Genomic DNA, 221748 nt, shown 5'->3' on the forward strand with positions numbered 1-221748 from the left:
TCCCACTCAACGTATGCGAGACACTAAGAGAGCCTCGACGACGCTGGAGCAGCGATGAACGTCCGCATCCCACAGCACCCGTGCCTGTACACCCGGCTGTCCTACGCCCCTGACGGCTCCCTGGAGAAGGTGGAGCGCCAGGAAGAGGACGGCCGCGCCACCGGCTCCCGACTGCGATGGCCGCCGTTCTGCTGCGTGTATGTCGACAACGGCATCAGCGCCTGGCAGCGCAATCGGAAGCGTCCGGACTGGGACCGGATGCTGCTCACCCTCGACCGCGACAGCAACAAACTCGTCGCAGCCGATCCGAAGGCCAACCATCACCACGACGGCATCATGGTGTACCACGGCGACCGGCTCATCCGGCAGCCTTACGACCTCGAGCTGCTGCTCAACATCGTCGACACCCGCCACATCCCCCTGGCATCCGTCTCCGGCGTTCGCGACCTGTCCAATTCGGACGACCGATTCATCCTCCGCATCGAGGCCGCCCAGGCCTGCCGGGCCTCCGATGACACCTCTCGCCGGGTGAGCCGGGGAATCCAGGCCGCCATGACCGGTAAGGGCGGCACGATGCCAGCCCGCTCCCGGCCGGGAGGCCGGCGCGCCTTCGGCTGGGGTCTGCCGACCGGCGCAACCCGCATCAAGACGAATCGCCGGACCGGCGAGCAGACCGAGGTGCCGGTCCTCGAATACGACAAAACTGTCCCCGCCGAGACCAAGCTGCTCGCCGACGTGTCTGAGAAGCTGCTCGCCGGCCTCAGCAAGAGCGGCGGAGTGCGGTGGCTGAACGAACGCTGCCGCACGTCCGAGGGCAATCTTTGGAGCCTCACCAGCATGACGCGGGCCCTCACCGCGTGGCGGATGGCTGGGCTCGTCGAGTACGACGGAACGCTCTACAAGGCCGCCTGGGACGAGGTCATTCCCCTTGAGACGCTGATGGACCTGCGTGCACTGTTCGCCGAGAGTGCGGCCGAGCACGGCTACCACGGATACGCGCGCAAGTATCTGCTGACCGGCAACGGCGTGTGCTCCACGTGCCACGATGTGACGAAGGCACCCGCGGCATCTGAGCGTTGCTCCACTTCCTTCCGCCTGTGCAAGTCCCCGCACGTGACCCTGTCGACGAAGCCCGTCAACGGCAACCGCCTGTACTACTGCCGCTCTTGCGGGAAGGGCCGCAACCTGGCGTACTTCGACGCCTACGTGGAAGGGCGGACGCTGCGCCTGCTGTCCGATCCGCACCTCAAGGCCGAACTCCATGCCGTTGGAGGTCAGCAGAACACGGGCGTGCGCAAGGAGATCGCCGCCCTAGAGAAGCGCAGGAACGACCTACAGCAGAAGGTCAAGGACGCTGCCGACCATCCCGACGTCGACCCCATGCTGGCCATGCAGGCCATCGCCAGCTATGACCGCAAGCTGGAGACGCTCCGCGCGCAGCTGTCCACGGACCGCGCGCACCGCCGCCTCGAACGCGTCCTCGGCATCGCGCCGGAGGCGTGGACCGCGGAGCCCGTCGACGTACGCGCGGCCGTTGTCGCCATGCTCTGGCATGTCGTGATGCTCCCCGCTCGGCAAGGCCGCGGTTTCGATACATCGTCGGTCCGCTTGTGGCGCCGCAGCCTCACCGGGTAAAGACGCGCGGCGTGACCCTCAGCCCGTCAAGGCGAGGGTCACGCCGCATGCGCGTCAGGCCCTGAGGCACAACTCCAGTTCCAGCAGTGTCCGCGCTTTGACGCATAACACGGGCACTGGCGAGGCCAGGTCCGATGTCGACGACGTCGACGGAACCGGTGCGGAGGGCTCGGTCGGCGGCGGCGCGGTGGTGGGTGGACTGCCGCCGCTTGGTGAACTGCGCGGCGGCGTCCCCGCGGTGGATTCCACTGGGACGGGCGGGAGCTGTAACGACGTCACGACGGCCGCGCCGTCTGCCACGTCATCCGCGGGCGTCCCGGGCCCGGAGCTCGGGACGAGGGTCCGTAGAGGCGGTGCCGGACCCCGCGAGGGCTGTTTCCCCGGCGCGCTGGGCTCGGGCGAGACGGCCTGTGTCGGAGGCGCCGCAGGACCTTCGACGCCGGGCGGCGGATGGTCGAGGTTCGTTGCCAGCAGGAGCGCCGCGGCTCCGATGGCGACGCTGGCTGCGGCTCCGCCGGCGACCAGCGCCGGCCGGTGCTCGCGGTAGATGTCTCGCAGACCCATCAAGGCGGGTGCCAGGCCGGCGCCGAGATACAGGCTAAGGTGCCCCTTCCTTCGTGCGGGGGCGTCTGTCGGAGTGGTCATTACCGGTCGGGAGTCTGAGCGAATGCCGATCTCGCGCAGAATCCTTTCGCTGTCGCGCTCGACGCGTAGCTGTGTGAGCTGCCAGCTGAGTTCCCTCAGCTGCCGGAAGAGCAGATACACGATCAGAGCGATTGCGCCAAGTGCGCCCGCGAGAATGAATCTGATCATTCCCATCCCCTACGAGCAGCACACGGATCAACTTGCTGTGCAGTGCAGGCATTGAGAATGCGTCAATTTTTGACTGCGGTAGATGCATAAATGCGGATCGTGATCGGGTCGTAACAAAGCTCTGGGTAGGGTTTTACGAAGCGCTACGACCTGCGGTTTTGTCGTCCGGCGTCTCGCCGCCTTCTTCCTTCCCGGCGTTCTCGATCTTCGTCGCCAGGGTGCGCAGCAGGAGAGCCTTCTCCTGCGGGCTACGGGGCTTCTCGTCGAGCGCGTTGAGGATGACCTGCTGCTGCCACCCCTCCAGCTCGGCGAGCGGGGCCGCTTCGGTGGTTGGGGCGGCGGTGCCGCTGGCCGTGGTGCGTTCCAGCTCTTGCAGGATCGCGACCGCATCTAGGCGGCCGGTCTCGGCGAGGCGGTCGGACGGGATGCCGAGGGCCCATGCCATGTGGGCGAGCGTGGTGGGCGGGGCGATCACCTTGCTCTTGGTGTCCATCCGGAAGCCGCGCTCGATCTGACGCCAGCGGCTGCTGCCGAGTCTGATCGTCACCTTCTTTGCCGCGGACTCCGGGCTGAGTCCGGAGGCCTCTCGCACGAGGCGGATCAGTGTGGCCTCCGCCGGCGGTGGGGGTGTCGCCGGTGCTCCCATGGCCGTGCTCCTGCCCTTTCGGTATTGGACTTTCTTGGACTGTACCGGACCGCGAGTAACCCCTGCCTAGGGCTCCACACACAACCTCCACAGATGGAAGATCGCAGTACGAGGCTGAAACTCAATGTCAAAGAAAGTCACAGCTACTGATCGGTACAGGCTTGTACTGTCCGATCCAGTCACATACAGTCCTTGACATGAGAACCCCAGTGGATCCCCAGCGACTCACGCGCCGCAGGGTGGAAGCGGGCCTCAGCCAGAACGCACTGGCCCGGGCCATCGGGGTCAGCAAGCAGCTCGTGAGCGCGGTGTCCCTCGGCAAGGCCAACTTCTCCCCGGAGACGCTGTCCAAGGCCGCGGAAGTCCTCGGATGCGAGATAGCTGACCTGCTTCCCGAGAACGACGCCGAGTTCCACGCCCTCACGCAAAGGCCGGCCTCCTGATGCCGGGGCGGATATGCCGCACACCGCAGGAGGCCTTCCAGGCCGGATGGGACGAGACCTGCGACCACGACCTCGACCCCGGTAAGTGCCGCGTGTGCGGACTGACCGACACCGAGATCGCGCAGCTCGTCGTCCTGATCGGCCACCTGGCCACCCCGGCACCAGCAGGACGTGCCGCGGCCTGATGCGCACCCTCATCGACGTCGTCTGCCGCTGGATCTGCCAGACGTGCGGCCACCGCAACCCGGTCTTCCGATTCGAGTGCCGCCGCTGCCGAACTCCCCGCCCCTGAACGCACTGAGGGCCCGCCGGACGCCCCCGACGGACCCTCGGCCCACCGCCCGTTCCCTTGAGAGGAAGAGGTGGACCCGATGCAGACCAGCATCGCACACACCGACCTCGCCATTCCGAGGCCCACGTTCGCGCCGCCGTTGCACATCGCCCGCACTCAAGCCCGCCGCGTCCTGGACGAGGCCAACGCCCTCGACCTGGACACCGCCAACTCCTTCGCAATCGCCGCCGAGTTCGGCGGCGTGTGCGAGGTCCTGCGCCAGGTCCTCGCCGCGCTCGACGCCGAGGACGGCCGCGATGCCTGAGCCGCTGGACGACGAGTACCTGAAGAAGACTCAGCGGATCGTCATGGCTGCCCCGAAGGGCCCGTGGGAGGTCGTGCCGAGTGAGCACGGTCTGCCTGATCAGGTCGGTCCGATCTGCTTCCTGGAGACCTGGACCGACAGCGAGCGCCTGCCCGTCGTCGAGTTCATCTCCTTCGCCCGTGAGGCGCTGCCCCGCTACGTCGGAGAAGTCGCCCGGCTGAAGGACCTCGTGCGCCAGCTGGAGGCCGGCCAGGCCTCTGCTGCCGGGGAGGTCGAGCGCGATGGCTGCTGACAACCTCGCCTTCCCCTGGGCCCGGAGCTACGACGCCGACCAGCTCGCCGCGTTCATTGAGGACCTGTGGGGTGCCGCCTCGGGCGACGACGACCTCAAGACGCTCGACGCCATCGAGGCCGCCGTCGCCAAGCACCGTCCGCTGCGGGAGTGCCCGATCACCAAGCGCGAAGCGGAGTTCCTCACGTACATGGCTGAGGGACTCACCTACGAGCAGGTCACGATCGTGGTTGGCCGCTCACGCGACAGCGTGCGGACGACCTACTCCACGGCATTCAGCAAGCTCGGCGCGCGCTGCGGTGCCCAGGCCGTAGCCATCGCCCTCCACAACGGCTGGCTTCCCACCCTCCGTCTGCCCGACCCGCCGAAGCCTCTCGCCATGCATGGCCCACGCAACTGGCGAGCCCTCCACGCCGAGGCCGCAGCGCAGATGCGCGCACACCCCCTGTCGTTCGTAGACGTCGGCCCGTACGCCTCCCGCAACTCCGCCTCACAGGCGGCCCGCCGAGTCAACTTGGGCCTGATCCCCGAGTTCAATCCGGCCGGAGCCTTCGAGGCGCGCCCCCACCGCATCGAGCGGACCCGCTGGGGTCTGCGCATGCGCTACCTCGGCGAGCCCGCCGCCCCCACCACCCCGACCCCGGAGAGGACTGCGCCATGAGCGCCCGCACGCTCGACTTCCGCATCCACGTCGTCGCTGACGACTGGCTCGCCATGGCCACCCGGGCCCAGCTACACGACCTGGCCGAACAGTTCCCCGTCGGAGTCCGCGTCCGCCATGCCTGCGGCCGCGAGGGCACTGTGGCCCTGGACCAGCCGGAGCACGTCCCTGGCACCTTCGACGGACACCCGACGGCCGTCTGCCTGGCGGGCCCTTCCGGCACCGAACCGTGGCTGTTCGTCACCTGGGACAACGAATACGACCTTGTCTGGCGCGTATGGGTGCCCGTCTCGAAGATCAGCAAGGGCCGAGCCCCGGCCGTGAACCGGCCCGGCAACACGGCCCGGATCGGGGGCCGTCGATGAGGCATGCGGTCATCAGCGCCTCCGGAGAGCTCACCCACCACGAAGGCGAGCTGGACTGGGAGACGGTCATCGGAGTCGAGGGCAAGGCGCGCGTGCACCTGCCAGGCCTCGCCGTGGCTGGCTGGGTCAACGACGTCGGCCTGCGCTTCCCGGAGCGCTACCCGCGCAACATCCCCGGCTCGTGCGTGCTCGCCGCCCTCGGCGCGCCGATCCAGCCGTACGCCGGGCCGATCGTGTTCACCGGCTGGAACCCCGGCAACACCGCGCGCGGCCTGATCGAGATCGAGCCGCTGCCTCAGCCCGTGACCACCCTCGACATGATGCACGGCAACGTCCTGAAGGCCATCGCTGGCCAGACGCCGCGCGACTTCTCACCCAGCTGGGCCGAGCAGATGCGCGAGATCGCCGAGCACGCCCGCACCGCACCCACCCCCGGCATCACGATCCGGACGGTGACGCTGCGATGAAGACTTCGCGCCCGGCGTCAACGCCGACCACCGCCGCCGCTCTGTCCCAGGCCGCAGTGGAAGCCAAGGCAGAACAGGGGCAGACCGAAGCCGCCCCGGTGACGCTGCCTGCGCCGGGCGCGAACTCGACCCCCTGTCCGGCGTCAACGTCGTCCGACGCCCAAAGGACCGAGGAAGCGAAGACGGAGGAGGAGCGCGCCATCCGCGTTGCTCGCGCTCCCAAGATCCCGTCTGCGCCGGACAGGGCCCCTGCCCCCCGTACGTCGTTCACGTCACCCGCCACCGACGACAGGACCGGTGCTGCGGGAGCGAAGGCCGGAGAGGAGCCGCGAGTGAAGCAGGCACCTGAGACCCGACCTGCGCCGTACGGGTACCAGGCCGGGCCGGAGGCGGCTCGCACCGCTTCCGGCCCGGTCACCCCAACAGCCCGCCTGCTGCTGCCCGCCGGTGCTCCCGAGGACGCCTGGCACGCTGCACGCCAAGGCGGGGCTGGCGGAAGCGACGTCGCCGCGATCCTTGGCATGGATGGGCACGGGGGTGCCCTGCGTGTCTGGCTGGAGAAGACCGGCCAAGCACGCCCCGAGCGAGACCGGCGGCTGGAGCGATCCGCCCGGCGCGGTCACCGGCTCGAAGGGCTCGTCGCCGAGTTCTTCGCCGAGGAATCCGGCCTGACCGTTCTCGATTCGCCGGGCACTCTCCAGCACGTCGACCACCCGCACTGGATCGCCAACCCGGACCGGCTGGCCGTCGCCCCCGACGACCAAGCCGGAGACGGACTGGGAGTGCTGGAGTGCAAGACGCGTACCTGGCGCTCCGCCCGCACCGAGGGCTGGCACGGCGACGAAGCCCCGGACCGCCCCGCCATCCAGGCCCACTGGTACCTGACCGTCACGGGCTACCGGTTCGCCTACGTTGCTGGGCTCATCGATGACGACCTCGAATGGTTCCGCCTGGAGCGGGACGAAGAACTGTGCGGGCTCCTCGCTGATGCCGTCGACCGCTTCTGGCACGACCACGTGCTGCCTGGCATCCCGCCGAAGGCCGACGGCTCGCACGCCACCACTGAGCTCCTCGCCCAGCTTTGGGACGCCCGGGAGGAAGCCGCCGTCGAGGTCGACCCGGTCGAGGCGATGTTCCTGAACCAGCGCCGCCGCGAACTGAAGGAGCGGCAGTCCCGGCTGGAGACCGAGCTCACCGAGGTCGAGAACCGCATGCGGCAGCTCGCCGGGGACGCCGAGGTCGTCACCGTGGGCGGCAAGCCGGTCTTCACCTGGCGGCAGAACGGCCAGTTCGCCCACGCCCGTTTCCGCGACGAGATGCCCGAACTGGCCGCCCAGTACACCCAACTGGTCTCGGCAGTCGACGCCGACCGGCTCGCCGCAGACCAACCCGAGACCTACCGCAAGTACCGGGCGCGCGTCCTGCGTACGCCCTCGGAGGGATGACCGATGTCTGACCTGAAGGGCCGCCTGAAGGCGGCCACCGACGGAGCCGATGATCAGCAGCCCGAGCAGGCTGCGGTCACCGACCTCGCCGTCAGCGACACGGCCCTGCAATGGCTCCAGAGCCGCGCGGCCTACTTCACGGACGCGCTGCCCCGGCACGTCGACCGCGCGCACTTCATGAGCGTCGCACTGGCCGTGATGCCGAGCCTGGAGCGCTGTACGCACGCCAGCGTCCATCAGGCGTTCCTGGCCTGTGCCCGCTTCGGTCTGGAGCCGGACGGCCGACAGGCAGCGATCATCCCGTACGGCGAGACCGCGACGTTCCAGCCGATGTACCAGGGTCTGATCGAGCTGATGTACCGCCATCCGCGCGTCGACTCCGTGCATTTCGGGTGGGTGCGGGAGCGGGACCAGTGGGACTACACGCCCACCGAGCCGTCGCCGAAGGACTTCTTCCACAAGCCGCGCATCGACCTGTCCGACGAAGAGCGCGGCCCCGTGATCCTCGCCTACGCCTTCGCGTGGATCGATGGCCGCCGCTCCCAGGTCATCATCCTCAACCGGTCCCAGGCCGAGCAGATCCGGAACAAGTACTCCAAGGCGTTCAAGAAGGCCGAGAGGCAGAACACCAAGGACTCACCTTGGCACACCGACTTCGACGCCATGTGGGCCAAGTCCTGCGTGCTGCGCCTGCGGAAGGTCGTTCCGACGTCTACGGAACTCGCCGAGTTGGTCGAGATGGACGACGACCTCGACGACGGCTCGTCTGCGCCGCCGGTCATCCGAGGAACCGTCATCGCCCGCGACGACCAGTCCCACGGCGGTGAGCAGCCGCCGTCGGCCGCCGCTTGGCCGGAGACCACGCAGCCCGGATCCCGCTCGCGCGAGGGCTCCGAGGGCGGTGAGCAGGAGTGAGCGCCCCCGAAGTTGACGCAGCCATCCAGCAGCTGGCGTCGCGCGGCATCCGAGCCTTGACGGCCGACGAGTGGACCTATCAGGCAGCCCTCGACATCGTCCGCGAGAGCCGCCGACGGCAGGAAGACTCCCGCATCGTCCGCATGGCCGGCCACTGGGGTGAAGGCCTCGCCGACGACATCTCCCAGGCGACCGGCCTGGCCGCCGGGGACATCGCGGCTGTTCTGCTGTACGCGTCGTCCTGGGTCGGCGGCCTGGGCATGGTGCAGGGCCTCAGCCGGGACACCTCGATGGCCGTGCTCTCCTGCGCCGCCGACGAGCTGGACCGACGCGCGAACGGCGGTGCGACGCCGTGAACACCGCGATCCGAGACTTCAACGGGCCGCCCCGCTACTTGGCGGTCGGCCACTGCGTCGACTGCGGAAGGGCGAGCTATCTGTCTCGCCGAGACGCCAAGCGCGCCGCGAAGGGCATGTTCCCCGGCCGGCACCACCGGCCCGTCCAGTGCGGTGACCGTTGGCACCTCCAGCGGATGGGAGGTGGGTCCTGATGACCGCTCCCGCTCTCCATCTGACCGTCTACGGCACGCCAGCCCCTCAGGGCTCGAAGAACCGCAACGCGGCCGGGGCCCTGTATGAGTCGTCGGCGAAGGTGAGGCCGTGGCGTCAGGACGTGAAGACGGCCGCCCTGGACGCGCTGCTCCACGACGAGGCATGGGTCGCCCTGAGCGGCGCGGTGTGGCTGGACGTGCAGTTCAGCCTGCGCCGCCCGAAGCACCACTTCGGCACCGGGAAGAACGCCGGCCTCCTGAAGGCTTCCGCGCCCCCGTACCCGACCGGCACCCCTGACCTGGACAAGCTCGTGCGCTCCACCCAGGACGCGCTGAAGGACGCCGGGGTCCTCGCCGACGACAGCGTCGTCGCCACTCTGTCCGCCTCCAAGGTCTACGTGCTCTGGGGCGACTCCCTCCGCACCCCCGGCGCCGTCATCAAGGTCTGGCGCCTCACCGACTTCCTCAAGGAGCCCACCCCGTGACGCAGTTGAAGTTTGACGCCAAGGTCTCGGCGAGCGCTCAGGAGGCGCTGGAGTCGCATGTCCGGCCGATGTACGACGCGCCCGGCAGCCGCCGCATGGCCATCATCGAGTTCGCGCACATCGAGCGAGTCGAGCCCGCACCCGGCACCGAGAAGGAGCCGAGCGTCAAGGTCCGCATCGTCGGCCTGGAGCTGCCCAACAAGGAGCAGGAAGGCTCCGTCCGCGAGGCGCAGCGCTTCCTCCACCTCCAGCGAACCGCACGCGGAACGCTCGACGACGACGGCCAACTCGAACTCAGCGACAGCACACTGCGGTTGACCGGCGGAATGCTCGCCTACATCGAGACCGCCCGCCTGCGCGCCGGCCTCGCCCACTGGCGCGAGTACGCCCAGCGCCTGGTCCACGGACCCGAGCTGACGCTCACCGAGGTCCGGCACGAGATGCAGGCACTTGCCGAAGGTCTCACTGCGGTCCTCAACACCGCCCGCGATCACGGCGACGACGACTCCTGACACCCATCACGCGCCCATGAGGCGCCCATGACCTAACCCGCCCAGCCTGAAGGGAGGTGACCCCATGCCTCAGAAAGTCCGCGTGCCGCTGCGTGTGATCGTCGGCTCGTATAGCGACGCCACCGTGTCCGTGTACGTCAAGATTGCGGCTCTGGACCGGCGTACGACCGGCTGCGAGGCGGGGGTTGCCTACCTCTCTGGGCTGCTCGGCCTGGCGCGCTCCACCGTCGAGCGGGCCCTGACGCAGCTGATGCGTCCGGACCCGGCCGACGACGTGGTGGAGCTGACGAGCCAGCGGCGCACGCTCCCCGGCGGCGACGGTGAGACGGCGGTGCGCCGGATCCGCGCCACCGATTGGACCCGTGAGCACGGCGGTTGGGTGCCGACGCGCGCCAGCGAGTCGCTCAGCCCGCGCCAGCTGCGTTGCTATGCGTCACTCAGCTACGCCACGGCTACCGGCGTGCACATCACGCTCGCCGAGCTGGGGCGCGTTCTGCGCCACCGGTCGGGCAAGAAGGCTGGCGAGTCCCTGGACCCGCGGTCTGTGCGGCGGATCCTTCGCGGCCTCGAAGACCTGGGCTGGATCAGCGTCGAGCGGCGTGCCGGGTACCGGGGCCGTCACGTCTACACCGTGCACGACGAGCCTCTCCAGGACGTGCTGACTGCGGACTCTGGAGAGGGATCGGGTGGGGATCTTGGTGAGGGATCGCTACTAGAGGATCACCACCAGACTGACTCACCGGATGATCAACCGCCCACTGCCGTCTTGGGTATCCGCCGTAGGCGAGAGCAGGTAGTAGCGCGAGGGGCTGTGGAAAACCCTCCGCTTCCCGCCGCGTACCGCCGCCCGTACGCCGGGCCGCAGCTGAGTCTCGCTCCGCGGATCTGGCGAGTCCTCGAACCGGTGAAGAGCCTGTTGCCGGGCCTGCCGCCGTACGTGGTCCGCGCGCTGGCCCGGGAGATCGGCCGCCAGCTCGACGAGGGCCAGGAACCGCAGCGGCTTCGCAGGCGGCTGGAGTTCCGGTTCGCCACCACGGACACCATCCGCGACCCGGGCCGCTGGCTGCTCGGCGCGGCCATCGTCCGGCGCGGCTGCGGCCTGGCCGCCTGCGAGGCCGGCCGCCTCTGGCACACCGGCCAGGAGTGCGCCGCCTGCGCCCACACCCGCACTGCCACAGCCGCCCTGCGCCGACTCGAACGCGAACTCGACGAGCGCGAACGACAACTCGGCATCACTGCCCCCTACCAGCTGGCCGCCGCCCGCCCCGAGCACCCGCCCGGGAGGCACCGATGACCAACACAGACGTCCCCCGACCGGCCACACCCCAGCTGCTCGCCCTCGCTGAGGCCGCCCGGCCGGACTGGTCCCCCGAGCTCCTGCGCGACGTCCTCGCACAGGTCCGCTGCCGGGAGGACATGAGCTTCGGCCGCTTGGTCGTCGCGATCGCCCAGCTGATCGCCGACCCGGAAGCCGAACCGCCCGACCTGCTCGCAGGGGTGCCAGAGCCGTGGCGACACCGCCGCCGGCCTCCCGCACCCGACACCGCCCAACGCGGAGCCGCAGCCGTACGTGCGGCCCTGCACCACACCGATCCGACTGACACCTGAAGGGAGGCGATGGCGATGACCGCAACGGTGCACATCGGCCGTCGCACCACCCCGCACCGCCCGCACGCCAGCTTCCGCGAGCGCTGGGCCGCCTTCCAGCTCCGGCACTCCCGCCGTACGCAGGCCGCCTACTTCACCCGCCTGCACGACGCGCTGCCGCTGTCCGACCCCGACCGATACGCGCTGGAGTCCCCGGCCCTCGAGGACGCCTTCGCCCGCCTCGCCGCCGACCACCCCGAGGCGGTCACCCCCGCAGACGGGGGCCAGGCCGCGCGCGACGCCGACCGCGAGGTCCTGCTGCTCGCCGTGTGCGATCGCTGGTTCCGCGAGGCCCACGCCGGACCCGAGCACCGCTGGCCCCCGGCGACGATCGCCGCCCACCAGCAGCTCCTCAACGACGTCCGAGCCTGCTTCCACCCTGGCGGTGACGCGTGAGCACCCAGGCCCCGGAGATGAAGGCGAGCGCCAAGACGCGGCGCTCCCTCGACGAGCAGCTGCACACGCTGTTCGGGCGCGCGGTGAAGGAAGTCCGCATCACCCGCGTCACCTGGCCGGAGGGCAAGAAGTGGGTGGCCATGGTCATCGGCACCCACGGCCGCGAGATCCCCGTGTACGACGGCGGCCTCCACCACCAGGCCGCGATGGTCCTGCGGGACGCCTTCCCCGACGCCAACTGGAGCCGTGCCCAGGACTACACCGTGGCTGCTGGCGTCCTGCGCGAGCACGTCATCCGGACCCCCTCCAGCCTGCGAGGTGGCCAGCGGTGAGCCCCGACGACTACGACCGGCTCTACGCCGAGTCCCGCGACAGGCCGGCCTTCTCCAACGGAGACGAGGGCTACTCGTGGATGGCCGCGAACTGCGACCGCTGCATCCACGACAAGCCGGCCCGGCAGGGCGACGACGCGAACGGCTGCCCCCTGGTCCTCATCACACTGATGGGTCGCACCCCGGCGCAGTTCGTGGATGGTCCGCGCGACGAGAACGGCCTGTACTCCCGCTCGACGCAGTACGTCTGCACCGCGTTCCGCGGTGAGGACGACCCCGACCCGACCCCGCGCCCCATCCCTGTACCGCCCGGGCAGGGGGAGCTGCTGCCTCGTGAGCCCTTCGAGGGGCACCGCATGCTCACTCTCTCGCCGGGCCAGGCCCCTGCCATCCAGGCGGGTGGTCAGCAGTGAGCCGCCCCAACGCCCGTCCACGGGTCGACCACCAGCACGCCGCCGACCAGGCTCGGCAGATGCCCGGTCAGTGGGTTCTCGCCGGAACGTACGGCAGCAGCGCGAGCGCCCAGTCGGCGGCGCTTCAGGTCCGCACCGGTGAGAAGGCGCCCGCCTACCGGCCCGCCGGGGCCTTCGAGGGCCGCACCTTGGTCACCCAGGACGGGGCCGACCTGTGGGTCCGGTACACGCGCTCGGACTCCCGCCTGCCCAGCGACTTCGCGGCCTCCATCGCCTCCGGCCTCACCGAGGACTTCGACGCCTTCTCCCGCCGCCTCGACGAGGCCACCACCAACACCACCAGGAGGACCGGATGACCGCGCCCCTCTTCGTTCGCCGCCTGCGCACGTACTTCGCCGACGTCCAGATCCGCCACCTGCGCGCCCAGCTCGCACAAGCCCACGACATCAACCGCAGCCTGGAGCAGAGACTCGCCGACCTCCAGGCCGCCAACGAGGGCGCATACCGGGAGCTCCGGCTGGCCACCGGTGGCCCGACTCTCGACGTGGAGCAGCCGTTCGGCCTCTTCCCGGTCAAGGACGGCACCACGTGATCGCCTACGCCTTCCTCATTCTCGGCTGCGGAGGGACGGCCGTCGTCGTTTACGCGATCGCTCCCGCCGGCCGGGGACTGCACCGGTACGTCGCGCCCCGCTCAAAGCTGCGCGCTGAAGCCGCCCGAGCCGCAGGGCAGGTTGAGGAACTGGCCTGCAAGCTGGCCGCGGTGACGTCCGAGCTCGAGGCCGTCACGGTCGACCGCGACGGCTTGAGGGCGAACCTCGGCAAAGCCGAACAGCTCGTCAAGGACGCCGAAGACGAGGCCAAGCAGCTGCGCGAGACCAACCGGAGCCTGAGGGCGGCGCTGTCTAACGCCACCGCGATCCGGCCGCTGACGCCCGTGAAGGCCATCGCGCCCCCACCGAGCCCCGTGCCGTCTTCGGTGGCCGTGCCGCTGCACATGGCGCCGATCGCCCACAGCCCGGCTGCCGAGCCGAGCTGACCCAGCCCCGCGCCCGCCGCCCGGATGACACCGGCCCGGCGGCGGGCGCGGCAACATCACAGAGAAGAGAGACCCTTGTTCAAGCGCAACACCCCCACGGCCCCAGCCGCCACCCACACCCCTGCGATCAGCTTCGACAAGGTCCCCGCCGGCCTTGTCTCCCTCGCCAAGACCGCCACCGTCTCCCTGGAGAAGAACGGCCTGGCCGGGCAGCGGGCCGCGGTGTACCTCGTGGTCGACCGCTCCGGCTCGATGCGCGACTACTTCCGCGACGGCAGCGTGCAGCACCTCGCGGATCAGGCCCTCGGCCTGTCCGTGAACGTGGACGACGACGGCTGCGTGCCGCTGGTGCTGTTCGACTCGCGGCCCTATCCCCTCGTCGAGGTCAGCCTCGACCAGTACGAGGGCGTCGTCGACCAGCAGCACCAACTGCACGGCGGCGAACGCACGATGGGCGGCACGCAGTACGCGATCGCCATGCGCGCTGTCATCGAGCACTACCTGAACGCGGAGGCCGCCGACCCGGCTCCAGCTCGCGCAGGCCTCCAAGCTGCCCATCTTCTGGTCGTTCGTCGGCTACGGCCACAGTCAGGTCGGCTTCCTGAAGCAGCTGGACAAGATGGGCGGCCGCCTCGTCGACAACGCGAGCTACTTCCACGCTGGAGCCCGGCCACTGAACCTTCCCGACGCCGAGCTGTACGACGGCATCACCAAGGAATTCGGCACGTGGCTGGGAGCAGCCCGCGCGAAGGGCCTCCTCCGGTGAGGCGCCGCCCCCTGCGCGCGACCGCAGTCGTCCTCATCGCCCTGGCCTTCCTGCTGCTCGGCGGATGCAGCAGCAAGTTCTCCGAGCCCTTCAAGGACGCGCCCCGCTCCGGCAAGGACAACGGCGCTCCGGCGGACCTGATCCGCATGCCTGACGGGTTCTCCAACGCCGCCACGAAGTGCGACCACGGCAACCGGCTCTACATCGCCTACCACGGCGACTACCCGTACGCCGCGATCGCCGTCGTCCCGGCCGACCCCACCTGCTGACCAGCCCGGCGCGGGGCTGACCGGCCCCGCGCCTCCCACCCAGGAGCATCCGTTGAAGAAGAAGCCCACCCCCATCGAAGCCCGAGTGACCACGACCAGACTGATCGAGATCGTGGCCGCCGACACGGGCCGCACCACCGACGTCGTGCGCGACACCGTGATGGCCACCTTCGACGCCATCGCCCGCGCGAACGCCTCCGGTCACGACGTCGCGATCACCAACTTCGTCACCTTCGTCGCGCACCGGTTGAAGCGAGCCCAGCGCCGCAATCCGCAGACCGGCGAGATGTTCACCTCGCCTGCTCACCAGGTCGTGCGCTTCCGGGTGTCCGACCATCTAGCCGACGCCGTGCGCCGGCGCGACCGCAAGGTCACCATCCGCAAGGCCCCCAAGGGCTCCAAGAACACGGCCGCTGGTCAGTGAGCCATGGCCTACACCGGAGCAGTGCCCGACACGCGCGCCCACCGCCACGACTGGATGGAGGCGATGGCCTGCCGCAACGAGAAGCCCGAGACGTTCTCCGAGACCAAGCATGAGCACGAGGCACGCATCATCTGCGTCGTGCGCTGCCCTGTCCGCACCCAATGCCTCGCCCACGTCCAAGGCCTGGAGCGAGGCGTCTCGAAGGATCGCAGGGATGGTGTCGTCGCCGGGCTCACCGCGCACGAGCGGTGGCGCATGGACGCTACCGCGCCGGGCCACAGCACCCATCCGGCACTCGTCTTCACCGACGTACCGCCGAAGTGCGGCACGCAGAACGCGCTCCTGCGCCACCTGTGGCACGGCGACCGCGTCGACCCCGACTGCTGGAGCGCCGAAGTCCGCCGCGACCGCCTCAACCGTGCGACCACGGAAACCGGGCCAGCCGAGCCACAGCCTGAGATCGCTCCCGCACCCGAGCCGCCCGCAGATACGACCAAGAACCAGCGGGCCAAGCAGCCGCCGGCGAAGGGGGACACGCCGCACGAGCGGCGGGTCTACCGGCTGTGGGCGGCAGGGTTCAGCGATCTGCAGATCGCGCGCCGTATGGCCGTCAGCGTCCCCCAGGTCCAGCGCGTCCGCGAGCGGCTCGGTCTCCTGCCGAACCTGCACGCGGCCTCGTGACGTGGGTCTGCCCGCGCGGCGGCTGCGACGCCTACGGCTACTGCCCGTGCGCTGAAGAGCCCCCGGACGAAGCCGACCTGGAGCAGGCGGCGGTCATCGCCCAAGGCCAAGCGATCAAGGTCGGCGGTCGCGTCCGCTCGATCGACACCCTCCCGCCCCTCGACACCTACGAACCCCCGGAAGCGACCTGATGTCCACGCTGATGATGGCGGCCTTCGCCGTCGGAACGCCCGCTCTGATCGGCCTCGCCTTCGGGCTGCCTGACGCCTGGTTCTGCGGCCTGCTGGCCCTCGCCTGCGTGCTCGGTGGTGCCGACGCCGCATACCGGGAGCAGACCAACTACGCCCTCGGCCTGCTGATCTGCGCGGCGATGTTCTCCGGCGGAGCCCTGCACGCGCTCATCGCTGCCGGCCGCGACCAGCGGAGGCAGCGATGACACCCACCCAGGTGTACGTCGTCGGCGCGATCGGAGGCCTGTCCATGGCCTTCGGCCTCATCGTCTTCGTCGGCCTGGCCCTCGCCGTCCACGCCGCCGTCACCCGCCTCACCGAGATCCACGACGCCCGGCGGGAGCGCCGCCGCGCAGCCCGGGCGGCCCGCGCGGCGGCCGCCGCCGACCTCTCCACCTGCCGAGCCATCGAAGCACTCGGCACCCCCGACCACACCACGGAGTAACCCATGTCCGACCAGCTCGCCCGCACCGGCACCGCAGCCGGAGCCCTCGTCATCGGCACCACCGTCATCACCGGCTGGTGGCTGCTCGCCGCCGCCCTCACCGTCGTCGCCGTCGGCGCGATCTGCATACGCGTCGGCTTCCGCCCGGGCCGCAAGGCAGGCCAGCGATGAACAGACCCCTCACCGCCCACCGACACCGATCGGGCATCCTCCTCACCGGCGCGATCTGCCTGACACTGGCCGCAGCCTGGGCCGTCCACCACGGCGTCGAGGCCGCAGGCGACGCCACCGGCTCCCGCCTCGCCGCCGTGTGGGCGTCCACGTTCGTCCTGCTGCTCGCACAAACCCTCATGTACCACTGCGAGCGCCCCCACCGGCCCACCCCCCGCGCCCGCCGCCAACTGGACGCACTGCACGTCGCCGTGCTCCTGCCCGTCTACAACGAAGACGCTGGCTATCTGCGGCTCGGCCTGGAATCCCTCCTCGCGCAGACCCGGCGCCCCAACACGGTCCACGTCGTCGACGACGGATCCACCAGCGGCGACTACACCACCGTGCGCACCTGGTGGACGCAGGCCGCGAAGATCGCCGGGATCACCACCAGCTGGCAGCGCACCCCCAACCAGGGCAAGCGGCACGCACAGGCCGCCGCCGTCGCCGCCAGCCCCGACGCAGACATCTACGTCACCGTCGACTCGGACTCCTGCCTCGCACCGAACGCGCTCGAGGAACTCCTCCTGCCGTTCACCCGCCGCACCGTGCAGTCCGTCGCCGGGATCGTCCTCGCCACCAACCACCGGGCAAACCTCCTCACCCGCATCACCGACCTGTGGTTCGTCACCGGCCAGCTCACCGACCGGTCCGCCCTGTCCTCCATGGGCAGCGTCCTCGTCAACTCCGGTCCTCTGGCTGCCTACAGGGCCGCAGTCGTACGCGACAACCTCGACAGCTACCTCGGCGAGACGTTCCTCGGCCGGCCCGTGATGTTCTCCGACGACTCGCTGCTCACCCTGTACGCGCTGCTGCGCGGCCGGGCGGTGCAGCAGCCGACCGCGGTGGTGTTCACCGCGCTCCCGGAGCGGACCTCGCACTTCCTGCGCATGTACATGCGGTGGATGCGCGGCTCCACCATCCGCTCCGTGTGGCGCTTCCGCTACCTGCCCCTGTCCGGCTGGGCGTACTGGGCGCACCTGCTGCGCTGGTTCCAGGTCGCCCTGTCCACGGCCGTCCTCGGCTGGCTGGTCGTCGTCGAGCCGCTGGTCTACGGCCGCACCCCGCCGGCCTCGTTCCTCGTCGTGCCGTTCCTGATCGGCTGGGCGCAGGCCCTGCGGTTCCTGTCCATCGCCCGCAGCGACGACACCTTCCGAGCCCGCGTGTCTACCTGGCTGCTGATGCCGCTCGCCGTAGTCGGCTCCTGGACGGTGCTCCGCGCGATGCGCTGGTACGGCATGGCCACCTGCGCCCGCACCGGTTGGGGCACCCGCCAAAACGGCGCCGAAGTCGCCCTCGCCTCCCCGGCCGCCGTCGCGCTGCCGGACGACGACACCGAGCAGATCCCCCTGGTGAAGCTGCTCGACCCCGAGACCGAGACCACTCTCACCCTGCCCATCCCGCGCCAGCGCACCGCTGCGCCCCAACCCCAAGGAACCTCGCGATGATCGAGAACACGTCCGAGAGCATGAAGGATCCTGGGAACGCTCTGCTGTTTCTCGCTGTGTCCCTGGGACCCGGCGGTACGGATCGGGCCATCGCCGAGCAGGAACGCTCCGGGCAGGCACAGCTCGTCAACTCAGACCGCCTGCCCAGCGACATGAACGGCGCCAGCGACGCCGACTTCGAAGCCGTCGGCATCACCTTCGGCGAACCCGACCCGGCCGACCCACTGTTCCGCCCCGCCACGCTGCCCGAAGGCTGGAAACGTCAGAGGTCCGACCACGACATGTGGTCGTACGTCGCCGATGAACTGGGGCGCCGACGCGTCGCCGTCTTCTACAAGGCCGCCTTCTACGACCGCCGCGCTTTCATGCGCCTCGTCACCGTCGAGGCCTACGTGTCCGAGTGTCGGTACGAGGACCGCGAAGTCGTCACCGATGGCACATGGGCCACCCCCGCCGCGGTTGTCGAGGCGGCCCGTCGGCTCGCTCAGGCAGCGCAGGCGAGCGTCGACCAGTGGACGCAGATCGGCGAGCGCCGCGGCTCCGAATGGGCCGAGAAGAGCGCCAAGTACGTCGCCGAGTACACGGCCGAGCGCGACAGCTTCGAGGCCATCGCCTCCCGCTTCGAGAAGGCGGCCGAGGCATGACCCATCCCCCCTTCCCGAGGGCCTTCGTCGTCCAGCGCGACGAGGACGTGAGCGGCATCTCCGGCGAAGGCGTCGTCGCCGAAGGCGTCCAGTTCTCCGACGGCTGGGTGGCCACCCACTGGCTCGACCAGCCGCCCATGCACGAGCCGAAGACCGACGTCTGGCACAACAAGGGTGCCCAGCCGTTCGAACGCGTCCACGGGCACGGCGGTCGCACGCGCATCCTGTGGGCCGACGAGGTGGCCGCCGCCCGGTGCGAGCTCGTAGACACCGTCATCGGGGCGTTCGACGTCCCCGCGTCCATCCTCGGTGCCGAGGGAGAACGGGCGTACCTGCACCGGCAGATCGAACGGGCACTGCGCGATGCCGCACTTCAGGTACACACGGAGTACAAGCCGCTGATGGGTCTCGGAAGCGTCCCCCGGGCGACCGAGATCAAGGGACACCTGCCCGAACTCGCCGACGCCGTCATGCCGGTCGTCGAGCAACTGCTGAAGCAGCGCGACCGCTGGCGGGACGCCGTCGGCCGGGCCTTCGCGCTCGCCTACCGCTGGCAGGGCGCCCACGGCTCCGCGAACTTCCTCGTCCGGACCGCCGGCGTCGAACTCCGCGAGGTCCTGGACGACTCAGCCACGTGTGACGCCTATCTGGAGCCCACATCCGGCGGCATCGTCGCCGGGGGCCCATGCATCAAGCGCGGACTCCACGACGAACACGAAACGGCTGACGGCACAGAGTTCAGCCCGATCGGAGCCGCCCACCCGCCGACGGAGCCTGTCATCCCATGGACCGGGCCGGAACCAGTGTGGGCGGACGAACTCCGCGGCCGCCTGGCGAAGGAGGGGGCCGCCGCCGCTGCCGAGTGCTCCGCGCAGTACCTCAACGGCGTGGAGACGCGACTGTGCATCCGGGCAGCGCAGCACCGCGGCGACCACATCGACGAGCACGGCTTCCACTGGTCCGACACCGTGGCCATGTACCGGGTCGTCGACGGAGAGGCCCAGGACGGTCGGGCCGCGAGCAGCTGCTCGAACCCGGGAGAGGGAGGCTGTCCCGAGGGCAGTGAACCGTCCCTGGCCATCGACTTCAGCGAACTCACCGCCGCCCTGCGGGTGCTGGGCATCGACATGAGCGACGGGCCGGCGGATGTGCACGGCTGGCTGATGGCGGCGTGCCGCGAGCTGGAGAAGACGGTGGCCGCGATCGAAGGTGTGCGATCCGTCGTAGCCGATGCCCGGAAGTGGGCCCTGCCTGGCAGCCAGCTCGCTTCGTTCGTCTTTCGGATCCAGGAAGCGCTCGGCACCGACGAGGCTGTCCGGTTCTGCCCGTACTGCACCGGCGCGCCCATGTTCCCCAGCAGCGACCTTCCCGGGCACATCCGCCAGGAGCACACCCGCGTCCAGGCGGTGCTCGCCAGCGGCGGAAGCCTCGACGAGCAGCTGGCCGAGCCAGAGACGCGCTGCCGCCTCCCGCACGAGATGGAGGCCTGACCGTGCGCGAGGGACTCCAGCCCGACGCGACCAACGAGCAGCTGCGGAACCAGATGCAGTGGTTCCGCAGCGAACTCGCCGGTGCCCGCTCGACCCTCCAGCACATGAGCCGGGCCATGAGCTGGCTCGGCGGTCATGACCGGCTCGGCCTCGATCACCTCGAAGAGGCGATGCGCGAGGCCCGGGCCCGGGAGCGTGCCGTTGACCAGGCCCGGCAGTGGGCCGCGCGCGCTCGCGAAGCCGAACGCCTCCTGGAGCAGCTACGCGAAGCCGTCCCCCGGGACTGGCCCGCATGCGAGCCCGCTGTGCCCGACCGGGTGACGGCGGCGGCCGTTCACCAGGTCCTCTGGCCGCACGCCGCGCTGTGGGATGCCGTCAAGGCAGCTGCCGAGGCCCGCCAGTCCGACGGGAGGCCCTGAGCATGCCGCGCCGTATCAAGGCCGCCAGCGTCGAGCGGCTCCTCATCGACCAGGGCCACCCGTTCAGCGAGTTCGAGGCGGGCGAGTGGGACCCCGGCTTCCGCGTCGCCCAGGCCGGGCCCCGGCACGTCCACGTCTTCTACGACGGCCCCGGCGAGGCCGACCAGCTCGAGGCCCTCACGGCCGAGTTGCGCGCCGCTGGCTACCACGTCGTGCCCACGCAACAGGACCGCGGAGGCCGGCGACGCCTGGAGGTGACCCGGTCGTGAGGTTCATCGTCGTCACCTTCGAGCCCGTGCAGCAGATCGCCGCCGAGCCCGGAACCCTCGACCAGCTCACCGCCAGCCTGCGAGCGCAGCTCAGCGGCCGCCTGGAGGTGCCGGTCAGCACGGGCCAGATCGGCAGCATCTTCGACGTCCCGCTGGTCCGTGACGCGAGTCTGCCGCCCGGCTTCGTACACCTGCGGCCGCACCCGACCCGGCCGCACCCCGACGAGCAGATGGAAGAGGTGAGCGGCCGTGGGTAAGCGTCTCGTCATCGACTGCCACGAGCTGTGGGACAAGGTGATCGGCCAGCCGGACGGCCTGCATGCCGTACAGGGCTGGCTACGCCTGAACGGCATCGACCCAAGGGACGTCCCGCTGGACTCGGAGATGGTCATCGAGGACTCGGCATTCGGCATGGTCATCCGGTACACCGCCTACTTGTACGACGAGCAGGGGCGGAAGTACGTCGACCCCGACGCGCCAGAGTTCGCCGCCTCCCAGGACCGCACGGCAGTCCTCAAGGTGGCCCCCGCTCCCGAGTGGCTGAGCACGACGGGCGGTGACCGGTGAGCACCCCCACTGAAGAACTCCGTACGGCGGCCGCCCGGCTCCGCGACAACCGAAACTGTGAGGGCTTCCTCGTCGACTGCAACAGCCGTGAGCTGCTGGAGATGATCCGAGTGCTGCTGCGCGCCCGGGAGCCCCTCATCCGCTGGCTCGAGGACGCCGCGACGCTCCATCTGCCCGACAACGACTGCGGCTACTGCGACGGACAGCGCAACCCGCTGAAGCTGCCGTGTCCGGCGCTGGCGGTGGCCAGCGCCATCAACGGCGCCACCGTCCCGAGCCCGGGCGGGGACGGCCGCATCGACGACCGGCACAGCGGGAGCTTCCTGTACGAGCAGCTGAAGCGCGCGGCAGGTGAGACCAGGTGACCGCCCTCGCACCCGAGCCAGTTGCCCTTCGCGACTCGGGTGACGACTCCTTCACCCACGTCGTCTGCTGCAACCCGAACCTCGCTCTGTGCGGCTCCGACGTCACCGACGTGGACTGGGTCGGAGACGACGTCGAGGCGACCTGCGTCGTCTGCGCCGAGCTCGAAGCACTCGCCTGCACGAGGTGCGGCGAGTGACGAACCCGAACGAAGGACCCACCATGCGACCCGCCTTCACCCGCGGCTTCCGCCTCCACTACGACGGCCGGATCTACGACGGCGCGGAATTCCCCTCCGGCCGCGTGTACGTCGTCGACGATCCCGAGTACGGGCTCGCCACGGCCGCGACGTCGATGGATCACCTCCTGAAGGGCTACTACGGTGCCCGCGTCGAATGGCCCGGCGACCAGCTGGTGCCCACCGCGCTGCTGCTCGACCTCGTGGACATTGCTGCCCAGGTGGCGGGTACGACCGGGCACACCTACCTGTCGACCGGCTGCCTGCACGGCGACACGCGCCTTCCCGACGGCCGCACCGGCCACGAGTACTGCCAGTCCGAGACCGGTAAAGCGGGAGCGAAGACGCCCGCGCAGTGCAAGGTGTGCGCCGCACCCTGCCTCTGCTTCTGCCACGCAGACCCCGCCGACACGTCGCCGAACGAGGGCGCGGACCGCCGTGCCGTCGCCCATGCCGTCCTCGGCCGGCTCACCACGTACCTGGGCTACGACGTCGCCGAGCGTGCCGCCGAGCAACAGGCCAACCGGGCGCTCGCTCGCGGGGAGACGCACCTGTGAGCGCACCGCATCCCGCGGACGTGATCGCCAATCACCCGACCGTGCTGGAGGTCGCGCTCGGCTTCGCGGACGCCGACCTCCGGGACCGGCACGGCCCCGAGAACGGCGTCGAGCCCTGGTACCTCGCCCCCGGCGGACCGACCGACCACATCTACGCCGACTGCCCCGGCCTGCGCCGCTCCCTCAACGGGTCCGAACCCCAACAGGGCAGCGGCACCCTCTACCCCGACGCTGGCGACGTGTGCGGCTGGTGCTGCCGCGTCTGGCGAGCACGACGAAGCAAGGAGCAAACCGATGGACGCTGACCACCGCGTCATCACGATCGACCGCCACGAGTGGGCACTGAAGAGCCCCGCCCACCACACCGAGGTCGAGAAGACCGTCGCCGTCGCCGTCGAGGCGCGCGCCACGCAGGCCGCCCACGGCAAGCGCACCGGCGACATCCACATCACCGCCTCCGACGACGAGGTCATCGTCTCCTTCGAGGCCGAGCGACCGAAGAACCCCAAGCGCGGGAACACCGTGGCCGGACAGGAGACGACCGATGCCTGAACTGCCCTTCGACCCCACCTCGGCGATGAAGCCGTTCAACCTGAAAACGGCCACCAGCACCATCACCGCGGCGACCATCGGCTACCTACAGATCAGCCTGCGCGAGCCAGGCACCCACCCCGACATGCAGCAGGCCGCCGCCGTAATGGAAAGCATCCGACATGCGCTCGTGGCCGGTAGCCATGCGTGCAGCGAGGTGACGCGGATACGCACCGAGCTCGCCGCTCTCCGCGATGGCCACCGGCCGCAGCCGCACGCCGACCCCACGAAGCCCGGCGCACTGTGCGCCGCCTGCTCCATCCACGGCTCGATCGTCGCGTGGCCGTGCGCCACGTGGTCGGCGGCCGAGCAGATCCTGAACCACGGGAAGGCCTGAACCTTGTTCCAAGAGGACCGCCTCGTCCTGACCTTCAAGCAGTACGCGCAACAGTTCCTCGCCAGCGAAGAGCTCTTCCTCGACCTGGACGTCCGGGTGCAGCGCGAACTCTTCGGCCAGTACCTGTTCCAGTTGCGGACGAAGATCCTCGCCGACGACCTGCCGCCCGTGCAGCTCACCAGGCGCACCCGGGTCCCGTACGAGGTGCCGGCCTCGACCTGGCAGACGTGGAAGAAACGTCACGCCCGCCGCTGGTACGCCCGGCGACTCGTAGCGCGCTGGCCCGTCCGCTACGAACAGGACCCGGACGGCCGCGGCGCCGACGCGGTGTGCACCTTCGACCTCGAGCGCTACCGGATCTACCCGCAGGCCCGCGTCGAGCTGCCGTACGACCAGTTCGGCCCGGCGTACCTCGCACACGGCATCCGCAACATCCGCTGGGACCACGGGGAGGGCACCGGTGGCTGAGCAGCACCGACACTGCTGGGCACGGGTCCCCGGCGATCCGCACTGGGAAGAGTGCGGATCGCCGGGCTGTGACCAGACGAGGCACTGTCCGATCCGGGAAAGTGGCGACGCGTCGCACTGCCCGAATACCGAGGATGGGCAGCATCAGTGGCAGCCCGTGAGCTTCCGCTTCGAGACTCAGCTACTCGATGAGCGGGGCCGCGTGGAGATTCGGCAGCCCTCCATCGACGAGGGGCGTGTCTACGCGGTGTGCATGCCGTGCCGCTCGCACACGTACATCGTCACCGCCTGGGTGGGCTACTTCCTCGGCTACCCCTTCATCGAGGAAGAGGAGGCCCGGCGTGCAGACGCTTGACGCCCTGGTGGCCGACCTGGTGGACCGTTGGACCGGCGACGAGGACCACCCCGGGGACGGCGGCCCCGGCCTCATCGCGCGCCTGGACGAACTCGCCCTGCGCACCGCGCAGCCCCGCGAGATGGGCGGCCATTCCACGCCGGGGTCCCGGCCGCCGGCCTCCCTCGCCCCGGTGAACTGGTCGACGGCGATCAAGGCGCAGGGGCGGATCCTCGACATGGAGCTGCGCGGGTCGACGCACATGCAGCGCTGGGACCGGGCGTTGAAGGCGCTCCCGGCTGGGGCGGAGGCGACGGGCCGGGTCTCCGAGGTGGCGCACACGGTCGCCGTCTGGCATTCCACCGTGCGCACGGTGCTCGGTCTCCAGTCGCCGTCCCGGGAGATGCGCGGCGTGCGCTGCCTCGCCTGCGGTCAGACGACGATCCACTGCCGGCCCGACGACGACCGGCCGCGCGCCTGGTGCGCGAACCCGGAGTGCGCCGACGACGACACCGGCCGCCCGGCCCGCTACGAGGGTTCGCGCCTGTACCTGCTCACGCAGAACCGGGCGTCGTGAGCGGGCACCGCCGGTTGATCGACAACAGGTACGGGAGAGTGCGCTGTTGTCAAAGAAAGTGGGACTCATGGCTTGTGGTGAGTAGTACTTTCTCGTACAATTTTTGACATGGGGGTGAGGTTCACACCCCAGGACCCGCCCGTGGGGAGGCCGCCATGAACGCAGCGACGAACAGCAGGATCACCGTCGCCGAGTACCTCGTTCAGCGCGGCCTCCCTGCCGACTGGCGCTACGGCTCTCCGCTCGGCCGGGTCGCCGCTGAGATCTACCGGCAGACCTACCGGCGTGAGCCCGGCACGGCGTTCCGGTTCATCAACGGCCGCTTCCGCCCGGTCATGACCTACCAGCCGTCCGAGACGCACATCCTCACGGCCGCATGGGACCGGTACGGCTGCACCGCCGACCGGCTTCCCGCCCCGGCCGTCCGCACCCCCCGCCCCACGACGGCGTGGGCGGGCAGCGGCGACTCGATGCGGTGGACCCCCAGCAGGGGCGCACTCCGCAACCACCCCTAACCGTCCATCCCGACACCCGTGAGAGGGGGAGCCATGTCCGACACGCTGCTTCGCGCACTCGACCTGATCGCACCGGGTGACCTGGTCATCTACCACGGCTCCATCGAGGACCTGCACGGCCTGTGGCTGGCCGTCCCGTGCCCCTGCCCGATCTGCCACGCGCTGGACGACTTCGGCATCCCGGACATCCGCTTCGCACTCGTCGACCCCTGGCGCGAGCGGCCCGGCCCGTTCCACGTCCGCCGCCAGTCCATCACCCGCTCCATCGCCTGCACCTGACACCCAACCGCCCCGGAGGGGGGACCCAGTGAGCACCACCGACGTCAACGAAAAGTTCAGCAACGACCGCCGCGCCCTCATGCAGTCGGCAGGTGCCCGCCGCCGTCCCGACGGCACGTACGCCGCGACCGTCGGCTACGACCGGGGCGAGGTCATCGGCCGCGACGGACTCGACACCTCGCGCGGCACCGCCGCCCTCTACACGTCCACCCCGGCCTGGCACGGCCTCGGCACCGTTGTCCCCGGCGGCATCTCCGACATCGACACCGTGCTGCGCGTCGGCCAGATCGACTTCCACGTCGATAAGGTCCCCGTCCGCTACTCCTACGACGGCAGCAACCGGACGATGGACGGCCGATGGGTCACCGTCCGCTCCGACACAGGGGCCGCCCTCGGCACCGTCGGCCAGCGGTACGAGATCTTCCAGCAGCGGCAGATCTTCAACTTCCTCGAAGACCTCGCCGACCTGCACGGCGTGCTCTGGGAGTCCGCCGGAGCACTGCGCGGCGGCCGCCGGGTCTTCGTCACCATGCAGATCCCCGACACCGTCATCATCGACCGGGGCGGACTCGACGACGAGATCAAGTTGTTCATCGTCGCGATCAACAGCCACGACGCCACCTCGCAGGCCGAAGTGGTCGTCACCCCCTGGCGAGTCGTCTGCGCCAACACCGAACGCTTCGCGCTCGCCGACGCCGCCTCCCGCTGGGCGATCCGCCACACCACCAGCGGCCTGGAGAACCTCGCCGAAGCGCGCCGCACCCTCGGCCTCAGCCTCAAGTACGCCGAGGCGTTCGAGGGGGAAGAGACCGCGCTCGCCCGCACCGAGATCGCCCTGCGCGACTTCCACCAGGTGATTGCCGACCTGTGGCCCCTCGACGACGACGCCACCGACCGCACCCGCACCAGCCACGCCAAGCGGACCGACCGCCTCGACGCCATGTTCCGCACCGAGACGCAGCGCGCCGGACGCACCGCCTACGCCGCCGAGCGGACGATCACCGACTACCTCGACCACGTCGCCCCCCGACGCCCCGGCCGAACGATGACCGAGGAGATCGCCCGCGCGACCGCCCTCCTCGAAGGCACCGACGACGAACTGAAGACCAAGGCCCACAAGCGGCTCCTGCTGCTCCGCAAGGCCTGACCCCCAGACCGGCGGCCGTACTCCCCCTACCGGCCGCCACCCAGGGCCGCGCCCCGCGATTCCCCCGCCCAGCGGGGCGCGGCCCGCACAACTGAACACCGAGGTGCTGTAGCTCAGTTGGCAGAGCGCGGATCTTATAAGTCCTGAGGCCGTGGGTTCGAGTCCCACCAGCACTACTCCAACGCCGTTCCATACGACTGGAGTTGCGATGACCGACACCACGGTCACCCCGTACCCCGAGACCCCCGCCGCAGTGGCCGCCGCCGTGCTCGACGCCATCGAGCGCCAGCCCAACACGCTCAGCATGGGCGAGTGGTACCACCACCCCCAGAGTCTGGCCCTCCTGCCGTCGGCTGAGCCGGACTGCGGGACCACCATGTGCGTCGCCGGATGGGCCGCGCACGTCACCGGCTGGACCCTCGCCAACGACCACGACGCGGCCAAGGACGGCCAGACCCAGACCATCGAGTTCGTGGCCACTCAGGCGCTCGGCCTCGACGAGGACACGAACGGCTTGTTCTGGGACCCGGCCGAGGACGCCATCGCCGAACTGCGCGAGATCGCCGGACGCTGACCCACTGACCGCCCGGCGGCCGGACACGCGACCGCGCCACGGCGCACCGACTCGCTTCCCGCCGCCGGGCCCACACCGGAGAACCGATCATGCCGAAGCCCCGCCGCTCCCGAACGGTCCGCCCGCCCGCACGCGCGGCAGCCCTGCCGCGCCACGGCGGACTGGCCGTCCCGTGGATCACCGGCTGGTTCGACGGCCGGCCCTACTTCGGCGTCAACTTCCCGGTCCGCCGCATTCAGGCGATCAAGCACCGGCTGTGCCAGTTCTGCCGTCAGCCGCTGGGACGCCGCATCGGGCTGGTCGTCCGGCCTGCCGACAGCGCCGTCGGATACGTCGACGAGCCCGGCATGCACCCCGAGTGCCTGGACTACGCCGTCGCCGTCTGCCCGATGCTGAACGGCTCCATGGACCGGTACCGGACCGGCCCACCCGCCGCCGTGGCCGGGCTGCTCGCCGTGCAGGCGTCGCGCGCAGGGCAACCTGCCGAAGCGTACGAGGCCTGGTACATCACCCCGTCCGGCTACGAGATCGCCTACGGCCCCGACGGCACGGTGCTCGGCATCCGCCTCGACGTTCCGGTGCTCATGAAGCGCCCCGTGCGCGCCGCCGCGCGCCCCCGCCTCACCCGCGAGCAGGCGTTGCTTCTGCGCCAGGTCCTCGACCTCGAAGCCGTACGCGCCGTCGAATCGCTACTCGACATTCCAGGAGACACGCCCTCATGACCACCACGCCCGCCCGCACCATGTCCAAGGCCGGAGACCTGGTCCGCGCCTTCAACCACGACACCATCTCCACCGGCGACGACTGGCAGTACCCGCCGCACGCCTACGACGCGATCGGCGCCCTCGCCTACCTGGCGCGGATGCTGCCACAGGCCATCGAGCAGACCCTGCGGCCCGTGGAACGCACGCACAAGGAGGGGCGCGTCACCGTCGACGGCGGTGGTGACCCGGGCCACGCCGTCGCCCATCTGCGTCAGACCGTCGAAAACGCCGCCAAGGCTGCTGCGCTGCTGGCCGCAACCCTCGACCACGCCCACGCCGCATCCAGCCCGCTCGGCCTCGACACCCGCGGACTTCCCGGCTTTGAGGACTGACAGTGGCCGACCCCAAGCGCGTACGCGCCCAGGCCGCAGCGGAGGACTCAGCCGCCGCGAAATGGCGACGCCGGACCTTCACCGACAACCGCGACCCGTCCACCACCCGCCGGCCCCTGATGGTCGGCACCCCCGACGACCGCCGCTGCTGGTGTCTGGAGCCCCTCGGCCACGACTGGGACCGCAAGGACGACGGCGCACCCCACCCACGAGAAGAAGGACCCCGACCATGACCACCCATACACCTCCGCAGCTCCCGGCCGCCCCGGTCGACGAGCGCCCGGACGGCTTCATGGAGTTCCCCGAGCAGGCCTCCGTCCTGAGCGACACCCTCACGGCCGCCGGCGTCGAACTCGGCGCGTACGAGCGGGTCATCATCGACTGGCTGTCCCGCTGGGAGTGGGCGACGGTCGCCGTCATCGCCTCCTGGGTGGCGCGCGCCGCGACCGTCCGCGAGCCCGCCCCGCCCGTCGCGCTGCCCGGCCGGTTCGACGCCAGCCCGGCCGACGTCGACCAGCACCTGCGCCGGACCCTCGCCGAGGACACCTACCTGCGCTACCAGCAGGCCATCGGCGGCCGCGCGGTCACCGAGGCCGCTCAGGACATCACCGACGACTCGTGGAGTCGCCGGGACCGGTTCGGCCGCTACGAGCGCGAGGAGTACGAGGCCGGGATGCGGAAGGCCTCCGAGCTGGTCGATCCGGCGGAGGACGGTGGCCCGTACCCGTCGCAGCTCCAGTGCTCCCAGCACGACGGCTTCGGCCCCTGCCCGGGCGCGCCCCGCTGCACCCCGAAGGAGAACGACTGATGGCCACCGGACCCGAGCACTACCGCGAGGCCGAGCGCCTCGCCGGGATGGCGCACCACTTCACCTATGGCGACGGTGCCGATCCGGTTGCTGGCGGGGCGCTCGCCACCGAGGGGCTCTTGCACGCGACGCTCGCGCTGGCCGCCGCAACCGCCATGAGCGCGCCGGTCGACGGGGCTGAAACCGGCATGGGAACGCCTGAGTTCGCCGCCTGGTACGAGGCCGCAGGCGTGAAGCCTCGGCCGAAGGGCGGTGATCCGGAATGAGCACCGGCCCCACGCCGTCACCGCGCACCATCGCCTGCCCGCCATCCCCTGACGGCTGCGGTGCCGTAGCTGGCGCGCCGTGCACGAGCCACGGCGGCACCCGCGAGCGCCGCGACTTCCACCGGGCACGTACGGCAGCCCTGGAGGCGGCGCGGATCGCTACCGTCCCGGCGGCCAAGCTCGTCGCTGACGCCGTGAAGGACCGGACCATCGTGTCCGGCACGCGGGCCGCCGCCCTGCTCGCCGAGCACGGCTACTCGGCCGAGGCCGACCGGGTCCAGAACGAGGTGAGGGCCCGCAACGGGCTGATGTCCGCCAAGCAGGCCGTCGCCTTCCTCATCGGCAACGCGGGCGGTGAGGGCCAGTGAGCGCCGACGACGAGCTGACGCCGGAGCAGCGGGCGAAACTCGCAGAGCAACTGGATGGCTGGAAGCCAGCCAGCGCCGGACTGCTCATGTCCTTCGGCAAGTCGGTCCAGGACCGCCGCGACCACGACCACACGACGCAGCGAGAAGACTGGTACTGCCTCAACCTCGCCGCGTACATGGGGGAGCGGGTGGCAGCCGTGCTGCGGCGCCTGCTCGACACCGAGGCCGAGGTCGCCCGGCTGCGTGACGAGCTCGCCGAGGAGAAGGCGGACCGGAACCCGCGCCTGCGCTGCCTGATCGTGAAGGCCGCACCAGACCGGGACCTGTATGTCGGCTGGTCGGGCATCGCAGAGGGGCCGACCGGGGCGTGGACGCGGGCTGAGGCGCTGGCGTACGGATTCCCCCGCTCGCGCCTGGACCGCGCAGACCAGAGCGGCAGCAGCGCCCTCGGCGACTACCGGCCCGGCCTCTGGGACGACGACGGGTTCATCGCCGAACAGCGGGGGGTGCTGCCCCGGGCCCGCATCGGCGACTACGCCCAGCGATACCTGGCGGGAGACCACTCCGCCGCATTCGACCTGCTGGAGCCCTTCGAGGGCGAGACGGAGGTACGTCGGTGAGCGCCCGGGACACGCTGTTGGAGATCGTCCGGCAGTGGACATCACGGAACGGCGGCGCGCCGGAGACGCCGGAAGCGGTGGTCGAGGCCAGCGAGAGCGAGTTGCTGCGCGCGTGGGCGGCGAAAGTCCGTGAGGTCGGTGCCGCGAAGGGCTGGTCTGTGTGGGCCGCCGCCTTCATGGACCCCGACGTTCCTTTCGTCGACACCGACATGCCGTCGACCGAGACCATCGTCGCCGAGCTCCGCCGCCTCGACCGGGCAGATGCCCTCGAAAGGTTCGCCGACGAGATCAACGCGCTCGGCGACGATCACGAACTCGGGCCTGGCTGGGGAGACGCGGCCGACAGGGCACGGTCCAAGGCCGCGTCTCTGCGACGGGAGAAGGACACCAGCGGCGGCCACCAGCCGGCCGAGGGCGAGTCCACTCCCGAGGCCGGATCCCAGGACACGGGCACGACCTTCGCGAAGTGGCTCCGTGACGCGCGGATCGCGTCCGGACTCTCGCAGCAGAGGATTGCCGACGCTGTGACGGAGCAGGGCCTCAGGTTCCTCCAGACAACGATCGCGAAGATCGAGCGCGGATCCCGGCCGATGCGCCTGGACGAAGCCGTCGTGCTGACGCAGCTGTTCGGCACCACCCTCGACGCTGTGCTCAACCTGCGGGAGGGCAGCCGGATCAGCTTCGGCTCCCGCGAGGCGGCGCGCAGGGCGTCTCTGCTGGCGCACATCCGCGACCAGATCGACGCCGAGCTGAAGGGCGCGGCGCCTGCCGACGAGCCGTCGCGCGCCATCAACGAACTGTGCCGGTGGGCCGCCGATGCGCCAGCGCACGACACCGACTCCGAAGGAACGAGCCAGTGAACATGCCCGCGCCACTCACCATCGCCGCGCGCCGCGCCATGGTCGAGGAACTGCGCCGCCAGGAGCCAGGCATCAGCGCCAGAAAGATGGGTGCTCGTCTGGGGGTCGGCAAGGACACGATCCTCCGGGACATCGACGAGATCGAGACGGAGCAGCGCCAGCGCGCCGCCGAGGCCGCGGCCGCCGTGCCGGATCCCGAGCCGCCCGCGACACCGGCTGCGCCGGAGCGCGACACCCTCGTGCTCCAGCTTGACGAGCCGATGCGCCAGGCGCTCGCCGTGCTGCGGGCCCAGCTCGGCGCGCCCGACACCCCCAGACAGAACATGGCCGCCGCCCGCGCAGCAATCCAGTCCGTGGCGGACACCCTCCTGGAAGGCCGCAGCTTGTGACCGGCGCCCCGACCACCAGCCGCCCCCAACGGCTGAGCGCACGCGACCTTGAGATCGTCCTCGGGTACTCGCGTGGGCGAACGACCGCCAGCATCGCCCGGGCTCTCGGCGTTTCGGATGCCTGCGTGAAGTCCCGGACCCAGCGACTGGCCAAGCGCCTCGGCATCATGGGCGGGCAGCAGGCCGGTCTGGTCCACTACGCGTATCTGCACGGCCATCTCGTGGTCGTCCGGCAGCGGCCCCTGCACCCACTGCCGCCGCGCCTGACCGAGATCTTGGAGTGCTCCGCGCAGGGCCTCGGATGCAGGGCGACCGCAACCGCGCTCGGCATCAGCCCCGAGACCGTCCGCACCCACCGCAAGCGACTTCACCGGGCGCTCGGCGTCCACTGCACCGCCCGCGCCGTCGCCGTCGCCTGGGAGGCCGGACTCCTGGATGCCCGCAGCACCTCAGTACTAGCCACCGCGAAAGGCACCACCCCGTGAGCCGCGTCTACTTCCACAGCCCCACCCGGGAAGCCGAGCTGAAGGGCTCCGAGCGAGCCTGGATGAGCGGCCTCGTCGAAGACCTCGCCGTCGGCATGCTCGACCTCGACCACTCGACCCGGCTCGACCGGCTGCTCAGCCTCGTCGGCCCAGGCCACTACGTTGCGGAGCACGCCGCCCGCGTGGGGCCGGGAATGCCCCTCGCCACCGCGTACCGGCTCGGGTTCCTGAACGACGAGCCGCACCGCACCCCGGTCATGCAACACCGGGGACGTCGCATCGACACCTTCGAGCTGACCCTCAACACGGCACTGCTCCTCGGCAACGAGCAGGTGCGCCTTGCCGCGCGGCTGCACGGACAGTGCGAACTGCACGCCTGGGTCGACGGCCCCAACCGGGCCTGGCTCGCCGACGTCATGCAGACCGGCATCGACACCGGTATCTTCCGGCGCGGCCTGCCGTACCGAGACGACCCTGGCAGCGAAGTGAAGTGGTCGGATCAGGGCTGGGACGACGTGATCGCCCTGCTCCGCGAACGGGACGACGAACCCGTCGTCACCTCGTTCTCCATCACCGACCAGTTCCCCAACTCGGGACCCGACGGGTACGACGGCGACTGGTATGACCTGGAGGCCACCGAGCGGTGGCGCATTGGCATGGAGTGGCTCCGCCAGTCGCCCGCCAGGCTCGAACTCGCGCCCGGCCAGGAGTTGTACCGGTTTGGGCCCGGACTGAGCATCCTCGACATCTTCGCCCCGGACTGGGAAGAGCGCCTCGACCGGGCGCTGGCGCGCGAGGAGGACCGGTGACCTGCGAGTTGTCGATCTGGCCGTGGAAGTGCCCGTTCTGCGTCGGCGGGATCGAGCCCAGCGAGGACGGCCAGGGCCGCGAACGCTGCATCCACTGCTCGGGCACCGGCCTCACCGACCAGCCCTGCGGGCCCGCCGAACGAGCACCCCGGCCGCCGGGCGTGATGCGCACTCCGTGCGCCGACTGCGCCTTCCGGAAAGGCTCGCCCGAGTTGGAGGCCAACGGCGTGCAGCTGCCCGACGACGAGCCGTTCTTCTGCCACCAGGGCCTGCCCATCTCCGCGTTCGGCGCCTACACCCCGACCGCCATGTTCCGCGGTCTGCCCCTCGGAGCCATGGTGTGCGCCGGCTGGTGGGCGTTCAAGACCGGCGAGGCCCTGCCGGAGAAGCCGTACCGCGAAGTCCCCGTCACCGAGGACGAAGTGGAGAAGCGCTGGGGCCGCGCCGGGAAGAACGACCAGGAAGGAACGACACCGTGACCACACACCTGCCGGTCACCGGGTACTGCCCGCTGGGCTGCGGCGAGACCCTCCAGCGCGCCGCCGACGGCACGATCGCCTGCGCCGACGCGGGCTGTGCGCGGCCCTACGCCATCACAGCCATCTTGCTGGATCGCGAGACCGAGCACATCGTCCAGTTCGACGACGGCTTCACCATCCGGCATCCGCTGCGTGAGCGTCTCGACGACGCCCTGATGCGGTGCGAGCTGCACAGGTTCTGCGTCAGCCTGCCCGGGCCGCCCCGCGAAGGCTCCGGCCAATACCGGGCCATCCACCGTGGCCCTAAGGACTGGGTGTTCCAGCGCACCGGAGGCGAGTCGTGAACTACCGCCCATACCCCGACGTCGACCGGGCCCTCGCACAGTTGGAGCGGCACCACGCGCGCGAGCAGCAGAGCCTCTTCCTGGCCTGGGTCGACGAACACGTGCGCCCCGGTCTTGCTGAGTGGCAGAAGCGCCTCGTCACGGCCGCGGCCAAGCAGACCGGGAAGACGGCCATAACCGCGGCGATCGCCGACCAGGCGGTGAAGGCCGGCGAACACGTCCACGTCGCTACCCGTCGCGGAGTGCGATGCGCTGGGGGAGACGCCGGCTGCGGGCTGCTGCCGCTGCGGCCGGACCGGCCGCTGATCCTGGCCCGCGTGGTGCGCACCTGCCTCGCGGTCCCTTCGCAGTGGAACGCCTGGACCGTCGACGGCCAGTACCTGTACCTGCGCTACCGCTCCGGCATCGGCACCGTCGACGCCTACGACACCGAAGACAGCGAGCAGTGGACGCAGTTCCCCGACGGCCGCGTCGCCATCTTCGACACCGGCGAGACGTACGGCGGCGACATGGCCCTCACCGAGTTCTGCGAGCGCGCCGGCCTCCAGCTCGCCGACAACGCGGAGGTGACCGGCGAATGATCAAGGCACTTCTTCGGGAGTCGGCTGGTCAGGCGGTTGTCGTGCTTGGCCTGTCCGGCGAGAACATGGCGCGCCTCATGGCTGATGAGCCGATCGTGGTCCAGGTCGCCGAGCTCGGCCTGCCACCGATGAAGATCCTGCTCATGGGCGGCCGCACCGAGGAGGTCATGGCCGCACAGCTCAAAGAGAGGTTCGGGACGCCGAAGCGAGCCATCCGGCAGGAGCCGGAGCGGTGACCGCGCCGATGCCGCGGCCGCCGGGCCCGTGGCGTGCGCTGGCCCGAGACGCCATCCTCACACCGCAGGAGGCCGCCGCCCGGGACGCCGCACTGGCGGAACTCCAAGACAAAGACGTCACTGCGCCCGCCGTCCCCGCGGTTTCCGAGACACCTCCACACCAGCGGCTGACCAGCATCCAGTCGCTCGCCGACCGCGCCGGATGGAGAGTCACCTTCCTGCGGACCGCAGAGCGGGCGCGCATCGAAGCGTTCCACCCGGACGGGGCCGCCGTCATGGCCACCGCCGTGCCGGATCGCTCGGTCCACGCCTACGTCCTTCATCCGGCCGGGAACCGCACACCGCGCTGGCTGGCAACCACGCCTTCGGCCGCCGAACACTTCCTCGAGCACCTGAGACTGCCGCAGGATGCAGCCCGCCGCAGACCGGATTCCAAGTGTCGGTGCAAGAAGGACGGGCGCTATCCCACGCAGGCCTGGGCGCAGCGAGCTCTCACCAACATCCTGATCAACAAGGATCTTCGTCAGGGGCGGCGGGCCACTGAACGGCGCGTCTACCGCTGCCCCGCCGACGACCGGGTCTGGCACATCACCAGCCGCCGCGCCTGGCACCCCGACAACAGGAGCCCGCGGTGAGCGCCCCGCTGCGCCGGCCTCAGCGCAAGCTCACGGACGCCGAGCGCAAGGTCATCGCTGGCGTCCAGTCGCTGTGCATGCACCGCATGCTTCACCTCGGCCTGGTCGACCCGGTACCCAACCCCTCACCGATGAGCGAGGAACAGGGCGCGTGGGTGCGCGAGCACGTGTGGACCGAGGCCTTCCACCACATCGACCGCGGCTACGCCTGGGGCTTCTGGCGCTGGTCGATGTGCGAGCGGGGCACGTGCTGGAACTGCCTTGCCGGGCGCTGCGAGTGGTGCATGCACCGGCAGAAGGGCCGCCCCGACGTCTGCGACAACATCGACTGGGTTCACGACCACCGGGGCGACACCGTTGCCCGGCTCATCCTCCGCCCGGGCGGCGAACCCTGCGTGTGGTGGTGCCGCTGCCCTTGCTCCAAGACCGGACCGGCACCCGCCCGCCCCGAACGCCGCCGCGCCGAGCCGGAGCCCCCAGCCGCCGCCGAGCAACCAGCACCGCGCCGCACGCCGCCCCCGTCTACCGCCCCGGCCCTCTTCGACCTGGAGCTGATATCCGAGTGACCGCACCCCTTCAGGTCCGGCCCGCGACCTTCCCGCCCGTCGGCTTCAGCACGGCCCCGTCCGGCCGCGCCTGGAGCGCCTCGTGCCAGCCCTGCGGCAGCAGCGGTGTGCCGATGCTCATCGCGCGCTCATCGATCCTCGACCGCCCGGGGTGGCAGGCCTGCATGACGGCCGCCCACGCCCACATCGCCCAGCACAAGCAAGGAGGCCGACTGTGACTGACCAGACCGCCGTCGACCGCGTCCCGATCGCTCGCTCCGTCCGCTACGCCGTCCGCGGGCTGCCGGAACTCCCGTACCAGTACGGGCCCGGCACCCTTGTGCCGTCCGAGATCACCCTGACCTACAGGGCCGCCCCTGATAGCCAGCTTGGCCGTGTGCACGCCTATGTGGCCGGTCGGATCCACGTGGACGGGCACGCGATCCCGCACATCGAGCCGTACGGGCAGCACTGCGATGAGGGGCTGGGCAGCTGGCCGGAGTGGCTGGCGGAGGAGGCGCGTCTGCACGACCCGGACGCCGCGACTGTGCGGGTGCCCGCCACCGACCAGACGGCGCTATCTGCTCAGTTCGACGGCCAGAGCTGCCCCCACTGCCCCGACGGGCACCAGAGCCCGACCGGAGGTAGCCAGCCCTGGAGCGCCTGGGTGGCCGCCGAACGCGACGGTGACGGGCAGCCCGTGCAGATCACCGTGGCTCGCTCGGCAGGCGCGCACGTTGCCGAGTCCGACGCGCAGTGGGTGCGGGAGCGCTTGAATTCACCTGCCGAAGCATCAGCGCTCACCGCCAAGCTGAAGCGGGTGCGAGATCTGCACCGTGAGACGTGCATTCTGGCGCGCGGCGAGGTAGGGCGGACCGCGTTCCGATGCAGCATGTGCGAGGCGCTGGACGCGCCCGCCAACCTGGTGCTGCCCGAGCCCGCAGACCGGACGGCCGAATGGCGCGCGGCTGCCGAGTTCGTGGAGGCGATGAACGAGGGCTGTGGCAAGACAGCCTGCGATGCGTGCACCACCCGCGAGGACGTCGCCGACGCGCTACGCGACACCGGCCGCCGCCTGGCTGCCGAGTCTGCTGCCGTCGTGCCGGGTCGGGCGGACGACGAGACGCGGGGCGAAACGGACTCCGAAGACGAAGCGCTGCGCGCGAAGGTGGACGAGGCCACCGCCACGCTGCGCCGCGTCCGCGCCCTGACCAAGGACTGGAGCAGCCGAGTCCTGCCTCACTCTCAGGCGCACCGGCTGTTGACCGAGGTGCGTGACGCCCTTGCCGGACCCCGGCCCGACGCCGACGCGCCTGCCGGTGGCGGGGCGCAGCAGGAGGAGGCCGACCGTGGCTGACGCGCCCTCCGTCCTGCACGTTCTGCTCTCCGGGATCGTCGGCTCGACCGCGTACGGGCTCGACCGGCCCGGTTCCGACGTGGACCGGCTCGGCATCTTCGCCACGCCCACCGAGCAGCTGCACGGCCTCCACCAGCCCACCGAGTCGTACGTCACCACCAGCCCGGACCGGACCCTGCACGAGGCCGCGAAGTGGTGCCGACTCGCCCTCGGCGGCAACCCCACCGTCATGGAGCTCGTCTGGCTGCCTGGCGAGCTCTACGAGGTCCGCGCACCCCTGGGCAACGAGCTGATCGGCCTACGGAGCGCCTTCCTGTCGGCGAAGCGAGTTCGGGACGCCTACCTCGGCTACGCCACCCAGCAGTTCCGGCGACTGGAGACCCGCGGCGACGGCTCGTTCTCCGCCGACACCCGCAAACGCACCGCCAAGCACGCCCGGCACCTGAAACGGCTCTGCCACCAGGGCCTGGAGCTGTACACCACCGGCCGGCTCACCATCCGCGTCGAAGACCCGCAGGAATACCACGACTTCGGCGAACGGGTCGCCGCCGACTCCGCAGCCGCGCACCCGCTGCTGGCCGAGTATGAGGCCGCCTTCGACGAAAACCGCTCGGTGCTCCCCGACCGGCCCGACGAGGCCGCCGTCGAAGCATGGCTGCGCCGTGTTCGCGCCCACTTCTACGAGCCGCCGGTGGTCAAGCCGTGAGGACACCGCAGCTCGCCAGCCGCGCGTCGGACGGTGAACTGTGCTGCCACTCCCGCACGTTCGCCACCGACCCACCCTGCCCGAGCCCGGCGACCTGGCACATCGCGTGGCTTCTGGCCCCGCGCGGCAAGTTCTCCCTCGTCTGCGAGGAGCACATGGAGGGGCTCGCGAAGGTCTACGACTACGTCGCCCGCCACCCCGCCACCATCACGTGCGCCATGCCCAGCGTGGGGTGGCTGAACATGCCAGGGGAGCCGAGCCGCTGCGTCATCGTCCCGATACTCGAACCTCCTGAGAGAAGACTGCAATGACCGAACGCCCTGACCTCGTAGAGGCAGCGCTGCACACCTACCTCAGCCGCCAGCTGCTGGCGCGAGAGCTCTTCGCCCAAGATCCGATGTACCACGCGCAACTCGAATGGCTGCACCAGATGCTCACGGCGATGGACGAAGCGATGGAAGCCGAGCACGTCCCGACGAACGTCCGAGAGCGCATCGTTCACCGGACCCTGTACGGCTGCGCGCCCGAAGACGAAGAGGCCATCGCCCGGCTGGCGAGCCGCCAGCAGCTGCACCTCGAGATGGCCCACCTGGCGTCGCAGTGGCCGCCGGCGCTCCCCGTCCTGGACCCGAAGGAAGCCTAGCCATGACCGACCGCACCGCCTTGGGCGACCGGATGAAGCGGCACGAGGCCGCCTACCGGGCCGTCCTGCCGCGCCGCACCTACACCGTGCTCCGGGTCGACGGCCGCGCCTTCCACACCTACCTGCGCGGCGCCGAGAAGCCCTTCGACGAGACCTTCATGGCCGACATGGACGCCGTCGCCGAAGCCCTCTGCGCGGAGATCACCGGCAGCGACTTCGCGTACACCCAGTCCGACGAGATCAGCGTCCTCGCCACCGACTTCGCCAGCGAAGGCACCGAGCCCTGGTTCGGGGGCGTCGTCGCAAAGCAGCTCAGCGCTGCCGCCTCGCTCGCTACCGCGGTCCTCAACGAGCGCCGGCCCAGCCGCCGCGCCCTGTTCGACGCCCGCGTGTTCACCCTGTCCGACCCGGTCGAGGTCGCTAACTACTTCCTGTGGCGGCAGCGGGACGCGGTCCGCAACTCGATCAGCATGGCCGCGCAGGCGCACTTCTCCCACCGGCGGCTGGAGGGGGTGTCCACCGGCGGCATGCAGGAGCTGCTCTGGTCCGAGGTCCGCGTGAACTGGAACGACTACTCCGACGGCTGCAAGCGCGGCCGCGTCACCGTACGGCACACCGGGGAACGGCCTGTCGAGTACTTCGACAAGCGCACCCAGCAGCCCGTCTCCAGTACCGCGGTCCGGTCCTGGTGGGAAACCTCGGCACCGGCGACGTTCACCACGAAGCCGGACGGGTGGCTGGCCCAGATGATCCCCGCACTGCCGAGCCTCTCGGGAGTATGACCCCATGGACGACTTGGTGCAGTGGTTGCGCGCCCAGCTCGACGAGGACGACCGGATCGCGCGGGCGGCGGCCGAGGAACTGGAAGGGTTGGAGCTCGGCGGCGAGTGGTGGTACGACGGCCAGTATGTCGAGACGGTCCGCGAGCACACGATGGTCGCGGTGGGGTCGCAGGATTTCATGGACCCGGCGACCGGGAGACACATCGCGGAGTGGGATCCGGCTCGGGTGCTGCGCGAGATCGACGCCAAGCGGCAGCTCGTGTGCGCCTACGAGGAGGCCGTCTCCGCGTTCAACGACTCAGGCCCAGCCCTGACGTCCTACGACCGGCTGACCGGCTCCGTGAGTTCCCTGCGCCGCGCGATCGAGCTGCTCGCCCTGCCCTACGCGGACCGGCCCGGGTACCGGGAGGAGTGGCGCCCGTGATCCGGCGAGAGACGTACTGCAATGGCCGCCTCGTGAAGGAGATCGACCAGATCAACGTCGGCGGCACCGCCACCAACTTCCGGGACCACTACATCGACGGGCGGCACTGGTGGCTGCTCGACGGCCAAGACGTCACACCCGCGGAAGCCGAGGCGTTCCGCAGCACGTGGGAAGCCGAGCACTCCGGGTAGAAGACCACCATGAGCATCTCCGAGATCGGTTTCGTCCTCATCGTCGGCATCTTCGTCATGGTGCTGCTCCAGGTCATCGGCATCCTGCCGCGCTGAGCGGCACGGTCGGCGTCGCGCGCTTCCCACCACGGCCCGGGACGCCACCACGGCGTTCCCGGGCCGTCGCGCGCCACGCGGCTACTGCAAGAACTGGCGGCCTTCCGGCTGCGCCACGCCGACCGCATCGAACTTCGTGCCCGGCTTGTCGAACACCGTGAACAGCAGCATCGACACCGCGGCCGCCATCGCCAGAATCGCGACCGTCCCGAGGATCGGATCCCCTGGCCCCTCGCTCGACGCGATGGCCCACGGCCACGTGATCGCCGAGAACAGCGCGAACACACCGAAGGTGATCCAATCCGCGCGCCGGCCCCGCCGGATCCCGACGTACAGGAACGGCACCCACACCAGGATCGAGAGCGACCCCACCACGAGCACCGACCACGCGATCTTCTGGCCCCACCCAGCTTCCAGGCGTCTGCCCATCACACCCCCCAAGTTGCCGTGCTCCCAAAGGAATCTGGGAGCAGAGGCCGCCAGGGTAGACCCGGCGCGCCACACTGGCACCGCCTCTGCAAGAGGAGCCACCCGAGCGGGGAACCGAGAGCCCACAGCCCGTTGACGCGGCCTGTGGCTATCGAGAGCTCAGGACGTCGCCGGCGTAGTGCAGCTGCACGCCCGGCTCGAAGCCCTCCTGCTCGATCAGCGCATCCGAGGTGTTCACCTTGTACCGGCAGTGCACTCCGACTGCGGTCGGATGCGGAAGCTGGATCTCGCCGACGCCGTCGGTCATCGTGCCTGTATCGCCCTGATTGGGGCCGCTCATCACGTAGAAGCGCATGGCGCGCAGAATGCACCCCCGGTGGTGGGAATCGCAAACCGTAGCCGCGGAGCCTCCGGCCAACGCTGCTGTGATCCAGGGCCGTTGTCAGTGGTGCATGCCATGCTGGGCGTCAACCCCACAAGGAGGGAGGTGAGTCACATGTCGAAGAAGCAGCAGACTGCGGTCCTGATGGTCGCCGCCGTAGCGGGGCAGGTCATCCTCGGCCGCTACGCCAAGCAGCAGGCCGCCGCGATCGGCGTACCGGTCCTGGCTGTCAGCCTGATCGGTGCCGCCATCGGCGTGGTGCTCGCGTAGCAGGCGGTCGGCGTCGTGTCCCCGGCGGGACGAATGGCCACGACGCCGACCGCTCCGGAGCCCGTCGATATCCGGGTGCACCGAGCCCAGGGTTCCCGACACAATCACAACTACCACATTTCGTTCTGGAGTTGTCATGGCACCACCGCTCGACCAGCACACCGTGCAGCGGCTCGCGTACGTCCGCTTCCTCTTCCGTGAGGGGGTCGAGCAGAGCAAACAGCCCCCGCCGCTGTGCTCCAGGGCCATCACCTCGTTCCATGACGCTGTCGAGAACTACCTCGGAACAATCGTCCAGCACCTGAACATCGATGTGAACAAGGCTCCCGAGTTCATCGGCTACTGGGCCCTGATCAAGACCGAGTTCGAGCTGCCGAAGAAGGACTTGATGAGGCGTCTCAACGACGCTCGCGTGGCGCTCAAGCACAACGGCACGTTCCCGTCCGAGCACCAGATCGAGCAGGCCCACCGGACGGTAGAGGACTTCTTCATAACAGTCACGCCGAAGGTCTTCGGGGTCGACCTCGACTCCATCGACATGGTCGACCTACTGACCCAACCCGCGGTGAAGCAGTACCTCCGAGAGGCACAGACCCATGCCGACGTCGGTGACTACGCCCACGCTATGGCGGGACTCTCCCTGGCCTTTGACGCCTTGATCAACCACTACCGCCGAGACGACGGGTGGTCGACCCGGTGGTCCGCCTTCAACTTCGGAGAGCGGCTGGGCCCCCTCGATGAGCCTCGCGTGCGCATGCACGACAAAAACAGCCGCCTCCAGAAGCTCAGCGACTTCACCGAACTTGCCCAAGAGACCTTGACCGTGATCAGCCTCGGCATCGACTACGCGAACAAGGCCCGCTTTCGCATCCTTACCCCGGACGTGAACGCCTACGGCAACGGCAGCACGCGCTACACCGTCACGAAGTCCCTGGCGGAGACGACGCCCGACGACTACGACTGGGCGCGGCATTTCGTCATCGAGTCGGGAATGCGAGCTTCGAGAGCGGACGATCTCCAGACGCTGAAGCGGAACCGCTCGGAAGTGGACAGGAGCGCCACGAGGCCCCTGCGTCAGCGTGAATGGACCGGGCCGGCCGACGCGCAGAAGACAGAGACTGTGTCCGCTGGAGAGGCCGTATGACACTGGAGCTGTGAGCACAGCCCGCGGCCGGGACGGCCGACCCCTCGTCACCACCGACATGGCCGCCTACAGCCTCGGCATGCAGCCCCGCCAGTTCCGTGACTGGGCGCGCCGCCGCGCCCTGACACCGGCCGGCTCCCGACCCAACCCCGTGCGCGGCCAGGCCCTCGCCCTCTGGGACCTCGCTGACATCGCCGAGGCCGTACACCCCAAGACCCCTGCCGCCTGATCTGTCAAGGCCTGTGACCTGCAACAGCTTGACAGAAGATCAGCGCGCGTTCATTCTGTGAGACGGTGGCACCGCTGTCGCACTGGTCTCCACCCCCACTGCCACCCCACACAGCACCCTGAGCCCGGCCCTGGCGCCGGGCTCCGGCATGTCCGGGGTGATGACCGTGCAGCTCACCGAGCAGGAGATCGCCCGCCGCACCAAGCAGGCCCGCAGCGGCCGGCCCTGGCTGCGCCTCCAGGGCAAGGTCTTCGCCGAAGAGACCCACTGCTGGATCTGCCACCGCTACGTCGACCAGTCCCTGCCCGGCCGCACCCACCCCATGGCACGCACCGTCGACCACGTCCACCCGCTCTGGCTCGGCGGAGACCCGCTCGACCGGGCCAACTGCCGCCTCGCCCACCGACGGTGCAACACCATCCGGAACAACCAGCTGCGCGCCGCGCAGCGCCCCCGCCCCACCCACACCGTGCCCGCCGCAGCCCTCTGACCCCACCCCAGGGACCGCCCCGTCCTGCCCCGCCGCTCCCGGCTCACCGTCCTGACCTGCACGGATGCCGACCGGCAGACCATCCTGTGCGGGGCCGCGCAGCGCCCGGCAGGGCCGATCAAGCCCCTGACCTGCGGGAATGGCGAAGTTGATCAATGCGGCCTCAAGATCATCATTTTTTTGATCATGAGGCGGCTGACCCCGCGCCCAACTCAAAAAAATATCCCCCCGCGAAATCGGCAGGGGTTTCCCTCGGGTGGTGATCGGCGTGGAGGCACCCCCCGGACTGGGGGAGCGAGGCCGGCGGCTGTGGGGCGAATGCCTGGCGATCTGGTCTCTGACTCCGGCGCACTTGGCGCTTCTGGAGGAGGCTTGTCGGATCGCTGACCGGCTTGACCTTCTGAACACCATGTTGCGCCCTCCCTCGGGAGATGTCAACACCGATAGCCCACAATTCGCTGATATTTCGGGGTTGTTGGCGGAGTCCAGGCTGCAATCCGGTGCTCTGAAGGTGTTGTTGTCGGAGATTCGCCAAGGTCAGACGGGCTCTGGCCCGGCTGTGGAGGATCCGGCAGGGGGTGCTGGTGTCTCCGACCTCACGAAGCGGATCGCTGAGCGCCGCCGCAAGACCTCGGGTTGAGGTCCACCCGCCCTACGCGTACACGCTGGGCGAAGAGGCCTGCGACCTCGCCGCGACCGCCGGCCTCGTCGCCGACCAGTGGCAGCGCGACGCGATCGACCTGCTGCTCGCCTGCCGGGAAGACGGCAAGTGGGCGTGCTTCGAGTACGCCGAGTTGGTCGCGAGGCAGAACGGCAAGGGCTCGATCCTGGAGATCCGGGTCCTGCTCGGGTTCTTGGTGCTCGGTGAGGAAGTCATCCTCTGGTCGGCGCACGAGTACAAGACGTCGATGGAGGCATTCCGGCGCGTCCGGAGGCTGATCAAGAAGCTCGGCAAGCAGGTCGGGAACAACGAGAACCTGTACGAGATCGACGGCGTCCGCATCAAGATCTCGAACACCAACGGCGAGGAAGGCTTCGAGCGTCTCGACACCGAGGCCCGCATCAAGTTCGTCGCCAGGTCGAAGGGATCCGGCCGCGGCTTCAGTGGTGACCTGGTGATCATCGACGAAGCCTTCGCGTACACGCTGCTCCAGCAGGACGCGCTGATGCCGACGATGCGGGCCCGCCCCAACCCGCAGATCATCTACACCAGCAGCCCGCCCCTCGACGGCGACTCCGGGGACGTGCTCTACATGCTGCGCGCGCGAGCCGAAGCCGGAGGGGACGACTCGCTCGGCTACCGGGACTGGGGCGCCGCGGGCGACCTCGACCACCTGGAAGACGTAGATCTCGACGACCGGCGACTGTGGGCGGCGACCAACCCGGCCTGGGGCACCCGCGTCACCCCGGAGGCCATGGTGCGCGACCGCCGGGGCATGTCGCCGAAGGGCTTCGCGCGGGAGATCCTCGGGATCTGGCCGCGCCGCTCGCAGGGCAACATCGTCATCGACCCGCGGCTGTGGGTCACGATGGCCGACGAGCACTCCGCGCGCACGTCCGCTGGCGGCGTCGCCCTCGGCCTCGACATCAGCCCCCTGCGTGACTACGCCGCGATCTGCGTGTACGGCGTCCGCGACGACGGCCTCGGCCATGTGCAGCTCGCCGACTACCGGCCCGGCACCAAGTGGCTGATGCCCCGCCTCGTCGAACTGCGGGACGCGCTCGGCCCGATCGCGCTCGCAATGGGCCGCGGCACCCACGCCTTCCTCGACACCGACCTCAAGGCAGCCGGATTCCAGCTACCGGAGGACAAGGACAACCCAGAGGCCGGCGACCTGGCCGTGACCGGCGCGGTGGAGATGGCGGCCGCCGCCGGGCAGGTCCTCGACGGCGTGCGCGAGCAGTCCTTCCGCGTCGTGCCGAACACCCACCTCGACACCGCGGTGGCCGGGGCGAAGACCAAGCAGTCCGGGGACACGATCGCCTGGGCACCCGCCAGCTCCGACGTTGAGATCAGCCCCCTCGTCGCCATGTCCCTCGCCCGGTGGGTCTACATCAGCCGGTCTTTCCTGCTCGCCGGTCAGCAGTACGACGTCCTCGACTCCATCTTCTGACGGCCCCAGCGGCGTCTACTAGACGCTCCACCGATCCTGGAAGGCGGCCCGCATGCGCAACCCCTTCCGCGGCTGGGGCTGGACACGGGGTGGCAACGGCGCGGTGCGCGCGGCCGGGGAGAAGCGGGACCTGGGCGTCAACGACGTCTCATGGCCGGTCGACAACTTGGCTTCTCCGGCCGCGGTGTCCGAGCACGGTGCGCTGCGGCTCACTCCGGTTTTCGCGGCGGGCCGGCTGCTCGCGTCGTCGGTGTCTTCGCTGCCGATCCAGCAGTACCGGCGGATGGGCGATGCCACGACGAAGCTGGCCCTCGCCTCGCTGTTCCAGTCGCCGTCGTCGCAGGGCACGATCGACGACTGGCTGTGGCGGGCGATGCTGTCGCTGGTGTACCGGGGCAACGCCGTCGGTCTCGTGATGGAGCGGGACTGGCTGGAGTTCCCGACCCGCATTGAGTGGCTGAACCCGGCCGATGTGTTCGTGCAGGACTCGATGCCGATGGGGCAACGCGGCTCCTTCACGGATCCGGTGTGGTCGTATCGCGGGGTCGAGATCCCCTCCGAGGACATCGTGCACATCCCCTGGATGACGATGCCGGGCCGCGTGTGGGGCCTGTCGCCGATCGCCGCCTACGCCGTCACCGTGTCGACCGGTCTCGCCGCGCAGCAGTTCGTCGACGACTACTTCCGGTCCGGCGGGCAGCCGCCCGGGCACTTCCGCAACACCCAGCAAGTCGTCGAGCAGAAGGACGTCGGAATCATCAAGCGGCGGCTGGTCGCGGCGATCCGCTCACACGAACCGATCGTGTACGGCAAGGACTGGGAGTACCAGCCGATCACGGTCTCCGTGCAGGAGGCGCAGTTCTGCGAGACACAGCGGCTGTCCGCGACGCAGATCGCGGCGATCTACGGCATCCCGCCGGAGAAGATCGGCGGCGAGACCGGCGGCTCCTACACCTACAGCTCTCCCGAGCAGCGGCAGATCGAGTTCATCCAGGACGCGCTGCTGCCCTACCTGGTGAAGCTGGAGAACCACCTGTCCGCGCAGCTGCCGCGCGGCCAGTACATCAAGTTCAACGCCGACGCCCTGATCCGCGTCGACATCCTCACCCGGCACTCGGTGTACGAGAAGCAGCGCCTCATCGGCAAGAACAACCTCGACGAGATCCGTGCGCTCGAGGACGAATCGCCGCTGCCCGACGGCAAGGGCCAGGACTACACGCCGCTGCCCATCCAGGCGGGCTCCAACATCACCGTCCCGCAGATCCGCGGCCAGATGCCGCCCCAGGACCCGGGGCTTCGCCTCGTCAAGACCCCTAGGGGGAATCATGGTTGATCGTCGACAGCTGCGGGACTCGCCGGAGCGCCGCGGTATCGCCTCCGGCCAGTTCGAGCTGCGCACGCAGGGCGGGCAGCTACTGCTCACCGGCTACGCGTCCGTCTTCAACAGCCCGTACGACGTCTACGGGGGGCCGCCGATGGGCTGGACCGAGGACGTCGACCCGCACGCCTTCGACGTCACCCTCGGGGCCCGCGCCGACGCGCACCTGCTCATCAACCACGGCGGCATGCCGCTCGCCCGCACCAAGTCCGGGACGCTGAAGCTGGCCACGGACACGACCGGCCTGCACGTCGAAGCCGGCCTGGAGCCCTCGGACCCAGACGTTCAGCGGCTCATGCCGAAGATGAACCGCCGCGACATGGACGAGATGTCCTTCGGCTTCCGGGTGAAGAACGACGAGTGGAACGAGGACTACACCCAGCGTCGTTTGCTGGAGGTCTCCCTGCACAAGGGCGACGTGTCCGTCGTCAACTTCGGCGCCAACCCGGCCACCAGCGCGCAGCTCAACAGCGCTTCCGACGCCCTGGAACTGCTCGCCAAGCTTGACCCCGAAGCGGCGATGGCCGAACTCCGCTCCGACGGAGTAGACCTCGAGCGGATCATCCGCGCCCGGGACAACGTCCTCGCCCTGCAACGGCAGATGAAGCCGCAGCCGAAGGCCCCGGGACGCCTGTCCCTGGCCGAGGCCCGCGCGATCGCCGACGGCGAAGTCGAGGTGCGGCTGGCTGTGCAGATTCCCTCGCACTCCACCGCCGTCACCGACGACCCACTGGACCGGCGCGCCGCCGTGGCCGGCGGGAACCAGGTGGTGCTGCGCTACATGCACGCCTGGGTCGATCCCGACAGTGACCCCGAGGCCGCGAGCTCCTACCGATTCCCCCACCACGAGCCGCGCATCGGCTCCCCGGCGAGCCTGCCCGCCGTCCGGCACGCGCTGTCCCTGCTCCCGCAGGCCGCGATGCCCGACGAGCAGAAGGCGGCCGTCGAGCGGCACCTGCGCCGCCACCTCGAAGACGCCGACTGACTTCGGCGCACCCCCCGAGTTTCCCGTGATCAGGCACTGATCACGGTCGCTGTCGCCCGCCTGGCACTGGCGCTCGACGGCTCATCACGGCCTGGCACTGGCCGCCGTCATGAACCGCCAAGCCAGAAAGGCAGACTCGTCATGTCCGACGAGCGTTTCCGGCGGCTGGTCGCCCGACGCGAGCAGACCGCCCGCGAGCGCGAGGAGATCCTCGCCAAGCGCAAGGCCATCACCGACCTCGCCGAGGAGGAGGCCCGCGAGGACCTCCTCCCGGAAGAGGACACCGAGTTCCGCGAGCTGACCGCCCAGGTCGCCGCGAAGGACGGCGAGCTGCGTCAGCTCGACGAGCGCATCTCGGAGCTGTCCGACGAGGTCGAACGCAACCGGACCATCACCGAGGGAGCCAAGGCCGTGCAGCGGGCCAAGGCCCGCGTCACCTCGGTGCAAGAAGCCCGGGTCTACGAGAAGGGCAACGGCCGGTCCTACCTCCAGGACCTCGCCAAGGTCCAGCTCAACATGGACGGCGGCGAGGCCCGCGAGCGGCTCCAGCGCCACGCCCAGGACGTCGTCAGCGACCCCGAGTACCGCGACCTGAACCGTACCGACGGCAACGGCGGCTACTTCGTGCCGCCGCTGTGGCTGATGGATCAGTACATCGAGCTGGCACGCGCCGGCCGCGCATACGCGAACGTGGTGAACACCCAGCCGCTCCCGCCCGGCACCGACTCGATCAACATCCCGAAGGTGGCCACAGGCACCGCCGCCGGGGTCCAGACCGCAGACAACGGCGCTGTGCAGGAGACCGACGCCACGGACACGTTCATCAACGCGCCCGTCCGTACGATCGCCGGTCAGCAGGACGTCGCGATCCAGCTCCTGGACCAGAGCCCCGTCTCCTTCGACGAGGTCATCTTCCGGGACCTGGTGGCGGACTACGCCACGAAGACCGACCTCCAGGTCATCTCCGGATCCGGATCTTCCGGCCAGGTCACCGGTGTGCGTGGCACGTCCGGCATCACCACGATCACGTACACCGACGCGACGCCGACCGTCGCGAAGCTGTACTCGAAGATCGCGGACGCCGTGCAGCGGGTCCACACCCTCCGCTTCATGGCACCGACCGTGATCGTGATGCACCCCCGCCGGTGGGCGTCCCTGCTCGCCGCGTCCGACTCCAACGGCCGCCCGCTGGTCGTCCCGGAGGCAGGCAACCCGCAGAACGCGGTCGCCACCCTCGGCGTGGTCGGCTCTCAGCAGGTCGTCGGGCAGATGCACGGCCTTCCGGTCGTCACCGACCCGAGCATGCCGACCAACCTCGGCGCCGGCACCAACGAGGACGTCGTCCACGTCCTGCGCGCGAGCGACATCCTGCTGTACGAGTCGGGCATCCGCTCCCGCGTCCTGCCCGAGGTCGGCTCCGGCAACCTCACGGTCCGCCTCCAGATCTACGGCTACCTCGCCTTCACGGCCGCCCGTTACCCGGCGTCCGTAGTCGAGATCGGCGGCACCGGCCTGGTCGCGCCGAGCTTCTGAGTTCGAGCGGGGCCGGGCGCCTGCCCGGCCCCGGGGACGGAACAGCATGCACGACGAGCAGCAATTCACCCGGCACGCCCAACAGGGCTGGCAGTCGTGGGACGAATGGTCCCCAGAGCAGGACTTCTGTCGCTTCGTCGGCATGCTCCAGCGGATGCTCCAGCCCGCCACCGTCCTGGAGACAGGCGTGGGCGTCGGCCGCATCACCGGCCACCTCGACCTCACGGCGTGCGAGTACTTCGGCTTCGAGTCGAACCTCCAGTGGCGGCAGCCGCCGGCCGACCCGAACCTGCCCGGCCCCATGCACGCTCACATGAAGGCAGCGGACCTCGTCATCCTCGACAGCGACGTTGAGGTCCGTTTCGACGAGATCCGCATGTGGGCCGAGCACGGCAAGCGGGGTTCCGTGGTCGTCGTCCACGACGCCGGGAACGGACACGAGGCGTGGACCGTGCACGCGCAGATCGGGTTCGCGTGCTCACAGACCCCGCACCCGGGCCTGTTCCTTCGCAACCCGCGCGGCTCATGGATGGGGATCCACGCGTGAAGGTCATCGGGCTGCTGTCCTGGTACGAGGAGCCCGCCTCGTGGCTCGCCGAGTGCGTCGCCAGCATGGCGGGACTCTGCGACCACCTGGTGGCCGTCGACGGCCCGTACGCCCGCTTCCCCGGGGCGACCCGCAAGCCGTCGTCCGGATCCGAGCAGGCCGACACCATCGCCCGCACCGCAGCGGGCGCGGGGATCGGCTGCACCATCCACGTCGCTCGCCAGCCCTGGTGGGGCAACGAAGTCGAGAAGCGCTCCTTCATGTTCGACCTGGCCATGGTGATCGCTGAGCCGGGCGTCGACTGGCTCGTCAGGATCGACGCCGACGAGGTGTTCACTACGGTCCCGCCCGACACCCGCACGCTCCTCGCGAAGTCCGAACGCGACGTCGCCGAGGTCACCATGTGGGAGCGCGGCACCGATGACGGCCAGGACAGCCAGTTCCCGCTTCGTGTCGCCTTCCGGGCCCTGCCCGGTATCCGCGTCCAGCAGGCCCACTACGTTGTCACCGTGCCTGGCCCGGACGGCGCGACCCGGATCCTCGTCGGCAACGACAGCGTGCACCGCGCCGAGCTCGCGCTCCCTCTGTGGGATGTCCGCTTGGAGCACCGCACACGGCAGCGGCCCGCGATGCGCCGCGCCGCGAAGGACCAGTACTACGCCCAACTCCCGCAGATTGAGCAGGTGAGCGAGCTGTGAGTGACCGCAGGAACATCGACGACGACTACAAGCAGGCCATGATCCGCGAGTGGGAGTCGTACGCCGCCTCCGGCCGCACTGAGCAGGCTGGCCACGTCGCCGGCGTGCTGCTCGCCGAGTACGACTACGACGTCCACGACGACGGCCAGGAGAAGAAGGAGAAGGCGGTCGAGCCTCCGGCAGCGGAGACGACGGTCGAGTCCGCGCCGAAGGAGACGGCGGTCGAGCCGAAGCCCGACACTGTCCGCCAGGCACCAGCGGCGGCGAAGAAGACGACTGCGAAGAAGACGACCGCAGCGCCGGCCAAGGACTGACCTGCTGTGGCGTACGACCTCGGCGACGTCGTCCAGCTGACCGTCACGGTCACCGACACCGCGGGCGCGCCTGCGGACGCCGGGAGCATGGTCCTGACGATCGGACTGCCGGACGACACCACGGTCACCGTGGACCCGGTGGCCTCGACCACGCCGGGCGTGTACGTCCACGGCTACGCCACGGTGCAGGCCGGGCGTCACACGGTGCGCTGGCTGGCCACCGGCGCGAACGCCATGGCCCACACGGACGTCTTCGACGTGCGCGAGCTGCTGCCCGTCGCCATCGTCTCCCTAGCCCGCGCGAAGGCCCACCTGGAGATCCTCGCGTCGGACACGTCCGATGACGAGGAACTGCGCGGCTTCGTCAGCGGCGCCACCCTCGCCGTGGAACGCCACCTCGGCTTCATCGTCGCCCGACGCACCTTCACCGAGCGCTGCACCCCGGACCGGTACGGCGACGTCCTCCTCAGCAACGTGCCGGTCGTCTCGCTCACCACGGTGCAGACGCCCGATGCCACACAGTCCTGGGACACCGACGACCTCAGCGCCGACCCGGCCACCGGCCAGGTGACCGTGCTCGCCGGGCCCGCCCTGCGCGCTGGCGTCGACTTCACCTACCGGGCCGGGCTCGCGATCGTCCCCGAGGACTACCAGCTGGCGACGCTCATCATCATCGAGCACCTGTGGGAGACCAAGCGGGGTGCGATGGGCGTGCAGATGGGCGGCGACAACGAGCCCTGGATGCCGGGCCGCGGGTTCGCCATCCCGCGCCGCGCCCTGGAGTTGCTGGGCGCGACCCTTCCCGGAGTCGCCTGATGCCCTGGTCCTCGAGCGTCCCCGACGTGTTCGACGCGATCGTGGACGCCTTCAAGATCGCGGAGGAGTTCAACGGCGTCACCGTGTGGGACGGCCCTGAGCTGTCGAAGGCCACCCCGAAGGAAATGCTCACCGTCGGGTTCACCGGTGACGACAACGACAGTGACGTCGAGGCAACGAGCTCCCCAGAGGGTCTCGGTGGGCAGCCGGACCGTGAAACGTTCACGATCCGCTGCGCGGCCGCCGTCTTGATGGGCTCTACGGACATGCGGCCCGCGCGCCGCCGCGCTTACGAGTTGTACGCCGCGGCCGGAGCCGTCCTCGCCCGCGATCCGCGCCTGGGGGGTCTCGTACTGCGGGCCCGACTCGGGTCGCACACCTTCAAGGGGATGCAGACCGACCGGGGCGCTCAGGCACTGGTCGTCTTCGGAATCGACTGCGACTCCTTCACCCGCCGCTGACCGGCCGGCCACGCCGACGGGCGAGCGCCGCAAGGCCCCCGAGTAGGCCGCCGGCGGCAGCCAGGTTCACCGCGGCGTAGGCGAGCGCCGACACCGCGAACACCCCCACACCGGCGAGCGAATGGCCGCCGCGCGCCACGTTCTCCCAGCCCCACTCGGGGACGTCCACGAACCACCAGCGCAGTACCGACATGCCTCGGAGAGTGCCGGGCTGTCGCGCATCCGTCAACCAGAACAGGAGAGTTGGATGACCGCGCTCGTCACCAATGTCATCCCCAACGTCGGGGCGGACATCGCGCCGCTGCTCGTGGCCCCAGCGAACGGCGACACCGCTGTCTGCGGCTCGGGGATGTTCCTCTACGTCAAGAACACGAACGCCGCGGCGTGCGTGGTCACCATCGCCTGCCCCGTCATCCAGGACGGCCGCCTCACCACGTCCTCGTCGACCTTCAGCGTGCCGCTGACGACCGGCATCGGCGTCATCCCGCTGCTGCCGCTCTACGCCGACCCGACGACCGGGCGGGCGACGATCACCAGCTACTCGGTCACCTCGGGTGTGACCGTCGGGGTGGTGCGCGTCCCGTGAGCACTGTCTTCATGCGGCACCCGTCGCTGCCTCCGACGCAGGAGATCGAGGTCGACGAGCAGGCCGTGCCCCACCACGCCAACGCAGGCTGGATCGCAGTCCCCGCGGAGGAGCTCGAAGCCCGGGCCGCGGCCGCCGCGAAGGCCGCAGCCGAACGAGGCGAACAGCTGCCCGAGCCCGACACCAAGAAGCCGGCCGAGGGCAGCCCCCGCGAAGCCCTGGCCAAGCCCCAGGGCGAGGCCGCGGAGCCCCCGGCCGCGGATGACGAGTCAGCAGCACCGAAGCGCCGGCGCCGCTCGGCCGACGCCGACCCCGAGTAGCCCAGCCCGAATCGCCAAGGCTCCGCAGACGCGGGGCCTTTCGCACGTCCATGAAAGGCCAGGTCGATGGTTGCCACCCCGATCGCGGCAACGAGCCGCTACATCCCGCCGGGCACCACGCACTACTACTTCGTCGCCAGCATCGCCAACAAGAGCGCGCCGACCCGGCCCGAGCTCGACGCGGGCACCGACCTGACGGCTGAGATCGCCGAGGTGTCGGGGTTCTCCACCACCTCGGAACAGACGGAGACCCCGGACCTGGGATCCCGGTTCACCGGCAAGATCCCCGGCCGCATCACGGCCGACGACAGTTCCATCACGATGTACATGTCGTCGACGTCCAACGACGTGCGCACCCTGCTGCCTCGGGACACCGCCGGGTTCGTCGTCGCGTTCTCCGAAGGCGACGTGGCCGGCCGGAAGATGGACGTCTTCCCCGTCAAGGTGTCGGGCCAGCCCAAGAAGCGCGACATCGAGGACGCCGCGACGATCGAGATCCAGTTCACGATCACGTCCATCCCGGCTGAGAACGTCACGATCCCCTGAGGCCCCTGTGATCGGGATGAGCATGCGGACGGGCGACGATCTGAGGCGGATCTCCCGCGAGCTGAACCGCATGGACCAGCCGGAGATCAAGAAGCGGTTCCGGAAGGAACTGCGGGCCACGGCCCAGCCGTTCGTGCCGCTGGTCCGCAACTCGATCAAGTCCATCCCGTCGAAGCGCCCGTACTCCGCCGAAGGCCTCCGCGGCCAGTTGGCGCGGGCCACCCGCATCGAGGTCCGCACCGTCGGCCGGGACGCCGGCGTCGCCATCCGCGTCGACGGCCGCAAGATGCCCTCCAAGATGAAGGCCCTCCCCAAGGGCATGGAGGGCACCAAGCGCTGGCGGCACCCGGTCTTCGGCAACCGCGAGGTCTGGGTCACCCAGCAGCCGCACCCCTACTTCTTCCACGTCGTACGCCCCGCAGGTGTCGCCGGTAGGCGTGCCGCTTCCCGGGTCGTCGACTCGATCACCCGCGACATCCGCTAGGAGCACCATGGCCCTGAACGGCACCCAGATCCTCGAAGCCGACGACACCAAGATCGAGCCGGTCCCCGTCCCCGAGTGGGGCGGGGAGGTCCTCGTGCGCGGCCTGACAGGGATCGAGCGCGACGACTACGAGGCGAGCATCCAGCAGATCCGGCCCAAGCCGGACGGCACGAAGGAAGTCGTGTTCGTCCGCGGCAATGCTCGCGCCCGGCTGCTGGTGAAGTGCCTGATCGACGAGCAGGGCAACCGGCTCTTCAAGGACAGCGACGCCCCCGCGCTCGGCAAGAAGAACGGCGCCATCATCGACAAGTTGTACGACGTCGCCGCCGAACTGTCCGGCATGGGCGACGCCAACGAGGCGGAGATCGAGGGAAACTCCGAAGCCGGCCAGACCGGCGACTCCTCTTCGTCCTCGCCCGAGACCTCGGACGAACCGTCGGAGAGCTCCTCAGAAGCATCAGTTCCTACGAGCTGAGCGAGTGGAGGGCGCTCTACCGCATCGAGGCGGAAGAGCGCGAGGCGGAAGAGCGACGGGCCGCCGGCGGCCCCACCAAGTCCCGTACACCGAACCTGTAGACACCGGCCTGATCAGCCCCGGACCGCGCGCACGCGCGAGAAGGGGGCGCAGCCGTGGCCACGAGCACCATCGTCTACGCCCTCGTCGGCCGCGACCGTGCATCCGCCGTGTTCCGGCAGGTCGGCCGCAACGCGAACCGGCTGGCGTCCACCTCGTCGAAAATCGGCGCCGCCATCAAGACGGGGCTGGCGGTCGGCGCGGTCGGTGTGGTCGGACTGGGCGCCGCGAGTCTGAAGGCTGCGGGCGACTTCGAGAAGAACATGAACCGCGTCGCCGCCCTGTCGGGCGCGACCGGGAAGAACCTGGAGAAGCTCCGCAACCAGGCGAAGGACTTCGGGAAAACCACCCAGTACGGGGCCGCTCAGTCCGCGGACGCCATGGCCCAGCTCGCCACCGCGGGCCTGGACGTCAACCAGATCTACGGCTCGATGCCCTCGGTGCTGGCGCTGGCGTCGTCCGAGCAGCTCAATTTGACCCGGGCCGCGGAGATCACCACCAACGTCCTGACCGGCTACGGGATGAGCATCAAGGAGATCCCGCACGCCGTCGACGCCATGGTGAAGGCCTCCGTCAAGGCCAACACCTCGGTCGATGACCTGGGTGAGGCCTTCAAGTACAGCGGGCCGATCGCCCACCAGGCGGGCATCCAGTTCGAGGAAGCTGTCGCGGCGACCGCCCTCATGGGCAACGCGGGCATCAAGGCGTCCATGGCCGGCACCGCGCTGCGCGGAGCTATCACCCGGCTCCTGTCGCCCACCAAGAAGGTGGCGACGACGCTCACGGACCTGGGCGTCAGCGTGGCGACGTCCGACGGGAAACTGCGCCCGCTCACCTCGATCGTCGACCAGCTCGCGAAGAAGGGCGCGACGACCGGGCAGATCATGACGATCTTCGGTCAGCGGGCGGGCCCGGGCATGGCCGCGCTGATCCAGCAGGGCTCGGCCAAGCTCGCTGGGCTGACGAAGGAGTTGGAGAACTCCGGCGGCACGGCCGACAAGATCGCCAAGATCCAGATGAAGGGTCTGAAGGGCGAGGTCACCAGGCTGAAGAACGCCTGGGAAGGCCTCATGATCGAGGTCGGCGACACGGGCCTGCTCACCGGCGCCACCAAGGCCCTGTCCAAGGTCACGTTCGCCGTCCGGGATCTCGCCGGGTGGGTCAACGACGACGGCATCCCCAAGGTCAAAGCATTCGCCGGCAACGTCGCCGACATGGTGCCCGTCAACACCATCAAGCAGCGGTTCGGGCAGGCCAAGGCCATCGTCACCGACTTCTTCGCCGGCCTGTCCGGCAAGGGCACCGTCGACCTCGGCATCCCGCGCGTCGACGCCATGCCCGACGTGGTGCCGAAGTCGCAGGCCGCGGACATTGGCCGGCAGATCCGCGACGCCTTCACCGGCGGCATCCGGGGGATCGACTGGAAGAAGATCGGTGGCGCGGTCGGTCTCGGGCTCGGCAAGGCCGTCGAGACCGGCGTCAGCAACGTGGGAAAGCTGACCGTCGCCTTCGGGAAGCTGCTCGCCGGGATCGACTGGGTCGGGATCGGGATCGGCCTGGGCAAGTTCGTTCCCAGCCTCCTGTTGGGTTTCATCGTCGGCCTGCTGAATTTCGACATCGGCGGCCTACTCAAGGGACTCGCCGCTCACTGGCAGGACGCCCTCCTGGCCGTCCTGTTCGTCGCGTTCCTGCCCGCGAAGTGGGCTGGCGCGATCGGTAAAGCCCTGGGGAAGATTCCGTTCCTTGGAAAGCTTCTGAGCTGGTCCTTCGAGATCTTCACGAAGTTCTCGAAGACGCTCGTCGGCTGGGCGGGCAAGATCCTGTCGAGCTTCGGACGAGGCTTCCTCGCCGGACTGAAGATCGTTTTCCCTGGGCTGGGACGGCTCCTCACCGAGGGTCTCGGCAAGCTCGCCGTCGGCATCCTCGCTTACAGCGGCCGTCTCGTCGGCTTCGGCGAGCGCCTCATCGCGGGCCTCGGCACGGGCATCCTCAAGGGTGTCGAGGGCCTCGGCAAGTTCGCCGCGCGCGTCATCGGCCCCATCTTGAAGCCCTTCGTCCGTGCAGGATCGTGGCTCTTCTCCAAGGGCTGGGCAGTCGTCAAGGGCTTCGGCTCCGGCATCGCCACCGGCGCGAAGGCGGTCGGCGGGTTCGCCAAGACGTGGATCATCGACCCCGTCGTGGCACCGTTCAGGACGGCTGGCTCCTGGCTGTGGGCCCGGGGCGTGGCCATCGTGTCCGGCGTCAAGAACGGCATCGTCACGGGCGCGAAGGCTGTCGGATCCTTCGGCAAGACCTGGGTGATCGATCCCATTGTCGGCGTCTTCAAGACAGCCGGGTCGTGGCTCCTGGCACGCGGTGTGGCGATCGTGTCCGGTCTGAAGTCCGGCATCGTGACGGGCGCGAAGGCTGTCGGCGGCTTCGTGAAGGTCTGGGTCATCGACCCGGTCGTGGGGGTCTTCAAGGCATCCGGGTCGTGGCTGTGGGCGCGAGGCTCGGCCATCGTGTCCGGCTTCAAGAACGGCATCGTCACGGGCGCGAAGGCCATCGGATCCTTCGGTAAGACGTGGATCATCGACCCCGTCGTGGGGGCCTTCAAGACGTCCGGATCCTGGCTGTGGGCACGAGGCGCAGCGCTGGTGTCCGGCTTCAAGTCGGGGATCATCGCAGGCGCGAAGGGTATCGGCGGCTGGGCTCTGCGGAACGTCATCATGCCCAGCGTCAATGTCTTCCTCAAGGCCGGCACCTGGCTGGTGGGGAAGGGCAGTGCCCTGATCTCCGGCCTCAAGTCCGGCATCGTGTCCGGGATCAAGGGCATCGGCTCGTGGATCAAGTCGAACATCATCGACCCCGTCGTCAACGCGGTGAAAAGCTTCTTCGGCATCCACAGCCCGAGCACCGTGTTCGCCGAGATCGGCGGCCACCTGGTAGGCGGCCTCTTCAAGGGCCTTGCCACCACCAACGGAACGGACATCGCGAAGAAGGTCTTCGGCGACATGCCGTCCGCTCTGGGCTCCATCGTGAAGAAGGGCATCGTGTCCGTCGCGGGCCTGCCGGGCAAGGCCCTCAACGCGCTCGGCAGCCTCGGTGGCAAGCTCGGCGGCTTCTTCAAGGGCCTCTTCGGCGGCGGCGATGGCGGCAGCGTTGGTAAGGGCGTCCAGAGGTGGGCGCCGCTGGTGTCGCAGGTGCTGTCGATGCTCGGCGCGCCCGCCACTGCGCTGGGACCTGTGCTCAAGCGGATCAACACAGAGTCCGGCGGCAACCCGAACGCCATCAACAACTGGGACATCAACGCCAAGCGCGGCGACCCCTCGCGCGGTCTGATGCAGACGATCGGGGCGACGTTCAGCGCCTACGCCGGGCCGTTCCTCCAGCGCGGCATCTACGACCCGCTCGCGTCGATCTACGCCGGCATCAACTACGCGATGCACAGGTACGGGGCCAACTGGATCAACGTGATGACCCGGCCCGGCGGCTACGCGAAGGGCACCAAGGGCGGCTTGGCCCCGATCGGTCAAACGGCGTGGGTCGGCGAGAAGGGCGCCGAACTGATGCAGGTCACCCCGAAGGGGACCCGCATCCTGTCCCACAAGGACTCGGTGGCCTACGCCAAGACCAACGGAATCAAGGTGCCCGGGTACGCGTCGGGCACGGTCGCCAACGCGCAGGCCAGGGTCAATCAGCGCCAGGCCGAGCTGGAGCGCGCGAAGGAGCGCCACTACGGCATCCAGGCTGCGAAGACCCGGCTGGCTGCGGCCAAGCAGGAGTTGGCTAACGCCAAGCGGCGCACGACGACCGACGTCGCGAACTACATCGCCAACGGGCTGAAGAAGACGTTGACCACCGGCACGGCGGCAGCGATCAACTCGGCGATCAAGTCGCTGAACAATCGGCTGCAGAACGCCGGGGCCAACTCGATGGTCGCCGGGAACCTGAAGACGTCCGCGAAGCTCCAGGCCCTCGCCACGAGCAAGGCGTCGATCGGCGCGCAGATCGCGACGGCCAAGCAGTTCGCGGTGGACCAGGCGTCGAACATCACGGATTTCCTCGGCATCAGCGGCACGACAGCCACGTCGGTCGATGCCCTGATCCAGCAGATGAAGGACCAGCAGAAGACAGCCTCCGACTTCGCGTCGCTCACCGCGTCGCTGAAGGCGCGCGGTGCGTCGAAGGATCTGCTCACGCAGCTGGCCGCCGCCGGTCCGGGCAGCCAGCTCGCCAGCATCCTCGGCGAAGGCGACGTCTCCAACACCGTCATCACCCAGCTGAACAACCTGGTCGCAAGCGGAAACAGGCTCGCGACGAACTTCGGCCGGGCCATGGCCGACACCATGTACGACGCGGGCGCGCAGGCTGGGAAGGGCTTCCTCACCGGTCTCCAGGCACAGCAGGTGGCTCTCCAGAAGCAGATGGAGTCTCTCGCCGACGCCCTGGTCACGTCGGTGAAGAAGAAGCTGAAGATCAAGAGCCCGTCGGGGGTGTTCCGCGACCAGGTCGGCAAGATGGTCGCCCTCGGCACCGCCGCGGGGATTGACGCGCACGTCCCGCACGTCGTGGCGACCGCCCAGCGGATGGCGGACGCGGCGGCCGGGGTCTCCACACGGCCTGTGGTCATCCCGAGCCCCGCCGCAGGAGCAGCCCGGCACGCCACGGGGTCAGGCGATCAGCAGGTCGTCATCAATGCACGTGTCTTCATCGGCGACCGGGAGATCACAGACATCGTGCGGGTCGAGGCGGAGCCGGTGGCCCGGAAGGCTGCGCAGGCCGCGGTCGACAAGGCCGCTTACCGGGCGAAGGTGGGACGCCAGCCGTGACCATCTCCTACGTCGCCGCCGGCGCCCTCTCCCAAGCGACGGTCACGATCACGCCCGCCTACCCGGCCGGCGCGACGGCCGGGCGGCTCGCGATCCTCCAGGTCGTCTCCGGGCATCCCAACGACTCGATCCCCTCAACCCCGTCCGGCTGGACGCTCGTCGAGACCTTCTCCGGCGGCGGCGGAAGCTTCGGCAGCGGAACCGGGCCCCGCCGGCTCACCTGGTTCGCGCGCGTCCTCATCGGCTCCGATGCGGCACCGACCACGACCCTGCCCACCGGCACCGGCGAACTACTCGCGGGCCGCATCCACGTGCTGTCCCGCAGCGCGGGCACCGGATGGCGGTGGGCGTCCAGCAGCGGCGAGGACACCTCCAGTGGCACCGGCTTCTCGGTCGTCGGCGCAACCGCGCTGACTTGGACGACGGGCGACTTCGCGCTGATCGGCTACGCCCTGCCAGTGAGCACGGCCGCACTCAGCGCGGAGGCCATCACCGCAACCGGCATCACCTTCGGCACGGTGACCGAGCGGGCCGACGACCAGATCACCTCCGGCAACGCCGGCCGCCTCGGAGCCGCTACTGGTTCGGTCACCGCCGGCACGGGCGCGCAGGCCCCCACCCTCGCCGCCACCGCCTCGACGGCGACGACCGGCGTGGCCGGAGTTCTGCGGGTGCGCGAGGCCAGCGCGGCCCTCACCGCGACCGCGCAGAACGTGTTCCCGCCGCGGGTACTAACGTCCGTGACCGGCATGCTCGCCGAGGACATCGTCTCCGCCACCGTGTACCGGGTCCTCGGCACCGACCGTACGGCGGTCCGCGCGGCGAGTGCCGTCGACGTCACCGGCACCGACGCCCTGCTCAGGGTGGACGCCGAGCAGCCCTTCGGCGTCGCCGTGTCCTACCTGGCCGAGCTCACCGACATCAACGGTCTGACGTGGACGGTCACATCGGGCAGCATCACCAGCACCGTCACCGCAGACGTCATCAGCGACGCCGTGCAGGCTCTCGGTGCCGCGGTGAAGCTGGAGACGCCGCTGGAGAAGCAGCGCACCCGCGACGCCACCGTGTTCAACGTCGGCGGCCGGTACGTCGTCGTGGGCCGGCGCCGGTCGAAGGCGCAAGCCACCATCACGGTCCGCACGGAGACCGACGCCGACGGCGATGCTCTCGAAGCCGTCCTGGACGGGGCGACCGAAGGCGTCGTCCACGTCCGCAAGCAGACGACCCTGTCGCGCCTCGACGGCTACTTCGCGATCACCGAGGATACCGAGGCCCCCACCTGGTACGACGGCTACCGCTGGTGGACGCTCACCGCGATCGAGGTCGAGGCATGGCCGGACAGCCTGGAGGCCCGCGGCTTCACCCTCCAAGACATCGCCGACAACTACACCAGCCTCCAGGACATCGCCGACGACAACGCGACCCTGCTGATCCTCGCCCAGAGGTCGTTCTGATGCTGGACATGTCGGATGACGCGCTGGAGGTCGTGCAGCGCAGCTTCACCATGCAGATGCGCGTCGAGTCATGGCTCGGCGGCGAACTCCTGGCCGACGACGTGCCCGTCGCCGACGGCAGCGAGGAACGCGACAGCTCCCTCGCCGTCCCCGAACGGGTCACCCTCACCGTCCCCGTCAGAGACCGCGGCGTGTCCTGGGACCCCACCATCGACCCCCGCCACCCTCTCGCCGCGTACGGGCAGCAGCTGCGCATCTCCTACGGTGTCGAAGTCGCCGGAGACTTCGAGTGGATCACCCGCGGCTGGTTCCTCATCACGGAGTCCTCCGCAGACGGCGACACCGTCAACGTGGCCGCGCAGGGCCTTCTCACCCTCGTCGACGAGGCCAAGTTCGCGTCCGCGTTCCAGCCCAGCGGCACCCTGGCCAGCACGACCCGCTCCCTCGTCGAACCGGCGCTCACCGTCGAGATCGACGGCACGCTGACCGACCGGTCCATCCCAGTCGGCATGGAGTGGGACGACGACCGCCTTGGCGCTCTCAACGAGGTCCTCAACGCGTGGCCCGCCGTCGGACACGTCACCGAGGACGGCCTGCTGCTCGTCGAGCCGCCCACCGACGCGGGCGATCCCGTCCTGTCGGTGACCGACGGCGTCGGCGGGACCGTGGTGCGCTGGCAGTCCACCACCAGCCGCGACGGTGCCTTCAACGTGGTGGTCGCCCAGGGCGAGTCCGCAGCTGGCGTGCAGGTCCAGGGCGTCGCCTACGACTACGACTCCAACAACCCGTACTGGTTCGGCGGCGACTTCAATCCGCTGCCCGTCCCCTACACGTACTCCTCGCCCCTGCTGACCACCGTCGCCCAGTGCCGGGCCGCAGCCGACGCCACCCTGCAACGGCTGCGCCGCACCTCCTCGAGGAAGCTGACCATCACGATGGTGCCCCACCCCGGCCTGATGCTCGGCGACGTGATCTCCGTGACCGGCGGCGGCCTCACCAGCGCGCCCTGCGTGATCGAGGTCCTGTCCCTGCCCTACAGCCCCGATGAGATGACCCTGACCGTGAGGGTGCTGTAGCAGTGGCCGACTGGGCAGACACCCGCGTTTCTCTTGCCGGGCAGGGCGCCCTGCGTGGACGGGCCCTGACCACCGTGAGCAGCGGGGCCTGCGTGGTGAGCGTCGGCGGCATCCAGATCAACGTCCGCACGATCGTCGGCCTCACCGTCGCGGTGGGCGACACCCTGCTGATCCAGCGCACAGGGTCCGTGTACTACGCGTTCGCGGTCGCCTCGGCCGCGCCGGCGGTGCCTCCGCCGGCCCCGACCGCGCCGGACGCGGCCCCGCCGGACACCGGGGACGCCGCGCCCGCGCCGAAGCCCACCGTCACGACCGGCACCCTGACCTGTCCGCCCGTCTCCACCGCCTGCTATCGCGATGGCAGCTGGCGCTCCGACGGCGGCGCGGTGAACTCGTTCGACACCTACCAGGGCCGATACGCAGGCTCCAGCTTCGGCAGGATGACCGGCTGCGCCTTCTACGGCAGCAAGCCCCAGTCGATCTCCGGTGCCACCGTCACCCGGGCCACGATCAAAGTACGGCGACTCACGTCCGGCGACTTCGCGGCCCGCACTGCCACCCTCCGCCTGGTCTCGCAGTCCACCCGGCCCAGCGGCGCGCCCACGCTCAACGAATCCACATCCGGCCCGTCGCTCGCCGTGAACGCGACGAACACCGCCTTCGTCATCCCCAACTCGTGGGCTCAGGCCATGGTCAACGGCACCCGCGGAGGTCTCGCCATCTCCATCAGCAGTGACAACCCATACATCCGTCTCGCCGGGCGCAGCTCATGGAGCGTCGCCTGGACCATGACCATCTCCTGGAGGCGAGGGTGAGCGACGAGACGTCGAAGGGCATCACCTACCCCGAGTCGACCGACCACACCCGCATGTGGGAGCACTTGCAGACCCTGGCAACCGACGTGGACGCCTTGCTCCTGGGGACGCCCGACGTGCAGGTCTTCACCGCCTCCGGCACCTGGACCAAACCGGCCGGGGCACTGTGGACGGTGGTCGAGGTCGTCGGGGGAGGCGGCGGCTCCGGCGGTGTGGGCACCACCACCGCAGGCCAGGGCTCATGCTCGGGCGGCGGGGGAGGCGGCGAATACGCCAAGGGTACCTACGCCGCGTCCGCGCTCAGCGCCAGCGTCGCCGTCACTGTTGGCGCGGCCGGGGCCGCCGGAGCGACTACCCCCGCAGCCGGAGGCACGGGAGGCACATCCTCCTTCGGTTCGACGATCACCGCGGTCGGCGGCACCGGCGGTGCGGCCTGCGTCGGATCGTCCGGCAACCTCTTCGCTGGCGGCGGCGACGGAGGCACCGGAGGTACCGGCGGCGAAATGCGCATGCAGGGAGGCGCTGGGGGCACCGGCCTGGTCCTCTCCGGCCTCGCCGTGAAAACCAACTACGGGGGCGCGAGCCATCACTCGGGGTCAGCCCGCGCCAACCCGGGCACCTCGGGTGCCCAGGCCGGCACGGTTGGCTACGCGTACGGCGGCGGCGCTTCCGGATCCTCGAACGGCGCTTCCACCTCGGCGAGCGCGGGTGTGGCCGGGGCCGCAGGCGTCGTCATCGTCACCACCTACAAGGCCTGACGTGAGCGTGCCGACGATCGGGATCATCGTCGAGCAGAGGGACGCGTCCGTCATCGAGCAGTGGGACCTCACCGCCGGCGTCTACCGCCGCTACGACTGCGGCGTCCTGGTGGAAGAGCGCCCCTTCACCGAGGCAGAGCTCGCGTCCGTCGCAGAGCAGACCGCCGACGCTGTACGCCAGTCCAACACGGTGGCCCTGCTGGCCCGGGCGCGCACCGCGTTCACCACCAACGCCGCCTATCTGGCGAAGGTGACGGCCGGCGCGGCCACGAACGCCGACCACATCGCCCAGGTGCCGGCCCTCACACGGCAGATGCAGGGCGTCATCCGGCTCATCGTCGGCTCCGACCTCCTCGACGCCACCGACGACACAACCACGCAGGCCAGCGCATCCATCCAGACCCGAGTCGGAGGCTGACATGCCCAACCTCACCATCGGCCGCACGGTCATCTACCGGCTATCCGAGGACGACGCCCGGCAGATCACCCAGGACCGCATCCACAACGGCGTGTACGGCAACGCCGCCAGTGAAGGCGACTGCTACCCGGCCGTCGTCGTCCGCACCTTCCCCGAAAACCCGGACGACGTCTGCAACCTGAAGGTCCTCTTGGACGGCCCGGACACCTTCTGGGCCACCTCCCGCCACGAAGGCGACACGCCTGGCACCTGGGCGTGGCCGGGGCGCGTGTGATGGCCCGCCACGACCCTACGGACGTCGCCCTGACGGCGCAGACCCAGTGCAGCGGGGCCACCGAAGACTCCACCCAGACCACGAGCTGACCAGCCCCCGCAGAGAGGACACCCGATGGCCGTCCGAGCGAAGTTCCGCTGCACCTTCGAAACCCACAAGAAGTGGGGGCCGGACGACTCGCACGCCACGCGCTCCTACGAGTTCATGGCCCAGTACGACCCGGAAACGCCCGAGGACCAGCGGTACGCCAAGGCCACCCCGTCCGGCTCGTTGCAGATCCAGGTCGACAACCCGGCCGTCGTCTTCGAGCCCGGCAAGGCCTACTACCTCGACTTCACCGAGGCCGACTGATGGCCCGCCACGACCCCGTCGACCTCGCCCGAACCGCGTACGCGGCGTACGGCGAGGCCACCGGCGGTCTCAACTACCGGGGCCTGCCCATGCCGGCCTGGGAGGACCTCGGCGACACCATCCAGCAGGCGTGGATCGCCGCCGTGATCGCCGTCGCCCGGGACGTCACGGCCCCACCCCGATCGGAGGGAACCTCGTGAGCTCAGGCCCGCAGACCTATCCCGGCGCCAGTACGGCCTACTGGTACGGCTCGAAGTACGCGGGTTCGGCGATGGAGGTCAACGTCGTCGTCCTGCACACCACAGAGGGCCGGACGCTCCCGGACTACGGCGGCGGCGCGGTCGCACCCACGCTGACGGCGGTTCCGGACTTCGCCGCGCGCCGGCTGCGCTGGTACCAGCACTTCCCCATCGACACCTCAGCCCGCGCCCTGGTGAATCTGCCGGGCGGCGTCGAGACGAACACCCTGAACGTCTGCCAGGTCGAGATGGTCGGCACCTGCGACCCGGATACCCACGCCCAGTGGACGCGGGCCGGTCTGGCTCACATCTACTGGCCGGAGGCTCCCGACTGGGCCCTCGCCGGGGTCGCAGAGTTCCTGCGGTGGATGCACGTCGAGCACGGCGTGCCGCTCACCGGACCGTCGTCGTGGCCCGCGTACCCGTCGTCGTACGGAGCGACGTCCGCCCGCATGACCTACGCGGAATGGACCGCTTTCGAGGGCGTGTGCGGGCACATGCACGTCCCGGAGAACGTCCACGGCGACCCGGGCGCCATCCACTTCGACCGCCTCATCGCCCTCGCCAAGGGTGACCCTCCCACCCAACCAGCTCCCCCGAAGGAGGAGGACGTGCCCAGTGTCCTCAATAAGCCGAACAGCATCGACACCCTCCTGAAGAGCGGACGTTGGGTCGAGCTCGCCTTCCAGACCGACGGGGTCATCCTCACTGGGCCGGTCGTCCACCAGACGATGGTGCACCTGCTGCTCGACGCACCGGACGGCACGCGCGTCGAGGGCCAGTTCTTCCTCACAGACAGTGCGGGCGACACCTCCGACTACCTGCCCTCCGACGAGGCGGGCCCGGAGGGCTGCCAGTTCCACGCCAACGGGCAAGTGCTGGCAGGGCGGCAACTGCACTTCAAGGTGCGCGCCACCAGCCCCGACGGCAGCGACGTCCGGCTCCTGCACCGGGTCGCCTCCGGCCTGTACTGGGCCGTCTGATACCCCCACCCGCACAGAATCGAGACCCTCATGACCGTGAACCTCGACGCCGCGTACTGGATCGGCCTCGTCATCTCCATCGTTCTGCCCGTCCTCGTCGGACTGGTCACCACCAGAGTCACGCACGCCGGCGTCAAGGCCGTCCTGCTGCTCGCCCTGTCCACCGCGAACGGGTTCCTCGTCGAGTACGCGGGCCCGCACGACTCCGGCTACAGCGTGGGTACCGCTGCGGTCCTCGCCCTCGTGACCTTCGGCACCGGAGTGCTCAGCCACTTCGGATTCTGGAAGCCCGTGGGTGTCGCCGGTCGGGCCCAAGACTCGTTCGTGAAGGCAGCCTGATCCTGCCCCATGTGCGCTGCGGGGAGGTGGTGGCGTGGACGCGGCCATGGTGACGGCGATCGGAGCGCTGATCGCGGGGCCCGTGGCCGCGGCGGCCGCCATGTACGGCAACCGCGGCGCGAACAGGGCGGCCAGGGAGGCCAGCGCGGTGACCATGTACGACAGCCTGACGCAGCGGCTCGTCGCGGAGCGGGACAAGGCGGAGGCGGATCAGGCCAAGGCGGAGGCCCGCGTCGACGTCCTCGAGCTGGAGGTCGCACGTCTGCGGCTGCTGGTGACGCAGCTCGGGGGGACGCCATGACGCGGACGCAGAGCGCCCTGTATCGGGCGCGACATGTGCTGTGGACGCTCGGAGTGCTGCTGTTCTGTGGTGGTGCAGCGGCGGTGGTGTGGCTGCTCCTCGACCGCGACGAGATGGCCAGCCAGCTCGAGCAGGAGGCGAACCTCCGGGGGACGGCGGTGTCAACGCTGGCGGGGGATGTGCGCGCTCTGCGGGCGCAGGTGGAGGCGCAGGGTGCTACGCCGGTGGCTCCGGATCCGGCGAAGGCGGTGCAGGATTTGCCAGCACGGGCGGAGGTGCCGGTCCCGATCCCGGGGCCGCCCGGGCCGTCGGGTTCTCCGGGGGCGTCAGGCGAGCCTGGGAAGGCGGGTGCGAGTGGCCAGCCGGGGGCGGCCGGCGCGGTCGGCCCCACTGGCCCGGTCGGCCCCACTGGCCCGGTCGGCCCCGCTGGCCCGGTTGGGCCCTCGGGCCCTCAGGGCGAGCCGGGCCCGGCTGGTGCGGATGGCCAGGACGGGAACGACGGACAGACCTGCCCGGACGGCTACACCCTCCAAGCCCCTACCTATGACCCGGATGCCTTGGTCTGCCGGAAGGACGACGCGCCTCAGCCCAGCGACTCCCCCTCCGCACCACAGGCTCTCGGCCTCGACCCACAACGCCGCGAGTACGCCTGAATGCTCGAACAGCCCCCGCCGCCTCCGGGCGGTGGGGGCTTTCGTCATGTCCGGGATCTTGCGCCTTTCGGTCACCGCGGCGCATTGTGGTCCTCCGCCGTCTCACCGGAGCCCTCCCGATCCGGCTCTCCCGGGGACGGCGGCATGGCCCCCTTCACCCCCAGGTGGAAGCGGTGGCACGGCCCCTGCTGCTCCCGGGCGGCAGGGGCTTACTCCTTGTCCGGCTGCCACACGTCGGGGCCCCCACCCCGCCACTCGATCAGACCAGACCGCTCGACGTACGCCTCGTCGGCTTCCTCGATTCCAGCCCGGCGCAGGAACTCGGCGACATCCCGCAGCCCGTACGCCCGGCCGAGGATCCTCCCGTCCGCGCGCACCCGGCGGCCGCCCCCCTCGTCAGGCGGGTAGATCACGACGGGCATCACGGAAGCCATGCCCCCAGCGTGCGTGCAGGCACGGGCGGCCGCACCGCGGCGTGGGTCAGTCGAGGACGCCCAGCGCAGTGTCCGGCCGGCAGTGCGGGCATGCCGCCACGCCCGCCGTCAGAGCGTGCAGAGCAGTCGACCGATCGACGCCCTTCGACCGCTGACCCGCGTTCCAGCAGCCCCCGGCGTGGACGTAGACGGCGTCCCGCCCAGACAGGCCGCGCTCGATCAGCCAGTCCGGAGCCGGGGGTCGCGCCTCGATGCCGCGCTGCCGCTCGGCTTCCCGCCGCTCGGCGTCCCTGATCTGCTGCCGGACCCGGTCCAGGGTGAGGGCGAGCCAGGTCTCCAGGGTGCGGAGGCGCGGCAGGTCCGGAGGCAAGTCGTTCATGTGTTCGATTTTAGGAGGTAGGCTCCCCACCGGCACCACGAGGGGCGAGCAGACAGGAGAAGTCATGGTCATCGACCTGGAGCGGCTCACCTTCCTCGGCGTCGGCTACGCCTGCCTGGACCCGGCGCCGGGGCGGGCGGCCCGTGCCGACTCGGGGCCCCGCATCGACATCCACTCGCCCGTCCGGCGGGACTGCTGCTCCTGCCGGGCACTGGCCGTCGCGACTCGCATCGTCGACATACCCCGGCCTCGGCCGACAATGGCACGATCAGTGCCGGGACCGCATGATCGCCGGGAGCCAGCTGAACTGGGAACCGATGGAGGGCCGTTACCGGGTCTCACTGACGCTCGGCGGCATGCCGGTCCTGCAAGGGTGGTGGGCTGACCGGGCGACCGCGGACCGCAAGTTCACGACGTGGATCGGCCAGTACGGCAGCCGGGCAGGCGCCCGCGTCACCCTTACTGATGAGGAAACCGGAGACCTGCTGACGAGCTGGCCGGACGAGGCATAGCGGTCTGCCATGCTGGCGGCGACGGAGGAGGTCACCGTGAGCCGCTGGGGCGAGCTGGTCCCGCATCGGGAGGATGACGAGAGCTGCCTGTGCGGCTGCCTCGACGACATCGTGGGCACGCTGGAAGACGCACCTCCGGTGGATGAGTTCCAGATCTCCACGCTCCGGCCAGCCGCCGGCGGCGATGCCGGCGAGCCCGCAGGTGGCGCGGCGTGAGTCTCGTGGGCTGAGGAGTCGGCTGCACTACAACGGCCCTTGCCCGTAAGGGCAAGGGCCGTTGAGCGGGTCCCGGGCCACGGCTCCGAGGTACCGTTCTGAGTGTCGAGTTCAGAACGGAGACCAGTATGCCCCCGTCCACTGAAGAACACACAGGCGCACGCATCAAGCACGCGCGCAAAATCCGCCGGCTGACTCAGCACGAACTGGCTGAACTGTCGCATGTCTCGTACAGCACCCTCACCAAGGTGGAGCAGGGCGTCATGCCGGCGAGCCCCTCGGTGATAGGGGCCCTCGCACGCGCCCTGTCGGTGCAGGTCGCCGAACTCAACGGCCAGCCCTACCTGGAGGAGCTGCGTGCCGACCAGCTCGACGGCCTGATCAACCCGATCCGCGAGGCGCTGAATGTCTACGACCTGGGGCCTGACCCGGATGTTGCGCCGCGTTCCGTGGGCGAGCTGGAGGACGACGCGGACACGATGTGCGCCATGGTCCGCGCCACGAAGATCAAGCAGGTGGCGGCCGAGCTGCCGAGTCTGATCCATGAGGCGACGACAGCAGCTCACGTCGACCCCATCGACCGCAACTGGCAGTTGCTCGCGAACGTGTACCGGACCGCCTACGACGTGACCACGAAGCTGGGCTTCCCCGACCTGTGCACGGTAGCGCTCGATCGGATGGACTGGGCTGCACAGCGGGCGTCCGACCCGGTTCTCGGCGGGATGCGGCAGTACCTGCGCGCGCTGGCCTACCTGCGAGCCAGCGACTACAAGACCGGCAAGCGCCTGGTCGCCCTGGGCGTTGCCACCCTGCAACAGGCGGAGCCTGGCCGAGTTCTTGACGTCGTCACCGGGCAGCTGCACCTCGGCGCGGCTGTGCTCGCGGGGCGCGACAAGGACAAGGCCACGGCGGAAGGACACCTCAGCGAGGCGGCCCGGATCGCGAAGCGGACGGGCCCGGCAGAGAAGGTCCACTGGCTGTCGTTCGGGCCGACCAACGTCGGTGTCCACCGGGTGAGCGTGCTCGCGGAACTCGACCTGTACCCCGAGGCCGTCCACCAGGCAGGCGAGATCACCATCCCGGACGGCTGGCCGCCGTCCCGGCTCGCACACCATCACGCCGAGGTGGCCCGGGCGCAGATGTGGACGGGCCAGACGGAAGCGGCTTTCAAGAGCCTGCTGACGGCGCGCAAGCTGGCCCCCCAGCAGACGAAGTATCACCCGACGGTGCGGGAGACCTACACAGGCCTGGAGGCTGCGAAGCGGCGAATGCCGGACACCTTCACAAACTTTGGTGCGTGGCTCGGCATGTGACACAGAGTCAAGCAATGGCCGGAGCTATCAGTGAGGTCTGATAGTTCCGGCCTTTGCGTGTCGGCACTCTGAGATGGCAGACGAAACCCCGGCGGCCTGGCAGGGCCCCGGGGCGTGGTCAACGCTACCGAGGAGCGTCAACATGACGAACAGTACAACCCGGGCCCCAGCTGTGGCAGCGCCACCTCTGGCCGATCCGCCGGATATCGCCACCATGCGGGAGACGGCGAGAATCCTGCTGGATCCCGACGCCATCGCCCTGGCCCCGGCCGGCCCCGAGTTGGCCACGCTGACGCGGACTGTGCGCGGGCACCTGGAGCTGCTCATCCCGATGGTGGAGCGGGCGGCCGGGAGCCTGGAGCGGGAGAGCGCCCGCCGGTATTGCGCGCTCGCCTGTCTCGGCGAGGCACGCGGGAAGTTGCGGGCTGAGCCCAGCAGAGCGTCCGACGGTGCCTTGCTGCACGCCCGGAAGCTGGCCCGCGTCCTGAACGCCCTGTGCGACCACTACGAGAAGAGCGGTGGCGAGCGCCCGTGACCGCCGCGACCGACACGGGCGTGCTCTCCGCGGAGTGCACTCTGGCGAGCAAGCCCGGCTACGAGGACGTGCACGCGTGGTGCCGCCAGACCAAGGACGTCCCGCTTCCGCACTCCACCGGCATCCTGCTCGTGCGCCGCTGCCGCTGCTCCTGCCACCGCGCCGCGGGCTGCTCGTGAAGGCGGTCACCGGCCTGCTCGTGTACGTGGCGGCTGTGACTGCCCCGGTCCTCGCCCTGGTGCTGGCGCGGACCCCTTCCTGACGCACCCCCACGGCGGCCGTCTCGGGTCAGGGCCGCACCCCAAGCCCCGCCGCGTCGAGGTCCGGAAGCCTCCCGCGGCGGGAACACCCGCCCCGTCGCAGTCTCCGGAAGGCTCGGCGGGGCGGGCCCACGAGGAGAGACCGATGGAACCCACTGACGACCGAACGCTGCCGCCCCCGGCGCCCTTCATGTTCGGGTGCGACGAGTGCGTGCGGCTGCTACGCGCGTTCGGCGAGATGGTCGCCGCCGACGCCGGCTGCTTCTATGAGCAGCTGGCCGTCGCCGCACACGTCGCCGAAGACCACCCCGACGAGGTGCCGCCGCCGCACACCGACAACTGTGACCTGTGCCCCACCTACGCCGCGCGCGCTGACGGCGACCCAGGCGGCCTGTGGGCCCAGCACCGCGCCCGATACCTCTTCCTGCCGGAAGCCGTCGCCCGGCTCCTGTAGGCCCCCGCACTCCCGCCCCATAGCGGGCGGGCAGAGAGAGCCTCGGCGGGCGTACGGCCAAGCACAGCCCGCCGAGGTGTCCACACCAACCTCAATTGGAGGACGCATGGAGACAAGCACCACTCAGGCCGCCCCCGCAACGGCGGCACGCGATCTCATTCCGGCCGAGGCCTTCGCGGGCGTCGTCGCGACCGTGCTCGACAACAACAAGGGCATGGACCAGGCCCTCGCCGAGCGCATCACGGACGAGGCCCTCAAGTTCGTGGCGGTCTGCGCCAGGCGCCCCGGGCGGGGACTGCGGCCCTCGAGGATCGTCGACGAGGGATGGCACGCGCTGATCCTGCACACCAAGGTGTACGAGCAGCTCTGCACGAGGTTGGGTCGGTTCGTTCACCACGTTCCTGAGCGCCCCGACCCGTCCCGGCACAACGCTCGCGAGCTGGAGTACACGAAGGCCTCGATCTGGGAAGTCGGCTATGAGGTCGACCCCATGCTGTGGCTCGCGCCGACCGACACGTCGATCCCTGTGGCCGCCGACTGCGAGCACACGCCGCAGAGCTGCGGCTCGTGCATGGACGGCGGCCCGAACTAACACGTACGGGTGAACCCGGCTGACGGTGCCAGCGCAGGGGCCTACGCTGCCGAGCGGATGAGGAGGAACGCATGCAGGAGTGGACGAATCCGCGGTACGCATCGGCCGTCGGCGAGTTGTTGGCGAGGCGCACTGTCTCGCTGACGGAGCCGAGCCCAGTGCGCTGTCGGGCATGCTTCGGGTTCAGTGTGAGGATGGTCATCGCCCCGGGCGGCGAACGCCACGCTCTCGACTGCGCCAAGTGCAATGGGACCGGCCGTCAGCCCCCACGCCGACGTCGTAGGCGCTGACGCCCCCTGAACGGCCCCGTCTGTCTGCCTCCCCCGTGGCGGATGGGCGGGGCCTCACTGCTGTGGTGGCGTTGCGGGGATGCCGAAGACAGAGAGCTCCTGCTCCAGGACTGCGGCGATCCTGACCAGGTCGCTGTAGCGCGGGTCGGCCTCGCCGCGCTCGATGCGCTGGAGGGTGCGACGGCTCAGTCCGGTCGCCTCGCAGAAGGACCACTGGTCGTGATGTGCGGCGGTCCGCAGATCTGCGATGCGTTCGCCCAGTTCGCGACGCTTCTCGATGATCCAGTCCGGGTTGTCGCGAGGCACTCGACAAAGTTGGACGCTACATGTTCAGATGTCAGCGCCAGCCCTGGCGCTTTTTCTGATGGTTCGTCAGGAATTGGCCTGGGGCTTTGCGCGGCCCGTCCCGCCAGAGGTCCCGGAAGAACTTCGGCGGGGCGGGCTCCAGTCGTTCGGCCGCCGCAAGGTGGGCCCCTTGGTCGCGTTCACACCGGGTGTGATCGATGCGCACGGGCATATGCCGTGCGATCGGTGCTGAACCAGCCGTTCCGGTCTCAAGCTGGTGCCTGTACCGCCAGCCCCGCCGCATGTTGAGGACCGGAAGCCTCTGCGTGTGGCGGGGCTGTTGCGCGTATGGGACCCGACGGCCGCCGTGGCGGGCTATCTTTTTATTAGTGAAATCTGCACGTTGATCCCGCCGTAGGCCGCGCCGAAGAGCAGCAGGACGGCGCCGAGGGCGGCGGCGGAGTGGGTGAGCGGCGGGAGCGTGACGCTGAGGGAGAGCAGGACCGCGCAGACCACGGTGACCGGGTGGCTGCCGTAGCGGTGGCAGAGGCGCCCTGTGAGCATCATCGTGATCACCGCGCCCGCGGAGACGCCGAGGAGCGCGAGTCCGAGGGTGCTGGGGGAGGCGCCGGTCTGCTGCTTGATGGCGGGGATGCGGACGACCCATCCGGCGAAGATGAAGCCGTCGAGGGCGAAGAAGCTGGTCAGGGCGATACGGAGAGAGGTGAGGTGGTTGCGGTCGTCCGGCACGGCGTTGTGCGATCGGATTTTGTTTATTAGCGGCACAAAATGAGGCTAGGGGGTTGATCGGGGCCGGACAAGGGGGCCGGGGTGCGCTCGACCGGCCTGCGTGCACACGGTTTCTTCACAGAAATGATCGGAGCCACATGTATGAAGGTTAAAATGATCGAAGTATGGTCCGATCATGGACGGCTCGAAGAATTTATCGTCTTCCCCGCGCCTGGCCGATCTGGCGCAACTGATCCGGCTGCCGGCGGCGCTGAGCGTGCCCGGTGACATCCTCGCCGGCGCCGTCGCGAGTGCCGGGACGGCCCGTCCCCGTGCGGTCGCGACGATGGCCTCGTCGGTGGCTCTCTACTGGGCCGGGATGGCGCTCAACGACTACGCGGACGCCACCGTCGACGCGGTGGAGCGCCCCGAACGTCCCTTACCCTCCGGGCGAGTTGCCCGCTCCACCGCGCTGGCCACCGCGTGCGGGCTCACCGCGGCCGGCCTCGGCCTCGCCGCGCTGGCCGGTGGACGGCGTGCCCTCGGGGTGGCGCTTCCGCTGACCGCACTGGTCTGGGCCTACGACCTGCGGCTGAAGTCGACCGCCGCCGGCCCGGCCGCCATGGCGGGCGCCCGGGCGCTGAACGTGCTGGCCGGAGCGGACCCCGGGCGCCGGTCGGCCGCGGTGCCGGCGGCGCTGCTGGTCGGCGCGCACACGTACACCGTCACGGCGCTGAGCCGCCACGAGGTGTCCGGCGCGCCGCGCGGCGTGCCCGCCGCCACGCTGGTCGGCAGCACCGCAACCGCCTTGGCCGCCGCGGCCCTTCCGTCTTTACGGCGTCGGAGCCCGGCGGCCCGGATCGGCGCCGTCGTCGGCGCGCTCGGCTACCTCGCCTCGTACGGCACGGCACAGGCGCGGGCGGCACGGGAGCCGTCCGCGGCGAACGTCCGCGGCGCCGTCGGCACCGGAATCATGTCCCTGATGCCCCTGCAGGCGGCGCTCACCGCGGGCGGCGGAGCCGTGGGCCTGGCGGGAGCGCTGGCCGGGGCGCACCCCCTGGCACGCAGACTCGCCCGGAAGGTGTCGCCCACATGAGGCCGGAACCCGGCGGCCCTTGTTCGCCTCGCCCGGGGCGGCTGCGGTACGGGTTCGGGAGCAACGGGTTCGCCCATCACCGGCTCGACGACGTGCTGACCGTGCTTGCCGACCTGGGATACGACTCGGTCGGACTCACCCTCGACCACGGTCATCTGGATCCGTTCGCGGCCGACCTGGCCCGCCAGGTCGACGCTCTCGCCCGGCGGTTGGACCGGCTCGGGCTGGCGGTCGTGCTGGAGACCGGGGCGCCGTACCTGTTGGACCCGTGGCACAAGCACATCCCGACGCTGATGTCGGCCGAGGGCGCCGAACGACGCGTCGAGCTGCTGGCCGGCGCCGTGCGGATCGCGGCCGACCTGGGCGCCCCGGCCGTCCACCTGTGCAGCGGTCCACCGCCGGAGGGGGTGTCGGAGGACGAGGCCTGGAAGCGGCTGACCGCGGGCTGCGAAGAGGTTCTGGACATCGCCGGCGAGTACGGCGTGGCCCTGGGGTTCGAGCCCGAGCCGTACATGTTCGTCGACACCGTGGAACGGGTCCTGGAGCTGCGCGAACGACTCGGCGGCCCCGACCTGTTCGGCGTCACGCTGGACATCGGCCACGCCCACTGTGTCGACGAACTCCCGCTGCTGGACTGTGTCGCACGCACCGCGCCGTACCTGGTGAACGTGCAGATCGAGGACATGCGGCGGGGCGTGCACCACCACCTCGAATTCGGCGCGGGCGAGATCGACTTCCCGCCCGTCCTGGCCGCCCTCAAGGCCGCCGGGTATCGAGGGCCGGTCTCGGTGGAGATCCAGGGCGCGTCCCTGGACGCCCCCCAAGTCGCCCGCCGGTCCCTGGAGTTCCTCAAGGCCGCCGAGCCGTTCTGACGCCGTGACGGTCCCGTCGCGTCGAGCACCATCACCCCCCACCCACCGTACGGCCGTTGTCGTACGCGCAGCCAAACAGGAGGTATGCGCGGTGGACCCAGATATCCGCATGCGTTCCGCCCTCGACCGGCAGCTCACCGCCGACGCCCGGAACTGGCTGGCGGACGCCGTCGCCGGCGTCGGTCGGGACTCGGCGGCCGTGCGCGCCGCCTTCCCCGCGGTCGGTCGGCGCTGCGGACGCGGCCCCCTCGTCGACGGCTGGACGGTGGCGGATGCCGCCCGCGCCCGACTGCTCGCCGCCCTGCCCCTGCGCGGAGCGGCGCTCGCCGAGGAGATCACCGCTCTGCACCGGTACGGAGACGCCGCCGAACAGCGGGCGGTGCTGCGTTCGCTGGCCCTGCTGGAGGACGCGGACGCGTCGTTCGCCGACCGGGGACTGCCGCTGGTGCGCGAGGCGCTGCGCGGCAACGACACCGATCTGATCGAGGCGGCCCTCGGCCCGTACGCGGCACGTCACCTGGACCACGACGGCTACCGGCACGCCGTGCTGAAGTGCGTCTTCTGCGACATCCCCCTCGACCGGGTGGCCGGTCTCGACGGACGGGCCGACCACGAACTCGCCCGTATGCTCGCCGACTTCGCCCATGAACGGGTCGCCGCCGGCCGTGACGTCCCCGTCGACGTCTGGCCGCTGCTGCACGCCCACCCCGGCACGCTGGACGCCTGTGGGCTGCCCGCGGAGGCCCACTCACCCGTGCCCGAGCGCCGTGCCGCGGCAGAGCGGGCTCTCGACGCCTACTCCGCCGCGGCTCCCGTCCACGATTCCACCGCCCCCACCGCTTCCGCCCCCACGCCCGCAGGAGCCGCATGATGCGTATCTTCGACCCCCACATCCACATGACCTCGCGCACCACGGACGACTACGAGGCGATGTACGCGGCCGGTGTGCGGGCGGTCGTGGAGCCGTCGTTCTGGCTCGGCCAGCCGCGCACCTCCGTGGACAGCTTCACCGACTACTTCGACGCGCTGCTCGGCTGGGAGCCGTTCCGCGCCGCGCAGTTCGGCATCCAGCACCGCTGCACCATCGCCCTCAACCCGAAAGAGGCCAACGACCCACGCTGCGCGGGGGTGTTGGACGTCCTGCCGCGCTATCTGGCCAAGGACCGGGTGGTCGCCGTGGGCGAGATCGGCTACGACTCGATGACCCCCGAGGAGGACGTCGCCCTGGCCCGCCAGCTCGAACTCGCCATCGAGCACGACCTGCCGGTCCTGGTCCACACCCCGCACCGCGACAAGGCCGTCGGCACCCGGCGCACCCTCGACGTGGTCCGCGAGTCCGGCATCGCGCCCGAGCGCGTCCTCGTCGACCACCTCAACGAACTCACCGTGTCCATGGTCGCCGACAGCGGATGCTGGATGGGCTTCTCCATCTACCCGCACACCAAGATGAGCGAGGACCGCATGGTGCGCATCCTCCAGGAGCACGGCATCGCGCGCATGCTCGTCAACTCCGCCGCCGACTGGGGGCGCAGCGACCCGCTCAAGACCCGCAGGACGGCGGACGCCATGCTCGCCGCGGGCTTCGACGACGACACCGTCGACCAGGTCATGTGGCGCAACCCCGTCGCCTTCTACGGCCAGAGCGGCCGGCTCGACCTCGAGGACGTCAAACCGGACGACACCGCTCAGTTCGAGGGGAACTCCATCAAGCGCGGCGGAGAGTGAACCCGCGGTGCGCTTCCGACACCCCGACGGCACGACCGTCCACCTCGCCTACTGCAGCAACGTCCACCAGGCCGAGGACCTCGACGGAGTGGTGGACCAGCTCGCCGCCTACGCCCAGCCCGTACGGGAGACCCTCGGCGTCGACCTGCTCGGCATCGGCCTGTGGCTGGCCCACGACGTCGTCACCGAACTGAGCGCCCGGCCCGACGCCGTACGCCGCCTGCGCGCCGAACTGACCGCGCGCGGCCTGGAGACCGTCACCCTCAACGCCTTCCCCTACGGCGGCTTCCACCGCGAGGTGGTCAAGAAAGACGTCTACCTGCCCGACTGGACCGACCCCGCGCGCCTGCGCTACACGGTCGACTGCGCCCGGGTGCTCGCCGGGCTGCTCCCCGACGACGCGCGGCGCGGCAGCGTCTCCACCCTGCCGCTGGCCTGGCGCGCCCCCTGGCCGACGGCCGCCCGCGACACCGCCCGCCGGGCGACGGACCAACTGGCCCGGGAACTGGCCGACTTGGAACGCGAGACCGGCCGTACCATCCGGGTCGGCTTCGAGCCCGAACCGGGCTGCGTGGTGGAGAACACCGTCCAGGCGGCTCGGGAACTCGGCGGACTGGACCCGGAGCGGCTCGGCGTCTGCCTGGACACCTGCCATCTCGCCGTGCAGTTCGAGGAACCGGCCGCGGCCCTGCGCCGCCTCGCCGACGCCGGACTCCCCGTCGTCAAGGTGCAGGCGTCCAGCGCCCTCCAGGCCGACGACCCGGCCGACCCGCAGGCACGAGCGGCCCTCGCCCGCTTCGCCGAGCCCCGTTTCCTGCACCAGACCCGTACCGCCCCGCACGGCGTCGTCTCCGGTGTGGACGACCTGCCGGCCGCCCTCGCCGGAGACCTGGACCCCGGCTCCGCCTGGCGCGTGCACTTCCACGCCCCGCTGCACGCCGAGCCCGCACCGCCGTTGCGCACCACGGCCGACGAACTGACCACCGCCCTGGGCGAGTTGCTCGGCGGTCCGCAGGCCGTCTGCGACCACGTCGAGGTCGAGACCTACACCTGGTCGGTCCTGCCCGGACACCTGCGGCCGCACGACCGCGTGAGCCTCGTCGAGGGTCTCGCCGCCGAACTGGCCTGGACCCGCGACCGGTTCGAGGAGCTCGGCCTGGTCCGGGAACCCACCGCACACCCGCGAAAGGAGCGTGTCTCATGACGAGAACCGTCGTCCTCGACATCGTCGGCCTCACCCCCCGCATGCTGCGCCACATGCCCGCCGTCTCGGCCGTCGCCGCACAGGGCTTCCAGGCCCGGCTCAACCCGGTGCTGCCCGCCGTGACCTGCTCGGTGCAGTCCACCCTCCTCACCGGCGCGCCGCCCGCCGAGCACGGCATCGTCGGCAACGGCTGGTACTTCCGCGACCTCGGCGAGGTCCTGCTGTGGCGGCAGCACAACGCGCTGGTCGGCGGCGAGAAGCTGTGGGACACCGCGCGTCGCAGCAGGCCCGACTACAAGGTCGCCAACGTCTGCTGGTGGTACGCCATGGGGGCCGACGTCGACCTCACCGTCACCCCGCGCCCCGTCTACTACTCCGACGGCCGCAAGGAACCCGACTGTTACACCTGGCCGCCCGCCCTGCACGACGAACTCACCACCAGGCTCGGCCCGTTCCCGCTGTTCACCTACTGGGGACCCAACGCGGGCCTGCCCTCCAGCCAGTGGATCCTGGCCGCCGCCCGCCAGATCTTCGACGAGCACCGCCCCGATCTGACCCTGGTGTACGTACCGCACCTGGACTACGAACCCCAGCGCTCCGGACCCGACTCGCCGCAGACCGCCCGCGAGGCCCGGCGGCTCGACGACGCCCTGCGCCCCCTGCTCGACCACTTCCGGCGCGAGGACGCCACGGTCGTGATCCTCAGCGAGTACGGCATCGCGCCCGCCTCCCGGCCGGTCGACATCAACCGCGCACTGCGCAGGGCCGGGCTCCTCGAAGTGCACACCCAGGACGGCATGGAGTACCTCGACCCCTGGACGTCCCGTGCCTTCGCCGTCGCCGACCACCAGATCGCCCACGTCTACGTCCGCGACCCCGCCGACCTCGCGAAGACCGCCGAGATCGTCGCCGGGCTCGACGGCGTGGACGAGGTGCTCGACGAGCAGGGCAAGGCCCGGCACGGACTCGCGCACGAACGCTCGGGCGAGCTGGTCGCCGTCGCGGACTCCGACGCCTGGTTCACGTACTACTACTGGCTCGACGACGAGCGCGCCCCCGACTTCGCCCGGCAGGTCGAGATCCACCGCAAACCCGGCTACGACCCCGCCGAACTCCTCTACGACCCCACCGTGCCCGGCGTGAAGGCGCGCGCCGTCGGCCAGGTCGTCCGCAAGAAGGCCGGCCTGCGCTACCGCATCAAGACCGTCCCGCTGGACCCTTCCGGGGTGCGCGGCAGCCACGGCCGGCTGCCCCAGAACCCGCAGGACAGCCCCGTGCTGCTCTGCTCGCGGCCGGACCTCGCCACGGGCGAGATCGACGCGACGGACGTCAAGGACCTCCTTCTCAAACTGGCCGGCATCACCGCCCCCTGACCACCGGAGCCCCCCCACATGCACTCGACGGACACCCCGCCGCCCCTGCCCCGGCACCGTCCCCTCCTCGATCCCGCCGCCGAGTACGGGCGTTGGGTCAGGGAACGGCCCCTCACCCGGATCAGCCTCTGGGGCGACACCCACCCCTGGCTGGTCACCCGGCACGAGGACGCCCGCGCCGTCCTCAGCGACGCGCGGTTCAGCTCGGAGAACGTCCGGCCGGGATTCCCCGGACTGCAGCCGACACCGCCGCCGCGCACCCCCGGCCAGCTGTTCGCGATGGACGCGCCCGACCACACCCGGCTGCGCCGCCTGCTCATCCCCGAGTTCACCTTCCGCCGGGTCGAGCAACTGCGGCCCGCCATCGCGAAGATCACCGGAGAGCTCCTCGACGCGCTCGTCAAGCAGGATCAACCCGCCGACCTCGTCGAGCACTTCACCCTGCCGCTGCCCCTCCTGGTCATCTGCGAGCTGCTCGGAGTGCCGTACGCGGACCGTGACTTCATCCACCGGCAGGCCGCCGCCTTCGCCACCGTCTCGGCCGGTCCGGAGGCGATGCGGGCCGGCTGGGCGGCGCTCTTCGGCTATCTGCAGGAACTCCTGGCCGCCAAGTCGGGCGAACCGGGCGACGACCTGATGAGCAAGCTCGCCACCGAGCGGGTAGCCACCGGCGAGGCCACCCCGGCGGAGGCGGCCGGTCTGCTCGTCCAACTGCTCATCGCCGGGCACGAGACGACAGCGAGCATGCTCTCCCTCGGCGTGGTCGCGCTGCTGCGCCACCCGGACCAACTGGCCGCACTGCGCGCCGAGAAGGACCTCGTGCCGGGCGCGGTGGAGGAACTGCTGCGCTATCTGACCGTCGTCCACATCGGGCTGCGTCGTATCGCCACGGAGGACGTCGAGGTCGGCGGGGTCACCGTCCGGGCCGGTGAGGGTGTGGTGGTCGCGTTGCAGGCGGCCAACCGGGACCCCGCGGTGTTCGCCGACCCGGACACGCTCGACCTCACCCGGGACGCCGGCCAGCACCTCGCCTTCGGTCACGGTCTGCACCACTGCCTCGGCCAGTCGCTGGCCCGGGCCGAGCTGCAGATCGCGCTGCCGATGCTGTTCGAGCGCCTGCCCGGCCTGCGGCTGACCGGCCCGGCGACGGAGGAGCTCGCGTTCGAGGGACGCGCCGTCCACGGCGTGCGGGAGCTGCCAGTGGCCTGGTGACCGGCGCAGACGGCCGCTGAACCGGCGTATGCCGCTCAGCCGCCGCCCAGTCGGTCCGCCAGACAGGCGAGTAGAGCGCCATGGTGGCCCGGTGGTCGCGCAGTGGACGGCCGGTGATCTGCTCGATCTTGTTCATCCGGTAGACGACGGTGTTGCGGTGGATGTGCAGGGCGGCGGAGGCCCGTACGAGGTTGAAGCCGCTCTTGCACCAGGCGGTGATCGTGTCGCGCAGCACCGGCCAGTCCGGCTGGGCCCGCAGACCCGCGACGGTGAGGTCGAGCAGGCGGGTGCGCGCGGACTGGCTCAGCGCCGCCAGGACCTGTCCTTCGCCCGTGAGGTGTCCGACCACGTCGTCTTCGTCGACGGCGGCCGGATCGTCGAGGAGGGCCGGCCGGGCGACGTCCTCGACCGTCCCGCCCAGGCCCGCACCCGGGAGTTCCTCGCCTCCTACGGGCCGGCGTCATGACCGGCGCACTCGCCGGCGACGGTCCGGTCGTGGTGGTCGGCGGCGGTGTCGTGGGACTGTGCACGGCCTAGATCGTCGAACGCCGCGGCCTGGGCTCCGGGGCGTCCCGGGGCAACGCGGGCTGGATCTGCCTCAGCCATTCGACGCCGGTCCCGGCGCCGGGCGTCGTCCGGTACGCGCTGCGCTCACTGGGACGGCCGGACTCGCCCCTGTATCTACGTCCCCTGCCCGACCCGGCGTTCGTACGGTGGCTGTGGCGTTTCTGGCGCAGCAGCACACCGGCCGCCTTCCGGCGCGGCTACGCGGCGATCGCCGAGCTGAACCGCACCACCTTCGACCTCTTCGACGGCCTGCGCGCGGCCGGGGTCGCAACGACCCTGACCCGGCCCGGCATGGTCCACGCCTTCCTGTCCCCGGCCGAGGCCCGCCACCATCTCGCCCTGCAGCGGGAGATGGCGGACGGCCGCTACCTCGTCCCCGACGACGTCGTCACCGGCGACGAGGCCCGGCTGCTGGACCCCGCGCTGTCGCCGGCGGTGCGCGCGTCCTATCTCGTCGAGGGGGAGGGCGCGGTCGATCCGGAGGCGTTCGCCCGCGGACTCGGCGAGATTCCCTGCACGGCCGTCGTCATCGCGGCCGGTATGCGTTCCGCGCCGCTGCTGAACGAGCTGGGGTCCCGACTGCCGCTCCAGGCGGGCAAGGGCTACAGCTTCTCGGTGGACCTGGAGCCCGCGCCCCGGCACACCCTGTACTTCGGTGAACGCAGGGCCGTCGCCTCGCCGATCGGCGGCACCACGCGCATCGGCGGGACGATGGAGCTGAGCGGCAACAACAACCGCCTCGACTGGCGGCGCGTCGTCGCCGTGGCCCTCGCGAGCCGCCACTACCTGGGCCGCTGGTTCGACGACCCGGACGACCTGGTCAGCCTGATCCGTGACCCTTGGGTGGGCGGCCGGCCCTTCCTCCCCGACGGTCTCCCGGTCATCGACCGGGTCCCGGGCCACGCCAACGCCTTCGCGGCCACCGGCCACGGCATGCTGGGCGTCACGCTCGGCCCGGCCAGCGGCCACCGGCTCACCGAGTACGTCCTCACCGGCCGTCGCCCCGCCTCCCTCGCACCGTTCCGCTTCGACCGGCTGCGGCACTGAGCGGCCGTCAGCCGCGCAAAGGCCGGTGAACCTGCCGCGGCTGGACGTGACAGGTGACGAAATCCGCGGCGATGACGTCTCGGGCACCATGGGGGGATGCGGATGCGCAAAGACCAGCGGTGGGCCCTGGTGGGGACGGCGCTGATGATGGGTGTCGCGGTGGCCTGCGGCAGCCCCGCAGACAGTGACGGCGACGGTGACGGAGACGGCGACAGAAGCCGGGCGGCCACCCCGGCCACCCCTCCCACCCCACGGTTCGACGGCGAGATCAGGCTGTCCGACGGCCGGCGCGTGGGCATGGCCTACGTCGCGGGACGCGGGCTCGTCGAACGGCACCGGGACGCGGGTGCGCGAGCGTGGAGCGCGCCGCGCCTGGGATGGCGCTGATCGACCTGCTCACCGGGGCGTACGGGGGTGTGCCGGGACCGCTGCGGATCGTGCTCGTGCTGGGCGCCCCGGTCTCGGTCACCGCGGTGGCCCTGTGGGAGCTGCGACGGCTGCGCGTCGGCTACGGTCTCACGCTCCGCGGCGCGCTCATGCGCTGACGGCGGCCGACCGTCCGTAGCGCCCGAAGGGGCGACCTCGGAACAACGGGCATGCCACCCTGACTTGGTGTTTTACAGTGGCTCTCGCCAGTCCAGGAGACTTGAGGAACCTGTGAGGTACACACCAGCCATGTCGACCGAAACGTTTGAGTTCCAGGTAGAGGCCCGTCAGCTGTTGCAGCTGATGATCCACTCGGTCTACTCGAACAAGGACGTCTTTCTCCGCGAGCTCGTCTCCAACGCCTCCGACGCGCTGGACAAGCTGCGCCTCGCCGCACTGCGGGACGACACGCTCGACGCCGACGTCTCGGACCTGCACATCGAGATCGAGACCGACGCCGAGGCCCGCACCCTGACGGTGCGGGACAACGGCATCGGGATGTCGTACGAGGAGGTCGGACGGCTCATCGGCACGATCGCCAACTCCGGCACGGCCAAGTTCGCGCAGGAGCTGCGCGAGGCCCAGGAGGAGGCGGGCGCCGAGGGACTCATCGGGCAGTTCGGCGTCGGCTTCTACTCCGGTTTCATGGTGGCCGACGAGATGACGCTGCTGACCCGGAGCGCCGGCGAGGGCCACGGCACCCGCTGGTCGTCGCGCGGCGAGGGCACGTACACGCTGGAGCGGGTGGAGGACGCGCCGCAGGGCACGACGGTCACGCTGCACCTCAAGCCGGCCGACTCCGACGACCAGCTGCACGACTACACCTCGGACTGGACGATCAAGGACATCGTCAAGCGCTACTCGGACTTCATCACCTGGCCGATCCGGATGGTCCCGAAGGCGGCGGGCGGCGACACCTCGGAAACCGCCGACGGCGACGCCGGCACGCCCGAACCCGAGACGCTGAACTCGATGAAGGCCCTGTGGGCGCGCCCGCGCGACGAGGTGTCAGACGACGAGTACCACGAGCTGTACAAGCACATCAGCCACGACTGGCGCGAACCGCTGGAGACGATCCGGCTCCAGGCGGAGGGCACCTTCGAGTACCAGGCGCTGCTGTTCGTCCCCTCGCACGCCCCGCACGACCTGTACAACCAGGGCTACAAGCGCGGTGTGCAGCTGTATGTGAAGCGCGTCTTCATCATGGACGACTGCGAGGCGCTGCTGCCGCCATACCTGCGGTTCGTCAAGGGCGTCGTCGACGCCGCGGACCTCTCGCTGAACGTCTCCCGCGAGATCCTGCAGCAGGACCGGCACATCAAGATGATGCAGCGCCGGCTCACCAAGAAGGTCGTGTCGACGGTCAAGGACATGATGACCGCGGCCCCCGACCGGTACGCCACGTTCTGGCGGGAGTTCGGCGCGGTCCTGAAGGAAGGACTGCTGACCGACTCCGACAACCGCGACACGCTGCTCGCCGTCTCCTCGTTCGCGACCACGCACAGCGAGGACGAGCCGACCACGCTGAAGAGCTACCTGGAGCGGATGAAGGACGGGCAGGACGCCGTCTACTACCTGACCGGCGAGTCCCGGCAGAGCATCGAGAACTCCCCGCACATGGAGGCGTTCCGGGCGAAGGGCATCGAGGTCCTGCTGCTCACCGACCCGGTCGACGAGGTGTGGGTCGACGCGGTGGGCGAGTTCGAGGGCAAGCCGCTGCGGTCCGTCGCCAAGGGCGAGGTCGACCTCGGCGGGGAGGACGACGAGAAGGCCGACGTCGAGCGGGAGAAGCAGAGCGAGGAGTACGCGGGGCTGCTCGGCTGGATGAAGGAGCAGCTGGCCGAGGACGTCAAGGAGGTGCGGCTGTCGTCCCGCCTCACCGTGTCCCCGGCGTGCATCGTCTCCGACGCGCACGATCTCACCCCGGCGCTGGAGAACATGTACCGCGCGATGGGGCAGGAGGTGCCGCGCGCCCTGCGGATCCTCGAACTCAACCCCGACCACGTGCTCGTGAAGGGCCTCAACAAGGCCTACCAGGAGCGTGAGGACCACGCGGGGCTCGCCGAGACCGCCGAGTTGCTGCACGGGCTGGCGGTCCTCGCTGAGGGCGGCCGGCCGAAGGAGCCCGGACGGTTCGTGAAGCTGGTGGCGGACCACCTGGAGCGCGCGCTGTAACCGCCGGCGGAGGAAACCGGGCAGGGGTGGCCTGCCCGGTTTCTTCACGCTCCGCACACCAGAAGTTCTAGTTGCTTGAGTCAATCAACCGGGCTTACGATGCTCTGTCAGTCGTGCGGAACCGCATCCCCCGGAGGCCCGACCGTGTCCCATGCGCAACCCCGGCCCGCGGAGACGGGGCAGGGGCCCGCCGCGCCCCGGTCCGACCTCGTCGTGGCGGTGCTGGCCTTCGGCGGGATCGTGGTCTCGCTGATGCAGACCCTGGTGATCCCGATCGTCCCGGAGCTGCCGAAGCTGCTGGACGCCCCGGCCTCGGACACCGCCTGGGCGGTCACCGCCACTCTGCTCGCGGCCGCCGTCGCCACCCCCGTCATGGGCCGGCTCGGCGACATGTACGGCAAGCGCCGCATGCTGCTGGTCAGCCTGCTCACGCTGATCGCCGGATCGGTCACCGCCGCCCTCAGCGACGGGCTCACCCCGATGATCGCCGGCCGGGCCCTGCAGGGGCTCGCCTCCGGGGTCATCCCGCTCGGCATCAGCATCATGCGCGACGAGCTGCCCGCCGAGCGGCTCGGCTCGGCCACCGCCCTCATGAGCGCCTCCCTCGGCGTCGGCGGCGCCCTCGGTCTGCCCGCCGCAGCGCTCATCGCGGACCACTTCGACTGGCACATGCTGTTCTGGACGTCCGCCGCCCTCGGCGCCGTCGCCCTCGTGCTCGTCCCGCTGATCGTGCCCGAGTCGAAGGTGCGCACGGGTGGACGCTTCGACCTGGTCGGCGCTCTCGGCATGGCGGCCGGGCTGATCTGCCTGCTGCTGGCCATCTCCAAGGGCGCCGACTGGGGCTGGGGCAGCGCCACCACCCTCGGGCTGTTCGGCGCCGCGGTCGTCGTCCTGCTCCTGTGGGGCGTGTTCGAACTGCGCGTCAAGCAGCCCCTGGTGGATCTGCGGACCACCGCCCGCCGCCAGGTGCTGGTGACCAACCTCGCCTCGATGGCCTTCGGTTTCTCCATGTTCGCGATGTCCCTGGTCCTGCCCCAGCTGCTGCAGCTGCCCGAGGCGACGGGCTACGGCCTGGGCAGGTCGCTGTTGGCCGCCGGCCTGGTCATGGCCCCCACGGGCCTGGTCATGATGGCCACCGCGCCCCTGTCCGCGCTGGTCTCCAAGGCGCGGGGTCCCAAGGTGACCCTGATGCTGGGCGCCGTCATCGTCGCCGCGGGCTACGGCCTCAACATCGTGCTGATGGACGCGGTGTGGGAGCTCGTCCTGGTCTCCTGCGTCATCGGCGCCGGCATCGGGTTCGCCTACGGGGCCATGCCCGCGCTCATCATGGGCGCCGTGGACCCCTCCGAGACGGCCGCCGCGAACAGCCTCAACACCCTGATGCGGTCCATCGGCACCTCGACCGCCAGCGCCGTCGCCGGCGTGATCCTGGCCCAGATGACCACCACGTTCGGCGCCACCGCCCTGCCCTCGGAGAACGGCTTCAAGGTCGTCATGGCCGTCGGCTCCGGCGCGGCCCTCCTCGCCCTCCTCGTCGCCGCGTTCATCCCCCGGCAGCGGACGGCCGGCACGGACACCGTTGCGCTGCCGGTCACCGCGGATCCGGTGACCGCCGAACCCGTGACCGCCGAGCCCGTGAGCGTCGAGCCGCTCGCCACCGAACCGGACGAGGAACGGCATGCGGCGGGCGCCGCGGTCGCCGTGCCCCTGGCCCGCGCCGTGGCGGACCTGGTGGCGACCGTGCCGGGGCTGTCCGACGGCGATCCGGCCGGTGGCAGGCGCCCGGTGCGCGGGCAGGTGCGGGACGCGGAGGGCGTGCCGGTGGGCGGGGCCGCGGTGACGCTGATCTCACTGGGCGGACGGCAGGTCGGCCGAGCGGTCGCCGAGGCCGACGGCGCCTACGCCGTCGAGGCGCCCGGGGAGGGCACGTACGTGCTCATCACCTCCGCCGACGGCCACCAGCCGCAGGCGACGACGGTCGTCGTCGGGGCGACCGCGGTGACGTACGATGTGCTGCTCAGCGGCTCCAGCGGGCTCGCCGGCGCGGTGCGGTCCGCCGACAGCGGGGCGCCGGTCGCCGGGGCCGTCGTCATCCTCACGGATGTCCGCGGCGACGTGCTGGCCACCACCCGGACCGACGGCATAGGCGAGTTCTCCGTCGTCGACCTGGTGCCCGGGCCCGTGACCCTCGCCGTCAGCTCGCCCAAGCACCGGCCGCTGGCCCTGCCCGTGGAGATCGGCGTCACCGGGGTCACCCGGGTCGACGTCGAGCTGCGGCCCGGAGCCCAGGTGCGGGGGACCGTACGCGGCGCGGGCGCTCCGCTGGGCGACGCACGGGTGACCCTGGTCGACGCCGCGGGCAACGTCGTGGCGACGACCACGACCGGGAGCGACGGGGCGTACGCGTTCACCGACCTCGACGGCGGCCAGTACACGGTCATCGCGACGGGCTACCCGCCCCGGGCGACCGGTATCAGCCTGGGCGGCGACGTGGACGACCACGACATCGAACTCGCCCACGCCGGCGAGTAGTTCACCGACGGCAGGCTGCCGGAGCCCCTCCGGCAGCCGCGGCCTCGGATACGCCCGACCCGCCAACGGCGACGCGGCAGCAGCCCCAGGGGCAGCCGACGACCACCGCGGTCACCACCCCCACCGGTCACCGGGTGCGGTCGCCTTCAGGGCGATCTGACACGGGCTCAGGCGAGGACGACCCTGATCCCGGCCTCCTCGAACCGCCCCACCGTCTGCGCGTCGGCCGCCGCGTCCGTGACCAGGGTGTCCACCGTCTCGGCCGCGCAGATCCGGGCGAACGCCCGCCGCCCCAGCTTGCTGGAGTCGGCGGCCACCACGACCCGCTGGGCGCGCTCGCACAGCAGCCGGTCGACCGCCGCCTCGGCCTCGTCGTGCGCGGCGGCGCCGTGCGTCACGTCGAAGGACACCACCCCGAGTACCGCCACGTCGAGCGTGATCTGCCCCAGCACCCCGTCGGCGAGCGGCCCGACCAGCTCGTACGACTGTGCCCGCGCCACGCCGCCCGTCACCACGATCTTGAACTGGGGGCGGACGGCAAGCTCGCCCGCGATGTTCAGCGCGTTCGTGACCACGGTCAGCGCGGGCGAGCCCGACGCCAGATCGCCCCGCACGGCCAGGGCGCGCGCCACCTCCGTGGTCGTCGTGCCGCCGGTCAGTCCGACCGCCTCGCCGGGCGCGACCAGATCCGCCACCGCCCGGGCGATCCGCTGCTTCTCGGAGGCGTGCCGGGCGATCTTGTACCGCAACGGCAGCTCGTACGACACCCCGTGCACCACCGCGCCACCCCGCGTCCGCAACAGCAGCTGCTGATCGGCGAGTTGGTCGAGGTCCCGGCGGATCGTCGCAGGCGACACGCTCAGCTCGGCCGCCGCGTCCTCGACGTCCAGCCGGCCGCGCTCGACGAGCAGCTCCAGCAGCGCCTTCCAGCGGGCGTCACGTGACATCGACGTTCTCCGTTCGCATGCTTGAAGTTGCTCGAAAGACGGCTCTATCTTGCAGGAACAGTCATGAGCGTTCCTGAACGACAACCGTCGCGGAAAGGCACCGCATGACCCACGTCGAGGACGAACTGACCGACCAGCCCGCGTGCTGGATCCGCGCCGCCGCCGAAGCCCCCCAGTACGCGGGGGAGTTGCCGCTACCGGGGGAGCGGGTCGCGATCGTCGGCTGCGGCACCTCCTTCTTCATGGGCCAGGCGGCGGCCGCCCTGCGCGAGGGCGCGGGCCACGGCGAGACCGACGCCTTCGCCGCCTCGGAGTTCCCCCACGGCCGCACCTACGACCGGGTGATCGCCCTGACCCGCTCCGGTACCACCACCGAGGTCCTCGACCTGCTCGCACGGCTCAGGGGCAGGACGCCCGCCACCGCGATCACCGCCGACCCGCACACCCCCGTCATGAAAGCCGCCGACCACGTCATCGTCCTCGACTACGCCGACGAACGCTCCGTCGTACAGACCCGGTTCGCGACCACCGCGCTCACCCTGCTCCGCGCCCACCTGGGCCTGCACACCGACGCCGTCGTCGCTGACGCCCGCACCGCGCTCACCCGGCCGCTGCCCGAACGGCTCGTGGACTGTGGGCAGTTCACCTTCCTGGGGCGCGGCTGGAGCGTCGGCCTGGCGAACGAGGCCGCGCTGAAGATGCGCGAGGCGGCCCGTTCCTGGACCGAGGCCTACCCCGCGACGGAGTACCGGCACGGCCCCATCAGCATCAGCACCGCCGGCACCGCGACCTGGATGTTCGGCGACGCGCCCGACGGCCTGGCCCAACAGGTCGGCGCCACCGGCGCGTTGTGGATCCCCGGCGAGCTGGACCCGCTCGCCGAACTGGTCCGCGCCCAGCGCCTCGCCGTGGCCGTCGCCGCCGCGCGCGGCCTCGACCCCGACCGGCCGCGCCACCTCACCCGCTCGGTGATCCTCGGCTCCTGAGCCCCGGACTCTGACAGGAGTCGCCGTGCCTCTCACCACCACCGGCGAGCTGGTCGCCCGCGCCCGCGCGGCCCACAGCGCCGTCGCCGCCTTCAACATCATCACCCTGGAACACGTCGAGGCCGTCATCGCCGGCGCCGAGGCCGCTTACGCGCCCGTCGTCCTCCAAGTCAGCGAGAACGCCGTGAAGTTCCGGCAGGGGCGGCTGCTCCCGCTCGCCCGCGCCGCCGCGGTCGCCGCCGAACGGGCCGCCGTACCGGTCGCGTTGCACCTCGACCACGTCCGCAGCGACACCCTGCTCCGCCAGGCCGCCGATGCGGGCTTCGGCTCGGTCATGTACGACGCCTCCCGCCTCCCGTACGCCGAGAATCTCGCCGCGACCCGCACGGCTGTCGACCGGGCACACGCCCAAGGGTTGTGGATCGAGGGCGAGTTGGGGGAGATCGGCGGCAAGGGCGCGCATGCGCCCGGGGCCCGCACCGACCCGGCCGAGGCCAGCGCGTTCGTCGTCGACTCCGGCGTGGACGCCCTGGCCGTGGCCGTCGGCAGCGTCCACGCGATGACCACCCGCACCGCCGCCCTCGACCACGACCTGATCGCCCGGCTCGGCGCGACCCTCGACGTGCCCCTCGTCCTGCACGGCTCCTCCGGGGTCCCGGACCGCGAGCTGACGGCAGCCGTCGCGGGCGGCATCGCCAAGGTCAACGTCGGCACCGCGCTCAACCAGGCCATGACCGGCGCGATCCGGGACCACCTCGCGACCCATCCCGACGCGGTCGATGCCCGCACCTACCTGAACGCCGGACGGGAGGCCATGGCGAGAACCGTCGAGCGGATCATCGCCGGAGTGGGGCTCAGCCCCGCCTGACCGCCCGCAGCACCACGAACTTCCGGTCCCCGGCGACCAGTTCACTGTTGCCGAACAGCCGCTTCAGCTTCAGGTGGTAGCCCAGATGCCGGTTGCCCACCACCCACAGCTCGCCGCCCGGCCGCAGCGCACGCCGTGCCCCGGTGAACATCCGCCACGCCGTCGCGTCCGTCGTGGCCTGATGGGAGTGGAACGGCGGATTGTTCAGCACGACGTCCACACTGCCGTCCGCCACCCCCGCCAGCCCGTCCCCGACCCGGAACTCGGCATGCCCCGGCACCCCGTTCGCCTTGTACGTGGCCTCCGCCGATGCCACCGCCTGGAACGACTCGTCCGTGAACAGCACCTCGGCCGCCGGATTGGCCAGCGCCACCGCCGTACCGACGATCCCGTTGCCGCACCCCAGGTCGACGACCCGGCGGACGCCGCTCGTCGCCGGCAGATGCCGCAGGAAGAACCGGGTGCCGATGTCCAGCCGGTCGGCGCAGAACACACCCGCGTGGTTGACGACCGGACGGCCCGACAGAGCGCCGCCGACGTCGCCGGGGAGGTCGTAGGCGTACGGCCAGGGGTTGACGGGACGCGTCAGCGACGGGTCCGGGGCGCAGAAGATCAGCCGGGCCTTCTGCTCGGCGAGAGAGGTCCGGGTCGGCCCGAGGATCCGCTCGAACAGCGTCAGCGTCGAGGTGTGGATCTCCTTCACCATGCCGGTGCCGACGACGACCGTGTCCGCGTGCACGGCGGGCGCCAGCCGCAGCAACTGGTCCTCCAGGAGCGCCAGGCTCTTGGGCACCCTGACCAGGAGCACGTCGATCCGCTCCGGCACCGGGTCCTGGGTGGTGAGCAGCCGCACGGCGCCGGGCTCGACACCGGCCCGCGCGAGGTTCGCCCGGGTCGCCTCCTGCCCCAGCCAGGAGTCGGTGATCTGCGTCGGACCGTGCACCGCGAGCGCCGTGACCAGCGCGCCCCAGCGGTCGCCGAGCACCACCACCGTGCCGGTCAGCGGGATGTCCTGCGCCGCGAGGTGTCTGAGCAGGTACGCGTCGGAGGCGTCCCAGGCGCGCAGCGTCTCACGCGGATCCTCGGGGTGGCGGGCCAAAGAGACCTCGCCCCACGGCGTCGTCATACGGTCGTTCATCGTGCGTCAAGGCTAACCGAGCCGCAGCTCAGACCCGGTGTCAGAGCTGAGGAGGAGGATGGGTCCATGGACACCGAGCTGTTTCCCCGGGAGCGTGCCCAGGTCGCGCCGGGCGCGGTGCATGTGCCCGACTGGCTGGACGGGACCCACCAGCGCGAGCTGCTGCGGGCCTGCCGGGACTGGGCCCGCCCACCGGCCGGCCTGCGCACGGTCCGTACCCCCGGCGGCGGCACGATGACCGCCCGCCAGGTCTGCCTGGGCTGGCACTGGTACCCGTACGCCTACGCCCGCACGGTCACCGACGGGGACGGCGCGCCCGTCAAACCCTTCCCGGACTGGCTGGGCGAGCTCGGCCGGCGCGCGGTGGCCGACGCACTGGGGCCGCGGGAGGCCGGGGGAGCCGCGTACGACATCGCGCTGATCAACTTCTACGACGGTGACGCCCGGATGGGCATGCACCGCGACGCCGACGAGCGGTCCGACGCGCCCGTGGTCTCCCTCAGCCTCGGCGACACCTGCGTCTTCCGGTTCGGCAACACCGAGACCCGCACCCGCCCCTACACCGACGTCGAGCTGCGCAGCGGCGACCTGTTCGTGTTCGGGGGCCCGTCCCGGCTCGCGTACCACGGGGTGCCGCGCGTCCTGCCGGGCACGGCCCCAGCCGGGCTGGGGCTGAGCGGGCGGCTGAACGTCACGCTGCGCGTCAGCGGCTTCCCGGACACCACCTGACGAAGCGGATCATGGGAGACTCGCCCTCATGAGCGGCAAGGCGGACCCCCGGCCGGCGGGGGAGAGGACCACCTCGAGAGCGCGGTTGGACCGGGGGCGCGGTGCGCTCGGGCCCGCGTTGGAGCTCGTGCACACCGGGCGGGCGCCCACCCGCGCGGTGCTCACCGCCGAACTCGGCGTCACCCGCGCCACGGCCGGCGCGGTCGCCGCGGAGCTGGAGGCGCTCGGGCTGATCAGGGTGGACGCGCGGCCCGGCGCCGCCGCCGGTTCGCAGGGCCGCCCCTCGCACCGGCTCGAACTCGCGCAGGAGGGCCCGGTCGCCCTCGCCGCCCAGGTCCACGCCGACGGGTTCCGGGCCGCGCTGGTCGGCCTCGGCGGGCGGATCGTCGCCACCACGCCCAGCTGCGAGACGGTCGACGCCGACCCCGCCAAGGTGCTCGGCGCCGCCGTCGACGCCGGCGCGGAACTGCTGCGGCAGACCGGCCGGCGCTGTGTGGGCGCCGGGCTCGCCGTACCGTCCGCCGTCACCGAACCCGAGGGACTGGCCCTCAACCCCCTGCACCTCGCGTGGCCGGTGGGGGCGCCCGTGCGGGAGATCTTCGCCGAGCGGATCCGCGCCGCCGGTCTCACCGGCCCCGCGTTCGCGGCCAACGATGTCAACCTCGCCGCTCTCGCCGAACACCGGCACGGCGCCGGACGCGGCGCCCGCGATCTGCTGTGCGTGGCCACCGGACACCGCGGCGTCGGCGGTGCGCTGGTGCTGGACGGCCGTCTGCACACGGGCAGTTCGGGCCTCGCCCTCGAAGTCGGCCACCTCACCGTCAACCCCGAGGGCCGCCCCTGCCACTGCGGCAGCCGTGGCTGCCTCGACGTCGAGGCCGACCCGCTCGCCCTGCTCACCGCGGCCGGACGCGAGCCCGGCCCCGAGGGCTCTCTGCTCCAGCAGGCCAACGAACTGATCCGCGAGGAGTACGGCGACCCGGTCGTCCGCACGGCCGTCGAGGCCCTGATCGACCGGCTCGGCCTGGGCCTGGCGGGTCTGGTGAACATCCTCAACCCCGACCGCATCATCCTCGGCGGCCTGCACCGCACCCTCCTGGACGCCGACCCCGACCGGCTGCGCGCCGTCGTCGCCGACCGCGGCCTGTGGGGCCGCAGCGGCGGCGTCCCCATCCTTGCCTGCTCCCTCGACCACAACAGCCTGGTCGGCGCGGCCGAGTTGGCGTGGCAGCCGGTCCTCGACGATCCGCTGGCGGCGCTGAGCCCCGTGTGAGACATGGCGCGGACCGAATCCGGTGGCCGCCCCGGCCCACGGACGTGCGAACCCGATGGCCGACGGCCACCGAGCGTGGCTGAACGGCCTGGTCGCGGCCGCCTCGAAGGAGAGGGTGGAAGTAGGTTGACGTCATGACAGACGAACTGACCGTGAGCGTCCTGGGGACCGGCATCATGGGCGCCGCCATGGCCCGTAACCTCGCCCGTGCCGGACACACCGTGCGCGCCTGGAACCGCACCCGCGCCAAGGCCGAGCCGCTCGCCTCCGACGGGGTGCACGTCGTGGACACCCCGGCCGAGGCGGTCCGAGGCGCGGACGTCGTCCTGACCATGCTCTACGACGGTCCCGCCGCCCTGGACGTCATGCGCGAGGCCGCTCCCGCGCTGCGCGCAGGCACGGCCTGGGTGCAGTCGACGACCGCCGGGATCGACGCCATCGGCGACCTGGCCGCCTTCGCCCGCGCCCACGAGCTGGTCTTCTTCGACGCACCGGTGCTGGGCACCCGGCAGCCCGCCGAGGCCGGTCAGCTGACCGTGCTGGCGGCGGGCCCTCAGGCGGGCCGGGACGCCGTGGCGCCCGTCCTGGACGCCGTCGGCGTGCGCACGGTGTGGACCGGCGAGGACGGCGGCGCGGGCACCGCCACCCGGCTGAAGCTGGTGGCCAACAGCTGGGTCATCGCGGCCACGGCCGCGGCAGGCGAGGTCCTCGCCCTGGCGCAGTCCCTCGACGTCGACCCGAACGCGTTCTTCGAACTGATCGCGGGCGGCCCGCTCGACATGGGGTACCTGAAGGCGAAGACGGGCCTGATCCTCGACGACCGGCTCTCGCCCGCCCAGTTCGCGGTGACGACGGCAGCGAAGGACGCGCGTCTGATCGTCGAGGCCGGCCGCGAGAACGGCGTCCGCCTCGACGTGGCCACCGCGAGCGCCGAACGCCTGGAGCGGGCCGCCGCCCAAGGCCACGGCGACGAGGACATGGCCGCCGCCTACTTCGCCAGCTTCGACAAGAACGGCTGACCCCCAGCGCGGGCAGCCGCGTCACCCGCGTGTACTCCCCAGGAGGTACCCGCACTGCCGCTGCCCGTACGACGACCCGGACCCCCTCCCGGCGGGACTCTCGAGACATCGAACGAGGACCTCACCGAGGAGATGATCCGAGATGAACACGCTGGCGAACTGGGACGGTGGCGGCCCCGGCCCGTGGATCCTGTTCTTTCCGCTGATCTGGGCGGCCGTGGTGATCGGCGTCGTCACGTTCCTGCGCGGCACCGTCCGGCGCGGCCGTCGCGGCCCCTGGAACGCGGTCGGCGACCCCCGCCCCACCGGCGACTCGCCGCTCGCGGTCCTCGGCCGTCGCTTCGCCTCCGGCGAGATCGACGAGGACGAGTACTGGCGCCGGCTGTCCGTCCTGGACGAGCAGTTCGGCCGCACGGGCAAGGGCGGCGCGGCATGAGCGCCCGCCCGCTGCGACTGCCGAGACCGTCACGCGGGACGCCGCGCGGGTCGTCGACGCCGTGAAGGTGTACGGCGTCGGCGACCCCGCCGTACGGGCCCTGGACGGGGTGAGCGTGGCCTTTCCGGCCGGACGGTTCACCGCGATCATGGGCCCGTCGGGCTTCGGCAAGTCCACCCTGATGCACTGCGCGGCCGGCCTGGACACCCTCACCTCGGGTGCCGCGTACGTCGGCGACACCGAACTGGGCGCCCTGGACGACCGCCGCCTCACCCTCCTCCGCCGCGACCGGGTCGGCTTCGTCTTCCAGGCTGCGCAGCCCGAAGCGGACGGCGGCCACCGCGAGCGCCCGCGGTCTCCCGCTCCTTCGCGGGCGACGTCGCCGTCAGCACCCCGTCCTTCGGTGCGGGCGGCAGCGGCCTCAGCCCGAAACTGGCCCCGGCCCTCGCCGAGCCGCCCGAGGTGGACACGGCCGTCGGGCTCGGCAGGGGAGTCGCCGAAGTCGACGGCAAGGGACGGGCCTTGACCGTCACCGACCCGGTACGGCAACCCCGAGGTGCAGACCCGCGACGCCTACGCGCAGTCCTCGGCGGGCGGCATCGACATGATGCTCACCCTCGTCTACGCCCTGCTCGCCCTCGCCGTCCTCATCGCGCTCCTCGGCATCGCCAACACGCTGACCCTCGCGATCCACGAACGCACCCGTGAGCTCGGCCTGCTCCGCCCGTCGGCCAGACCCGGTCCCAACTGCGGGCCATGGTCCGCTGGGAATCCGTCCTGGTCGCCGCGTTGGGCGTCACCGGGCGACGCACGCCCGACGGGTGAGGTCACCGCCCGGTCAGCCGACGACGGCCGACCGGGCGGGAGCGTGTGCGGGCCGCAGCTCGTCGACGGCGACCACCTCGGTGAACCGGGGCGAGAGCTGCTCCTGGGGCGTGCGGCGCGGCGGACGCGCCGCCAGTTCGCGCACGGCGACGGGCGTCGGCAGCGTGAACCACACGACCTTGCCCGACTCGCCGTCCGGCCGGGCGCCCCAGCTCTCGCTCACCGCGGCCACCATGGCGAGGCCGCGCCCGCACGTGTCGAGGGCCGCGGCGTCCTTCATCTCACCCACGACCGGCAGCCGCGGATCGTGGTCGCGCACGGAGACGGTGAGCCGGTCGGACAGCAGCTCCAGCTCCACGACGCACACCTTGTCGGGCTGGGCGTGCAGGTGGACGTTGGTCAACAGCTCGGTCACACCGAGCGCGGCCCGGTCGATCAGCGGATCCAGATGCCAGTAGCGCAACTGCGCCGATACGATTCTGCGGACCTGGCCGATCCGCGACGGCAGGGCCTGAAGCTCCACCGTGCAGTGCCTGCTTGGGTTGGTGATCACGGCTGCGACTCCCCGACTGAGGTCCGGAAGAACACGGAGTTCGGATCGAGCAGGGCGTCTGCGCAAGGCGGCCGCCTGCTGTCGTGGCCGGCGGGCTGGTTCGCAGCGTTATCGCCGGTAAACCCAGAGTGACGTGAGACCAGAGTGACGCAGTGGTCGCGGTGCCGCAACTCGCGGTGATCCGGCCACCACCCGGGCCGCCCCTCTGCGTCGGCTCAGCCGCCGCGCCCCGCCGCCCTGCGCACGGCCTCGATGAAGCGGCGCGCCGCGGGTGGCCCTGCCTCGCCCGGCGCCGGGTCGTGCTCGCCCAGGGTCAGCAGGTACCGCGTGCCGTTGACGTCGGCCAGCGCCCGGTCCTCCGGGGCGAACCAGGGCTTGGAGGCGCGGACCGCCTGCACCGGCGCGCTGTCGATCTCGCTGCCGTAGCTGGTCAGCAACTCCAGCCTGCCGTCGCTGATCCGGACCTGGCCGGCCCGGGTAAGCGAGCGCAGCCGCTTCCCGATGCGCACGCCCGTAGCCGTGAACTCCGGCTCCGCCATGCCTCCCCGCCCCCTTGTGCGCCAGGGCGAGCCGGACCGTGCACCCGCGTGGGGCGTGATCCAGCCCGCGTCGTGATCGAACCCGTCCTCGTGATCCAGTGTGCGCCCCCGCCCGGGACCTTCGCCCGACCCGGTGCAGTCTGCCCGCGCCCGGCGTCGAGCACCAGTGCGCACGACGGCCCGACGCCACCCGCCCGGAGCACTCGCGCGAATGCGCCCCCAGACTCCCGCACCCGCTCCCCAGGGCCGGCTTTGAGCCTCTCAAAGGTGTGTTTATGCAGGTGAGAAGCGTGTGGAAGGTGTTTATGATCGAGGTGTCGGCCGCGCGGACCACCGTCGGCGCGAAGCCTGAAGGAGCCCCCGCCGTGACCACCTTCCACCACACCAGGACCGGCGCCACCCTCGACGTCGACCACAGCGACACCACCTACCGGGACTGGCTGAAAGAAGCCGTCCGCAAGGTCCAGGCGGACGCCAACCGTTCGGCCGACACGCACCTGCTGCGCTTCCCGCTGCCCGACAGGTGGGGCATCGACCTGTATCTCAAGGACGAGTCGACCCACCCCACCGGCAGCCTCAAGCACCGACTCGCCCGCTCCCTCTTCCTCTACGGCCTGTGCAACGGCTGGATCCGGCCGGGCCGCCCGGTGATCGAGGCGTCCAGCGGTTCCACCGCCGTCTCCGAGGCCTACTTCGCCAAGCTGATCGGCGTGCCCTTCATCGCCGTCATGCCGCGTACGACGAGCACCGAGAAGATCCGCCTGATCGAGTTCCACGGCGGCCAGTGCCACTTCGTCGACGACCCGCGCACGATGTACGAGGAGTCGGCCCGCCTCGCGGCGGACGGCGGGGGCCACTACATGGACCAGTTCACCTACGCGGAACGGGCCACGGACTGGCGCGGAAACAACAACATCGCCGAATCCATCTTCCGCCAACTGGAGTTGGAGCGGTTCCCGGTGCCCGCCTGGATCGTGGCCACGGCCGGCACCGGCGGCACCTCCGCGACCCTCGCCCGCTACGTCCACTACACCCAGCGCGACACCCGCATCTGCGTCGCCGACCCCGAGAACTCCTGCTTCTTCGAGGGCTGGACCACTGGCGATCCGGACGTCACCTGCGACTGCGGCTCGCGCATTGAGGGCATCGGCCGGCCACGCATGGAACCGAGCTTCGTACCCGGCGCCATCGACCGGATGATGAAGGTCCCCGACGCGGCCAGCGTCGCCGCCGTACGCGCCCTGGAGCAGGCCATCGGCCGCAAGGCGGGCGGCTCGACGGGCACCGGACTGTGGAGCGCACTCAAGATCGTCGCCGAGATGGTCGCCGACGGACGCCGGGGCAGCGTAGTCACCCTGCTGTGCGACCCGGGCGACCGCTACCTCGACAAGTACTATTCCGACGCCTGGCTCGCCGAGCAGGGCCTGGACATCGCCCCGTACACCGCGGTGATCGAGTCACTGCTGGCCACGGGCGTATGGCCCGCGTGACGAACAGCGGCAGGCGCACCCGTCAAGGCTCGCCTCTCAAGGGGTGAGCCGCCGGTCAAGTCGCGTCACCGCGTCCCGGAAGGACCGTCCCAGACCCGACCGGGCCAGCCGCAGGACGGCCCGGAGCGCCCCGTTGCCGTCGGCCGCGAACGTCCACTGCACCCGCGTCCCCGTCCCGGCCGGCGCCAGCCGCCACTCCTCGACCAGCGCCCTCAGGCCCGGCGCGTTGGTGACGTCCACGCGGTAGGCGTAGGCCTCCGGCTCCTTCGCCACGAGGACCGTCTCGCGAAAGCGCCCGCCGCCCACCAGCCGTACGTCACGCCCCGCACCGCCGTCCAGCGGCTGGATGGAGTTCACGCCCGGGAACCACTCGGCCCAGCCGGACACATCCTCGGCGAGCGCGCGGAAGACCTGTTCGGGAGAGGCCGCGACCTCCCGCGCGAAGATCAGCCGCACGGGAGCGGTCCCCACGAAGTCGAGCCCTTCGGAACGCAACCGGTGAGCCATGCGCACAACCTCCTCATGGCGAGGAAAAACGGGTGCGCCACCCTATCCGCAGCCCTCTCAGATGTCTGTACCCTCATCGGGCTCGCCCGCGACGACCAGCCGCCGCAGGTGCTCGGAGATCTCCGTGCGGGCCGCGCCCGGCAGACCCGCGTCCGTCACCAGCGTGTCGACCTGCTCCAGCGCCGCGAACGAACTCAGGCCCACCACACCCCACTTGGTGTGGTCAGCGACCACCACGACCCGGCGCGCCGACTGCACCAGGCGCCGGTTGGTCTCGGCCTCCGCGAGGTTCGGCGTCGACAGACCGGCCTCGGCCGATATCCCGTGCACGCCGAGGAACAGCACATCGAAGTGGAGCGCCGCGATCGCCTGGTCGGCGACCGGACCCACCAGCGAGTCGGACGGCGTGCGCACCCCGCCGGTCAGCACGACCGTCGCGGCGCCCTGCCGCGGGCCCGAGGTGCGCTGCGCCATGTGGAAGACGTCGGCGACCCGCACCGAGTTGGTCACCACGGTCAGATCGGGCACGTCCACCAGGTGATGCGCCAGCGCGTACGTCGTCGTACCACCCGACAGCGCGATCGCACTGCCCGGGGCGACGAACTGCGCGGCAGCCTTCGCGATGTCCTCCTTGGCGGTCAGCTCCAGGCCCGACTTCGCCTCGAAGCCCGGCTCGTGGGTGCTCGCCTCCACGATCGGCACCGCGCCGCCATGCACCTTCTCCAGGACACCCTGCCGGGCCAGCGCGTCGAGATCGCGCCGCACCGTCATGTCCGACACGCCGAGCTTGCGGGTCAGCTCGTTGACACGGACGCCGCCGCGACGCCGGACCTCGTCCAGGATCAGGGCGCGGCGCTGCTCCGCGAGGAGGTTCTGATTCTCGCTCACGTACGCTCCGGTCCTTTCCCTCAAACCGTCCGACAGGCCCGCTCACCTGCTCCGACGAGGACATTCTCGCCGACGCCGGGGTGTGGGCGTCCCATCCTCGCACGGCCTGCTCACAGCTCTGCCACCACCCCGACGCGTGCATGCCATCCACGGGTGGCATCGGCGTTTTCTCGCCCTGTCCGCGGAGATTCCGTGACGGGAGGTGTATCACGCCCGCGAAACGGCGATCCTTATGCCCGCACGGACACATGTCGAAGGCGTGTCACGGGGGAAGTGCGAACAGTGGAACGTGACTCTGCGGACAGAACGGCCCTGGAACTCCTGGTACACGGCGTGGGTGGCGCCACGCCCGAGAAGATGCTGAACGACCCGCGCACGGTGCGGATCACCGGCGACGACACGGCGGCCGTCTACCGGCGCGCCGACGACGTGGCCGCGGACACCGGCCCCGGCGACGACCGCGGCCGCGACGCGCCGGTCCCCGAGGCCTACGTCTGGTCCAACCTCACCTCCGGCAACGGCACCCGCGCCCTGTGGCTGCTGCTGCTTCCGTTCATGGTCGTCAATCTCGCCCACTGGATGCGCCCCGCCGCCCGGGAACGCATCCGCGCGGTGCGTCTCTACGGACTGCTGGTGCGGCTCGCGGCGCTGAGCCTGACGGTGCTGCTGGTCGCCGCGGCCTGCGAGGTCGCCCTCGACCTGACGGCCTGGCAGTGCGCGGGCACACCCGCCTGCGCCGAACGCCACTCCTGGCTGGGCTTTCTCTCCCCGGCGGTCTCGAACGACGGCTGGTGGAGCCTGCCGGGCCGCCGTCTCGCCCTCGCGGCCCTGGTCCCGACCGCCCTCACCGGCCTCCTCTGGTACCTCTCCCACCGCACCTGGCGGGCGTACGAGTCCCAGGAACCCCTCGACCGCACGCCCGAACCCGAGAACGGCCCCGGTCACACCGCGCTCAGCCTGCCCGGCTTCTGGTACGGGCGCCGGCTGGTGGCCCGGCTGCGCGCGGCGCACACCGCGGCGGGACTGCTGACGGTGGCCGCGGCGGTCGGCACGGCGGCCGCACGCCAGGACCGTCGGCCCGGCGGCTCCGCCGTCCTCGCCGTGCTGGGCCGACTGCTGGAGGTGTCCCTGGTCGCGGGCGCCCTGGCCACGGTGTGGGTGGTGTGCCGTCGGGGCCGCAGCGAGCACCGTCTCGACCGCCGCCTCGACGCCCATCTCGTCCATCGTCTCCCGCTGGCCGCCCTCGTCCTGCTCGCCCTCACCCTCGTGTACGCCGGGTGGGACCGCCCCGGCTGGACGTCCGGGGGCCGCCTCCCGGGCGACGCGACCTTCGGCGGGCTGGCCCTCGCCCAGGGCGTCCTGGTCATCACCCTCGCCGTCGTCGCCCGCACCCTGCACCACTGCCCTCAGGAGCCCACACCGCCCGGCAAGGGCGCCGCCGGGCGGCTGGATCGTTGTGCGCTGCGGGGGCTCGGTGGGCCCGCGGTCGCCTTGTTGGCCTGTGCTCTGGGCGGGGTGATGTCGGGCGGCGTCTCGCAGCGGGTGTCGGACTGGCTGGACGGCACCAGGACCTCCCTCGACGGCCCGCCCGTGCTGTTGACCTGGCAGGCGTCCGTGATCCCCGTACTGATCTCGGTCCTGCTGGTGCTGTGCGGACTGCTCGGCCGGCGGACCTTGCTGCTGACCCGGGCCGAGCAGGACAAGGTCCTCCGGGAGAACGGGGTGAAGCCCGGCGACCCGGCCCGCACCCGTCGTATCGCCCGCGCCCGTGCGATGGCCACCCTCACCGACCGTGCGCCCCTGCTCGTCGCCGTCACCTCCACCGCGACCCTGGTCCTGGGCGCGGGCGCGATCGTCGGCGCGTTCAGCACCGGAAAGACCCCGGTCCGGGCCGGGGAGACGGCCCAGCCCTTCGTGCACGGGGCGGCCCAGACCGCCCAGGCGCTGGGCTCCTGGCTCATCGGTCTCGGCTTCGTCCTCTTCGTCACCTGGGGCCGGCGCGCCTACAAGGACCCCTCGGCGCGGCGCACCATCGGCATCCTCTGGGACGTCGGCACCTTCTGGCCGCGTGCCGCCCACCCCTTCGCCCCGCCCTGCTACGCCGAGCGCGCGGTACCCGACCTGACCTGGCGCATGGCCACCTGGACGCGCGCCACGGGCGGCCGCCTCGTCATCTCCGGCCACTCGCAGGGCAGCGTCCTCGCGGCCGCCGCGGCCTGGCAGCTGCGGCCCTCCGACCGCAAACGCGTCGCCCTGCTCACCTACGGCTCCCCGATCGAGCGGCTCTACGGACGCTGGTTCCCGGCGCACTTCGGGCCGGCCGCGCTCGCCGCCCTGCACGAGGACATCGACTGCTGGCGCAACCTGTACCGGCTCACCGACCCCATCGGCGGCCCGGTACGGCTCTCCGGCGACGACTGCGGCCCCCAGGTGGACCGCGAACCGCTCGCCGACCCGCTGGCGTACGGCCGCACCGCGGCTCACCCGCTGCCCGCGCCCATCCTGGGCCACTCCGACTACCAGGCCGACCCGGCGTTCGCAAAGGAGCGCGAGCTGCTGCTGGGACGGCTACGACCGGAGGTTCCCGTGCAGCGGGTGTGAGCGGTGTGCGTGGTGTGAGTTGGTGTGCGCGGTGGGAGCCGGTCAGGGAAGCTCGGGCAGGTCCTCCGCGTACAGCAGCGTCAGGTCGTCCTTGTTCGGCTCCGCCACCTGGGCGACCCGGCTGGCGTGCCGCTCGACCATCGCCTCGAACGTCTGCCGCGCGGTACGCCCGTTGCCGAAGGCGGGACCCTTGGGGAGCTCCGTGAAGTACTTCAGCAGGGCGTCCGCGGTGCCCGGGCCGAGCCGGTACTCGTGCTCCTCGGCCTGCTGCTCCACGATCCGCAGCAGCTCGTCGGGACCGTAGTCACCGAAGGTGATGGTCCGTGAGAAACGGGACGCCACTCCGGGGTTGACCGACAGGAACCGCTCCATCTCAGCCGTGTAGCCCGCCACGATCACGACCACGGCGTCCCGGTGGTCCTCCATCAGCTTCACGAGCGTGTCGATGGCCTCCTTGCCGAAGTCCCGCCCCGCGTCCTCCGGCGACAGCGCGTACGCCTCGTCGATGAACAGCACACCGCCGTGCGCCCGTTGGAAGGCCTCCTGGGTGCGGATCGCCGTCGAGCCGATGTGCTCGCCGACCAGGTCGACACGGGACACCTCGACGAGGTGGCCCTTCTCCAGGACGTCGAGGGCGGCGAGGATCTCGCCGTAGAGACGCGCGACCGTCGTCTTGCCGGTGCCGGGGGAGCCGGTGAAGACCAGGTGGCGCTTGACGGACGCCGCCTTGAGCCCGGCCTGCTGCCGGCGACGGCCCACCTCGATCATGTCGATGAGGGCCCGCACTTCCCGCTTGACGCTCTCCAGGCCCACCAGCGTGTCCAGTTCGCCGAGCACGTCCTTGGACGTCCGCACCGACGTCTGCGGTTCGGCGGCGGCCTGCTGCGGCTCCGCCTCGGTGACACGCTGCTCGGGAATCATCCCGAGCAGACCGGGCGACTGGGCGGTCGTCTGCACGGCCGTCTCCGGCGCCGCCGTGGCCATCGGCGTCCGCACGCCCGCGCTCTCGTCGCTGGTGCAGTCCTCGACCACCGGACCGGAACCGGGCGTGGCGTCCGCCCCGGCGTCCGCGAACTCGTAGCCACCGCGCGCGCAGCGCTCCGTACGGCACTTGCGCAGCGTCGTACGACTGCCGTCTATCACGTGGAAGCCGTAGCCGCCGCTGTTGGTCACCCGGCAGTTCAGGAAGCTGCCGCGACCGCCGGCCGACACATAGAACCCGGCCTCGGCGGGGGAGTCGACCGTGCAGCGCTCGACGGTGGGGTCGGCACCCTTGGTGACGATCACGCCGGTCTGCGTGCTGTCCACCGTGCAGTTGTTGAGGGTGCCGCCGCTGCCGTGGTCACGGAACCACGCGCCGGTCGCCGCGTCCCGGATCCGGCAGTCGTCGAGCTGGGCGGTCGCGCCGTCGCTCACCGACACGGCCGTGTTGCGGACCTGGGAGAGGTCACTGTCGACGACGTCCGCGCGCGAGCCGCGGTCGAGGACGAACAGCGCGTCCGGCACGTCGTGCACCCGGCAGGAGTCGAGGACCGCGGTGGCGCCGTCGCTGACCCAGACGGCCGGGTAGTCGCCGGTGCTGTCGAAGATCTCGCACTGGTTGGCGTCCACGCGCGTGCCCGGGTCCCACACCGAAAGACCGTTGCGCCCGAACTGACGCACCGTCGTGCGGGTCAGCGTCAGGACGGAACGGGAACGCAGGTCGACCGCGTTCTCCGGGATGTCGTGGATACGGCAGTCGGCGAGGGTGAGCACGGCGTCCGTGTCGAGGGTGACGCCGTCGGCGGTCGTGCGGTGCACATCGCAGTCGGTGAGGTGCGCGGTGGCCCGGGCGGTGATCTGCACACCGCTGCCCCTGACCTCGTACACCTCGCAACCCACCGCCTCCAGCGCCGAGTTGTCGCCGGTCGCGCTGAGTCCCGCGCCCGAGGTGTGGTGCACCCTGCAGCGCTCCAGCCGGGGGTGGGCGCCCCCGCGCACCGCGACGCCGGCCTGACCCGCCGCGACGACCTCGCACTCCTCGAAGACACCGCCGCCGCCGTCGACCACGGCGATGCCGACGCCCGCCGGGTTGTCCACCGTGCACCGCCGCACCGTCGGGCGGGCGCTGCCGCGCACCTCGATGCCCGCGGCGGAGCGGGTGACGATCCGCAGGTTCAGCAGCTCCGGTGTGCCTTCCTCGACGAGCACCGCGGGCGCCGCCGCGTCCTGGCCCTCCACATGGAGGTCCTGCACCACCGCCGAGGCCCGCACGGTCAGCGGCACCCCGTCCACGGGCGCGAGGCGCACGGAGCCGGGGGAGCCCTCGGGGCCGCGCAGTGTCACCGACCGCTGCACCACGAGGTTCTCCCGGTAGGTGCCGGGAGCGATGGTGAGGACATCGCCCTCGGCCGCGGCCTCCAGGGCGGCGGCGAGCGATGCGTACTCACCCGTGCGGCGCCGCCACCTCGATGTGCCGGTGTGCGTCACCTGGACCGTGCCCTGTGCCATGGCGTTGCTGTGCCCCCACCTCGTGGTACGCGGGTTGATGCCGAAATGCTTCGGCCGGACCACCGTAGCGTGCGCGCGGGTGGTGGGTTGACCAGAGACGGATGGCCGTCAGCTGCCGGTGCCGGTGCGGCCCCAGTCCGGGCCCGCCCGGTCCCAGGCCTGATCCCAACGGGTGTACCGGCGGCGGACCATGCGCCAGACGATCAGCCGTCGGCCGCCCTCGACGAGGCCCGCGGTGAGCAGGGCCGCGCCGAAACCGGCGAGCACGGCGTGTGTCGTCGCCGTGGCGGAGTCCAGCGGGCGGGCCGCCAGCCGGCCGTGGCCGTCGGTCCACATCTCGAAGTGGTCGCCGCTGTGCGGGGTCTTGAGGCCCGCCAGGACCGTGCCGTGCCGCGTGGTGCCGTCCGGCGCGGTCCAGTCCGCGACGACCCGCGTACGGGCGTCGCGGCCGGTGACCGTCTCGGGGTCCACTTCCAGGGGCGAGCCGTCCACCTTCCGCACCACGGTGGCCGTGACCTCGTGGCGGGACACGCGCTGTTCGCGGACCGCCTGCTGCAGGACGCCTTGCGCGACCGCCCCGACGACGGAGCCCACCACGGGCGCCACGACAAGGATCAGAAGGAGGGCCGAGAAGGCCACCCAGGCCTCGGCCAGGTCCGTCGCACGGCGCAGCGGGTTGTGTCGCCAGTGCCAGATTCCGCGGATTGCTCCCACCGTCCGCACCCCCTTCCCCCTCCGTGATAACTCCCGTCGGAGCCGTTCACGCGCGAGCCCGGTGAAAGAGAGAGCGAAATCACCAGGGCTCGGGACCTCTCATGAACTTCTCACGCAGTGCCAACGCTCCGGGACCGGGTGGGGGTTCCCACGGATCGCCCCGGCCCTGACCGAGGCCGGAACCCTGCGATGACCGCGCGATCACTACGCGATGACGCGCACCGTGTCGCCGACCCTGACCGTGCCCCGGGAGAGGGGCACCAGGTTCTGTCCGAAGACGAGCTTGCCGTCGAGGCGCCGGTGCCGGCCGAGGGTGGACAGCGGCTCCTTGCCGCGCCCGGCGGTGCTCTGGTCGGTGGTGGTCACGACACACCGTCCGCAGGACTTGGCGACGCGGAACTCGACCTCGCCGACGGCGAGGCGCGACCAGCCGTCCTCGGCCCAGGGGCCGGTGCCCGCCACGACCAGGTTCGGCCGGAACCGGTTCATCGGCAGCGGCCCCTCCCCGGCGTGCCCACCCTGCGCGATCAGGGAGTTGAGGGCGTCGAGGGAGGCGGTCGTGGTGACCAGCAGCGGATATCCGTCGGCGAAGGACACGGTCTCGCCGGGCAGCGCGTACTCGGGATCGACTGGCCTGCGCGTCGCGGGGTCGTCCATGTGCACCAGCCGTACGTCGGCGCCGAGATGGGCGCTGCACCAGGCGTGTGCGGCGGCGTCGGCGGGGACCCCCTCCACCTTGTCGCCGAAGATCTCCACCGAGACTGTGCCCGCCGGCTCGGGCGCCGGCACGGCCAGCGGCTCCAGACCGGGCGCGGACAGACGCACGCCGCCGCCGGGCAGAAGCTCGGCGGCGGCCAGCGCGAGGCGCGGCTGCTGGCGTTGTGTGACGACCTTTCCCCCGTGGTCGATCAGCGTCCAGCGTCGGTCACCGGCCAGCCCCCAGGGCTCCACGACGGCTTCCCGGGGCGCCTGGCCCCGGAACGCCTTGACCGGATGGACGTGTATCGACAGCAGCTGCGCATTCCCCATGCGGTCATCCTGCCAGGTGGCACCGACAACCCGGGGCGGGGCGACTCAGTAGCCGCCGCGGTACTGCTGCTGCTGGTTGTACGGGTCCTGGTACTGAGGCGCGGCGGGCCGGGGCGCGGCCGGGCGCATCGCCTCGTAGCCCATGCCGTGACCCGCCGGGCGCGGCTGCTGCTGCGCCTGGGGCCCGGGATAGCCGCGCGGCGCGGCGGCCTGCGGCGGGATGTACGCCGCCGGGGCCTGCTGCAGCGGAGCGGGCTGCTGCGCCTGCGGGTAGCCGTAGGGCGCCTGGGACGGGCCCGCCGGGAGGGCGGGCAGCGCCGACGGCAACGCGGGCAGGTTGCTGCTGCCCATGTCGTACGCGGCGGGGACCCGGATCGGGGCGATCTGCGGGGTCCCCCGCTCGGCCACGAGCGAGTCGTAGATCGGAGTGTCCGGGAAGGAGGCGTAGTAGCCGCCGCCATAGGTGGAGCGGGGGGAGGTCATGGCACATAAGTTAAGCCCACGATGTGCTGGTTGGGGAGACCGATAAGAGGGTTGTTTTCCGTGTCGGTAGCGGCCTCGGATCCCTAATGCGAGCGAAGTTGGGAAAAAGGGACGGCAGGCTGTCTGTAGATCGTGTAAAGGCCGAGTTCCGAGCGGGTTACCGGCGGGTCGGTCGACGTTCGGCCGACGCTGATCCCGCGCTCCGGATGGGAGTTCTCTGTCCCGCGCAATAGGTTGGCCGGGTAGACAACCCGAGGGGTGCCGGGCGTGCCCCCTGGGCGCACCGACACACAAGGGGGACGTGCATGTCAATGTCGAAGGGGTCCAATGCCCCGGTGCCGACCACGGCACTGCGAGTCGAACTGGGCTGGCGCTCGGGACCGGGCGTTCCGGACGCGGACGCGTCGGCGCTGCTCCTCGTGGGCGGAAAGGTCCGTTCCGACGCCGACTTCGTGTTCTACAACCAGCCGGCCCACTCCTCCGGGGCGGTTCGCCACGAAGGCAAGCGCGACGCCGCGGGCCGCGTCACGGACACCCTTCTCGTCGACCTCGCGCGCGTGGAGCCCACGATCGAGACCGTGGTCCTGGCCGCTTCGACGGACGGCGGCTCCTTCGGCCGGGTCCCGGACCTCTACATCGAGGTACGGGACCCGGCCGCGGGCACCGTCGTGGCGCGGTTCGACGCTTCCGGCGCCACCGTCGAAACGGCCTTCGTGCTCGGCGAGTTCTACCGCCGCCAGGGCGCCTGGAAGTTCCGGGCCGTCGGACAGGGCTACGACAGCGGCCTCGAAGGCCTGGCCACGGACTTCGGGATCACCGTGGACGAGCCGCAGCACACCGCCGCCCCGGTGCCGCCGACCCCGCACTCCCCGCCCCCTCCGCCGCCGGCCACGCCCGCTTTCCCGGCCACGGTTCCCCCGCCCGCCCACCAGGCCCCGCCCCCGCCCCCTCCGTCGGCGCCGCCCGCCGCGCCGGTCCGGCTGACCAAGGTGACGCTCACCAAGGCCGCCCCGTCGGTCTCCCTGACCAAGCAGGGCGGCACCTCGGGCGCCCTCCACGTGAACCTCAACTGGGAGACGCGCAAGCAGTTCTCGGGGTGGGGCAGCAAACGCGGGCGGGCGATGGCCCTGCACAACGACCTCGACCTCGACCTGTGCGCCCTGTACGAACTCGCCGACGGCCGCAAAGGCGTGGTCCAGGCCCTCGGCAACGCCTTCGGTGCCCTGCACCAGCCGCCCTACATCCACCTTGACGGCGACGACCGTACCGGCGCGGTGGCGAGCGGCGAGAACCTGACCGTCAACCTCGACCACAAGAACGACTTCCGGCGCATCCTCGTCTTCGTGACCATCTACGAGGGCGCCCGTTCCTTCGCCGACCTGCACGCCACGGTCACCCTGCGACCGCAGTTCGGCGCCGCGATCGACTTCTCCCTGGACGAGTGCACGGTCCCCTCGACCGTGTGCGCCCTCGCACTGATCACCAACCACGGCGGCGACCTCGTCGTCCAGCGCGAGGCCCGCTACCTGGTTCCCGAGCGCGGGGTGAGCCCGCAGCGGACCGTCGACCACGCCTACGGGTGGGGCATGAACTGGACGCCGGGCCGCAAGTAGGGCCCCCGCCCAGGGTTCAGCCCTCGTCGGTCACGGCGTCCGGATGTGCGTAGGTGCGGCCCTTCCAGGCCGCACCGCGCCCCCGGTAGTGCTGCACCGCGGAATCCACCGTCATCAGGAGATAGAGGAACGCGGTGAACGGCAGCCAAGGAGCGAGCCACAGCGGCTGACCGTAGTAACGCAGCATCGGGACGTACGTGCCCGTCATCACCAGCCACGCCAGCCCGCCGAGCACCGCCGCGGCCGTACTGCCGACGGCGAGCCCGGTGAGCAGGGCGAGCGGCGGCGCCAGGTACACCAGGGCTAGGCCGAGCACCGTACCGGCCAGCAGAAACGGGTTGTGACGCAGTTGCGCGTAGGCGCTGCGCGAGACCATCCGCCACAGGTCGTGCAGCCTCGGGTAGGGGCGCACACTGTCCACACGGTCGGCCAGCCCCAGCCAGACATGACCGCCCCCGCCCTTCACCGCGCGCGCGAGCGCCACGTCGTCGATGACGGCGTGCCGGATGGCGTCCGGGATCCGGGCCCGCTCGGCGGCCTCGGCGCGCAGCAGGACGCAGCCGCCCGCCGCGGCCGCCGTGCGCGCCCCTCGTCGGCTGATCCGGCGGAACGGGTAGAGCTGCGCGAAGAAGTAGACGAAGGCAGGTACCACCAGCCGCTCCCATCGGCTCTCCACCCGCAGCCGGGCCATCTGGGAGACGACGTCGAAACCCCCGGTGCGCGCAGCCGCCACCAGCTCCCGCAAGCTGTCGGGCGCGTGCGCGATGTCGGCGTCTGTCAGGAGGAGGTACTCCGGTTCACGCGCGCGTGCCAGCGCGATCCCGTGCCGCACCGCCCACAGCTTCCCGGTCCAGCCCGCGGGCGGCTCACCCGGCGAGTCCACCGTCAACGGGAGCCCGCCGAGTCGCCTGGCGAGATCGCGCGCAAGATCGCCCGTGCCGTCCGAGCTGCCGTCGTCGACGAGGAAGATCTCGGCCGGCCCTGGATACTGCTGTGCGAGCAGCGAGGGCAGGCTGGCGGGCAGCACCGCCGCCTCGTCGCGCGCGGGGACGACGACACCGACCGACGGCCACCGCTCCGGTTCTCCCCGAGCCGGCAGTCGCACATCCGTGCGCCAGAAGAAGCCCTGACAGAGCAGCAGCCACAGCCAGGCGGCCAGGGACAGGGCGGCGATCCACTCGATGGCGCTCACGCGCGCAGTCTGCCCCACCCGACCGGGCGCCAAGAGCACATCGTCTATGGTGGCCGGGTGAAGATCGCGCTCATGGACTCCGGAATCGGTCTGCTGGCGGCCACCGCCGCGGTACGGCGTCTGCGGCCCGACGCCGATCTCGTGCTCTCCCTCGACCCCGACGGCATGCCCTGGGGCCCGCGCACCCCGCAGGACCTCACCGAGCGTGCCGTGGCCGTCGCCGACGCCGCCGCCGCGCACCGGCCCGAGGCCCTCATCGTCGGCTGCAACACGGCGACCGTGCACGCCCTGACCGCCCTGCGCGCCCGCCTCGAACCCGGCATCCCGGTCATCGGCACCGTACCGGCGATCAAGCCGGCCGCGGCCGGCGGCGGTCCCGTCGCTATCTGGGCCACCCCCGCCACCACCGGCAGCCCCTACCAGAGGGGCCTCATCAAGGACTTCGCCGACGGGGTCCCGGTCACCGAGGTGCCCTGCTGGGGACTGGCCGAGGCCGTGGAGCACGCCGACGAGGCGGCGATCGACGCCGCGGTCGCCGCGGCAGCCGTGCTCACCCCCGACGAGGTGACCACCGTCGTCCTGGGCTGCACCCATTACGAACTGGTCGCCGACCGCATCCGTGCCGCCGTGCAGCGCCCCGGGCGTCCGCCGCTCGTCCTGCACGGTTCGGCCGGCGCCGTGGCGGCCCAGGCGCTGCGCCGGATCGGGGCGCGCCCCGCACCCGAGGCGACAGCCCTGGGCACGGTGACCGTCATCCTCAGCGGCCGCCAGGGCGGTCTCCCGGCGCCCGCCCTGGCGTATGCGGAAGGCCGTCTGCTCCAGGCCGTCAGTCCCGCGCAGTGACCGACGGGCGGCCGACGCCGTCCCTCGGACCGCTCGCCGCCCCGGCGGAGCAGTCACTGTGCGCAACGTGCTACCGGCGCAGCGAAACCTGAGTAACCTCATGCATATGAGGGACCACCCCCAAGACGAGAGCACTCCGCTTCCCGACGTCCCGCATCGTGACGCCCCGCACCCCGACATCTGGACCGGGCGTGCCACCAACCGGTTCCAATGGCTGCTCGCGCTCGTGGGCGCCGCCTGTATGGCGCTCGGCATCGAGCTCGCCGTCGATTCGGCGTGGACGTCCGGCATCGCCCCGCTCGCCATGGCCGTCGTCGGCTGTATCGCCGCCGGGTTGCTGGTCCTCTTCGGCACCCTCGCCTTCGTCCACGTCGACCTGAAGCTCGACAGGGAGTCCCTCGAAGTACGGTGCGGTCACATCGGCCTGCCGCGCCGCCGCATCCCGCTGGCCCATGTCGCCGGCGCCGACTTCGAACCGCTCGTCACCCCCCGACACTGGGGCGGCTGGGGCTATCGCTGGCGACCCGAGAAGGGCACCGCCGTCGTCGTACGCCGTGGCGAGGGCGTCGTGCTGCGGCTGTGGGACGGTCACACGTTCACGATCACCGTGGACGACGCGGAGTCCGCCGTACGCGTCATCAGGGCCCGGCTGCGGACGGGCGCCGAGGGCGCGGCACACTGACGTCCCTCCGACAGCCGTCCGGCGTCCCACTCCGCGTCGTGGCGCTGTCAGGCGGCCGGTCGGTCGTCGTGCCGTAGGTTCCTCTCGTACGCCACCGACGCCTCGGGCGCCGCGGCCTCCTCGGTGAGCGGTCGGGCCGTGGCCAGGCCCGCCAGCAGCCCCGCGCCGACCGACACCGTGGTGAAGCTCAGCGCGTTGCCGATCGCGGCGACGCCCGCGAGGGCCGTGAGCGCGGCACCCGCCGTCAGGACGACCGGCGTGGGGCGCGGTGCGCGCCACAGGGCGAACAGCACCCAGCAGAAGCACGCGGCGAGCAGCAGCACCCCGACGACGCCCTGCTCCGCCGCCAGCTGCAGCGGCGCGGAATGGGGCTTGCCGTCGGACAGGGGCGACTGCGCCGCCGTCGTGCTCAGCTCTCCGAAGCGCCCGGGGCCCACGCCGAGTCCGGCCTCGTCACGGGCCATGCCCAGGGCGTCGTGCCAGAGGTCGACCCGGCGAGGTGTCAGTCGGTCGCGCAGGGCGTCGGTGAGACCGGCGGGCAGGGTGTCCGCCGCGATGGCCCAGGTCAGGCCCGTCACCAGGGAGGCGGCGCCGGCCAGCGCCAGCAGGCCCGGTCCCCTGCGGTGCAGCCGGCCGGCGGCCAGCGAGCACAGCAGCACCGCGCCACAGGTCACCACGGCCGTGGTCGAGCCCAGGAGAGCCCCGGTGACCGCGATCACCCCGGTAAGCAACCACAGCGCGTACCGCAGCGCGGGCAGCGGGGTGGCCCGGGCGGCGCAGCACGCGGCGCCGGCCGACAGGGTGAGCAGCGCGGCGGTGGCACCGGCGTGGCCCAGCCGCTCGACGATCTCGGGTCCCGGCGCGAGCCGGGGCAGGGCCACCGTCACGGCGACCCCTGCCAGCGCCCCGACGCAGGGCGCGGCGACCGGCAGCAGCACCCCGAAGATCCGGCCCGCCGCATACCCGGCGGCCAGCGCCAGCACCGCGAGCAGGACGCCCTCGGGGCGGCCGCCGTGCACCGCGGCCGTGATCAGGGACCAGATGGCGCAGGCCCCGAACACGGCCACCCCCGCCGCATCGGAAACGTTTCGTCTCTCCCCGTCCGCGGCCGTGCCGGGCGCAGACGTCATCCCCGTGGAACCCACCCCGTCCCCCCGAACCCGGTCGCCCCCCGACCGTGACGGACCTGAACCGTGACGGACCCCGAACGCCTGAACGACCGGAGCTCTGGCACACCGTAACGGCTGTTGGGCGGTTTGTGGATGACTTGCGCCGGGTTGTGCGCCGGTGCGTGCGGTGATCGAGCGCCGTCCGGGGCACATGGCGACGGCCGGGGCGTGCCGTAGCCCACCGGCCCGCTCCGCGGACCGTGCTGTCGGCCGAAAGGCCACCCGCCGTACACTCCCCGAGTGACCGTCACCGCACCTCCCGTGGGCCAGCCCGACCAGCTGGAACCCCAGACCGCGCCGCCCTCGCGCGGCGCGCGGCTCCTGCGCCTCGTCCCGGCCGCCGCCGCGGCGCTCTCCGGAGTGCTGCTCTACGTCAGTTTCCCGCCACGCACCCTGTGGTGGCTGGCGCTGCCGGCCTTCGCCGGCTTCGGCTGGGTCCTGCGCGGGCGCACCTGGAAGGCCGCGCTCGGCCTCGGCTACCTCTTCGGCCTGGGCTTTCTGCTGCCGCTCCTGGTGTGGACCGGCGTCGAGGTCGGCCCCGGCCCGTGGCTCGCTCTGGTGGCGATCGAGGCGGTCTTCGTCGCGCTGGTCGGCGTGGGCGTCGCCGCCGTGTCGAAGCTGCCGGCCTGGCCGGTGTGGGCGGCCGCGCTCTGGATCGCCGGCGAGGCGGCACGCGCGCGTGTGCCCTTCCGTGGGTTCCCCTGGGGCAAGATCGCCTTCGGCCAGGCGGACGGCGTCTTCCTGCCCCTCGCCGCACTGGGCGGCACTCCCGTCCTCGGCTTCGCGGTCGTCCTGTGCGGTTTCGGCCTGTACGAGGTCGTGCGCCTCGTCCTGGAGCGCCGCAGCACAGGTGAGGTACGGCGGTCGGCCGCTGCCGTGGCACTGCTCAGCGTGGCCGTTCCGGTCGTCGGAGCCGTCGCCGCACGCTCGCTGGTGAGCGACAAGGCGCAGGACGGCACCGCGACGGTCGCCCTCATCCAGGGCAACGTGCCCCGTCTCGGCCTGGAGTTCAACGCCCAGCGCCGGGCCGTCCTCGACTACCACGCGCGCGAGACGCAACGCCTGGCCGCCGAGGTCAAGGCGGGCAAGGTCCCACAGCCCGACTTGGTGCTGTGGCCCGAGAACTCCTCCGACATCGACCCCTTCGCCTACGCCGACGCCGCCGTCGTGATCGACAACGCGGCCAAGGCGATCGGCGCGCCCATCTCGGTCGGCGGGGTCGTCGGGCGGGACGGCAAGCTCTACAACGAGCAGATCCTGTGGGACCCGGAGAAGGGACCCACCCAGACGTACGACAAGCGGCAGATCCAGCCGTTCGGCGAGTACCTTCCGCTGCGTTCCTTCATCGGCGCCATCAACAAGAACTGGACCTCCATGGTCCGCCAGGACTTCAGCCGGGGCAGCAAGCCGGGTGTGTTCGACATGGACGGCGCCAAGGTCGGCCTCGCCACCTGCTACGAGGCGGCCTTCGACTGGGCCGTGCGCGACACGGTCACCCACGGCGCGCAGATGATCTCCGTGCCCAGCAACAACGCCACCTTCGACCGCAGCGAGATGACCTACCAGCAGCTCGCCATGTCCCGCGTCCGCGCCGTCGAGCACAGCCGGACCGTCACGGTGCCCGTGACCAGCGGCGTCAGCGCGATCATCATGCCGGACGGCAGGATCACCCAGAAGACCGGCATGTTCGTCGCGGACTCGCTGGTGCAGAAGGTGCCCCTGCGCTCCTCGGAGACGCCGGCGACGAAGCTGGGCATCCTGCCCGAGATCGCCCTGGTGCTCGTCGCCGCGTGCGGCCTGGGGTGGGCGATCGGCGCCGGGCTGCGGGCCCGACGGAGCGCGACGACCTGACGACGACGGACCGCGGACTGACAGCGGACCGACGAAGGACGGACGACGAGCCGGTCAGAACGCCCGGGTTCAGGGCGCCCGGGGTTCAGGGCGCCCCGGTAGGGTCGGCCCATGCCGACTCCTGACTTCATCACCGAGATCCGGGCCTCCGCGGGCCACCAGTTGCTCTGGCTCCCCGGCGTCAGCGCCGTCGTCTTCGACGAGGAGGGCCGGGTGCTGCTCGGGCAGCGCGCGGACAACCACCAGTGGACCGTGATCACCGGTATCCCGGACCCCGGGGAGCAGCCCGCCGACTGCGCCGTGCGGGAGGTGTACGAGGAGGCCGGCGTGCACTGCGTCCCCGAGCGGGTCGTCCTGGTCCGCACGGGGCGGGAGGTGGAGTATCCGAACGGCGACAAGTGCCAGTTCATGGACGTCACGCTGCGCTGCCGGGCCGTCGGCGGTGAGGCACGGGTCAACGACGACGAGTCCGTCGCGGTGGGCTGGTTCGCGGTGGACGCCCTGCCGCCCATGCACGAAGATCAGCTGTTCCGCATCAAGCAGGCGCTCTCCGACGAACCCACGTGGTTCGAGACCACGCCTTCTGCCTGAAGTACGGGCTGACCACACACGGAGCACTTTGGGGGGTACGCCGTGCGGGCCGCGACCGCTGCGGGCGTCAGCCGGCGGCGGTGGTGCGAATGGCGGCGATGTCGAATTGGAGACGCACCTTCTCACTCACCATGGCGCCGCCCTCCGCAAGCCGTGCGTTGTACGTCAGACCCCATTCGGAGCGATTGATGGTGGTGGTGCCGTCGAAACCGGCCCGCTCATAGCCGAACGGGTCGGTGACATGGCCTATGTAGGTGAGTTCCAGTACCACGGGACGAGTGGTTTCCCTGATGGTGAGATCGCCGGTCATGCGGTAGACGTCCGGACCCGCGAGTTGAACGGCCGTACTCGCGAATCGCATACGGGGATAGGTCGCCGCGTCCAGGAAGTCACGGCCCACCAGGTGGGCGTCGCGCTGCTCCACACCGGTGTCGACGCTCGCGGTGGACAGCAGGATCTCGGCCCGTGAGCGGGCCGGGTTGCGCCCGTCGAAATAGAGCCGGCTCTCGTACTGTGTGAAGGCGCCGCGCACCGTCGTCACCAGGGCGTGCCGGACGGAGAAGCCGATGCGGCTGTGCGCGGGGTCGATCATCCAGTCGCCGGTCAGCGCCGCCAGGGCGGGATCGGGCAGGCCGGCGGAGGGGAAAGCGGGTGAGTCGGCGGGGCGTTGCGGAGCAGTGGGGGGTGCCGAGCGCCGGAGAGAGGCGCCGCGGGTGAACAGGTTCATGATTCACGTAGTTACTGCACCGCAGATATCGCCGCAAGCCTGCCTTCGGATGCGGCGGCGGATCGAATCAGTACCGAAAGGCTTATAGGCCGCCGCCGATGACCGGCTACTACAACATCCACACATGCCCGTCACGGAACAGCCAAGCGAATCCCCGGACTTCACCCGCGCATTCCCGTCCGGTCAGCCGTCGAGTGCGCAAAGAGGATCGTCGACGAGGTCGGCCGCCAACCACTGCTCCACAGCAGCGATATGGACCGTCGCGGTCGAGACGGCCAACGGGGCGTCGCCCGCCCGCAACGCGCGCAGGATCTCGTCGTGCTCCCGGTGCGCGTGCTCCACGGCTCGCTCGGTCCGGGTGCCGCGGACGATCCGGACCCGCTGGGTGCGGGTGGAGAGCACGCGCAGCAGCATCGACAGCACCGGATTGCCGACGGCCTCGACGATCCGCAGATGGAACGCGATGTCGTGACCCACGAACTCCTCGACCGTCGCGGCGGCCCGGGACCGGCGTAGGACGGCGGCCAGCTCGTCGAGGTCATCGGGTGCGAGCAGCGCGGCGGCCAGCCCGGTCGCCTGCGGCTCCAACAGCCTGCGCACCTCGAGCAGTTGCAGTGCCGTCTGCCCCTGGGAGACGTCCGAGGCGAAGGAGAGCGCCTCCAGCAGCAGATGGGGCTCCAGGCTCGACACGTAGGTGCCGTCCCCCTGCCGGGCGACCAGGATCCGCATCGCGGTCAGCGCCCGCACCGCCTCGCGCAGCGAGCTGCGGGACAGACCGAGCTGTCCGGCGAGGAGGTCCTCCCTGGGCAGGCGGGAACCCGGCGCGAGGTCGCCCGCCACGATCATCGCCTTGATCTTGTCCATGGCCTCGTCCGTCAGTGCCACGAGCGTGCCTCTCTGTGCGGCTACTCCTGCTTCTCGCCGGAGGCGAAGCGGGAGATGATCAGGGCGACGATGATGATCGCGCCGTTGAGGAACTGGTTCCACAGCGGCGGCACGCCCGCCAGCGTCATCACGTTGACGACCAGCTGCAGGGTGAGCACGCCGGTGAGGGCGCCGAACACGGAGCCCTTGCCGCCGTTGAGACTGACCCCGCCGATGACGGTCGCGGCGAAGACCTGGAAGATCCAGCCGCTGCCCTGGGTGGCGGAGATGGAACCGTAGTGACCGCTGTAGAGGATGCCGGCGAACGCGGCGAGCAGGCTGCCGAGGATGAGGACGACCCAGACGATCCGGTCGACGCGGATGCCCGCGGTGCGCGCCGCCTCCGGATTGCCGCCGATCGCGTACAGCGCCCGTCCGTGCCGCAGCCAGGCCAGCGCGGAGCTGCCGAGAGCGAACAGCAGCACACAGATCCAGATCGCCGCGGGCGCCCCCCACCAGGACGCCTTGCCCAGGTAGGTGAAGGAAGAGGGCAGTTCGACGATGGACTGGCCCTCGGACAAGGCGACTTGGAGGCCGCGCAGCATCGTCAGCATGCCGAGGGTGACGATGAAGCCGTTGAGCCGCAGTTTCAGGATGAGGAAGCCGTTGACGGCGCCGATCACCATTCCCACCAGCAGACACAGCGGGACGGCCGTCCACTCGGGGAGCAGCCCGAGGCCCGTGAACCGGGCGCCGCTCGTGGGCAGCACGAGCCAGACGGCGATGACCGGGGCCACCCCGATGGTGGACTCCAGGGACAGGTCCATCCGCCCGGAGATCAGGATCAGCGCGGTGGCGAGGACGAGCAGGCTCAGCTCGGTGGACTGCTGGGCCACGCCGATGAGGTTGTCGGAGGTCAGGAAGGCCGGCGAGACGATGAACCCGATCAGCATCAGGACCAGGATCGCCGGGATCAGGGACAGCTCACGGAACCGGCCGAGGTCGAGGCCGCGCCCGGTGTCCTCGGCGGGCTTCTGCGCCACGCCCGCTGCGGGGTCGGTGACATCAGTGGTGGCGGACATGACTACCTTTCGTCCTCGTCGGTGTCGGGAGCCTCGTCGGGGTCGGGGTCGGGGTCGGGTGCCGCGCCGGCACCGGGTGGGTCGGTCCTGTCGGCCACGCCCTCCATGGCGGCGACCACGTGCTCGTCCCGCCAGCCGGGGGCGAACTCGGCGACCGCCCGGCCGTGGAACATCACCACGACCCGGTCGCACACCCGCAGGTCGTCCAGCTCGTCGGAGACGATCAGCGCGGCCTTCCCGCCGTCCGCGACCTCGCGGATGCGGCGCAGCAGGAACTCCTTGGACTTGACGTCCACCCCGTTGGTGGGCCGGACGGCGACCAGGACACGCGGGTCGGTGGCCAGGGCGCGGGCGACGACGACCTTCTGCTGGTTGCCGCCGGACAGGGCGGAGACCGGGGTGGCCGCACCCGGCGTCTTGATGTCGAGGTCCCGGATCATGCGCTGGGCGAAGACCCTGGTCCGGGCGGGCAACACCGTGCCGAACGGGCCCAGTTGGCCGGTGACGGTGAGCGTCGCGTTCTCCGCCACACTGCGGTTGTTGACCAGGCCCTGGAGATGACGGTCCTCCGGGACCAGCCCCACGCCCGCGGCCAGCGCCGCCGGAACGCTGCCGGTGCGTACGGGACGGCCGCCGACCGCTATCCGGCCCTCCTCGGCGCGGTGCAGACCGGCGACGGCCTCACCCACCCGCACATTGCCGCTGGCCGCCGCTCCGGCCAGCCCGACCACCTCGCCTGAGCGGACCGACAGGGACAGACCGTGGCAGGCCCCGGGGAGCGTGAGGCCCTCGATCACCAGCAGCTCGGGACGCTCGTCCGATCCGTCCGATCCGTCCGATCCCCTCTGCCCGGCGGCCCGGCCGTCGTCCGCCGGGGCGCCGGCGGCGGTGGCGGTCGTCTCCCCGGTCATGGCCTCCACCAGGGCCTGGTGATCGACCTCGGCCACGGGCGCGGTGAGGATGTGGGTCGCGTCGCGGTAGACGGTGACCGTGGTGCAGAGGTCGTACACCTCTTGCAGGTGGTGGGAGATGTAGAGGAAGGCGACGCCCTGACCCTGGAGGTCGCGCAGTTTGTCGAAGAGTCTGCCGATGCCGCGGGCGTCGAGCTTCGCGGTCGGCTCGTCGAGGATGATGAAGCGCGCGCCGAACGACAGGGCGCGGGCGATCTCCACGAACTGCCGCTGTTCCACGGTGAGTTCACGAGCTCGGGCATTGGCGTCGATGTCCACGCCGTACTCGCCGAGGAGTTCCTCGGCCCGGCGGCGCAACTGCTTCCAGCGGATGGGCTGGAGCGGGCTCGCGCTCTGCCGGTTGAGGAAGAGGTTCTCGGCGACGGTCAGGTCCTGGATGATCGTGGACTGCTGGTAGACGCAGGCGACGCGGGAGCGCCAGGCGTCGATGTCGCCGACGGGCGGCGCGGGTTCGCCGTTGAAGCGCAGCGTGCCGGCGTCGGGCCGGCGCAGTCCGGTCAGCAGGGACACGAGCGTCGACTTGCCGGCGCCGTTGCGGCCCACCAGCGCGTGCGACTCGCCGGGGGCGACGGCGATACGGGCGTCGCGCAGCGCCACGGTGGCGCCGAACCTCTTGCCGACCCCGACGGCCTCGGCCACCGGTGTGGGGCCGCCGCCGTCCGCCGGCCGGGGCGCGGTCGCGGTGTCCGCCATGGAGATACCGTCCTTCCAGGGGTGCGGGCGCTGTCGGCGGGCCGGTCGGTCACTGCCCGACGGTGTTGCCCCACAGGGTCTTGTCGTCCACGTTGTCCTTGGTGACCAGCGGCGCCGGCAGCTGGTCCTCCAGGCCGTTCGGGATCTTGACGATGGTGGAGCCGTGGTCGGTCGCACCCGGCTTGAAGGTCTTGCCCTCGGCGGCGGCCTTCGCGTAGTACAGCGCGTACTTGGCGTAGAGGTCGGCGGGCTGGGAGACGGTGGCGTCGATCTGGCCCTTGCGGATGGCGTCGAACTCCTGCGGGATGCCGTCGTTGGAGATGATCGAGATGTGCCCCGGCCGGCCGGCCGGCTTGAGCAGCTTCTTCTGCTCCAGCAGTGCGAGGGTGGGCTGCAGGAAGACGCCGCCGGCCTGCATGTAGATGCCGTTCAGGTCCGGGTGCTGGGCCAGCAGCGACTGCAGCTTGGCGGAGGCCACGTCGCCCTTCCAGTCGGTGGGCAGCTCGAACACCTTGATGCCGGGGAACTTCTGCTTCATGCACGCGGCGAACGCCTCGGAGCGGTCGCGCCCGTTGATGGAGTCCAGGGCGCCCTGCAGCTCGGCCACCTTGCCCTTCCCGCCCAGCTGCTTGCCGAGGAACTCGCACGCCTTCGTGCCGTACGCCCGGTTGTCGGCGCGGACCACCATGTAGACGTCGCCCTTGTCGGGACGGGTGTCGACACTGACCACCGGGATCTTCTTCGACGCCAGGGTGTCCAGCGTGGAGGCGATGGCACCGGTGTCCTGCGGCGCCATGACGACCGCCTTGGCACCCGTGTTCTCGAACACCTGTACATTGGCCACCAGCTTGGTGACGTCGTTCTGCGAGTTGCTCAGCGGCAGCGCGTTGACGCCGTCCGACTTGATGTCCTTCTTCAGGTACTGGGCGTAGGAGTTCCAGAAGTCGGAGTCGGAACGCGGCAGGTCGATCCCGATGGCCGGCTTGTCACTGCCGGAGCCGACCGCGTCGGCACTCTCACGGTTGCACGCGGTGGCGAGCGACATCGCCGCGAGGACGGCAGTGACGGCTGCGGCGGTGGAGCGGGTGCGAGCGAGCTTCATGGCCGGGTTATCTCCTTAGCCAGGACTGGGAGCCGCGCGGGGTGATTCCTCCGATGTATCTCGGAACGCCGAGGACGTTACGACGGCGTTCCCTGCGCTGACAAGGGGTCGTCCTCAACCGAATCCGTGGGCTTCTTGGAGTGTTGTCACGGAGTCGCACTGCCCCTAAAGTCGCAGTTCTGTCATTCCTCCGACCTCCGATGAATGAGTGCTGTCAAGCCAAGAGAGGCACCCCTTGACCGCAACCCCCGACCGGATCATCGCGGTGGACACCCACGACATCCGCTTCCCGACCTCGCGGGAGCTGGACGGCTCCGACGCGATGAACCCGGATCCCGACTACTCCGCCGCGTACGTCGTGCTGCGGACCGACGCCGGCGACGGGCTCGAAGGCCATGGCTTCACCTTCACCATCGGACGCGGCAACGACGTACAGGTCGCCGCGATCGCGGCCCTGCGTCCGCATGTCCTCGGGCGGTCGGTGGACGAACTGTGTGCCGACCCGGGCTCCCTGAGCCGCGACCTGATCGGCGACAGCCAACTGCGCTGGCTCGGCCCCGAGAAGGGGGTGATGCACATGGCTGTCGGCGCGGTGCTCAACGCGGTGTGGGACCTGGCCGCCAAACGCGCCGGACAGCCGCTGTGGCGGCTGCTCGCCCACGCCGACCCCGAGTGGCTGGTCTCCCAGGTCGACTTCCGTTACATCGCCGACGCCCTTACTCCGCTGGAGGCCCTCAGCCTGCTGCGGGACGGGCAAGGCGGGCTTGCGGAGCGCGAGACGGCCCTGCTGGAGCGCGGCTACCCCGGCTACACCACCTCGCCGGGTTGGCTCGGCTACTCCGACGAGAAGCTCACCCGGCTCGCCAAGCAGGCCGTCTCGGACGGCTTCACCCAGATCAAGCTCAAGGTGGGCGCCGACCTCGACGACGACCTCCGCCGACTGCGCACGGCCCGCGCAGCCGTCGGTCCCGGGGTGCGCATCGCCGTCGACGCCAACCAGCGCTGGAACATCGGCGAGGCCGTCTCATGGACCCGCGCCCTCGCCGAGTTCGGGCCGTACTGGATCGAGGAACCCACCAGCCCGGACGACATCCTCGGCCACGCGGCCGTCCGCGAGGCGGTCGCGCCGGTGAAGGTCGCCACCGGCGAACACGTCCAGAACCGCGTCGTCTTCAAACAGCTGCTCCAGGCCGGCGCCCTCGACGTCCTGCAGATCGACGCGGCCCGGGTCGGCGGCGTCAACGAGAACCTCGCGATCCTGCTGCTCGCCGCCAAGTTCGGGGTGCCGGTGTGCCCGCACGCCGGCGGTGTCGGCCTGTGCGAACTCGTCCAGCATCTGGCGATGTTCGACTACCTGGCCGTGTCCGGGACCACCGAGAACCGGGTCATCGAGTACGTCGACCACCTCCACGAACACTTCACCGCACCGGTGGTGATGCGCGACGGCCACTACACGGCCCCGCTCACCCCCGGCTTCTCCGCCGCCATGTACCCCGAGTCCCTCGCCGAATTCCGTTACCCGGACGGCACGTTCTGGGCCGCCGACCTCGCGGTGCGGCCCGCGGGCGCCTGAGCTGCGGGCCGGATCTCAGCTGGGCGGGATCCGCTCCACGAAGTGCTTCAGGTGCTCGGTCGTGGGCCTCGGCAGCCCTACCCGCGCGACGGTGTCGCGTTCGCGGGTGAGCTGCCGATGCGGGCGGCCACCGCGAGCTGCTGGTGGCTGACCATGCGCGCCTCCGTGGGCCCACGACCAGGAATGTCGTTTGACCCCTGACGGTCCGGCGCTGCGGGCGGCCCGACAAGTCGTTCACCGTTTTGCGACCGGATGCCCGCCGACGGCCGTCCGGCCCGTCACCCGGTCGGTATTCGTACGGATGGCGGCGCGCGACGCCCGGGCCTTTCGGCGCCCGCGGGCATCCCGGAACAGCTGCCCACCGCGTGAGAGGGAGCCCAGTGTCCGGCGGCGTCCTGCCCGTGGCCCTGTCGTTTCGTACAATTTGAGTCCGAACAACACGACGATCCACGTACCAGGTGGCCGAAGGAGTGTGCCGATGCCCGGCCAGCGATCCATCGCCGAAGCCGAGAAGCTCGCCGAGGCCAAACTCGGGGGGATTGCGCTGCGGCGGGAGCAGATGGCCGTCGTCGCCAACATCTACCGCGCCGCCTCGGCGGTACGGCAGCACCTGGAGAACTCCGTGCTGCGCGGCTCCGACCTGACGTGGACGGCATTCGTCGTGCTGTGGGTGGTGTGGGTGTGGGGCGAGTCGGAGACGCGGCACGTCGCGGAGGAGGCCGGGATCTCCAAGGGCACGCTCACCGGCGTGTCGCGGACGCTGGAGGGGCGGGGGCTCGTCCGGCGGGCCGGGCACCCCGCCGACGGCAGGCTGGTCCTGCTGAGCCTCACCGAGGAGGGGGAGGCGCTGATGCGGCGGCTGTTCCCGGCCTTCAACGAGGAGGAGGCCTTCGTGGCGAGCCGCCTCAGCGACGAGGAGTGCCGGACCGTCGCCGACGGGCTGCGCCGCGTCGTCCGCCAGGTCGAGGAGGAGGGCGAGGAACGCCGCACCACCCTTCTCGACGGCGCCACCCCGGCCCCCCGCCGCAGCGGCCGCCGCCCGAAGTCCTGACCCACAAGCCCCTTGCCGGTCCGGGCTCCGGCTCTTGGCCTCTCCGCCTCAGCGGCCGTCGTGGGCCGCTTGGACCAGGGCGTCGAAGAGTCGCTGTTGGGCCGGGTCCTCGTGGGCCGTGTCCTCAGGGTGCCATTGGACGGCGGTGAACCAGCCACGGGCGCCCGGGAGTTCGAGGGCCTCGACGGTACCGTCGGCGGCTCGGGCGGTGATGTCCAGGCCGCGGCCCGGGAGGTCGACCCGCTGGTGGTGGTAGCAGGAGGCCTCCGCTTTTTCCACGCCCATGGTCTGCTCCAGCAGGGTGCCGCGGCGGATCTCCACCGGGTGCACGACGTGCCGGTGTTCGAGCTCCGGACCACCCATGTCCTGCTCCAGAGTGCCGCCGAGGGCGACGTTGACGACCTGTAGGCCCCGGCACACCGCGAGCAGGGGCAGGCCCGACTCCAGGGTGCGGCGGGCGACTTCGAGGTCGAAGGCGTCCTGGAGGTCGTCGACGTCGTAGACGCTCCGGTGAGCGGCGGCGGCGCCGTAGCGGTGCGGGGAGAGGTCGCCGCCGCCGGGGAGGACGACGCCGTCGAAGCGCGTGAGCCGCCGGGCGACGTCGGTGTCGACCGGATGGATGCCGACCGGTTCCCCGCCCGCCCGCCACACCGCTTCCAGCAGGGCGCGGGCGTTGACCTCGGCCGCGTAGCGCAGGGCCGAGGTGGTGGCGGCGAAGCGGGCGGGGATCGCTATCAGGGGTCGGGTCACAGCTGGATCCAGGTGGTCTTGAGCTCGGTGTACTTCTCCACGGCGTGGACGGACTTGTCGCGACCGTTGCCCGACTGCTTCATGCCGCCGAAGGGGACCGTCAGGTCGCCCTCCTCGTAGCAGTTGACCCACACCGTGCCGGCCTTCAGCGCCCGCGCAACCCGGTGCGCGGTGGACAGGTCGGAGGTCCACAGGCCGGCGGCGAGCCCGTACTCGGTGGCGTTGGCCAGTCGGACCGCCTCGTCGACGTCGTCGAAGGAGAGCACCGACAGCACGGGCCCGAAGATCTCCTCCCGGGCCAGCCGCATGCCGGGGTCCACGTGGTCGAAGACGGTCGGCTCCAGGTAGCTGCCGCCCGTGTCGGCGAGAACGCGCTTGCCGCCGGTCCGGAGCCGGGCGCCCTCGGCGAGCCCGGTCCGGACGTGGCCGTGCACGCGCTCCAGGTGGGCCGCGCCGACCAGTGCGCCCATCTCGGTGGCCGGGTCGAGCGGGTCGCCGACGCGCAGCTCCCGGGCCCGGGCGACGACGGCTTCGGTGACGCGTTCGGCGATGGAGGAGTGCACCAGCAGTCGGGAGGGGGCGGTGCACATCTCGCCCTGGTTGAAGAAGATGCCCCAGGCGGCGGTGGCGGCGGCCTGCTCCAGGTCGGGGGCGTCGGGCAGGACGATGTTCGGTGACTTGCCGCCCAGCTCCAGCCAGACGCGCTTCAGGTTCGAGTCGGCCGCGTAGCGCAGGAATTGCCGACCGACGGCGGCGGAGCCGGTGAAGGCCAGCACGTCCACGTCGGGGTGCAGACCGAGAGCCCGGCCGGCCACCGGCCCGTCGCCGTTGACCACGTTGAGCACGCCCGGCGGCAGCCCGGCCTCGGTGGCGATCCGGCCCAGCAGGAGGGCGGACAGCGGCGAGTTCTCCGACGGCTTGAGCACGACCGTGCAGCCGGCCGCCAGCGCCGGGGCGATCTTCCAGCCCGCCAGCGTGAGCGGGAAGTTCCAGGGCACGACCGCGCCGACGACTCCGGTCGGCTCCCGCGTGACGAGGGCGAGCGCGTCGGGAGCGGTGTGCGGGGAGTCGTCGGTGAACTTGTCGGCCAACTGCCCGTACCAGCGGAAGGTGTTGATGAGGGCCCGCAGTTCGATCGCGTACGCGTCGGTGACGGGCTTGCCCATCTCCAGCGTGACGGCGAGCGCGAGTTCCTCCCTCCGTTCCTCGAACAGCTCGGCGATCCGGATCAGCGTCCGGCCGCGTTCGGCCGGTGCGAGGCGTGGCCAGGGGCCGGTGTCGAAGGCCCGGCGGGCAGCCGCCACAGCGGCGTCCACCTCGGCCGCGCCGCCGTCGGCGACCTGGGCGACCACCTGGCCGTCCCGGGGCGAGACGGCCGCGAACACGGCTCCGCCGCCGCCCTCGTCGGTGCCGTCGATGTGGTGGGCGCCGGACAGCTCGAAGGTCTTGGCGCGGTGCAGCCACTCGTCGTGGGTGAGGTCCGGCATGCCTGGTCTTCCCTTCACAGGAGAGTCATTTGATCTCAAACGATATGGATTCGAAGGGTCCTTCACAAGACCGCGCGATCGAGCCGGGCCTGGTCGGCGACCGGCGACCGGCGACCGGCTCACGGAGCGCGGAGCGCGGACGCGACTTCACCGCCGGGCAGGTGCGTTGCCGTGCGGCCCGGTGGGGGACCAGGCCGCACGGCCGGTGTGCCTCAGCTGTCGGCGGTCGGCCTGCGGGTCAGTCGGGCCGTGAGCACTCCGGCGACCAGGACCGTCGGGACGGTGAGCTCCAGCCAGAGGGCGGTGGAGCGCTCTCCGCCGATGAGCGTGGTGAAGTTCTCCACGACCAGCCAGATCGCGCCGACGATGCCGAGCGCGCCCAGTACCGGGGCGATCAGCGTGTTCCACGGTCGCGGGTCCAGGCGCTCGCGCCGGAAGAAGGCGACCACGGAGACCGAGGTCAGGAAGTACAGCAGCATGATCCCGAGGACGGCCACGCCGCTGCCCCAGGAGAACAGCGTCAGGACCGGATCCTTGCCGGCCAACGCGAAGGGGAGGACGAGCGCGACGGCGACGGCCGTCTGGACACAGCCCGCCACGCCGGGGGAGTGGCGGCGGTTGAGCGACGTCAGCCTGTGCGGCAGCAGTCCGTCGCGGCCGAGGGAGAACAGGTAGCGGTTGGCGGAGTTGTGGAAGGCGAGGACGCCGGCGAAGAGCGAGGTGGCCAGCAGGACCGGCAGGACGTCGTTCACCCAGCCGCCGAACAGGTCGGCGATCGGCGCGAAGACGAAGCCCGTGGAGTCGCCGCTCGCCAGCGCCTGCCCGGCCGCCGAGGTGGCCTTCGAGGCGCCGTGGGCGGAGATCAGCATCCAGGAGGTGAAGGCGAAGAACCCGGTGACCAGGGCGACGGCCAGATAGGTGGCCCGGGGCACCGTCCTGCGGGGCTCGCGCGCCTCCTCGCCGTAGATCGCGGTCGCCTCGAAGCCGACCATCGACGCCACGGAGAACATCAGCGCCACGCCCGGCGCTCCCTTCAGGGCGGCGCCCGGCGAGAACGACTCGGCGATCCCGAGCCCTTCGGGCCCGCCGCCCTTGAGAAGGGTGACCAGGGAGAAGGCGGCCAGGATGCTGAACTCGGCCAGTACGAAGACCGCCAGCACCTTGGCGCCCATCTCGATGCCGGCACCGCCCAGGACCTGCACGATCGCCATGGTGACCAGCGAACACGCCCACCAGGGCAGGTCCGCCCCGGTGTGGGCCGCCAGCAGGCCGCTCACGGTCGCTCCGTACAGCCCGTACATGGCGGCCTGGATGGCGCAGTAGGAGAAGAGCGCGATCCCGGCGCTGCCGGCGCCGAGGGAGCGGCCGAGACCCTTGCCTATGTAGGTGTAGAAGGCGCCGGCGTTCACCACGTGGCGACCCATGGCCACGAAGCCGACCGAGAACAGCAGGGTGATCGCGCCGGCGACCACGTATGCGGCGGGGGCGGCGGGGCCGTTGCCGAGGGCCACCGAGATGGGGACCGCGCCCGCGATGCCGGTGAGGGGCGCCTGGGCGGAGAGGACGAAGAAGAGGATGCCCAGCACGCCGAGCGAGTTGGGCTTGAGCCTGCCTGCGGTGGAGGCGTCGGTTGCGGTCTGGTTTCTGACCGCCGTCTGACTGTCCACGCGGATCACCTGCCTGAGAGCGAAGAGGGGATGTCGTTTCAGGCCAAACGAGTTGCCTCATGGTGGGCTGGAACTATCCGTTTGGCAAGGGGGTGCGCGCAAGATGTGCCCGAGGATGTGACGGATTCGGACGGAAAGGGGCGGCTGCGGACGATCGCGGGCCGGTCAGTGCTCCGACGGCGAGCCGGTGCCGTCGTCGGCCCTTTCTGCCCTGTCGGCCTTGAGCAGGCGGATCAGCCGGTGCAGCTCGTCGACGGCCTCGTCGGTGACCTCGGGCTCGCCGAAGACGAGCTGGTGCAGGACGAGCCCGTCCAGAGCGGCGAAAACCAGCCGGGTCAGGGCGCGGTCGGCGTCCTGGGGGAGGATCCGGGACAGCTCGAAGGTGTGCGACAGGGCGCCGGAGGCGATCAGCAGGACGCGCCGCCCCGGGGTGGCCGCGATGCCGTCGGCGAGCGCCCGGCCGAGCCGCAGATGGTCCTCCATGTCGCCGGTCTGGCAGACGCCGATGGTCACCCACCGCTTGTCCGGCAGCCCCTCGCCGAGGAACTTCCAGAGGTTGACGGTGGCGTAGTAGATCGGTAGGTAGTCGTCCTCGATGGGGGTGATCCAGGTGCCGTGCCGGTCGGCGAACTTCGCGATGTTGTGGGCGAGTTCGGGATCACCGGGGAAGTCGTAGGGCATCCGGCACATGCCGCGCGGGAGCTCCTCGGACGTGAACAGGCCGGCTCGGCGCGCTTGCGCGGTGACGACGAACTCGACCGTCGTCGCCCAGTGGGAGTCGAGGACGACGACGGTGTCGTAGTCGTCGCGCTCGAAGACCTCCTCGCGCAGCTGGTGCAGGCCGGTGACGAGGGTGATCTCCTTGCCCTCGTTCAGCTCCAGCCGGGTGTGCCCGCGCGTCTCGAAGTCGTCGTGATCGAGCGAGAGCAACCAGTCCGCGAAGAAACGGAAGTTGTGCGCGACCCGGGGCATGACACCCCGGCGGTGGGACCGCAGCAGGGCGCCGTTGTCGGTGGTCTCGACGATGGCGAGCTCTTCGAGCCGCTTCTCGACACCGTCGGCGATGGCGTGCAGCACCCGGGCGCGGGCGGCACGGGAGGTGCCGGCCCACTCGGGAAACGCCGCTTTGGCGGCTGCGACAGCGGCCTCGGCCTCGGCGGGTCCGCCCCGGGCGATCTCCCCGAGGACGGCGCCGTCGACGGGCGAGACATCGGTGAACGTTTCGGCGGAGGCGACGCGCTCGCCGCCGATCCAGTGGCGGGTGTCGACGGCGACACCGGCCACCGTGAGGGTGTGCTCGGTCATGTCCGGTCTCCAGGTGCTTCGATGCGTAGGGGGGTCATTCGGCGCCGGACGTGCCGGACTCCAGCAGTCGTCCGCCGTCCCAGACGACGCCGACCTGCCGGTAGTACGCGGCGATCGGTTCGCGGATCTCCAGGCGGGCCAGTTCCTCGGTGGGCGCCTCGAACAGCTCCAGCTCGGCGTCGCCGGCCCACGCCTGCCCGCCCTCGAAGGAGGCGGCCCCCGACTCGATCAGCTCGTCCAGGGCCGGCCCCTTCCCCTTCTCGATCGACGGCAGCCAACGGTGGTGCGCCATCGGGTGACCGTTCACGAACCCGTTCGTCTCCGACGGCTCCCGCAGGGTGACCACGGCCTGGGCCAGCCGCCGGTCCGCCGCGGCGAGCGTCGCCCCGAAGCGGGCGCCCGCCTCGATGCGCGGGGCAGGGCCGTACGGATGAGGGCGGGTCTGGTGAATCGACCCCAGCTTCTTCGGATACCCCTGGTGCAGTCCCCGCGCGATGGCGAAGTCCTTGTCGACCCAGATGTACACACACCGCGAGTAGGTCTGGCCCCGGTACGAGCACCGGACGACCGCGAACGCCTCCTTGTACTGCGACAGCACAGGATCGAGCAGCTCGGATCCCTCCGCCGAACAGGACTGCCAGTCGGCCCAGATCAACGCCACCGCGCCAGGGTCCTCCTCGGCCAACTCCAGTGGCTCGGGCAGCAGTTCACGCACCCGTGAGGGATCCGTGCGGTATTCGACGGTGAGCAGGTCGCCGGAGTAGCGCCACGGCGGGGCGGGGATGAGCGACGAGCCGCCGCTCGCCGTCTTTGGGGTGGAAGTAACCGCGGACACTGGTCACTTGAGGCTCCTTAGGAGGTGAGGGCGGGCTGCCGCAACAGCTGGGCGCGGTAACGGGCGGCGCCCATGGCGGTGGTGCGGCCGCCGAGCGCGACGACGCCGACGAGGCGGCCGTCGACGTGGTAGCCGACGACGACGTCCCCGTCCGGGTCGCCGTCCAGGACACGGACGTCGTCCCTGCCGAGCACCGGCGCCCCGAAGGACTGCAGCCGGAACTCGTGCTGGTCGCTCCAGAACGTGGGCAGCGGGGCGAAGAAGGCCGACTCCCCTTCCGCGCCCGTGAGATGGGCGACGAGCACCTGCGCCGCGTGCTTGGCGGTGTCGGTCGGGATCGACCAGTGCTCGACCCGGCGGGGCACGCCGTCGTAGCGGGCGTTGGGAAAACGGGCCACGTCCCCGACCGCGACGACCTCCGGACGTCCCCCGACCCGCAGGTGCTCGTCGGTGAGCACACCGTCGGCGAGGTCGAGCCGGTTGCCGTCCAGCCACTCGACGTTGGCGACCGAGCCGACGCACTCGACGACGACGTCGGCGGGCAGCACGCGTCCGTCGGCGAGGCGTACCCCGGTGACGCGGCCGTCGCCCGCACTCTGACCCTCGTCGTCGCCCTCGAAGCCGCTCACGCCGACGCCGAGCGCGAAGCCCACCCCGCGCTCCTCGTGCCGCCGGAGCAGCGCGCGGGCGACCAGGTCGCCCAGCGGGCCGACCATGGGCAGCGGCAGCGGGTCGACGACCGTCACCTCGGCGACGCCCAGGCCGACGGCCGTGGCGGCGACCTCGCAGCCGATGAAGCCGGCCCCGACCACGACCACGCGGACACCGGGCCGGGTCAGTTCCTCGCGCAGCCCCTGGGCGTCCGCGAGAGTGCGGACGGTGTGGCGGCCGGTGAGCGGGCCCGGGCAGCGCAGCCGCCGGGGCCGCATGCCGGTGGCGACGACCAGGCCGTCGTACGACAGTGACGAACCGTCGTCGAGTGCGGCGGTCCGCCGGTCGAGGTCAGCCGCGACGACCTTGGTCCCGAGCCGCCACTCCACGTCGGCGGCGGCTGCCTTCGGGGTGAAGGCCAGCGACTCGAAGGGCGCCTTCCCGGCCAGCACCTCCTTGGACAGGGGCGGCCGGTTGTAGGGCATGTGGGGTTCGTCCCCGACGACCGTGACGGCGCCGGTCCAGCCCGCCGCCCGGAGTTGTTCGGCGGCGCGCAGACCGTCCATCGAGGCGCCCGCGACGACGATGCGTTCGGTGGCAGTTCCGGTCACGGGGCCTCAGTCCTCGATCCGGATGGCCTGCAGCGGACATACGTCCGCGGCCTCCTCGACCTCGTCGCGCAGCGCGTCGTCGGGGTCGGGGACGTAGGCCAGGCGGCCGTCGGCCTCCAGCGAGAAGACGTCCGGGGCCGCGAAGACGCACTGGCCGTGGTCCTGGCATTTGTTCATGTCGACGACGACCTTCATGGCCGTTCCTCCAGAGGGTGAGGGCGTCGGAGCGGGCGAAGAGGAGAGGGGCCCGACAGCGTTGCGGTGCTGCGGCCGGGCCCCGGCCAAAGGGGTGCGAGAAGCCGGACCCCTGACTCGTTTGGCTTCAAACAACATAGGAAGCGGCTCGGCCCTGGTCAATATCTGTCCAGGTGGATAGATTTTTGACGCGCCCCCCTTGCGGGACGTCGAACACCGTCCCTACCGTTCGGGTTCAAACGATATGCCGGAGGGCCTCCCCTCGCCCCCGGCCGGCGTCGCCTTCTCGCCGCCCGCCCCACCCGCCTCGCGGGCTCCGTCCACCGTCCGCACCATCCGCACCGTCCGCCCGAGGAGAATCGGTGAGCGCTCACGACATCCCAGACATCCGCCGGTCCATGGAGCGGCTCGCCGCCGACGGCATCGACGTCGTCCGGGTGACCTATCCCGACCTCATGGGCACCGACCGGGCCCGGGACGTGCTGCTGGAGGAGCTGCCCCGCGCCATGGAGCACGGACTCGCCTTCTGCCGGGCCGTCTACCACACCAGTCCGCAGGGGGACGTCGTACCGGTCGACGGCGGCCTGAACGCGGGGCTGCCGGACATCACCGTACGACCGGATCTCGACACACTGGTCGCCCTCCCGTGGGAGCCCGGTGTCGCCACCTGTCTCGCGGAAGTCGTCGACCCCGCCACCGGGGCCCCGGCGCCCGAGTCGCCCCGCGACCTGCTGCGGGGCGTCCTCGCCCGATGCCGGGAGCGGGACCTGCGTCCGGTCGTCGGACCCGAACTGGAGTACTTCCTGTGCGAACCGGACCCGGCCGGCGGCTGGCGCCGCTACGCACGGGACCGCGGCGTCGTCTACACGGCGGGGCTGCGCGCGGACCCCGACAACCACCTGCTGCGCACCCTGAGACACGTCCGCGATCTGAAGATCGGCGTGCTCAGCGGCAACCACGAGTTCGACGGCGGCCAGTTCGAGATCAACCTCCTGCACTCGGAGGCGCTGTCGGCCGCCGACCGGGCCTTCCGCTTCAAGGCCGCGATCAAGGAACTGGCCCGCCGGGAGGGTCGGCTCGCCACCTTCATGGCGAAGCCATTCAACGACGCCGGCGGCTCCGGCTTCCACCTCCACCTGTCGTGCGAGGACGCCGAGGGCCGCAACGCCTTCGATGATCCCGCGGGCGCGTACGGACTCTCCGCGCAGGCCCGGCACGCCGTCGCCGGTGTCCTCGCGCACGCACCCGCCCTCGCCGCGCTGGCCAACCCGACCGTCAACTCCGCCAAGCGCTTCGGCCCCGACACCCTCGCGCCCTGGCTGATCGACTGGGGCCTGGACAACCGCAGTGCGATGGTCCGCGTCCCGCCCGAGCGCGGGCCCGGAGCGCGCCTCGAACTCCGGCTCGGCGACGCGAGCGCCAACCCCTACCTGCTGATCGCCGGGACCGTCGCCGCGGCCCTGCTCGGCATCGAGGCCGGCGAGGAGCCGCCCGCCCCGCTGGAGGGCTACGGCTACGACACCGCCAAGGCGGCCGTCCTGCCCATGAGCCTGTCCGCCGCGCTCGACGCGCTGGAGGCGGACACCGCTCTGACCGAACTCCTCGGTAAGAGCTTCACCAGCTCCTTCCTCACCTATAAGCGCAACGAGGTCGAACGCTTCCAACGGCACGTCACCGACTGGGAGTTCACCGAGTACGCCCACCACCTGTGACCGTCACGACAGCTGTGACACCCGTGACGACCGTGCCCCTTGGGAGCCACACATGACCGAGATCCTGACCCCCGCCGTGAGCGAGCCCATGCCGCTCGCCGACGTCGACCTCGCCGACCTGGACAACTTCACCGACGGCGTCACCCCCTGGCGCATGTTCCACACCCTGCGCCACGAGGACCCGGTGCACTGGCAGCCCGAGGAGGCCCCCAACTCCGGCTTCTGGGCGGTGACCCGGCACGCCGACATCGCCCGCGTCGATCGTGACGCCGAGACCTTCACCTCCACCAGGTTCGTCAACCTCGAGGAGGTCGACGACGACCAGATCAAGAAGCGCGCCTCCATCCTGGAGCTGGACGGCGTCCGTCACCGGGCCCTGCGCAGCGTGATCCAGCGCCAGTTCGGCGCCGGCGTCATCAACAGTTACGCCGACTTCCTGCGCGGTCTGACGGCGAAGACCCTGGACGCGGCTCTCGCCAAGGGCACCTTCGACTTCGTGAAGGAGGTGTCCGCCGACTTTCCCATCAACGTGCTGGCCCGGCTGCTGGACGTCCCGTCCGAGGACAACCAGCAGCTCATCGACTGGGGCAACCGCATCATCGGCAACACCGACCCCGACTACGCGGACGTCCTGCTGCACAGCGCGGAGAGCGAGAAGTACCGCGATCTGCCGTTCCGCTCGCCCGCCTCACTCGAAGTCTTCGCGTACGGAAGGGAGTTGGCACGTCAGCGGCGCGGGGGCGAGGGCGGCGACCTGGTCTCGAAGCTCGTCAACACCACTCCACGCGACGGAGTCCCGCTCTCGGCGCAGGACTTCGACAACTATTTCCTGCTCCTGGTCGTGGCCGGCAACGAGACCACCCGGCACACCATCACCCACTCGATGCTGGCTCTCCTCCAGCACCCCGAGCAACTCGCCCGGCTCAAGGACGACCCGTCCCTGATCCCCACCGCGGTGGAGGAGTTCCTGCGCTGGGCCTCGCCCGTCTACCATTTCCGGCGCACCGCGACCCGGGACGTCGAACTCGGCGGCAAGCAGATCACGGAGGGCGACAAGGTCGTGATGTGGTTCGCCTCCGGCAACCGCGACGAGGACGTCTTCGGCAACCCCTACGACTTCGACGTCGCCCGGCAGCACAACGACCACGTCACCTTCGGCAAGGGCAGCCCCCACCTGTGCCTGGGCAACCTGTTGGCCCGCACCGAGATCCGCATCATGTTCGAGGAACTCATCCCGCGCCTCGCCGACATCCGCCTGGCCGGAGACGTCCCGCGCGTGCGCTCCAACTTCGTCAACGGGATCAAGAAACTGCCCGTCGAGGTCACCCTCGCCTGACACCGGTACGGGGGCAGTGCCGCACGGCCGAGCGGGACTGCCCCCTCCTGGATCCCCCGCCTTGATCCCCCTGCGCGACGTCTTGACGTGTACTTGACGTGATGGCTTCATGGGAGCGCTCCCATACGCCCGTTTCTTGGCCTCACTCCTGGAGTCGCAGTGAGAATGACAAGAAGCACGACAAGAGGCACGATACGCAGCACGACAAGAGTCACAACACGCCGCACGATGCGCACCACCTGCCGCCCGCGGCCCCTGACCGTCCTGCTGACCAGGCTCGCCGCGTTTCTCGGGCTGGTGGTCCTCGTCGGCGCTCTCTGCCCGGCCGTCGCGCAGGCCCAGGGCCGGGCCCAGCCGTCGTCCAAGGCCCTCGCCACCGGACTGCACATCAGCAACGGCCGTCTGGTCGAGGGCAACGGGAACGACTTCGTCATGCGCGGCGTCAACCATGCCCACACCTGGTATCAGGGCAAGACGCAGCAGTCGCTCGCCGACATCAAGGCGATGGGCGCCAACACCGTGCGCGTCGTTCTCGCCGACGGCCATCGTTGGACCGCCAACAGCGCCGCGGACGTGGCGGCGGTCGTCGCCCAGTGCAAGGCCAACCGGCTCATCTGCGTCCTGGAGGTGCACGACACCACCGGGTACGGCGAGGACGGCGCGGCCGGCACGCTCGACCAGGCGGCCGACTACTGGATCGGCCTGAAGGACGTGCTCGCCGGCCAGGAGAACTACATCATCGTCAACATCGGCAACGAGCCCTGGGGCAACAGCAGCCCAGAGGGCTGGACCGCCCCCACCATCGCCGCGATCAAGAAGCTGCGCAACGCCGGGTTCGATCACACGATCATGGTGGACGCACCCAACTGGGGCCAGGACCTGCAGGGCGTCATGCGGGCCAACGCCCAGTCCGTCTACGCCGCCGACCCCACCGGCAACCTGATCTTCTCGATCCACATGTACAGCGTCTACGACACCGCGGCGGAGATCACCGACTATCTGAACGCCTTCGTCAACGCCAAACTGCCCATCCTCATAGGGGAGTTCGGCGGTCCCGCCGATCAGTGGGGCGACCCCGACGAGGACACCATGATGGCCGCCGCCCAGCAGCTCAAGCTCGGCTACCTGGCCTGGTCCTGGAGCGGCAACACCGACCCGATCCTCGACCTGACGCTCAACTTCGATCCCAAGCAGCTCAGTTCGTGGGGGCAGCGCGTCTTCAACGGCGTCAACGGCATCGCCCAGACCGCGAAGGAAGCCACCGTCTACGGCGGCGGCATCCCGGGCGACACCCAGGCGCCGACTGCCCCCGGCACACCGACCGCGTCCGCCGTGACGGCGACCTCCGCCACCCTCGCCTGGAGCGCGGCCACCGACAACGTCGGCGTCGCCGGCTACGACGTCGTACGGATCAACGGAACGGCCGAGACCCCCGTCGCCGCGTCCACCACGAACACCGCGACCGTGACTGGGCTGACCGCGAACACCGCGTACACCTTCGCCGTCTACGCCCGCGACGCTGCCGGGAACCGCTCCGCACGTTCGGCCGCGGTGAACGTCACCACCGGCAGCGCGCCGGCCGTGCTCTGTTCCGTCGGCTACCGCGTCGTGGGGGAGTGGCCGGGCGGCTTCCAGGGCGAGATCACCCTGCGCAACACCGGCGCCACCGCGATCAGCGGCTGGAAGCTCGGCTTCGCCTTCGCCGACGGTCAGACCGTCACCAACATGTGGGGCGGGACCGCCACCCAGAGCGGCGGCGCGGTGAGCGTCGCCCCCGCCTCCTACACCTCCACCATCCCCGCGGCCGGCTCGGTCACCGTCGGCTTCATCGCAGGCAAGGGCGCGACCAACACCGCACCGACCGCGTTCACCCTCAACGGAGGTGCCTGCGCCACCAGTTGACCCGGGTCTCACCGACTGGCGGGGGCGGCGGGCGCGCCGCCCCCGCCAGTCGCGAACGCGGACCGCGTCGGACCTGGGCCGGACAGCCGTACGGCGAAGGCGTCGGGCCGATCGGGCCCGCTCCCCTCACGCGCGGCGGACCGGAGGTGCTGTTCGGCGGCTTCGCACCGGCGGCCGTCGAACGCGTCGGCCGGTTCGGCGACGGCTTCCTCGGCGCCGCGTTGCCGCCGAAGCTGATGGACGGCCTGTTCCGTGACGTGGAGGCCGTCTGGGAGAGGTACGGCCGCCCCGGCCGCCCGCGTCTCGTCGCCCAGATCAATGTCGCGCTCGGGCCGCTCAGCACGATGGAGGAGGCCCGGCGGAACCTCCTCGACTACTACGCCTTCACCGGCCGCGCCGACTACATGGTGAACGGCCTGCTCACCACGGAGCGGGAGATCCGCGAGACGGTCGAGGCCTTCACCGGCATCGGCGCCGACGAGGTCATGCCGTACTGCTGGTCCTCGGACCCCGACCAGGTGGACCGGCTGGCCGAGGCACTCTCCGTTTAGTGATTGAAGTCTCAAACGTGGGGTGTCGTGGGTAATGTGTGCTCATGTCCACGACGCCCCGCTGGCTCAATGCCGACGAACGACGAGCCTGGCTGGCCTACGTCGACTTCTCCACCCTGCTCGCCGACCACCTCAACCGGCAGTTGCGGCGCGACGCCGGGATGACGCACGCCGACTACAGCGTGCTGGCCTATCTCTCCATGGCCCCCGACACCACCCTCGGCATGTCGGAGCTCGCCGAGCGGCTGAAGATCACGCGCAGTCGGCTCACCCATGCGGTGAACCGGCTGCGCGAGGTCGGTCTGGTGGACCGCAGGGAGGACCCCGCCGACGGGCGCGGCCAACTCGCCTTCCTCACCGACGAGGGCAAAGTCCTGCTGAACAAGGTCGCCCCCGGCCATGTGGAGGCCGTGCGCCGTGTGGTGTTCGACGTCCTCACCCCCGAACAGGTGCGCCAGTTCGCGGAGATCGGCGAGGCGATCAGCCAGGCCCTGCATCGAGCCGAGAGCACCCACGCCGACCCCACGGTGCTGCCCTGGCGCCGCCGGTAGCGACTGCCCGGGCGTGTCGGGCCGATTGGGGGGGTGGGTAGGGCCGGTCCGGCGGGGTGGGCTGGTTCGGCCGGACCGGGGGCTGGGTCGTCCGGCCGGGGGGTCGGGTGGGACCGATCGGCGCAAGGAATCCGTGGGGGATCGAGAAGAACCGGCCGACCGTGCGTACCTGGGGGTACCGGGGGCCGCGCGCCCCTCCGACCACGCCACCGATCCTAGGGACGTACCTCGTGAACGCAACCGCCGCCATCGGCGTCACCGGCCTCGGCGTGATGGGCCGCAACCTCGCGCGCAACTTCGCCCGCAACGGTTACACCGTCGCCGTCCACAACCGCTCCGCCGGACGCACCCGCGCGCTTGTCGAGGAGTTCGGCCACGAGGGCGCCTTCGTCCCCGCCGAGTCGGCCGCGGACTTCGTGGCCGCGCTCGAACGGCCCCGCCGACTGATGATCATGGTGCAGGCGGGTGCGGTCACCGACGCGGTCATCGAGGAGTTCGCCCCGCTCCTGGAGCCCGGCGACATGATCATCGACGGCGGCAACGCCCACTACGCCGACACCCGCCGCCGCGAGGAGGCCCTGCGCGAGCGCGGCCTCCACTTCGTCGGCGCCGGCGTCTCCGGCGGCGAGGAGGGCGCGCTGAACGGGCCGGCCGTCATGGTCGGCGGCTCGACCGAGTCGTACGACGTCCTCGGCCCCATGTTCGAGTCGATCAGCGCGAAGGTCGACGGCGAGCCGTGTGCCACGCACATCGGCACCGACGGTGCCGGACACTTCGTCAAGATGGTCCACAACGGCATCGAGTACGCCGACATGCAGCTCATCGCCGAGGCGTACGACCTGCTGCGCCAGGTCGCCGGCTACACCCCGGCCGAGATCGCCGACGTCTTCCGCACCTGGAACGAGGGCCGGCTCGGCTCCTACCTGATCGAGATCACCGCCGAGGTCCTCGCCCACACCGACGCCGTCACCGGCAAGCCGTTCGTCGACATCGTCGCCGACGCCGCCGGTCAGAAGGGCACCGGCCGCTGGACCGTGCAGACGGCTCTGGACCTGGGCTCCCCGGTCACCGCCATCGCGCAGGCCACCTTCGCCCGGGCCGCCTCCAGCCAGGCCGAACTGCGTGCCGCCTACGCAGGCCTCCCCGGCGGCACCACGCCCCCGCTTAGCCGGACCGAGGCCACGCGCTTCACGTCCCAGGTCGAGCACGCCCTGTACGCGTCGAAGGTCATCGCCTACGACCAGGGCTGGAAGATGATCCTGGACGCGGCCGGCGAGTTCGGCTGGAAGATCGACCTCGGCGCGGTCGCCCGGATCTGGCGCGGCGGCTGCATCATCCGCGCCTCGTTCCTCGACCGTATCCGCGCCGCGTACGCCGCCGACCCGGACCTGGTCAGCCTGCTCGGCGAGATGGAGTTCGCCATGGAGATCACCGACGCACAGGTGCCCTGGCGGGAGACCGTGGCCTCCGCCGCCCGCCGAGGCATCCCCGTCCCGGCCTTCTCCGCCGCGCTCGCCCACTACGACACGCTGCGCGCCGGCCGTCTGCCCGCCGCGCTCCTGCAGGGCCAGCGCGACTACTTCGGCGCCCACACCTACCAGCGCACCGACCGCCCCGGCGCCTTCCACACCCACTGGGCGGAGGCCGGCCGCCCGGAGACGTCGGCCTGACGGATCCCGGAACGAGCGGGGGCGGGGCACTCCACGAGTGCCCCGCCCCTCCGCGTGATGCCGGCGACCGCCGGCCGCATGCCCGTCGGTCAGACGGCCGGCGCCGGGTACGTCGGGTACTCCACCCCGGAGACATGCTGGACGACGCGGACGACCTGGCAGGAGTAGCCGAACTCGTTGTCGTACCAGAGGTAGAGGATCGCGTTGTCGCCGTCGACCTTGGTGGCGCCGGCGTCGATGATCGAGGCGTGGCGCGAGCCGATGAAGTCCATCGACACCGCGTCCGGGGCCGTGGTGAAGTCGATCTGGCGCTTCAGCGGCGAGGTCAGCGACACCTCGCGCAGGTACTCCAGGACCTCGTCACGACTCGTCTCCCGGCCCAGGCGCAGGCTGAGGATCGCGATCGACACGTCCGGCACCGGCACCCGGATCGAACTGCCGGTGATCGGCGCCTTGAGGTCGGGCAGCGCCTTGGCGACGGCCGACGCGGCGCCGGTCTCGGTGATGACCATGTTCAGCGGCGCCGAACGACCGCGACGGTCCGCCTTGTGGTAGTTGTCCAGCAGGTTCTGGTCGTTGGTGAACGAGTGGACGGTCTCCACGTGGCCGCGCAGCACACCGTACTCGTCGGCCATCGCCTTCAGCGGCGGGACGATCGCGTTGGTGGTGCAGGACGCGCAGGACAGGATCCGCTCGTCCGGCTTGATGGTGTCGTGGTTGACGCCATGCACGATGTTCGGCACGTCGCCCTTGCCGGGCGCGGTGAGCACGACCTTGTCGACACCCGGCCGGAGGTGCTTGGCGAGGCCCTCGCGGTCGCGCCACTTGCCGGTGTTGTCGATGAGGATGGCGTTGCTGATGCCGTATGCCGTGTAGTCGACCTCGGTCGGGTCGTCGGCGTAGATCACCGTGATCTCGTTGCCATTGGCGATGATCTTGCTGTTGGCCTCGTCGACCGTGATCGTGCCCTGGAACTGGCCGTGGACGGAGTCGCGGCGCAGCAGCGAGGCGCGCTTCACCAGGTCCTGGTCGCCGCCGCCGCGCACCACGACGGCGCGCAGCCGCAGGCCGTTGCCGGAGCCGGACTTCTCGATGAGCAGGCGGGCCACGAGGCGGCCGATGCGGCCGAAGCCGTAGAGCACGACGTCGCGCGGCTCACGACGGTCGATCTTGTTCGCGCCCGCGGCGCCGGCCACCGCCTCGGCGGTGAAGTCGACCACCGACAGGCCGCGGTCGTCGGCCCGGTAGGTCGCGGCGAGCATGCCGATGTCGATCTGCGACGGCCCGAGGTCGAGTGTGGTGAGGGCCTGGAGGAAGGGCAGCGTCTCGGTGACCGAGAGTTCCTCGCCCGCGATCTGCCGGGCGAACCGGTGGGTCTTGAGGATGCTGACCACCGACTTGTTCACCAGGGAGCGGCTGTGCAGCAGGATCGTCACGTCCCGCTCGCGGTGCAGCTTCCCGATCATCGGGATCATCGACTCCGCGATCTCCTCGCGGTTCTTCCAGTCAGTGAACGAATCGTCGTTGAGCGTCACGGGCCTATCTTTCGAGCTAGGTGGCGCTCATATGCTAACCCCCGGGTCATTCGATCATTCAAGCGGGCCGCTGCTCAGGTGTGCAGGACGGTCGGGGCGGGCGCCTCGGCGGGGGAATGGAGAGGCGTCCGCCCCGACCGCCGGTCAGGGGAGGGAAGGCGTCATGAGGGCGGCCGGACCGTCGGGTACGACGCCTCCCGCAGGGGCGCGGCGGGTGTCCCCGCCGCCCGGTGCGCGGCGACGGCGAACAGCGCCTTCTTGTCGCGGAAGAGCCGGAAGAGCCGGAAGAGGCTGCGCACTCATCCGCATCGCTCAGACCTCTTCGGGAGCCTGGCGGCGGCGCGGGATGCCGAGGGCGCACAGCGCGCCGGCGAACACCACCGCGACGCCCACCCACACCGCGGGATGCAGCCCGTCCACGAACTCCTGCGGCCCCCGCGTGCTGCCGTGCGCCACGAACACCGTGCTCAGTACGGCGATTCCGAGCGCGCCGCCGATCTCGCGGACCGTGGTGTTGGCGCCGGACGCCTTGCCCGCGTGACTCTTGGCCACCGAGCCCAGCACCACCGCCGCCGTCGGCGCGAACACGAAGCCCATGCCGATGCCGGCCACGATCATCGGGCCGACCAGCGACGAGTACTCCGTGTCGACGTCGGCGACCAGATTGATCCAGCCCAGGCCGACACCCTGCAGGAACAGGCCGAGGGCCATCAGCCGGCCACCGCCCACCTTGTCGGTGAGCAGACCCGCCACGGGGGCGACGAACATCGGCATCAGCGTCCAGGCCAGGGTGCGCACTCCGGCCTCCAGCGGGGTGCGTGGCGGCACGATCTGGAGGTACTGGGCCAGCAGGAACAGGGAGCCGAAGACACCGAAGTACATGGTCGCCGACACGATGTTGGTGAGGGTGAAGGCCCGCACCTTGTAGAACGACAGCGGCAGCATCGGCTCGGCGACCCGGGACTCCCACACGACGAACACCGCCAGCAGCACCGCGCCCGCCACGAACGCGCCCAGCACCTTCGCCGACGTCCAGCCGTCCGGCTCGCCGTGCACGATCGCCCACACCACCGCGCACAGACCGGCCGCCGCCAGCACCATGCCGACCAGGTCGAGGCGGACGCCGGGCAGGGAGCTCTCCCGCAGGGCGAACAGCACCAGCGGGATCGCGATCACACACACCGGCACGTTGATCCAGAAGATCCACCGCCAGTCCAGACCGTCGACCACCGCGCCGCCCACCACCGGGCCCATCGCCACGGCCAGACCGCTCACACCGGACCACACGCCCAGCGCCATCCCGCGCAGCCGGTCCGGCACCGCGTGGGACAGCAGGGTCAGTGACAGCGGCATCACGGCCGCCGCGCCGAAGCCCTGGATCGTACGGAAGGTGATCAACTGGGCGCTGGTGTCGGACAGTCCGCAGCCGATGGAGGCCAGCGTGAAGACGGCGATGCCGACGACGAAGACCATCCGCCGCCCGAACCGGTCGCCGAGCGCGGCGCCGGTCATGAGCAGACAGGCGAAGCTCAGCACATAGGCGTTGACGAACCACTGCAGTTCCTGCGTGTTCGCCTCCAGGTCCACGGCCAGGGTGTGCAGGGCGGTGGAGACGACGAGGTTGTCGAGCGCGACCATGAACATCGGCACGCTCGCCGCGACGATCGCGAGCCAGAGGGGTATGCGCCGGCCCCCGGCGTCGGGGGCGGAGGCGGCCGGCTCGTCGAGGACCGGGCTTTCTTCGGACAGCGTCATGGCGGGGGACTCTCCTAGGGTCTTTCGTTTGGATCAGGCCGGATCAGGGAGCGGGGTCTGGTGCGGTGCATCGCAAGGCGGAGGAGGGAGTCAGGGCGGAGCGCTGGTGACCGACGACAACGCGGCGAGGTGCGGTGCCAGGGCCCGCGAGCATGATCCAAACGAGAGGCCCTGGGCGTGGGGTGTCAGGCACCGGTGCGTTCCTGCTCGGCGAGGCGGCGCCGGGCGTCCTTCCAGTCGATCGGCAGATCCGCGGCGGGGACCTGCCAGAACGTGAAGACCGAGTCCTTCATCGTGGGCCGCAGCCCGTTCATGATCGACCGGTGCGGCTCGGTTTTCGCGTACGTGTAGAGCGCGTCCTTGTCCTCCCAGGCCGACAGGGTCCAGAAGGTGCGCTTGAAGGGCTGGGCGATCAGGGAGGCGCCGTACGCGCCGGGCGCGCCGGACACCTGCTTCCACGCGGCCAGCGATTTGAGGAAGAAACGCGGCACGTCGCTGAGCGAGCGGACCTCCAGCCGGGACGCCATGACGAACGCCTCGGTGTCGGGTGCGGGGGTGCTGACGGTGGTCCAGCGCAGGGTGGGCATGGCTGATGCCTTCTCTCCGGCGGCGCGAAGGAAAATTGGATACCTCTACTATCTATGTTAGACAGTAGAGGTATCCAGTTTTCAAGTGCAAGGCCGAACGACCGAACCGGAGCCGAACCGCATGCGAATCTCCGAGTTGAGCCGCCGCAGTGGCGTCTCCGTGACGACGATCAAGTACTACCTCCGCGAGGGCCTGCTCCCGTCCGGCCGTCAGACTGCCGCCACCCAGGCCGAGTACGACGACCAGCACCTGCGCCGACTCCGCCTGATCCGAGCCCTGACCGGCGTACGCGGTCTGTCGGTCAGCACCACCCGGGAGGTGCTCGACGCCCTCGCGGAGTACACGGGGGACACCCACCGTCTGCTGGGCGTCGCCCTCGGCGCCATCCGAGTGGGCGAGGCGCCCTCCGACGACGCGTGTGAGGCCGCCGAAGTCGAGGCACTGGTCAAGGAGTTGGACTGGGACGTGCACGCGTCGGCACCCGCCCGGGCCGCCCTCGCCGAGACCCTCGGCTCCCTGCGCGCCCTCGGCGTCCCGCTCGACTGGCGGACCCTCCTGCCGTACGCGCAGCTCGCCGAGCGCACCGCGGTCCTCGACCTCGACCAACTCACCGGTCTCGACGACCCGTTGGAGGCCGCCGAGCGCGCCCTCCTGCTGACCGTCCTCCTGGAGCCCGCCCTGATGGCACTCAGGCGCATGGCCCAGGAAAACGAATCAGCCCGCCGCCACGCTCCCTAGGGCCTGCCCGACGGATCATGCCAAAGACGCGGGGAATGGCACGCCCACCTGCGGCGTTGCAGTTGGACGCACCATTCCCCGCTCACCTGCGTCGATCAGATGCCGCTGCCTTCCTGTGACTTGATCCGCCGGACAGGCCTATTGACCTGAGTCAGAGATTCTTCGTTGGATCGGCGCCATCAGCCGGATGCCGTGCGGCCGCGAGGCCCGGCCCGGCCTGCTGGAATCCGGCCTCCGGCACGCCAGGCAGCTCTCGAGAACTACCCGAAAATCTCCGACTCAGGTCACTGGCGGCCCAGTTCGCGCAGTAGTTGGGCGGCGGCCTCCTTGCCGGAGGAGAACGCGGCCTCGTGCGAGCCGATCTGGTCGTGGTACTGCTGCTTGGAGTGGAAGTACGAGCCGCACAGCTTGACCCGGGGGCCGTCGTTGACGTCGTAGATGGTCGCTTGCGCGTCGCGCATCGCCATGTCGATGACCGGGTGCTCGTAGTGGAAGGTCCGGATGACCGACTCCTCGCGGATCGGCAGCGGATAGTCGAGCGTGACGAAGTAGTCGGTCGTCGACTCGAAGTCGTGCAGTTTGTTCATGTAGTAGACGACGTACGTGCGCGGCTCCCCGTCCAGCGTCACCTTGCCGTAGTTCCACGCCTCCCACCGCTTCTCGTCGACCGGCATCACCGAGGCGTCGGTGTGCAGAACCACCGTGGAGGCGTTGTAGCGCAGGTCCGCGAGCAGCTTCTGCTGGGCCGGGGTGGGGTTCTCCAGCAGCGTACGGGTGGTGTCGGCGTGGGTGGCGACGATCGCGTGGTCGAAGCGCTCCTCACCGGACTCGGTGCGTACGACGACCCCGTCCTCGAGCTGCCGGATCCCGGTGACCGGCTCGGACAGCCGCACCTTCGGGTCGATGGCGGCGAGCACCTTGCGCACATAGGAGACCGAACCACCCGTCACGGTCCGCCAGTCGACGCGGCGGCCGCCCAGGCCGCCCTCGTCGTGGGCCATGAAGAAGGCGATCACGGTCGTGGCGGGCATCTCCCAGATCAGCTCGGCCGGCACCGACCACACCGCGCTGCACAGCAGGATGAAGTAGCCGTGGCGGAACTCCTGGCTGTAGCCGTTGCGGTCGAGGTACTCGCCCATCGGCATGTTCGTGCGCTTGCGGAAGAAGTCCCGGCGGCCCTCCTCGTGGAAGCGGCGGGCCTCGCGCCAGATGGTCTGGAAGTACTCGGGGTAGCGCGCGACCACCTCCTCCTCCGGCAGGTCCAGCTCGGCGCTGCCGTACTGGAAGACGGAGTCGAGGTCGAAGAAGTTGAAGCCGGTCGGCAACGGCTGGGTCGTCACGCCCAGTTCGTCGAAGAACCCCGTCAGATTGGGGTAGCCGGGCCGGTTGTGGACGACGAACGCGGTGTCCAGACCGAGGAGTTGGCCCCCGTCCTCCACCTCCACGGTGCTGGCGTGGCCGCCGTAGCGGTCCTCGCGCTCGAACAGGGTGATCTCGGCGTGCTCGCGCAGGACATACGCTGCGGAGAGGCCGGCGACGCCACCGCCGACGACGGCGATGCTGGGCTTGGTGGGGGACATCGAAGCTCCTTACGGGGGTCAGCCGGACAGCGTGACGGTGCTCAGCCCGCCGGGGCGGGACTCTTCGGTGGCGACGGCCACCACGTGGTGCGGGGTCGGGCGCACAAGGTCGAAATGCCAGCGCCCGAAGGGCAGTTCGGGGTCGTGAAGGCGAATGCGGGGTCCGGACAGGCCGGTGAACGCGAACGAGGACAGAGGGCGGCGCAGCCCGGTGCCGAGCGCCTTGAGGTAGGCCTCCTTGAGCACCCAGTGCGCGGCGACCCGCGTGGCCCGGGCCTCGGGGTCCGCCACCGCCGCCAGGTCGGCCTGCTCCCGCTCGGTGAAGTGCCGCGGCAGATGTGCCACGGCGTCGGCGCCGGCGGGCGAGGCCTCGGCGTCCACACCGCAGGCCCGGCCGTCCTCCGTGACCACGCAGGCGATCAGCCCGTCGGTGTGGGAGAGGTTGAAGCGCAGGCCCGAGCCGGCCGGCAGCTCCAGCTCCGGCCTGCCGTCCTCGGTGGTGCGAAACCGCCAGGCGCCGACCGGGTGGCCGGACCGGGCGCTGAGCGCGTGCCGCGCCAGCAGCCGCGCGGCGACCCGGCGCAGTCGACCGCGCGCGACACGCGTACGCTCGCAGCGCGCCCGCTCGCCGTCGCTGAGCAGGACCGTGCCGCCGAGACGGGCCACGAACGCCGCGGCGGCAGGCTCCGGCAGCAACCAGAGATGTCGGTCCGTCATCTCAGCTGTGGGCCAGCGGGAACTGCCAGTACGAGAACAGCCGGTGCTCCCGGTACTGGTGGCGCAGCACCCGCATCACCTCGTCGATGTCCGCCTGGTCGGTGATCGACTCGTGCGGGCGCAGCTGCCGGCGCAGCCGCTCCAACTGGAGCAGCAGTACGGCCGCGTTGGGCAGCGGGTCCTCCAGCACCTCGTGCGAGTGGACATAGGTGAGCACGCAGGCCGCGGTGGTGTGCAGCAGGCAGTACTGCTTGGCCAGGTCGAAGAGCTCGGCGCTCTGGCCGTACTCGCGACCGAGCCGGGCCTGGAGCGCGGTGCGTTTCTCGGCCAACCCCTCGGCGTGGTCCAGCAGTTCCTGCGCCGCGTCGGCGGCGCGCAGCAGCTGGCCGCGCTCCTCCTCCTTGGCGTCCATGGCCAGCTCCCGCAACCGGGCGAGCCCGTCGGGGGCGGCAAGCAGCGCGTCGTCCGCGCCCCGGCTGAACAGCTCCTGCTTCCACGGCTCGTACACCGGCAGTGGCCGGTGCATGCCGAACAGCGTGGCGGCCCGCTCGGCGGCCCGCGCCCTGGTCGCCTCGTCGGCTCCCCTCGCGCCGTCCAGCAGCCCGCCCAGCTGCTGGCCGAGGTTGCGCAGGTTCACCACCGTGTTGCCGTCGGCGAAGTTGGCGACCAGCAGATCGCGCAACTTCTTCTGGAAGATGCCGTAGCGCGGATGGCCGCGCAGGAAGAAGCGGGCACCGAGCACCACGCTGAGCTGGGACACCGTGCGTTCCAGCAGGGTCGGCAGGAAGTACTTGGCGACGGACGTCCACACGCTGGTCTGCTCGGGGGCCGCCTGGAGGCTGCGGACCGCCCCGAGGCTCACCGCGTCGCAGATCATCAGGTCCGCGAAGGCCTCCGTGAGCTGACGGCGGCTGTAGGGGATGTCGCTGACGGCCTGACCGAAGATCATCCGCTGCTCGGTGAAGTCCAGCGTGAGGCGCAGCGCCGTGTCGGCCGCCGACATCGCCAGGCCGTTGATGACCGCGCGGGCGGCCTGGGTGGCCTTCAGGGCGATCTCCAGGCCCTGGCCTTCAGCGCCGATCAGGTTCTCCGCCGGCACGAACGCGTCGTCGGCGCGCAGCCCGCTGATGTCCATCCCGCGCAGCCCGTGCAGCTGCTCGCGGGGCAGCTCCCGGATGGTGTCGGCGGGGGTGCGCGCCTTGTCCAGGACGAGGATGGAGAAGGCCCCGGGTCCGGGCCGTTCGCCGGTCCGCACGAACAGCGTCATCCGGTCGGCCATGGTGGCAGTGCCGATCAGCCACTTCTCGCCGCTGACGAGATAGCCGCCGTCCACCTTGCGGGCGGTCATGTCACTGGCCAGGAGATCGCTGCCGTGGGCGCGTTCGGACAGCCCCCAGGACATGCTGTGGCCGTCCTTCATGTCCGCGATCAGCCGGCGCTTCTGCTCGTCCGTGCCACCGATCCACACCGGCATGAACGCGAGGTTGTTGATCACCATGGCGGTGGCCGTGGACGAGCAGCGGCGGGCGACGATCCGCGCCAGGTTGAACCCGGTCTCCACGTTCCCGGCCCTGCCGCCCTGGGCGCCGGGCAGCGAGTACTCCGGCACGCCCCACCGGCGCACCATGCTGACCAGCGCGAACGGGTACTCCTCCCGCTCGTCGTAGGCCATCACCTGGTCGAACGGCATCCGGCTGGACGGATCGTGCGGATCACCGAGAAAGCTTTCCAACCGCGCTGCGAGCGCCGTCAGTTCGTTCTTTGGCATGGGTGCTCCTGTCAGGAGGTCTCGTGCCGCCGGGCGGCCAGGGCGACGGGCAGGGCGGTGAACATCCGGTTGCTCTCGCGCAGCGCCAGTACCGCGTCCAGCGCGGGCAGCAGCGCGGTGCCGCGCCGGCGCGGGTCGGTGCCGTCGGCACGGGCCAGGAGATAGCCGAGGGCCGCGCCCAGCCAGCCGGGGGAGCCCGGTGCCGCGCCGTACAGGGAGCGGTCCCGGTTCGCCCACCACAGGCGTAGGCAGGCGGCGGCGCCGTGCAGCCAGGCGTACCGCTCGGCGAGGTCCACCAGGTCGTTCGGGTCGGCGCCGCGGGCGGTGGCCCGCTCGGTCTGCACGCCGAGCGCGGCCACCTGCCCGGCCAGCTCGGCGACCAGCCCCGCGGTGGGGCCGTCGTCCTCCCGCAGCACCTCGCCGACGGCCTCGGCCAGCTCTCCGAGGCCGCCCAGCACCGGGTCGGCGCCACGGGTGACGAGATCGAAGAGGGCAGGCCGGTACGGCGGGAGCGGGGCGCCCGGCGTGAAGACGCTCTCCAGCACGTCCGGCTTCACCTCCGTGCCGCCGGCCGACAGCGTGCGGATCTGCCCCGCGTAGGAACGCAGGTTGGCCAGCGGGCTGGCGTCGATGACCCGCACCACCTGGGCGTCGCGCTGCAGCTTCTGGAACAGCCCGGCGCCCGGCGCCCCGGCCCGCAGCACCGAACGTGTGGCGAGCACCGTCCCACAGCGCCGGACCAGCTCCTCGCTCGCCTCGGCCACCACGTGCTTGGCCGCCGGACCCCACACGCTGAAGGCCTCCGGCAGCGCGTGCACCCCACGGGCCGCGGCCAGCGCGACCGCGTCCACGGCGATCAGCGCGGCCGAGGCGGCCGCCAGATCCCGGCGCGCATACGGCGTCTCGCACAGGACGGCCCGCCCGAACCGGCGCTCGACGGCGAAGTCCAGGGTCAGCCGCACCGCGGAGTCCGCGATGCCCAGCGAGCCGGCCATGCTCATCAGCCGGACCGCCTGCTGCGCCTTGATGGCGACCTCCAGGCCCTCGCCCACCCTGCCGACCCGGGCTGCCTCCGGCACCGGCAGTCCGGTGAACCGCAGATGCGCGAAGTCCATGCCACGCATCCCGCCGGTGCGTGGCGAGGGCACCCGGGTCAGGCCGCTGATCTCCGCCGACTCGTCGACGTCCAGCAGGAACGAGGAGAAGGCACCGGGCCCGCGCTCCCCGGTCCGGGCCACCACGTAGACGGCGGCACAGCGCTGCCCGTTGCCGACCATCCACTTCTCGCCGTGCAGCGTCCCGTCGTCGGCCAGCCGTACCTCGCCCGCCAGCAGATCGCTGCCGTGCTCCGCCTCGGACAGCCCGAACGCCACCGCCCCGCCGTCGCGCAGGATCTTCGCGACCCGCTCGCGCTGCTCCGGGCTGCCGTGGATCTGCAGACAGCTCGCGGCGATGATGCTGAACATGGTGCCCGGCATGACGTTGACGTCGCGGCGGGAGGCGGCCCGCACCAGGGCGATGCTGCGGTCGAACGTCTCGAAGGAACCGCCCCACTCCTGGGGCAGATAGGCGAGATGGAAGCCCGTCCCTCGCAGCGCCGCGCACAGCTCCTCGGGAAACGCGTCGGCCTCGTCGCGGGCCACCGCCGCCGCGAACCCGTACGGATTGTCGTCGTCGTACGGATCGCCCAGCGTCTCCTCCAGCGCCTCGGGCGTCAGCGCGCTCATCGGGCACCTGCCGGGGTCTGGCCCGCCGGGGTCTCCAGCGGAACCGGACGGTAGTCGGCGCAGGCCGACGGGATGCCCACCCCGGCGACGCGCAACTGGGCCAGCCGGGTGTGGAAGGCGGCGCCCCGCAGCAGGTGATGCGCCACGTCGGCGGCCCTGCGGTTGGCGGGGTTCTTCAGATAGCTGCCGGTCACCCAGTCGTTGAAGCCGCCCATCGCCGGGCCGCACCAGATCTGGTAGTCCATGCTCCGGTCCTCGTCACCGGTCACCGCCCAGCGTGAGGCCATGCCCAGATACCAGCGGAAGACGAGCGCCATCCGACGCTTGGGATTGCCGGCGGCACGGGTGAGCTGTTCGGGGTCGCGGCGCTCGAAGTAGCCCACGCACTCCTGCCAGACCTCCTCCAGCGGACGCCGGAAGATCTGCTGCTCCAGCTTGGCCCGCTCGTCTGCCGGGATCGCCTCCAGGCTGTCGAAGGCCTGGTAGAGCTGGTACAGGCGACGGGCGCGCATCGGGAACAGCGTGCCCTTCTTCAGCACCTGGAGCTCCACGCCCATCTCGAACATGTCGGCGGCGGGCGCCATGTCGCAGTCGGCGATGCCCGCCTCGGCCAGCTTCGCCCGCGCGGCCGGGGACGCCCCGGACTCCAGGCACGACTGGTTGACGGACCCGGTGACGACATAGGCGGCGCCCATCGAGAAGGCCGCGGCCACCGCCCCGGGGGTGCCCAGTCCACCGGCCGCACCGACCCTCACCGGCACCGGGTAGCGGTGCTCGCGCTGGACGGCGTCCCGCAGCCTGAGCAGGGTGGGCAGCAGCACCGGCAGCGGCCGACGGTCCGTGTGGCCGCCGGAGTCCGCTTCCACGGTGATGTCGTCGGCCAGCGGCACATGGTGGGCGAGCCCGGCCTGCTCCGCGGTGATCAGCCCTTCCGCCAGCAGCGCGCTCACGAGGGCCGCGGGCGCGGGGCGCATGAAACGCTCCGCGGTCTCGGGCCGCGACACCTTGGCGATCAGCCGGTTCCCGGCGATCACCCGGCCGTCGGCGCCCCGGGTCAGCCCGGCCAGCCGGTAGCGCACCACGTGCTGGGTGAGATCCATGTAGGCGGACGCCTCGACACAGCGCACACCGTGCGCGAGGAACAGCTCCACCGCCTCCCGCTCGAGTCGCTGCTCGCTCGGCGAGTGGATCAGGTTGACGGCGTACGGCAGACCGGGGATCTCGGCGGCGAACCGGGTGAGCGCCTTCGCGATCGTCTCCGGCAGCAGGCCGGCCGCGCCGTAGGACGCCAGACACCCGGCCCGGGCCAGCGCGATCACGAGGTCCGCGGAGGCGATGCCGCCCGCCATGGCGCCGGCCATGTACGGCTGGCTCACCCCGTGGGCGGCGAGGAACGCGGCGGAGCCCAGGCGGTGCGGCGGCAGCGGCTGGGCCGCGGCGAGCACCTCGGGTCCCGCTCCGCCGGCCACCGCGGCGCCGCCGGACACCACACCGGTTCCGCCCGGGGTCCGGACGACGAAGCAGGGGGCCTCCAGTTCGGCCAGAGCCTGGTAGACGCTCGCGGAGTCGGTGCTCGGGTACCCCTCTCCGGACCAGCGGAGCGGGGGCACGTGCATGGTCATGAAAACGCAGCTCCTTGTGCTGGACGGGCGTCCGGTCAGGCCTCGGCGGCGGAGTCGTCGGCGCAGGAGCGCACCTCGATCGCCACATCGGTGAGTTCGTAGATCCGCAGGCCGGGCTTCCACAGGTCCGCGTCGGCGATCAGCAGCACCCGGTCCGCCTCCCGGCGGATCTCCTTGATGTGCACGTCGAACCGGAGCTCCCGGTCGTCGCGCAGGATCTGACCCCGGTACTTCCACTTCATCTCCACGTCGGTCGCCATGGCGAAGCGCGGGCGCTCGACGCCCTCGGCGAGACCCCGCTCCAGCACGAACAGCCGCATCGCCTGGAGCACCGCCTCGACGCCGAGTGAGCCGGGCATCACCGGGTCACGGTGGAAGTGGCAGTCGAAGTACCACTCGTCGGGGCGGATCTCCCGGTAGCCGGTCAGATAGCCGGCGCCGTGCCGGCCCCCGTCCTCGACCAGGTCGACGCGGTCCACGAGCTGGAAGTGGCCGCCGGGCAGCCGCAGCCGGCCCAGTGCCGGATCGGTGAACACCGGGGCGTCCGAGGGCAGTTCGATCCGGCGCACCCGGTCGTCGGTCAACCGGCCGTGCTCCCGCTCCTGTTCGAGCCACGGCGCGACGTATGTGCCACTGTCCAGGCCCACCTGGTTGGCCAGGGCGTCGTCGCTGAAGTAGCCGAAGAGCGACTCGCCGGTGTAGAAGACCTCGCCGTCGGCGGACAGTTCGTAGGAGAAGTTCTGCAGGACGGCCCCGGAGACCGCGCTCGTCATCAGCAGCCGGGAGTGGTGGCGGATGGTCTTGCCCCGCAGGTCCACGTCCTTGACGAGCGTGGCGCGGCCGTCGAGGTTGCGGATGGCGTACTCCTCCTGCGGCTGCTTCAGGGTGGCGCCGAGGTAGTAGCCGAGGAAGATGGCCGCCTGGAGCGAGGACTCCATGTACACGCAGTTGGGCATGTGCGGGTGGGAGTTGTGCAGGTAGTACCAGGCGTCGGCCGGCGAGTCGTACTCGGTCACCATCTCCGCTCCGGGGCGCAGATCGCCGCGGGTGCCGGTGAGGGACATGACCCGGTCGACGAACTGGAAGTCCCCGTTGGGGATGTAGGGCGCCCGGCGCGTGCGGTAGACCTCGAACTCGGGGCCCATCGCCATGTCCAGCTGCCCCTTGGCCGCGTGCGCCAGATGCAGCTCGTTGATCATCGCCGGCTCGCCGTCGCGGTTGCGGCGGCCGAGGAACCGCGGCACCCCGCCGGTCTCCGGCCGGTACGGCGTGCCCTCCTTCTCCTGGATCTTCAGGCCCAGGTTCTTCATCCGGACGACCGGCTTGTCGCCCAGGTAGATGAGGACGTCGGCGACCACGGTGGGCCGGGGCAGCAGGGTCAGCTCCATGACCTCGATCTCGTAGCGGATCTCCCGGTCGCGCGGGGTGATCTGACCGCGCACCTGGACGTCGATCCGCCGGTCGGTCACGGTCTGGAACCGGGCGTCGGGCAGGGTGAGGTGCATGCCCTGGTGCAGCAGATAGATCTGGAGCAGCTGGACCGCTCCCTCGGCGACCAGGGACCCGGCGAGCACCGGGTCGTCGGGGAAGTGGCAGGTGAAGTACCAGGCGTCCGGCTGCAGTTGCTTGGTCGCGCTGATCCTTCCGATGCCGCGCGGTCCGCCGGTGCGGTCGACGGTGACCTCGTCGATCATCCGCAGCATCTCGTGCGGGAGCCGCAGCGACGGGTTGACGCCCGGGTCCTGGGCGTGGTCCGGACCGAAGACGTCACCGGGGCGGCCCTGCGCGAGCAGTTCCAGGTCGGCCCGGGTGAGGTGGTTGTGGTCGGTGTAGGCCAGCGGCTTGAACGACGTCCTGGTGAGCGCGGCGCGTGCGGCCTTCTCCTTCGCTGTCATCACGACGCCCAGCGGCGTGGCCAGCTCCGCCTCGCTGAAGAAGCCGGCGCAGGCGTCCTTGAGTTCGAGGATCAGCTCGCCGTCGGCGTAGCAGAGGTAGCTGAAGAAGAAGAGCGTGGTGTCGCCGTTGTGGACGAAGCGGTCGATGGAGATGTCGTAGCGGAGGGTCTGTCCGGTGCGGGGCAGGTCGCCGTGGAAGATCAGGGAGCTGTCGAGCAGACGGTAGACGCGGTCGCCGCGGTTCTTGAAGTCGATGCCGAGGTAGCTGACCAGGAGCAGGTCGCACTGTCCCGCCTCGACGGTCACCGCCGGCGGGACGCCGCCGTCCACCGCGTACCAGGCGTCCTCCGGCACGTCGTACTCGGTGGTGATCGTCGCGGGTTCGAAGACACCGGTCTCACCCTTGAGGGCCGTGACCCGGGTGACGAAGTGGTACGGGGGCGCCGGGAGACGCACGCGTTTGCCGTAACCGTCGATGGGCGCGAACTTCTCGCCGAAGACCTTGGCGATGGAGCCGGTCGCGAACTCCAGCAGGTCGGCCTCGTCCCAGATCTCGTCGCCGGTCCTGACCGGGGGAGCGGGGGGCTGCGGCGCCGGGGCGAGGGCCTTGGGCGCGTGGGCGGGTGAGACCGGAAGGGGAAGGGCGGCGGGCGGGACCGGAAGGGCGGCGGGGGCGGCCGCGGCGGGCCGGACGGCCGGACGTCGTACGGGCGAGGCGGTCGGGGCGGCCTGGGCCGTCGGGGTGCCTCCCGCGTCGAGCAGGGCCTCGGCGCGGCTGAGGGTGGCCTGCTGGAGGACACGCTGGGTCTCCATGACCACCGAGTGCGTGGTGACGATCTGCTCGCGCAGTTCACGGATGACGTCCGCGGTCGTCGTCGTGGCGGGCGCCGCGGCCGGCTGAGGCCGGGGCGCCGGGCGGGACGGGGCCGCGGGGCGGTCGGCCGGGGTGGCGGGCTCCTGCGGCGCCCAGGGCAGGAACGCGATCGGGTCACCGTCGAAGGTGAGGGACTCGGGGTCGGCGAGCGTCGGGTCAGCGGGCATGGGCGCTGGCTCCTCCAACGGAACAGGAACAGGAACAGGAGAGACGGGCGGTACGGGAGGCCCGGCCGGTGCTTCGGGCAGGCCGGGCCGGCCGGGCAAAGTCGAGGCGGCTGCTGTCGTGGACCCGGCGGATGCCGCTGGTGCGGCGGACCGTGCGGCGGGGACCGGTGCCGCGGACCGCGCGGCGAGCGGGGCCAGTTCCCTTGCCCCGCGGGCGACCCGGGCCGGAATCGGCTCGCCCCCGCCCACCCGGACCTGCCGGCGGGCCGGCGCCGCGGCCGGCTCGGGGCCGAGCAGCGCGGCGAGGTCGACGGGCAGACCGTGACCGACCAGCCGGGCCACCAGCTGGGCCACCGACCTGGCGGCGGAGCTGCCCCGCCGGTCCACGGGCACGGCCACGTGCGCCGCGTCGCCCAGCGTGTCCCGCACCCAGCGGGAGCAGGTCGCGCTGGGGCCGACCTCGATGAAGTAGCGGTAACCGGCGTCGTAGGCGGTGTGCACCAGACGGGGGAAGTCGATCGTGGACCGCAGGGTGTGCGCGATCCGCCGGGAGATCCGCTCGCGGTCCAGGCCGGGCAGCGCCTGGTAGTCGTAGGCGCTGAACAGCTCCAGATCGCCGAGGGAGCCGGTCGGGTAGTCGTTCAGGCCGGCCAGACCGTCGAGTTCGGCGTCCACGGCGGGGGCGTGCATCACGGCGTTGACCGGGGAGCGGGCCGCCGGGCAGCCCACGTCCTTGATGAGGGCGCGGCACTGGGCGGGATCGCCCGCGATCACCAGTTCGCCGGGCGTGTTGACATGCGTGAGGAACACCCGGTCGTACCGGGTGAGGGCCTCGCGCACCGTCTCCGCGTCGGCCAGCAGCACATGGCTGCCCCACACCTCCTGGTCCGGGGTGTCCTCCGGCAGTCCCCACAGCTCACGCACCGTGCGGCGCGGACCGCACAGACGGTCGCGGAAGATCGGCGTATCGCTGATCAGGTTGTCGCGGCGGCCCTCCGACAGCCAGCCCCCGGTGGCGAACAGCATGCTGGACTCGCCCAGGCTGTAGCCGAACCCGCCCTGGACGGGGACGCCGAGGACCTCACGGACCAGCTCGGTGTACAGGATGGCGAAGCTGGTGCCGGTGGCGAGCATGAACGGGATGTCGTCGCCGAGCGCCGACTCGTGCTCCATCAGTTCGCGCCGCCCGGAAGCGGTCTGCGTCCGCGGGTACAGCAGACGCTCGCGCAGCAGCCGGGCGGGTTCGTCGGTGCGGGCCTCGAACCGGTCCAGCAGCCCGGGGAAGGCCCGGAAGAAGTCCCGCCCCAGGCCGGGGTAGGAGTTGAAGGCGCCCGGATAGACCAGCGCCACCTTTCCCTGCGGGCCGATCGGGCGGCCCGTGGCGAACGACCCGGCCGGCGTGGCCCACTCCTCGCCGCGTGCCAGCGCGGCGGGCAGACCGCGGGCCGCCAGCTCCAGCTGGTGGGCGAGCTCGGTCCCGTCTGCGCCGACGAGCACGGCGCGCAGCGCCCCGTCCGGCAGCGCGGCGGCGGCCGTCCGGGCCAGCGCACCGGGGTCGGCGCCCTCGGCCAGCAGTTTCCGGTGCCGCTCGACCGAGTCCAGCAGCCCGTCCACCGTGCCGGCGGACAGTGGCAGCAGCACCGGGCCGCCGGCCCGCCGCCAGTCGGCCGTCACCGTGCGGCCCCTGGTGGCGTCGGCGGACAGCACCAGATGACCGTGGGCGCCGTCGGCGCCGATGACGTCGACCGCCGCGTACCGGCGGTCCTTGCCGTGCGCCCGCAGCCACGGCCGGGAGTACTCCGGCACATAGAGTGCCGACGCGGCGAAGACGTCGGTGAGTTCCGCCGCGGGCCGGCTCCAGCCGGGCACGCCGGGCAGATAGCCGTGGTGCAGGCAGAGCACCGTGCGGATCAGGCCGGCCATGGCGGCCGCGCAGCCGGTGTCGCCGAGCTGCGCCTTGGCGCTGCCCAGGGCCGTACTGCCGGCGCCGGCCGGGTAGACGCGGGCCAGGGCGTCGAGTTCGGCCCGGTCCTGCTCGGCGGATCCGCCCGCGTGGGCCTCCAGGTAGCCGATGTCGGCCGAGGTCACCCCGGCCTCCGCGAGGGCGGCCTCGACGGCCTCGGCCATCGGCTCCACGGCGGCCTCCGGCACGGTGCCGTCGACGGGCATGGCGTGGCGCACGGCCAGACCGTCGAGCCGGGCGTAGACCCGGCCGCCGACGCCGGGGCGGGTGACCACCACGGCGCCCGCGCCGTCGCCGACCCGCCGCCCCGGCCCGCCCTCGCCGAAGGACAGCCCGGCCTCGGCGACCGCCCCGGGACGCAGCAGGGACTGCTCGGCGGAGCCCGCCAGGTCGACCGCGCCGACCAGGACGGCCTCGATGCCCGGGTCGAGCAGCAGCAGCCGGGCGATCTCCAGCGCCTCGACCGTGCCCGCGGCATGCGCGGAGACGGTGAAGGACGGGCCGGTCAGATTCCACAGCGAGGAGATCTTGCTGGCCATCACGTTGCCGATGAAGCTGAGCACCTCGTTGGTGCTCACCGTGTCGGCCACCGCCTCCCGGGACAGCGCGACCAGCGCGGCCCGCTGCTCCTCGGTCGGATCGAGGCCGGCCCGCTCGAACTCACGGCGCAGGAAGTCGCCGAGGCCGTACCGGGCGATCCTGGCGTGGGTGTAGGGCTCGATCTCCATGTTCACCACGACGGCGATCCGCCGCGGCGGGGGCGCCGACTGCCCCTCGGCGGGCGCCCGGCTGAACCCGGCGTCACGCAGCGCCTCGTCGGCCACCTTCACCACCAGCGCCTGCTGGAGGTTGTACATCCGCAGGTCGGCCGGGGGGATCCGGAGGTCCAGCGGGTCGATGCCGACCCCGTCCACGAAGCCGCCGACCGGCAGCGGGTCCGGTCCCATCCCCACCCGGTCCAGGGAACCGCCGGGGGTCTGCTCCAGACCGCGCCAGCGCCGCTCGGGCAGGTTGCGGAAGGCGTCGGCGCCGTCGTGCACGGAACTCTCGAAGGCCTCCAGCGACTCGAAGGAGCCGAAATGGGCGCCGAGCCCGATGATGTCGAGGTCGGGGGCGGTCACCGGCGGACCGTCCGCCGCCTCCGGCCGCTCGGCGGGCGCGGAGAGCACGGCGTGTGCGTTGGCGCCGCCGAAGCCGAAGGCGGACACCCCGGCCCGGCGCGGCCCGGCCCCCTGCGGCCACTCCCGCCCGGTCCGCACCAGGACGTCGGCGCCGACCCGGCCGTCCTTGGAGGTGACGGGCTGCTCGACGCCGATGGTGGGCGGGATGTGGCCCTCGCCCATGGCGAGTACGACCTTGAGCAGGCCCGCGAGACCCGCCGCGGTCAGCAGATGCCCGATGTTGCCCTTGACGGAGCCGATCAGGGGCACCCGTCCCCGGCCGCCGAAGAAGGCGCTCACGGACTCGGCCTCGGTGCTGTCGCCGATCGGTGTTCCGGTGGCGTGGCACTCCACGTAGTCGATCTCGGCCGGGTCGAACCCGGCCTGCGCGTAGGCGAGTTCGTAGGCCTGGAGCTGGCCGGCCGCCTGCGGGACGAGCAGATGACGGCCGCTGCCGTCGTTGGACAGGCCGACGCCGTCCACCACGGCGTGGATCCGGTCGCCGTCGCGCACCGCGTCCGCCAGCCGTTTCACCGCGAGCATGCCGGCGCCCTGACTGGTGACAATGCCGCCGGAACGGGTGTCGAAGGGCTGACTGAACCCGTCCTCGGGGTAGGCGTGCAGATCCGAGAAGGACACGTGCAGCAGGCGCGGGTCCGGGGCGCAGACACCGCCCGCGAGCACCAGGTCGACGCGCCCGGTGTCCAGGTGATGGCAGGCCAGCTTCAGCGCGTACAGGGCGGAGGCACAGGCGGCGTCGAGGGCGTACCGGGGGCCGCCGAGGCCGAGGGCGGCGGCCGCCACCCCGGCGGGGGAGCCGCTGACGCGGGCGTTCTCCGGTAGCAGGGCGCTGCGGTCGACGAGCGCCTCGGGGCCCGCCAACCCGTCGAGCGCGGGCAGCCCGGCCTGGCGCAGACCCGCCAGCACCGCTTCCTGGAACAGTGGCACGCTCCCCTCGGCCGAGACGGGGGTGGGCAGGGAGTAGTTGCCGAGGATCAGGCCGGTCCTGGCCAGCACCTCGGGCCGGTCGGCGTGACCGGAGTCGCGCAGCGCCTCCCGGGCCACATGGAGCGACCAGTGGAACAGCCGGTCGAGCCGGGCCAGCCGGTCGGGGGCGATGAGATAGCCGGCCGAGTCGAAGGCGAAGTCGTCGATGAAGCCGCCCTGGTGGCAGTAGATGGGGTGGTCCGGGTCGGCGTCACGGGCGTTCGGCGCCGCGCCGAAGATCTCCTCGCCTCCTTCCCGGCGGCTGTCCACCCCGGCACGGAGGTTCCGCCAGAATCCGGCGGGCGAGGCGGCGCCCGGGAACAGGCAGGAGAGGCCGACGATGGCGTAGGTGTTCATGAGAGCTGGGATCCCTTCTGAGGGGACCGCCGGTCCGGACGGCTCCGGGGTGCGGCTGGGAGAGCCGTGCGGACCGGCGATCGCCTGCGTCTGTCGCTCCTGGACGGTCAGTCGTTGACGAACTTGGCCGCGAGCTGGGGAGCGGAGACCACCGAGACCCCGTCGAGACGGGCGAGGACCTGCCCGTCGGGAGTGCAGGCGGTGATGGTGAAGGAGGTCGTCGTCTCGTCGGAGGAGACGGGCTCCACCACGACCAGGAAGGGCTCGGCGTCGGGCAGCCGCCGGTGCAGCACGGCGCCCTCCACCGACAGCGGCAGCCCGGCCGCGTCACGGAAGAGGCTGCCCCACACCAGACCGGCCTGCAGCAGCAGGTCGGCGGTGCCGGGGACGTACCGGGAACTGTCGAAGGCGCCTGCCGCCGGGTGGAGTTCGGGCAGGTCGCACTCCAGGACCAGCCGGGACCGCTCCTCGGTCAGCACCCGGCGCACGCCCCGCAGCGCGGGCCCGTGGAACAGGGTGCCGTCGTGGTAGAAGTCCGAGGCGTCCCGGCCGCCGCCCAGTCCGGGCAGCCCGGTGACCTCGGTCGCGACGGGCGCCGCGCCGGGCACGACCACCGCGCCGTAGCGGGGCCGTACGGTGCCGTCCTGCTCGATGCCGCGGATGTCGATCCGTACGGCGTCCCCGGCCGGCGTCATGGTCAGCTGCCACCGCTCCGGCCGGCCGGCGTCGAAGACGACGCCCTTGTAGACGGTGAAGTCCCGCACCACGGCGGCCGTCGTGCCGAACGTGCGCTCCACCGCGGCGAGCGCCCAGCCGAGCGGGATCACCGCCGGCAGCACCGGAACCCCGCCGATCACATGGTCGGCGACCATGGGGTCGTGCTCCAGACCGGCCAGCGGCCGCTCCACGGTGACGGGCGCCGTCGGCAGTGCCGTCTCGCGCTCGGACAGCGGCGTGGTGGGTCCGAGCACGGTCACCAGGTCGTGCGAGCGCTCGGCCGCGAACTGCTCGACGAACATCCGGGCGCCGGTCTCCGACGGGATCAGAACCAGCCCGCGCTCGGCGAAGACGGCCTTCACCTCGGGCGAGACCATCCCGCTGTCCCACGCGCCCCAGTTGAGCGAGGTGACCCGGGCCGCCGGGTGGCGCCGCTTGAAGGACACGGCCCAGGCGTTGAGCACCTCGTTGGCCATCGCATAGTCCGACTGGCCGCGGTTGCCGAAGAAGCCGGCCACCGAGGAGAAGAGCACTACGTGCCGCAGGGCCTCGCCGGGCAGCGCGGCCGTGACCGCCTGCAGACCGTCCAGCTTGGGCGCGAAGACCCGCTCGATCTCGGACGCCTTCTTGTTGCCGATCAATTGGTCCGCGAGGACCCCGGCGCCGTGCACCAGACCGGTGACCCGCTCCCGGTAGGGGGCGAGCGCGGCGGCGGTGGCGGCGGGATCGGTGATGTCCACCGCCAGGTACTCGGCCTGACTGCCGGCCGCGCGGAGCTCCGCCAGCGTGGCGCGGATCTCCCGGGCGCCGGTCACCGCCCGGTAGAGCTGCTCGACCCGCTTCGGCGTGGGCTTCTCCCCACGCCGGTGCAACTCGCCCGCCGCGGCGGCCTTGAGACCGGACTCGGCCACGCCGTTGGCCCAGGCCGGTTCGTCGTCGAGCGGCGTACGGCCCAGCAGGAGCAGTCCGGGCCGGTGACGCCGGGCCAGCTCGGCCACGCAGACGGCGGTGATGCCGCGTCCGCCGCCGGTGACCACCAGGAGATCCTGCTCGGTGAGCTCCGGCGCGGCCGTCTCCGTCGCGGGGTGCGTCGCGTCGCCCAGGGTGAGGGCGACCCGGCGGACGCCGTCCCGGCCCACCTGGACCGGCGAGGCCGCCGCGTCGTAGGCCTCCTCCAGGACCAGTTCGGCGGCCTCGGCGGCGCTGAGCGAGCAGGACAGGTCCAGGGCCCGGCAGAACAGCTCAGGCGCCTCGACCGCGAGGGTCTTCACCAGTCCGCCGACGCCGCCGGCGGGCACCGCCTCTTCGGCGACTCCGTCGAGTCCGAAGGAGCCGTCGAGCCGGGTCACGGTGACGAATGCGGCGCGCTGGCCGCCCGCCGCCGCCTCGCTGAGCGGTCCGACCAGGTGCCGGGCGATCAAGAGGGTGTGGGCCAGTCGGCGCACGCCCTCGGCCCAGGTGAGGCCTTCCGCGGCCCCGAAGCCGAGCACGAGATGGATCTTGTCCTTGCCCAACTGCTCGATGCCGGAGGACAGTTCGGTGGTGCCCCAGCCGCCGAGGGCCACGTCCGCGGCCCCGCTGACGCGCTGCGGCACGCCCGGCAGCCGCAGCACACGCACCTGCCACCCGCTCTCGACGAGCCGGGCCGCCGAGGCCCGCGCCACCTCACTGCCGTCGTCGACGACGAGCGCGGCCGCGCCGTGCGGATAGGCGTCGACCAGCTGGTCCGGCGCCGGGAGCTCCACGAGAGAGGCCTGTCCGCGGCCGATTCCGGCGGGCGCGGGCGCATCGGGGGCGTGAGGTGCTTCGGACGCCGGGAGCGTGGGAGGCACGCTCTGCGGCTCGGCGGCGGGGCCGGAGAGTCCCGCGACGAAGCCGACGATGTCGTTCAGGGTGCGCAGTTCGGCGAGCTGCTCGGGGCCGACGGGGGTGGGGCTGGGGAAGCGTTCCTGGAGGACGCCCATGATCTCGACGCGTTTGATGGAGTCGATGCCGAGGTCCGCCTCGACGTCCATGCTCAGGTCGAGCATGTCGGCCGGGTAGCCCGTCTTGGCGGAGACGACCTCGAGGAGGGCGCCGCACACGTCGTCTGCGGTGGCGGTCGGGGCCGTCGGGGAGGCCTGGGCTGCGGGGGCGGCCACGACCTGCGCCGGGCCGGCGGCGGACGCGTCCGGGCCGCGCAGCTCCAGGACGAAGCCGACGATCTCGTTCAGGGTGCGCAGTTCGGCGAGCTGCTCGGGGCCGACGGGGGTGGAACTCGGGAAGCGTTCCTGCAGGACGCCCATGATCTCGACGCGTTTGATGGAGTCGATGCCGAGGTCCGCCTCGACGTCCATGCCCAGGTCGAGCATGTCCGCGGGGTAGCCCGTCTTCTCCGACACGACGCCGAGGAGGGCGGCGGCGACGTCCTCGGTGCTGACGGCGGGGGCGGGCTCCGGGGCGGTGAGGGTCGCGGCGGCGGCCGGGGTGCGCGGGTTCGCGCTGCCGAGGCTCAGGACGAAGCCGACGATCTCGCTGAGGGTGCGCAGTTCGCCGAGTTGTTCGGGGCCGACGGGGGTGGGGCTGGGGAAGCGTTCCTGGAGGACGCCCATGATCTCGACGCGTTTGATGGAGTCGATGCCCAAGTCCGCCTCCACGTCCATGCCAAGTTCGAGCATCTCCGCCGGGTAGCCGGTCTTCTGCGCCACCACGTCGAGCAGCGCCGCCGCGACGTCGTCCTGCGAGGGGCCGTCGGCCGACGGCGCCTGCGACGGCGCGGGAGCGGACGGAGCCGACGGCTGCGGCTGCGGGCTCACCGCGACGGGGGCCGGCGGAGCCTCGGGAAGCGCGGCCGGAGGCGCCGGGGCCACCGGGGCGGGGGCCGGCTCAAGGGCCGCGGGAGCAGCGGCCGCGGCCGAGGGCAGCTCCACGGGCGCGGACACGGACAGGGCCGCCGGAGCGGCCGGAGCGACAGGCGCCGGGCCTGCCGGAGCCGCGCTCCCCAACTCCATGGCGGCCAGGTCCCGCAGGATCTCGTTGGCCCGGACGTGGGTGCGCCCGATCGCCAGCCCGTGTTCCTTGACCGAGGACACGCCCGGGATCACGGCGTCGACGCGGCCCTGCTCATCGGCTCGCTCGAGCAGCCCCATCATGCGCTGCGCGCTGTCGAGCTGTCCCTGGAGGTAGTCGTCGTGGAGGGCGAGGTGATCGGCGATCAGCGCGGAGAGCCGGTCGTCGGCGGGGGCGGCAGCGGAGGCCGGGGCGGGGGAGGGATGTTCTTCGTGCACGGGCTCGCTCTCCAGGACGTCGGCGGGGACGGGCAGGGCGGCCGCGGGCGCCGTCTGTACGGCGCCGGCCACGGCACCCGAGGTCACGGCGGCGACCGGCGCGGGCAACGGCGCCTCGGCTCGCCGCAGGACCGCAGCGGGCTGCGGGGCGGAGGGTGCGAGGGCGGGCGCCGAGAGGACGCCCGCGAGCGGCCGCGACCCGTCGGCACCGCCCGGCGGCAGACTCACCCGGTAGCCGTTCTCGATCGCGTCGCGATACGCCGCCTTCCGCGTCTCGGGCACATGGTTGATGCCGTTGAGCGCGATGGTCATCCCCTTGACGGGTTCGACGCTCATCGGCTCGGCGGTGTAGCGGTCGTCGGTGGCCAACGGCAGTCCCAGCACGGCCAGTTGGGCCACCGCCCGCTTCAGCGTCAGGTCCGCGTCCGCGCCGCTGCCCGGGTCGAGCTGCACCGCGAAGTGCTCGCGCTCGCCGAGGATGCGCCGGACCAGCTTGGTGAGCACGCCCTTGGGGCCGAACTCGACGAACGTACGGAACCCGGCCGCGTACATCTCCTCGACCCGGTCGGCGAACTCGACCGGCTTGCCGATCTGCTCGACCAGCGTGCGCCGGTTGGCCTCGACGTCCGAACCGTAGGCGGCCCCGGGGGAGTTGGCGTACACCGGTCGCCGGGGCTCATGGATCTGCGCCTCGGCCACCCGGCGTCCGAAGGCCTCCACGGCGTGGGCGACGAACGGGGTGTGGAAGGCCGCCGACACCGGCAGCCGCAGTGCGCGGACGCCTGCCGCCCCGGCCGCCTCCACGAACCGCTCCACCGCGTCGGTGGCGCCTCCGACCACGATCTGGTCCGCGGCGTTGCGGTTGCAGACGGTCAACCCGTCGTGTGCGGCGAGCAGTTCGGCGACCCGCTCCTCGGAGGCGGTGACGGCGGCCATGGCGCCGGCGTCGAAGCCGGCGGGCGCGTCGGCGGGCGGCGCCATCGCGGCGCCGCGGGCCCGGGCCAGCGCGAAGTAGGTGGCGTCGTCGAGGGCGCCGGCGGCCCACAGCGCGGCCAGTTCGCCGAAGCTGTGCCCGAGGAAACCCTCGGCGTCGAAGCCGAGTTCGGTCAGATACCGGTACTGGCCGGCCGCCAGGGCGCCGATCGCGGGCTGGGCGTACTCGGTGCGGCGCAGCTCGCTCTCCTGGGCGGTGCGCGTCATCTCGTCGAACGCGGGGGGCGGGAACGCCACCCGGGACAGCGGGCGTTCGTGCTCCCCGAAGGCCGCGTTGGCCTCGTCGAAGGCCGCCCGCAGCGGGGGCAGCGCCAGCACCGCCGTCCGGCCGGGCTCGACGTACTGGCTGCCCTGGCCGGCGAAGAGCGCGGCCACCTTGCCGAGGGGTGCGTCGCACGCGCGGAAGTAGACGCCCTTGGGATGCGACCAGGAGTCGGCCGAGGGCCGGGTGCGCAGCTCGGCCAGGGCGAGTGCGCGCAGTTCGGCGAGTTCGGCGTCGGAGCGGGCGACGAGCGCGAGCCTGGGGTGACCGGCCGGGGCGGGGGCGGACGCGGGCTCCGCGCCCGCGTCGAGCTCCCTGATCAGACCATTCATGTCAGGTGCATGCCACACGTAAACCCGGCTCACAGGGAACATGACCCGCAGGTCGTCCCCGACACCGTGCTCCTCCATCACCACATGGAAGTTGGTGCCGCCGAACCCGAACGCCGAGACGGCTGCCCGGCGCCGGGGCCGACGCGGGTCGCGGATCCAGGGGCGGGTGCGGGTGCTCACGTAGAACGGGCTGTTCTCCCAGTCCACCGACGGGTTCGGCCGCTCCACGTTGATCGTGGGCGGCAGGAGACGGTGGTGCAGGGAGAGCGCCAGCTTGATCATTCCGGCCGCGCCGGCGGCTGCCTTGGTGTGGCCGATCTGCGACTTCACGCTGCCGACCGCCGCGAACTGCCGGTCCTGGCCGTCCTGCGAGACCACCGCGCTGAGCGCGGACAGCTCGGTCGCCTCGCCGACGGCCGTCCCCGTGCCGTGCGCCTCGAACAGCTCGATGGAGTCCGGGGAGACGTCGGCGTCCTCGTACGCGCGGCGCAGCGCGGCCATCTGGCCTTCCTTGCGCGGGGCGTAGATGGACTTGAAGCGGCCGTCGCTGGAGGAGCCGATGCCGCGGATGACGGCGTAGATCCGGTTGCCGTCCCGCTCGGCGTCCGACAGCCGGCGCAGGGCCAGCATGCCGATGCCCTCGCCGATGAGGGTGCCGTCGGCGTTCTCGTCGAACGGGCGGATGCCGCCGGTCTTGGAGAAGGCGGGCGTCTTGCTGAAGCACAGGTACATGAAGATGGTGTTCTCGGCGTCGCAGCCGCCCACCAGCATCGTGTCCGAGCGCCGCTCCAACAGGTCGCTGATCGCGCTCTTCACCGCGCCCAGCGAGCTCGCGCAGGCGGCGTCGATGGTCATGTTGGTGCCGCCCAGGTCCAGGCGGTTGGCGATCCGGCCGGCGACGACGTTGCCCAGCATGCCGGGGAAGGAGTTCTCCTCCCAGGGCGCGAAGGCCAGTTTGAACTTCTCCGCGATCTCCTCCGCGTCCCGCTCCGAGAGCCCGCAGGAGCGGACGACCTCTTTGAGGACGGGGGTCTGGAGCCGGGTCGACAGCGGCTGGGTGAGCTGGTTGGCGCCGGTCACGCCGAGGATCACACCGGTGCGCGAGGCGTCGTACCACTCCTGGTCGGAGCCCGCGTCCTTGAGCACGTCGCGGGCCACGACCAGGCTCAACAGCTGCAGGACGTCGGTGACTTCGAGGGTGTTCGGCGGCAGGCCGAACTCCAGCGGATTGAAGTCGACGGTGGGGATGAAGCCGCCGCGCCGGGAGTACGTCTTGTCGGGCGCGGTGGGATCGGGGTCGTAGTGCTCCGACACGTCCCAGTGCGTCGCGGGGACGTCCTCGATGCAGTCGGCGGCGGAGACCACGTTCGCCCAGAACTCGTGCAGGTCACGGGACTTGGGATACAGCGCGGACAGACCGACGATCGCGATGGGATCCCGCGCGAGTCGGCGGTCGAGGTCAGAAGGGTGCGAAGCGTTCACGGCGAGGCTCTCTTGGTCGGACGGCGGGGCTTGGACAGCCCGGGTCGGTTCGGGGCCCTGGGGGTGACACGCGTGGAGGGGTCAGACGGTGTGCAGAAGAGGGACGATCACGTCGAAGGCGTCGGCGCGGCCCAGCATCGTGTAGTGGTCGCCGGGCGAGCTGTGCAGCGTCAGGCCGTGCGGGGCGAGCGGCTGCCAGCCGAGGTGCGGGTCGTCCGGAACCAGGCTCCGCTCGGCCTTGACCAGCACGAGGGGGAGCGGAGCGGGGGCGGCTCGGTGCGGGGCCACCAGACGGTTGTTGCGCAGCAGCCCGTCCACGTAGGTGTCGTAGAGCTTGCGCAGGCCAGGCAGCGGGGTGTCCGGGAGCAGGGCCCCGGAGGCGATCGCCGTGTCGAGGACGACGGGGAGTCCGTCGTCGACGCCGCAGCCGGTGAGCCGACCGGGCGGCAGGTCGACGGGGCGGCCCCGCTTCGCGCCCAGATACATGGCGAACCAGCCCAGGAGCAGGTCGGGTTCCAGCGAGTCGTCGGGCTGCTTGTACTCGTCGGTCGGGGCGATGCTGTCGAGCAGTACCAGGCGTTCGGGGCGTCGGTCGGCGGGCATCGCATGGATCATCGCGAGGGCCAGAGTGCCGCCGAAGGACCAGCCGGCCAGGGTGTACGGTCCGTCGGTCGGCCCGAGGGCGACGAGCAGCCGGTCGGCGAGGGCCTCCACGGTGGTCGCCGCCCGGCCCCCGGTCAGCGCGGCTTCCGCGTATTCGGCGACCGCGCTCAGGTCGAGCACGGTCAGCCCGTCGCCCTCCGGGAGCGCGTTCGCGAGGCCGCGGTACACCTGGGCCGCCAGCGCGCCGGGGTGGACGACGTACACGGTGCGCCGACCGGGCGCGGCGGCCCGGAACGACCGGGCGACCGGCGGCGCTGTCTCACGCGGCGGACGCACGCTGAGCGCTCTCCTCGGCCAGGTACGCTGCCAGATCCTTGACCGTCGGGTGGTACCACAGCGTCGTCGTGCTCAGCTCGAAACCGAGCCAGCTCTCCAACTCGCCCGCGAGAATGAGGGCTTCGGTGGAGTCGAGGTCCAGCTCGTCGAAGTAGACCTCGCGCGAGACCTCGGTGGTCGCCACGTCGAGTCGGTGGGCGATCTTCTCGATCAGCCAGCCCTCGGCTTCCGGTGCGGTGACTGCGGGCATGATGCGACGTCCTTTCCTTCGGGCACACCTCCGACAGCGATGGCCGGAGGGCGGATGGATGCTGGTGCAAACGGGGGTGGGTCCGGTGGGCGGCGGCGGACGGCGCGCCAGGGGCGCCTCACCGCTCGCGTGTGCGCTGGGGACCGCCCGGATCTATCACCGGGACGACGCACACATGGCGTGAAAGCGGGGGGTCGAAAGTCCGGACCAGGCTAAATTTCGGGGATTTGAGCTATGCGCAAACTTTCCTGGTGAACGCCGTGGGGGTGCGGCGACTAAAACTCGTCAGTAAGCCGTCGATCGTTCGGTCGTGCTCGATGGTGCAGACCTGCGACTCTGCAGGTGTGGGGAGTGCCTCGGAGTGGCCGCCCGAAGCACGCAGGCCAAGTCTTGCCAGTTTTCGGAATCTTGAACAAGCACTCTTCCGAAGAGTGGAAAGAAATCGAGGTTTACGGGCGTAGACCCGGTGGGGGACTTGTGAAGGCAATAGGTGAAGCGCGGGTGAAGTGCCGGTCGGCACGGCCGCATTACGCCTGATTTCCCACCTTTGCCACCCGTCGGAAGGCACCCGGTGTCATCTGGACGCGCCGTGCGAAGAACTTGCCGAAGTTGGTCACTTCGGAAAATCCGAGCTGTCGGGCGATGGCGCTGATCGGCAGGTCGGAGTGGACGAGCAGATGGCGCGCTTCCAGTGCGACCCGGGCGTCGATGATGTCCTTGGTGGAGGTGCCGGCGACCTCGCGGCAGGCCCGGGCCAGGGCGCGGGTGCTGCAGTTGAGGGCGGTGGCGTAGTCCTCGACCAGCCGGCTGGAGCGGAAGGAGCGGTCCAGCTCCTGGCGGAAGCGCAGGAACAGATCGCCGTTGTCGCCGCTGACCGCCAGGCCGGCGTCGTGGCGCCTGCGGCACATCTGGTCGATGTGGAGCAGCACGACGGCCAGCAGATGCTTCAGCAACTCCTCGCCCAGCCCTTGGTCGGGCAGGTGGAACTCCTCCTGAAGGAGGCTCAGAACCCGCTGCAGGATGCCGAGTTCCTCGTTCTGGAGCTGCCAGTGCGAGGGACGCAGCACATCGTCGAGCATCTGCATGTGGGCGCCCATCCGCAGTGGGAACGCCGTTTCGAACATGATGACGTCGCCGGTCATGCACGCGTCGGGGAGGAGCTGGATCACCTGGTTCGGCCGGGTCCACACCAGCGTCCCGGGCCGGCAGTCGAACTCCGTGGAGTCCACCGTGTAGATGCCCGTGCCCTGCCTGACCAGCATGATCTGGTGGAACTCGAGCCGGTGCGGCGTGGTCAGCAGTGGGGAGAGCGTGAGCAGTTCGTCCAAGGTCGTCACCGCGATACCGAGACCGGGTCGGCAGACAGGTCTGTAGGGGACGACGGGGATCGGTAACGATGCGAAATCGACCATGAGCGTTCCGGAATCGACCTTTCAATGGCCACTTGAGGGTTCAATGATAGAGGTGGTCGCCCGATGCCAGATCACTCCTGGTGCATGTGTGTGCACGTATCTGTGCACGCACGTGTCAGCACGCACCCCAGAACTGAAGGTTGAAGGGACTCTGATCGGGATGACCACTCCCCACTCCGCCACTCCGGAGCGCTCAGTCGTGGACCGGACGCTCAGCATCCTCGGCGCCTTCGACCGGGACAACCGGACCCTGTCGCTCAGCGACCTCAGCCGCCGCTCGGGGCTGCCCGTCGCCACCGTTCACCGCATCGTCAACAAGCTGCACGGCTGGGGCGCCCTCGAACGGTGCGCCGAGGGCGGATACAGCATCGGCCTGCGCCTTTGGGAGACGGCCGTCCTGGCGCCGCGCTCCTCCTCCTTGGCGGAGACGGCGCAGCCACACCTCGTCGCGCTGCACGGGCAGACCTCGGCGGCGGCGACGATCGCCATCCGTGACGGCAAGGAGAGCGTGTGCCTGGCGTTCGTCTCCAACGACCCGGACGCGCCCTCCGCGTACGGCGCACCGGGCCGCCGGCTGCCGCTGAACGTCACCGCGGCGGGACTGGTCCTGCTCGCCCACGCGGGCAGCGCGGTGCAGAACGAGGTGTGCTCCGCCCCCTCGCGCACCCCGACGGGCTTCGCCCACGGCACCCAGCAGCTCAAACAGAGCCTGGCCAAGATCCGCCGGGAGGGCTACGCCGTCGCCCACAGCACGCTGACCGAGGGCCGCAGCGGCCTCGCGGTCCCGATTCGTGACAGCCGCGGGACGGTGATCGCCACCGTCGGGGTCGTGGGCCCCGCCGATCTGATCCAGCCGGCGCGCGTGGCGGCCCCCGTGCGCGCCGCCGCCGCGATGATCCAGCGGTGTGTGCGCAGCGAGGGATTACGCATCACGGAGGTCGGTGCCTGAGCCGATTCCGGGCGGGCCGGGGACTCCACCCCAGGTGGACCCCGGCCGGCCCCCCCGTGGATCGCGGGGATTCCGACGGGTAGGACTGTGACGGACAAGCTCCCGCCACGCACCCACCCGGACAGGCAGGTCGCCGATGACAGACTCCCGAGCCGGCACACCGGCGGACCGACCGCTCCAGGTGGAGACCCACGGCCTCGACGTCATCCGCGAAACCGAACGCAAGGGAGTCCCCCGCACCCTCTTCTGGCCCTGGTTCGGCGCGAACGTCTCCATTCTCGGCCTCAGCTACGGGGCATTCGCGCTGGGCTTCGGCATCTCCTTCCAGCAGGCCCTGGCCGCCGGCGTGATCGGCATCGTCTTCTCGTTCCTGCTCTGCGGCTTCATCGCGGTCGCCGGCAAACGCGGCTCCGCGCCCACCATGGTCCTTAGCCGCGCCGCCTACGGCGTGCGCGGCAACCGTCTGCCCTCGGCGATCTCCTGGATGCTCACCGTCGGCTGGGAGACCGTCCTCGTCGCACTCGCCGCCATGGCCACAGCGACCGTCTTCGACCGCCTCGGCTGGGGCGGCGGCACCGGCACCAAGATCGTCGCACTGGTCCTGGTCGGCTCCCTCACCGTCGTCGGCGGAGTCATGGGCTTCGACCTGATCATGCGCCTGCAGACCGTGATCACCGTGGTCACGGGCGTGCTCACCCTCGTCTACGTCGCCCTCGTCGCCGACCACGTCCACTGGAGCACCGTCAGCGCGATCCCCGCAGGATCCGCCCAGGAGTTCATCGGCGCACTCGTGTTCATGATGACCGGCTTCGGCCTCGGCTGGGTCAACGCCGCCGCCGACTACTCCCGCTACCTGCCGCGCTCCTCCTCCGGCCGGGGCGTGATCGGCTGGACCGCCTTCGGCGCCTCCGTGGCCCCGCTGCTCCTGCTGGTCTTCGGCCTGCTGCTGGCCGGCTCCTCCGAGCGGCTCGCCACGGCCGTCGCCGCCGACCCGATCGGCGCGCTGACGACCATCCTGCCCACCTGGTTCCTCGTCCCGTTCGCCGTGGTCGCCGTCCTCGGGCTGGTCGGCGGCGCCGTCCTCGACATCTACTCCTCCGGCCTGGCCCTGCTTTCGGCGGGCCTGCGTGTCCCGCGCCCGGTGGCGGCCCTCCTCGACGGCGTCCTGATGATCGCGGGCTCCGTCTACATCGTGTTCTTCGCCGACGACTTCCTCGGCCCCTTCATGGGCTTCCTCACCACCCTCGGCGTCCCCATCGCCGCCTGGTGCGGCATCATGCTCGCCGACCTCGCCCTGCGCCGCCGCGACTACACCGAGGCCGACCTCTACCGCCCCGACGGCCGCTACGGCGACATACCCGCCGTCCCGCTGCTGCTCACCCTGACCGCCACCGCCCTCGGCTGGGGCCTGGTCACCAACGCCGCCGCCGACTGGCTGGACTGGCAGGGCTACCTGCTCGGCCCGCTGGGGCTCGGCGGCAGGTCCGGGGACTGGGCCTACGCCAACCTCGGTGTCCTCGCCGCCCTCGCCCTCGGCTTCCTCGGCACCCTCACCCTGGGCCGCGCCCGCGTCCGCGCACAGGAGCAGGCGGTGAGCCGATGACCGCCGGCCGACTCGCCGTCATCGACATGCAGCACGTCTTCGCCGACCCCGCGAGCCCCTGGGCGGCCCCCCGCTACGCCGAGGCGGCGGCAGGCGTACGACGCCTGCTGCCGGCCTTCGGCGACCGCGTCACCTTCACCCGCTTCCTGGCCCCCGCGCAGCCCACCGGCGCCTGGCGTGCCTACTACGACCGGTGGCCCTTCGCCCGTCGGCCGCCCGACGCCCCGCTGTGGCGGCTGACGGACGAGTTCGCGCCCCTCGCGCACGACGTCCTGGACGCCTCGACCTTCGGCAAGTGGACGCCCGCGCTCGCCTCCCGGGTCGCACCGACGGGCCGCCTGGTCCTGGCCGGCGTCAGCACCGACTGCTGCGTGCTGTCCACGGCGCTCGCCGCCGCCGACGCCGGTGCGGAGGTGCTGGTAGTCGCCGACGCGTGCGCGGGCGCGGACGACGCCTCCCACGCCCAGGCCCTGCACCTCATGGACCTGTACCGGCCGCTCGTGCGCGTCACGACCGTCGCGGAACTGCTGCGCACCCCGGCGACCCGACTCCTCGGCCCCCACCAGGGGGATTGATCCCCCGCCCCTCGGGTACGCGAGGTCGGACCGCCGCTACCAGGGGAGCCTGTCATGGAGACACCCGCGCACGACCGCACGAACAACCCCGCCGCGCTGGCGCTCGACGCGCTGGCCCGCGACACCGAGGACACGGCGGCACTGGACACGCTCGCGCACTGCGACGTCCTGGTGCCCGTCCCCGACGACGCCACCGACGAGGACGTCACCGACCCGACCACGGTCGCCCTGCCCGTGCTGGAACAGACCGGCGGCGCGCCCGTCGTGCCGGTGTTCACCTCCGAACCCGAGATGGCGGACCTACTCCCGGACGTCGCCCGCTACCGACTGGTGCCGCTCGGCGCGCTCGCCGCGCAGTGGCCCACCGGTGAGCTGTCCCTCGCCATAGACGCCGCCGGCGCCCATCCGCTGACCCTCACCTCGGAAGGGGTCCGCACCCTGCTCGCCCGCTGACCCGTCCCCTCCTCGCCGCCGTCGGCCCGCCCCACAACCGGCGCGGCGGAGGCGGTGTGCGGGGCGTACCGCCCGCTTGATCGACAATGGCCGCATGATCTGGCTCTCCGGTCTGGCCGGCGTCCTCGTGCTCGCGTTGGTCCTCGGCAGCATCCTGCGCACCCTCGTCGTACCGCGCGGCCTGTACTCCGTGGTCGTCTACCGGCTGTGGTGGACGCTGCGCCGGCTGCTGCACCTCGCGGCCCTGCGCCGCGGCTACGAGACCATCGACCAGCTGCAGGCCTGGCTCGCCCCGCTGATGCTGGTCGGCATGCTGACGATCTGGCTCGGCGGCGCCCTGACCGGCTACGGGCTGGTGCTCTACGCCCTGTCCCCGCTGTCCTGGACCACTGCCTTCCGCGAGGCCGGATCCAGCCTGCTCACCCTCGGCTTCGCCAGCGGCGCCCGTCTGCGGCTGTCGGCGCTCGACTTCGCCGCCGCGGCCACCGGACCGGTCGTCATCGCCCTGCAGATCGCCTACCTGCCCACCCTGTACGCCGCCTACAACCGCCGCGAACTCGAGGTCACCCTGCTGCAGTCCCGGGCCGGGGAGCCCGCCTGGGGTCCGGAGATCCTGGCCCGGCAGTGGCTCGTCGACACCGAGATCGCGCTGCCCGAGCTGTACCGGTCCTGGGAGCGGCTCGCCGCCGACATGGGGGAGAGCCACTCCACCTACCCCGTGCTGCTGGCGTTCCGCTCCCCGCGCCCGTACCGCAGCTGGCTGGTCGGACTGGTCGCCGTGATGGACGCGGCGGCCATACAGCTGGCGCTGTCACCGCGCAGCGCCCCACCGGAGGCCCGGCTCGTCCTGCGCGCCGGCTTCACCGCCCTGCGCGACATCGCCCGCGTCCTGCGCTTCCCCTTCGACTCCGACCCCGCCCCGGACGCCCCGATCCGGCTCACCTTCGTCGAGTTCGAGGCGGCGGTGGCGATGCTGGAGACGACGGGCTTCAGCGCCGAACGCGGCACCGAGGAGGCCTGGCCGCACTTCCAGGGCTGGCGGGTCAACTACGAGGCGATCGCCTACGAGCTGTGCCGCCGCTGCGACGCCGTTCCCGCCCTGTGGACGGGCCCCCGGGACTTCCCGACGACCCCGATCCCCCCGCGCCGCCCGGCGGACCGACGACCGGGCGAAAAGAGCGTCTAGCGGACAGGTGCGCCTCGGCCCTAGCCCTGTTCCGGGGCGGCGCCCAGCATCCGGTCGAGCACTGCCCGCTGCAGCGGCAGCACCTCGGTGTGCAGGTTGCGGCCCTTGCGGGTGAGGGCGACATACACGCCGCGCCGGTCCTCCACACAGACGGAACGCTCCACCAGGCCTTCCTTCTCCAGCCGGCCGATGAGGCGGGACAGTGCGCTCTGGCTGAGATGCACCCGGCCGACGAGGTTCTGCACCCGACACTGGTCGCCCTCGCGGGGCGCCTCCAAGGCGAGGACGTCGAGCACTTCGAAGTCGCTCGCACCGAGGCCGTGCGGATGCAGCGCGCGGTCGATCTCGCACATGGTGCGCGCGTGCACCGACAGGATGTCCCGCCATCGTTCCTCGAGGCCCGCCCCGGCCGTCTTCACTGCCATACCCGCACGGTAACACCGTTTCGCGCATTCATTTACAGTGCAACTAGTGCGGGTGCAAGCAGATTTTCCGAGGGGCCCGGCGAGGGACCCTCGCGGAGGTACCGCGCCGGGCCTACGACGGGTCCTGGAGCAGCCCCACGAGGTTGCCGTCCGTGTCCTTCACGAAGGCGATGAGCCGGCCGTTGCCCACGTCCTGGGCGTCCTGCAGCAGCTCCGCGCCCGCCGCCACCAGCGCGGCGAGCCGGTCGCGCAGGTCCGTGACGTGCCAGTACGGGACCGGTCCGGTCATCCCCTTGGCGTGTCCGTTCGGGTCGAGGCCGACGTCCTGCCCGGCGGCCTTGAAGCCGACGTAGTAGGGCGTGTCGGCGTACGGCTCGACCTCCAGCAGCGCGCTGAACAGGGCCTTCGCCTGGTCGAGGTCCTTGACGGGGTAGATGATCGTCTGCAGGCCGGCAGTCATGGCGTCCTCCTCAATGAGATGCGGTACGCGGTGTCCGCGTCCGTGTTCTCACGCTAAGCCGGGGGAGCGCGGGACGGCTTCTCCGATCCTGACCGGTCCCGCCGACGCGACCGGAGCGGAGCGGTCAGCTCACGTCGAGTCCCGCTTCACCAGCTCCGTCGGCAGGATCACCGCCGCCGGGTCCTCGCCGCCTATCTGGGCGAGCAGCACCCGCACCATCTCGGCGCTGATGCGGTCGTAGGGCTGGCGGATCGTGGTGAGAGCGGGGACGGCCTCCGTCGCCGCGACGGAGTCGTCGAAGCCGCCCACGGACACGTCCTCGGGAACCCGGCGCCCCGCCTGGCGCAGCGCGGTCAGCGCACCCCGCGCCATCAGGTCGGAGGCGACGAACACGGCATCCATGTCCGGGGCCTGCGCCAGCAGTCGTTCGGCCCCCGCCTTGCCGCTGGCCCGGCTGTAGTCCCCGGAGACCACGAGCCGCTCGTCGACCTCGACGCCCGCCTCCATGAGCACCTCCTTGTAGCCGGCGAGCCGGTCCACCCCGCCCGGTGTGTCCAGCGGGCCGCTCACCATGCCGATCCGGCGCCGGCCCAGCGACACCAGATGGCGCACCATGTCACGGGCGCCGTCCCGGTCGTCCGCCGCCACATAGCTCACCTTGGAGCGCAGCCCCATCGGCTTGCCGCACTGCACGAGGGGCACCCCCGCCTCCCGCAGCTCCTCCGCGACCGGGTCGCCGGAGTGGCTGGAGACCAGCAGCACCCCGTCGACATGGCCCGCGGTGATGTACCGGGTGATGCGCCGCCGCTCGTCCTTGGTGCCCGCGAGCATCAGCAGCAGGGGGATGTCGTGCGCTGCCAGCGCCTGGGTGCAGCCGCTGAGCAGCACATTGAAGTTGGGGTCCTCGAAGAACCGTTCCTGAGGCTCCGTCAGCAGGAAGCCCACGGAGTCGGAACGGCCGGTGATCAGTGAGCGGGCGTGCCGGTTCACGACGTACCCCGTCCTGCGGATCGCGGCGTTGACCGCCTCCGCCGCCGACGGGCTGACGTAGTGCCCGCCGTTGAGGACGCGCGAGACGGTGCCTCGTGAGACTCCTGCCTCGCGCGCCACGTCGTGGATGGTCGGCGGTTTGCGCCGGCCCCCCGCACCATTGTTCATGGTCATGACTTTACGGCTCCGGACAGCAGATCCAGGCTCCAGAAGCGCTGAATGACCAGGAAGAGCGCCACCAGCGGAAACACGGCCAGGAACGCGCCGGTGATCACCAGCGTGTAGAGCGCCGGGGTGTTGGCGCCCTGTTCGAGGAGCGTGAACAGGCCGAGCGTGATCGGGAACTTCTCGTCGTCGCTGAGCATGATGTACGGCAGCAGGAAGTTGTTCCAGATCGCCACGAACTGGAACAGGAACACCGTCACCATGCCGGGCACCATCATCGGCAGCGCGATCCGGGTGAAGATTCGCCACTCGCTCGCCCCGTCCATCCGGCCGGCCTCCACCACGTCGCTCGGCACGGCCGCGGCCGCGTAGATGCGCGCGAGGTAGACGCCGTACGGCGAGAGGATCTGCGGCAGCAGCACGGACCAGTAGGAGTCCGTGAGGTCCGCGTTCGCCATCAGCAGGTACTGCGGGATGGCGAGGATGATCGGCGGCATCAGCACGCCGGCGAGCAGCACGTTGAACAATGTCTCGCGGCCCCGGAAGCGGTACGTCGCCAGCGCGTAGCCGCTGAACGCCGACACACACGTCGACAGCAGCGCTCCGAGGATCGCGTACAGGGCGGAGTTGCCCATCCACTGCCAGTAGATGCCGTCACGGTAGGCGTTGAGGTCCGTGAGGTTGTCGGCGAAGCCGGTGCCCGGCAGGAACGTGAAGGTGGAGAACAGCTCACTGCCCGACTTGGTGGACGCGATCACCACCCACGCCACCGGCAGCAGGCAGTAGATCGCGCCCACCAGCAGCGTGATCGTCGGCACCAGCGCGATCCGGCTGCGCAGCGGCGGACGGCTGTGCGCCGTGCCCGTCGTACCGGCCGCCGAAGGGGCTTTCTGTACGGCAAGAGAACTCATCGTGCTGCCTCCTGCTTGTTACGACGGTTGGCGGCCCGCAGAAAGCCGAACGACAGCACCAGCGTGGCGATCGCGATGATCACGGCCTCGGCGGCCGCCTGGTAGATGTCACCGGTGCCGAACGCGTCCCGGTACACCTTCATCAGCGGACTCCAGGTCGTGGACACGGAGTTGGTGAGCGGCTTCAGGGTGGTCGGCTCGTTGAACACCTGGAGCGTGGCGATGATCGAGAAGAAGAAGGTCAGCACCAGCGAGGGCGCCACCATCGGGATCTTGATCCTCAGCGCGATCTGCAGCGGGGTGGCGCCGTCCAGCTTCGCCGCCTCGTACACCTCGGCCGGGATGGCCTGCAGCGAGGTGTAGATGACGATCATGTTGAAGCCGGTGCCGCCCCAGACCGCGATGTTCGACAGGGCGAGGTACAGCGGACCGCCGTCCAGCAGGTCCGGCTGCGGCATGCCCAGCTTCTGGAGCACGTAGTAGAAGGGGCTGACGTCCGGAAGGTACAAAAAGCCCCACAGCAGCGCCGCCACCACGCCGGGGATGGCGTACGGCAGGAAGATCGCGAGCCGGGTGAAGGGCGCGAGGCGCACCTTGTCGGAGTCGAGCATCAGCGCGAACAGCAGCGCCAGGCCCAGCATCACCGGAACGACGATGCAGCCGTACCCGAGGACGCGCAGCGCGCCGTCGACCAGCTCGCTGTCGGTGAGGGCGTCGGTGTAGTTCTCGATGCCGGCCCAGACCTCCTTCCGCGCGCCCGACCCCAGGCCGAGGCCGGAGACGTGCACCTTGTGGAAGCTGAGCCAGACCGCGTACCCGATGGGCAGCGCGAAGAACAGGGCGAAGAGGATCGTCGCGGGGAGGAGGAAGGCATACGGGGCCCCCTTGACCCCGTACGACTTCCGGCGTGCGGTGGTCACTCGGAGACCTCGAAGCCCTGCTTCTTCATGTCGGCGACGGTGTCCGACTGCATCTTGTCCAGAGCGGCAGAGAAGTCCGACTTGTTCTTCGCGGCGGCGCCGAACGCGTCCTTGAAGGTCGTGTAGGCGACGTTCACGTTCGGGCCCCAGGCCGACGGCGCCGTCGTCTTCGCGATCTTGGCGGCGGTGGTGTAGAAGTCCGCCTGGTTGGAGAAGTAGGCCGGCGGGGTGGTGAAGGCGCCGCTGAGCTGGGCCGAGGTGGAGGCCGGGTAGATGCCGCTCTCCTTGGCCAGCGCGTTGAGGGCGTCGCCGTCGGTGTTCAGCCAGGCGGCGAACTTGGCGGCGGCCTCCTTGTGCTTGGAGTCCGTGGTCACGGCCGTGGAGGAGCCGCCCCAGCTGCCGGTGACGTTCTCGCCGTTCGACCACTGGGGGAGCGGGGCCATCGCCCACTTGCCCTTGGTGTCGGGCGCGGCTGTGGTCAGGGTGCCCGGCGCCCACACGGCAGAGACCCAGGCGATCTGCTTGCCGGTGTTGAGCGCCTTGTTCCAGGCCGGGGTGTACATCGGCTGGTTGTCGATGGCGCCCTCCTTGACGAGGCCGCCCCAGAAGTCGGCGACCTTCTTGGTGGCCGTGTCGTTGACGCCGACCTTCCACTTGTCGCCGGAGGTGGTCCACCACTTGGCACCGGCCTGCTGGGCGAGGCCCGCGAAGAGACCGGAGTCGTTGGCGGAGAACGTGGTGAGGTCGAGGTCCGGCGCCTTCTTCTTCAGCGTGCGGGCCGTCTCGGCGAACTGATCCCAGGTCTGCGGAACCGTCAGGCCGTACTTCTTGAAGAGGTCGGCGCGGTAGTAGAACATCATCGGGCCGATGTCCTGCGGAACCGCGTAGACGGCGTCCGTGCCCAGCGTCGTCTGCTGCCAGACACCGTCGGCGAACTTGGCTCTGGCGTCGCCGACGTTCTTGGCTATGTCCGCCAGCGCGTCATTGCTGACCAGCGTCGGCAGCGCCTGGTACTCGGCCTGGACCAGGTCCGGCGCCTTGCCCGCCTTGTGCGCGGTGAGGATCTTGGTGACCAGTGTGTCGCCGGACGCCTGCTTCTTCACCGTGACGGTGATCTGGTCCTTCTTGCCCTGGCCCTTGTTCCACAGGTCCACGACCTTGTCCATGCCGGGCGTCCAGGTCCAGTACGTCAGCGAGACCGGACCGGACTCGGCCTTGCTGTCGTCGTCGGACGAGCCGCACGCGGCGAGCGCGCTGGCGCCGAGCGTGACGGCGATGGCGGAAGCTGCACCTCTGACAATGAGCCGCCGACGCTTCGTGTTGGGCATGGATCTCTCCCCTGACCTGGGTCCTGGTGTCTGTGAGCGTTCACAGTAGAGAAACATCCCGGACACTTGTCAATGGTTGTTGCTGTGCGGTTATGTTGGGCACGCACCGCCAACCTGATGTGTGCACGTTCCCATATGTTCGATCAAACGGGAGAAAATCCATGCCGGAGACCACCCCCAGGGGCCTCACCGGGCTCGCCTTCGGTGGGGACTACAACCCCGAACAGTGGCCGGAAACCGTCTGGCAGGACGACGTCCGGCTGATGCGGGAGGCCGGCGTCACCATGGTGAGCGTCGGGATCTTCTCCTGGGCCCTGCTGGAGCCCTCGCCCGGGGTGTACGACTTCGGCTGGCTGGACCGGATCATCGACCTGCTGCACGAGAACGGCATCCGCGTCGACCTGGGCACCCCCACCGTCGTCCCGCCGGTCTGGTTCTTCCGCAACCACCCGGAGGCGCTGCCGGTGACGCCCGAGGGCGTCCGCTACGAGTTCGGCTCGCGCGGGGCCATCTGCCACAGCAACACGGACTACCGGGCCGCGGCGGCGAACATCACCAGCCGGCTCGCCGAGCGCTACGGCGACCACCCGGCGCTGGCGATGTGGCACGTGCACAACGAGTACGGCGTCCCCGTCTCGGCCTGCTACTGCGACTCCTGCGCCGCCCACTTCCGCCGCTGGCTGGCGACGACGTACGGCACGGTGGAGGCGGTCAACGAGGCGTGGGGCACCGCCTTCTGGGGCCAGCGCTACGCGGACTTCGAGGAGATCAACCCGCCGCGCGCCACCCCGACCGTCGGCAACCCGGGCCAGGCCCTGGACTACAAGCGGTTCGCCGACGCCACCATGCGCGAGAACTTCTGCGCGGAGCGGGACATCCTGCACCGCCTCGCGCCCGGCGTCCCGGTGACGACGAACTTCATGACCGCCCTCAGCCAGTGCGACTCCGTCGACTACTGGGCCTGGGGCCGCGAGGTAGACCTCGTCACCAACGACCACTACCTGATCACCGACGGCCGCCGCACCCACGTCAACCTCGCGATGGCCGCCGACCTCACCCGCTCCGTCGGCGCCGGCGCGCCCTGGATCCTGCTGGAGCACTCCACCTCGGGCATCAACTGGCAGCCGCGCAACCCCGCCAAGGCCCCCGGCCAGATGGCCCGCAACTCCCTCGCCCATGTGGCCCGCGGCTCCGAGGGCGCCATGTTCTTCCAGTGGCGGCAGTCCCGGCGCGGCGCCGAGAAGTTCCACTCGGCGATGGTCCCGCACGGCGGCACCGACACCCGCGTGTGGCGCGAGGTCGTCGAGCTCGGCGCCTCCCTCGACTCCCTCAGCATGATCGGCGGCACCCGCACCGAAGCCGACGTGGCGATGCTCTGGGACTGGCACTCCTGGTGGGCGCAGAACCTCGCCTGGCGCCCCAGCGAGGACGCCGACCCGCGCGAGCGCGCCGACGCCTTCTACGAGGTCCTCTACGACCGCCACCTCACCGTCGACTTCGCCCGTCCCGAGGGCGACCTCGCGCAGTACCCGCTGGTCGTGGTCCCCGCCCTGTACCTGATGACCGAGGCGGCCGGGAACAACCTCAGGGAGTACGTCGAGAACGGCGGCACCCTCGTCGTGTCGTACTTCTCCGGCATCGTCGACGAGCACGACGCCGTCCACGAAGGCGCCTACCCCGGCGCGCTCCGGGACGTCCTCGGCCTCACCGTCGAGGAGTTCTCCCCGCTGCTCCAGGGCGAGGGCGTGCGCCTCACCGGCCCCGACGGCTCCGAGCTCGGCGGCGACGTGTGGACGGAGTTCGTCGTCCCACGGGGCGCCGAGACCGTCTGGACCTACGCCGACGGCCTCACCGCCGGGCACCCGGCCGTCACCCGGCACCGCCTCGGTGAGGGCACCGCCTGGTACGTCTCCACCCGCCTCGGCCACGAGGGCCTGGACGCGGTGCTCGGCTGGGCCGCCGAGGACGCCTCGATCGCCCCGCGCGCCGACCTGCCCCACGACGTCGAGGTCGTGCGGCGCTCCGGCGAGACGGGCGGCTACCTCTTCGCGATCAACCACACCGCCACCGACGCCAAGGTGCCGCTGGAGACCTCCGGCACCGAACTGCTGACGGGCGAACGCGCTGCCGGCCGCCTCGCGGTCCCGGCGGGAGCCGTCCGGGTCGTGCGACTCGACGGCTGAGCCGACTCCCCCTTCGCCCGTGGAGCCGCGAGCCGCGGGCGGAGGGGGTCCCTCCCGCAGGAGGGAACCCCACCCCCATCACGTCGAAGGGACGACGGACGACGATGTTCCATCCCAGACGCACCCTCAGGGCCCTGCTGCTGCCGCTCGCCGCGGGACTCGCCCTCACGGCCCTGCCCGCGCAGACCGCCCAGGCGGCGAGCACCCTCGCCAACGGCGGCTTCGAGTCCGACGGCACCGGCACCGCGACACCGGCCGGCTGGTCCACGTACTCGGCGGCCGGCCAGAACTCCGCCTCCTTCACCGAGTCCGGAGGTCACGGCGGCAACTACCGCCTGTCCCACTGGGCGTCCACCGCCTACAAGGTGGAGACGTACCAGTACCTCTCGGGCCTGACCAACGGCTCATACAAGCTGACCGCCTGGGTCCGCTCCAGCGGCGGCCAGAACGCGGCCTACATAGCCCTCAAGAACTGCGGCGGCCCGGACCGCCGCACCGACCTGCCGGTCTCGTCCAGCGGCTGGGTGCACATCGTCACGCCGGTCAGCGTGACCAACAACCAGTGCACCATCAGCATCAACAGTGACGCGAACGCGGGCAACTGGATCAATGTGGACGACCTGGCCTTCACGTCCGGCACGAGCGGACTGTCGATCAAGGGCGCCGACATCTCCTCCCTCGCCAAGAGCGAGGCAAAGGGCGGTGTCTACAGGACCGCTTCGGGCGCCACCGGCGACGCGGTCACCATCCTGAAGAACGCCGGCATGAACTACGCGCGCCTGAAGGTCTGGGTCAACCCGGCCGACGGCTACAACAACAAGACGCGCGTCCTCGCCATGGCCAAGCGCGTCAAGGCCGCCGGGCAGAAGCTCCTGGTCGACTTCCACTACTCGGACACCTGGGCCGACCCGGGCGCCCAGTCCAAGCCGGCCGCCTGGGCGAGCCACTCGTACAGCCAGCTCAAGACGGACGTGTACAACCACACCTACGACGTGTTGAACGCGTTGAAGGCCCAGGGCACCACCGCCGACATGGTCCAGGTCGGCAACGAGATCAACGGCGGCATGCTGTGGTCCGAGGGGTCCACCGACAACTGGAGCCAGTTGGCCGGTCTGCTCAACTCCGGCTACGACGCCGTCAAGGCGGTCAGCTCCTCCACCACCGTAGCCCTGCACCTCGCCAAGGGCGGCGACCTGAGCGGCACCCGCTGGTGGTTCGACAACGCCGTCTCCAACGGAGTGAAGTTCGACGCGATCGGCCTGTCGTACTACGGCTACTGGCACGGCACCCTCGCCGACTTCCAGACCACCCTGGACGACGCGGCCTCCCGATACGCCAAGCCCGTGTTCGTCGCCGAGACGGCCTACCCGTTCCGTCTCGACAGCGACGACTCGCTCACCAACCAGATCGACCTGTCCTCCGAACTGGTCTCCGGCTACCCGGCGACCGCGGCCGGCCAGCTGGCCTGGATGAACGCCGTCGCGAACATCGTGGAGGCCGTCCCGAACGGCCGCGGCCTCGGCGTCTTCTACTGGGAGGCGACCTGGACGGCCGTCACCGGCAACGGCTGGGACCCGACCGACGCCTCCTCCGGCAACGGCTGGGAGAACCAGGCCCTGTTCGGCTACGACGACAAGGCCCTGTCCTCCATGTCCTGGTTCAGCCACCGCTGATCCCCGACCCCGTCGAGCGGGGGCCCGGCCGCACCCCGCGGTCGGCCCCCCGCCCGTTTCGCGACACCGTGCCGAAGTGGCACGCCCGTTCGACGGAGAGTGGTGGGGAACTTCGGGAAGAGGCAGCAGAGGACAGAGAGATCACCTTCCGGAAAAGCCAGGCAAAAGACCACGGGTACGACCCGCCGCCCACCCTCCCGCCTGCGAGGATGGCCGCCTCCTCAAGGAAGGTCGGACCCATATGGACCGTCGGGCGCCTCTCGTCCCCCTCAGGTACATCACTCTCCCCGGTCACGGCCCCGAAGACGTCGTCGCCGACCCCAGAGGGCGGATCCTGACCGGGGTGTCGGACGGGAGGATCCTGCGCGTCGAGGGTCTTGAGGATCCGCCCACGGCCCGCGTCGAGCACATCGGCGAGATCGGCGGCCGCCCCCTCGGCCTCGAACTCCTCCCGGACGGCGACCTGTTGGTCTGCTGCGCCGACGGCGCCCTGCTGCGCGTCGACCCCGAGGGCGGTTCCGGCAACGTGCGGGTCCTGACCGAGTCGGCGGCGGGGGAGCGGCTGCGTTTCTGCAGCAATGTCGTCGCCCTGCCCGACGGAACCGTCTACTTCACCGTCTCCAGCCAGGTCCACCCCTTGGCGGACTGGATGGGCGACCTCGTCGAACACACCGGCACCGGACGTCTGTTACGCCTCGCCCCCGGCGCCCGCGAGGCCGAAGTCGCCCTGGAGGGGCTGCAGTTCGCCAACGGCCTCGCGCGCAGCGCCGACGACTCCTTCCTGATCGTCGCCGAGACCGGCGCCCGCCGCCTCACCCGCTACTGGCTCACCGGCCCCCGGGCCGGACAGGCCGAGCCCCTCGTCGAGCACCTGCCGGGGTTCCCGGACAACCTGTGGCGCGGCGCGCCCGACGGCCCCGTCTGGGTGGCGCTGGCCGGGCCGCGCGTCCCCCCGCTCGACCTTCTGCACCGGACCGGCCCCGCGGTCCGCAGGCGCGCCGCCCGGTTGGCCCTGAAAGCGCCGTACCGTCCCTCGGGGTGGGCCGGTGTGCTGGCGATCGACGACGAGGGCCGCATCCTGCACCACCTCACCCGCCGCCGCTCCGGATTCCGCATGGTCACGAGCGTCTGCGAGACCGGTGGCCGACTCGTCCTGGGCAGCCTCTGGGAGCGCGGCATCGCGGTCTGTGAGGCGCCCGTGCCCAAATGAGGCGGCGCTACGCTGGTGCCCGGCCGTGATCACCCCGACGAGGGGGATGGTCCCGGACCGGGCAGGAGACGTAGGACATGACAGCCCCGCAGGCCGAGAGCCTGCGCACCAGCGCATCGCGGCGCACCGCCGGGACGGGTCAGTTCCCGGTGGTCGCCGTCGTGGCGGTCGGCGGCGGCATCGGCGCCGCCGCCCGCTACGCGGCCTCCCTGTGGTGGCCCACCCCAACCGCCGGCTTCCCCTGGACCGTCTTCTGGGTGAACGTGATCGGCTGCGCGGTGATCGGCGTCTTCCTGGTCCTCGTCACCGAGGCCATGACCGCCCACCGGCTGGTGCGCCCGTTCTTCGGCACCGGCGTGCTCGGCGGCTTCACCACCTTCTCGACGTACGCCGTCGACCTCCAGAAGCTGTTCGACGGCGGCCGTCCCGGCACCGCCCTGGCCTACCTGGTGGGGACCCTGTGCGCGGCGCTCACGGCGGTGTGGCTCGCGGCCACGGCGACCCGCCGCACTCTGCAGTGGAGGCGACCATGACGAGACTCACCGGCAGCGCCCTGAGGCTGACCGTCTTCGTCGGCGAGAACGACACCTGGCACCGCAAGCCCCTCTACACGGAGATCGTGCACCGCGCCCACGCGGCCGGTCTCGCCGGGGCCAGCGTCTTCCGGGGCATCGAGGGCTTCGGGGCGTCTTCCCTCATCCACACCGCCCGGCTGCTCTCGCTCAGCGAGGACCTGCCGGTGGCGGTCGTCGTCGTGGACACCGAGGAACGGGTGCGGGCCTTCCTGCCCGAGCTCGACGAACTGGTCACGGAGGGCATGGTCACCCTCGATCCGTGCGAGGTGATCAGGTACGTCGGCCGGGGCGAGAAGCAGGGCGGGAAACGGAGCCGGAGCCGGAGCCGGAGCCGGAGCGGGAATCCGGACGATTCGGGCACGGAGGGTAAGAAGTCGTTGTGAACTGGCTGGTCGTCGTCGCCGGCGGCATGATCGGCGCCCCGCTGCGCTATCTGACCGACCGCGCGGTGCAGTCCCGGCACGACTCCGTCTTCCCCTGGGGCACCTTCGTCGTCAACATGACCGGCTGCCTGATCCTCGGCACGCTGACCGGCGCCGCCGGTGTCGGCCCCGACCTGCGGTTGTTCCTGGGGACCGGGCTGTGCGGGGCCCTGACGACGTACTCGACGTTCTCGTACGAGACGCTACGGCTCACCGAGACCGGCGCGGGCCTGTATGCCGCTGCCAACGCCGTCGCGAGCGTCGTCGTCGGCCTCGGGGCCGCGTTCGCCGGGGTGGCGATCGGCCAGTCGGTGTGGACATGAGCGGCTGCGCCGGCTGCGGGCCTGGTAGGACTGTGTACGACACCGGAGCGTCTACAACGCTGTCGACCGATTCGTCTCCTCAGAACTGGATTCCATGAGCGCCATCTCCGTCGGCCAAGCCGTCGTCCTCGGAGCCGTCGAGGGAGTGACCGAGTTCCTCCCCGTCTCCTCGACCGGACATCTGAAGATCACCGAAGGCCTGATGCACATCCCGGTCGACGACGACGCCGTCGTCGGATTCTCGGCCGTGATCCAGGTCGGGGCGATCGCCGCCGTGCTCGTGTACTTCCGCAAGGACATCGTGCGGATCGTGTCGGCCTGGTTCCGGGGACTGCGCCACCGCGAGGAGCGACAGCACCACGACTACAAGTTCGCCTGGTGGGTGATCTACGCGACCATCCCGATCGTCGTCGTGGGCCTCGCCGCCAAACCGCTCATCGAGGGGCCGCTGGCCTCGCTGTGGGTGGTCGCGGGCTCGCTGATCGTCGGCAGCGGCGTGATGTGGGCGGCGGACCAGATGGGCCGCCACAAGCGGGGTGAGGACGACACCTCGTTCAAGGACGCGATGCTGGTCGGCAGCTCCCAGATCCTCGCGCTGCTCTTCCCCGGCTTCTCCCGTTCCGGCGCCACCATGTCCACCGCGCTCATGCTCGACCTGGACCGGGTCGCCGCCACCCGGCTGTCCTTCTTCCTCGGCATCCCCGCCCTGACCGGCGCCGGAATCTACGAGCTGAAGGACGCCCTCGGCACCGGCGCGGGCGCCGCGCCCCTGGCCGTCGGCACGGCCGTGTCATTCGTCGTCGCCTACGCCTCCATCGCCTGGCTGCTGAAGTTCGTCGCCAAGCACTCCTTCAACGCGTTCGTCGTCTACCGCATCGTCGTCGGCCTGGCCCTGTTCGGCCTGCTGGCCACCGGAGTCCTCGACAGCTGAGCCCCACCAACCAGCGGCCACCGGTGCTGACCAGCACCCACCGGCCGGCGACTGCCGGCGTTGAGTGGCTGGCCCCCGGTTCTGGCCGGCCGGTGGCCAGCCGCTCTGAGTAGGTGTCGAGTGGTTCTGCGTGGGGGTCGTCGGCTCTGGGTAGTGCTCCGCGGCGAAAGCCCTTCAGGGGGCGGGAAATTGTCATTCAGGACTCCCGCCGCCTGAATTTTTTGTTTCCGGGTGTCTTGACAGCGGCCTTGGGCCACCCGGAGTATCACTCCCGTGAACCTGTCAGACAGCCAGACAGGTGGTCGGGGACCGCGGCGCGTCAGCGCGATGGAAGCGGTCCTCACCCACCTCCGCGGCGCCATCGAGCGCGGCGAGTACGCCATCGGCGACAAGCTTCCCTCCGAGGCCGAGCTCTGCCGCACCCTCGAGGTGTCCCGGCCCGTCCTGCGGGAGGCCCTGCGCGCCCTGCAGACCATGGGCCTGACGGTCGCCAAGACCGGCAAGGGCACCTTCGTGATCGCGAACACCGTCGAGGACCCCACCTTCGGCGACTACGCGGCCAGCGACCTGCTCGAGGTGCGCCGCCACGTCGAGATCCCGGTCGCCGGGTACGCGGCGCTGCGCCGCACCCCGGAGAACCTGGACCACCTGGCCCATCTGCTCGACCGCATGGAGCGGGAGACGGACACCACCGCGTGGGTCGCGATGGACACCCTCTTCCACCTGGCCGTCGCCGAGGCCGCCCAGAACCCGGTGTTCCGCCGGGTCATCGAGGAGATCCGGGACGCACTGGCGCGTCAGTCGGCCTTCCTCAACGAGCTGGGCGGACGGCGCGAACAGTCCAACCGCGAGCACCGGGCGATCGTCGAGGCGCTGATCGACGGTTCCGAGCCCGACGCGGTGGAGGCGATGAGCCACCACCTCGACCGTGTCGAGACAACCCTCACCGACATCGTGCGCGCCCCGCGCACGAACCCTCACCTGGAAGGCGGACCCGCGGCGTGAGCGACCAGCACCTCAAAGACGAGACGCGTACCTCCCCCCGTCACGTCGACGCCGGAGACGAGGGCTACAGCAAGTCGCTGAAGTCCCGTCACGTCAACATGATCGCCATCGGCGGCGCCATCGGCACCGGCCTCTTCCTGGGCGCCGGCGGCCGCCTCGCCGACGCCGGACCCTCCCTGTTCATCGCCTACGCGGTCTGCGGCGTCTTCGCCTTCCTCGTCGTGCGTGCCCTCGGTGAACTCGTCCTGTATCGCCCGTCCTCCGGCGCGTTCGTGTCCTACGCCCGCGAGTTCCTCGGCGAGAAGGGCGCGTACACGGCCGGCTGGATGTACTTCCTGAACTGGGCCACCACCGGCATCGCGGACATCACCGCGGTCGCCACCTACACCCACTACTGGGGCATGTTCTCCGACATCCCGCAGTGGGTGATCGCGCTGATCGCCCTGGCCGTGGTGCTCACCGTGAACCTGATCTCGGTGAAGATCTTCGGCGAACTGGAGTTCTGGTTCGCCATCGTGAAGGTCAGCGCACTGGTGATCTTCATGTGCATCGGCATCTTCCTGCTGGTCACCCAGCACAAGGTCGACGGCACCACCCCCGGCCCGTCCCTGATCACCGACAACGGCGGCGTCTTCCCCAACGGCCTGCTGCCCATGCTGCTGATCATCCAGGGCGTCGTCTTCGCCTACGCCTCGGTCGAACTGGTCGGCGTCGCCGCCGGTGAGACCGAGAACCCCGAGAAGATCATGCCGAAGGCGATCAACTCGATCATGTGGCGGGTCGGCCTGTTCTACGTCGGCTCGGTCGTCCTGCTGTCGATGCTGCTGCCGTGGAACAAGTACACGTCCGGCCAGAGCCCCTTCGTGACGGTCCTGTCCAACATAGGCATCCCGGCGGCGGGCGGCGTGATGAACCTGGTCGTGCTCACCGCGGCCATGTCCTCGCTCAACTCCGGCCTGTACTCCACCGGCCGTATCCTGCGCTCCATGGCGATGTCCGGCTCCGCCCCGAAGTTCACCTCGGTCATGAGCCGCAGCCAGGTCCCGTACGGCGGCATTCTGCTCACGAGCGGTATCTGTGTCCTGGGTGTCGGCCTGAACTTCGTCGTCCCGGCGGACGCCTTCGAGATCGTCCTCAACTTCGCGGCGATCGGCATCCTCTCCACCTGGGGCATGATCATGATCTGTCACTTCCTCTTCTGGCAGAAGACCCAGAAGGGCGAGCTGACGCGCCCGAGCTACCGGCTCCCGGGCTCCCCGTGGACCGAACTCGTGACGCTGGTCTTCCTCGTCTCGGTCCTCGTCCTCATGTACGCCGACGGCGGCGCGGGCCGCACCACCGTGCTGTGTCTGCCGCTGATCGTCGCGGCGCTCGTCGCCGGCTGGTACGGCATCCGCCGCAACCTCGCGCGCACCGCGGCCAAGGCCGACGCGTGAGTCCCGCGCCGGCCCACGACAACCCACAAGTGATCCAGGCAGTGATGTACAGCAGTTCCCTCGCCCACGCCCCCGCGATCCGCGAACCCCTCCACGCCCCCGTCGCCCACCTCGTGCGCGGCGGCGTGACGGAGGGGATCCACTACGGCTCCGTCGTCGTCCTCGGCACGCGCGGTCAGGTCGACTTCCAGCTCGGCGACATCGAGGCCGCGTTCTACCCGCGCTCGGCGCTCAAGCCCGTCCAGGCCGTCGCCATGCTGCGGGCAGGCCTGCCGCTCGACGGCGAGCTGCTCTCGCTCGCCGCCGCCAGCCACTCCGGCGAGGAACGCCACCTCGCCGGCACCCGGCGGATCCTCGAGCTGGCGGGCGTCACGGAGGACGACCTGCGCAACGTCAAGGACATGCCGTACGACCCGGCGGTCCGCGACGCGTGGACACGCGAGGGCCGCGAGCCCTCCCGGCTGGCGCAGAACTGCTCCGGCAAGCACGCGGCCATGCTGTACACCTGCAAGCTCAACGGCTGGTCCCTCGACGGCTACCTCGACCCGGAGCACCCGCTTCAGCAGGCGATCGCCGAGATCGTCGAGGACCTCACCGGGCAGCGGATCGCACGGGTCACCGTCGACGGGTGCGGCGCCCCTCTCTTCTCCGTCTCCCTGCACGGCCTCGCCAGGGCCGCCGCCCGCATCACCACCTCGGCCCCGGACACTCCGGAGGCGCGGGTCGCGGACGCCATGCGCGACCACGCCGAGATGGCCTCGGGCGCGGGCCGGGACGTCGCCGCCCTGATGCGGGCCGTCCCCGGCCTGCTCGCCAAGGACGGCTTCGAGGGCGTCGAGGTCGCCGCGCTCCCGGACGGCCGCGCCGTCGCCGTCAAGATCTCCGACGGCGCGAACCGCGCCCGCGTCCCGGTGACGGCGGCCGCCCTCGCCCGCGCAGGCGTGGACCCCGCCCTCCTCACCGAGTTCGCGGGCGAACCCCTCCTCGGCGGCGGTGAACCGGTCGGCTGCGTCCACCCGGTACGCGCCCTCGACCTGCTCTCCGCACGCGCCTGCGCCTGACCCGCACGGACCACCGATGGGGCTGCGCTGTTCGCCCGGGCGTCCGGCCGACCGGACGGAGCCCCACGCCGGCCGCCCGGCGCGGCACGCCCCAGCGTTCATGGGCGTTTACGGGCCTAAGAGTGGCCCCGCGAAGCCGTCGCGGGAACACCGCTCCGCCGCACGACCGGTGCGGCCGTCGCCTCTGCGGCACGGCTCAGGTGGCCGGTCGGTGCGCGGTGCCCGGCGCCGTCGAATCGGGTGCGTCGAATCGGGTGCGGTCGCGGCGCGCGAGGTGCCCGGTGGGGCACCGGGCTTCGGCCGCCTCGCGAGGGCGGTCCCTGAACCACCGGTCCGGTCACCGCCGGACCGGTGTCCCGACCGGCTCGGGCGGGCGTCACCCCGTACCGCCCGAGCCGGCCCCACCCTCCAACCGTCCTCACTCTCCCGCTCCTCACTCACTCACCCTCAGAAAGAGGCCGCACCCTCATGACCGTCGCCGCCACCCGCAGTGAACACGATCTGCTCGGAGACCGGGACGTCCCCGCCGACGCGTACTGGGGTGTCCACACCCTGCGCGCCACGGAGAACTTCCCCATCACCGGGACGCCGATCTCCGCCTACCCCCACCTCATCGACGCCCTCGCCGCCGTCAAGGAGGCCGCCGCGCTCGCCAACGAGGAGCTCGGTCTGCTGGCGTCGGACAAGGCGGCCGCCATCGTCGCCGCCTGCCGTGAGATCCGGGCCGGGAAGCTGCACGACCAGTTCGTCGTCGACGTCGTGCAGGGCGGTGCCGGGACCTCGACCAACATGAACGCCAACGAGGTCGTCGCCAACCGCGCGCTGGAGCTGCTCGGCCACGCCAAGGGGGAGTACCGGTACCTGCACCCCAACGAGGACGTCAACCTCGGGCAGTCCACCAACGACGTGTACCCGACCGCCGTCAAGGTCGCGACCGTGTTCGCCGTGCGCGGGCTGCTCAAGGCGATGGCCGTGCTCCAGGACGCCTTCGGCCGCAAGGCCGTGGAGTTCCGGGACGTGCTGAAGATGGGCCGTACTCAACTCCAGGACGCGGTGCCGATGACCCTCGGCCAGGAGTTCTCGGCGTACGCCGTCATGCTCGACGAGGACCGCAGCCGCCTCGCCGAGGCCGTCGAGCTGATCCACGAGATCAACCTCGGCGCCACCGCCATCGGGACGGGACTCAACGCCCCGGCCGGATACGCCGAGTCGGCCCGTCGTCACCTCGCCGAGATCACCGGGCTGCCCCTCGTCACCGCCGCGAACCTCGTCGAAGCCACCCAGGACTGCGGTGCGTTCGTCCAGATGTCGGGTGTGCTCAAGCGCGTCGCCGTCAAGCTCTCCAAGAGCTGCAACGACCTGCGGCTGCTGTCCTCCGGGCCGCGCGCGGGCCTCGGCGAGATCAACCTGCCGCCGGTGCAGGCGGGTTCGTCGATCATGCCCGGCAAGGTCAACCCGGTGATCCCCGAGGTCGTCAACCAGGTCGCCTTCGAGGTGATCGGCAACGACGTCACCATCACCATGGCCGCCGAGGCGGGACAGCTCCAGCTCAACGCCTTCGAGCCGATCATCCTGCACTCCCTGTCGGAGTCCATCACCCACCTGCGCGCCGCCTGCCTCACCCTCGCCGAGCGCTGCGTGAACGGCATCACCGCCAACACCGAGGCGCTGCGCGCCAGCGTGGAGAACTCCATCGGCCTGGTCACCGCCCTCAACCCGCACATCGGGTACACGGCGGCCACCGACATCGCCAAGGAGGCCCTCGTCACCGGCCGCGGCGTCGCCGAACTCGTCCTGGAGAAGGGCCTGTTGCCCGCCGAGCGACTCGCCGATCTGCTGCGCCCCGAGGTCCTCGCCGGCAGCGGCTCGCCCCTCGTGTAACACCTTCTCGACCTGCGACGAAACGCGCCGGGACCGGCACGGAGGCACAATGGTGATCATGACAACGACGTCGTCCCTGCCCTTCCAGCCGGTCCTGGAACGCATCGCCGAGGAGATGGAGCGCACCCCCGGCCGGGGGCGGCCCGCCGACTACATCCCGGCGCTCGCCGCCCGCGATCCGCGCAGCTTCGGCATGGCCGTCGCGGAACTGGACGGCACGGTGTACGGCGTGGGGGACTGGCGGGAGCCGTTCTCCACCCAGTCCCTCACCAAGGTCTTCACCCTCGCCCTCGACCTGGCCCGCGAGGGCGACGAACTCTGGGAGCACGTGGGCCGCGAACCCTCCGGCAACCCCTTCAACTCCCTGGTCCAGCTGGAGTACGAGAACGGCATCCCGCGCAACCCGTTCATCAACGCGGGCGCGCTCGTCGTCACCGACCGCCTCCAGACCCGTACCGGAGACGCCTGCGGCGAACTCCTGGATTTTCTGCGCGCCGAGAGCGGCAACCCGGCGCTCGACCTCGACGAGGCGGTCGCCGCCTCCGAGTCCGCGCACGGCGACCGCAACGCCGCCCTCGCCCATTTCATGGCGTCCTACGGCAACATCGACAACGATGTGCCGGTCCTCCTCGACCAGTACTTCCGTCAGTGCTCCCTCACCGCCTCCTGCGCCGACCTGGCCCTGGCCACCGGCTTCCTCGCCCGGCACGGCGTCCGCGCCGACGGCTCCCGGCTGCTCACCCGCAGCCAGGCCAAGCAGGTCAACGCGGTGATGCTGACCTGCGGGACGTACGACGCCGCCGGCGACTTCGCCTACCGCGTCGGACTGCCCGGCAAGAGCGGTGTGGGCGGCGGCATCATCGCCGTCGTGCCCGGCCGCTGCACGCTGTGCGTGTGGAGCCCGGGCCTGGACGAACGCGGCAACTCGGTGGCGGGCGTGGCCGCCCTGGACCGCTTCACGACCCTGACCGGACTGTCGGTGTTCTGAGCCGGGCCGACGGTGAGGACGCCGTACCCGTGTATCGCTCCGGCGAAGACCTCACAAGCCGGTCACACGCAGTCCGCCGCCCGGAGGGCGGAACGTCGCTCTCCGGCCACCCGGCGTGGACACCATGACGGAGTGTTGGCCAACGCATTCCCCATCGATCTCCGTCGCTGCCAGGTGCTGGGCCTGGCCGGCACGGCCTGTCTCGCGCTCGGCGGCGAGACGGCCGGCGCGCTGCCCGCCCGCGAGCTCCTGGCCCCGGCGTCGGTGCACGCCGCGCTCGGTCTGGTCGGCGTGTACTGCGGACTGGTGCTGCTGACCGCTGCCTGGATCCTGCTCGGCCGTCTGGTGCGCAGCGCGGATCCGCCGACCCCGCGCGCCCTCGTCCTGGTCCTGGTCGTCTGGGCCGCGCCGCTGCTCGTCGCGCCGCCGCTGTTCAGCCGGGACGTGTACAGCTACCTGGCCCAGGGCGCCATGGTGGACGCGCACCTCGATGTGTACGCGCACGGTCCGGCCCGGCTCGGCGGTCCGCTCGCCGACGAGGTCTCCCCGCTGTGGCGGCACACCGGAGCCCCGTACGGCCCGGTCTTCCTCGCCCTCGCCGGCGCCCTGGCCGGCCTGACCCGGGGCGCCCTGTCCGCCGGACTGCTCGGCATGCGATGCGTCGCGCTGTTCGGGGTGGCGCTGATGACGGCCGCCCTGCCCCGGCTCGCCCGGCACTGCGGCGCCGACCCGGCCGCCGCGCTCTGGCTCGGCGTCCTCAACCCGCTGGTGCTGCTGCACCTGGTGGCCGGCGCCCACAACGACGCGATCATGCTGGGTCTGCTCGGCGTGGGCCTGGTCGCCGCGCTCGGCCGCCGCCCGGTGCCGGCCACCGTCCTGGTCACCCTCGCCGCCCTGGTCAAGGCGCCCGCGGCCCTGGGCCTCGTCGCCATCGTGGTCCTGCAGCTGCGCGCGGGCCGCCGCCCGGCTCCGACCCTGCTGACGACGGGGGCCGCGGCCGCCGCCACCACCGTCGCGGCGACGGCCGTCGCGGGCACCGGATACGGCTGGATAGGAGCCCTGGACACCCCGGTCTCCGCACAGAACTGGGCGCTCACCAGCCTGCTCGGCCGAGCCACCGGCGCCCTCCTCGAGCACCTCGGCAGCGATCTGGCGCCCCTGGCGATTCCCGTCTGGCATGTGCTGGGAGTCGCGTCGACAGCCGTCGCCCTCGTCGTCATCTGGTGGCGGCTGCGGCCGCGCCCGGTGTACGCGCTCGGTCTGAGTCTCGCCACGGTGGCCGCGTTCGGCCCGGCGATCCGCCCCTGGTACGCGCTGTGGGGACTGTTCCTCATAGCCGCGGCCGCCCCCGACACCCTGATACGTCACCGGATGGCCGCCGTGGCCGGCGTCCTCGCCCTGGCCGTCCTGCCCGACGGCGACCCGGCCGACACGGGACGCCTGGTGCTCGCCGTCTCCGGCGGGGCACTCGCCCTGGTCGTCCTGTGGCAGGCCCATCTCGCGGCACGGACGCCGACCGCCCTGGGGCGTCCGGCATGAGAACGATCGCCGTCCGGGCTGTGAAACCGCCCCGCACCGAACGGGGCCGTCTGCTGCTGCTCCTCGGCCTCGCCGTCGGCGTCGCCGTCTTCACCGCGACGGTCCCGCTGCTGCGGGACTGGTTCGATCTGCGCGTCTACTACGGCACCGTCAACAGCTGGATCCACGACGGCGGCCGCGTCTACGACTACCGCGTGCCGGGCACGTCGTACGGCTTCACCTACCCGCCGTTCGCGGCCGTCGTCATGCTGCCGATGGCGCTGATCGGCCTGCGCACCGCGATCATCGCCGCCTTCCTGCTCAACCTGACGGCGCTGGCCGTGGTCGTCCGCGTGCTGGTCGGACCGCGGTGGCGGCGCCATGGCTGGTACGGCGCCGGCCTCGCCGCCTGCGCCCTCGTACTGTTCGAACCGTTGCGCGACACGTTCAGCTTCGGGCAGGTCAACCTGCTGCTGCTGGCCCTCGTCCTGACCGATGCCTGGCTGCTGGCGACCGGCCGGACCCGCTGGGCCGGGGTCGGGATCGGCCTGGCGGCGGCGGTGAAGCTGACGCCCGCGCTCTTCATCGGCCTGCTGCTGGTGGCCCGCCGCCGACGGGAGGCCGCCGTGGCGACGGCCGTGGCAGTGGCCGCCACGGGGCTCGCGGCCCTGATCGCCCCGGACGCCTCGCGCTTCTACTGGACCTACGCCATGTGGGACACGAACCGGGTGGGCCGGCTCGACTACGTCTCCAACCAGTCGCTCCAGGGCGTCCTGGCCCGGCTGGGCGTGGAGAGCCGGGCCGTCTGGGCGGTGCTGGTCCTGGTGGTGCTGTGCTGGTGGGCGTGGCGGGCCCGGCGGGCGGTGGCCGTGGGGGACTGGCAGGCGGCTTTCGCTCTCACCGGCCTGAGCGCCTGTCTGGTCAGCCCCGTCACCTGGGTGCATCACCTGGTGTGGCTGCTGCCGTCGTTCGCCGTGCTGATCCGCGCGGGGCGCCCACGCGTGGCGGGCGCCCTGTACGCGGTGCTGTGCACCAGCGTGGTGTGGCTGTGGTTCCACGACGCGTCCGGGGTCGACGGCTTCCTCGGCAGCAACATCTACACGTGGATCACGCTCGGTCTGCTGGTGGGGCTGCCGGTCGGTCATCTCCCGGAGGCGCGGCGATCCGCGAGCCGCAGCGCGAACACCACGGCGGCCCCGCCCAGTACGGCGGCGCCCGCTACACATGCGGCCTCCGACCAGCCGGGAGCGTCGTCGACCGCGCTCGCGGCGGCGACGGGCGCCGACACGGACGCCGGCGTCGGGCCCGGCCCCGGCTGAGGACGCGGGTGGGCCCGCAGCGCGTCCAGCGAGCCCACCGCGTCGACCCGCCCGGCGGCCGCGAACCCCCAGTCCAGCAGCTCGCGGGCTTCCTCGTAGACGGCGAACCCGCCGTCCGCCCGGGGGTTGAGCACCGTCACGACGAGAGTGCGTCCGCCCCGGCGGGCGGCGGCGACCAGGGTGTTGCCGGCGTCGCTGGTGTAGCCGTTCTTGATGCCGATCAGCCCCGGATACGGCTCGACGCCGTCCGCACCCGTCAACAGCCGGTTGGTGTTGGTGATCTCGTAGGCCGAGCCGTCGTCGCCCGGGAAGGCCGCCTCCGCGGTGCCGCAGTACCGGGCGAAGTCCGCGTTGCGCAGCCCCGCCCGCCCGAACACCGCCAGGTCGTACGCCGACGACACCTGGCCCGGCGTGTCGTATCCGTCGGGCGAGCGCACGTGTGTGTCCAGGGCGCCCAGGGACCGTGCCTTGTCCTGCATCCGGACGGCCGTGGCCTGCCAGCCGCCGCTGAGCGCCGCCAGGACGTGCACGGCGTCGTTGCCGGAGTTGAGGAACACCCCGCGCCACAGGTCGGCGACCCGGTACGTGTGTCCCTCGGCGACCCCGACGAGGCTGCTGCCTGGCCCGAGGTCCATGAGTTCCTCCTCGCTCACCCGGTGCCGGATCCCGCCGGGCAGGACCGGCAGCACCGTGAGGGCGAACAGGGTCTTCAACGTGCTGGCCGGGGGCAGCTTGCGGTGCGCGTTCGACGCGGCGAGCACCGCGCCGCTCCGCGCGTCCGCCACCAGCCAGGACAGGGCGGAGACGTCCGGGACCTCGGGGGCGCCCCGGTGGGGCCTGACCTGCGTGCCGGAGCGGTACAGCAGGGACGGCCGCGGCGTCTTCGCCCGTGACGCACCGGCGCCGACGGCTCCGCCGGGCGCTCGGGGGTCGGGGCCGGTCCGAGCGGCGACCGCGGTGGGCCCGAGGACCAGGGCGCCTGCCGCACAGAACGTGCAGGCCGCCACAGCGACCCGGGAAGAGAATCCGATCGTCATACGATCAACGTAGGAATGAAGGTGGCGTTCGCCGCGCTGCCCGTGCCGAGCGGGTACCCGTGAGCACCCGGATGCCGCACGTTCGGCGTCGGACGGCTTGAGGCGACGTCAGGCGGCCGGCAGTGTCGGCTGGATGCGGCGCAGGAAGGTCGCGTTGTCCGGCGTCGCGCGCATCCGCTCCAGGAGCGTCTCCAGGTTTGCCTGGCCGTCCCGCGTCTGCAGGGCCCGGCGCAGGCCGCGCATGGCCGTCAACTCGCCCGGGGAGAGCAGGAGTTCCTCGCGGCGGGTGCCGGAGGTGTTGATGTCGACGGCCGGGAAGACGCGACGCGAGGCGGGTTCGCGGTCGAGGCGGAGCTCCATGTTGCCGGTGCTCTTCAGTTCCTCGAAGTAGAAGTCGTCGGCGCGGGAGCCGGTTTCGACGAGCGCAGTGGCGAGGACGGTGAGCGAGCCGCCCTCCTCGGCCGCACGCGCGGCACCGAAGAACCGCTTGGGCCCGATGAGGGCGGTCGCGTCGACCCCGCCGCTCAGGGTGCGGCCACCGGCGGCGGCCGCGTTGTTGTGGGCCCGGCACAGCCGGGTCAGCGAGTCGAGGAGGATCACGACGTCCTCGCCCGCCTCGACGAGTCGCTTGGCACGCTCGATGACGAGTTCGGCCAGCGCGATGTGCTGCCTGGGCGTCCGGTCGAAGGTCGAGGCGTACACCTCGCCGCGCACGGAGCGCCGCATGTCGGTGACCTCCTCGGGCCGCTCGTCGAGCAGGACGACCATCAGCCGCGCCTCGGGATGGTTGCCGGCGACGGCGGCCGCGAGCTGCTGGAGCAGCACGGTCTTGCCGGTCTTCGGCGGGGCGACGATCAGCCCGCGCTGGCCCTTGCCGACGGGCGCGACGAGATCGGCGACACGTCCGGCGAGCCCGGCCGCCGGGTGTTCCAGGCGGAGCCGCTCGTGCGGGTGGACGGGGGTGAGGTCACGGAAGTGACGGCGGGCGGGCAGTGCGTCGGGCGTAAGGCCGTTGACGCGGGCGACCTCGGTCAGCGCGCGCTGGGTGCCGCGCACCCCTTCGACGAGGTCGCCCTTGCGCAGGCCGTGACGGCGGATCAGCGCGGCCGGCACCTGGAGATCGGCAGGCGTGGGCAGGCAGTCCGCGGAGCGCAGCTGCCCCTTCCCGCTCGCGTCGATGTCCAGGACACCGGCGGCGACCCGGGCCGGAGGCTGCTGTTGCACAGCGGGGTGTTCGAGAGTGGTGGTCATGGTGGTCGGTCCTTTCACGGACGGAAGGCATGAGGCATGCGGAGAAGGGGGAGCGGCCGCGAAGGGAGGGCGCACGGCGCACCTCGGGCGGCGGGAGACAGCACCTCGGCGACGGCAGAAACGAGCCGTCGGTGAGGTGGTGCGGGAAAGCCGTCGCACCGGCCGGAAAGGGCGGGTGACGCGGCGAACTGAAGAGGAACTGGCACCGGCGCCCGAACAGGGGGGCGTACAAAAGTGCTAGCGGCAGCGTAGCACACCGGTCGATTCCGACGGCGTCAACACGCGCACGGCATCGCTTGTTCCGCGCGGCACATACGGCACGCGGCGCACACAGGAGACGTCGGGGACAACTCGACCTCTTCGAGGTTTACCGCACATGTCCCCAGAGGGTAACGATCCGTGACAGCAGGGGACTTGACCGCTATATCTGCCCTATCTTCACGACATGTCCACGCCGCCTCAGTCTCCGCAGCAGCCGGAGCAGCCGTCCGAGGCGCCGGCCCAGCCGAGCGCGTACCCCTACCCGCATCCGCAGTCGCCGGCCCCCGGCGGGCCGCTGGGTTTCCCGCCCGCGGCGCCCGTGACCCCCGCCGGCCCGCACGGCGTCCATGCCCAGCCGACCCTGGTCGGGCAGCCGGCCCAACCCCAGCCCGGCAACCCGTACGCCCAGCCGGGCCCGTACCCCGTCGTCGGCCCGCCGCCCACGGGGAGCGGCGGCGCCGGACGGGCGGTCCTGTGGGCCGTGGTCGGCGCGGTCGTGGCGTCGGCCGCGTGGGCGGCCGGTGTCTTCCTGATCGGCGCCGGAGCCGATCCGGACCTGCGGGGCTACCCGGCGCCGTCCAACCTGTGCAACTCCACCGACTACTCGTCCTTCAAGGAGGAGTACCCGCAGAGCGACGGCGCCCCGACCCACAACAGCCTCAAGGACGACGCCCTCGACGAGGGGCTCTGCAACCTCAGCCTGAAGAAGACCGGGTCGAGCTACTCGGACGCGTACCTCTCCGTCCAACTGGACCGGCACAAGAAGACCGACCCCGGGCCCGAGTTCACCGCCACCTGGAAGAACTACGCGGACAGCCATACGGGTTACGACGTGGACGCCGTCACCGGCATAGGCGACGAGGCCTACCTCGTCAGCGACGACACCACGTCCGGCTCGTCCAGCGGTTCCCTCTACGCCACGCTCGCCGTGCGCGACGGCTGGGTGACCTACACGATGAGCTACAGCGCCTACTACTCCTCGTACAGCACCGACACCGATCCGCCGAAGCTCCAAGAGGTCGCCGACTGGCTGAAGGCGGACACGAAGACGACCCTGGGAGACCTGAAGGACTGAGGCCGGAGCGTCAGGAGGCGGCGGCCGACCGGGCCTCCGCCTCCTTCGCGATCTCCTCGAACCGCGCGCCCATGGCCGCCGCGAGAGCCTGCGCACCGGACAACGGGCGCACCATGACGGTGAGTTCGTCGATGAGTCCGTCCTCGTTCAGATGGATGAAGTCGCAGCCGGACAGCTGCCGTTCGCCCACCCGGGCGGTGAACACCAGCGCGTGGTCGCGGCCGTCGCCGCCGCCGAGTTCCCGCTCGTACCGGAAGTCCTCGAAGACCCGCACCACGGCGCGCAGGATCGCCGCGGTGATTGCCTTGCCCGGGTACGGCTTGAACACGACCGGGCTGGTGAACACCACGTCCTCGGCCAGTAGCGCCTCGACGGCGTCGAGATCGCCGGCCTCGACCGCCTCACGGAACGCACGCATCGGATCACCCCATGGATAGTAAATTTGTTGAGTAGGCGCAGATGAGAATAATCACCTGCTGCTACCGTGTCCATATGTCCCTCAAGTACGCCGTCCTGGCCGCTCTCCTGGATGGCGAGGCCTCGGGCTACGAACTGTCGAAGCTCTTCGACGCCTCCCTCGCGAACTTCTGGCCCGCGACCCCGCAGCAGCTCTACCGCGAGCTGGAGCGCCTCGCGCAGGACGGCCTGATCGAGGCGCGGGTGGTGCGGCAGGAACGCCGGCCCAACAAGCGGATGTTCACCCTCACCGAGGCCGGCCGCGAGGACCTGAGCGCCTTCGCCGCGACCCCGCCCCGCCGGCCCACCGCCCTTCGCGACGAACTCCTCGTCAAGATCCAGGCGGCGGACTCCGTCGACCCCGAGGTGACCCGCGCGCTCATCGAGGAACGCATGACCTGGTCACGCGCCAAGCTCGACCGCTATGAGCGGATGCGTGACCGCCTCCTCGGCGGGCGCACGGAGGACGTGTACCTGAGCGAGGCCGACCGGATCGGCCCCTACCTGACCCTCATGGGCGGCATCGCCTTCGAGGAGACGAACCTGCGCTGGTGCGAGCGCGCCCTCGCGCTCCTGAAGCGGCGGACCGCCGTAGGGTGACGCAGATGTTCAGCCCCGAAGGCCCCACCCTGCGCGAACTCGCCGTCCAGGCCCTGTCGTCCGTCGAGCGCGGCTACGACCTCCTCGCCCCGAAGTTCGACCACACGCCGTTCCGCACCCCGGACTCCGTCCTGGACGCGGTCGCCTCGGCCCTGAAGGAGTCGGGGCCCTACGAGGACGGCCTCGACCTGTGCTGCGGCACGGGCGCCGGGGTCGACGTCCTGGCCACGGTGTGCCACGGCCGCGTGACCGGGGTCGACTTCAGCGCGGGCATGCTCGACGAGGCACGCGGCCGGAGCCGTCCGGCGGGCCCGCGGGTGTCCTGGGTGCGTGCGGATGCCCGTGCCCTGCCGTTCACCGCCGGCTTCGACCTCGTCGTCAGCTTCGGAGCGTTCGGGCACTTCCTGCCCCGCGAGCTGCCGGGCCTGTTCGCCCAGGTGCACGGGGTGCTGCGGCCGGGCGGCTGCTTCGCGTTCCCCCTCGTCGCGCCACCCCGGCCCTACTCTCCGGTCTACTGGATGCTCATCGGCTTCGACACCGCGATGCGGGTGCGCAACGCCCTGTGGCGGCCGCCGTTCGTGATGTACTACCGCGCCTTCCGGCTCGGCGAGGTCCGGCGCGAACTGGAACACGCCGGGTTCCGCGTGGACCTCCGCGCCCTGCCCGAGTTCGGGACGAGGAGCGACGGAAGTCCACGCGTGCGCATGGTCGAGGCGCGCCGGGCGGACTGAAGCCACGGCCCCCACGCTGCCGCGTCCGGCACCCGGGTGGTCACAGCGCGCTGTACAGGGCGTCCACCAACGCCGTCTTGCGCGGGTCGTTGGCGATGTGCGGCCCCATACGGTTCATGACGTACCCCAGCGACACCCCCGCCTCCGGGTCCGCGAGCCCGCAGGAGCCGCCGAAGCCGTCGTGTCCGAACGCGCGCGGGTTGGGTCCGTACGATCCGTTCGGACCGCTGAGCCACAGCCCGAGCCCGATCTCGGTCTCGTGCCCGAACCCGGCCCCCAGCACGATGTCCCGGCAGCTGCCCTGCCCCTGCCGGACCCGCTCGGCCGCCTCCGCGGACAGGACGCGGCGGCCGCCGTACGCGCCACGGCCGGCGAAGATCCCGTACAGCGCGGCGATCGCCCGCGCCGTGCCGTGGCCGTTCGCGGCCGGGAGCTCCGCGGCCCGCCACCGCGGCGAGTTGGCCTCGGCCGCGCCGGCCAGCGGGTTGGCCAGAGCGGCCAGCGCCACGGGTGCCAACTGGCCGAAGACCGCGGCCTGTTCGGTGGACGAGGCGGCCGACGGATGCACCAGTTCGGCCGCCCGGTCCGCCTCCTTCTCCGGCAGTCCGATCGTGAAGTCGAGGCCCAGCGGTCCGGTCACCTCCCGCTCCAGGAAGGCCCCCGGCAGCAGCCCCGAGACCCGCCGCACGACCTCGCCGACCAGGAAGCCGTAGGTGTGGGCGTGATAGCCGGACCGGGTGCCCGGCTCCCACCAGGGTTCCGTGGCCGCGAGACGGGCGGTGGTCAGCTCCCAGTCGTAGAGCTGCTCGAGCGAGTGCGGCTCCCGCAGCCCTGCCAGGCCCGCGCGGTGGGAGAGCAGATGCCGGACGAGGATCTGCTCCTTGCCCGCCGCGGCGAACTCCGGCCAGTACGCGGCCACCGGCGCGTCGAGGTCGAGCAGCCCCCGGTCGGCGAGGATGTGCGCGCACAGCGCCGTCGGGCCCTTCGACGTGGACCAGACATTGACCAGTGTGTCCCGCTCCCAGGCGCGAGTGCGCGCCGGATCGGCCCAGCCGCCCCACAGGTCGGCCACAAGCACGCCGTCGACCGTGACGCACACCGCGGCGCCCAGCTCGTCACGGTCGCGGAAGTTCTCCTCGAAGGCGGTGCGCACCGCGGTGAACCGTGGGTCGCAGTGGCCGTGAACCTGTGGCACGTGCTCGGACATGGGGCCTCCGTGGTCCGCGGGACCCCGGACCGCACGGTGCGGCCCGGGCACTCCGAACGTACCGACTGGTCGGACTGGAGGGAAGCCGCCCGGTGGGGTCACAGCAGGAAACGGCGCCCCGCCGGTTCCCGGTGACCCTCGGCCGTATGCCAGTAGTCCCGTGTCTCGACCGCCAGACCGACGTCGTCGAACCGGACGAAGACGCAACCGGCCAGCGTCACGGCCGCCCCGTCCTCCTCGGACAGCACCCGGAACTCGGCCACCGCGACGCCGTCCGCACCGACCACCGGGGGCGAGAACCGCACGTCGACCACCCGCTCCGCCGCGAACGACCAGCGCAAGTACGCCGCCAACTCGTCCCGCCCCCGGTGCGGTTCACGAAACGGCATCGAGCGGTGGACGCAGGCCTCGGCGTACAGCTCCAGCAGCGCGTCCACGTCGTGCGCCGCCCAGGCCCGCTCCCACACCGCTGCGAACCGTTCGGCGGCGGCCCGTGTCTCCACCGGCCGGCCGCTCAGGCGTACGAGCGCAGCCAGCGCAGCTTGGCCCGCTCGTGGTGGGGGCCGCCGCCCTCGTGGTCGTTGAAGTCGTACACCTCGATCGTCTTGTCCTCGTGCGCCCAGGCGTTGAAGGCGGCGAACACGGTCGACGGCGGGCAGGTCTGGTCCTCCAGGGCCGCCGAGAACAGGGCGGGAGCCGAGGCGCGGGACGCGAAGTGCACGCCGTCGAAGTACGCCAGCGTGCGCAGGGTGTCCTGGGTGCGGCCGCGGTGCGTCTTGAGGAACAGGCCGATCTCACGGTACGGGTGACGGTCCGTCAGGATCACGGCGCGCGGGAAGTCGCACAGGAACGGCACGTCGGGGGCGACCGCCGCCAGGTCGGGCACCAGTCCGCCGACGGCGATCGAGAGACCGCCGCCCTGGCTCCCGCCGAGCGCCACGGTCCGCGAGGCGTCGGTCAGCGGGTGGGAGCGGGCCGCCTCGATCGCGCGCACCGCGTCCGTGATCACCCGGCGGTAGTAGTAGTTCTCGGGAGCGTCGATGCCCTGGGTCATGAAACCGGGGTAGGCGGGCGCGCTGCCCACCGGGTCGGCGGTGCCGCCCCCGCCGCCCCACACGCTGCCCTGGCCACGGGTGTCCATGACGAAGTAGGCGCGGCCCGTCGACGCCCACAGCAGGTGCTCGTGCGGCAGACCGCGTCCCCCGCCGTAGCCGACGAACTCCACGACCAGGGGCAGCGGTTCCTCGGCCCCGGCGGGCACCATCAGCCAGCCCTTCACCGGGTGGCCGCCGAACCCGGCGAACGTCACGTCGAAGGCCCGTACGGTGCTCAGGCCCGTGTCGACCGGCTCGAAACGGGCGTCCAGATCGTGATCGCGGGCTTCCTGGAGGGTCTTGGACCAGAACGCGTCGAAGTCCTCCGGCTCGATGGATGCGCTGCGGTACTCGTGGAGCTCCTCGAGGGACAGGTCGAACAGGGGCATGAAGGACCGCCTTTTGTTAAGTGCCCGTACGAATACATCCACCCTATGTGGGCGGCGGAAGGCCTCGCCAGACCCTGGTCAGGAGCTTCAGGCGGGCCTGCGACGGGTCCACTGCGGCTCGGTACGGGTCCATTCCCGCTCCCACTCGTCCAGCCGGTGACGCATCGCCACCCGGCGGACCACGGCGTGCCCGAGCAGCACCGCGGCGGCCGTGCCGCCGGCCGCGCACGTGCCCATCGTCAGGGCGTGCTGCCACACCATCGTGTCGTTCGGCGGCGGTGCGACGCTCCGCCCCCGGTTGTCGAACCACACCTCCACCACGTCGCCCTGGCGGGTGCCCGCGGGCACCCGGGCGGCCGCCGTCCGCACGTGTTCACCGGGCGGCGTCCAGCGCACGCTCACCCGGACCGTCTGCCGGCTGCCGCCCTCCACCGAGGGCACGGCATCGGGTGGACGGCCCACGACCTCGGCCCGCACCCGATGACGTTCGGCCCGCTGCCGGTCCGCGGCCGCTTGGGCGTCGTCATGTGCCCACCGGCCGGCTAGCACCCCGGCCAGCGGCACGGCGACCAGCAGCAGCAGGGCGACGGCCAGCGCCGTCCACGCCTCCACGATGTCCGACCGGCGCCGTAGCGGATTGTGCCGCCAGCGCCAGCCGCGCACCCGGGTTCGCATGTCGACCTCCTCGCCGTCACGCGTACGAGTGCCCACATGAGTGTCGTACTCCGTTCGGAGTACATCGTTTCACGCATCGTTCACGACGGCTCCCTGGGGCCGGGAGAGTGTCAGCCGAAACGTTCGATGCGGATGCGGTCCACCGGCTGCCCGGCCTGCACCAGCAGCCGCGAGGCGTGCTCGGCGAACCCGTTGGAACCGCACACATACGCCTCCCAGCCGCCCTGTGGCGCCTGCGCGAGCAGCGGAGCCACCTGCTCGGCGGTGAGCCGGCCCACCGGCACGCCCGCCGGGGCGCTGCGGGTGAACACCGACGTCGTCTCCGTGCTGTACTCGCGCGCGTAGATCAGTTCCTCGGGGCCGCGCGCGGACACCAGCAGCCGCAGCGGCACGTCGAGGCCGCGGGCCCGGTGGTGGCGGACCATCGACATCAGCGGGACGACCCCGGAGCCGGCGCCGATCAGCAGCGCGGGCCGGTCGCCGGGCCAGGCGAAGAAGCCGCTGAGCGGGCCGCGCACCTCGACCTCGTCACCCGGCTCGGCGACGGTGTGGAACCAGCCCGAGACCTCGCCGCCGTCCACATGGTCCAGGGTCAGCTCGATGTGGCCGTCGTCGTCGGGCGCGGAGGCGATCGAGTAGTGCCGCTGAGCGGTGTAGCCGTCGTCGGCCGTGAGCCGCAGCATCAGATGCTGACCGGGCAGGTGCCCTGCCCAGGCCGGCACCGCGAACCGGAAGGTGGCCGCCCGCGAGGTCTCGCGGCGGATCTCGGTGAGCGTGGCCGTCTGCCACACGGCGGCCTCCCGGTTGCTCACGGCGATCCGGCCCGGCACGGCGAACCGCGTCGGGGGCGTGAAGGCAGGCGCCGTGAACGTCTCAGTCACCGGAGTACCTCTGCTCCTGCCAGGGGTTGCCCCGCGCGTGGTAGCCGTTCTGCTCCCAGAAACCCGGCTCGTCGTGGTCGAGGAGGCGCAGGCCCGCGATCCACTTGGCGCTCTTCCAGAAGTACAGGTGCGGCACCAGCAGCCGCGCCGGACCGCCGTGCTCGGCCGCGAGGGGCTTCCCGTCGTACTCCCAGGCGATCCAGGCCCGGCCGCCGGTGAGGTCGGACAGGGGGAGGTTCGTGGTGTACCCGGTGTGAGAGTAGGCGACGGCGTGGGTCGCCGACGCGGCGGGCCGCACGGCCGCCAGGAACGCGTCCAGGGACACCCCCGCGAACCGCACGCCGAACTTCGACCAGCTGGTCACACAGTGGATGTCGCCCTCGTACACGGACTGCGGCAGCGTGTGCGCCTCGTCCCAGTCCCAGGTGCGGGGCGCCGCCACCAGCCCGTCCACGCGGAAGGTCCAGTCGGCGGGCGCGAGGTCGGGTGTGACCTCGGCGGACAGCACGGGCCAGTCGTCGCCCGCGTCGTACTGGCCGGGGGGCAGCCCGGGATTGAGGACGCGAGGGCGTCCGGCGAAGCCTCGGGTGACGTTCATACGGTTCCAGCGGGAGCGCGGCGGCGGTTGGTCACGCGGTCAACCGTACGTGCACGTCGGGAGTGCTCCGCACCGGGTCCGCCCGCCGATCATTAAGCCCGTATGAACACTCCCGACGGCCGGGAATACCCCCTCGGCTCCCCGCTCTTGAACGTGTCGTTCCGGATCCAGCGGTCCAGCGGTCCGGTGCCAGCGAAGGAGAGTGGGAGCAATGCCGAAGGCGTACGTCTTCACCCGGTACGGCGGCCCGGAGACCGAGGCGCTCGTCGACCTGGACCGGCCCCGGCCCGGACCCGGCGAGGTGCTCGTCGCGGTGCGGGCGGCGGGAGTGAACCCCGTGGACTGGAAGCAGCGCACGGGCTACCGGCGCCCCGGCGAGACGGGTGAGCGGGTGTTCCCCTCGGTCCTGGGCAACGAGGCGGCCGGTGTCGTCGAGGAGATCGGTGAGGGCGTCACCGGGTTCGCGCCCGGCGACGAGGTGTTCGGCACGGCGGTCGCGGGCGCCTACGCCGAGTACGCGCTGCTGGCCGCCGGCATCACCGCCCACAAGCCTGCAGAGCTGTCCTTCACCGACGCGGCCACCCTCCCCGTGGCCGCCGCGACCGCCTACGACGGCGTCCACCAGCTCGCCCTGTCCAGCGGGGCGACCCTGCTGGTCACCGGCGCGGGCGGCGGGGTCGGGGCCGCCGTCGTGCAGATCGCGAGCGCCCTCGGGCTGCGGGTCGTGGGCGTCGCGAGCGAGGGCAAGAAGGACTTCCTGGAGTCGCTGGGCGCGGTGCACGTCCCGTCCGGCGAGGGCTGGGCCGACGCCGTGCGGTCGGCCGCCCCGGACGGCGTCGACGGCGTCTACGACCTGGTCGGCGGCGATGTGCTCCACGAGGCGGCCGGCCTGCTGCGGGACCGCTCCCGGCTGATCACCGCCGGCGCCCCGGCCGAGGAGGCCGAGCGGCTGGGCGGCGCCCGGGTGGCGCGCGCCCGCAACGCGGCCGTCCTGCAAGCGGTGGCCGACCTCGTCGTCCGCGGCGCGCTGAACCCGCACGTCACCCTCACCCTCCCGCTGGAACGGGCGGGCGAGGCCCTGCGTGAGGTGGAGAACGGCCACGCCCGCGGCAAGGTCGTCCTCGAGATCGGAGCGGCGATATGACCGTCCCCGAGCCCTCACGCCTCCCGGACCCGAGGAGCGAGGAGCCGCACGGCGCCGAGCCCCGTGAGCCGCGCGGTCCGGACGGCGCCGAGCCCCGGCATGTCCTCGACCATCCCGCCCTCGCCTCCCTCACCGGGCCGCACGCCCGGTTCGCCGAGCGCCGGGGGCGCATCCTGCGCTACCCGGTCGACGTGTCGCCCTGGCTGGCGTTGCCGGACGACCCGGACGCCGACGACTGGGCGGACCTCGCCGCGCTCGCCGGCCCCGGCGCGGAGGTCCCGCTGCTCGGTTTCCGCGGCGAGGTCCCGCCCGGCTGGGAGATCACCTTCCACGGCGAGGGCGTACAGCTCGTCGACGACGGCCTGGCCGCCGCGCCCGACCCGGAGGCGATCCGCCTCGGCCCCGCCGACGTACCCGAGATCCTCGACCTGGTCGCCCGTACCCGGCCGGGCCCGTTCGAGCCCCGCACCATCGAACTCGGCACCTACCTGGGCATACGCCGCGACGGCGCCCTGATCGCCGTCGCCGGTGAGCGGCTGCATCCGCCGGGCTGGACCGAGATCAGCGCGGTCTGCACCGACCCCGCCTTCCGTGGCCAGGGCCTGGCGACCCGGCTGGTCCTCGCCGTCGCCCACGGCATCCGCGAACGCGGCGAAACCCCCTTCCTGCACACCGGCGCCGGCAACACGAACGCCATCCGCCTCTACGAGTCCCTGGGCTTTCGCCTGCGCCGCACCACGCAGTTCCTGGCGGCACGAGTGCCGGAGCGGCTGGGGGAGGAGCGGGAGGCGATGCCGGTGGCGTAGCCGGGGCGAGGAGAAGGGTTACGGGCCTGTGGTGGGGCCGGTCCATGCGTTGTACCGCGTCAGGTACTCCGCGAAGCGGGCCAGATCCTCCGGCGGCCACTGCGCCAGACGTTCACGGAAGGCCGTGCGGCGGCTTTCGGTGACCTGGGCGAGGATGTGGCGGCCGGCGTCGGTGAGGTGGAGTACCTGGACGCGGTGGTCCTCGGGGTCCTGGCGCCGTTCGATCAGAGCGGCGCGCTCCAGGGCGGCGACCTGGCGGCTCACCGTGGACTTGTCCAGGGCGTAGTGCGCGGCGAGGTCGGTGGCCCGGCAGCCGCCGCTCTCCTCCAGGTGGCCGAGCAGCGTGTACGACACCAGCGACAGCTCGGGGTGCAGCCGGCCCGCCGAGGCGCGGGCCCGCCGGGCGAAGACCGTCATCTCCCGCTGGATCGTCTCCACGGCCTCGGCTGCTTCCACCGGCTCTCCCTCACTCTCCTGGTTGCATAGTACAACCGGAGCTGCTGGGGTAGGGTGGCCGTCCGGCTGCGGATGCTCCCAGTCGTGCGAGGCCGAGGAGGTGAGACCCATTACCGCTGTGTCAGGTCGGGTGCTCTCACCTCGAGTCGGCGTGGATCGCCGCCCGTAGGCGACCGCGAGAGCGCCCTTCGGCTTCCGAAAGGCTCTTCGGCTCCATGCCCCCTTCTTCTTCTGCTGCTGCTTCGCCCTCCCCTTTCTCCTCCTCTCCTTCAGAGCGTCAGCCGGCGCCCCCTTCCTCGGTCCGTGACGGCCTTGTCGCCGTTCTGCGGGCCGCTGGTTGCGTCTTCGCCGAGGACGAGGCCGAGTTGATCCTCACCGCGGCCCGGACCCTGGACGAGGCCGCCGCCATGGCGGAGCGCCGTGCATCGGGTCTGCCCCTCGAACACGTCGTGGGCTGGGCCGAGTTCCACGGCCGGCGCATCATCGTCGAGACGGGCGTCTTCGTGCCCCGCCGCCGCACCGAGTTCCTCGTCGACCAGGCCCTTGCCACGGCGCCGCACGCCTGCGTCGTCGTCGACCTGTGCTGCGGCTCGGGCGCGGTCGGCGCCGCCCTCGCCGCCTCCCTGGACCAGGTCGAGCTGCACGCCGCCGACATCGACCCGGCGGCCGTGCGCTGTGCGCGGCGCAACGTCGCCGGGCACGGCGGACACGTCTACACCGGCGACCTGTTCGAGGCGCTGCCCGCCCGACTCCGCGGCCGCGTCGACATCCTTGCCGCCAACGTGCCGTACGTCCCCACCGGCGAGGTCCCGCTGCTGCCGGTGGAGGCTCGTGAGCACGAGCCGCTCACCGCTCTCGACGGCGGCGGCGACGGGCTGGACGTGCTGCGCCGGGTGGCCGCCGAGGCGCCACAGTGGCTCGCCCCCGGCGGCTGCCTCCTCATCGAGACCAGTGAGCTGCAGGCCCCGGCCGCCGTCGAGGCGTTCACCGACGCCGGCCTGGCGGTGCGTCTGGCGCAGGACGAGGAGCTGTACGCCCACGTGGTCGTCGGCACCAGGGTCAGGTAGCGGCGCCGCTGCCCGTGGGGCTGGGGGAGCGGTCGGCGCCGCGGTCCCACGGGCCGTGCCCCGGGAAGCCGCCGCGCCGGCTGCCCGGGCCATGGTCGTCGAAGGCGCCCGACAGGACGCGGTCGGCCGTGTTGGTGTCGCCGGAACGGGACCCGACGACGTACACCGTGTCACCCTTCTTCAGCGAGCCTGCCCCGGAGCTGGAGCCGCCGCCGGACCGGACGGAGGTGTCCGAAGGCACCGTCCACGTCCACGACGTGCCGTCCTCGCTCTTGACGGTGACCCGGTCGTCGTTCACCTTCTGCACCGTGCCCCGCTGCCATATGCGGACGACCCACTTGCCGGTGTCGGGGTCCTTGACGGTCGCCTCACCGTGCACCGCGTCGCCGCCCATGCCGAACCACGGGCCACCGTGACCGTGCCGTCCGCCGGGGCCCTCGGAGGAGGAGGCGGAGGGTGACGCGGAGGGTGAGCCGCCGTCCGAGCCGTTCGTCGCCGCGTACGCCACGGTGCCGCCGAGCGCCAGAACGGCGACGGTCGTGGCCGCGATCACCGCCCGCCCGCGGGCGGACCGCGGCTGCCACAGTGCGCGCAGGTGGGCGTGTTCGCGTTCCTCGTCGACCGGTCCCGACAGCAGTTCGACCTCGTGCGGCTCTTCCGGCCCTTCCGGCTTCTGCGGCTCCTGCATCACGGCTCACTCTCCTCGGCCACGACGGCGGCACCACTGCCACGCCTCACTGTGATTGTCCGAGGTGCCCGATAAGGAACCGGTAACAGCAGCCTGTGAATCGCGGCGAAGGGCCGGCTAGGCGGTCGACCGCGCCCGTGCCACCAGCAGTGCCACGTCGTCGTGGTTGTCGGGATGGTGCAGCGCGCTCAGCAGCAGGTCGCACAACTCCTCCAGGGGGCGCGCGGGGTCGTCGAGCAGCGCCAGCAGCGCCTCCAGACGCTCGTCGAGGGAGTGCACGCGGGTCTCGACGAGCCCGTCCGTGTACAGCACGAGCTGGTCGCCGGGCGCGAAGTCGACGTCGGTCGTGGAGAACGCCACCCCGCCCACGCCCAGCGGCGCCCCGGTGGGCAGGTCCAGCAGCTCCGGCGGCCGGCCCGGCCGCACCCGGGCGGGCGGCAGATGTCCCGCGTTGGCGATCCGGCACTGCCCGAGTCGGGGGTCGTGGACGGCGTACACGCAGGTGGCGATGGAGTGGTCCAGGCCCTGGGTGATCCGGTCGAGGTGCTCGAGGAGGACCGCCGGGTCCAGGTCGAGGGAGGCCAGCGTGGTCGTCGCGGTGCGCAGCCGGCCCATCGTCGCGGCGGCGTCGATGCCGCTGCCCATGACGTCGCCGACGACGAGCGCCGTCTTGCCGTCCGGCAGCGGGATGACGTCGAACCAGTCGCCGCCGACCTCGGTGGTGGCCCCGGCGGGCTGGTAGCGGGAGGCGACCTCCAGGCCGCCGGTGACGGCCGGATGACTCGGCAGCAGACTGCGCTGCAGGGTGAGCGCGGTGGTGCGGGCGTTCTGGTACCAGCGGGCGTTGTCGATCTGCACGGCGGCGCGCGCGGCCAGTTCGCGGGCGAGCAGCAGGTCGTCCCGGCCGAAGGGGAGCGGATGGTGGATCCGCTTCAGGTCGAGGGCGCCGAGCACCTCGCCCCGCGCGATGAGCGGCACGGCCAGATAGGAGTGGACACCCGCCCGGGCCAGCAGCTCGGCCGACTCGGGGGAGCGGGCGATGCGCGTGAGGTCCTCGTCCTTGACCTGCGCGACCATGACCGGCCGGCCGGTGCGCACGCACTCCGTGATGAGCCGCTGCGGCCCGTAGCGGGCGACCTGGCCGGGCGGGTCGGAGGCCTGTAGGGCGTCGGGCGCGTTGTACACCCGGACGGCCAGGGCGCGGATCACCGCGTCCTCCGCGGGGCCGAGGCTGGTGCGCCGGCCCGCAACCACGGCGTCGAGCAGTTCCACCGCGGCCACGTCCGCCAGCTCCGGAACGGCCACGTCGGCCAGTTCGCGGGCGGTGCGCTCCAGGTCCAGGGTGGTACCGATCCGGGCCGAGGCGTCCGCGGTCAGCGCCAGCCGGCGGCGCGCCGACTCCGCCTCGACGGCCGCCCGGTGCCGGTCGGTGACGTCGACGACCGAGGCGGCCACGCCCAGCACGGTGCCGCGGGCGTCCTCCAGGCGGTAGAGGGAGACCGACCAGGCGTGGTCCTCGTCCGGGTCGGCGGGGGTGCGGCCGACCGTGAACCGGTCGACGAGCGGCTTCCCGGTCCGCAGCACCTGGCGCGCCGCGGACTCCAGGAGCTCCGCGTCCACCCGGGGCAGCACCTCGGGGATTGTCCGCCCCAGGTGGTCCTCGGCGGGCACACCGTTGAGCCGTTCCATCGCGGAGTTGACCGAGACGTACCGCAGGTCGGTGTCCAGGACGGCGAGGCCGTTGGGGGACTGTTCGACCATCCGCGTGGACAGGGCGACGTCCCGCTCCAGCCGGCGCACCGTCGTGCGGTCGGCGGCGAGGCCCAGGGCGTACACGTTGCCCCGGTCGTCCATGAGCCGCATGTTGCGGAACTCCACCAACCGGGTGGTGCCGTCCTTGCGCCGGATGGGGAACGCCCCCGCCCAGCTCCGGCCGGTGGCCATGACGTCCGCGAACAGTTTCACCACCAGGTCGACGTGCTGCTCGTTGACCATCACCCGGGCCGCGTAGCGCCCCAGCGCCTCCTGCGCCGAGTAGCCGAACAGCTCTTCGGCCTGCGGACTCCACAGCGCGATACGGCCTTCGGTGTCGAGTACCACCGAGGCCACGTTCAGCACGTCCAGCAGCCCGCTGGGGCCTGTCGGGCCGCCACCCTCGGCCGCGGACGATCCGCCTGCACTCATGCCACGCACCGCCTCCGGACATCGACGCGGCACGCCGTCCCCCGTGCCGACTCCCCCTGTTCTACCGCGCTCAACCCTTTTCTCCCACGCCTTGAGGGCCCTTCCCCATGCTCCTCCAGTACGGCTTCGCGCGCCGTTCTCCTCAGGGTCCGCCCCTGTCCATCGTATTGGTCTGTACATGACTACGATGCCGGGCCAGACTGTCCGCCGAGCGCGCCCCACCCCCCCGTTGCCGAGGAGACCCATGCCCCTGCGCCCTGCCCGCCTGCGCCGTCCCCTGTCCAGGACCGCCCGTACCGCCCGCGCCGCCTTCCTCGCGCTGGCCGTCGCCACGGTCACCGCCCTCTCCGCGGCCCCGCCCGCAGCGGCCGCCGACACCTGGACCGAGGTCGGCTCCGACCGCGCCGACCCGCTGACCGAGAGTCAGGGACTGGCCTCGGTCGAGACCCCGGCGAACAGCGCCAACCGCTACACCGGCATCGGCACCATCCCGTTCTCCGTCTCCACGCGGGGCTGGAACCACGTCGGCGACCCGGACGCCTCCTACGACGGCTACTACGTCGAGCCGTACCAGAGCGACTCGGGCACCTCGAAGATGTACCGGGTGCAGGCGCCGGGCGGCGCCTGGTCGGAGTACGTCCACGCGCTCGGCTCGGGCGAGGCCCTCAACAACTCCTGGGTGGCGATCACCCCGGACAGCAAGTGGATGTTGTCGGGCGAGTGGGGCACCATGACCCGGTTCCTCGTCTTCCCGACGCCCGGCGCCAACGCCGCCACCTCGCCCTCGGCGAACCTGCCACAGGTGTCCACCGTCCGCCTCGACCACGCCGTCCGCGACGTCCAGGGCTGCGACTTCACCGGCCCGACCACCCTGCTGTGCTCCTCCGACGACCCGTCCGGCACCCTCTTCGGCATCACCAAGCCGCTCCTGCGGATCGACCTGTCCGCCGAGCCGAACGGCACGGCCGACGTCACCGGTCATGTGACGGCCCTGCGCCAGCTGCCGCTGCGCAGCTCCTGCTCCGGCACGTTCGAGGCCGAGGGCGTCGACTATGACCGCCGCAGCGGCACCCTGCGCGTGATCGTCGTCTCGCCCGGCTTCTGCGTGCTGACCGACAGCAAGACGTACCGCTTCACGCGGAGCTGAGCCCGGCGCGCGGCCGAGAGGCCGCGCGCCGACCCCGGCCGGGCGGGCAGTGCGGGCGGCTGCCGTCGCTGGTCCCGCTCGGAAAGTGGTGCTTTTCTGGGGATGTGGCGCGGTTCGCGGGGAACCCGCACTGCCGCGCCACCGCCACGAGAGGAGCGATCACGATGGATCGCGAACGATCGCACGAGGAGTCCGTCTCCGTCGAGATCAGCGGATGCAACAAGGAAGACGCCCGGATCGTGTTCGACACGCTCAACGAGTGCTTCGAGTCGGACCGCGGCCCCGACGAGGTGCCGCAGCAACTGCACGAGACCCGCCCGATGGTGTGGCTCGGCACCTTCGAGGTCACCGAGGCGCACGACTGCGCCCGCCCGGCCCGGCTCTCGTCCTCCGTCGAGGCCGACGCGCAGGGCAGTTACTGGGCGATCGAGCGGCTCCGTTCGACGCTGGACTCGGTGTTCGCGGTACGCGACCTCTCCTCGGCCTCCGGGGACCAGGAGCGCGAGCTGCACGTACTGCTCGAAAGCCGGTGAGGCGGTGAGGCGGTGACCTGCGGCACATGAGCCGGAGTCTATTGTGCAACTAGTTGCATAAACCGTGTGCGGTCCTCTAGAACTGGAGGAACTACCGCCGCGCACGGAGGCCTGCCCCGCCATGAGCCGTTACCCGCACCTGCTGAGCCCGCTCGATCTGGGCTTCACCACGCTGCCCAACCGCGTCCTGATGGGCTCGATGCACGTCGGCCTGGAGGAGGCCGAGCGCGGCTTCGAACGCATGGCCGCCTTCTATGCAGCCCGCGCCCGCGGGGGAGTGGGCCTCATCGTCACCGGCGGCATCGCCCCCAACGACGAGGGACGGCCGTCCGAGGGCGGCGCCAAGCTCACCACGGACGCGGAGGCCGACCAGCACCGGCAGATCACCGACGCCGTGCACCGCGAGGGCGGCCGCATCGCGATGCAGATCCTGCACTTCGGCCGCTACGCCTACCACCGTGACCTGGTCGCCCCGAGCCCCCTCCAGGCCCCCATCAGCCCCTTCCCGCCCCGCGAGCTCACCGACGCCGACGTCGAACGGACGATCGACGACTATGCCCGCGCCGCCCGCCTCGCCCGGCAGGCCGGCTACGACGGCGTCGAGATCATGGGCTCCGAGGGTTATCTCATCAACGAGTTCATCGCCGCGCACACCAACCAACGCACCGACCGCTGGGGCGGTGCGTACGAGAACCGGATGCGGTTCCCCGTCGAGATCGTCCGCAGGGTGCGCGAGGCGGTCGGCGAGGACTTCATCGTCGTCTACCGGCTGTCCATGCTGGACCTGGTGCCCGGCGGCTCCACCCTCGACGAGGTCGTCACCCTCGCCCGGGCCGTCGAGGCGGCCGGCGCGACCATCATCAACACCGGCATCGGCTGGCACGAGGCCCGCATCCCCACCATCGCGACCTCCGTGCCGCGCGGCGCCTACACCTGGGTCACGAAGAAGCTGATGGGCGCGGTGAGCATCCCGCTCGTCACCACCAACCGCATCAACACCCCCGAGGTCGCCGAGGAGTTGCTCGCCGACGGCTGCGCGGACATGATCTCCATGGCCCGGCCGATGCTGGCCGACCCCGACTTCGTGAACAAGGCCGCCGCCGGCACGCCCGAGGCGATCAACACCTGCATCGGCTGCAACCAGGCCTGCCTCGACCACACCTTCAGCGGCAAGATCACCTCCTGCCTGGTCAACCCGCGCGCCTGCCACGAGACCGAGCTGGTCCTCGCCCCGACCCGGCTGCGCAAGCGCGTCGCGGTGGTGGGCGCGGGCCCGGCGGGCCTCGCCTGCGCGGTCAGCGCCGCAGAACGCGGTCATGCGGTGACGTTGTTCGACGCCGCGAGCGAGATCGGCGGCCAGCTCAACGTCGCCCGCAAGGTCCCGGGCAAGCAGGAGTTCGACGAGACGCTGCGCTACTTCCGCCACCAGCTCGACGCGCACGGCGTGGACGTACGCCTCGACACCCCTGTGACGGCAGGCGACGTGGAGTCCTACGACGAGGTCGTCGTCGCCACCGGCGTCAGCCCCCGCACCCCCGACATCCCCGGCGTCGACCACCCGAGCGTCGTCGGCTACCTCGACGTCCTGCGCGACGGCGCTCCCGTCGGCGACCGCGTCGCGATCCTCGGCGCGGGCGGCATCGGCTTCGACGTCGCCGAGTTCCTCACCGACGGCGGCGACAAGGCGAGCGAGGACCCGGCGACGTACTTCCGCCAGTGGGGCGTCGACATGGACTACCGGGCCCCCGGCGGTCTCGTCGCCCCCGAGCGCCCCGCTCCGCCGCGCACCGTCCACCTGCTCCAGCGCAAGACGACCAAGGTCGGCGCGGGTCTCGGCAAGACCACCGGCTGGATCCACCGCACCGAGCTCAAGCACCGCGGCGTCACCATGGTCCCGGGTGTGCGCTACGACCGGATCGACGACGCGGGACTGCATGTCACCGTCAGCGAGCAGAGCACGGTCCTGGAGGTCGACACCATCGTGCTGTGCACCGGCCAGGACCCGCGCCGGGACCTGTACGAGGCGCTGATCGCCGCAGGCGTCAGCGCGCACCTCATCGGCGGCGCCGACGTCGCCGCCGAACTGGACGCCAAGCGCGCCATCCAGCAGGGCACCGAGCTGGCGGCGGCGCTGTAATGAGGCGGCCGGCGGGAGGCGGCTGTGGGGACGCGGGCCGTTCGGGCGCGTCCCTAGGATGACCACATGTCACTCCCGCACGCGATCCTCACCGCCCTGCTCGAGAGGCCCTCGTCCGGGCTGGATCTGACCCGCCGCTTCGACAAGTCGATCGGCTACTTCTGGTCGGCGACGCACCAGCAGATCTACCGCGAGCTGGGAAAGCTGGAGGCCGAGGGCCACATCAGGGCGCTGCCCACCGAGCAGCCGGCCCGCGGGCAGAAGAAGGCCTACGAGGTCCTGCCCGCGGGCCGCGCCGAACTCGCGCGGTGGACGGCGGCCACCCAGGACCCGAAGCCGCACCGAGACGCCCTGCTGCTGCGGCTGCGTGCCGCTGCCGTCGTCGGCACCGCGGGCCTGGAGGCCGACCTGCGCCGCCATCTCGAGCTGCACCGGCGGCAGTTGACCGAGTACGAGGAGATCGAGAAGCGCGACTTCCCGCCCGGCCCGGGCAGCGCCCAGGCCAGGCTCCAGCACCTGGTCCTGCGTGCGGGCATCGAACTCGAGACCTTCTGGACCCAGTGGCTCACCGAGGCCCTCCAGGAGCTGCCCGCCGCGGAGGAAACAGCGGCCCAGGACCAGGACAGGAACCCGGACGAGGAGCCGGACGAGGAGCCGGACCAAGACAAGGACCAGGGCGGATCGCCTCGGAGCCGGTAGAGCCGGAGCCGCCGGCGCTAGAGCCGGTAGGGCTTCGAGCGGCGGCGCAGGAACCAGGCCAGCGCGATGACGCCGCCGCCCACCAGCGCGCCGCCCACCCCCATGGTGACGGGACCGTAGTCGCGGGCCGCGCCACCGAGGCCGCCCATGACCCCGCGCGATGGCGAGGCGGTCGCGGAGATCGTCGGGGCGGACGGGGCCGAGACGATCACGGACTGGGTGCCCGCGGTGATGCCGCTGGAGCACATGACGACGACGGTGTACGTGCCCGGGGAGACGCCGGACCAGGCGGCGGACTGGCTTGCCGTCGTGCCGGACAGCGCCACCTGACGTCCCTGGGCGAAGCTCGCCTGGCTGCTGGTGAGCAGCGCGGCCGTGCCCCAGCTCCCGTTGAGCTGGGTGCAGGCGCTGGTCACCACCGAGACCGTGGAGCCGGTCGTACTGACGGAGATGCCCGAAACCCGGGCGACGGCCGGCCCGGGGGCCAGGGCGAGGGGGAGCGCGGCGGCGGCTGCCATGGTCGGTCCTGAGCGGGCGAGAAGGCGGGAAACGCGCATCGGATGTCCTCCGGCGGCGGCACGGTTGGCGGTACATCCCTTGCGCCGCCGAGGGTCGGGTACGCCCGTGCTGCCTCAGAGGCAGCCAACGGGCCCCGGGCCCGCCCCGCATCCGGACCGCCCCCGGGCAGGTGACGGATTCCTTCATACGGCCCATGCGTCAGGCTCTCAGCGGGGCTCGCCCGTCGTCACCGTCCGCTCCGTCGCGAACGCGCCCCAGGTGCCGTCCGGCAGCCGCGCCCGCAGCCGCACCCGGTGACCGATCCCCGCCTCCCGCCCCGCGTAGAAGCTGTACGTGGCCTTCCCGCGTGGCGGGGTCCCGCCCCACACCAGCGAGGTGGCCGGCTGCCCGTCGAGCACGATCTGGTACTCCGTCACCACACCGTCCACGCGGGGTGACGTCCAGGACAGGTCGATGTAGTACGCGCCGTCGGCGAGACGGGTGCTCGCCCGGAAGCCGGCCGGCGCGGTGTCCGCCCCCTCGTCATCGCCCGGCGCGGTGGTGAGGCGCACGGGTGGACCGGGGGCCGAGACGTTGTCGGCCGCGTCCCGCGCCCGGACGGTGAACGCGTAGCGTGTGCCCGGCCGCAGCCCCGTGACAACGGTCGCCGTCTGGGCCCCGCCGACACTGTGGATCTTCGTGCCGCCCTGGTAGACGTCGTAGGACACCACCTTCCGGTCGTCCGTGGAGGCTGTCCAGGACAGCTGGACGGCCCGGCTCCCGGCGGCCCGGCCCGTCACCGCTCGGGGCCGGGTCGGGGCCGAGCGGTCCGCCGCGGTGGAGGCAGGGGTCGTGGCGCGCGCCTCCCGGCCGGCCGGACCGAGCCGCCCCTCGACGTCGCGGGCCCGCACGGTGAAGACGTACGCGGTGGACGGTGCGAGGCGGACGACGTCCAGCATGTGCGCGGAGCCGGGCACGTCCCCGACCTTGGTGTGGCCCCGGTACACCTCGTAGCCGCTGACCGGGGGGTTCGCGACGACCGTGTTCCACATGACGTGCACACTCGTCGCGCTCCCGGCCCGCGCGGTGACCCCCGTCGGGGCGCCGGGCGCCCGTCCGTCGTCACCTCCACCGCCCGTGCACCCGCACGACAGGGCCGCCACCAGCCCGCACCCCACCAGCCACAGCACAACGCGTCGCACGGCTTCGCCTCCCGGCCCGGCACGGCGGCAATGGTCCGGACCAATATGGCGTGGCGGTGCGAGCACATCAAGAGGGCGGGAGCCTCGGTGCGGGACGCCGTTGGTGAGCGCTTCCGGAGGTTACGTATGCTGAAGTTCCTTGCGGCTGAACTCTCCCTGAGGGCTGATGAGTTCATGCCCGTGGCGCGGACCGCTGTCGTCGCAGATCCCGCGCCGGCAAAGTGGCCGGGGGCCCGGGGCCGAGACGGCGCCTGGGACCCCGGCCCCTGTTGCCCGCGCCCTACCGCTGTCGGCCCGTCAAAAACCGCACTTGTACACCGCACCCGCACGCCGTGCGTGATCAGCCGTGCGCCGCCGGCCGTGCACCGTACGGCCCCCTCGAAGTGGCCTCGTGATGCGGTCGGCACCAGATTGTTCCGAGTGTCCGTCAATGTCCTACGAGAGGGTCCCGTATCGTGCGCGCCCAGTCGCTGACCCTGGCCGCGGCCGGCCTTGCCCTGCTGGCCCCGACCGCCCCCACCGCCGCCGCGCGCCCGTCCCCGGGTGCTGCCGGACCACCGGTGCTCCGGCAGGAAGGCGCCGTCCGCGCCGCCGACCTGCTGTCCCGGGTCCGCGACTGCGCTCCCGTCTCCCGCGGCCGCTACCGCACCGACGAGGGCACGCCCGCCACGATCCCGGTGTGCGGCACCGACGAGGCGGTGTTCTGGACGGCCGACATGGACATCGACTGCGACGGCCGCCCGGGCACGCAGTGCAACAGTGGCACCGACCCGCTGTTCTCCGACACCACGGCCTACCAGCAGTCCGACGGCCGCTATCTGAGCGCCGAGACGCTGCCCTACATCGTGGTGCCGGGGGTGAGCGACATCTGGAACCACCGGGACCACGGGGTGCGCGGGGGATCCGTCGCGGCCGTCGTCTACCGGGACCGGGTGCAGTACGCGGTCGTCGGCGACACGGGACCGCGCGAGATCATCGGCGAGGCGTCCTACGCCACCGCCAAGGCACTCGGCATCCGGCCCGACCCGCGCGGCGGCGGCACGCCTTCCGGCGTCACGTACATCGTCTTCAAGAACTCCCTGGCGACCCCCATCGAGAGCCACGCGTCCGCGGTGGCCGTGGGGGAGCGGCTGGCGCGGCTGTTCGTGCGGGGGGCGGCCGTGAACGAGGAGACGCCGACGCAGCCTCAGGAGCAGCCGGAAGCGTCGGAGGGCCTGGAGTGGCTGGCTGCGGCGCGAAGCGCGGCGGGGGCGGCGCCGACCGGTACGGCAGCCGTCCAAGGGGCGGTCGCCCAGAAGGAGTTGGCGAAGTCGCCGGAGCCGGAGGCGTCGCAGGCGTCGGCGGACGGCGAGGCTCAGGAGGGCTCGGAGGTTTCGGAATCCCCGCAGACCCCTGAGACCTCGCAGGGGCAGGAGCATGCAGGGGACCAGGAGGGCCCGGACGCCGCGTCCGCCGACGACGGGAGCGGGTAAGCGAAGGGGGCGGCCCGTCCGCGTCGAGCGTCCGAACGGTCGCCGCCGAGGCGGGCCGCCCGCCCGTCGGACCGCCGACCAGCCGCCGGCCCGCGCGCGGCCTGGCTCCCTACCTACGACGAGGCCGAGCCGGTCTTCGCCCGGGCCCTCGCCGGCCGGGCCGGGCTGCCGGCCGGCGATTTCCGGCCGGCCGTCCGGGCGGCGTCGGAGGGGGTCACACCTTCCGGTAGGTGTACGCCTCCGCGGCGGCCGCTGCCACCGCGTCGAGGTCGGCTCCCGTAGCCGCCGTCACCACCGCGGCCACCGCGCCCTCGACGAACGGGGCGTCCACCAGGCGAGCAGTGTCGGGGAGTTCGTCGCCCTCCGCGATCAGCGCCTTGACCGTGAGGACGGCGCTGCCGAGGTCGGTGAGGACCGCGACCCCGGCCCCCCGGTCCACCGAGGCGGCAGCAGCGGTGATCAGCTCGGCGCTCGTGCCCAGCTCGCCGCGCTCCGTACCACCCGCCGCGGCGACCGGCACGGCCGCGCCGCCGCCCGCCAGCCGCCGTGCCAGCTCGGCCACGGCCGAGGCCACCTCCGCGCTGTGCGACACCAGGACGATGCCGACCAGTTTCTCGTCACTCACCGCGCCTCACTCCCCGCACCGTCGGCTTCGACGAGGGCGGCGATGAGCAGCGCCGCCGAGGTCGCGCCCGGATCCTGGTGGCCGATGCTGCGTTCGCCGAGGTAGCTGGCCCGGCCCTTGCGGGCCTGCAGCGGTGTCGTCGCCTTTGCGCCCTGTTCGGCGGCGGTCCGGGCGGCGCGGAAGCCGTCGGAGAGGGCCTCCACGGCCGGCACCAGCGCATCGATCATGGTCTTGTCGCCGGGCGCGGCGCCGCCCAGCTGCATCACGGCCTCCACGCCCACCCGCAGTGCAGCGGTGAACTGCGCCTCGTCCACCTCGGCCGCGTCCCCGAGCGCCTTCCCGGTCCGGCGCAGCAGCGTGCCGTACAACGGCCCCGAGGCCCCGCCCACCGTCGAGATCAGTTGGCGTCCGGCGAGGACCAGCACGGCACCCGGAGTCTGGGGCGCCTCCTGCTCCAGCGCCGCGGTCAGCGCGGTGAAGCCGCGCCGCATGTTGCTGCCGTGATCGGCGTCCCCGATGGGCGAGTCGAGGGCCGTGAGCCGGTCCGCCTCGCGGTCGACGGCCGCGGCGGTCGCCGTCATCCAATGGCGGAAGAAGTCGGCGTCTAGCACTGGATCTCCTTGCGTGGTCGGTACGGTCGCAGCGCCTGCCCCTGGCTCAGACACCCCAGCGCAGCCCGGGAGTCCTCACCGGCGCGTTCCACAGCCGCAGCAGCTCCTCGTCGATCTGGCACAGGGTCACCGAGACGCCCGCCATGTCGAGGGACGTCACGTAGTTGCCGACGAGCGTATGGGCGACGGCCACCCCCCGCTGCGCCAGCACGCGCTGCACCTCGGCGTTGAACCCGTACAGCTCCAGCAGCGGCGTCGCGCCCATGCCGTTGACCAGCACAAGGACGGGGTTGCGGGGTGTCATGTCCTCCAGGATCGCGTGGACCGCGAAGTCGGCGATCTCCCCGGACGTCATCATCGCCCGCCGTTCCCGGCCGGGCTCCCCGTGGATGCCGACGCCCAGCTCCAGCTCGCCGTCCGGCAGGTCGAAGGTCGGGCCGCCCTTGGCCGGTGTCGTGCACGCGCTGAGCGCCACGCCGAAGCTGCGGGAGTTCTCGTTCACCTGCTGGGCGAGCGCCTCGACCCGCTCCAACGGCTGCCCCTCCTCGGCCGCGGCCCCCGCGATCTTCTCGACGAACAGTGTCGCCCCCGTACCGCGCCGCCCGGCCGTGTAGAGACTGTCGGTGACGGCCACGTCGTCATTGACCAGCACCTTCGCGATCTGGATGCCCTCGTCGTCGGCCAACTCGGCCGCCATGTCGAAGTTGAGGACGTCGCCGGTGTAGTTCTTGACGATGAACAGCACACCCGCCCCGCTGTTCACGGCTGCCGCCGCCCGCAACATCTGGTCCGGCACCGGCGACGTGAACACCTCGCCGGGGCAGGCCGCCGAGAGCATCCCGGGTCCGACGAAGCCGCCGTGCAGCGGCTCGTGCCCCGAGCCGCCGCCGGACACCAGCGCCACCTTCCCGGCCACCGGGGCGTCCCGCCGCACGATCACCCGGTTCTCGACGTCGACGGTCAGCTCTGGGTGAGCGGCCGCCATTCCGCGCAGCGCGTCCGCGACCACGGTCTCCGGAACGTTGATCAGCATCCTCACGGATACCTCCTGATGAGATTGACAGATCGGCTCATGACCTGTGTATGTGCGGGTCACATCGGGCTTGGTCAATTATCGGTCTGGGCGGGTGACGGCGCTCGGGGACGGGCTGTGGCGGTACTGATGCCGTCTTCGTGCTGCCTTCGTGCTGCCTTCGTGCTGCCTTCGTACTGTCTACGCGCTGTCAGACGATCGTTCTGGCCCCCAGAGCCGGAACGCCGTATTCGTTCACCGGATGTGGTGGGTTTCCCAGAAGGGGCCGAGGTCCTGGCCGGTCATGGACTGGGCGGCCTTCTTGAAGTCGGCGGTGGTGGAGACGCCGTACCAGTGGTCCTGGGCGTACCGCTTGAGGAGTCGTGCCATGCTGTCGGCGCCGAGGGTGCGCTCCAGGTCGGCCAGGGCGCAGGGCCCGGCGGTGTAGACGAGGTGGTATTCGCCGCGGTGCTGCGACCAGTAGGCCATCGAGGAGGTCAGCAGCGCTGTGCTGCCGTAGGGCCAGTAGACGTCCGACCAGCAGTCGCGGGTGTCCCAGCCGTAGAAGCGGGCGTTGGCGTACTGGGCGAAGCTCTCGTCCAGCCACGGTGAGGTGTACTCGTCGTTGCCGACGATGCCGTACCACCACTGGTGCGCCACTTCGTGGACGACGGCGCTGCCCTCCTCGGTGGTGCCGAGCAGCACGAGACCGGGGTACTCCATGCCGCCGCCGAACTGGCGGGTCATCACGAGGTCGATCTCGCCGTACGGGTAGTGGCCGAACTCCCGGCCGAACCGGTCGATCGCGGCGACGGCGTCCGCGCGGTTGAGACGCACGCCCTCGGCCGGGGTGTCGGACGCCCAGTACGACTTCACGCGCACGCCCCCGGGCGTGGTCTGCGTCGCCGTACGGAAGGGGCCCGCGGCCCACGCGAAGTCGCGCACCCGGTCCGCGACGCTGAGGGTGACCGTACGGCCCGGCCGGCCGGGCAGGGTCCGGGTACGACCGGTCGCGGGCACCTTCAGGGCCGACGGGTGATCGAGACGGACCCGGAAGTCGCTCGTCAGGGCGTAGAAGCTCTCACCGACCGCCACATACGGGTCGAGGTGCCACCCCTTCGCGTCGTGCACGGCGAGCACCGGCAGCGCGTTGCCGAGGAAGCGGTGGGCGCCCTCGCGGCCGAAGCGGGCATTGCGGTCGGGCACGGTGATGGAGACGTCGAAGGCGACCGACGTCCGCTCGCCGCGCGCGAGCGGCTTCGGCAGGGCGATGCGCAGGGCCGTGCAAGCCACGGTGAGCGAGCCCGGCGCGCCGCCGCCTACTCGCGACACGGTGACGCGGGCAGGCGTGTCGGGCGTGCCGCATCCGTCCTCGCCGTTGCCCCACAGCCGCAGGTACACCTCACGCAGCGGCCGGTCGGACGAGTTACGGAACGACACCCGCTGCCGTCCGCTCCAGTGGCTGCCGTCGGCGTCGGAGCGCAGAACCACGTCGTAGCGGGCGTGATCGGGCGTCGCCGCGGCCCTGGACACCCCCGACCGGGCCGCCGCGCCGGCATCACCCACTCCGGCGCCGACCGCCACGAGCAGCAGGAGCAGCACGACGAACAGACGACGAGCGGGCATGGGTGACCACACGGGTAGCGGTGACATGCCAGCCGATACTGCCACAACACACCGA

General features: G+C 71.3%; 239 protein-coding genes, 1 tRNA gene and 9 pseudogenes (1 of these 249 running past the window's edge). 177 read left to right on the forward strand and 72 right to left on the reverse strand.

All coding sequences use genetic code 11. The features are described from left to right. Positions 1-4, reverse strand: a pseudogene (locus B5557_RS40645) (MFS transporter); its annotated part reaches 893 nt to the left of the window's first position; the annotation flags it as partial. A 50-nt stretch (positions 5-54) separates the two neighbouring features. On the opposite strand from B5557_RS40645, the gene B5557_RS40650 reads away from it, so the two are divergent. Further along, entirely contained in the window at positions 55-1635 is a 1581-nt protein-coding gene (locus B5557_RS40650) for a recombinase family protein (RefSeq protein WP_079664204.1), read from the forward strand. Positions 1636-2581: 946 nt separating this feature from the next. On the opposite strand, the gene B5557_RS40655 is transcribed toward B5557_RS40650, so the two are convergent. Further along, entirely contained in the window at positions 2582-3094 is a 513-nt protein-coding gene (locus B5557_RS40655) for a hypothetical protein (protein WP_079664205.1), read from the reverse strand. A 197-nt stretch (positions 3095-3291) separates the two neighbouring features. On the opposite strand from B5557_RS40655, the gene B5557_RS40660 reads away from it, so the two are divergent. From B5557_RS40660 to B5557_RS41010, 72 genes are all read left to right on the forward strand, one after another. Then, positions 3292-3537: a helix-turn-helix transcriptional regulator gene (locus tag B5557_RS40660; RefSeq protein ID WP_079664206.1), complete on the forward strand. Its 246-nt coding sequence runs from the start codon at positions 3292-3294 to the stop codon at positions 3535-3537. Then, entirely contained in the window at positions 3537-3722 is a 186-nt protein-coding gene (locus tag B5557_RS40665; protein ID WP_079664207.1) for a hypothetical protein, read from the forward strand. Before B5557_RS40660 ends, B5557_RS40665 begins: the two co-directional genes overlap by 1 nt. A 186-nt stretch (positions 3723-3908) precedes the next feature. Continuing rightward, entirely contained in the window at positions 3909-4133 is a 225-nt protein-coding gene (locus tag B5557_RS40670) for a hypothetical protein (RefSeq protein ID WP_159424485.1), read from the forward strand. Next, complete coding sequence (locus B5557_RS40675; protein WP_079664209.1) at positions 4126-4425, forward strand: hypothetical protein; 300 nt, start codon at positions 4126-4128, stop codon at positions 4423-4425. Before B5557_RS40670 ends, B5557_RS40675 begins: the two co-directional genes overlap by 8 nt. Beyond that, positions 4415-5086: a LuxR C-terminal-related transcriptional regulator gene (locus tag B5557_RS40680; RefSeq protein WP_079664210.1), complete on the forward strand. Its 672-nt coding sequence runs from the start codon at positions 4415-4417 to the stop codon at positions 5084-5086. Before B5557_RS40675 ends, B5557_RS40680 begins: the two co-directional genes overlap by 11 nt. Then, on the forward strand, positions 5083-5451 hold the full coding sequence (locus B5557_RS40685; protein WP_079664211.1) for a hypothetical protein: 369 nt from the start codon (positions 5083-5085) through the stop codon (positions 5449-5451). The genes B5557_RS40680 and B5557_RS40685 overlap by 4 nt, the downstream gene beginning before the upstream one ends. Then, positions 5448-5918 (forward strand): hypothetical protein, encoded by a 471-nt coding sequence (locus tag B5557_RS40690; protein WP_079664212.1) that lies wholly within the window; start codon positions 5448-5450, stop codon positions 5916-5918. The genes B5557_RS40685 and B5557_RS40690 overlap by 4 nt, the downstream gene beginning before the upstream one ends. 332 nt (positions 5919-6250) lie before the next feature. Further along, entirely contained in the window at positions 6251-7363 is a 1113-nt protein-coding gene (locus B5557_RS40695) for a YqaJ viral recombinase family nuclease (RefSeq protein WP_159424486.1), read from the forward strand. A 3-nt stretch (positions 7364-7366) separates the two neighbouring features. Then, positions 7367-8278, forward strand: a complete 912-nt coding sequence (locus tag B5557_RS40700) for a recombinase RecT (RefSeq protein WP_079664214.1) — start codon at positions 7367-7369, stop codon at positions 8276-8278. Beyond that, positions 8275-8634 (forward strand): hypothetical protein, encoded by a 360-nt coding sequence (locus B5557_RS40705; RefSeq protein WP_079664215.1) that lies wholly within the window; start codon positions 8275-8277, stop codon positions 8632-8634. Before B5557_RS40700 ends, B5557_RS40705 begins: the two co-directional genes overlap by 4 nt. A 193-nt stretch (positions 8635-8827) precedes the next feature. Then, positions 8828-9313, forward strand: coding sequence for a RusA family crossover junction endodeoxyribonuclease (locus B5557_RS40710; RefSeq protein ID WP_079664216.1), 486 nt, complete (start codon positions 8828-8830; stop codon positions 9311-9313). Beyond that, a complete protein-coding gene (locus B5557_RS40715) occupies positions 9310-9825 on the forward strand; it encodes a hypothetical protein (protein WP_079664217.1) in 516 nt (171 codons plus the stop codon). The genes B5557_RS40710 and B5557_RS40715 overlap by 4 nt, the downstream gene beginning before the upstream one ends. Positions 9826-9889: 64 nt before the next feature. Continuing rightward, positions 9890-11119 carry a hypothetical protein gene (locus B5557_RS40720; RefSeq protein ID WP_079664218.1) on the forward strand — a complete coding sequence of 410 codons (1230 nt, stop codon included), beginning with the start codon at positions 9890-9892 and terminating at the stop codon, positions 11117-11119. Further along, positions 11116-11433 carry a hypothetical protein gene (locus B5557_RS40725; RefSeq protein WP_079664219.1) on the forward strand — a complete coding sequence of 106 codons (318 nt, stop codon included), beginning with the start codon at positions 11116-11118 and terminating at the stop codon, positions 11431-11433. Before B5557_RS40720 ends, B5557_RS40725 begins: the two co-directional genes overlap by 4 nt. 15 nt (positions 11434-11448) lie before the next feature. Further along, positions 11449-11868: a hypothetical protein gene (locus tag B5557_RS40730; protein ID WP_159424487.1), complete on the forward strand. Its 420-nt coding sequence runs from the start codon at positions 11449-11451 to the stop codon at positions 11866-11868. Continuing rightward, entirely contained in the window at positions 11865-12200 is a 336-nt protein-coding gene (locus tag B5557_RS40735; protein ID WP_079664221.1) for a hypothetical protein, read from the forward strand. The genes B5557_RS40730 and B5557_RS40735 overlap by 4 nt, the downstream gene beginning before the upstream one ends. Then, the gene (locus B5557_RS40740) at positions 12197-12613 is read left to right on the forward strand and encodes a hypothetical protein (protein WP_079664222.1); all 417 of its coding nucleotides are present in this window, start codon (positions 12197-12199) and stop codon (positions 12611-12613) included. The genes B5557_RS40735 and B5557_RS40740 overlap by 4 nt, the downstream gene beginning before the upstream one ends. After that, positions 12610-12969: a hypothetical protein gene (locus B5557_RS40745; protein WP_079664223.1), complete on the forward strand. Its 360-nt coding sequence runs from the start codon at positions 12610-12612 to the stop codon at positions 12967-12969. The genes B5557_RS40740 and B5557_RS40745 overlap by 4 nt, the downstream gene beginning before the upstream one ends. Next, positions 12966-13205 carry a hypothetical protein gene (locus B5557_RS40750; protein WP_079664224.1) on the forward strand — a complete coding sequence of 80 codons (240 nt, stop codon included), beginning with the start codon at positions 12966-12968 and terminating at the stop codon, positions 13203-13205. Before B5557_RS40745 ends, B5557_RS40750 begins: the two co-directional genes overlap by 4 nt. Beyond that, the gene (locus B5557_RS40755) at positions 13202-13651 is read left to right on the forward strand and encodes a hypothetical protein (protein WP_079664225.1); all 450 of its coding nucleotides are present in this window, start codon (positions 13202-13204) and stop codon (positions 13649-13651) included. The genes B5557_RS40750 and B5557_RS40755 overlap by 4 nt, the downstream gene beginning before the upstream one ends. A gap of 75 nt (positions 13652-13726) precedes the next feature. Continuing rightward, the gene (locus B5557_RS40760) at positions 13727-14686 is read left to right on the forward strand and encodes a VWA domain-containing protein (protein WP_443031318.1); all 960 of its coding nucleotides are present in this window, start codon (positions 13727-13729) and stop codon (positions 14684-14686) included. Positions 14687-14771: 85 nt separating this feature from the next. Beyond that, complete coding sequence (locus B5557_RS40770) at positions 14772-15110, forward strand: HU family DNA-binding protein (RefSeq protein ID WP_159424488.1); 339 nt, start codon at positions 14772-14774, stop codon at positions 15108-15110. Positions 15111-15131: 21 nt separating this feature from the next. Beyond that, complete coding sequence (locus B5557_RS40775) at positions 15132-15791, forward strand: WhiB family transcriptional regulator (RefSeq protein WP_159424489.1); 660 nt, start codon at positions 15132-15134, stop codon at positions 15789-15791. Then, complete coding sequence (locus B5557_RS40780; protein ID WP_079664229.1) at positions 15788-15982, forward strand: hypothetical protein; 195 nt, start codon at positions 15788-15790, stop codon at positions 15980-15982. Before B5557_RS40775 ends, B5557_RS40780 begins: the two co-directional genes overlap by 4 nt. Continuing rightward, entirely contained in the window at positions 15982-16227 is a 246-nt protein-coding gene (locus B5557_RS40785) for a hypothetical protein (RefSeq protein WP_079664230.1), read from the forward strand. The genes B5557_RS40780 and B5557_RS40785 overlap by 1 nt, the downstream gene beginning before the upstream one ends. Further along, positions 16224-16466, forward strand: coding sequence for a hypothetical protein (locus tag B5557_RS40790; protein ID WP_079664231.1), 243 nt, complete (start codon positions 16224-16226; stop codon positions 16464-16466). The genes B5557_RS40785 and B5557_RS40790 overlap by 4 nt, the downstream gene beginning before the upstream one ends. A 3-nt stretch (positions 16467-16469) precedes the next feature. Next, positions 16470-16637, forward strand: coding sequence for a hypothetical protein (locus B5557_RS44040; RefSeq protein WP_159424490.1), 168 nt, complete (start codon positions 16470-16472; stop codon positions 16635-16637). Next, positions 16634-18124, forward strand: coding sequence for a glycosyltransferase (locus B5557_RS40795; RefSeq protein WP_079664232.1), 1491 nt, complete (start codon positions 16634-16636; stop codon positions 18122-18124). The genes B5557_RS44040 and B5557_RS40795 overlap by 4 nt, the downstream gene beginning before the upstream one ends. Beyond that, complete coding sequence (locus B5557_RS40800) at positions 18121-18768, forward strand: hypothetical protein (RefSeq protein WP_079664233.1); 648 nt, start codon at positions 18121-18123, stop codon at positions 18766-18768. The genes B5557_RS40795 and B5557_RS40800 overlap by 4 nt, the downstream gene beginning before the upstream one ends. Beyond that, positions 18765-20258, forward strand: coding sequence for a hypothetical protein (locus B5557_RS40805; RefSeq protein ID WP_079664234.1), 1494 nt, complete (start codon positions 18765-18767; stop codon positions 20256-20258). The genes B5557_RS40800 and B5557_RS40805 overlap by 4 nt, the downstream gene beginning before the upstream one ends. A gap of 2 nt (positions 20259-20260) precedes the next feature. After that, positions 20261-20677, forward strand: a complete 417-nt coding sequence (locus B5557_RS40810; RefSeq protein ID WP_079664235.1) for a hypothetical protein — start codon at positions 20261-20263, stop codon at positions 20675-20677. A 2-nt stretch (positions 20678-20679) separates the two neighbouring features. Continuing rightward, complete coding sequence (locus B5557_RS40815; protein WP_079664236.1) at positions 20680-20946, forward strand: hypothetical protein; 267 nt, start codon at positions 20680-20682, stop codon at positions 20944-20946. Next, positions 20943-21203, forward strand: coding sequence for a hypothetical protein (locus tag B5557_RS40820; protein WP_079664237.1), 261 nt, complete (start codon positions 20943-20945; stop codon positions 21201-21203). Before B5557_RS40815 ends, B5557_RS40820 begins: the two co-directional genes overlap by 4 nt. Next, positions 21196-21513: a hypothetical protein gene (locus B5557_RS40825; protein WP_079664238.1), complete on the forward strand. Its 318-nt coding sequence runs from the start codon at positions 21196-21198 to the stop codon at positions 21511-21513. The genes B5557_RS40820 and B5557_RS40825 overlap by 8 nt, the downstream gene beginning before the upstream one ends. Then, positions 21510-21878 carry a hypothetical protein gene (locus B5557_RS40830; RefSeq protein ID WP_079664239.1) on the forward strand — a complete coding sequence of 123 codons (369 nt, stop codon included), beginning with the start codon at positions 21510-21512 and terminating at the stop codon, positions 21876-21878. The genes B5557_RS40825 and B5557_RS40830 overlap by 4 nt, the downstream gene beginning before the upstream one ends. Then, the gene (locus tag B5557_RS40835; RefSeq protein ID WP_079664240.1) at positions 21875-22075 is read left to right on the forward strand and encodes a hypothetical protein; all 201 of its coding nucleotides are present in this window, start codon (positions 21875-21877) and stop codon (positions 22073-22075) included. The genes B5557_RS40830 and B5557_RS40835 overlap by 4 nt, the downstream gene beginning before the upstream one ends. A 23-nt stretch (positions 22076-22098) precedes the next feature. Further along, a complete protein-coding gene (locus B5557_RS40840; RefSeq protein ID WP_159424491.1) occupies positions 22099-22671 on the forward strand; it encodes a hypothetical protein in 573 nt (190 codons plus the stop codon). Continuing rightward, complete coding sequence (locus tag B5557_RS40845) at positions 22668-22976, forward strand: hypothetical protein (protein WP_079664242.1); 309 nt, start codon at positions 22668-22670, stop codon at positions 22974-22976. Before B5557_RS40840 ends, B5557_RS40845 begins: the two co-directional genes overlap by 4 nt. After that, the gene (locus tag B5557_RS40850; RefSeq protein ID WP_079664243.1) at positions 22966-23223 is read left to right on the forward strand and encodes a hypothetical protein; all 258 of its coding nucleotides are present in this window, start codon (positions 22966-22968) and stop codon (positions 23221-23223) included. The genes B5557_RS40845 and B5557_RS40850 overlap by 11 nt, the downstream gene beginning before the upstream one ends. After that, on the forward strand, positions 23216-23599 hold the full coding sequence (locus B5557_RS40855; RefSeq protein WP_079664244.1) for a hypothetical protein: 384 nt from the start codon (positions 23216-23218) through the stop codon (positions 23597-23599). Before B5557_RS40850 ends, B5557_RS40855 begins: the two co-directional genes overlap by 8 nt. 3 nt (positions 23600-23602) lie before the next feature. Beyond that, positions 23603-24067: a hypothetical protein gene (locus B5557_RS40860; RefSeq protein ID WP_079664245.1), complete on the forward strand. Its 465-nt coding sequence runs from the start codon at positions 23603-23605 to the stop codon at positions 24065-24067. Between the two features lie 202 nt (positions 24068-24269). Further along, on the forward strand, positions 24270-24422 hold the full coding sequence (locus B5557_RS40865) for a hypothetical protein (RefSeq protein WP_159424492.1): 153 nt from the start codon (positions 24270-24272) through the stop codon (positions 24420-24422). Further along, the gene (locus tag B5557_RS40870) at positions 24409-24978 is read left to right on the forward strand and encodes a hypothetical protein (RefSeq protein ID WP_079664247.1); all 570 of its coding nucleotides are present in this window, start codon (positions 24409-24411) and stop codon (positions 24976-24978) included. The genes B5557_RS40865 and B5557_RS40870 overlap by 14 nt, the downstream gene beginning before the upstream one ends. Before the next feature lie 155 nt (positions 24979-25133). Beyond that, complete coding sequence (locus B5557_RS40875; protein ID WP_079664248.1) at positions 25134-25493, forward strand: hypothetical protein; 360 nt, start codon at positions 25134-25136, stop codon at positions 25491-25493. Positions 25494-25526: 33 nt separating this feature from the next. Next, on the forward strand, positions 25527-25772 hold the full coding sequence (locus B5557_RS40880) for a hypothetical protein (protein WP_079664249.1): 246 nt from the start codon (positions 25527-25529) through the stop codon (positions 25770-25772). A 28-nt stretch (positions 25773-25800) separates the two neighbouring features. Continuing rightward, positions 25801-26919, forward strand: a complete 1119-nt coding sequence (locus B5557_RS40885) for a DUF932 domain-containing protein (protein WP_079664250.1) — start codon at positions 25801-25803, stop codon at positions 26917-26919. 102 nt (positions 26920-27021) lie between these two features. Continuing rightward, a tRNA-Ile gene (locus tag B5557_RS40890) sits at positions 27022-27095 on the forward strand. Between the two features lie 32 nt (positions 27096-27127). After that, positions 27128-27493, forward strand: a complete 366-nt coding sequence (locus tag B5557_RS40895) for a hypothetical protein (protein WP_079664251.1) — start codon at positions 27128-27130, stop codon at positions 27491-27493. An 89-nt stretch (positions 27494-27582) separates the two neighbouring features. Continuing rightward, positions 27583-28215 carry a hypothetical protein gene (locus B5557_RS40900; protein WP_079664252.1) on the forward strand — a complete coding sequence of 211 codons (633 nt, stop codon included), beginning with the start codon at positions 27583-27585 and terminating at the stop codon, positions 28213-28215. Continuing rightward, a complete protein-coding gene (locus tag B5557_RS40905) occupies positions 28212-28589 on the forward strand; it encodes a hypothetical protein (protein ID WP_079664253.1) in 378 nt (125 codons plus the stop codon). The genes B5557_RS40900 and B5557_RS40905 overlap by 4 nt, the downstream gene beginning before the upstream one ends. 2 nt (positions 28590-28591) lie before the next feature. Then, a complete protein-coding gene (locus B5557_RS40910; RefSeq protein WP_079664254.1) occupies positions 28592-28822 on the forward strand; it encodes a hypothetical protein in 231 nt (76 codons plus the stop codon). Further along, positions 28819-29397, forward strand: coding sequence for a hypothetical protein (locus B5557_RS40915; RefSeq protein WP_079664255.1), 579 nt, complete (start codon positions 28819-28821; stop codon positions 29395-29397). The genes B5557_RS40910 and B5557_RS40915 overlap by 4 nt, the downstream gene beginning before the upstream one ends. Beyond that, on the forward strand, positions 29397-29663 hold the full coding sequence (locus tag B5557_RS40920; protein ID WP_079664256.1) for a hypothetical protein: 267 nt from the start codon (positions 29397-29399) through the stop codon (positions 29661-29663). Before B5557_RS40915 ends, B5557_RS40920 begins: the two co-directional genes overlap by 1 nt. After that, positions 29660-30031 (forward strand): zinc finger domain-containing protein, encoded by a 372-nt coding sequence (locus B5557_RS40925; RefSeq protein ID WP_079664257.1) that lies wholly within the window; start codon positions 29660-29662, stop codon positions 30029-30031. The genes B5557_RS40920 and B5557_RS40925 overlap by 4 nt, the downstream gene beginning before the upstream one ends. Further along, entirely contained in the window at positions 30028-30651 is a 624-nt protein-coding gene (locus B5557_RS40930) for a hypothetical protein (protein WP_079664258.1), read from the forward strand. Before B5557_RS40925 ends, B5557_RS40930 begins: the two co-directional genes overlap by 4 nt. After that, positions 30648-31511 (forward strand): helix-turn-helix transcriptional regulator, encoded by an 864-nt coding sequence (locus tag B5557_RS40935; RefSeq protein ID WP_079664259.1) that lies wholly within the window; start codon positions 30648-30650, stop codon positions 31509-31511. The genes B5557_RS40930 and B5557_RS40935 overlap by 4 nt, the downstream gene beginning before the upstream one ends. Beyond that, positions 31508-31900 carry an HTH domain-containing protein gene (locus B5557_RS40940; RefSeq protein ID WP_159424493.1) on the forward strand — a complete coding sequence of 131 codons (393 nt, stop codon included), beginning with the start codon at positions 31508-31510 and terminating at the stop codon, positions 31898-31900. The genes B5557_RS40935 and B5557_RS40940 overlap by 4 nt, the downstream gene beginning before the upstream one ends. A gap of 125 nt (positions 31901-32025) precedes the next feature. Continuing rightward, positions 32026-32385: a response regulator transcription factor gene (locus B5557_RS40945; RefSeq protein WP_231976158.1), complete on the forward strand. Its 360-nt coding sequence runs from the start codon at positions 32026-32028 to the stop codon at positions 32383-32385. Beyond that, the gene (locus tag B5557_RS40950; protein WP_079664262.1) at positions 32382-33194 is read left to right on the forward strand and encodes a hypothetical protein; all 813 of its coding nucleotides are present in this window, start codon (positions 32382-32384) and stop codon (positions 33192-33194) included. Before B5557_RS40945 ends, B5557_RS40950 begins: the two co-directional genes overlap by 4 nt. Beyond that, complete coding sequence (locus tag B5557_RS40955) at positions 33191-33673, forward strand: hypothetical protein (RefSeq protein WP_079664263.1); 483 nt, start codon at positions 33191-33193, stop codon at positions 33671-33673. Before B5557_RS40950 ends, B5557_RS40955 begins: the two co-directional genes overlap by 4 nt. Continuing rightward, positions 33670-34017, forward strand: coding sequence for a DUF6085 family protein (locus tag B5557_RS40960; protein WP_079664264.1), 348 nt, complete (start codon positions 33670-33672; stop codon positions 34015-34017). Before B5557_RS40955 ends, B5557_RS40960 begins: the two co-directional genes overlap by 4 nt. Further along, entirely contained in the window at positions 34014-34598 is a 585-nt protein-coding gene (locus tag B5557_RS45525) for a hypothetical protein (RefSeq protein ID WP_231976159.1), read from the forward strand. The genes B5557_RS40960 and B5557_RS45525 overlap by 4 nt, the downstream gene beginning before the upstream one ends. Next, positions 34595-34834 (forward strand): hypothetical protein, encoded by a 240-nt coding sequence (locus B5557_RS40970; RefSeq protein ID WP_079664265.1) that lies wholly within the window; start codon positions 34595-34597, stop codon positions 34832-34834. Before B5557_RS45525 ends, B5557_RS40970 begins: the two co-directional genes overlap by 4 nt. Beyond that, entirely contained in the window at positions 34831-35469 is a 639-nt protein-coding gene (locus B5557_RS40975; protein WP_079664266.1) for a hypothetical protein, read from the forward strand. Before B5557_RS40970 ends, B5557_RS40975 begins: the two co-directional genes overlap by 4 nt. After that, positions 35466-36035: a DUF6248 family natural product biosynthesis protein gene (locus B5557_RS40980; protein WP_079664267.1), complete on the forward strand. Its 570-nt coding sequence runs from the start codon at positions 35466-35468 to the stop codon at positions 36033-36035. The genes B5557_RS40975 and B5557_RS40980 overlap by 4 nt, the downstream gene beginning before the upstream one ends. 214 nt (positions 36036-36249) lie before the next feature. Further along, on the forward strand, positions 36250-37371 hold the full coding sequence (locus B5557_RS40985; protein ID WP_079664268.1) for a hypothetical protein: 1122 nt from the start codon (positions 36250-36252) through the stop codon (positions 37369-37371). Next, positions 37364-38077, forward strand: coding sequence for a nucleotidyltransferase domain-containing protein (locus B5557_RS40990; RefSeq protein WP_231976160.1), 714 nt, complete (start codon positions 37364-37366; stop codon positions 38075-38077). Before B5557_RS40985 ends, B5557_RS40990 begins: the two co-directional genes overlap by 8 nt. Further along, positions 38074-38388, forward strand: coding sequence for a hypothetical protein (locus B5557_RS40995; protein WP_079664269.1), 315 nt, complete (start codon positions 38074-38076; stop codon positions 38386-38388). The genes B5557_RS40990 and B5557_RS40995 overlap by 4 nt, the downstream gene beginning before the upstream one ends. Further along, the gene (locus B5557_RS44045) at positions 38385-38720 is read left to right on the forward strand and encodes a hypothetical protein (RefSeq protein ID WP_159424494.1); all 336 of its coding nucleotides are present in this window, start codon (positions 38385-38387) and stop codon (positions 38718-38720) included. The genes B5557_RS40995 and B5557_RS44045 overlap by 4 nt, the downstream gene beginning before the upstream one ends. Before the next feature lie 2 nt (positions 38721-38722). Further along, the gene (locus tag B5557_RS41000) at positions 38723-39502 is read left to right on the forward strand and encodes a tRNA(His) guanylyltransferase Thg1 family protein (protein ID WP_159424495.1); all 780 of its coding nucleotides are present in this window, start codon (positions 38723-38725) and stop codon (positions 39500-39502) included. A 4-nt stretch (positions 39503-39506) separates the two neighbouring features. Further along, entirely contained in the window at positions 39507-39926 is a 420-nt protein-coding gene (locus tag B5557_RS41005; RefSeq protein WP_079664271.1) for a DUF6221 family protein, read from the forward strand. Continuing rightward, positions 39923-40117: a hypothetical protein gene (locus B5557_RS41010; RefSeq protein ID WP_079664272.1), complete on the forward strand. Its 195-nt coding sequence runs from the start codon at positions 39923-39925 to the stop codon at positions 40115-40117. The genes B5557_RS41005 and B5557_RS41010 overlap by 4 nt, the downstream gene beginning before the upstream one ends. 177 nt (positions 40118-40294) lie before the next feature. Here the strand turns inward: B5557_RS41010 and B5557_RS41015 are convergent, their stop codons facing one another. Continuing rightward, entirely contained in the window at positions 40295-40642 is a 348-nt protein-coding gene (locus tag B5557_RS41015; RefSeq protein ID WP_079665261.1) for a hypothetical protein, read from the reverse strand. A 148-nt stretch (positions 40643-40790) separates the two neighbouring features. Next, entirely contained in the window at positions 40791-40997 is a 207-nt protein-coding gene (locus tag B5557_RS44050) for a hypothetical protein (RefSeq protein ID WP_159424496.1), read from the reverse strand. Positions 40998-41138: 141 nt separating this feature from the next. Between B5557_RS44050 and B5557_RS44055 the strand changes: the two genes are divergently transcribed. From B5557_RS44055 to B5557_RS41075, 13 genes are all read left to right on the forward strand, one after another. Next, complete coding sequence (locus B5557_RS44055) at positions 41139-41294, forward strand: hypothetical protein (RefSeq protein ID WP_159424497.1); 156 nt, start codon at positions 41139-41141, stop codon at positions 41292-41294. A 136-nt stretch (positions 41295-41430) separates the two neighbouring features. Continuing rightward, a complete protein-coding gene (locus tag B5557_RS41020; RefSeq protein ID WP_079664273.1) occupies positions 41431-42438 on the forward strand; it encodes a hypothetical protein in 1008 nt (335 codons plus the stop codon). 10 nt (positions 42439-42448) lie between these two features. After that, on the forward strand, positions 42449-42667 hold the full coding sequence (locus B5557_RS41025) for a hypothetical protein (protein ID WP_079664274.1): 219 nt from the start codon (positions 42449-42451) through the stop codon (positions 42665-42667). Between the two features lie 160 nt (positions 42668-42827). Further along, the gene (locus B5557_RS41030; protein ID WP_079665262.1) at positions 42828-43157 is read left to right on the forward strand and encodes an HNH endonuclease; all 330 of its coding nucleotides are present in this window, start codon (positions 42828-42830) and stop codon (positions 43155-43157) included. A 584-nt stretch (positions 43158-43741) separates the two neighbouring features. Next, a complete protein-coding gene (locus B5557_RS41035) occupies positions 43742-45271 on the forward strand; it encodes a terminase (RefSeq protein WP_159424498.1) in 1530 nt (509 codons plus the stop codon). A gap of 52 nt (positions 45272-45323) precedes the next feature. Next, positions 45324-46604, forward strand: a complete 1281-nt coding sequence (locus B5557_RS41040; RefSeq protein ID WP_079664276.1) for a phage portal protein — start codon at positions 45324-45326, stop codon at positions 46602-46604. Then, positions 46597-47634 (forward strand): HK97 family phage prohead protease, encoded by a 1038-nt coding sequence (locus B5557_RS41045; RefSeq protein ID WP_079664277.1) that lies wholly within the window; start codon positions 46597-46599, stop codon positions 47632-47634. The genes B5557_RS41040 and B5557_RS41045 overlap by 8 nt, the downstream gene beginning before the upstream one ends. A 141-nt stretch (positions 47635-47775) precedes the next feature. Continuing rightward, the gene (locus tag B5557_RS41050; RefSeq protein ID WP_079664278.1) at positions 47776-49167 is read left to right on the forward strand and encodes a phage major capsid protein; all 1392 of its coding nucleotides are present in this window, start codon (positions 47776-47778) and stop codon (positions 49165-49167) included. Between the two features lie 46 nt (positions 49168-49213). Then, positions 49214-49714 (forward strand): hypothetical protein, encoded by a 501-nt coding sequence (locus tag B5557_RS41055; RefSeq protein WP_079664279.1) that lies wholly within the window; start codon positions 49214-49216, stop codon positions 49712-49714. Further along, positions 49711-50412: a hypothetical protein gene (locus B5557_RS41060; protein ID WP_079664280.1), complete on the forward strand. Its 702-nt coding sequence runs from the start codon at positions 49711-49713 to the stop codon at positions 50410-50412. The genes B5557_RS41055 and B5557_RS41060 overlap by 4 nt, the downstream gene beginning before the upstream one ends. Next, positions 50409-50726, forward strand: coding sequence for a hypothetical protein (locus tag B5557_RS41065; RefSeq protein WP_079664281.1), 318 nt, complete (start codon positions 50409-50411; stop codon positions 50724-50726). Before B5557_RS41060 ends, B5557_RS41065 begins: the two co-directional genes overlap by 4 nt. Before the next feature lie 6 nt (positions 50727-50732). Beyond that, complete coding sequence (locus tag B5557_RS41070) at positions 50733-51542, forward strand: hypothetical protein (protein WP_079664282.1); 810 nt, start codon at positions 50733-50735, stop codon at positions 51540-51542. After that, positions 51542-52003: a hypothetical protein gene (locus B5557_RS41075; protein WP_079664283.1), complete on the forward strand. Its 462-nt coding sequence runs from the start codon at positions 51542-51544 to the stop codon at positions 52001-52003. The genes B5557_RS41070 and B5557_RS41075 overlap by 1 nt, the downstream gene beginning before the upstream one ends. Here the strand turns inward: B5557_RS41075 and B5557_RS41080 are convergent. Next, positions 51990-52196, reverse strand: coding sequence for a hypothetical protein (locus B5557_RS41080; RefSeq protein ID WP_079664284.1), 207 nt, complete (start codon positions 52194-52196; stop codon positions 51990-51992). The genes B5557_RS41075 and B5557_RS41080 overlap by 14 nt on opposite strands. Before the next feature lie 54 nt (positions 52197-52250). Between B5557_RS41080 and B5557_RS41085 the strand changes: the two genes are divergently transcribed. The 17 genes from B5557_RS41085 (at position 52251) to B5557_RS41165 (ending at position 66332) form a co-directional block, all read left to right on the forward strand. After that, positions 52251-52589 carry a hypothetical protein gene (locus B5557_RS41085; RefSeq protein ID WP_079664285.1) on the forward strand — a complete coding sequence of 113 codons (339 nt, stop codon included), beginning with the start codon at positions 52251-52253 and terminating at the stop codon, positions 52587-52589. Further along, entirely contained in the window at positions 52586-52909 is a 324-nt protein-coding gene (locus B5557_RS43375; protein ID WP_107472685.1) for a hypothetical protein, read from the forward strand. The genes B5557_RS41085 and B5557_RS43375 overlap by 4 nt, the downstream gene beginning before the upstream one ends. A gap of 66 nt (positions 52910-52975) precedes the next feature. Further along, complete coding sequence (locus tag B5557_RS41095) at positions 52976-53455, forward strand: phage tail tube protein (RefSeq protein ID WP_079664287.1); 480 nt, start codon at positions 52976-52978, stop codon at positions 53453-53455. 16 nt (positions 53456-53471) lie between these two features. Next, the gene (locus B5557_RS41100; protein WP_159424499.1) at positions 53472-53939 is read left to right on the forward strand and encodes a hypothetical protein; all 468 of its coding nucleotides are present in this window, start codon (positions 53472-53474) and stop codon (positions 53937-53939) included. Between the two features lie 7 nt (positions 53940-53946). Beyond that, entirely contained in the window at positions 53947-54414 is a 468-nt protein-coding gene (locus tag B5557_RS41105) for a phage tail assembly chaperone (protein ID WP_107472686.1), read from the forward strand. Positions 54415-54569: 155 nt separating this feature from the next. Beyond that, the gene (locus tag B5557_RS41110; RefSeq protein ID WP_079664289.1) at positions 54570-59324 is read left to right on the forward strand and encodes a phage tail tape measure protein; all 4755 of its coding nucleotides are present in this window, start codon (positions 54570-54572) and stop codon (positions 59322-59324) included. Next, on the forward strand, positions 59321-60778 hold the full coding sequence (locus tag B5557_RS41115; RefSeq protein WP_079664290.1) for a hypothetical protein: 1458 nt from the start codon (positions 59321-59323) through the stop codon (positions 60776-60778). Before B5557_RS41110 ends, B5557_RS41115 begins: the two co-directional genes overlap by 4 nt. An 8-nt stretch (positions 60779-60786) precedes the next feature. Further along, positions 60787-61854, forward strand: a complete 1068-nt coding sequence (locus tag B5557_RS41120; protein ID WP_159424500.1) for a hypothetical protein — start codon at positions 60787-60789, stop codon at positions 61852-61854. A gap of 2 nt (positions 61855-61856) precedes the next feature. Beyond that, the gene (locus B5557_RS41125; RefSeq protein ID WP_079664292.1) at positions 61857-62669 is read left to right on the forward strand and encodes a hypothetical protein; all 813 of its coding nucleotides are present in this window, start codon (positions 61857-61859) and stop codon (positions 62667-62669) included. Next, a complete protein-coding gene (locus B5557_RS41130) occupies positions 62666-63427 on the forward strand; it encodes a glycine-rich domain-containing protein (RefSeq protein WP_079664293.1) in 762 nt (253 codons plus the stop codon). Before B5557_RS41125 ends, B5557_RS41130 begins: the two co-directional genes overlap by 4 nt. A 1-nt stretch (position 63428) precedes the next feature. Further along, complete coding sequence (locus tag B5557_RS41135) at positions 63429-63845, forward strand: hypothetical protein (RefSeq protein WP_079664294.1); 417 nt, start codon at positions 63429-63431, stop codon at positions 63843-63845. A 1-nt stretch (position 63846) separates the two neighbouring features. Beyond that, positions 63847-64119 carry a hypothetical protein gene (locus tag B5557_RS41140; protein ID WP_079664295.1) on the forward strand — a complete coding sequence of 91 codons (273 nt, stop codon included), beginning with the start codon at positions 63847-63849 and terminating at the stop codon, positions 64117-64119. Between the two features lie 114 nt (positions 64120-64233). After that, positions 64234-64470 (forward strand): hypothetical protein, encoded by a 237-nt coding sequence (locus B5557_RS41145; protein WP_079664296.1) that lies wholly within the window; start codon positions 64234-64236, stop codon positions 64468-64470. After that, positions 64470-64670, forward strand: a complete 201-nt coding sequence (locus B5557_RS41150; RefSeq protein ID WP_079664297.1) for a hypothetical protein — start codon at positions 64470-64472, stop codon at positions 64668-64670. The genes B5557_RS41145 and B5557_RS41150 overlap by 1 nt, the downstream gene beginning before the upstream one ends. Continuing rightward, positions 64667-65692: a hypothetical protein gene (locus tag B5557_RS45530; protein ID WP_231976161.1), complete on the forward strand. Its 1026-nt coding sequence runs from the start codon at positions 64667-64669 to the stop codon at positions 65690-65692. Before B5557_RS41150 ends, B5557_RS45530 begins: the two co-directional genes overlap by 4 nt. A gap of 30 nt (positions 65693-65722) precedes the next feature. Next, on the forward strand, positions 65723-66031 hold the full coding sequence (locus B5557_RS41160; RefSeq protein ID WP_079664298.1) for a hypothetical protein: 309 nt from the start codon (positions 65723-65725) through the stop codon (positions 66029-66031). A gap of 34 nt (positions 66032-66065) precedes the next feature. Beyond that, complete coding sequence (locus tag B5557_RS41165) at positions 66066-66332, forward strand: hypothetical protein (protein ID WP_079664299.1); 267 nt, start codon at positions 66066-66068, stop codon at positions 66330-66332. A gap of 862 nt (positions 66333-67194) precedes the next feature. Here the strand turns inward: B5557_RS41165 and B5557_RS41175 are convergent. Both B5557_RS41175 and B5557_RS41180 read right to left on the reverse strand, forming a co-directional pair. Then, positions 67195-67419 carry a hypothetical protein gene (locus B5557_RS41175; protein ID WP_079664301.1) on the reverse strand — a complete coding sequence of 75 codons (225 nt, stop codon included), beginning with the start codon at positions 67417-67419 and terminating at the stop codon, positions 67195-67197. A gap of 46 nt (positions 67420-67465) precedes the next feature. Then, positions 67466-67798 carry a DUF6233 domain-containing protein gene (locus B5557_RS41180; RefSeq protein WP_079664302.1) on the reverse strand — a complete coding sequence of 111 codons (333 nt, stop codon included), beginning with the start codon at positions 67796-67798 and terminating at the stop codon, positions 67466-67468. 284 nt (positions 67799-68082) lie between these two features. On the opposite strand from B5557_RS41180, the gene B5557_RS41185 reads away from it, so the two are divergent. From B5557_RS41185 to B5557_RS41215, 7 genes are all read left to right on the forward strand, one after another. Then, positions 68083-68310, forward strand: a complete 228-nt coding sequence (locus B5557_RS41185) for a hypothetical protein (protein ID WP_079664303.1) — start codon at positions 68083-68085, stop codon at positions 68308-68310. A gap of 9 nt (positions 68311-68319) precedes the next feature. Continuing rightward, positions 68320-68526: a hypothetical protein gene (locus tag B5557_RS41190; RefSeq protein ID WP_079664304.1), complete on the forward strand. Its 207-nt coding sequence runs from the start codon at positions 68320-68322 to the stop codon at positions 68524-68526. Between the two features lie 128 nt (positions 68527-68654). Then, positions 68655-69839, forward strand: coding sequence for a helix-turn-helix domain-containing protein (locus B5557_RS41195; RefSeq protein ID WP_079664305.1), 1185 nt, complete (start codon positions 68655-68657; stop codon positions 69837-69839). 142 nt (positions 69840-69981) lie between these two features. Beyond that, on the forward strand, positions 69982-70374 hold the full coding sequence (locus B5557_RS41200) for a DUF6415 family natural product biosynthesis protein (RefSeq protein WP_159424501.1): 393 nt from the start codon (positions 69982-69984) through the stop codon (positions 70372-70374). Then, positions 70371-70553 (forward strand): hypothetical protein, encoded by a 183-nt coding sequence (locus B5557_RS41205; protein WP_079664307.1) that lies wholly within the window; start codon positions 70371-70373, stop codon positions 70551-70553. The genes B5557_RS41200 and B5557_RS41205 overlap by 4 nt, the downstream gene beginning before the upstream one ends. 226 nt (positions 70554-70779) lie before the next feature. Beyond that, positions 70780-71088, forward strand: a complete 309-nt coding sequence (locus B5557_RS41210) for a hypothetical protein (RefSeq protein WP_079664308.1) — start codon at positions 70780-70782, stop codon at positions 71086-71088. 106 nt (positions 71089-71194) lie between these two features. Then, a complete protein-coding gene (locus B5557_RS41215) occupies positions 71195-71680 on the forward strand; it encodes a glycine-rich domain-containing protein (RefSeq protein ID WP_079664309.1) in 486 nt (161 codons plus the stop codon). Between the two features lie 344 nt (positions 71681-72024). Here the strand turns inward: B5557_RS41215 and B5557_RS41220 are convergent, their stop codons facing one another. Together B5557_RS41220 and B5557_RS41225 are read right to left on the reverse strand one after the other, a co-directional pair. Further along, complete coding sequence (locus B5557_RS41220) at positions 72025-72276, reverse strand: helix-turn-helix domain-containing protein (RefSeq protein WP_079664310.1); 252 nt, start codon at positions 72274-72276, stop codon at positions 72025-72027. A gap of 378 nt (positions 72277-72654) precedes the next feature. Further along, a pseudogene (locus tag B5557_RS41225) lies at positions 72655-73041 on the reverse strand (MFS transporter); the annotation flags it as partial. Between the two features lie 139 nt (positions 73042-73180). Between B5557_RS41225 and B5557_RS41230 the strand changes: the two are divergent. The 7 genes from B5557_RS41230 (at position 73181) to B5557_RS41260 (ending at position 80466) form a co-directional block, all read left to right on the forward strand. Beyond that, on the forward strand, positions 73181-74080 hold the full coding sequence (locus B5557_RS41230) for an SCO3242 family prenyltransferase (RefSeq protein WP_079664311.1): 900 nt from the start codon (positions 73181-73183) through the stop codon (positions 74078-74080). Beyond that, a complete protein-coding gene (locus B5557_RS41235) occupies positions 74077-74952 on the forward strand; it encodes a sugar phosphate isomerase/epimerase family protein (RefSeq protein WP_079664312.1) in 876 nt (291 codons plus the stop codon). Before B5557_RS41230 ends, B5557_RS41235 begins: the two co-directional genes overlap by 4 nt. A 91-nt stretch (positions 74953-75043) precedes the next feature. Continuing rightward, positions 75044-75823 (forward strand): EboA domain-containing protein, encoded by a 780-nt coding sequence (locus B5557_RS41240; RefSeq protein ID WP_443031319.1) that lies wholly within the window; start codon positions 75044-75046, stop codon positions 75821-75823. Further along, positions 75823-76677, forward strand: coding sequence for a TatD family hydrolase (locus B5557_RS41245; RefSeq protein ID WP_079664313.1), 855 nt, complete (start codon positions 75823-75825; stop codon positions 76675-76677). Before B5557_RS41240 ends, B5557_RS41245 begins: the two co-directional genes overlap by 1 nt. A 7-nt stretch (positions 76678-76684) precedes the next feature. Continuing rightward, complete coding sequence (eboE, locus tag B5557_RS41250; protein WP_079664314.1) at positions 76685-77881, forward strand: metabolite traffic protein EboE; 1197 nt, start codon at positions 76685-76687, stop codon at positions 77879-77881. Then, a complete protein-coding gene (locus B5557_RS41255) occupies positions 77878-79254 on the forward strand; it encodes an alkaline phosphatase family protein (RefSeq protein WP_079664315.1) in 1377 nt (458 codons plus the stop codon). The genes eboE and B5557_RS41255 overlap by 4 nt, the downstream gene beginning before the upstream one ends. Before the next feature lie 18 nt (positions 79255-79272). Further along, positions 79273-80466, forward strand: coding sequence for a cytochrome P450 (locus B5557_RS41260; RefSeq protein ID WP_079664316.1), 1194 nt, complete (start codon positions 79273-79275; stop codon positions 80464-80466). A 130-nt stretch (positions 80467-80596) separates the two neighbouring features. Here the strand turns inward: B5557_RS41260 and B5557_RS46015 are convergent. Further along, positions 80597-80815 (reverse strand): annotated as a pseudogene (locus B5557_RS46015) (helix-turn-helix domain-containing protein); the annotation flags it as partial. On the opposite strand from B5557_RS46015, the gene B5557_RS41270 reads away from it, so the two are divergent. The 6 genes from B5557_RS41270 (at position 80804) to B5557_RS41290 (ending at position 87213) form a co-directional block, all read left to right on the forward strand. Next, entirely contained in the window at positions 80804-80932 is a 129-nt protein-coding gene (locus B5557_RS41270) for a hypothetical protein (protein WP_443031320.1), read from the forward strand. The pseudogene B5557_RS46015 and the gene B5557_RS41270 overlap by 12 nt on opposite strands. Before the next feature lie 71 nt (positions 80933-81003). Then, entirely contained in the window at positions 81004-82080 is a 1077-nt protein-coding gene (locus B5557_RS41275; protein ID WP_269460231.1) for an NAD(P)/FAD-dependent oxidoreductase, read from the forward strand. A 96-nt stretch (positions 82081-82176) separates the two neighbouring features. Next, on the forward strand, positions 82177-82467 hold the full coding sequence (locus B5557_RS41280) for a hypothetical protein (RefSeq protein ID WP_079664318.1): 291 nt from the start codon (positions 82177-82179) through the stop codon (positions 82465-82467). Beyond that, positions 82458-82625 carry a hypothetical protein gene (locus B5557_RS44380; protein WP_231976162.1) on the forward strand — a complete coding sequence of 56 codons (168 nt, stop codon included), beginning with the start codon at positions 82458-82460 and terminating at the stop codon, positions 82623-82625. Before B5557_RS41280 ends, B5557_RS44380 begins: the two co-directional genes overlap by 10 nt. Positions 82626-82755: 130 nt before the next feature. Further along, positions 82756-84681, forward strand: a complete 1926-nt coding sequence (gene htpG, locus B5557_RS41285) for a molecular chaperone HtpG (protein ID WP_079664319.1) — start codon at positions 82756-82758, stop codon at positions 84679-84681. A 144-nt stretch (positions 84682-84825) separates the two neighbouring features. Next, on the forward strand, positions 84826-87213 hold the full coding sequence (locus B5557_RS41290) for an MFS transporter (protein WP_079664320.1): 2388 nt from the start codon (positions 84826-84828) through the stop codon (positions 87211-87213). A gap of 167 nt (positions 87214-87380) precedes the next feature. Here B5557_RS41290 and B5557_RS41295 read toward each other — a convergent pair whose 3' ends face one another. Then, a complete protein-coding gene (locus B5557_RS41295; RefSeq protein ID WP_079664321.1) occupies positions 87381-88160 on the reverse strand; it encodes a DeoR/GlpR family DNA-binding transcription regulator in 780 nt (259 codons plus the stop codon). A 104-nt stretch (positions 88161-88264) separates the two neighbouring features. Between B5557_RS41295 and B5557_RS41300 the strand changes: the two genes are divergently transcribed. Together B5557_RS41300 and B5557_RS41305 are read left to right on the forward strand one after the other, a co-directional pair. Further along, positions 88265-89146, forward strand: coding sequence for an SIS domain-containing protein (locus B5557_RS41300; protein ID WP_079664322.1), 882 nt, complete (start codon positions 88265-88267; stop codon positions 89144-89146). A 25-nt stretch (positions 89147-89171) separates the two neighbouring features. Further along, entirely contained in the window at positions 89172-90014 is an 843-nt protein-coding gene (locus B5557_RS41305) for a class II fructose-bisphosphate aldolase (protein ID WP_079664323.1), read from the forward strand. Here B5557_RS41305 and B5557_RS41310 read toward each other — a convergent pair. Next, the gene (locus B5557_RS41310; RefSeq protein ID WP_079664324.1) at positions 90001-91140 is read right to left on the reverse strand and encodes a methyltransferase; all 1140 of its coding nucleotides are present in this window, start codon (positions 91138-91140) and stop codon (positions 90001-90003) included. The two genes, B5557_RS41305 and B5557_RS41310, sit on opposite strands and share 14 nt — an antisense overlap. 78 nt (positions 91141-91218) lie before the next feature. Here B5557_RS41310 and B5557_RS41315 point away from each other — a divergent pair, with 78 nt between their 5' ends. From B5557_RS41315 to B5557_RS45540, 6 genes and pseudogenes are all read left to right on the forward strand, one after another. Continuing rightward, positions 91219-91881: an alpha-ketoglutarate-dependent dioxygenase AlkB family protein gene (locus B5557_RS41315; RefSeq protein WP_079664325.1), complete on the forward strand. Its 663-nt coding sequence runs from the start codon at positions 91219-91221 to the stop codon at positions 91879-91881. A gap of 28 nt (positions 91882-91909) precedes the next feature. Further along, a complete protein-coding gene (locus B5557_RS41320; protein ID WP_079664326.1) occupies positions 91910-93154 on the forward strand; it encodes an ROK family protein in 1245 nt (414 codons plus the stop codon). 134 nt (positions 93155-93288) lie between these two features. Then, positions 93289-94173 carry an NAD(P)-dependent oxidoreductase gene (locus tag B5557_RS41325; RefSeq protein WP_079664327.1) on the forward strand — a complete coding sequence of 295 codons (885 nt, stop codon included), beginning with the start codon at positions 93289-93291 and terminating at the stop codon, positions 94171-94173. Between the two features lie 142 nt (positions 94174-94315). Further along, positions 94316-94609 (forward strand): SHOCT domain-containing protein, encoded by a 294-nt coding sequence (locus B5557_RS41330; RefSeq protein WP_079664328.1) that lies wholly within the window; start codon positions 94316-94318, stop codon positions 94607-94609. A gap of 61 nt (positions 94610-94670) precedes the next feature. Continuing rightward, positions 94671-94922, forward strand: a pseudogene (locus B5557_RS41335) (ATP-binding cassette domain-containing protein); the annotation flags it as partial. Continuing rightward, positions 94921-95413: pseudogene (locus tag B5557_RS45540) on the forward strand (FtsX-like permease family protein); the annotation flags it as partial. The pseudogenes B5557_RS41335 and B5557_RS45540, both read left to right, overlap by 2 nt. Before the next feature lie 34 nt (positions 95414-95447). Here B5557_RS45540 and B5557_RS41345 read toward each other — a convergent pair. After that, complete coding sequence (locus B5557_RS41345) at positions 95448-95987, reverse strand: ATP-binding protein (RefSeq protein WP_079664329.1); 540 nt, start codon at positions 95985-95987, stop codon at positions 95448-95450. A gap of 215 nt (positions 95988-96202) precedes the next feature. Beyond that, positions 96203-96526: a hypothetical protein gene (locus B5557_RS41350; RefSeq protein ID WP_079664330.1), complete on the reverse strand. Its 324-nt coding sequence runs from the start codon at positions 96524-96526 to the stop codon at positions 96203-96205. A gap of 365 nt (positions 96527-96891) precedes the next feature. On the opposite strand from B5557_RS41350, the gene B5557_RS41355 reads away from it, so the two are divergent. Continuing rightward, the gene (locus tag B5557_RS41355) at positions 96892-98016 is read left to right on the forward strand and encodes a PLP-dependent cysteine synthase family protein (RefSeq protein WP_079665263.1); all 1125 of its coding nucleotides are present in this window, start codon (positions 96892-96894) and stop codon (positions 98014-98016) included. A gap of 36 nt (positions 98017-98052) precedes the next feature. Here B5557_RS41355 and B5557_RS41360 read toward each other — a convergent pair whose 3' ends face one another. Further along, on the reverse strand, positions 98053-98523 hold the full coding sequence (locus tag B5557_RS41360; RefSeq protein WP_079664331.1) for an SRPBCC family protein: 471 nt from the start codon (positions 98521-98523) through the stop codon (positions 98053-98055). A 57-nt stretch (positions 98524-98580) separates the two neighbouring features. After that, on the reverse strand, positions 98581-99411 hold the full coding sequence (locus B5557_RS41365; protein ID WP_079664332.1) for a DeoR/GlpR family DNA-binding transcription regulator: 831 nt from the start codon (positions 99409-99411) through the stop codon (positions 98581-98583). 282 nt (positions 99412-99693) lie between these two features. Here B5557_RS41365 and B5557_RS41370 point away from each other — a divergent pair, with 282 nt between their 5' ends. After that, a complete protein-coding gene (locus B5557_RS41370; RefSeq protein ID WP_079664333.1) occupies positions 99694-102012 on the forward strand; it encodes a hypothetical protein in 2319 nt (772 codons plus the stop codon). 42 nt (positions 102013-102054) lie between these two features. Here B5557_RS41370 and B5557_RS41375 read toward each other — a convergent pair whose 3' ends face one another. From B5557_RS41375 to B5557_RS41390, 4 genes are all read right to left on the reverse strand, one after another. Further along, positions 102055-104502 (reverse strand): right-handed parallel beta-helix repeat-containing protein, encoded by a 2448-nt coding sequence (locus tag B5557_RS41375; protein WP_079664334.1) that lies wholly within the window; start codon positions 104500-104502, stop codon positions 102055-102057. 108 nt (positions 104503-104610) lie between these two features. Continuing rightward, positions 104611-105216, reverse strand: coding sequence for an Rv1733c family protein (locus B5557_RS41380; protein WP_443031321.1), 606 nt, complete (start codon positions 105214-105216; stop codon positions 104611-104613). 204 nt (positions 105217-105420) lie between these two features. Beyond that, positions 105421-106245 carry an MOSC domain-containing protein gene (locus B5557_RS41385; RefSeq protein WP_079664336.1) on the reverse strand — a complete coding sequence of 275 codons (825 nt, stop codon included), beginning with the start codon at positions 106243-106245 and terminating at the stop codon, positions 105421-105423. A gap of 45 nt (positions 106246-106290) precedes the next feature. Next, complete coding sequence (locus B5557_RS41390) at positions 106291-106728, reverse strand: DUF6643 family protein (RefSeq protein WP_079664337.1); 438 nt, start codon at positions 106726-106728, stop codon at positions 106291-106293. Positions 106729-107039: 311 nt separating this feature from the next. On the opposite strand from B5557_RS41390, the gene B5557_RS41395 reads away from it, so the two are divergent. After that, positions 107040-108341 carry a TerD family protein gene (locus tag B5557_RS41395; protein ID WP_079664338.1) on the forward strand — a complete coding sequence of 434 codons (1302 nt, stop codon included), beginning with the start codon at positions 107040-107042 and terminating at the stop codon, positions 108339-108341. A 16-nt stretch (positions 108342-108357) separates the two neighbouring features. Here B5557_RS41395 and B5557_RS41400 read toward each other — a convergent pair whose 3' ends face one another. Next, complete coding sequence (locus B5557_RS41400) at positions 108358-109533, reverse strand: glycosyltransferase (protein ID WP_173877791.1); 1176 nt, start codon at positions 109531-109533, stop codon at positions 108358-108360. 57 nt (positions 109534-109590) lie between these two features. Between B5557_RS41400 and B5557_RS41405 the strand changes: the two genes are divergently transcribed. Together B5557_RS41405 and B5557_RS41410 are read left to right on the forward strand one after the other, a co-directional pair. Continuing rightward, the gene (locus B5557_RS41405; protein ID WP_079664339.1) at positions 109591-110376 is read left to right on the forward strand and encodes a glutamate racemase; all 786 of its coding nucleotides are present in this window, start codon (positions 109591-109593) and stop codon (positions 110374-110376) included. A gap of 106 nt (positions 110377-110482) precedes the next feature. After that, a complete protein-coding gene (locus B5557_RS41410; RefSeq protein WP_079664340.1) occupies positions 110483-111058 on the forward strand; it encodes a hypothetical protein in 576 nt (191 codons plus the stop codon). 47 nt (positions 111059-111105) lie between these two features. Here B5557_RS41410 and B5557_RS41415 read toward each other — a convergent pair whose 3' ends face one another. Continuing rightward, positions 111106-112188 carry an O-antigen ligase family protein gene (locus B5557_RS41415; protein ID WP_079664341.1) on the reverse strand — a complete coding sequence of 361 codons (1083 nt, stop codon included), beginning with the start codon at positions 112186-112188 and terminating at the stop codon, positions 111106-111108. A 279-nt stretch (positions 112189-112467) separates the two neighbouring features. On the opposite strand from B5557_RS41415, the gene lnt reads away from it, so the two are divergent. Together lnt and B5557_RS41425 are read left to right on the forward strand one after the other, a co-directional pair. Continuing rightward, positions 112468-114078, forward strand: coding sequence for an apolipoprotein N-acyltransferase (lnt, locus tag B5557_RS41420; protein WP_079664342.1), 1611 nt, complete (start codon positions 112468-112470; stop codon positions 114076-114078). A 111-nt stretch (positions 114079-114189) separates the two neighbouring features. Continuing rightward, on the forward strand, positions 114190-114669 hold the full coding sequence (locus tag B5557_RS41425) for an NUDIX hydrolase (RefSeq protein WP_079664343.1): 480 nt from the start codon (positions 114190-114192) through the stop codon (positions 114667-114669). 67 nt (positions 114670-114736) lie between these two features. Here B5557_RS41425 and B5557_RS41430 read toward each other — a convergent pair whose 3' ends face one another. The 5 genes from B5557_RS41430 to B5557_RS41450 all read right to left on the reverse strand — a co-directional run bounded on the left by B5557_RS41430 (position 114737) and on the right by B5557_RS41450 (position 120108). Then, a complete protein-coding gene (locus B5557_RS41430) occupies positions 114737-115396 on the reverse strand; it encodes a YceI family protein (RefSeq protein WP_079664344.1) in 660 nt (219 codons plus the stop codon). Between the two features lie 183 nt (positions 115397-115579). Beyond that, positions 115580-116281, reverse strand: a complete 702-nt coding sequence (locus B5557_RS41435; protein ID WP_079664345.1) for a FadR/GntR family transcriptional regulator — start codon at positions 116279-116281, stop codon at positions 115580-115582. Positions 116282-116301: 20 nt separating this feature from the next. Then, positions 116302-117342, reverse strand: coding sequence for an ABC transporter permease (locus tag B5557_RS41440; protein WP_079664346.1), 1041 nt, complete (start codon positions 117340-117342; stop codon positions 116302-116304). Between the two features lie 2 nt (positions 117343-117344). Next, the gene (locus B5557_RS41445) at positions 117345-119006 is read right to left on the reverse strand and encodes a sugar ABC transporter ATP-binding protein (RefSeq protein WP_079664347.1); all 1662 of its coding nucleotides are present in this window, start codon (positions 119004-119006) and stop codon (positions 117345-117347) included. Between the two features lie 49 nt (positions 119007-119055). Beyond that, positions 119056-120108, reverse strand: a complete 1053-nt coding sequence (locus B5557_RS41450; RefSeq protein ID WP_079664348.1) for a sugar ABC transporter substrate-binding protein — start codon at positions 120106-120108, stop codon at positions 119056-119058. A 235-nt stretch (positions 120109-120343) separates the two neighbouring features. Here B5557_RS41450 and B5557_RS41455 point away from each other — a divergent pair, with 235 nt between their 5' ends. Beyond that, positions 120344-121681 (forward strand): enolase C-terminal domain-like protein, encoded by a 1338-nt coding sequence (locus B5557_RS41455; protein ID WP_079664349.1) that lies wholly within the window; start codon positions 120344-120346, stop codon positions 121679-121681. A gap of 478 nt (positions 121682-122159) precedes the next feature. Then, positions 122160-122732, forward strand: a complete 573-nt coding sequence (locus B5557_RS41460) for a MarR family winged helix-turn-helix transcriptional regulator (RefSeq protein ID WP_079664350.1) — start codon at positions 122160-122162, stop codon at positions 122730-122732. A 48-nt stretch (positions 122733-122780) separates the two neighbouring features. Here the strand turns inward: B5557_RS41460 and B5557_RS41465 are convergent, their stop codons facing one another. The 7 genes and pseudogenes from B5557_RS41465 to B5557_RS41495 all read right to left on the reverse strand — a co-directional run bounded on the left by B5557_RS41465 (position 122781) and on the right by B5557_RS41495 (position 130233). Beyond that, positions 122781-123482 (reverse strand): gamma-glutamyl-gamma-aminobutyrate hydrolase family protein, encoded by a 702-nt coding sequence (locus B5557_RS41465; RefSeq protein WP_079664351.1) that lies wholly within the window; start codon positions 123480-123482, stop codon positions 122781-122783. Continuing rightward, positions 123479-124969, reverse strand: a complete 1491-nt coding sequence (locus B5557_RS41470; protein WP_079664352.1) for an aldehyde dehydrogenase — start codon at positions 124967-124969, stop codon at positions 123479-123481. Before B5557_RS41470 ends, B5557_RS41465 begins: the two co-directional genes overlap by 4 nt. Before the next feature lie 212 nt (positions 124970-125181). Then, entirely contained in the window at positions 125182-126636 is a 1455-nt protein-coding gene (locus B5557_RS41475) for an APC family permease (RefSeq protein ID WP_079665265.1), read from the reverse strand. A 165-nt stretch (positions 126637-126801) separates the two neighbouring features. Beyond that, positions 126802-127941, reverse strand: a complete 1140-nt coding sequence (locus tag B5557_RS45545; RefSeq protein WP_231976163.1) for an aldehyde dehydrogenase family protein — start codon at positions 127939-127941, stop codon at positions 126802-126804. A 34-nt stretch (positions 127942-127975) separates the two neighbouring features. Then, positions 127976-128783 (reverse strand): annotated as a pseudogene (locus B5557_RS41485) (acetoacetate decarboxylase family protein). Positions 128784-128793: 10 nt separating this feature from the next. Then, a complete protein-coding gene (locus B5557_RS41490) occupies positions 128794-130014 on the reverse strand; it encodes an NAD(P)/FAD-dependent oxidoreductase (protein ID WP_079665266.1) in 1221 nt (406 codons plus the stop codon). Between the two features lie 30 nt (positions 130015-130044). Then, entirely contained in the window at positions 130045-130233 is a 189-nt protein-coding gene (locus B5557_RS41495; RefSeq protein ID WP_079664353.1) for a ferredoxin, read from the reverse strand. A 398-nt stretch (positions 130234-130631) separates the two neighbouring features. Here B5557_RS41495 and B5557_RS41500 point away from each other — a divergent pair, with 398 nt between their 5' ends. The 6 genes and pseudogenes from B5557_RS41500 (at position 130632) to gndA (ending at position 137955) form a co-directional block, all read left to right on the forward strand. Beyond that, positions 130632-131945, forward strand: a complete 1314-nt coding sequence (locus B5557_RS41500) for a glutamine synthetase family protein (protein WP_443031377.1) — start codon at positions 130632-130634, stop codon at positions 131943-131945. 52 nt (positions 131946-131997) lie between these two features. Further along, a complete protein-coding gene (locus B5557_RS41505) occupies positions 131998-133281 on the forward strand; it encodes a cytochrome P450 (RefSeq protein ID WP_079664355.1) in 1284 nt (427 codons plus the stop codon). Between the two features lie 228 nt (positions 133282-133509). Further along, positions 133510-135183 carry a cellulase family glycosylhydrolase gene (locus B5557_RS41510; protein ID WP_107472688.1) on the forward strand — a complete coding sequence of 558 codons (1674 nt, stop codon included), beginning with the start codon at positions 133510-133512 and terminating at the stop codon, positions 135181-135183. A gap of 65 nt (positions 135184-135248) precedes the next feature. Continuing rightward, positions 135249-135734, forward strand: a pseudogene (locus B5557_RS43385) (LLM class flavin-dependent oxidoreductase); the annotation flags it as partial. 44 nt (positions 135735-135778) lie between these two features. Then, positions 135779-136285 carry a MarR family winged helix-turn-helix transcriptional regulator gene (locus B5557_RS41515; protein ID WP_079664356.1) on the forward strand — a complete coding sequence of 169 codons (507 nt, stop codon included), beginning with the start codon at positions 135779-135781 and terminating at the stop codon, positions 136283-136285. A 230-nt stretch (positions 136286-136515) separates the two neighbouring features. Beyond that, positions 136516-137955, forward strand: a complete 1440-nt coding sequence (gene gndA / locus B5557_RS41520) for an NADP-dependent phosphogluconate dehydrogenase (RefSeq protein ID WP_079664357.1) — start codon at positions 136516-136518, stop codon at positions 137953-137955. A gap of 89 nt (positions 137956-138044) precedes the next feature. Here gndA and B5557_RS41525 read toward each other — a convergent pair whose 3' ends face one another. The 4 genes from B5557_RS41525 to B5557_RS41535 all read right to left on the reverse strand — a co-directional run bounded on the left by B5557_RS41525 (position 138045) and on the right by B5557_RS41535 (position 141832). Further along, positions 138045-139490: a glyceraldehyde-3-phosphate dehydrogenase gene (locus B5557_RS41525; protein ID WP_079664358.1), complete on the reverse strand. Its 1446-nt coding sequence runs from the start codon at positions 139488-139490 to the stop codon at positions 138045-138047. Positions 139491-139651: 161 nt separating this feature from the next. Further along, entirely contained in the window at positions 139652-139789 is a 138-nt protein-coding gene (locus tag B5557_RS44060; RefSeq protein ID WP_159424502.1) for a hypothetical protein, read from the reverse strand. A gap of 13 nt (positions 139790-139802) precedes the next feature. Then, complete coding sequence (locus tag B5557_RS41530; RefSeq protein ID WP_079664359.1) at positions 139803-141245, reverse strand: MFS transporter; 1443 nt, start codon at positions 141243-141245, stop codon at positions 139803-139805. Between the two features lie 185 nt (positions 141246-141430). Beyond that, positions 141431-141832, reverse strand: a complete 402-nt coding sequence (locus B5557_RS41535; RefSeq protein WP_079664360.1) for a DUF3291 domain-containing protein — start codon at positions 141830-141832, stop codon at positions 141431-141433. Positions 141833-141953: 121 nt separating this feature from the next. On the opposite strand from B5557_RS41535, the gene B5557_RS41540 reads away from it, so the two are divergent. Beyond that, complete coding sequence (locus tag B5557_RS41540) at positions 141954-142571, forward strand: MerR family transcriptional regulator (RefSeq protein ID WP_079664361.1); 618 nt, start codon at positions 141954-141956, stop codon at positions 142569-142571. 284 nt (positions 142572-142855) lie between these two features. Here the strand turns inward: B5557_RS41540 and B5557_RS41545 are convergent, their stop codons facing one another. From B5557_RS41545 to B5557_RS41590, 10 genes are all read right to left on the reverse strand, one after another. Further along, on the reverse strand, positions 142856-144151 hold the full coding sequence (locus B5557_RS41545) for an NAD(P)/FAD-dependent oxidoreductase (protein ID WP_079664362.1): 1296 nt from the start codon (positions 144149-144151) through the stop codon (positions 142856-142858). 18 nt (positions 144152-144169) lie between these two features. Further along, positions 144170-144868 (reverse strand): 4'-phosphopantetheinyl transferase family protein, encoded by a 699-nt coding sequence (locus tag B5557_RS41550; protein ID WP_079664363.1) that lies wholly within the window; start codon positions 144866-144868, stop codon positions 144170-144172. A 1-nt stretch (position 144869) separates the two neighbouring features. Beyond that, positions 144870-146636: an acyl-CoA dehydrogenase family protein gene (locus B5557_RS41555; RefSeq protein ID WP_079664364.1), complete on the reverse strand. Its 1767-nt coding sequence runs from the start codon at positions 146634-146636 to the stop codon at positions 144870-144872. An 11-nt stretch (positions 146637-146647) separates the two neighbouring features. After that, a complete protein-coding gene (locus B5557_RS41560; RefSeq protein WP_079664365.1) occupies positions 146648-148363 on the reverse strand; it encodes an acyl-CoA dehydrogenase family protein in 1716 nt (571 codons plus the stop codon). Next, positions 148360-149985, reverse strand: a complete 1626-nt coding sequence (locus tag B5557_RS41565; RefSeq protein ID WP_079664366.1) for a PfaD family polyunsaturated fatty acid/polyketide biosynthesis protein — start codon at positions 149983-149985, stop codon at positions 148360-148362. The genes B5557_RS41560 and B5557_RS41565 overlap by 4 nt, the downstream gene beginning before the upstream one ends. A 35-nt stretch (positions 149986-150020) precedes the next feature. Continuing rightward, entirely contained in the window at positions 150021-157388 is a 7368-nt protein-coding gene (locus tag B5557_RS41570) for a beta-ketoacyl synthase N-terminal-like domain-containing protein (RefSeq protein WP_079664367.1), read from the reverse strand. A gap of 107 nt (positions 157389-157495) precedes the next feature. Continuing rightward, on the reverse strand, positions 157496-164440 hold the full coding sequence (locus tag B5557_RS41575; protein WP_079664368.1) for a type I polyketide synthase: 6945 nt from the start codon (positions 164438-164440) through the stop codon (positions 157496-157498). 81 nt (positions 164441-164521) lie between these two features. Beyond that, positions 164522-165379: a thioesterase domain-containing protein gene (locus B5557_RS41580; RefSeq protein ID WP_079664369.1), complete on the reverse strand. Its 858-nt coding sequence runs from the start codon at positions 165377-165379 to the stop codon at positions 164522-164524. Further along, a complete protein-coding gene (locus B5557_RS41585; protein WP_079664370.1) occupies positions 165363-165629 on the reverse strand; it encodes an acyl carrier protein in 267 nt (88 codons plus the stop codon). The genes B5557_RS41580 and B5557_RS41585 overlap by 17 nt, the downstream gene beginning before the upstream one ends. A gap of 527 nt (positions 165630-166156) precedes the next feature. Then, positions 166157-166966, reverse strand: a complete 810-nt coding sequence (locus B5557_RS41590) for an AraC family transcriptional regulator (protein ID WP_231976164.1) — start codon at positions 166964-166966, stop codon at positions 166157-166159. Between the two features lie 235 nt (positions 166967-167201). On the opposite strand from B5557_RS41590, the gene B5557_RS41595 reads away from it, so the two are divergent. The 5 genes from B5557_RS41595 to B5557_RS41615 all read left to right on the forward strand — a co-directional run bounded on the left by B5557_RS41595 (position 167202) and on the right by B5557_RS41615 (position 171807). Continuing rightward, positions 167202-167990, forward strand: coding sequence for an IclR family transcriptional regulator (locus tag B5557_RS41595; protein ID WP_079664372.1), 789 nt, complete (start codon positions 167202-167204; stop codon positions 167988-167990). Between the two features lie 136 nt (positions 167991-168126). Beyond that, a complete protein-coding gene (locus B5557_RS41600) occupies positions 168127-169593 on the forward strand; it encodes a purine-cytosine permease family protein (RefSeq protein WP_079664373.1) in 1467 nt (488 codons plus the stop codon). Beyond that, complete coding sequence (locus B5557_RS41605; protein WP_079664374.1) at positions 169590-170168, forward strand: cysteine hydrolase family protein; 579 nt, start codon at positions 169590-169592, stop codon at positions 170166-170168. The genes B5557_RS41600 and B5557_RS41605 overlap by 4 nt, the downstream gene beginning before the upstream one ends. A gap of 54 nt (positions 170169-170222) precedes the next feature. Further along, complete coding sequence (locus B5557_RS41610; protein ID WP_079664375.1) at positions 170223-170621, forward strand: SseB family protein; 399 nt, start codon at positions 170223-170225, stop codon at positions 170619-170621. A 94-nt stretch (positions 170622-170715) separates the two neighbouring features. Next, positions 170716-171807: a hypothetical protein gene (locus tag B5557_RS41615; RefSeq protein ID WP_079664376.1), complete on the forward strand. Its 1092-nt coding sequence runs from the start codon at positions 170716-170718 to the stop codon at positions 171805-171807. Between the two features lie 20 nt (positions 171808-171827). On the opposite strand, the gene B5557_RS41620 is transcribed toward B5557_RS41615, so the two are convergent. From B5557_RS41620 to B5557_RS41645, 6 genes are all read right to left on the reverse strand, one after another. Then, entirely contained in the window at positions 171828-172232 is a 405-nt protein-coding gene (locus tag B5557_RS41620; RefSeq protein WP_079664377.1) for a MarR family winged helix-turn-helix transcriptional regulator, read from the reverse strand. Positions 172233-172344: 112 nt separating this feature from the next. Continuing rightward, the gene (locus B5557_RS41625; protein WP_079664378.1) at positions 172345-172692 is read right to left on the reverse strand and encodes a VOC family protein; all 348 of its coding nucleotides are present in this window, start codon (positions 172690-172692) and stop codon (positions 172345-172347) included. A 129-nt stretch (positions 172693-172821) separates the two neighbouring features. Further along, positions 172822-173856, reverse strand: a complete 1035-nt coding sequence (locus B5557_RS41630) for a LacI family DNA-binding transcriptional regulator (RefSeq protein WP_079664379.1) — start codon at positions 173854-173856, stop codon at positions 172822-172824. Beyond that, positions 173853-174758, reverse strand: a complete 906-nt coding sequence (locus B5557_RS41635; RefSeq protein WP_079664380.1) for a carbohydrate ABC transporter permease — start codon at positions 174756-174758, stop codon at positions 173853-173855. The genes B5557_RS41630 and B5557_RS41635 overlap by 4 nt, the downstream gene beginning before the upstream one ends. Beyond that, the gene (locus B5557_RS41640) at positions 174755-175678 is read right to left on the reverse strand and encodes a carbohydrate ABC transporter permease (protein WP_079664381.1); all 924 of its coding nucleotides are present in this window, start codon (positions 175676-175678) and stop codon (positions 174755-174757) included. The genes B5557_RS41635 and B5557_RS41640 overlap by 4 nt, the downstream gene beginning before the upstream one ends. After that, complete coding sequence (locus B5557_RS41645) at positions 175675-177006, reverse strand: ABC transporter substrate-binding protein (RefSeq protein ID WP_079664382.1); 1332 nt, start codon at positions 177004-177006, stop codon at positions 175675-175677. Before B5557_RS41645 ends, B5557_RS41640 begins: the two co-directional genes overlap by 4 nt. 161 nt (positions 177007-177167) lie before the next feature. Here B5557_RS41645 and B5557_RS41650 point away from each other — a divergent pair, with 161 nt between their 5' ends. The 14 genes and pseudogenes from B5557_RS41650 to B5557_RS45550 all read left to right on the forward strand — a co-directional run. Continuing rightward, positions 177168-179189 carry a beta-galactosidase gene (locus B5557_RS41650; RefSeq protein WP_079664383.1) on the forward strand — a complete coding sequence of 674 codons (2022 nt, stop codon included), beginning with the start codon at positions 177168-177170 and terminating at the stop codon, positions 179187-179189. Positions 179190-179293: 104 nt separating this feature from the next. Then, positions 179294-180862: a glycoside hydrolase family 53 protein gene (locus tag B5557_RS41655; RefSeq protein ID WP_079664384.1), complete on the forward strand. Its 1569-nt coding sequence runs from the start codon at positions 179294-179296 to the stop codon at positions 180860-180862. Positions 180863-181103: 241 nt separating this feature from the next. Beyond that, positions 181104-182072, forward strand: a complete 969-nt coding sequence (locus B5557_RS41660; RefSeq protein ID WP_079664385.1) for an SMP-30/gluconolactonase/LRE family protein — start codon at positions 181104-181106, stop codon at positions 182070-182072. 77 nt (positions 182073-182149) lie between these two features. Then, complete coding sequence (gene crcB, locus B5557_RS41665) at positions 182150-182605, forward strand: fluoride efflux transporter CrcB (protein ID WP_079664386.1); 456 nt, start codon at positions 182150-182152, stop codon at positions 182603-182605. Then, positions 182602-183030 carry a DUF190 domain-containing protein gene (locus B5557_RS41670; protein ID WP_079664387.1) on the forward strand — a complete coding sequence of 143 codons (429 nt, stop codon included), beginning with the start codon at positions 182602-182604 and terminating at the stop codon, positions 183028-183030. The genes crcB (B5557_RS41665) and B5557_RS41670 overlap by 4 nt, the downstream gene beginning before the upstream one ends. Beyond that, entirely contained in the window at positions 183027-183392 is a 366-nt protein-coding gene (gene crcB / locus B5557_RS41675) for a fluoride efflux transporter CrcB (RefSeq protein ID WP_079664388.1), read from the forward strand. The genes B5557_RS41670 and crcB (B5557_RS41675) overlap by 4 nt, the downstream gene beginning before the upstream one ends. 94 nt (positions 183393-183486) lie before the next feature. Continuing rightward, on the forward strand, positions 183487-184323 hold the full coding sequence (locus B5557_RS41680; RefSeq protein WP_079664389.1) for an undecaprenyl-diphosphate phosphatase: 837 nt from the start codon (positions 183487-183489) through the stop codon (positions 184321-184323). A 327-nt stretch (positions 184324-184650) separates the two neighbouring features. After that, positions 184651-185328, forward strand: a complete 678-nt coding sequence (locus B5557_RS41685; RefSeq protein ID WP_079664390.1) for a FadR/GntR family transcriptional regulator — start codon at positions 184651-184653, stop codon at positions 185326-185328. Next, on the forward strand, positions 185325-186764 hold the full coding sequence (locus tag B5557_RS41690) for an amino acid permease (RefSeq protein WP_079664391.1): 1440 nt from the start codon (positions 185325-185327) through the stop codon (positions 186762-186764). The genes B5557_RS41685 and B5557_RS41690 overlap by 4 nt, the downstream gene beginning before the upstream one ends. 44 nt (positions 186765-186808) lie before the next feature. Next, positions 186809-187825 (forward strand): asparaginase, encoded by a 1017-nt coding sequence (locus B5557_RS41695; protein WP_079665268.1) that lies wholly within the window; start codon positions 186809-186811, stop codon positions 187823-187825. A gap of 468 nt (positions 187826-188293) precedes the next feature. Beyond that, the gene (gene aspA, locus B5557_RS41700) at positions 188294-189706 is read left to right on the forward strand and encodes an aspartate ammonia-lyase (protein ID WP_079664392.1); all 1413 of its coding nucleotides are present in this window, start codon (positions 188294-188296) and stop codon (positions 189704-189706) included. A 49-nt stretch (positions 189707-189755) separates the two neighbouring features. Further along, positions 189756-190694: a glutaminase gene (locus tag B5557_RS41705; RefSeq protein ID WP_079664393.1), complete on the forward strand. Its 939-nt coding sequence runs from the start codon at positions 189756-189758 to the stop codon at positions 190692-190694. A gap of 132 nt (positions 190695-190826) precedes the next feature. Continuing rightward, positions 190827-192233 carry a polyprenol phosphomannose-dependent alpha 1,6 mannosyltransferase MptB gene (mptB, locus tag B5557_RS41710; RefSeq protein ID WP_079664394.1) on the forward strand — a complete coding sequence of 469 codons (1407 nt, stop codon included), beginning with the start codon at positions 190827-190829 and terminating at the stop codon, positions 192231-192233. A gap of 254 nt (positions 192234-192487) precedes the next feature. Beyond that, a pseudogene (locus tag B5557_RS45550) lies at positions 192488-193081 on the forward strand (glycosyltransferase family 87 protein); the annotation flags it as partial. Between the two features lie 272 nt (positions 193082-193353). Here the strand turns inward: B5557_RS45550 and B5557_RS41720 are convergent. Continuing rightward, complete coding sequence (locus tag B5557_RS41720; protein WP_079664395.1) at positions 193354-194568, reverse strand: D-alanyl-D-alanine carboxypeptidase family protein; 1215 nt, start codon at positions 194566-194568, stop codon at positions 193354-193356. Positions 194569-194676: 108 nt separating this feature from the next. After that, positions 194677-195819 (reverse strand): transcription termination factor Rho, encoded by a 1143-nt coding sequence (gene rho, locus B5557_RS41725; RefSeq protein WP_079664396.1) that lies wholly within the window; start codon positions 195817-195819, stop codon positions 194677-194679. 445 nt (positions 195820-196264) lie between these two features. Between rho and B5557_RS41730 the strand changes: the two genes are divergently transcribed. After that, positions 196265-197155, forward strand: a complete 891-nt coding sequence (locus B5557_RS41730) for a hypothetical protein (protein WP_173877792.1) — start codon at positions 196265-196267, stop codon at positions 197153-197155. A 10-nt stretch (positions 197156-197165) separates the two neighbouring features. Here the strand turns inward: B5557_RS41730 and B5557_RS41735 are convergent, their stop codons facing one another. Further along, positions 197166-197573, reverse strand: a complete 408-nt coding sequence (locus B5557_RS41735; RefSeq protein ID WP_079664397.1) for a nuclear transport factor 2 family protein — start codon at positions 197571-197573, stop codon at positions 197166-197168. 74 nt (positions 197574-197647) lie between these two features. On the opposite strand from B5557_RS41735, the gene B5557_RS41740 reads away from it, so the two are divergent. Beyond that, positions 197648-198211 carry a PadR family transcriptional regulator gene (locus tag B5557_RS41740; protein WP_079664398.1) on the forward strand — a complete coding sequence of 188 codons (564 nt, stop codon included), beginning with the start codon at positions 197648-197650 and terminating at the stop codon, positions 198209-198211. Between the two features lie 5 nt (positions 198212-198216). Continuing rightward, positions 198217-198942: a class I SAM-dependent methyltransferase gene (locus B5557_RS41745; protein ID WP_079665270.1), complete on the forward strand. Its 726-nt coding sequence runs from the start codon at positions 198217-198219 to the stop codon at positions 198940-198942. 40 nt (positions 198943-198982) lie between these two features. Here the strand turns inward: B5557_RS41745 and B5557_RS41750 are convergent, their stop codons facing one another. The 6 genes from B5557_RS41750 to B5557_RS41775 form a co-directional block, all read right to left on the reverse strand. Further along, on the reverse strand, positions 198983-200149 hold the full coding sequence (locus B5557_RS41750) for a serine hydrolase domain-containing protein (protein ID WP_079664399.1): 1167 nt from the start codon (positions 200147-200149) through the stop codon (positions 198983-198985). 98 nt (positions 200150-200247) lie between these two features. Beyond that, positions 200248-200652 (reverse strand): nuclear transport factor 2 family protein, encoded by a 405-nt coding sequence (locus B5557_RS41755; RefSeq protein ID WP_079664400.1) that lies wholly within the window; start codon positions 200650-200652, stop codon positions 200248-200250. 11 nt (positions 200653-200663) lie between these two features. After that, positions 200664-201632 carry an acetylxylan esterase gene (locus tag B5557_RS41760; RefSeq protein ID WP_079664401.1) on the reverse strand — a complete coding sequence of 323 codons (969 nt, stop codon included), beginning with the start codon at positions 201630-201632 and terminating at the stop codon, positions 200664-200666. Between the two features lie 87 nt (positions 201633-201719). Then, entirely contained in the window at positions 201720-202307 is a 588-nt protein-coding gene (locus B5557_RS41765; RefSeq protein ID WP_173877885.1) for an Rv1733c family protein, read from the reverse strand. A 110-nt stretch (positions 202308-202417) separates the two neighbouring features. Next, on the reverse strand, positions 202418-203188 hold the full coding sequence (locus B5557_RS41770) for a ferredoxin reductase (RefSeq protein ID WP_079664403.1): 771 nt from the start codon (positions 203186-203188) through the stop codon (positions 202418-202420). Further along, on the reverse strand, positions 203181-203786 hold the full coding sequence (locus B5557_RS41775) for a sulfite oxidase-like oxidoreductase (protein WP_079664404.1): 606 nt from the start codon (positions 203784-203786) through the stop codon (positions 203181-203183). Before B5557_RS41775 ends, B5557_RS41770 begins: the two co-directional genes overlap by 8 nt. A 211-nt stretch (positions 203787-203997) precedes the next feature. On the opposite strand from B5557_RS41775, the gene B5557_RS41780 reads away from it, so the two are divergent. Together B5557_RS41780 and B5557_RS41785 are read left to right on the forward strand one after the other, a co-directional pair. Next, entirely contained in the window at positions 203998-204930 is a 933-nt protein-coding gene (locus tag B5557_RS41780; protein ID WP_079664405.1) for an NADP-dependent oxidoreductase, read from the forward strand. After that, positions 204927-205736, forward strand: a complete 810-nt coding sequence (locus B5557_RS41785) for a GNAT family N-acetyltransferase (RefSeq protein ID WP_079664406.1) — start codon at positions 204927-204929, stop codon at positions 205734-205736. Before B5557_RS41780 ends, B5557_RS41785 begins: the two co-directional genes overlap by 4 nt. 18 nt (positions 205737-205754) lie before the next feature. Here B5557_RS41785 and B5557_RS41790 read toward each other — a convergent pair whose 3' ends face one another. Beyond that, positions 205755-206192, reverse strand: coding sequence for a MarR family winged helix-turn-helix transcriptional regulator (locus B5557_RS41790; RefSeq protein ID WP_079664407.1), 438 nt, complete (start codon positions 206190-206192; stop codon positions 205755-205757). Between the two features lie 215 nt (positions 206193-206407). Here B5557_RS41790 and B5557_RS41795 point away from each other — a divergent pair, with 215 nt between their 5' ends. After that, on the forward strand, positions 206408-207259 hold the full coding sequence (locus tag B5557_RS41795; RefSeq protein WP_079664408.1) for a putative protein N(5)-glutamine methyltransferase: 852 nt from the start codon (positions 206408-206410) through the stop codon (positions 207257-207259). Here the strand turns inward: B5557_RS41795 and B5557_RS41800 are convergent. Further along, positions 207252-207947, reverse strand: a complete 696-nt coding sequence (locus tag B5557_RS41800) for a hypothetical protein (RefSeq protein WP_079664409.1) — start codon at positions 207945-207947, stop codon at positions 207252-207254. The genes B5557_RS41795 and B5557_RS41800 overlap by 8 nt on opposite strands. A 117-nt stretch (positions 207948-208064) precedes the next feature. Continuing rightward, the gene (locus B5557_RS41805) at positions 208065-210131 is read right to left on the reverse strand and encodes a SpoIIE family protein phosphatase (protein ID WP_079664410.1); all 2067 of its coding nucleotides are present in this window, start codon (positions 210129-210131) and stop codon (positions 208065-208067) included. Between the two features lie 244 nt (positions 210132-210375). Between B5557_RS41805 and B5557_RS41810 the strand changes: the two genes are divergently transcribed. The 4 genes from B5557_RS41810 (at position 210376) to B5557_RS41825 (ending at position 214647) form a co-directional block, all read left to right on the forward strand. After that, complete coding sequence (locus B5557_RS41810; RefSeq protein ID WP_079664411.1) at positions 210376-211278, forward strand: hypothetical protein; 903 nt, start codon at positions 210376-210378, stop codon at positions 211276-211278. A gap of 164 nt (positions 211279-211442) precedes the next feature. Then, positions 211443-211811 carry a hypothetical protein gene (locus B5557_RS41815; protein WP_079664412.1) on the forward strand — a complete coding sequence of 123 codons (369 nt, stop codon included), beginning with the start codon at positions 211443-211445 and terminating at the stop codon, positions 211809-211811. Between the two features lie 121 nt (positions 211812-211932). Beyond that, positions 211933-213948, forward strand: a complete 2016-nt coding sequence (locus B5557_RS41820) for an oxidoreductase (RefSeq protein WP_079664413.1) — start codon at positions 211933-211935, stop codon at positions 213946-213948. A gap of 66 nt (positions 213949-214014) precedes the next feature. Next, the gene (locus B5557_RS41825; RefSeq protein WP_231976165.1) at positions 214015-214647 is read left to right on the forward strand and encodes a PadR family transcriptional regulator; all 633 of its coding nucleotides are present in this window, start codon (positions 214015-214017) and stop codon (positions 214645-214647) included. 17 nt (positions 214648-214664) lie between these two features. Here B5557_RS41825 and B5557_RS41830 read toward each other — a convergent pair whose 3' ends face one another. Then, positions 214665-215204, reverse strand: a complete 540-nt coding sequence (locus B5557_RS41830) for a hypothetical protein (RefSeq protein WP_079664414.1) — start codon at positions 215202-215204, stop codon at positions 214665-214667. 168 nt (positions 215205-215372) lie between these two features. Then, positions 215373-216347, reverse strand: a complete 975-nt coding sequence (locus tag B5557_RS41835) for a fibronectin type III domain-containing protein (protein ID WP_079664415.1) — start codon at positions 216345-216347, stop codon at positions 215373-215375. A gap of 455 nt (positions 216348-216802) precedes the next feature. On the opposite strand from B5557_RS41835, the pseudogene B5557_RS41840 reads away from it, so the two are divergent. Then, a pseudogene (locus tag B5557_RS41840) lies at positions 216803-217507 on the forward strand (glycoside hydrolase family 75 protein); the annotation flags it as partial. Positions 217508-218033: 526 nt separating this feature from the next. Here the strand turns inward: B5557_RS41840 and dhaM are convergent. The 4 genes from dhaM to B5557_RS41865 form a co-directional block, all read right to left on the reverse strand. Then, positions 218034-218444 (reverse strand): dihydroxyacetone kinase phosphoryl donor subunit DhaM, encoded by a 411-nt coding sequence (gene dhaM / locus B5557_RS41850; RefSeq protein ID WP_079664417.1) that lies wholly within the window; start codon positions 218442-218444, stop codon positions 218034-218036. Then, a complete protein-coding gene (gene dhaL / locus B5557_RS41855; protein WP_079664418.1) occupies positions 218441-219055 on the reverse strand; it encodes a dihydroxyacetone kinase subunit DhaL in 615 nt (204 codons plus the stop codon). Before dhaL ends, dhaM begins: the two co-directional genes overlap by 4 nt. 46 nt (positions 219056-219101) lie before the next feature. Beyond that, positions 219102-220094, reverse strand: a complete 993-nt coding sequence (dhaK, locus tag B5557_RS41860) for a dihydroxyacetone kinase subunit DhaK (RefSeq protein ID WP_079664419.1) — start codon at positions 220092-220094, stop codon at positions 219102-219104. Between the two features lie 228 nt (positions 220095-220322). Continuing rightward, positions 220323-221693 carry a M1 family metallopeptidase gene (locus B5557_RS41865; RefSeq protein ID WP_231976166.1) on the reverse strand — a complete coding sequence of 457 codons (1371 nt, stop codon included), beginning with the start codon at positions 221691-221693 and terminating at the stop codon, positions 220323-220325. Between the last annotated feature and the right edge of the window lie 55 nt (positions 221694-221748).

It is taken from the genome of Streptomyces sp. 3214.6 (assembly GCF_900129855.1).
Lineage (GTDB): Bacteria > Actinomycetota > Actinomycetes > Streptomycetales > Streptomycetaceae > Streptomyces > Streptomyces soliscabiei.

What these genes read in the sequence shown, in the direction of transcription:
- B5557_RS40650 (WP_079664204.1), top strand. Translation starts at nt 55, where the DNA reads ATGAACGTCCGCATCCCACAGCACCCGTGCCTGTACACCCGGCTGTCC.
- B5557_RS40655 (WP_079664205.1), bottom strand. Translation starts at nt 3,094, where the DNA reads ATGGGAGCACCGGCGACACCCCCACCGCCGGCGGAGGCCACACTGATC.
- B5557_RS40660 (WP_079664206.1), top strand. Translation starts at nt 3,292, where the DNA reads ATGAGAACCCCAGTGGATCCCCAGCGACTCACGCGCCGCAGGGTGGAA.
- B5557_RS40665 (WP_079664207.1), top strand. Translation starts at nt 3,537, where the DNA reads ATGCCGGGGCGGATATGCCGCACACCGCAGGAGGCCTTCCAGGCCGGA.
- B5557_RS40670 (WP_159424485.1), top strand. Translation starts at nt 3,909, where the DNA reads ATGCAGACCAGCATCGCACACACCGACCTCGCCATTCCGAGGCCCACG.
- B5557_RS40675 (WP_079664209.1), top strand. Translation starts at nt 4,126, where the DNA reads ATGCCTGAGCCGCTGGACGACGAGTACCTGAAGAAGACTCAGCGGATC.
- B5557_RS40680 (WP_079664210.1), top strand. Translation starts at nt 4,415, where the DNA reads ATGGCTGCTGACAACCTCGCCTTCCCCTGGGCCCGGAGCTACGACGCC.
- B5557_RS40685 (WP_079664211.1), top strand. Translation starts at nt 5,083, where the DNA reads ATGAGCGCCCGCACGCTCGACTTCCGCATCCACGTCGTCGCTGACGAC.
- B5557_RS40690 (WP_079664212.1), top strand. Translation starts at nt 5,448, where the DNA reads ATGAGGCATGCGGTCATCAGCGCCTCCGGAGAGCTCACCCACCACGAA.
- B5557_RS40700 (WP_079664214.1), top strand. Translation starts at nt 7,367, where the DNA reads ATGTCTGACCTGAAGGGCCGCCTGAAGGCGGCCACCGACGGAGCCGAT.
- B5557_RS40710 (WP_079664216.1), top strand. Translation starts at nt 8,828, where the DNA reads ATGACCGCTCCCGCTCTCCATCTGACCGTCTACGGCACGCCAGCCCCT.
- B5557_RS40720 (WP_079664218.1), top strand. Translation starts at nt 9,890, where the DNA reads ATGCCTCAGAAAGTCCGCGTGCCGCTGCGTGTGATCGTCGGCTCGTAT.
- B5557_RS40725 (WP_079664219.1), top strand. Translation starts at nt 11,116, where the DNA reads ATGACCAACACAGACGTCCCCCGACCGGCCACACCCCAGCTGCTCGCC.
- B5557_RS40730 (WP_159424487.1), top strand. Translation starts at nt 11,449, where the DNA reads ATGACCGCAACGGTGCACATCGGCCGTCGCACCACCCCGCACCGCCCG.
- B5557_RS40750 (WP_079664224.1), top strand. Translation starts at nt 12,966, where the DNA reads ATGACCGCGCCCCTCTTCGTTCGCCGCCTGCGCACGTACTTCGCCGAC.
- B5557_RS40785 (WP_079664230.1), top strand. Translation starts at nt 15,982, where the DNA reads ATGTCCACGCTGATGATGGCGGCCTTCGCCGTCGGAACGCCCGCTCTG.
- B5557_RS40790 (WP_079664231.1), top strand. Translation starts at nt 16,224, where the DNA reads ATGACACCCACCCAGGTGTACGTCGTCGGCGCGATCGGAGGCCTGTCC.
- B5557_RS44040 (WP_159424490.1), top strand. Translation starts at nt 16,470, where the DNA reads ATGTCCGACCAGCTCGCCCGCACCGGCACCGCAGCCGGAGCCCTCGTC.
- B5557_RS40795 (WP_079664232.1), top strand. Translation starts at nt 16,634, where the DNA reads ATGAACAGACCCCTCACCGCCCACCGACACCGATCGGGCATCCTCCTC.
- B5557_RS40800 (WP_079664233.1), top strand. Translation starts at nt 18,121, where the DNA reads ATGATCGAGAACACGTCCGAGAGCATGAAGGATCCTGGGAACGCTCTG.
- B5557_RS40805 (WP_079664234.1), top strand. Translation starts at nt 18,765, where the DNA reads ATGACCCATCCCCCCTTCCCGAGGGCCTTCGTCGTCCAGCGCGACGAG.
- B5557_RS40815 (WP_079664236.1), top strand. Translation starts at nt 20,680, where the DNA reads ATGCCGCGCCGTATCAAGGCCGCCAGCGTCGAGCGGCTCCTCATCGAC.
- B5557_RS40840 (WP_159424491.1), top strand. Translation starts at nt 22,099, where the DNA reads ATGCGACCCGCCTTCACCCGCGGCTTCCGCCTCCACTACGACGGCCGG.
- B5557_RS40850 (WP_079664243.1), top strand. Translation starts at nt 22,966, where the DNA reads ATGGACGCTGACCACCGCGTCATCACGATCGACCGCCACGAGTGGGCA.
- B5557_RS40855 (WP_079664244.1), top strand. Translation starts at nt 23,216, where the DNA reads ATGCCTGAACTGCCCTTCGACCCCACCTCGGCGATGAAGCCGTTCAAC.
- B5557_RS40875 (WP_079664248.1), top strand. Translation starts at nt 25,134, where the DNA reads ATGAACGCAGCGACGAACAGCAGGATCACCGTCGCCGAGTACCTCGTT.
- B5557_RS40880 (WP_079664249.1), top strand. Translation starts at nt 25,527, where the DNA reads ATGTCCGACACGCTGCTTCGCGCACTCGACCTGATCGCACCGGGTGAC.
- B5557_RS40895 (WP_079664251.1), top strand. Translation starts at nt 27,128, where the DNA reads ATGACCGACACCACGGTCACCCCGTACCCCGAGACCCCCGCCGCAGTG.
- B5557_RS40900 (WP_079664252.1), top strand. Translation starts at nt 27,583, where the DNA reads ATGCCGAAGCCCCGCCGCTCCCGAACGGTCCGCCCGCCCGCACGCGCG.
- B5557_RS40905 (WP_079664253.1), top strand. Translation starts at nt 28,212, where the DNA reads ATGACCACCACGCCCGCCCGCACCATGTCCAAGGCCGGAGACCTGGTC.
- B5557_RS40915 (WP_079664255.1), top strand. Translation starts at nt 28,819, where the DNA reads ATGACCACCCATACACCTCCGCAGCTCCCGGCCGCCCCGGTCGACGAG.
- B5557_RS40920 (WP_079664256.1), top strand. Translation starts at nt 29,397, where the DNA reads ATGGCCACCGGACCCGAGCACTACCGCGAGGCCGAGCGCCTCGCCGGG.
- B5557_RS40925 (WP_079664257.1), top strand. Translation starts at nt 29,660, where the DNA reads ATGAGCACCGGCCCCACGCCGTCACCGCGCACCATCGCCTGCCCGCCA.
- B5557_RS40970 (WP_079664265.1), top strand. Translation starts at nt 34,595, where the DNA reads ATGATCAAGGCACTTCTTCGGGAGTCGGCTGGTCAGGCGGTTGTCGTG.
- B5557_RS44045 (WP_159424494.1), top strand. Translation starts at nt 38,385, where the DNA reads ATGACCGAACGCCCTGACCTCGTAGAGGCAGCGCTGCACACCTACCTC.
- B5557_RS41000 (WP_159424495.1), top strand. Translation starts at nt 38,723, where the DNA reads ATGACCGACCGCACCGCCTTGGGCGACCGGATGAAGCGGCACGAGGCC.
- B5557_RS41005 (WP_079664271.1), top strand. Translation starts at nt 39,507, where the DNA reads ATGGACGACTTGGTGCAGTGGTTGCGCGCCCAGCTCGACGAGGACGAC.
- B5557_RS41015 (WP_079665261.1), bottom strand. Translation starts at nt 40,642, where the DNA reads ATGGGCAGACGCCTGGAAGCTGGGTGGGGCCAGAAGATCGCGTGGTCG.
- B5557_RS44050 (WP_159424496.1), bottom strand. Translation starts at nt 40,997, where the DNA reads ATGCGCTTCTACGTGATGAGCGGCCCCAATCAGGGCGATACAGGCACG.
- B5557_RS44055 (WP_159424497.1), top strand. Translation starts at nt 41,139, where the DNA reads ATGTCGAAGAAGCAGCAGACTGCGGTCCTGATGGTCGCCGCCGTAGCG.
- B5557_RS41020 (WP_079664273.1), top strand. Translation starts at nt 41,431, where the DNA reads ATGGCACCACCGCTCGACCAGCACACCGTGCAGCGGCTCGCGTACGTC.
- B5557_RS41030 (WP_079665262.1), top strand. Translation starts at nt 42,828, where the DNA reads ATGACCGTGCAGCTCACCGAGCAGGAGATCGCCCGCCGCACCAAGCAG.
- B5557_RS41040 (WP_079664276.1), top strand. Translation starts at nt 45,324, where the DNA reads ATGCGCAACCCCTTCCGCGGCTGGGGCTGGACACGGGGTGGCAACGGC.
- B5557_RS41045 (WP_079664277.1), top strand. Translation starts at nt 46,597, where the DNA reads ATGGTTGATCGTCGACAGCTGCGGGACTCGCCGGAGCGCCGCGGTATC.
- B5557_RS41050 (WP_079664278.1), top strand. Translation starts at nt 47,776, where the DNA reads ATGTCCGACGAGCGTTTCCGGCGGCTGGTCGCCCGACGCGAGCAGACC.
- B5557_RS41055 (WP_079664279.1), top strand. Translation starts at nt 49,214, where the DNA reads ATGCACGACGAGCAGCAATTCACCCGGCACGCCCAACAGGGCTGGCAG.
- B5557_RS41075 (WP_079664283.1), top strand. Translation starts at nt 51,542, where the DNA reads ATGCCCTGGTCCTCGAGCGTCCCCGACGTGTTCGACGCGATCGTGGAC.
- B5557_RS41080 (WP_079664284.1), bottom strand. Translation starts at nt 52,196, where the DNA reads ATGTCGGTACTGCGCTGGTGGTTCGTGGACGTCCCCGAGTGGGGCTGG.
- B5557_RS41085 (WP_079664285.1), top strand. Translation starts at nt 52,251, where the DNA reads ATGACCGCGCTCGTCACCAATGTCATCCCCAACGTCGGGGCGGACATC.
- B5557_RS41095 (WP_079664287.1), top strand. Translation starts at nt 52,976, where the DNA reads ATGGTTGCCACCCCGATCGCGGCAACGAGCCGCTACATCCCGCCGGGC.
- B5557_RS41100 (WP_159424499.1), top strand. Translation starts at nt 53,472, where the DNA reads ATGAGCATGCGGACGGGCGACGATCTGAGGCGGATCTCCCGCGAGCTG.
- B5557_RS41105 (WP_107472686.1), top strand. Translation starts at nt 53,947, where the DNA reads ATGGCCCTGAACGGCACCCAGATCCTCGAAGCCGACGACACCAAGATC.
- B5557_RS41120 (WP_159424500.1), top strand. Translation starts at nt 60,787, where the DNA reads ATGTCGGATGACGCGCTGGAGGTCGTGCAGCGCAGCTTCACCATGCAG.
- B5557_RS41140 (WP_079664295.1), top strand. Translation starts at nt 63,847, where the DNA reads ATGCCCAACCTCACCATCGGCCGCACGGTCATCTACCGGCTATCCGAG.
- B5557_RS41145 (WP_079664296.1), top strand. Translation starts at nt 64,234, where the DNA reads ATGGCCGTCCGAGCGAAGTTCCGCTGCACCTTCGAAACCCACAAGAAG.
- B5557_RS41150 (WP_079664297.1), top strand. Translation starts at nt 64,470, where the DNA reads ATGGCCCGCCACGACCCCGTCGACCTCGCCCGAACCGCGTACGCGGCG.
- B5557_RS41160 (WP_079664298.1), top strand. Translation starts at nt 65,723, where the DNA reads ATGACCGTGAACCTCGACGCCGCGTACTGGATCGGCCTCGTCATCTCC.
- B5557_RS41175 (WP_079664301.1), bottom strand. Translation starts at nt 67,419, where the DNA reads ATGGCTTCCGTGATGCCCGTCGTGATCTACCCGCCTGACGAGGGGGGC.
- B5557_RS41180 (WP_079664302.1), bottom strand. Translation starts at nt 67,798, where the DNA reads ATGAACGACTTGCCTCCGGACCTGCCGCGCCTCCGCACCCTGGAGACC.
- B5557_RS41185 (WP_079664303.1), top strand. Translation starts at nt 68,083, where the DNA reads ATGATCGCCGGGAGCCAGCTGAACTGGGAACCGATGGAGGGCCGTTAC.
- B5557_RS41190 (WP_079664304.1), top strand. Translation starts at nt 68,320, where the DNA reads ATGCTGGCGGCGACGGAGGAGGTCACCGTGAGCCGCTGGGGCGAGCTG.
- B5557_RS41195 (WP_079664305.1), top strand. Translation starts at nt 68,655, where the DNA reads ATGCCCCCGTCCACTGAAGAACACACAGGCGCACGCATCAAGCACGCG.
- B5557_RS41200 (WP_159424501.1), top strand. Translation starts at nt 69,982, where the DNA reads ATGACGAACAGTACAACCCGGGCCCCAGCTGTGGCAGCGCCACCTCTG.
- B5557_RS41210 (WP_079664308.1), top strand. Translation starts at nt 70,780, where the DNA reads ATGGAACCCACTGACGACCGAACGCTGCCGCCCCCGGCGCCCTTCATG.
- B5557_RS41215 (WP_079664309.1), top strand. Translation starts at nt 71,195, where the DNA reads ATGGAGACAAGCACCACTCAGGCCGCCCCCGCAACGGCGGCACGCGAT.
- B5557_RS41230 (WP_079664311.1), top strand. Translation starts at nt 73,181, where the DNA reads ATGGACGGCTCGAAGAATTTATCGTCTTCCCCGCGCCTGGCCGATCTG.
- B5557_RS41235 (WP_079664312.1), top strand. Translation starts at nt 74,077, where the DNA reads ATGAGGCCGGAACCCGGCGGCCCTTGTTCGCCTCGCCCGGGGCGGCTG.
- B5557_RS41245 (WP_079664313.1), top strand. Translation starts at nt 75,823, where the DNA reads ATGCGTATCTTCGACCCCCACATCCACATGACCTCGCGCACCACGGAC.
- B5557_RS41255 (WP_079664315.1), top strand. Translation starts at nt 77,878, where the DNA reads ATGACGAGAACCGTCGTCCTCGACATCGTCGGCCTCACCCCCCGCATG.
- B5557_RS41260 (WP_079664316.1), top strand. Translation starts at nt 79,273, where the DNA reads ATGCACTCGACGGACACCCCGCCGCCCCTGCCCCGGCACCGTCCCCTC.
- B5557_RS41280 (WP_079664318.1), top strand. Translation starts at nt 82,177, where the DNA reads ATGCGGATGCGCAAAGACCAGCGGTGGGCCCTGGTGGGGACGGCGCTG.
- B5557_RS44380 (WP_231976162.1), top strand. Translation starts at nt 82,458, where the DNA reads ATGGCGCTGATCGACCTGCTCACCGGGGCGTACGGGGGTGTGCCGGGA.
- htpG (WP_079664319.1), top strand. Translation starts at nt 82,756, where the DNA reads ATGTCGACCGAAACGTTTGAGTTCCAGGTAGAGGCCCGTCAGCTGTTG.
- B5557_RS41295 (WP_079664321.1), bottom strand. Translation starts at nt 88,160, where the DNA reads ATGTCACGTGACGCCCGCTGGAAGGCGCTGCTGGAGCTGCTCGTCGAG.
- B5557_RS41300 (WP_079664322.1), top strand. Translation starts at nt 88,265, where the DNA reads ATGACCCACGTCGAGGACGAACTGACCGACCAGCCCGCGTGCTGGATC.
- B5557_RS41310 (WP_079664324.1), bottom strand. Translation starts at nt 91,140, where the DNA reads ATGACGACGCCGTGGGGCGAGGTCTCTTTGGCCCGCCACCCCGAGGAT.
- B5557_RS41315 (WP_079664325.1), top strand. Translation starts at nt 91,219, where the DNA reads ATGGACACCGAGCTGTTTCCCCGGGAGCGTGCCCAGGTCGCGCCGGGC.
- B5557_RS41320 (WP_079664326.1), top strand. Translation starts at nt 91,910, where the DNA reads ATGAGCGGCAAGGCGGACCCCCGGCCGGCGGGGGAGAGGACCACCTCG.
- B5557_RS41325 (WP_079664327.1), top strand. Translation starts at nt 93,289, where the DNA reads ATGACAGACGAACTGACCGTGAGCGTCCTGGGGACCGGCATCATGGGC.
- B5557_RS41330 (WP_079664328.1), top strand. Translation starts at nt 94,316, where the DNA reads ATGAACACGCTGGCGAACTGGGACGGTGGCGGCCCCGGCCCGTGGATC.
- B5557_RS41350 (WP_079664330.1), bottom strand. Translation starts at nt 96,526, where the DNA reads ATGGCGGAGCCGGAGTTCACGGCTACGGGCGTGCGCATCGGGAAGCGG.
- B5557_RS41360 (WP_079664331.1), bottom strand. Translation starts at nt 98,523, where the DNA reads ATGGCTCACCGGTTGCGTTCCGAAGGGCTCGACTTCGTGGGGACCGCT.
- B5557_RS41375 (WP_079664334.1), bottom strand. Translation starts at nt 104,502, where the DNA reads ATGGCACAGGGCACGGTCCAGGTGACGCACACCGGCACATCGAGGTGG.
- B5557_RS41385 (WP_079664336.1), bottom strand. Translation starts at nt 106,245, where the DNA reads ATGGGGAATGCGCAGCTGCTGTCGATACACGTCCATCCGGTCAAGGCG.
- B5557_RS41390 (WP_079664337.1), bottom strand. Translation starts at nt 106,728, where the DNA reads ATGACCTCCCCCCGCTCCACCTATGGCGGCGGCTACTACGCCTCCTTC.
- B5557_RS41395 (WP_079664338.1), top strand. Translation starts at nt 107,040, where the DNA reads ATGTCGAAGGGGTCCAATGCCCCGGTGCCGACCACGGCACTGCGAGTC.
- B5557_RS41410 (WP_079664340.1), top strand. Translation starts at nt 110,483, where the DNA reads ATGAGGGACCACCCCCAAGACGAGAGCACTCCGCTTCCCGACGTCCCG.
- B5557_RS41415 (WP_079664341.1), bottom strand. Translation starts at nt 112,188, where the DNA reads ATGACGTCTGCGCCCGGCACGGCCGCGGACGGGGAGAGACGAAACGTT.
- B5557_RS41425 (WP_079664343.1), top strand. Translation starts at nt 114,190, where the DNA reads ATGCCGACTCCTGACTTCATCACCGAGATCCGGGCCTCCGCGGGCCAC.
- B5557_RS41430 (WP_079664344.1), bottom strand. Translation starts at nt 115,396, where the DNA reads ATGAACCTGTTCACCCGCGGCGCCTCTCTCCGGCGCTCGGCACCCCCC.
- B5557_RS41440 (WP_079664346.1), bottom strand. Translation starts at nt 117,342, where the DNA reads ATGTCCGCCACCACTGATGTCACCGACCCCGCAGCGGGCGTGGCGCAG.
- B5557_RS41445 (WP_079664347.1), bottom strand. Translation starts at nt 119,006, where the DNA reads ATGGCGGACACCGCGACCGCGCCCCGGCCGGCGGACGGCGGCGGCCCC.
- B5557_RS41450 (WP_079664348.1), bottom strand. Translation starts at nt 120,108, where the DNA reads ATGAAGCTCGCTCGCACCCGCTCCACCGCCGCAGCCGTCACTGCCGTC.
- B5557_RS41460 (WP_079664350.1), top strand. Translation starts at nt 122,160, where the DNA reads ATGCCCGGCCAGCGATCCATCGCCGAAGCCGAGAAGCTCGCCGAGGCC.
- B5557_RS41470 (WP_079664352.1), bottom strand. Translation starts at nt 124,969, where the DNA reads ATGCCGGACCTCACCCACGACGAGTGGCTGCACCGCGCCAAGACCTTC.
- B5557_RS45545 (WP_231976163.1), bottom strand. Translation starts at nt 127,941, where the DNA reads ATGACCGAGCACACCCTCACGGTGGCCGGTGTCGCCGTCGACACCCGC.
- B5557_RS41495 (WP_079664353.1), bottom strand. Translation starts at nt 130,233, where the DNA reads ATGAAGGTCGTCGTCGACATGAACAAATGCCAGGACCACGGCCAGTGC.
- B5557_RS41500 (WP_443031377.1), top strand. Translation starts at nt 130,632, where the DNA reads ATGGAGCGGCTCGCCGCCGACGGCATCGACGTCGTCCGGGTGACCTAT.
- B5557_RS41505 (WP_079664355.1), top strand. Translation starts at nt 131,998, where the DNA reads ATGACCGAGATCCTGACCCCCGCCGTGAGCGAGCCCATGCCGCTCGCC.
- B5557_RS41510 (WP_107472688.1), top strand. Translation starts at nt 133,510, where the DNA reads ATGCGCACCACCTGCCGCCCGCGGCCCCTGACCGTCCTGCTGACCAGG.
- B5557_RS41515 (WP_079664356.1), top strand. Translation starts at nt 135,779, where the DNA reads ATGTCCACGACGCCCCGCTGGCTCAATGCCGACGAACGACGAGCCTGG.
- B5557_RS41530 (WP_079664359.1), bottom strand. Translation starts at nt 141,245, where the DNA reads ATGACGCTGTCCGAAGAAAGCCCGGTCCTCGACGAGCCGGCCGCCTCC.
- B5557_RS41535 (WP_079664360.1), bottom strand. Translation starts at nt 141,832, where the DNA reads ATGCCCACCCTGCGCTGGACCACCGTCAGCACCCCCGCACCCGACACC.
- B5557_RS41540 (WP_079664361.1), top strand. Translation starts at nt 141,954, where the DNA reads ATGCGAATCTCCGAGTTGAGCCGCCGCAGTGGCGTCTCCGTGACGACG.
- B5557_RS41545 (WP_079664362.1), bottom strand. Translation starts at nt 144,151, where the DNA reads ATGTCCCCCACCAAGCCCAGCATCGCCGTCGTCGGCGGTGGCGTCGCC.
- B5557_RS41550 (WP_079664363.1), bottom strand. Translation starts at nt 144,868, where the DNA reads ATGACGGACCGACATCTCTGGTTGCTGCCGGAGCCTGCCGCCGCGGCG.
- B5557_RS41555 (WP_079664364.1), bottom strand. Translation starts at nt 146,636, where the DNA reads ATGCCAAAGAACGAACTGACGGCGCTCGCAGCGCGGTTGGAAAGCTTT.
- B5557_RS41560 (WP_079664365.1), bottom strand. Translation starts at nt 148,363, where the DNA reads ATGAGCGCGCTGACGCCCGAGGCGCTGGAGGAGACGCTGGGCGATCCG.
- B5557_RS41565 (WP_079664366.1), bottom strand. Translation starts at nt 149,985, where the DNA reads ATGACCATGCACGTGCCCCCGCTCCGCTGGTCCGGAGAGGGGTACCCG.
- B5557_RS41570 (WP_079664367.1), bottom strand. Translation starts at nt 157,388, where the DNA reads ATGAACACCTACGCCATCGTCGGCCTCTCCTGCCTGTTCCCGGGCGCC.
- B5557_RS41585 (WP_079664370.1), bottom strand. Translation starts at nt 165,629, where the DNA reads ATGCCCGCAGTCACCGCACCGGAAGCCGAGGGCTGGCTGATCGAGAAG.
- B5557_RS41595 (WP_079664372.1), top strand. Translation starts at nt 167,202, where the DNA reads ATGACCACTCCCCACTCCGCCACTCCGGAGCGCTCAGTCGTGGACCGG.
- B5557_RS41600 (WP_079664373.1), top strand. Translation starts at nt 168,127, where the DNA reads ATGACAGACTCCCGAGCCGGCACACCGGCGGACCGACCGCTCCAGGTG.
- B5557_RS41605 (WP_079664374.1), top strand. Translation starts at nt 169,590, where the DNA reads ATGACCGCCGGCCGACTCGCCGTCATCGACATGCAGCACGTCTTCGCC.
- B5557_RS41610 (WP_079664375.1), top strand. Translation starts at nt 170,223, where the DNA reads ATGGAGACACCCGCGCACGACCGCACGAACAACCCCGCCGCGCTGGCG.
- B5557_RS41615 (WP_079664376.1), top strand. Translation starts at nt 170,716, where the DNA reads ATGATCTGGCTCTCCGGTCTGGCCGGCGTCCTCGTGCTCGCGTTGGTC.
- B5557_RS41620 (WP_079664377.1), bottom strand. Translation starts at nt 172,232, where the DNA reads ATGGCAGTGAAGACGGCCGGGGCGGGCCTCGAGGAACGATGGCGGGAC.
- B5557_RS41625 (WP_079664378.1), bottom strand. Translation starts at nt 172,692, where the DNA reads ATGACTGCCGGCCTGCAGACGATCATCTACCCCGTCAAGGACCTCGAC.
- B5557_RS41630 (WP_079664379.1), bottom strand. Translation starts at nt 173,856, where the DNA reads ATGACCATGAACAATGGTGCGGGGGGCCGGCGCAAACCGCCGACCATC.
- B5557_RS41635 (WP_079664380.1), bottom strand. Translation starts at nt 174,758, where the DNA reads ATGAGTTCTCTTGCCGTACAGAAAGCCCCTTCGGCGGCCGGTACGACG.
- B5557_RS41645 (WP_079664382.1), bottom strand. Translation starts at nt 177,006, where the DNA reads ATGCCCAACACGAAGCGTCGGCGGCTCATTGTCAGAGGTGCAGCTTCC.
- B5557_RS41650 (WP_079664383.1), top strand. Translation starts at nt 177,168, where the DNA reads ATGCCGGAGACCACCCCCAGGGGCCTCACCGGGCTCGCCTTCGGTGGG.
- B5557_RS41655 (WP_079664384.1), top strand. Translation starts at nt 179,294, where the DNA reads ATGTTCCATCCCAGACGCACCCTCAGGGCCCTGCTGCTGCCGCTCGCC.
- B5557_RS41660 (WP_079664385.1), top strand. Translation starts at nt 181,104, where the DNA reads ATGGACCGTCGGGCGCCTCTCGTCCCCCTCAGGTACATCACTCTCCCC.
- crcB (WP_079664386.1), top strand. Translation starts at nt 182,150, where the DNA reads ATGACAGCCCCGCAGGCCGAGAGCCTGCGCACCAGCGCATCGCGGCGC.
- B5557_RS41670 (WP_079664387.1), top strand. Translation starts at nt 182,602, where the DNA reads ATGACGAGACTCACCGGCAGCGCCCTGAGGCTGACCGTCTTCGTCGGC.
- B5557_RS41680 (WP_079664389.1), top strand. Translation starts at nt 183,487, where the DNA reads ATGAGCGCCATCTCCGTCGGCCAAGCCGTCGTCCTCGGAGCCGTCGAG.
- B5557_RS41685 (WP_079664390.1), top strand. Translation starts at nt 184,651, where the DNA reads ATGGAAGCGGTCCTCACCCACCTCCGCGGCGCCATCGAGCGCGGCGAG.
- B5557_RS41695 (WP_079665268.1), top strand. Translation starts at nt 186,809, where the DNA reads ATGTACAGCAGTTCCCTCGCCCACGCCCCCGCGATCCGCGAACCCCTC.
- aspA (WP_079664392.1), top strand. Translation starts at nt 188,294, where the DNA reads ATGACCGTCGCCGCCACCCGCAGTGAACACGATCTGCTCGGAGACCGG.
- B5557_RS41705 (WP_079664393.1), top strand. Translation starts at nt 189,756, where the DNA reads ATGGTGATCATGACAACGACGTCGTCCCTGCCCTTCCAGCCGGTCCTG.
- B5557_RS41720 (WP_079664395.1), bottom strand. Translation starts at nt 194,568, where the DNA reads ATGACGATCGGATTCTCTTCCCGGGTCGCTGTGGCGGCCTGCACGTTC.
- rho (WP_079664396.1), bottom strand. Translation starts at nt 195,819, where the DNA reads ATGACCACCACTCTCGAACACCCCGCTGTGCAACAGCAGCCTCCGGCC.
- B5557_RS41730 (WP_173877792.1), top strand. Translation starts at nt 196,265, where the DNA reads ATGTCCACGCCGCCTCAGTCTCCGCAGCAGCCGGAGCAGCCGTCCGAG.
- B5557_RS41735 (WP_079664397.1), bottom strand. Translation starts at nt 197,573, where the DNA reads ATGCGTGCGTTCCGTGAGGCGGTCGAGGCCGGCGATCTCGACGCCGTC.
- B5557_RS41740 (WP_079664398.1), top strand. Translation starts at nt 197,648, where the DNA reads ATGTCCCTCAAGTACGCCGTCCTGGCCGCTCTCCTGGATGGCGAGGCC.
- B5557_RS41745 (WP_079665270.1), top strand. Translation starts at nt 198,217, where the DNA reads ATGTTCAGCCCCGAAGGCCCCACCCTGCGCGAACTCGCCGTCCAGGCC.
- B5557_RS41750 (WP_079664399.1), bottom strand. Translation starts at nt 200,149, where the DNA reads ATGTCCGAGCACGTGCCACAGGTTCACGGCCACTGCGACCCACGGTTC.
- B5557_RS41760 (WP_079664401.1), bottom strand. Translation starts at nt 201,632, where the DNA reads ATGCCCCTGTTCGACCTGTCCCTCGAGGAGCTCCACGAGTACCGCAGC.
- B5557_RS41765 (WP_173877885.1), bottom strand. Translation starts at nt 202,307, where the DNA reads ATGCGAACCCGGGTGCGCGGCTGGCGCTGGCGGCACAATCCGCTACGG.
- B5557_RS41775 (WP_079664404.1), bottom strand. Translation starts at nt 203,786, where the DNA reads ATGAACGTCACCCGAGGCTTCGCCGGACGCCCTCGCGTCCTCAATCCC.
- B5557_RS41780 (WP_079664405.1), top strand. Translation starts at nt 203,998, where the DNA reads ATGCCGAAGGCGTACGTCTTCACCCGGTACGGCGGCCCGGAGACCGAG.
- B5557_RS41785 (WP_079664406.1), top strand. Translation starts at nt 204,927, where the DNA reads ATGACCGTCCCCGAGCCCTCACGCCTCCCGGACCCGAGGAGCGAGGAG.
- B5557_RS41795 (WP_079664408.1), top strand. Translation starts at nt 206,408, where the DNA reads ATGCCCCCTTCTTCTTCTGCTGCTGCTTCGCCCTCCCCTTTCTCCTCC.
- B5557_RS41800 (WP_079664409.1), bottom strand. Translation starts at nt 207,947, where the DNA reads ATGCAGGAGCCGCAGAAGCCGGAAGGGCCGGAAGAGCCGCACGAGGTC.
- B5557_RS41805 (WP_079664410.1), bottom strand. Translation starts at nt 210,131, where the DNA reads ATGAGTGCAGGCGGATCGTCCGCGGCCGAGGGTGGCGGCCCGACAGGC.
- B5557_RS41810 (WP_079664411.1), top strand. Translation starts at nt 210,376, where the DNA reads ATGCCCCTGCGCCCTGCCCGCCTGCGCCGTCCCCTGTCCAGGACCGCC.
- B5557_RS41815 (WP_079664412.1), top strand. Translation starts at nt 211,443, where the DNA reads ATGGATCGCGAACGATCGCACGAGGAGTCCGTCTCCGTCGAGATCAGC.
- B5557_RS41820 (WP_079664413.1), top strand. Translation starts at nt 211,933, where the DNA reads ATGAGCCGTTACCCGCACCTGCTGAGCCCGCTCGATCTGGGCTTCACC.
- B5557_RS41825 (WP_231976165.1), top strand. Translation starts at nt 214,015, where the DNA reads ATGTCACTCCCGCACGCGATCCTCACCGCCCTGCTCGAGAGGCCCTCG.
- B5557_RS41830 (WP_079664414.1), bottom strand. Translation starts at nt 215,204, where the DNA reads ATGCGCGTTTCCCGCCTTCTCGCCCGCTCAGGACCGACCATGGCAGCC.
- B5557_RS41865 (WP_231976166.1), bottom strand. Translation starts at nt 221,693, where the DNA reads ATGCCCGCTCGTCGTCTGTTCGTCGTGCTGCTCCTGCTGCTCGTGGCG.